Source organism: Nocardioides sp. BGA-UO-ETr-FS32 (assembly GCF_059567905.1).
Window position 1 is genome coordinate 393,534 of the sequence record NZ_JCAQOX010000017.1, and the last position, 223,754, is coordinate 617,287.

General features: G+C 72.3%; 214 protein-coding genes, 7 tRNA genes and 1 other RNA gene (2 of these 222 cut by a window edge). 90 read left to right on the forward strand and 132 right to left on the reverse strand.

Annotated elements, in window-relative coordinates; all coding sequences use genetic code 11:
* Positions 1–123: the beginning of an OmpL47-type beta-barrel domain-containing protein gene (locus AC57BS_RS22045; RefSeq protein WP_496413595.1), read on the reverse strand. The gene continues 6,813 nt to the left of window position 1, outside the view; 123 of the gene's 6,936 nt are visible here — the first part of the coding sequence; its start codon is at positions 121–123; its stop codon lies off the left edge, out of view.
* Between the two features lie 199 nt (positions 124–322).
* Between AC57BS_RS22045 and bagA the strand changes: the two genes are divergently transcribed.
* Both bagA and bagB read left to right on the forward strand, forming a co-directional pair.
* On the forward strand, positions 323–1,348 hold the full coding sequence (gene bagA / locus AC57BS_RS22050) for an ATPase BagA (RefSeq protein ID WP_496413596.1): 1,026 nt from the start codon (positions 323–325) through the stop codon (positions 1,346–1,348).
* Entirely contained in the window at positions 1,345–2,484 is a 1,140-nt protein-coding gene (bagB, locus tag AC57BS_RS22055; protein WP_496413597.1) for an ATPase BagB, read from the forward strand. Before bagA ends, bagB begins: the two co-directional genes overlap by 4 nt.
* A gap of 1 nt (position 2,485) precedes the next feature.
* Here the strand turns inward: bagB and AC57BS_RS22060 are convergent, their stop codons facing one another.
* A complete protein-coding gene (locus tag AC57BS_RS22060; protein ID WP_496413598.1) occupies positions 2,486–2,773 on the reverse strand; it encodes a WhiB family transcriptional regulator in 288 nt (95 codons plus the stop codon).
* A gap of 197 nt (positions 2,774–2,970) precedes the next feature.
* Between AC57BS_RS22060 and AC57BS_RS22065 the strand changes: the two genes are divergently transcribed.
* The gene (locus AC57BS_RS22065; RefSeq protein WP_496413599.1) at positions 2,971–5,382 is read left to right on the forward strand and encodes a penicillin-binding protein; all 2,412 of its coding nucleotides are present in this window, start codon (positions 2,971–2,973) and stop codon (positions 5,380–5,382) included.
* A gap of 3 nt (positions 5,383–5,385) precedes the next feature.
* On the opposite strand, the gene AC57BS_RS22070 is transcribed toward AC57BS_RS22065, so the two are convergent.
* Complete coding sequence (locus tag AC57BS_RS22070; protein WP_496413600.1) at positions 5,386–5,844, reverse strand: GatB/YqeY domain-containing protein; 459 nt, start codon at positions 5,842–5,844, stop codon at positions 5,386–5,388.
* 26 nt (positions 5,845–5,870) lie between these two features.
* Here AC57BS_RS22070 and AC57BS_RS22075 point away from each other — a divergent pair, with 26 nt between their 5' ends.
* From AC57BS_RS22075 to AC57BS_RS22085, 3 genes are all read left to right on the forward strand, one after another.
* Positions 5,871–6,794 carry a metallophosphoesterase gene (locus AC57BS_RS22075; RefSeq protein ID WP_496413601.1) on the forward strand — a complete coding sequence of 308 codons (924 nt, stop codon included), beginning with the start codon at positions 5,871–5,873 and terminating at the stop codon, positions 6,792–6,794.
* A gap of 202 nt (positions 6,795–6,996) precedes the next feature.
* A tRNA-Pro gene (locus tag AC57BS_RS22080) sits at positions 6,997–7,070 on the forward strand.
* 64 nt (positions 7,071–7,134) lie between these two features.
* Positions 7,135–7,704 carry a hypothetical protein gene (locus AC57BS_RS22085; protein WP_496413602.1) on the forward strand — a complete coding sequence of 190 codons (570 nt, stop codon included), beginning with the start codon at positions 7,135–7,137 and terminating at the stop codon, positions 7,702–7,704.
* 116 nt (positions 7,705–7,820) lie between these two features.
* Here AC57BS_RS22085 and AC57BS_RS22090 read toward each other — a convergent pair whose 3' ends face one another.
* The 7 genes from AC57BS_RS22090 to ffs form a co-directional block, all read right to left on the reverse strand.
* Complete coding sequence (locus AC57BS_RS22090; protein WP_496413603.1) at positions 7,821–8,870, reverse strand: aspartate-semialdehyde dehydrogenase; 1,050 nt, start codon at positions 8,868–8,870, stop codon at positions 7,821–7,823.
* Positions 8,867–10,153 (reverse strand): aspartate kinase, encoded by a 1,287-nt coding sequence (locus AC57BS_RS22095; protein WP_496413604.1) that lies wholly within the window; start codon positions 10,151–10,153, stop codon positions 8,867–8,869. Before AC57BS_RS22095 ends, AC57BS_RS22090 begins: the two co-directional genes overlap by 4 nt.
* Positions 10,154–10,244: 91 nt before the next feature.
* Complete coding sequence (locus tag AC57BS_RS22100; RefSeq protein WP_496413605.1) at positions 10,245–10,826, reverse strand: DUF5063 domain-containing protein; 582 nt, start codon at positions 10,824–10,826, stop codon at positions 10,245–10,247.
* A gap of 37 nt (positions 10,827–10,863) precedes the next feature.
* Complete coding sequence (gene recR, locus AC57BS_RS22105) at positions 10,864–11,460, reverse strand: recombination mediator RecR (RefSeq protein WP_496413606.1); 597 nt, start codon at positions 11,458–11,460, stop codon at positions 10,864–10,866.
* An 11-nt stretch (positions 11,461–11,471) separates the two neighbouring features.
* Positions 11,472–11,858 carry a YbaB/EbfC family nucleoid-associated protein gene (locus AC57BS_RS22110; protein ID WP_496413607.1) on the reverse strand — a complete coding sequence of 129 codons (387 nt, stop codon included), beginning with the start codon at positions 11,856–11,858 and terminating at the stop codon, positions 11,472–11,474.
* A 29-nt stretch (positions 11,859–11,887) separates the two neighbouring features.
* Positions 11,888–14,017 carry a DNA polymerase III subunit gamma and tau gene (locus tag AC57BS_RS22115; protein ID WP_496413608.1) on the reverse strand — a complete coding sequence of 710 codons (2,130 nt, stop codon included), beginning with the start codon at positions 14,015–14,017 and terminating at the stop codon, positions 11,888–11,890.
* Positions 14,018–14,074: 57 nt separating this feature from the next.
* An RNA gene (gene ffs, locus AC57BS_RS22120) (signal recognition particle sRNA small type) lies at positions 14,075–14,165 on the reverse strand.
* Positions 14,166–14,270: 105 nt separating this feature from the next.
* Here ffs and AC57BS_RS22125 point away from each other — a divergent pair.
* A tRNA-Ser gene (locus tag AC57BS_RS22125) sits at positions 14,271–14,356 on the forward strand.
* 56 nt (positions 14,357–14,412) lie between these two features.
* Here AC57BS_RS22125 and tsaD read toward each other — a convergent pair.
* From tsaD to AC57BS_RS22170, 9 genes are all read right to left on the reverse strand, one after another.
* Positions 14,413–15,435 carry a tRNA (adenosine(37)-N6)-threonylcarbamoyltransferase complex transferase subunit TsaD gene (gene tsaD / locus AC57BS_RS22130; RefSeq protein ID WP_496413609.1) on the reverse strand — a complete coding sequence of 341 codons (1,023 nt, stop codon included), beginning with the start codon at positions 15,433–15,435 and terminating at the stop codon, positions 14,413–14,415.
* A 4-nt stretch (positions 15,436–15,439) separates the two neighbouring features.
* Entirely contained in the window at positions 15,440–16,741 is a 1,302-nt protein-coding gene (locus AC57BS_RS22135; RefSeq protein ID WP_496413610.1) for a UDP-N-acetyl glucosamine 2-epimerase, read from the reverse strand.
* Between the two features lie 52 nt (positions 16,742–16,793).
* Positions 16,794–17,861 carry a sugar phosphate nucleotidyltransferase gene (locus tag AC57BS_RS22140; protein ID WP_496413611.1) on the reverse strand — a complete coding sequence of 356 codons (1,068 nt, stop codon included), beginning with the start codon at positions 17,859–17,861 and terminating at the stop codon, positions 16,794–16,796.
* Positions 17,862–17,907: 46 nt separating this feature from the next.
* A complete protein-coding gene (locus AC57BS_RS22145) occupies positions 17,908–19,143 on the reverse strand; it encodes a S8 family serine peptidase (RefSeq protein ID WP_496413612.1) in 1,236 nt (411 codons plus the stop codon).
* Positions 19,143–20,561 carry a type VII secretion protein EccB gene (locus AC57BS_RS22150; protein WP_496413613.1) on the reverse strand — a complete coding sequence of 473 codons (1,419 nt, stop codon included), beginning with the start codon at positions 20,559–20,561 and terminating at the stop codon, positions 19,143–19,145. Before AC57BS_RS22150 ends, AC57BS_RS22145 begins: the two co-directional genes overlap by 1 nt.
* A 16-nt stretch (positions 20,562–20,577) precedes the next feature.
* Positions 20,578–21,960: a type VII secretion integral membrane protein EccD gene (gene eccD, locus AC57BS_RS22155; RefSeq protein WP_496413614.1), complete on the reverse strand. Its 1,383-nt coding sequence runs from the start codon at positions 21,958–21,960 to the stop codon at positions 20,578–20,580.
* Between the two features lie 151 nt (positions 21,961–22,111).
* Positions 22,112–22,402 carry a WXG100 family type VII secretion target gene (locus AC57BS_RS22160; RefSeq protein ID WP_129454119.1) on the reverse strand — a complete coding sequence of 97 codons (291 nt, stop codon included), beginning with the start codon at positions 22,400–22,402 and terminating at the stop codon, positions 22,112–22,114.
* 38 nt (positions 22,403–22,440) lie between these two features.
* A complete protein-coding gene (locus AC57BS_RS22165; protein WP_129454118.1) occupies positions 22,441–22,752 on the reverse strand; it encodes a WXG100 family type VII secretion target in 312 nt (103 codons plus the stop codon).
* Between the two features lie 147 nt (positions 22,753–22,899).
* Positions 22,900–24,279: a hypothetical protein gene (locus AC57BS_RS22170; protein WP_496413615.1), complete on the reverse strand. Its 1,380-nt coding sequence runs from the start codon at positions 24,277–24,279 to the stop codon at positions 22,900–22,902.
* Positions 24,280–24,393: 114 nt separating this feature from the next.
* Here AC57BS_RS22170 and eccCa point away from each other — a divergent pair, with 114 nt between their 5' ends.
* Positions 24,394–28,389 carry a type VII secretion protein EccCa gene (gene eccCa / locus AC57BS_RS22175; RefSeq protein ID WP_496413616.1) on the forward strand — a complete coding sequence of 1,332 codons (3,996 nt, stop codon included), beginning with the start codon at positions 24,394–24,396 and terminating at the stop codon, positions 28,387–28,389.
* A gap of 139 nt (positions 28,390–28,528) precedes the next feature.
* Here eccCa and AC57BS_RS22180 read toward each other — a convergent pair whose 3' ends face one another.
* On the reverse strand, positions 28,529–30,139 hold the full coding sequence (locus tag AC57BS_RS22180) for a helicase HerA-like domain-containing protein (protein WP_496413617.1): 1,611 nt from the start codon (positions 30,137–30,139) through the stop codon (positions 28,529–28,531).
* A 168-nt stretch (positions 30,140–30,307) separates the two neighbouring features.
* On the opposite strand from AC57BS_RS22180, the gene AC57BS_RS22185 reads away from it, so the two are divergent.
* Both AC57BS_RS22185 and AC57BS_RS22190 read left to right on the forward strand, forming a co-directional pair.
* A complete protein-coding gene (locus tag AC57BS_RS22185; RefSeq protein ID WP_496413618.1) occupies positions 30,308–30,604 on the forward strand; it encodes a type II toxin-antitoxin system VapB family antitoxin in 297 nt (98 codons plus the stop codon).
* Positions 30,604–31,107, forward strand: a complete 504-nt coding sequence (locus tag AC57BS_RS22190; protein ID WP_496413619.1) for a LytR C-terminal domain-containing protein — start codon at positions 30,604–30,606, stop codon at positions 31,105–31,107. The genes AC57BS_RS22185 and AC57BS_RS22190 overlap by 1 nt, the downstream gene beginning before the upstream one ends.
* 7 nt (positions 31,108–31,114) lie before the next feature.
* On the opposite strand, the gene AC57BS_RS22195 is transcribed toward AC57BS_RS22190, so the two are convergent.
* Positions 31,115–32,632 (reverse strand): potassium/proton antiporter, encoded by a 1,518-nt coding sequence (locus tag AC57BS_RS22195; RefSeq protein ID WP_496413620.1) that lies wholly within the window; start codon positions 32,630–32,632, stop codon positions 31,115–31,117.
* A gap of 201 nt (positions 32,633–32,833) precedes the next feature.
* Here AC57BS_RS22195 and AC57BS_RS22200 point away from each other — a divergent pair, with 201 nt between their 5' ends.
* The 3 genes from AC57BS_RS22200 to AC57BS_RS22210 are packed head-to-tail and all read left to right on the forward strand — an operon-like array spanning position 32,834 to position 35,545.
* Positions 32,834–33,268 (forward strand): hypothetical protein, encoded by a 435-nt coding sequence (locus AC57BS_RS22200; protein WP_496413621.1) that lies wholly within the window; start codon positions 32,834–32,836, stop codon positions 33,266–33,268.
* A 1-nt stretch (position 33,269) separates the two neighbouring features.
* The gene (locus AC57BS_RS22205) at positions 33,270–34,220 is read left to right on the forward strand and encodes a hypothetical protein (protein ID WP_496413622.1); all 951 of its coding nucleotides are present in this window, start codon (positions 33,270–33,272) and stop codon (positions 34,218–34,220) included.
* A complete protein-coding gene (locus AC57BS_RS22210; protein ID WP_496413623.1) occupies positions 34,217–35,545 on the forward strand; it encodes a hypothetical protein in 1,329 nt (442 codons plus the stop codon). The genes AC57BS_RS22205 and AC57BS_RS22210 overlap by 4 nt, the downstream gene beginning before the upstream one ends.
* Here the strand turns inward: AC57BS_RS22210 and AC57BS_RS22215 are convergent.
* The 3 genes from AC57BS_RS22215 to AC57BS_RS22225 form a co-directional block, all read right to left on the reverse strand.
* Entirely contained in the window at positions 35,530–36,912 is a 1,383-nt protein-coding gene (locus AC57BS_RS22215; RefSeq protein ID WP_496413624.1) for a vWA domain-containing protein, read from the reverse strand. The two genes, AC57BS_RS22210 and AC57BS_RS22215, sit on opposite strands and share 16 nt — an antisense overlap.
* Positions 36,909–37,784, reverse strand: coding sequence for an AAA family ATPase (locus tag AC57BS_RS22220; protein ID WP_496413625.1), 876 nt, complete (start codon positions 37,782–37,784; stop codon positions 36,909–36,911). Before AC57BS_RS22220 ends, AC57BS_RS22215 begins: the two co-directional genes overlap by 4 nt.
* 247 nt (positions 37,785–38,031) lie before the next feature.
* A tRNA-Ser gene (locus AC57BS_RS22225) sits at positions 38,032–38,116 on the reverse strand.
* An 80-nt stretch (positions 38,117–38,196) separates the two neighbouring features.
* Between AC57BS_RS22225 and AC57BS_RS22230 the strand changes: the two genes are divergently transcribed.
* The 3 genes from AC57BS_RS22230 (at position 38,197) to AC57BS_RS22240 (ending at position 39,151) form a co-directional block, all read left to right on the forward strand.
* On the forward strand, positions 38,197–38,658 hold the full coding sequence (locus AC57BS_RS22230) for a hypothetical protein (protein WP_496413626.1): 462 nt from the start codon (positions 38,197–38,199) through the stop codon (positions 38,656–38,658).
* Between the two features lie 63 nt (positions 38,659–38,721).
* Positions 38,722–38,812, forward strand: a tRNA-Ser gene (locus AC57BS_RS22235).
* A gap of 165 nt (positions 38,813–38,977) precedes the next feature.
* Complete coding sequence (locus tag AC57BS_RS22240) at positions 38,978–39,151, forward strand: hypothetical protein (protein ID WP_496413627.1); 174 nt, start codon at positions 38,978–38,980, stop codon at positions 39,149–39,151.
* A 183-nt stretch (positions 39,152–39,334) separates the two neighbouring features.
* Here AC57BS_RS22240 and AC57BS_RS22245 read toward each other — a convergent pair whose 3' ends face one another.
* The 7 genes from AC57BS_RS22245 to AC57BS_RS22275 all read right to left on the reverse strand — a co-directional run bounded on the left by AC57BS_RS22245 (position 39,335) and on the right by AC57BS_RS22275 (position 49,353).
* Positions 39,335–40,336, reverse strand: a complete 1,002-nt coding sequence (locus AC57BS_RS22245; RefSeq protein WP_496413628.1) for a TrmB family transcriptional regulator — start codon at positions 40,334–40,336, stop codon at positions 39,335–39,337.
* A 141-nt stretch (positions 40,337–40,477) separates the two neighbouring features.
* On the reverse strand, positions 40,478–42,325 hold the full coding sequence (locus AC57BS_RS22250) for a phosphoenolpyruvate carboxykinase (GTP) (protein ID WP_496413629.1): 1,848 nt from the start codon (positions 42,323–42,325) through the stop codon (positions 40,478–40,480).
* 183 nt (positions 42,326–42,508) lie between these two features.
* On the reverse strand, positions 42,509–43,411 hold the full coding sequence (locus tag AC57BS_RS22255) for a sulfite exporter TauE/SafE family protein (protein WP_496413630.1): 903 nt from the start codon (positions 43,409–43,411) through the stop codon (positions 42,509–42,511).
* A gap of 110 nt (positions 43,412–43,521) precedes the next feature.
* Positions 43,522–43,749, reverse strand: a complete 228-nt coding sequence (locus AC57BS_RS22260) for a hypothetical protein (RefSeq protein ID WP_496413631.1) — start codon at positions 43,747–43,749, stop codon at positions 43,522–43,524.
* Between the two features lies 1 nt (position 43,750).
* Positions 43,751–45,178, reverse strand: coding sequence for a glycosyltransferase family 2 protein (locus tag AC57BS_RS22265; RefSeq protein WP_496413632.1), 1,428 nt, complete (start codon positions 45,176–45,178; stop codon positions 43,751–43,753).
* A gap of 43 nt (positions 45,179–45,221) precedes the next feature.
* Positions 45,222–47,474: a putative bifunctional diguanylate cyclase/phosphodiesterase gene (locus AC57BS_RS22270; RefSeq protein ID WP_496413633.1), complete on the reverse strand. Its 2,253-nt coding sequence runs from the start codon at positions 47,472–47,474 to the stop codon at positions 45,222–45,224.
* Positions 47,475–47,514: 40 nt separating this feature from the next.
* Entirely contained in the window at positions 47,515–49,353 is a 1,839-nt protein-coding gene (locus AC57BS_RS22275; protein ID WP_496413634.1) for a phosphoenolpyruvate carboxykinase (GTP), read from the reverse strand.
* Positions 49,354–49,559: 206 nt separating this feature from the next.
* Between AC57BS_RS22275 and AC57BS_RS22280 the strand changes: the two genes are divergently transcribed.
* A tRNA-Arg gene (locus AC57BS_RS22280) sits at positions 49,560–49,632 on the forward strand.
* Between the two features lie 4 nt (positions 49,633–49,636).
* Here AC57BS_RS22280 and AC57BS_RS22285 read toward each other — a convergent pair.
* Positions 49,637–49,831: a hypothetical protein gene (locus AC57BS_RS22285; RefSeq protein ID WP_496413635.1), complete on the reverse strand. Its 195-nt coding sequence runs from the start codon at positions 49,829–49,831 to the stop codon at positions 49,637–49,639.
* A gap of 125 nt (positions 49,832–49,956) precedes the next feature.
* Positions 49,957–52,245, reverse strand: coding sequence for an aryl-sulfate sulfotransferase (locus AC57BS_RS22290; protein ID WP_496413636.1), 2,289 nt, complete (start codon positions 52,243–52,245; stop codon positions 49,957–49,959).
* An 88-nt stretch (positions 52,246–52,333) separates the two neighbouring features.
* Between AC57BS_RS22290 and AC57BS_RS22295 the strand changes: the two genes are divergently transcribed.
* A complete protein-coding gene (locus tag AC57BS_RS22295) occupies positions 52,334–52,633 on the forward strand; it encodes a helix-turn-helix domain-containing protein (protein ID WP_496413637.1) in 300 nt (99 codons plus the stop codon).
* Position 52,634: 1 nt separating this feature from the next.
* Here AC57BS_RS22295 and AC57BS_RS22300 read toward each other — a convergent pair whose 3' ends face one another.
* Together AC57BS_RS22300 and AC57BS_RS22305 are read right to left on the reverse strand one after the other, a co-directional pair.
* On the reverse strand, positions 52,635–53,237 hold the full coding sequence (locus AC57BS_RS22300) for a ClpP family protease (protein WP_129456257.1): 603 nt from the start codon (positions 53,235–53,237) through the stop codon (positions 52,635–52,637).
* The gene (locus AC57BS_RS22305) at positions 53,234–53,848 is read right to left on the reverse strand and encodes a ClpP family protease (protein ID WP_496413638.1); all 615 of its coding nucleotides are present in this window, start codon (positions 53,846–53,848) and stop codon (positions 53,234–53,236) included. The genes AC57BS_RS22300 and AC57BS_RS22305 overlap by 4 nt, the downstream gene beginning before the upstream one ends.
* A gap of 101 nt (positions 53,849–53,949) precedes the next feature.
* On the opposite strand from AC57BS_RS22305, the gene AC57BS_RS22310 reads away from it, so the two are divergent.
* On the forward strand, positions 53,950–54,828 hold the full coding sequence (locus AC57BS_RS22310; RefSeq protein WP_496413639.1) for a nucleoside hydrolase: 879 nt from the start codon (positions 53,950–53,952) through the stop codon (positions 54,826–54,828).
* Here AC57BS_RS22310 and AC57BS_RS22315 read toward each other — a convergent pair.
* The 4 genes from AC57BS_RS22315 to AC57BS_RS22330 form a co-directional block, all read right to left on the reverse strand.
* On the reverse strand, positions 54,813–55,463 hold the full coding sequence (locus AC57BS_RS22315) for a response regulator (protein ID WP_496413640.1): 651 nt from the start codon (positions 55,461–55,463) through the stop codon (positions 54,813–54,815). The two genes, AC57BS_RS22310 and AC57BS_RS22315, sit on opposite strands and share 16 nt — an antisense overlap.
* Complete coding sequence (locus tag AC57BS_RS22320) at positions 55,460–57,490, reverse strand: sensor histidine kinase (RefSeq protein ID WP_496413641.1); 2,031 nt, start codon at positions 57,488–57,490, stop codon at positions 55,460–55,462. Before AC57BS_RS22320 ends, AC57BS_RS22315 begins: the two co-directional genes overlap by 4 nt.
* Before the next feature lie 36 nt (positions 57,491–57,526).
* A complete protein-coding gene (locus AC57BS_RS22325; RefSeq protein ID WP_496413642.1) occupies positions 57,527–58,333 on the reverse strand; it encodes a hypothetical protein in 807 nt (268 codons plus the stop codon).
* Between the two features lie 106 nt (positions 58,334–58,439).
* Positions 58,440–59,042: a Dps family protein gene (locus tag AC57BS_RS22330; protein WP_496413643.1), complete on the reverse strand. Its 603-nt coding sequence runs from the start codon at positions 59,040–59,042 to the stop codon at positions 58,440–58,442.
* A gap of 108 nt (positions 59,043–59,150) precedes the next feature.
* Between AC57BS_RS22330 and AC57BS_RS22335 the strand changes: the two genes are divergently transcribed.
* Positions 59,151–59,588: an SRPBCC family protein gene (locus tag AC57BS_RS22335; protein ID WP_496413644.1), complete on the forward strand. Its 438-nt coding sequence runs from the start codon at positions 59,151–59,153 to the stop codon at positions 59,586–59,588.
* A 7-nt stretch (positions 59,589–59,595) separates the two neighbouring features.
* Here AC57BS_RS22335 and AC57BS_RS22340 read toward each other — a convergent pair whose 3' ends face one another.
* Entirely contained in the window at positions 59,596–60,057 is a 462-nt protein-coding gene (locus AC57BS_RS22340) for a DUF6328 family protein (RefSeq protein ID WP_496413645.1), read from the reverse strand.
* Positions 60,058–60,141: 84 nt separating this feature from the next.
* Here AC57BS_RS22340 and AC57BS_RS22345 point away from each other — a divergent pair, with 84 nt between their 5' ends.
* Positions 60,142–60,420 carry a DUF7218 family protein gene (locus AC57BS_RS22345; RefSeq protein WP_496413646.1) on the forward strand — a complete coding sequence of 93 codons (279 nt, stop codon included), beginning with the start codon at positions 60,142–60,144 and terminating at the stop codon, positions 60,418–60,420.
* A 4-nt stretch (positions 60,421–60,424) separates the two neighbouring features.
* On the opposite strand, the gene AC57BS_RS22350 is transcribed toward AC57BS_RS22345, so the two are convergent.
* Positions 60,425–61,255 carry a DICT sensory domain-containing protein gene (locus tag AC57BS_RS22350; protein WP_496413647.1) on the reverse strand — a complete coding sequence of 277 codons (831 nt, stop codon included), beginning with the start codon at positions 61,253–61,255 and terminating at the stop codon, positions 60,425–60,427.
* A gap of 113 nt (positions 61,256–61,368) precedes the next feature.
* On the opposite strand from AC57BS_RS22350, the gene AC57BS_RS22355 reads away from it, so the two are divergent.
* From AC57BS_RS22355 to AC57BS_RS22385, 7 genes are all read left to right on the forward strand, one after another.
* Entirely contained in the window at positions 61,369–61,554 is a 186-nt protein-coding gene (locus AC57BS_RS22355; RefSeq protein ID WP_496413648.1) for a hypothetical protein, read from the forward strand.
* A gap of 101 nt (positions 61,555–61,655) precedes the next feature.
* Complete coding sequence (locus AC57BS_RS22360; protein ID WP_496413649.1) at positions 61,656–61,829, forward strand: CsbD family protein; 174 nt, start codon at positions 61,656–61,658, stop codon at positions 61,827–61,829.
* A gap of 68 nt (positions 61,830–61,897) precedes the next feature.
* Positions 61,898–62,044, forward strand: coding sequence for a hypothetical protein (locus tag AC57BS_RS22365; protein ID WP_496413650.1), 147 nt, complete (start codon positions 61,898–61,900; stop codon positions 62,042–62,044).
* Positions 62,045–62,110: 66 nt separating this feature from the next.
* Complete coding sequence (gene recC / locus AC57BS_RS22370) at positions 62,111–65,467, forward strand: exodeoxyribonuclease V subunit gamma (RefSeq protein WP_496413651.1); 3,357 nt, start codon at positions 62,111–62,113, stop codon at positions 65,465–65,467.
* Positions 65,464–68,811 carry a UvrD-helicase domain-containing protein gene (locus tag AC57BS_RS22375; protein WP_496413652.1) on the forward strand — a complete coding sequence of 1,116 codons (3,348 nt, stop codon included), beginning with the start codon at positions 65,464–65,466 and terminating at the stop codon, positions 68,809–68,811. The genes recC and AC57BS_RS22375 overlap by 4 nt, the downstream gene beginning before the upstream one ends.
* Positions 68,808–70,559 carry an exodeoxyribonuclease V subunit alpha gene (gene recD, locus AC57BS_RS22380; protein ID WP_496413653.1) on the forward strand — a complete coding sequence of 584 codons (1,752 nt, stop codon included), beginning with the start codon at positions 68,808–68,810 and terminating at the stop codon, positions 70,557–70,559. Before AC57BS_RS22375 ends, recD begins: the two co-directional genes overlap by 4 nt.
* 45 nt (positions 70,560–70,604) lie before the next feature.
* Positions 70,605–71,201, forward strand: a complete 597-nt coding sequence (locus AC57BS_RS22385; RefSeq protein ID WP_496414218.1) for an ACT domain-containing protein — start codon at positions 70,605–70,607, stop codon at positions 71,199–71,201.
* Between the two features lie 106 nt (positions 71,202–71,307).
* On the opposite strand, the gene AC57BS_RS22390 is transcribed toward AC57BS_RS22385, so the two are convergent.
* On the reverse strand, positions 71,308–72,624 hold the full coding sequence (locus AC57BS_RS22390) for an MFS transporter (protein ID WP_496413654.1): 1,317 nt from the start codon (positions 72,622–72,624) through the stop codon (positions 71,308–71,310).
* 131 nt (positions 72,625–72,755) lie between these two features.
* On the opposite strand from AC57BS_RS22390, the gene AC57BS_RS22395 reads away from it, so the two are divergent.
* Complete coding sequence (locus tag AC57BS_RS22395) at positions 72,756–72,926, forward strand: hypothetical protein (protein WP_496413655.1); 171 nt, start codon at positions 72,756–72,758, stop codon at positions 72,924–72,926.
* A gap of 1 nt (position 72,927) precedes the next feature.
* Here the strand turns inward: AC57BS_RS22395 and AC57BS_RS22400 are convergent, their stop codons facing one another.
* Positions 72,928–73,368 carry a nitroreductase family deazaflavin-dependent oxidoreductase gene (locus AC57BS_RS22400; RefSeq protein ID WP_496413656.1) on the reverse strand — a complete coding sequence of 147 codons (441 nt, stop codon included), beginning with the start codon at positions 73,366–73,368 and terminating at the stop codon, positions 72,928–72,930.
* Positions 73,369–73,428: 60 nt separating this feature from the next.
* On the opposite strand from AC57BS_RS22400, the gene AC57BS_RS22405 reads away from it, so the two are divergent.
* Positions 73,429–74,364, forward strand: a complete 936-nt coding sequence (locus AC57BS_RS22405; RefSeq protein WP_496413657.1) for a 1,4-dihydroxy-2-naphthoyl-CoA synthase — start codon at positions 73,429–73,431, stop codon at positions 74,362–74,364.
* A gap of 128 nt (positions 74,365–74,492) precedes the next feature.
* Here AC57BS_RS22405 and AC57BS_RS22410 read toward each other — a convergent pair whose 3' ends face one another.
* The 3 genes from AC57BS_RS22410 to AC57BS_RS22420 are packed head-to-tail and all read right to left on the reverse strand — an operon-like array spanning position 74,493 to position 77,520.
* On the reverse strand, positions 74,493–75,533 hold the full coding sequence (locus tag AC57BS_RS22410) for a glutathione synthetase (RefSeq protein ID WP_496413658.1): 1,041 nt from the start codon (positions 75,531–75,533) through the stop codon (positions 74,493–74,495).
* Positions 75,530–76,720 (reverse strand): peptidase MATCAP family protein, encoded by a 1,191-nt coding sequence (locus AC57BS_RS22415; protein ID WP_496413659.1) that lies wholly within the window; start codon positions 76,718–76,720, stop codon positions 75,530–75,532. Before AC57BS_RS22415 ends, AC57BS_RS22410 begins: the two co-directional genes overlap by 4 nt.
* A complete protein-coding gene (locus tag AC57BS_RS22420; RefSeq protein WP_496413660.1) occupies positions 76,717–77,520 on the reverse strand; it encodes an N-formylglutamate amidohydrolase in 804 nt (267 codons plus the stop codon). Before AC57BS_RS22420 ends, AC57BS_RS22415 begins: the two co-directional genes overlap by 4 nt.
* A gap of 79 nt (positions 77,521–77,599) precedes the next feature.
* Here AC57BS_RS22420 and AC57BS_RS22425 point away from each other — a divergent pair, with 79 nt between their 5' ends.
* Both AC57BS_RS22425 and AC57BS_RS22430 read left to right on the forward strand, forming a co-directional pair.
* On the forward strand, positions 77,600–78,289 hold the full coding sequence (locus tag AC57BS_RS22425; RefSeq protein ID WP_496413661.1) for an NAD-dependent deacylase: 690 nt from the start codon (positions 77,600–77,602) through the stop codon (positions 78,287–78,289).
* A gap of 69 nt (positions 78,290–78,358) precedes the next feature.
* Positions 78,359–79,108 (forward strand): hypothetical protein, encoded by a 750-nt coding sequence (locus AC57BS_RS22430; protein WP_496413662.1) that lies wholly within the window; start codon positions 78,359–78,361, stop codon positions 79,106–79,108.
* A gap of 6 nt (positions 79,109–79,114) precedes the next feature.
* Here the strand turns inward: AC57BS_RS22430 and AC57BS_RS22435 are convergent, their stop codons facing one another.
* Together AC57BS_RS22435 and AC57BS_RS22440 are read right to left on the reverse strand one after the other, a co-directional pair.
* Positions 79,115–80,956, reverse strand: coding sequence for a sensor histidine kinase (locus tag AC57BS_RS22435; RefSeq protein WP_496413663.1), 1,842 nt, complete (start codon positions 80,954–80,956; stop codon positions 79,115–79,117).
* A 115-nt stretch (positions 80,957–81,071) separates the two neighbouring features.
* Positions 81,072–82,826 (reverse strand): sensor histidine kinase, encoded by a 1,755-nt coding sequence (locus tag AC57BS_RS22440; RefSeq protein WP_496413664.1) that lies wholly within the window; start codon positions 82,824–82,826, stop codon positions 81,072–81,074.
* Positions 82,827–82,962: 136 nt separating this feature from the next.
* Between AC57BS_RS22440 and AC57BS_RS22445 the strand changes: the two genes are divergently transcribed.
* From AC57BS_RS22445 to AC57BS_RS22455, 3 genes are all read left to right on the forward strand, one after another.
* Positions 82,963–84,108 (forward strand): acyl-CoA dehydrogenase family protein, encoded by a 1,146-nt coding sequence (locus AC57BS_RS22445; RefSeq protein ID WP_496413665.1) that lies wholly within the window; start codon positions 82,963–82,965, stop codon positions 84,106–84,108.
* Between the two features lie 112 nt (positions 84,109–84,220).
* Complete coding sequence (thpR, locus tag AC57BS_RS22450) at positions 84,221–84,775, forward strand: RNA 2',3'-cyclic phosphodiesterase (protein WP_496413666.1); 555 nt, start codon at positions 84,221–84,223, stop codon at positions 84,773–84,775.
* A 66-nt stretch (positions 84,776–84,841) separates the two neighbouring features.
* Positions 84,842–85,573 (forward strand): VIT1/CCC1 transporter family protein, encoded by a 732-nt coding sequence (locus AC57BS_RS22455; protein WP_496413667.1) that lies wholly within the window; start codon positions 84,842–84,844, stop codon positions 85,571–85,573.
* Between the two features lie 84 nt (positions 85,574–85,657).
* Here AC57BS_RS22455 and AC57BS_RS22460 read toward each other — a convergent pair whose 3' ends face one another.
* The 6 genes from AC57BS_RS22460 to AC57BS_RS22485 form a co-directional block, all read right to left on the reverse strand.
* Positions 85,658–85,954: a hypothetical protein gene (locus tag AC57BS_RS22460; RefSeq protein ID WP_496413668.1), complete on the reverse strand. Its 297-nt coding sequence runs from the start codon at positions 85,952–85,954 to the stop codon at positions 85,658–85,660.
* A 27-nt stretch (positions 85,955–85,981) separates the two neighbouring features.
* The gene (locus AC57BS_RS22465) at positions 85,982–86,845 is read right to left on the reverse strand and encodes a phosphotransferase family protein (protein ID WP_496413669.1); all 864 of its coding nucleotides are present in this window, start codon (positions 86,843–86,845) and stop codon (positions 85,982–85,984) included.
* A gap of 26 nt (positions 86,846–86,871) precedes the next feature.
* On the reverse strand, positions 86,872–88,761 hold the full coding sequence (locus AC57BS_RS22470; RefSeq protein WP_496413670.1) for a glycoside hydrolase family 13 protein: 1,890 nt from the start codon (positions 88,759–88,761) through the stop codon (positions 86,872–86,874).
* 5 nt (positions 88,762–88,766) lie between these two features.
* Complete coding sequence (locus tag AC57BS_RS22475; protein ID WP_496413671.1) at positions 88,767–89,708, reverse strand: sugar ABC transporter permease; 942 nt, start codon at positions 89,706–89,708, stop codon at positions 88,767–88,769.
* A 1-nt stretch (position 89,709) separates the two neighbouring features.
* Positions 89,710–91,335, reverse strand: a complete 1,626-nt coding sequence (locus AC57BS_RS22480; protein WP_496413672.1) for an ABC transporter permease subunit — start codon at positions 91,333–91,335, stop codon at positions 89,710–89,712.
* Positions 91,336–91,464: 129 nt separating this feature from the next.
* Positions 91,465–92,751 carry a sugar ABC transporter substrate-binding protein gene (locus tag AC57BS_RS22485; protein WP_496413673.1) on the reverse strand — a complete coding sequence of 429 codons (1,287 nt, stop codon included), beginning with the start codon at positions 92,749–92,751 and terminating at the stop codon, positions 91,465–91,467.
* A gap of 137 nt (positions 92,752–92,888) precedes the next feature.
* Between AC57BS_RS22485 and AC57BS_RS22490 the strand changes: the two genes are divergently transcribed.
* Positions 92,889–93,938 carry a LacI family DNA-binding transcriptional regulator gene (locus AC57BS_RS22490; RefSeq protein WP_496413674.1) on the forward strand — a complete coding sequence of 350 codons (1,050 nt, stop codon included), beginning with the start codon at positions 92,889–92,891 and terminating at the stop codon, positions 93,936–93,938.
* Here the strand turns inward: AC57BS_RS22490 and pntB are convergent.
* The 3 genes from pntB to upp form a co-directional block, all read right to left on the reverse strand.
* Positions 93,910–95,358 (reverse strand): Re/Si-specific NAD(P)(+) transhydrogenase subunit beta, encoded by a 1,449-nt coding sequence (pntB, locus tag AC57BS_RS22495; RefSeq protein WP_496413675.1) that lies wholly within the window; start codon positions 95,356–95,358, stop codon positions 93,910–93,912. The genes AC57BS_RS22490 and pntB overlap by 29 nt on opposite strands.
* A 5-nt stretch (positions 95,359–95,363) precedes the next feature.
* Positions 95,364–96,893 (reverse strand): Re/Si-specific NAD(P)(+) transhydrogenase subunit alpha, encoded by a 1,530-nt coding sequence (locus AC57BS_RS22500; protein WP_496413676.1) that lies wholly within the window; start codon positions 96,891–96,893, stop codon positions 95,364–95,366.
* 256 nt (positions 96,894–97,149) lie between these two features.
* Positions 97,150–97,791, reverse strand: coding sequence for a uracil phosphoribosyltransferase (gene upp, locus AC57BS_RS22505; protein WP_496413677.1), 642 nt, complete (start codon positions 97,789–97,791; stop codon positions 97,150–97,152).
* Positions 97,792–97,887: 96 nt separating this feature from the next.
* On the opposite strand from upp, the gene AC57BS_RS22510 reads away from it, so the two are divergent.
* From AC57BS_RS22510 to AC57BS_RS22520, 3 genes are read left to right on the forward strand one after another with little or no spacing between them, the layout of a single operon-like run.
* Entirely contained in the window at positions 97,888–98,373 is a 486-nt protein-coding gene (locus AC57BS_RS22510) for a tRNA adenosine deaminase-associated protein (protein ID WP_496413678.1), read from the forward strand.
* Positions 98,370–98,834: a tRNA adenosine(34) deaminase TadA gene (tadA, locus tag AC57BS_RS22515; RefSeq protein WP_496413679.1), complete on the forward strand. Its 465-nt coding sequence runs from the start codon at positions 98,370–98,372 to the stop codon at positions 98,832–98,834. The genes AC57BS_RS22510 and tadA overlap by 4 nt, the downstream gene beginning before the upstream one ends.
* Positions 98,831–99,301 carry a GNAT family N-acetyltransferase gene (locus tag AC57BS_RS22520; RefSeq protein WP_496413680.1) on the forward strand — a complete coding sequence of 157 codons (471 nt, stop codon included), beginning with the start codon at positions 98,831–98,833 and terminating at the stop codon, positions 99,299–99,301. The genes tadA and AC57BS_RS22520 overlap by 4 nt, the downstream gene beginning before the upstream one ends.
* 13 nt (positions 99,302–99,314) lie before the next feature.
* On the opposite strand, the gene AC57BS_RS22525 is transcribed toward AC57BS_RS22520, so the two are convergent.
* Genes AC57BS_RS22525 through AC57BS_RS22540 form a run of 4 tightly spaced genes read right to left on the reverse strand, consistent with a single transcriptional unit; the run spans position 99,315 to position 105,369 of the window.
* Positions 99,315–100,586 carry a DUF2254 domain-containing protein gene (locus tag AC57BS_RS22525; RefSeq protein ID WP_496413681.1) on the reverse strand — a complete coding sequence of 424 codons (1,272 nt, stop codon included), beginning with the start codon at positions 100,584–100,586 and terminating at the stop codon, positions 99,315–99,317.
* A 27-nt stretch (positions 100,587–100,613) separates the two neighbouring features.
* Positions 100,614–102,014: a wax ester/triacylglycerol synthase domain-containing protein gene (locus tag AC57BS_RS22530; RefSeq protein ID WP_496413682.1), complete on the reverse strand. Its 1,401-nt coding sequence runs from the start codon at positions 102,012–102,014 to the stop codon at positions 100,614–100,616.
* Positions 102,011–103,444: an HAD-IB family hydrolase gene (locus tag AC57BS_RS22535; RefSeq protein ID WP_496413683.1), complete on the reverse strand. Its 1,434-nt coding sequence runs from the start codon at positions 103,442–103,444 to the stop codon at positions 102,011–102,013. Before AC57BS_RS22535 ends, AC57BS_RS22530 begins: the two co-directional genes overlap by 4 nt.
* Positions 103,441–105,369 (reverse strand): lysophospholipid acyltransferase, encoded by a 1,929-nt coding sequence (locus tag AC57BS_RS22540; protein ID WP_496413684.1) that lies wholly within the window; start codon positions 105,367–105,369, stop codon positions 103,441–103,443. The genes AC57BS_RS22535 and AC57BS_RS22540 overlap by 4 nt, the downstream gene beginning before the upstream one ends.
* Before the next feature lie 154 nt (positions 105,370–105,523).
* Between AC57BS_RS22540 and AC57BS_RS22545 the strand changes: the two genes are divergently transcribed.
* The 6 genes from AC57BS_RS22545 (at position 105,524) to AC57BS_RS22570 (ending at position 112,455) form a co-directional block, all read left to right on the forward strand.
* Positions 105,524–105,613, forward strand: a tRNA-Ser gene (locus AC57BS_RS22545).
* Between the two features lie 117 nt (positions 105,614–105,730).
* A complete protein-coding gene (locus tag AC57BS_RS22550) occupies positions 105,731–106,762 on the forward strand; it encodes an acyltransferase family protein (RefSeq protein ID WP_496413685.1) in 1,032 nt (343 codons plus the stop codon).
* A 144-nt stretch (positions 106,763–106,906) separates the two neighbouring features.
* Positions 106,907–107,851 (forward strand): hypothetical protein, encoded by a 945-nt coding sequence (locus AC57BS_RS22555; RefSeq protein WP_496413686.1) that lies wholly within the window; start codon positions 106,907–106,909, stop codon positions 107,849–107,851.
* 407 nt (positions 107,852–108,258) lie between these two features.
* Positions 108,259–108,942, forward strand: coding sequence for a TetR/AcrR family transcriptional regulator (locus AC57BS_RS22560; RefSeq protein ID WP_496413687.1), 684 nt, complete (start codon positions 108,259–108,261; stop codon positions 108,940–108,942).
* 64 nt (positions 108,943–109,006) lie between these two features.
* Positions 109,007–111,484 carry an MMPL family transporter gene (locus tag AC57BS_RS22565; RefSeq protein ID WP_496413688.1) on the forward strand — a complete coding sequence of 826 codons (2,478 nt, stop codon included), beginning with the start codon at positions 109,007–109,009 and terminating at the stop codon, positions 111,482–111,484.
* A gap of 200 nt (positions 111,485–111,684) precedes the next feature.
* Positions 111,685–112,455, forward strand: coding sequence for an HAD-IIA family hydrolase (locus tag AC57BS_RS22570; protein ID WP_496414219.1), 771 nt, complete (start codon positions 111,685–111,687; stop codon positions 112,453–112,455).
* A gap of 22 nt (positions 112,456–112,477) precedes the next feature.
* Here AC57BS_RS22570 and AC57BS_RS22575 read toward each other — a convergent pair whose 3' ends face one another.
* The 4 genes from AC57BS_RS22575 to AC57BS_RS22590 all read right to left on the reverse strand — a co-directional run bounded on the left by AC57BS_RS22575 (position 112,478) and on the right by AC57BS_RS22590 (position 116,391).
* Positions 112,478–113,965, reverse strand: a complete 1,488-nt coding sequence (locus AC57BS_RS22575; RefSeq protein WP_496413689.1) for a fused MFS/spermidine synthase — start codon at positions 113,963–113,965, stop codon at positions 112,478–112,480.
* A 37-nt stretch (positions 113,966–114,002) separates the two neighbouring features.
* Positions 114,003–115,367, reverse strand: coding sequence for a chromate efflux transporter (gene chrA, locus AC57BS_RS22580; protein ID WP_496413690.1), 1,365 nt, complete (start codon positions 115,365–115,367; stop codon positions 114,003–114,005).
* 78 nt (positions 115,368–115,445) lie between these two features.
* Positions 115,446–115,706 (reverse strand): GlsB/YeaQ/YmgE family stress response membrane protein, encoded by a 261-nt coding sequence (locus AC57BS_RS22585; RefSeq protein ID WP_496413691.1) that lies wholly within the window; start codon positions 115,704–115,706, stop codon positions 115,446–115,448.
* Between the two features lie 64 nt (positions 115,707–115,770).
* On the reverse strand, positions 115,771–116,391 hold the full coding sequence (locus tag AC57BS_RS22590; RefSeq protein ID WP_496413692.1) for a DUF2238 domain-containing protein: 621 nt from the start codon (positions 116,389–116,391) through the stop codon (positions 115,771–115,773).
* Positions 116,392–116,480: 89 nt separating this feature from the next.
* On the opposite strand from AC57BS_RS22590, the gene AC57BS_RS22595 reads away from it, so the two are divergent.
* Complete coding sequence (locus AC57BS_RS22595) at positions 116,481–117,119, forward strand: vitamin K epoxide reductase family protein (RefSeq protein WP_496413693.1); 639 nt, start codon at positions 116,481–116,483, stop codon at positions 117,117–117,119.
* Here AC57BS_RS22595 and AC57BS_RS22600 read toward each other — a convergent pair.
* Together AC57BS_RS22600 and AC57BS_RS22605 are read right to left on the reverse strand one after the other, a co-directional pair.
* On the reverse strand, positions 117,098–117,862 hold the full coding sequence (locus AC57BS_RS22600) for a cation diffusion facilitator family transporter (protein ID WP_496413694.1): 765 nt from the start codon (positions 117,860–117,862) through the stop codon (positions 117,098–117,100). The two genes, AC57BS_RS22595 and AC57BS_RS22600, sit on opposite strands and share 22 nt — an antisense overlap.
* Positions 117,863–117,873: 11 nt before the next feature.
* Positions 117,874–118,239, reverse strand: coding sequence for an ArsR/SmtB family transcription factor (locus tag AC57BS_RS22605; protein ID WP_496413695.1), 366 nt, complete (start codon positions 118,237–118,239; stop codon positions 117,874–117,876).
* 81 nt (positions 118,240–118,320) lie between these two features.
* Here AC57BS_RS22605 and AC57BS_RS22610 point away from each other — a divergent pair, with 81 nt between their 5' ends.
* Entirely contained in the window at positions 118,321–119,586 is a 1,266-nt protein-coding gene (locus AC57BS_RS22610; protein ID WP_496413696.1) for an MFS transporter, read from the forward strand.
* A gap of 28 nt (positions 119,587–119,614) precedes the next feature.
* Here the strand turns inward: AC57BS_RS22610 and AC57BS_RS22615 are convergent, their stop codons facing one another.
* The 6 genes from AC57BS_RS22615 to AC57BS_RS22640 are packed head-to-tail and all read right to left on the reverse strand — an operon-like array spanning position 119,615 to position 124,057.
* Positions 119,615–120,625, reverse strand: a complete 1,011-nt coding sequence (locus AC57BS_RS22615; protein ID WP_496413697.1) for an aldo/keto reductase family protein — start codon at positions 120,623–120,625, stop codon at positions 119,615–119,617.
* 38 nt (positions 120,626–120,663) lie between these two features.
* On the reverse strand, positions 120,664–121,038 hold the full coding sequence (locus AC57BS_RS22620; RefSeq protein ID WP_496413698.1) for a hypothetical protein: 375 nt from the start codon (positions 121,036–121,038) through the stop codon (positions 120,664–120,666).
* On the reverse strand, positions 121,031–121,690 hold the full coding sequence (locus AC57BS_RS22625) for a Pr6Pr family membrane protein (protein WP_496413699.1): 660 nt from the start codon (positions 121,688–121,690) through the stop codon (positions 121,031–121,033). Before AC57BS_RS22625 ends, AC57BS_RS22620 begins: the two co-directional genes overlap by 8 nt.
* A 40-nt stretch (positions 121,691–121,730) precedes the next feature.
* A complete protein-coding gene (locus AC57BS_RS22630; RefSeq protein ID WP_496413700.1) occupies positions 121,731–121,958 on the reverse strand; it encodes a biotin/lipoyl-binding carrier protein in 228 nt (75 codons plus the stop codon).
* Positions 121,959–122,003: 45 nt separating this feature from the next.
* Positions 122,004–123,278: a hypothetical protein gene (locus AC57BS_RS22635; RefSeq protein ID WP_496413701.1), complete on the reverse strand. Its 1,275-nt coding sequence runs from the start codon at positions 123,276–123,278 to the stop codon at positions 122,004–122,006.
* A gap of 11 nt (positions 123,279–123,289) precedes the next feature.
* Complete coding sequence (locus tag AC57BS_RS22640) at positions 123,290–124,057, reverse strand: carbon-nitrogen hydrolase family protein (RefSeq protein ID WP_496413702.1); 768 nt, start codon at positions 124,055–124,057, stop codon at positions 123,290–123,292.
* A gap of 26 nt (positions 124,058–124,083) precedes the next feature.
* On the opposite strand from AC57BS_RS22640, the gene mobA reads away from it, so the two are divergent.
* From mobA to AC57BS_RS22660, 4 genes are all read left to right on the forward strand, one after another.
* A complete protein-coding gene (gene mobA, locus AC57BS_RS22645) occupies positions 124,084–124,662 on the forward strand; it encodes a molybdenum cofactor guanylyltransferase (RefSeq protein WP_496413703.1) in 579 nt (192 codons plus the stop codon).
* A gap of 48 nt (positions 124,663–124,710) precedes the next feature.
* Positions 124,711–125,034 carry a DUF6457 domain-containing protein gene (locus tag AC57BS_RS22650; RefSeq protein WP_496413704.1) on the forward strand — a complete coding sequence of 108 codons (324 nt, stop codon included), beginning with the start codon at positions 124,711–124,713 and terminating at the stop codon, positions 125,032–125,034.
* Between the two features lie 4 nt (positions 125,035–125,038).
* Positions 125,039–126,007 carry an NAD(P)H-quinone oxidoreductase gene (locus AC57BS_RS22655; protein WP_496413705.1) on the forward strand — a complete coding sequence of 323 codons (969 nt, stop codon included), beginning with the start codon at positions 125,039–125,041 and terminating at the stop codon, positions 126,005–126,007.
* Between the two features lie 200 nt (positions 126,008–126,207).
* Positions 126,208–126,843 carry a bacterial proteasome activator family protein gene (locus AC57BS_RS22660; protein ID WP_496413706.1) on the forward strand — a complete coding sequence of 212 codons (636 nt, stop codon included), beginning with the start codon at positions 126,208–126,210 and terminating at the stop codon, positions 126,841–126,843.
* Positions 126,844–126,981: 138 nt separating this feature from the next.
* Here AC57BS_RS22660 and AC57BS_RS22665 read toward each other — a convergent pair whose 3' ends face one another.
* From AC57BS_RS22665 to serS, 5 genes are read right to left on the reverse strand one after another with little or no spacing between them, the layout of a single operon-like run.
* Positions 126,982–127,554, reverse strand: a complete 573-nt coding sequence (locus tag AC57BS_RS22665) for a hypothetical protein (RefSeq protein ID WP_496413707.1) — start codon at positions 127,552–127,554, stop codon at positions 126,982–126,984.
* Positions 127,555–127,564: 10 nt separating this feature from the next.
* The gene (locus AC57BS_RS22670) at positions 127,565–128,377 is read right to left on the reverse strand and encodes a Cof-type HAD-IIB family hydrolase (protein WP_496413708.1); all 813 of its coding nucleotides are present in this window, start codon (positions 128,375–128,377) and stop codon (positions 127,565–127,567) included.
* The gene (locus AC57BS_RS22675; protein ID WP_496413709.1) at positions 128,374–128,694 is read right to left on the reverse strand and encodes a DUF1905 domain-containing protein; all 321 of its coding nucleotides are present in this window, start codon (positions 128,692–128,694) and stop codon (positions 128,374–128,376) included. The genes AC57BS_RS22670 and AC57BS_RS22675 overlap by 4 nt, the downstream gene beginning before the upstream one ends.
* Positions 128,695–128,696: 2 nt before the next feature.
* On the reverse strand, positions 128,697–129,563 hold the full coding sequence (locus tag AC57BS_RS22680; RefSeq protein ID WP_496413710.1) for an HAD family hydrolase: 867 nt from the start codon (positions 129,561–129,563) through the stop codon (positions 128,697–128,699).
* Between the two features lie 25 nt (positions 129,564–129,588).
* Positions 129,589–130,857: a serine--tRNA ligase gene (gene serS, locus AC57BS_RS22685; RefSeq protein ID WP_496413711.1), complete on the reverse strand. Its 1,269-nt coding sequence runs from the start codon at positions 130,855–130,857 to the stop codon at positions 129,589–129,591.
* A gap of 59 nt (positions 130,858–130,916) precedes the next feature.
* On the opposite strand from serS, the gene AC57BS_RS22690 reads away from it, so the two are divergent.
* Positions 130,917–132,491 carry a bifunctional phosphatase PAP2/diacylglycerol kinase family protein gene (locus tag AC57BS_RS22690; protein ID WP_496413712.1) on the forward strand — a complete coding sequence of 525 codons (1,575 nt, stop codon included), beginning with the start codon at positions 130,917–130,919 and terminating at the stop codon, positions 132,489–132,491.
* Between the two features lie 47 nt (positions 132,492–132,538).
* Here the strand turns inward: AC57BS_RS22690 and AC57BS_RS22695 are convergent, their stop codons facing one another.
* Positions 132,539–132,940 carry a DUF4446 family protein gene (locus AC57BS_RS22695; RefSeq protein WP_496413713.1) on the reverse strand — a complete coding sequence of 134 codons (402 nt, stop codon included), beginning with the start codon at positions 132,938–132,940 and terminating at the stop codon, positions 132,539–132,541.
* Between the two features lie 69 nt (positions 132,941–133,009).
* Here AC57BS_RS22695 and AC57BS_RS22700 point away from each other — a divergent pair, with 69 nt between their 5' ends.
* The 7 genes from AC57BS_RS22700 (at position 133,010) to AC57BS_RS22730 (ending at position 139,439) form a co-directional block, all read left to right on the forward strand.
* Positions 133,010–133,849, forward strand: coding sequence for a prephenate dehydratase (locus AC57BS_RS22700; protein ID WP_496413714.1), 840 nt, complete (start codon positions 133,010–133,012; stop codon positions 133,847–133,849).
* Positions 133,850–133,865: 16 nt separating this feature from the next.
* A complete protein-coding gene (locus tag AC57BS_RS22705; RefSeq protein ID WP_496413715.1) occupies positions 133,866–134,471 on the forward strand; it encodes a TMEM165/GDT1 family protein in 606 nt (201 codons plus the stop codon).
* On the forward strand, positions 134,453–135,589 hold the full coding sequence (locus AC57BS_RS22710; RefSeq protein WP_496413716.1) for a GNAT family N-acetyltransferase: 1,137 nt from the start codon (positions 134,453–134,455) through the stop codon (positions 135,587–135,589). The genes AC57BS_RS22705 and AC57BS_RS22710 overlap by 19 nt, the downstream gene beginning before the upstream one ends.
* Positions 135,590–135,712: 123 nt before the next feature.
* Positions 135,713–136,639 (forward strand): hypothetical protein, encoded by a 927-nt coding sequence (locus AC57BS_RS22715; RefSeq protein ID WP_496413717.1) that lies wholly within the window; start codon positions 135,713–135,715, stop codon positions 136,637–136,639.
* 92 nt (positions 136,640–136,731) lie between these two features.
* Positions 136,732–137,958 (forward strand): arginine deiminase, encoded by a 1,227-nt coding sequence (locus AC57BS_RS22720; protein ID WP_496413718.1) that lies wholly within the window; start codon positions 136,732–136,734, stop codon positions 137,956–137,958.
* Between the two features lie 88 nt (positions 137,959–138,046).
* Positions 138,047–138,418: a cyclic nucleotide-binding domain-containing protein gene (locus AC57BS_RS22725; RefSeq protein WP_496413719.1), complete on the forward strand. Its 372-nt coding sequence runs from the start codon at positions 138,047–138,049 to the stop codon at positions 138,416–138,418.
* Positions 138,419–138,428: 10 nt separating this feature from the next.
* Positions 138,429–139,439, forward strand: a complete 1,011-nt coding sequence (locus AC57BS_RS22730) for an adenylate/guanylate cyclase domain-containing protein (protein WP_496414220.1) — start codon at positions 138,429–138,431, stop codon at positions 139,437–139,439.
* Between the two features lie 138 nt (positions 139,440–139,577).
* Here AC57BS_RS22730 and AC57BS_RS22735 read toward each other — a convergent pair whose 3' ends face one another.
* Entirely contained in the window at positions 139,578–140,507 is a 930-nt protein-coding gene (locus AC57BS_RS22735) for a DUF5926 family protein (RefSeq protein ID WP_496413720.1), read from the reverse strand.
* A 30-nt stretch (positions 140,508–140,537) separates the two neighbouring features.
* Complete coding sequence (locus AC57BS_RS22740) at positions 140,538–141,365, reverse strand: glycerophosphodiester phosphodiesterase family protein (RefSeq protein ID WP_496413721.1); 828 nt, start codon at positions 141,363–141,365, stop codon at positions 140,538–140,540.
* 252 nt (positions 141,366–141,617) lie between these two features.
* Between AC57BS_RS22740 and AC57BS_RS22745 the strand changes: the two genes are divergently transcribed.
* Both AC57BS_RS22745 and AC57BS_RS22750 read left to right on the forward strand, forming a co-directional pair.
* Positions 141,618–141,965 (forward strand): hypothetical protein, encoded by a 348-nt coding sequence (locus AC57BS_RS22745; protein WP_496413722.1) that lies wholly within the window; start codon positions 141,618–141,620, stop codon positions 141,963–141,965.
* 64 nt (positions 141,966–142,029) lie between these two features.
* Positions 142,030–142,446, forward strand: coding sequence for a DUF2177 family protein (locus AC57BS_RS22750; protein WP_496413723.1), 417 nt, complete (start codon positions 142,030–142,032; stop codon positions 142,444–142,446).
* Positions 142,447–142,475: 29 nt separating this feature from the next.
* Here the strand turns inward: AC57BS_RS22750 and AC57BS_RS22755 are convergent, their stop codons facing one another.
* Entirely contained in the window at positions 142,476–142,817 is a 342-nt protein-coding gene (locus tag AC57BS_RS22755) for a UBP-type zinc finger domain-containing protein (RefSeq protein WP_496413724.1), read from the reverse strand.
* 113 nt (positions 142,818–142,930) lie between these two features.
* Between AC57BS_RS22755 and AC57BS_RS22760 the strand changes: the two genes are divergently transcribed.
* Positions 142,931–143,554 (forward strand): LysE family translocator, encoded by a 624-nt coding sequence (locus AC57BS_RS22760; RefSeq protein WP_496413725.1) that lies wholly within the window; start codon positions 142,931–142,933, stop codon positions 143,552–143,554.
* A gap of 14 nt (positions 143,555–143,568) precedes the next feature.
* Here the strand turns inward: AC57BS_RS22760 and AC57BS_RS22765 are convergent, their stop codons facing one another.
* Positions 143,569–143,844 (reverse strand): hypothetical protein, encoded by a 276-nt coding sequence (locus AC57BS_RS22765; protein ID WP_496413726.1) that lies wholly within the window; start codon positions 143,842–143,844, stop codon positions 143,569–143,571.
* 249 nt (positions 143,845–144,093) lie between these two features.
* Positions 144,094–145,083 carry a TerC family protein gene (locus AC57BS_RS22770; protein WP_496413727.1) on the reverse strand — a complete coding sequence of 330 codons (990 nt, stop codon included), beginning with the start codon at positions 145,081–145,083 and terminating at the stop codon, positions 144,094–144,096.
* Between the two features lie 182 nt (positions 145,084–145,265).
* Here AC57BS_RS22770 and AC57BS_RS22775 point away from each other — a divergent pair, with 182 nt between their 5' ends.
* Entirely contained in the window at positions 145,266–146,684 is a 1,419-nt protein-coding gene (locus AC57BS_RS22775) for a dihydrolipoyl dehydrogenase family protein (RefSeq protein ID WP_496413728.1), read from the forward strand.
* Between the two features lie 68 nt (positions 146,685–146,752).
* Here AC57BS_RS22775 and AC57BS_RS22780 read toward each other — a convergent pair whose 3' ends face one another.
* Both AC57BS_RS22780 and AC57BS_RS22785 read right to left on the reverse strand, forming a co-directional pair.
* Positions 146,753–147,958, reverse strand: coding sequence for an ATP-binding protein (locus AC57BS_RS22780; protein ID WP_496413729.1), 1,206 nt, complete (start codon positions 147,956–147,958; stop codon positions 146,753–146,755).
* 57 nt (positions 147,959–148,015) lie between these two features.
* A complete protein-coding gene (locus AC57BS_RS22785; RefSeq protein ID WP_496413730.1) occupies positions 148,016–148,291 on the reverse strand; it encodes a hypothetical protein in 276 nt (91 codons plus the stop codon).
* Positions 148,292–148,353: 62 nt separating this feature from the next.
* On the opposite strand from AC57BS_RS22785, the gene AC57BS_RS22790 reads away from it, so the two are divergent.
* A complete protein-coding gene (locus AC57BS_RS22790) occupies positions 148,354–149,235 on the forward strand; it encodes an Fpg/Nei family DNA glycosylase (RefSeq protein ID WP_496413731.1) in 882 nt (293 codons plus the stop codon).
* 111 nt (positions 149,236–149,346) lie between these two features.
* Here AC57BS_RS22790 and AC57BS_RS22795 read toward each other — a convergent pair whose 3' ends face one another.
* From AC57BS_RS22795 to aat, 3 genes are all read right to left on the reverse strand, one after another.
* A complete protein-coding gene (locus tag AC57BS_RS22795; RefSeq protein WP_496413732.1) occupies positions 149,347–149,736 on the reverse strand; it encodes a hypothetical protein in 390 nt (129 codons plus the stop codon).
* Positions 149,737–149,816: 80 nt separating this feature from the next.
* Positions 149,817–150,317 carry a hypothetical protein gene (locus AC57BS_RS22800; RefSeq protein WP_496413733.1) on the reverse strand — a complete coding sequence of 167 codons (501 nt, stop codon included), beginning with the start codon at positions 150,315–150,317 and terminating at the stop codon, positions 149,817–149,819.
* Between the two features lie 64 nt (positions 150,318–150,381).
* A complete protein-coding gene (aat, locus tag AC57BS_RS22805) occupies positions 150,382–151,068 on the reverse strand; it encodes a leucyl/phenylalanyl-tRNA--protein transferase (protein ID WP_496413734.1) in 687 nt (228 codons plus the stop codon).
* A gap of 80 nt (positions 151,069–151,148) precedes the next feature.
* On the opposite strand from aat, the gene AC57BS_RS22810 reads away from it, so the two are divergent.
* Positions 151,149–151,826: an EcsC family protein gene (locus AC57BS_RS22810; RefSeq protein WP_496413735.1), complete on the forward strand. Its 678-nt coding sequence runs from the start codon at positions 151,149–151,151 to the stop codon at positions 151,824–151,826.
* Positions 151,827–151,846: 20 nt separating this feature from the next.
* Here AC57BS_RS22810 and AC57BS_RS22815 read toward each other — a convergent pair whose 3' ends face one another.
* From AC57BS_RS22815 to AC57BS_RS22865, 11 genes are all read right to left on the reverse strand, one after another.
* Complete coding sequence (locus AC57BS_RS22815; RefSeq protein ID WP_496413736.1) at positions 151,847–152,605, reverse strand: hypothetical protein; 759 nt, start codon at positions 152,603–152,605, stop codon at positions 151,847–151,849.
* Positions 152,602–153,204, reverse strand: a complete 603-nt coding sequence (locus AC57BS_RS22820; protein WP_496413737.1) for a hypothetical protein — start codon at positions 153,202–153,204, stop codon at positions 152,602–152,604. The genes AC57BS_RS22815 and AC57BS_RS22820 overlap by 4 nt, the downstream gene beginning before the upstream one ends.
* 42 nt (positions 153,205–153,246) lie before the next feature.
* Positions 153,247–153,600 carry a hypothetical protein gene (locus AC57BS_RS22825; RefSeq protein ID WP_496413738.1) on the reverse strand — a complete coding sequence of 118 codons (354 nt, stop codon included), beginning with the start codon at positions 153,598–153,600 and terminating at the stop codon, positions 153,247–153,249.
* A 124-nt stretch (positions 153,601–153,724) separates the two neighbouring features.
* Complete coding sequence (locus AC57BS_RS22830; RefSeq protein WP_496413739.1) at positions 153,725–154,918, reverse strand: hypothetical protein; 1,194 nt, start codon at positions 154,916–154,918, stop codon at positions 153,725–153,727.
* Positions 154,915–156,024: a hypothetical protein gene (locus tag AC57BS_RS22835; RefSeq protein WP_496413740.1), complete on the reverse strand. Its 1,110-nt coding sequence runs from the start codon at positions 156,022–156,024 to the stop codon at positions 154,915–154,917. The genes AC57BS_RS22830 and AC57BS_RS22835 overlap by 4 nt, the downstream gene beginning before the upstream one ends.
* A gap of 17 nt (positions 156,025–156,041) precedes the next feature.
* Positions 156,042–157,127 (reverse strand): hypothetical protein, encoded by a 1,086-nt coding sequence (locus AC57BS_RS22840; RefSeq protein ID WP_496413741.1) that lies wholly within the window; start codon positions 157,125–157,127, stop codon positions 156,042–156,044.
* 34 nt (positions 157,128–157,161) lie between these two features.
* The gene (locus tag AC57BS_RS22845) at positions 157,162–158,097 is read right to left on the reverse strand and encodes a hydroxymethylglutaryl-CoA lyase (protein WP_496413742.1); all 936 of its coding nucleotides are present in this window, start codon (positions 158,095–158,097) and stop codon (positions 157,162–157,164) included.
* Positions 158,090–160,009, reverse strand: coding sequence for an acetyl/propionyl/methylcrotonyl-CoA carboxylase subunit alpha (locus AC57BS_RS22850; RefSeq protein ID WP_496413743.1), 1,920 nt, complete (start codon positions 160,007–160,009; stop codon positions 158,090–158,092). Before AC57BS_RS22850 ends, AC57BS_RS22845 begins: the two co-directional genes overlap by 8 nt.
* A 99-nt stretch (positions 160,010–160,108) precedes the next feature.
* A complete protein-coding gene (locus AC57BS_RS22855) occupies positions 160,109–161,647 on the reverse strand; it encodes a carboxyl transferase domain-containing protein (RefSeq protein WP_496414221.1) in 1,539 nt (512 codons plus the stop codon).
* 66 nt (positions 161,648–161,713) lie between these two features.
* Positions 161,714–162,898: a sensor histidine kinase gene (locus AC57BS_RS22860; RefSeq protein WP_496413744.1), complete on the reverse strand. Its 1,185-nt coding sequence runs from the start codon at positions 162,896–162,898 to the stop codon at positions 161,714–161,716.
* The gene (locus AC57BS_RS22865) at positions 162,895–163,590 is read right to left on the reverse strand and encodes a response regulator transcription factor (RefSeq protein ID WP_496413745.1); all 696 of its coding nucleotides are present in this window, start codon (positions 163,588–163,590) and stop codon (positions 162,895–162,897) included. Before AC57BS_RS22865 ends, AC57BS_RS22860 begins: the two co-directional genes overlap by 4 nt.
* A 369-nt stretch (positions 163,591–163,959) precedes the next feature.
* Here AC57BS_RS22865 and AC57BS_RS22870 point away from each other — a divergent pair, with 369 nt between their 5' ends.
* On the forward strand, positions 163,960–164,511 hold the full coding sequence (locus AC57BS_RS22870; RefSeq protein ID WP_496413746.1) for an SACE_7040 family transcriptional regulator: 552 nt from the start codon (positions 163,960–163,962) through the stop codon (positions 164,509–164,511).
* A 44-nt stretch (positions 164,512–164,555) separates the two neighbouring features.
* A complete protein-coding gene (locus tag AC57BS_RS22875) occupies positions 164,556–165,068 on the forward strand; it encodes a ferritin (protein WP_496413747.1) in 513 nt (170 codons plus the stop codon).
* 186 nt (positions 165,069–165,254) lie between these two features.
* Here AC57BS_RS22875 and AC57BS_RS22880 read toward each other — a convergent pair whose 3' ends face one another.
* Both AC57BS_RS22880 and AC57BS_RS22885 read right to left on the reverse strand, forming a co-directional pair.
* Positions 165,255–165,962, reverse strand: a complete 708-nt coding sequence (locus AC57BS_RS22880) for an SWIM zinc finger family protein (RefSeq protein WP_496413748.1) — start codon at positions 165,960–165,962, stop codon at positions 165,255–165,257.
* Positions 165,959–168,748, reverse strand: a complete 2,790-nt coding sequence (locus AC57BS_RS22885) for a DEAD/DEAH box helicase (RefSeq protein WP_496413749.1) — start codon at positions 168,746–168,748, stop codon at positions 165,959–165,961. The genes AC57BS_RS22880 and AC57BS_RS22885 overlap by 4 nt, the downstream gene beginning before the upstream one ends.
* 90 nt (positions 168,749–168,838) lie before the next feature.
* Here AC57BS_RS22885 and AC57BS_RS22890 point away from each other — a divergent pair, with 90 nt between their 5' ends.
* Entirely contained in the window at positions 168,839–170,023 is a 1,185-nt protein-coding gene (locus AC57BS_RS22890; RefSeq protein ID WP_496413750.1) for a dipeptidase, read from the forward strand.
* 64 nt (positions 170,024–170,087) lie between these two features.
* Positions 170,088–171,662, forward strand: a complete 1,575-nt coding sequence (locus AC57BS_RS22895) for a DHA2 family efflux MFS transporter permease subunit (protein WP_496413751.1) — start codon at positions 170,088–170,090, stop codon at positions 171,660–171,662.
* 64 nt (positions 171,663–171,726) lie between these two features.
* Here the strand turns inward: AC57BS_RS22895 and AC57BS_RS22900 are convergent, their stop codons facing one another.
* Genes AC57BS_RS22900 through AC57BS_RS22910 form a run of 3 tightly spaced genes read right to left on the reverse strand, consistent with a single transcriptional unit; the run spans position 171,727 to position 173,278 of the window.
* A complete protein-coding gene (locus tag AC57BS_RS22900) occupies positions 171,727–172,581 on the reverse strand; it encodes a hypothetical protein (RefSeq protein ID WP_496413752.1) in 855 nt (284 codons plus the stop codon).
* Complete coding sequence (locus tag AC57BS_RS22905) at positions 172,578–172,895, reverse strand: hypothetical protein (RefSeq protein WP_496413753.1); 318 nt, start codon at positions 172,893–172,895, stop codon at positions 172,578–172,580. The genes AC57BS_RS22900 and AC57BS_RS22905 overlap by 4 nt, the downstream gene beginning before the upstream one ends.
* Positions 172,892–173,278: a YbaB/EbfC family nucleoid-associated protein gene (locus AC57BS_RS22910; RefSeq protein ID WP_496413754.1), complete on the reverse strand. Its 387-nt coding sequence runs from the start codon at positions 173,276–173,278 to the stop codon at positions 172,892–172,894. Before AC57BS_RS22910 ends, AC57BS_RS22905 begins: the two co-directional genes overlap by 4 nt.
* A gap of 74 nt (positions 173,279–173,352) precedes the next feature.
* Between AC57BS_RS22910 and AC57BS_RS22915 the strand changes: the two genes are divergently transcribed.
* A complete protein-coding gene (locus AC57BS_RS22915; protein WP_496413755.1) occupies positions 173,353–173,883 on the forward strand; it encodes a hypothetical protein in 531 nt (176 codons plus the stop codon).
* A gap of 25 nt (positions 173,884–173,908) precedes the next feature.
* Here the strand turns inward: AC57BS_RS22915 and AC57BS_RS22920 are convergent, their stop codons facing one another.
* From AC57BS_RS22920 to AC57BS_RS22955, 8 genes are all read right to left on the reverse strand, one after another.
* The gene (locus tag AC57BS_RS22920; RefSeq protein ID WP_496413756.1) at positions 173,909–176,062 is read right to left on the reverse strand and encodes a RecQ family ATP-dependent DNA helicase; all 2,154 of its coding nucleotides are present in this window, start codon (positions 176,060–176,062) and stop codon (positions 173,909–173,911) included.
* A gap of 147 nt (positions 176,063–176,209) precedes the next feature.
* Positions 176,210–177,226: an SGNH/GDSL hydrolase family protein gene (locus AC57BS_RS22925; RefSeq protein WP_496413757.1), complete on the reverse strand. Its 1,017-nt coding sequence runs from the start codon at positions 177,224–177,226 to the stop codon at positions 176,210–176,212.
* A 145-nt stretch (positions 177,227–177,371) separates the two neighbouring features.
* Positions 177,372–178,415, reverse strand: a complete 1,044-nt coding sequence (locus AC57BS_RS22930) for an Ig-like domain-containing protein (protein WP_496413758.1) — start codon at positions 178,413–178,415, stop codon at positions 177,372–177,374.
* Positions 178,416–178,501: 86 nt separating this feature from the next.
* A complete protein-coding gene (locus AC57BS_RS22935) occupies positions 178,502–179,056 on the reverse strand; it encodes a GNAT family N-acetyltransferase (protein WP_496413759.1) in 555 nt (184 codons plus the stop codon).
* 126 nt (positions 179,057–179,182) lie between these two features.
* Complete coding sequence (locus AC57BS_RS22940; protein ID WP_496413760.1) at positions 179,183–182,071, reverse strand: ATP-binding protein; 2,889 nt, start codon at positions 182,069–182,071, stop codon at positions 179,183–179,185.
* A 62-nt stretch (positions 182,072–182,133) separates the two neighbouring features.
* Positions 182,134–182,934 carry a 2-phosphosulfolactate phosphatase gene (locus tag AC57BS_RS22945; RefSeq protein ID WP_496413761.1) on the reverse strand — a complete coding sequence of 267 codons (801 nt, stop codon included), beginning with the start codon at positions 182,932–182,934 and terminating at the stop codon, positions 182,134–182,136.
* Positions 182,935–183,008: 74 nt separating this feature from the next.
* Complete coding sequence (locus AC57BS_RS22950) at positions 183,009–183,467, reverse strand: universal stress protein (RefSeq protein ID WP_496413762.1); 459 nt, start codon at positions 183,465–183,467, stop codon at positions 183,009–183,011.
* Positions 183,468–183,513: 46 nt separating this feature from the next.
* Positions 183,514–185,457 (reverse strand): M13 family metallopeptidase, encoded by a 1,944-nt coding sequence (locus AC57BS_RS22955; protein ID WP_496413763.1) that lies wholly within the window; start codon positions 185,455–185,457, stop codon positions 183,514–183,516.
* A 143-nt stretch (positions 185,458–185,600) separates the two neighbouring features.
* Between AC57BS_RS22955 and AC57BS_RS22960 the strand changes: the two genes are divergently transcribed.
* Positions 185,601–187,007 (forward strand): hypothetical protein, encoded by a 1,407-nt coding sequence (locus AC57BS_RS22960; protein ID WP_496413764.1) that lies wholly within the window; start codon positions 185,601–185,603, stop codon positions 187,005–187,007.
* Between the two features lie 2 nt (positions 187,008–187,009).
* Here AC57BS_RS22960 and AC57BS_RS22965 read toward each other — a convergent pair whose 3' ends face one another.
* The 3 genes from AC57BS_RS22965 to AC57BS_RS22975 form a co-directional block, all read right to left on the reverse strand.
* Entirely contained in the window at positions 187,010–187,987 is a 978-nt protein-coding gene (locus tag AC57BS_RS22965; protein WP_496413765.1) for an NADPH:quinone oxidoreductase family protein, read from the reverse strand.
* A 118-nt stretch (positions 187,988–188,105) separates the two neighbouring features.
* Entirely contained in the window at positions 188,106–189,317 is a 1,212-nt protein-coding gene (locus tag AC57BS_RS22970; protein WP_496413766.1) for a M15 family metallopeptidase, read from the reverse strand.
* Between the two features lie 9 nt (positions 189,318–189,326).
* Positions 189,327–190,715 carry an MFS transporter gene (locus AC57BS_RS22975; protein WP_496413767.1) on the reverse strand — a complete coding sequence of 463 codons (1,389 nt, stop codon included), beginning with the start codon at positions 190,713–190,715 and terminating at the stop codon, positions 189,327–189,329.
* A 155-nt stretch (positions 190,716–190,870) separates the two neighbouring features.
* Here AC57BS_RS22975 and AC57BS_RS22980 point away from each other — a divergent pair, with 155 nt between their 5' ends.
* Positions 190,871–192,517: a M28 family peptidase gene (locus AC57BS_RS22980; RefSeq protein ID WP_496413768.1), complete on the forward strand. Its 1,647-nt coding sequence runs from the start codon at positions 190,871–190,873 to the stop codon at positions 192,515–192,517.
* A gap of 55 nt (positions 192,518–192,572) precedes the next feature.
* Here the strand turns inward: AC57BS_RS22980 and AC57BS_RS22985 are convergent, their stop codons facing one another.
* From AC57BS_RS22985 to AC57BS_RS22995, 3 genes are all read right to left on the reverse strand, one after another.
* The gene (locus tag AC57BS_RS22985; protein WP_496413769.1) at positions 192,573–193,136 is read right to left on the reverse strand and encodes a TetR/AcrR family transcriptional regulator; all 564 of its coding nucleotides are present in this window, start codon (positions 193,134–193,136) and stop codon (positions 192,573–192,575) included.
* A gap of 34 nt (positions 193,137–193,170) precedes the next feature.
* A complete protein-coding gene (locus tag AC57BS_RS22990; RefSeq protein ID WP_496413770.1) occupies positions 193,171–194,643 on the reverse strand; it encodes a fatty acid desaturase in 1,473 nt (490 codons plus the stop codon).
* Between the two features lie 82 nt (positions 194,644–194,725).
* Positions 194,726–196,135 (reverse strand): tetratricopeptide repeat protein, encoded by a 1,410-nt coding sequence (locus AC57BS_RS22995; protein WP_496413771.1) that lies wholly within the window; start codon positions 196,133–196,135, stop codon positions 194,726–194,728.
* 176 nt (positions 196,136–196,311) lie between these two features.
* Here AC57BS_RS22995 and ppgK point away from each other — a divergent pair, with 176 nt between their 5' ends.
* Positions 196,312–197,067 (forward strand): polyphosphate--glucose phosphotransferase, encoded by a 756-nt coding sequence (ppgK, locus tag AC57BS_RS23000; protein ID WP_496413772.1) that lies wholly within the window; start codon positions 196,312–196,314, stop codon positions 197,065–197,067.
* A gap of 21 nt (positions 197,068–197,088) precedes the next feature.
* Here ppgK and AC57BS_RS23005 read toward each other — a convergent pair whose 3' ends face one another.
* Positions 197,089–197,574: a MarR family winged helix-turn-helix transcriptional regulator gene (locus tag AC57BS_RS23005; protein ID WP_496413773.1), complete on the reverse strand. Its 486-nt coding sequence runs from the start codon at positions 197,572–197,574 to the stop codon at positions 197,089–197,091.
* A 156-nt stretch (positions 197,575–197,730) separates the two neighbouring features.
* Here AC57BS_RS23005 and AC57BS_RS23010 point away from each other — a divergent pair, with 156 nt between their 5' ends.
* Positions 197,731–199,815, forward strand: a complete 2,085-nt coding sequence (locus AC57BS_RS23010) for an MMPL family transporter (RefSeq protein WP_496413774.1) — start codon at positions 197,731–197,733, stop codon at positions 199,813–199,815.
* Positions 199,816–199,977: 162 nt separating this feature from the next.
* Here AC57BS_RS23010 and AC57BS_RS23015 read toward each other — a convergent pair whose 3' ends face one another.
* Positions 199,978–201,357: an NAD-dependent malic enzyme gene (locus tag AC57BS_RS23015; RefSeq protein ID WP_496413775.1), complete on the reverse strand. Its 1,380-nt coding sequence runs from the start codon at positions 201,355–201,357 to the stop codon at positions 199,978–199,980.
* Between the two features lie 61 nt (positions 201,358–201,418).
* On the opposite strand from AC57BS_RS23015, the gene AC57BS_RS23020 reads away from it, so the two are divergent.
* From AC57BS_RS23020 to AC57BS_RS23040, 5 genes are all read left to right on the forward strand, one after another.
* Positions 201,419–201,697 carry a GNAT family N-acetyltransferase gene (locus tag AC57BS_RS23020; RefSeq protein WP_496413776.1) on the forward strand — a complete coding sequence of 93 codons (279 nt, stop codon included), beginning with the start codon at positions 201,419–201,421 and terminating at the stop codon, positions 201,695–201,697.
* Positions 201,698–201,785: 88 nt separating this feature from the next.
* Positions 201,786–202,355, forward strand: a complete 570-nt coding sequence (locus AC57BS_RS23025) for a potassium channel family protein (RefSeq protein WP_496413777.1) — start codon at positions 201,786–201,788, stop codon at positions 202,353–202,355.
* Complete coding sequence (locus AC57BS_RS23030; protein WP_496413778.1) at positions 202,352–202,738, forward strand: hypothetical protein; 387 nt, start codon at positions 202,352–202,354, stop codon at positions 202,736–202,738. Before AC57BS_RS23025 ends, AC57BS_RS23030 begins: the two co-directional genes overlap by 4 nt.
* Before the next feature lie 51 nt (positions 202,739–202,789).
* Complete coding sequence (locus AC57BS_RS23035) at positions 202,790–203,248, forward strand: DUF350 domain-containing protein (protein WP_496413779.1); 459 nt, start codon at positions 202,790–202,792, stop codon at positions 203,246–203,248.
* An 18-nt stretch (positions 203,249–203,266) separates the two neighbouring features.
* Positions 203,267–204,529 (forward strand): glutathionylspermidine synthase family protein, encoded by a 1,263-nt coding sequence (locus AC57BS_RS23040; RefSeq protein WP_496413780.1) that lies wholly within the window; start codon positions 203,267–203,269, stop codon positions 204,527–204,529.
* Positions 204,530–204,533: 4 nt separating this feature from the next.
* Here AC57BS_RS23040 and AC57BS_RS23045 read toward each other — a convergent pair whose 3' ends face one another.
* Together AC57BS_RS23045 and AC57BS_RS23050 are read right to left on the reverse strand one after the other, a co-directional pair.
* Positions 204,534–205,010, reverse strand: a complete 477-nt coding sequence (locus AC57BS_RS23045; protein WP_496413781.1) for a glutathione peroxidase — start codon at positions 205,008–205,010, stop codon at positions 204,534–204,536.
* Positions 205,007–205,642 (reverse strand): nitroreductase family protein, encoded by a 636-nt coding sequence (locus AC57BS_RS23050; protein WP_496413782.1) that lies wholly within the window; start codon positions 205,640–205,642, stop codon positions 205,007–205,009. Before AC57BS_RS23050 ends, AC57BS_RS23045 begins: the two co-directional genes overlap by 4 nt.
* A gap of 58 nt (positions 205,643–205,700) precedes the next feature.
* Between AC57BS_RS23050 and AC57BS_RS23055 the strand changes: the two genes are divergently transcribed.
* Positions 205,701–206,819 (forward strand): SAF domain-containing protein, encoded by a 1,119-nt coding sequence (locus AC57BS_RS23055; protein WP_496413783.1) that lies wholly within the window; start codon positions 205,701–205,703, stop codon positions 206,817–206,819.
* Positions 206,820–206,841: 22 nt separating this feature from the next.
* Here AC57BS_RS23055 and AC57BS_RS23060 read toward each other — a convergent pair whose 3' ends face one another.
* Complete coding sequence (locus AC57BS_RS23060) at positions 206,842–207,150, reverse strand: hypothetical protein (RefSeq protein WP_496413784.1); 309 nt, start codon at positions 207,148–207,150, stop codon at positions 206,842–206,844.
* 83 nt (positions 207,151–207,233) lie between these two features.
* On the opposite strand from AC57BS_RS23060, the gene AC57BS_RS23065 reads away from it, so the two are divergent.
* The gene (locus AC57BS_RS23065) at positions 207,234–207,560 is read left to right on the forward strand and encodes a hypothetical protein (RefSeq protein ID WP_496413785.1); all 327 of its coding nucleotides are present in this window, start codon (positions 207,234–207,236) and stop codon (positions 207,558–207,560) included.
* Positions 207,561–207,664: 104 nt separating this feature from the next.
* Here AC57BS_RS23065 and AC57BS_RS23070 read toward each other — a convergent pair.
* Positions 207,665–207,751 (reverse strand) — tRNA-Leu (locus tag AC57BS_RS23070).
* A 312-nt stretch (positions 207,752–208,063) separates the two neighbouring features.
* Here AC57BS_RS23070 and AC57BS_RS23075 point away from each other — a divergent pair.
* The 7 genes from AC57BS_RS23075 to pknB are packed head-to-tail and all read left to right on the forward strand — an operon-like array spanning position 208,064 to position 216,645.
* Entirely contained in the window at positions 208,064–208,780 is a 717-nt protein-coding gene (locus AC57BS_RS23075) for an FHA domain-containing protein (protein WP_496413786.1), read from the forward strand.
* Positions 208,773–209,249 (forward strand): FHA domain-containing protein FhaB/FipA, encoded by a 477-nt coding sequence (locus AC57BS_RS23080; protein ID WP_496413787.1) that lies wholly within the window; start codon positions 208,773–208,775, stop codon positions 209,247–209,249. The genes AC57BS_RS23075 and AC57BS_RS23080 overlap by 8 nt, the downstream gene beginning before the upstream one ends.
* Positions 209,249–210,496, forward strand: a complete 1,248-nt coding sequence (locus AC57BS_RS23085) for a PP2C family protein-serine/threonine phosphatase (RefSeq protein WP_496414222.1) — start codon at positions 209,249–209,251, stop codon at positions 210,494–210,496. The genes AC57BS_RS23080 and AC57BS_RS23085 overlap by 1 nt, the downstream gene beginning before the upstream one ends.
* Positions 210,497–210,510: 14 nt before the next feature.
* Positions 210,511–211,917: an FtsW/RodA/SpoVE family cell cycle protein gene (locus AC57BS_RS23090; RefSeq protein ID WP_496413788.1), complete on the forward strand. Its 1,407-nt coding sequence runs from the start codon at positions 210,511–210,513 to the stop codon at positions 211,915–211,917.
* On the forward strand, positions 211,914–213,374 hold the full coding sequence (locus tag AC57BS_RS23095) for a peptidoglycan D,D-transpeptidase FtsI family protein (protein ID WP_496413789.1): 1,461 nt from the start codon (positions 211,914–211,916) through the stop codon (positions 213,372–213,374). The genes AC57BS_RS23090 and AC57BS_RS23095 overlap by 4 nt, the downstream gene beginning before the upstream one ends.
* Positions 213,371–214,855, forward strand: coding sequence for a serine/threonine protein kinase (locus tag AC57BS_RS23100; RefSeq protein WP_496413790.1), 1,485 nt, complete (start codon positions 213,371–213,373; stop codon positions 214,853–214,855). The genes AC57BS_RS23095 and AC57BS_RS23100 overlap by 4 nt, the downstream gene beginning before the upstream one ends.
* Positions 214,852–216,645 (forward strand): Stk1 family PASTA domain-containing Ser/Thr kinase, encoded by a 1,794-nt coding sequence (gene pknB / locus AC57BS_RS23105; protein WP_496413791.1) that lies wholly within the window; start codon positions 214,852–214,854, stop codon positions 216,643–216,645. Before AC57BS_RS23100 ends, pknB begins: the two co-directional genes overlap by 4 nt.
* Before the next feature lie 145 nt (positions 216,646–216,790).
* Here pknB and AC57BS_RS23110 read toward each other — a convergent pair whose 3' ends face one another.
* Positions 216,791–217,543, reverse strand: coding sequence for a DUF881 domain-containing protein (locus AC57BS_RS23110; protein ID WP_496413792.1), 753 nt, complete (start codon positions 217,541–217,543; stop codon positions 216,791–216,793).
* Between the two features lie 92 nt (positions 217,544–217,635).
* On the opposite strand from AC57BS_RS23110, the gene AC57BS_RS23115 reads away from it, so the two are divergent.
* Positions 217,636–218,088, forward strand: a complete 453-nt coding sequence (locus AC57BS_RS23115; protein WP_496413793.1) for a cell division protein CrgA — start codon at positions 217,636–217,638, stop codon at positions 218,086–218,088.
* Positions 218,089–218,491: 403 nt separating this feature from the next.
* Here the strand turns inward: AC57BS_RS23115 and AC57BS_RS23120 are convergent, their stop codons facing one another.
* Both AC57BS_RS23120 and AC57BS_RS23125 read right to left on the reverse strand, forming a co-directional pair.
* Complete coding sequence (locus tag AC57BS_RS23120) at positions 218,492–219,436, reverse strand: rhomboid family intramembrane serine protease (RefSeq protein WP_496413794.1); 945 nt, start codon at positions 219,434–219,436, stop codon at positions 218,492–218,494.
* 32 nt (positions 219,437–219,468) lie between these two features.
* On the reverse strand, positions 219,469–219,981 hold the full coding sequence (locus tag AC57BS_RS23125) for a peptidylprolyl isomerase (RefSeq protein ID WP_496413795.1): 513 nt from the start codon (positions 219,979–219,981) through the stop codon (positions 219,469–219,471).
* Between the two features lie 128 nt (positions 219,982–220,109).
* Between AC57BS_RS23125 and AC57BS_RS23130 the strand changes: the two genes are divergently transcribed.
* A complete protein-coding gene (locus AC57BS_RS23130; RefSeq protein WP_496413796.1) occupies positions 220,110–220,931 on the forward strand; it encodes a hypothetical protein in 822 nt (273 codons plus the stop codon).
* 186 nt (positions 220,932–221,117) lie between these two features.
* Here AC57BS_RS23130 and AC57BS_RS23135 read toward each other — a convergent pair whose 3' ends face one another.
* The 4 genes in view from AC57BS_RS23135 to AC57BS_RS23150 are tightly spaced (at most 36 nt apart) and all read right to left on the reverse strand, a layout consistent with a single transcriptional unit that may run on beyond the window.
* The gene (locus tag AC57BS_RS23135) at positions 221,118–222,128 is read right to left on the reverse strand and encodes a lysophospholipid acyltransferase family protein (protein WP_496413797.1); all 1,011 of its coding nucleotides are present in this window, start codon (positions 222,126–222,128) and stop codon (positions 221,118–221,120) included.
* The gene (locus AC57BS_RS23140) at positions 222,125–222,955 is read right to left on the reverse strand and encodes a patatin-like phospholipase family protein (RefSeq protein ID WP_496413798.1); all 831 of its coding nucleotides are present in this window, start codon (positions 222,953–222,955) and stop codon (positions 222,125–222,127) included. Before AC57BS_RS23140 ends, AC57BS_RS23135 begins: the two co-directional genes overlap by 4 nt.
* 36 nt (positions 222,956–222,991) lie before the next feature.
* The gene (locus AC57BS_RS23145; RefSeq protein ID WP_496413799.1) at positions 222,992–223,372 is read right to left on the reverse strand and encodes a DUF3817 domain-containing protein; all 381 of its coding nucleotides are present in this window, start codon (positions 223,370–223,372) and stop codon (positions 222,992–222,994) included.
* A gap of 24 nt (positions 223,373–223,396) precedes the next feature.
* Positions 223,397–223,754, reverse strand: partial view of an SURF1 family protein gene (locus AC57BS_RS23150; protein WP_496413800.1) — the 3' portion only. It continues 371 nt past the right edge of the window; the window shows 358 of its 729 coding nt (coding positions 372–729); the start codon falls outside the window, past its right edge; its stop codon occupies positions 223,397–223,399.

Sequence of the window (223,754 nt, forward strand, 5' to 3'; positions counted from 1 at the left end):
CGCGGCGACGACGGCGCCGAGCAGCACGCTGCCGACGAGGGCCAGTACGGCGAGCAGGGCGGTGCCGGCGCGCGAGCGTCGGGCGGTGGATCCTCGCGGGATCGAGCGCGGGGTGGTGGACATCCCAGGGCCTCCAGGGTGCGGGCGGGGTGGCAGGCGGCGAGTGAGGTCGCGCTGTGACGTGGGTCACGAGTGTGATGGCGACGCTCGCAGACTTTTGTGCGTTGGTCAAGCAAAAGTTGTCGCCAGATGTCTAGAAGACGCGGGATCGAGCGAGGAACGGCCCGCCCGGCCCGCCCACCCGCTGGCTATCCTCGGGCTCGTGACCGCCCCCGCCGACCGGCCCGTCGACTGGCCGAAGGTGCGCCTGCACGTCGTCACTGGCAAGGGCGGCACCGGCAAGTCCACCGTCGCCGCCGCCCTCGCCCTCGCCCTCGCCGGTGCGGGGCGCAACGTGCTGCTCTGCGAGGTCGAGGGCCGCCAGGGGATCGCCCGGATGTTCGACGTCGATCCCCTCCCCTACGAGGAGCGGCGGATCGCCAAGGGCGCCCCCGACGAGGACGGCCGGGCAGGGCAGGTCCACGCGCTCCACATCGACGCCGAGGCGGCGCTCCTGGAGTACCTCGCGATGTACTACAAGCTCGGTCGCGCAGGGAAGGCTCTCGACCGCTTCGGCGTCATCGACTTCGCCACGACCATCGCCCCCGGCGTGCGCGACGTGCTGCTCACCGGCAAGGTCTACGAGGCGGTGCAGCGGCCCCGGGGCAACCGCCACCGGGAGCAGATCACCTACGACGCCGTGGTGCTCGACGCTCCGCCCACCGGTCGGATCTGCCAGTTCCTGGGGGTCAACTCCGAGCTGGCCGGGCTGGCCAAGGTCGGTCCGATCAAGTCGCAGGCCGACAAGGTGATGGAGCTGCTGCGCTCGCCGCGCACCGCCGTGCACCTCGTCACGATCCTCGAGGAGATGCCGGTGCAGGAGACGTCCGACGGGATCGCCGAGCTGCGGGCCGCGGGGCTGCCGGTCGGCGGGATCGTGGTCAACCTCGTCCGCCCGCAGGCACTCAGCCCGGGCGCCCTCGCGCAGGTGCGCGACGACGCGGTCGACCCCACCGCCATCACCTCCGACCTCGCCCGCGCGCGAGTCGACGTCGACGCCGCGCTGGTCGAGTCGCTCGTCGCCGAGGCCCGCGACCACGCCGTACGCCGCCAGCTCGAGGACGAGCAGCGCACGCTCGTCGCGGCTGAGGGCCTGCCGACCTACGAGCTGCCGCGCATCGCCGCCGGCATCGACCACGGCGCGCTCGTCGAGCTCGCCCAGCTGCTCCGGAACCAGGGCATGGCATGACACTCACCCCGCCAGTGCTGGACATCGACGCGCTCCTCGACGACCGGACCACTGAGATCATCGTGTGCTGCGGGTCGGGCGGCGTCGGGAAGACCACGACGTCGGCCGCGCTGGCGCTCCGCGCCGCCGAGCGCGGCCGCAAGGTCGTGGTGCTGACCATCGACCCGGCCCGTCGGCTGGCGCAGTCGATGGGGATCGAGCAGCTCGACAACACCCCGCGGCCCGTCCAGGGCGTCGGCACGGAGGCCGGCGGCTCGCTCGACGCGATGATGCTCGACATGAAGCGGACCTTCGACGAGGTCGTGGAGTCCCAGGCCACACCGGAGAAGGCCCGGCAGATCCTGGAGAACCCGTTCTACGTCGCGCTGTCGAGCTCGTTCGCCGGGACCCAGGAATACATGGCGATGGAGAAGCTCGGCCAGCTCCACCGGCAGGCGCTCGACGACGGCAGCCACGACCTGATCGTGGTCGACACCCCGCCGTCGCGCTCGGCGCTGGACTTCCTCGACGCCCCCGAGCGGCTCTCCAGCTTCCTCGACGGTCGCTTCATCCGCCTGCTGCTGGCCCCGGCCCGCGGGCCGGCGCGGCTGATGACGGCCGGCTTCTCGGTCGTCACCAACGCGTTGACCAAGGTCCTCGGCGCCCAGGTGCTGCGTGACATGCAGACCTTCGTCGCCGCGTTCGACACGCTCTTCGGCGGGTTCCGGCAGCGGGCCGACCAGACCTTCGCCCTGCTCCAGGCCGACGGGACCGCGTTCGTCGTGGTCGCCGCCCCCGAGCCCGACGCCCTGCGCGAGGCCGCCTACTTCGTGGACCGGCTCACCGATGACGAGATGCCGCTGGCCGGCCTGGTGGTCAACCGCGTCAGCCCGGCGGCACGCACCGACCTGTCGGCCGAGGCGGCGATCACCGCCGCCGACCGGCTGCGGTCCGGCGACTCCTCGTCACTCACCGCCGGCCTGCTCCGGCTCCACGCGGACCGGGTCCGGATCGTCGAGCGTGAGCAGCACCTGTGCGAGCGGTTCGCCGCCTCGCACCCCCAGGTGCCGACGGCCTTCGTCCCGGCGCTGGCCGAGGACGTCCACGACCTCGACGGCCTGCGCACGATCGGCGAAGGGCTCGCCGGACAGACCTGAGTCAGACGGTGACTGAGGGAGTCTCGACCTTGGTGCGGGCGGTCTCCAGGATGGAGCGCCACGACGAGTCGGGACGGCGGCGGAGCAGCGCACGGCGCTCACGCTCGGTCATGCCGCCCCAGACGCCCCACTCGATCTGGTTGTCCAGCGCCTCGGCCAGGCACTCCGTACGCACGGGGCAACCGGCGCAGACCTGCTTGGCCTTGTTCTGCTCCGCACCTCGCACGAAGAGTGCGTCCGGCGTGTCGCCCTTGCATGCGGCGCGCGCCGCCCAGTCCTCGACCCACATGATTTTTTACCCCACGGTGTGTGTCGGAGCCGGTCGGCCGCCCCCATAGCGGCCATCCCCGACTCCGCATGAAAAGTAAACGACGTGCCCCCGGTCCAGACAGGGCCGAGTGGCTCAATTCGCATAGTCCGATGTGACTATCCGGCTGCGCGGCTGGAATTGAAGGTGCTATGCGTCCTCCACGTACTCTGGTGCCCATGCCAACACGCTCGTCCTCCCGTTCCGAGCGTCCGCAGGGACGCCCCGACGCCGGTCGTGTCGCCTCCCACCTCGCTGTGATGGGTGCCGTCGCCGTGGTCATGGGCGTGCTCGTGGCCTGCCTCGCCATCCCGTTCGCGGGCCTGATGGGTGTCGCGGCCAAGGACGTCAGCAAGGGCATGGTCAACCTCCCGGAGTCCCTCGAGGCCAAGGACCTGTCGCAGAAGACGCGCATCTACGACGTCAACGGCAACCTCATCGCCTCGCTCTACGACCAGAACCGGATCAACGTCCCGCTGAGCTCGATCTCGCGGCCGATGGTCAAGGCGATCGTCGCGATCGAGGACTACCGCTTCTACGACCACGGCGCCCTTGACCTCAAGGGCACGCTGCGCGCCTTCATCACCAACCAGGCCAACGGCGGGGCCGTGCAGGGTGGCTCCTCGATCACCCAGCAGATGGTGAAGCAGACGCTGCTCTACCAGGCGGAGACCGACGAGGAGCGCAAGGCGGCGACCGAGGAGACGTACGCCCGCAAGATCCGCGAGCTGCGCTACGCGATCGCGTTCGAGAAGAACCACACCAAGGACTGGATCCTCGAGCGCTACCTCAACATCGCCTACTTCGGAGACGGCGCCTTCGGCGTCCAGTCGGCCGCGCGCCACTTCTTCTCCAAGAACGCCAAGGACCTCAACCTGCTCGAGTCGGCCACGCTCGCCGGGCTGGTGAAGAACCCCGTCGGCTACGACCCGATCGACAACCCCGAGCGGGCCGAGAGCCGCCGCAACGTCGTGCTCGAGCGGATGGCGCAGCTCGGCATCCTCACCGAGAAGAAGGCCGAGCGCCTCAAGAGCAAGCCGATCGGCAAGACGCTCAAGATCGAGACGTCCCCCAACGGCTGCCAGCAGTCACGGGCGCCGTTCTTCTGCGACTACGTCGTCAACTGGCTGCTCAAGGACCCGGTCCTCGGCGACACGCCCAAGGAGCGTCGCCAGACGCTCAACAACGGCGGCCTGACGATCAACACCACGATCGACCTGGACATGCAGAAGGGCGCCGACGACGCGGTCTCGAGCCACGTCTTCCAGACCGACCAGGCCATCGGCGGCCTCGCGATGGTCGAGCCCGGCTCCGGTGACGTCCGCGCGATCGCGCAGTCGCGCCCGATGGGCAAGGACAAGCAGGGCGGCGAGACCTACCTCAACTACGTCGTCCCGAAGAAGTACGGCGACGCCAACGGCTTCCAGGCAGGCTCGACCTTCAAGGTCTTCGTCCTCGCCGAGGCGATCAACCAGGGCATCCCGCTGAGCACCACGATCAACTCGCCGGAGGAGATGAACATCCCCGACGAGGAGTTCGAGAACTGCGACGGCCCCTATGCCGGCGACGGTGAGGGCTGGAACGTCTCCAACTCCACCGGCTCGGGCACCTTCGACCTCTACTCCGGCACCCAGCAGTCGGTGAACACGTTCTTCGCCCAGCTCCAGGTCCAGACCGGCATGTGCGAGCCGCTCCGGCTCGCCGCCGACATGGGCGTCAAGGTGCCGCTCGCGCAGAAGGTGCCGTCGTGGATCCTCGGCGTCTCCGACAGCAACCCGCTCGAGATCGCCCAGGCCTACGCCACGTTCGCCGCCCGTGGCCTGCACTGCGAGCCGCGTCCGGTCACCCAGGTGCTCGACTCCTCCGGCGGGGTGCTCAAGGACTTCCCGACCGAGTGCGAGCAGGTCATGCCCGGTGCGACCGCCGACGCCGTCAACGACATCCTGCGCGGCGTGATGGAGCCCGGCGGGTTCGGCCAGAACATCGCGATCGACAAGCCGTCGGCCGGCAAGACCGGCACCAACCAGAACAACATGTCAGTGTGGTTCGCCGGCTACACCCCCACCATCTCGACGGCTGCGATGGTCGCCGGCGCCAACGAGTTCGGCGAGTGGGTCAGCCTCAACGGCCAGGTCGTGGGCGGCGTCCCGATCTACGAGGCCTTCGGCTCGACCGTCGCCGGCCCAATCTGGGGCGACGCGATGGCGGCCATCTCGGCCAAGCTGCCCTACGAGGACTTCCAGACGCCTCCCGGCGACGAGATCGCCGGTGTCCTGAGCACGGTGCCCGACGTCGCCGGCCAGGGCGTCGAGGCGGCCACCGCCACCCTGCAGGGTGCCGGCTTCACGGTCGCCGACGGCGGCCAGGTCAACTCCGAGATCCCCGCCGGCACCGTGGCCTACACCTCACCCGCCGCCGGCACGGCGCTGAGCAGCGGTGACACCGTCACGCTCTACACCTCGACCGGCACCGTCCCGCCGCCGCCGCCGACGAACAACACCGGCGGTGGTGGTGGCGGCGGTGGCGGCGGGAACGGCAACGGCAACGGCAACGGCGGCCGGGGCAACGGCAACGGCGGAGGCCGGGGCTGACGTTCAGCCCAGCTGCCTGCGCACCTCAGCGGCGACGGCACCGCCGTCGGCGCGGCCCTTGACCTGCGGCGTCACGACGCCCATCACCTTGCCCATGGCACGCATGCCCTCGTCGGCGGCACCCGTCTGGGCGATCGCAGCGCTCACGAGGTCGGCGATCTCGGCCTCGCTGAGCTGGGCAGGGAGGTACTCGGCGATCACCTCGCCCTCCGCGGCCTCCTTGGCGGCCATCTCCGTGCGCCCGCCCTCCTCGAACGCCACCGCCGCCTCGCGGCGCCGCTTGGCCTCGGTGGAGAGCACGCCGATGATGTCGTCGTCGGAGAGCTCGCGGGACACCTTGCCCGCGACCTCCGCGTTGGTGATGGCGGTCAGCACCATCCGCAGGGTCGAGGAGCGCAGGTCGTCACGCGCCTTGATGGAGGCGGTGAGGTCAGCGCGGAGACGGTCCTTCAGGGCACTCATGGAACCCATTGTGGCAGCCTTGGCGAATGCCTTTCCTCCCTGCCGTACGCCGCACGCTCGCGCTCGGCGCCCTCGCCGGAGCAGGCGTGGCGACGTACGCCGCATGGGAGGCGCGGCAGTACACGCTCCGGCAGGTCACGGTCCCGCTGCTGCCGCCCGGGCACGCGCCCCTCAAGGTCCTGCACCTCAGCGACATCCACATGGCCCCCGACCAGCGGGCCAAGCAGGAGTGGCTCCGCGGGCTGGCCGCCCTCGAGCCCGACCTGGTCATCGACACCGGTGACAACCTCGCCCACATGCGCGCGGTGCCGGTCGTCGTCGACGCGCTCGGCGGGCTGCTCGACGTGCCGGGCGCCTACGTCCTGGGGTCCAACGACTACTACGCCCCCGGCATGCGCAACCCGTTGCGCTACCTGCTGCCCGACGACGGGAAGCGCAACACCTCGACGCCGCAGCTGCCGTGGCCCGACCTCAAGGACAGCCTCAGCGCCGCCGGCTGGCTCGACCTGACCAACGGGTTCGGGACGCTGACCGTGGCCGGGACCCGGATCGCGTTCGCCGGGGTCGACGACCCGCACCTGAAGTACGACGACCTCGAGCGGGTCGCCGGGCCCGCGGACCCGGAGGCCGACGTACGCCTCGCGGTCGCGCACGCGCCCTACCTCCGCGTCCTCGACCAGTTCGCCGCCGACGGCTACGACGCGATCATCGCCGGCCACACCCACGGCGGGCAGGTGTGCCTGCCGGGTGGTCGCGCCCTCACGACCAACTGCGACCTCGAGCCGGCGCGCGCCCGCGGCCTGCACCGCCACCCGGCCGACTCCGCCCCCGGCGACGACGGCTCGGCCTGGATGCACGTCTCGGCCGGGCTCGGCACCAACCCCTACGTACGCTTCCGCGTCGCCTGCCGGCCCGAGGCGACGCTGCTGACGCTCGTCCCCACCACCTGACCCGGGGTGGGCGCGCGCCCGCTCGCAGAGTCCCCGCTCGAGCGGGGACTCCGGCACTGGGTGGGGGTTGTAGACCCCTCCAGGTGTCGGACTTCCCCTGCCAGTCCGCTCCCCGCCCATGGGCGGGGGTGATTTCGGGAGGCCCTGACCGCTCCGGTATGCTCGCCGACGTTGCCCTGACGAGTTCTCTCGGTCGGGGCGGCGGGCTGTGGCGCAGCTTGGTAGCGCGCCTCGTTCGGGACGAGGAGGCCGCAGGTTCAAATCCTGTCAGCCCGACATCCGGAGCCCCGGACCCACATCACTGGGTCCGGGGCTCCTTGTCATGTGGCACCCTGCCCCCATGGCAGACGGAACGGCAGACGACACGAGGGCAGACGGCACGCCCGACGACGGCCCCTCGCTGGAGATGCCGTCCTTCACGCGGCGGCGGAGAACGAAGGACGCCCCGGTCGTCCCCGCTGCGGCCCGCGAGCCCGACGTGGCACCCGAGCCCGAGCCGCCCGCCCGCGTACGCCGCCCGCTGCCCGCCGTCTCGCTGGCCGGCCTGCCGGCCGCGGCCGTCACAGGACTGGTGGTGGGTGCCCTCGGCGTCCTGCTCGTCTGGCTGGCCGGGGTGGGCTGCGAGGCCGTACGTGGCACCTCGTCGTGCGGGGGCGGGCCCGGCCTGCTGGTGCTCGTCGTCGTCCTGGGCGTGCTCGCCTGGGCGGGCAGCCTGCTGCTGCGCGTCCTCGCCGTCCCCGACGCCGGGTCGACGAGCGTCCTCGCCGTCGGCATCCTCGCCGTGCTCGTGATGGTGTTCCTGCTCGGCTCGCTCGACGCGTGGTGGACTGCCCTCGCGGTCCCCGTCGCTGCGGTCGCCGCCTACTGCGCGGCGTGGTGGGTCACCACGGCCGTCGTGGGCGAGGACTGACCGATCGTGTCCGGCACGTGCTGAAGATGTCAGGCCGTGCACGCGCCGACAGGTTCAGGAACCCCCGGCTGGCCAGGGATCGCTGAGGTTGTCAGGCCGTGCCGGGGCCGACAGGTTCAGCGCGCGGCGGCGACCAGCTCGGCGATCTGCACGGTGTTGAGGGCGGCGCCCTTGCGCAGGTTGTCGTTGCTGATGAAGAGCGCGAGGCCACGGTCGTCCGAGACACCCGGGTCCTGCCGCAGGCGTCCGACGTACGACGGGTCCTTGCCGGCAGCCTTCAGCGGCGTCGGCACCTCGTCGAGCTCGACGCCCTCGGCGGACGCGAGGATCTCGCGCGCCCGCGCAGGGGTCATCGAACGATCGAACTCGGCGTTGACCGCGAGCGAGTGGCCGGTGAAGACCGGGACCCGTACGCAGATGCCGGAGACCAGCAGGTCGGGCAGGCCGAGGATCTTGCGGGACTCGTTGCGGAGCTTCTGCTCCTCGTCGGTCTCGTTGAGCCCGTCGTCCACGATCGAGCCGGCCATCGGGAGCACGTTGTAGGCGATCGGCTCGACGTACTTCACCGGCTCGGGGAAGGTGATCGCCGAGCCGTCATAGGCCAGCTCGCGGGCCTTGTCGCCCGCCTCGGCGACGCCGTCGGCGAGCTCGTCGACGCCGGCGACGCCGGAGCCGGAGACGGCCTGGTAGGTCGAGACGATGAGACGCGTCAGGCCCGCCTCGTCGTGGAGCGGCTTGAGGACCGGCATGGCGGCCATCGTGGTGCAGTTGGGGTTGGCGATGATGCCGCGCCCGGCCTCGATGACGCCGGCCATCGCGTCGGGGTTGACCTCGGCCACGACCAGAGGGATGTCGGGGTCCTTGCGGAAGGCACTCGAGTTGTCGACGACGACCACCCCGGCGTCCACGAACCTCTGCGCGAGGGCCCGGGAGGTCGTGGCACCCGCGGAGAAGAGGGCGATGTCGAGACCGGCCGGGTCGGCGGTCTCGGCGTCCTCGACGGTGATCTCGCGGTCGCCGAAGGGCAGCACGGTCCCGGCCGAGCGGGAGGAGGCGAAGAAGCGGACCTGGTCGGCCGGGAAGTCGCGCTCGAGCAGGATCTGGCGCATCGCGACGCCCACCTGGCCAGTGGCGCCGACGACGCCGATGTTCACCTTCCCGGTCATCGTCCGGTCCCCCCGTAGACCACGGCCTCGACCTCGTCGGCATCGAGGTCGAACGCCGAGTGCGTGGCGCGTACGGCGTCGTCGACCGAGCTCTCGTCCACGACGACCGAGATCCGGATCTCCGAGGTGGAGATCATCCCGATGTTGACCCCCGCGGAGGCCAGGGCGGCGAAGAACTTCGAGGTGATGCCCGGGTGCGAGCGCATGCCCGCGCCAATCAGCGAGACCTTGCCGATCTTGTCGTCGTAGAGGAGCTTGTCGTAGCCGACCTCGGCCTGGATCCGGGCCAGCGCGGTCATCGCGACCTGGCCGTCGGTGCGCGGCAGGGTGAAGGAGATGTCGGTGAGGCTCGTCGCGGCCGCGGAGACGTTCTGCACGATCATGTCGAGGTTGATCTGCGCCTCGGCCAGCGCCTCGAAGATCCGTGCTGCCTCGCCGACCTTGTCGGGGACGCCGACGACGGTGATCTTGGCCTCGCTGCGGTCGTGGGCCACGCCGGCGATGATGGGCTGTTCCATGGTGTCTTCCTCGCTGGGTCCGCTGAGCTGGGGGTCGCTGACGACCCAGGTGCCTTCGAGCTGGCTGAACGACGAACGGACGTGGATCGGGATGCCGTAGCGGCGTCCGTACTCCACGCACCGCAGGTGCAGGATCTTGGCGCCGCACGCGGCGAGCTCGAGCATCTCCTCGTAGGAGACCTTGCTGAGCTTGCGGGCGCTCGGCACGATGCGCGGGTCGGCGGTGAAGACGCCGTCGACGTCGGTGTAGATCTCGCACACGTCGGCCTCGAGCGCCGCCGCCAGTGCGACGGCCGTCGTGTCGGTGCCGCCGCGGCCGAGCGTGGTGATCTCCTTGGTGTCCGCGGAGACGCCCTGGAAGCCGGCGACGATGACGATGTGACCCTCGCCGATGGCCTGCGTGATCCGACCCGGCGTCACGTCGATGATCTTGGCCTTGCCGTGCACCGAGTCGGTGATCACCCCGGCCTGCGAGCCGGTGAACGAGCGGGCGGTGTAGCCGAGGTCGCTGATCGCCATCGCGACCAGCGCCATCGAGATCCGCTCGCCGGCAGTCAGCAGCATGTCCATCTCGCGCGCCGGCGGCAGCGGCGAGACGCCGTTGGCCAGGTCGAGCAGGTCGTCCGTCGTGTCGCCCATGGCGGACACGGCGACGACGACGTCGTGCCCGGCCTTCTTGATGTCCACGATGCGTCGGGCGACGCGCTTGATGGCGTCGGCGTCGGCGAGCGAGGAGCCGCCGTACTTCTGCACGACAATGCCCACGATTTGGTCCTCGGGATCGGGGTGCGGCCGTCAGCGGCCGCGGTGCTCTGGCGTGCCTGCCGGCGCCGTTGCCGCCAGGCCACCGACGATTCTACGGGCGGACGGCAGGTGCCTCGCCGAGAATCTCATCGGCGACGGCCACCGCGTCGGCGTCGGCCTCGAAGTCGGTGTCGAAACGGTCGTGGGCGACGACGGTCAGCAGCGCGTTGAGCGCCGCGCCCGCGAGGTTGCCCCAGTTGTTGACGTAGGAGAACTGCCACCACCACAGCGCCTCGTCGACGTCGCCTGCACGGTAGTGGCGCAGGCCGTTCTCGAGGTCGATGGCGATCGAGGCGAGGTCGTCGGAGAGCCGGCTCTCGACGAGCTCGGGGATGTAGGGGTCGAAGACGAACGTGTAGGCGTCGACGCCCTCGAGCATCTCGGCCAGGCGCAGCCGCAGCTCGTCGATGTCGGCCTCCGGGCCGACGTCGGGCTGGAACTCCTCGCGCGGGGCGAAGTCGGTCTGCGCCCCCAGCCGGGCGCCGGCGAGCAGCACCTGGCTGATCTCGAGCAGGAGCAGCGAGACCGCTTGCGCGCCGTTGCCTTCGCGCGCGATCGCGCGCAGGGCGAGCAGGAAGCTCGTCACCGAGTCGGCGATCTGCTCCTCGAACCTGATCTTGTCGGCGTCCGTCACTGCATCGACCTCATTCTGATATGTGCGCATCCGGAAGTCACTGGGCTGCTCTCCTTCCGGCGAATGCGCGGCCGAGCGTGACCTCGTCGGCGTACTCGAGGTCTCCACCCACCGGCAGTCCACTCGCCAAGCGGGTCACGCGCAACCCCATGGGCAGGAGAAGGCGCGTGAGATAGGTCGCGGTGGCCTCGCCCTCGAGGTTGGGGTCGGTGGCGAGGATGACCTCGGTGACCGTCCCGTCGGCGAGGCGCGGCATGAGCTCCTTGACGTGGAGCTGGTCGGGTCCGATGCCGTCGATGGGCGAGATCGCGCCGCCGAGGACGTGGTAGCGGCCGCGGAACTCGCGGGTGCGCTCGATCGCCACGACGTCCTTGTACTCCTCGACGACGCACAGCACGCTCGGGTCGCGCCGCTCGTCACGGCAGATCCGGCACCGGTCGTCCTCGCTGACGTTGAAGCAGGTGGAGCAGAACTTCACCTTGGCCTTGACCTCGATCAGCACGTCGGCGAGGCGACGTACGTCGGTGGGCTCGGCCTGCAGCAGGTGGAAGGCGATCCGCTGCGCGCTCTTGGGGCCCACGCCAGGGAGCCGGCCGAGCTCGTCGATGAGGTCCTGGACGACACCCTCGTACAAGTGGGTTCGCCTCAGCCCAGGCTCGGGGGCGGGAAGCCGAGACCGCCGCCGGCACCGCCGCCGAGACCGTCGGTCAACGGACCGAGCGACTCGCCGGCCAGGGCCTCGGACTTGGCACGGGCGTCGCGGTAGGCGGCGACGATGAGGTCGGAGAGGTCCGACAGGTCGTCGGGGTCGGTGCCGTCGAACTCGCCCGCGCGGATCGTGACGCCGACCAGCTCGCCGACGCCGTTGGCGGTCACGGTCACGGCACCGCCGGCGACCGTGCCGTCGACGGTCTGCTGGGCGAGGTTGGCCTGGGCCTCCTCGAGCTGCTGCTGCATCTGTTGGGCCTGCTGGAGCAGGGCGTTCATGTCGAAGCCGCCGCCACCGAGGGCGTCGAAGGGGTTCTGGGTCATCGGGTCTCCCGCGTCGTGGTGGTCATGGGTCAGTCGTTCCTGATCTCCTCGATCAGCTTCGCGCCGAGCGTCTGGCTGAGCAACGACTCGGTGTCGAGGGCCGCCGACTCGGCGTCGGGGTCGTCGGGGTCGGCGTCGTCGTCGGGCGAGCGGACCGGCGCGGCCGGCTCGGCGGGACCGCCGCCCGCGCGGGCCGCCTCGAGCGCCTCGCGCGCCGGGGCGGCGGAGACGGGTGGCGCGGCCGGAGGCACGGGCTCGGCGGTGGGCACGGCGGCCTCGCCGGTGACCCAGGCGGGCGGGCCGTCGGGGGTCTCCGGCGGCTGAGGGGCCGACGCGGGGGCGGGCGAGGAGTGGGAGTCGGTGGCCGCCTGGCGTACGACGGGGGCCTCGGCAGCGGCGCCGGAGGGGTCGACGATCGACTCCACACGCCAGTCCATGCCGACGACGTCGATCGCCGCCTGGCGCAGGATCTCGTCGCAGCCGCCGTTGACGAAGGAGTCTCGCGCGCCTGAGTTGGCGAAGCCGACCGTCAGGCGGGCTCCGTCGACGTCGACCACGTGCGCGTGCTGGGAGAGCACCATCCAGGCGAGGCGGCGGCGGTTCTTGGTCTGCTCGAGGATGTCGGGCCACAGGCGGCGTACGTCGACGAGGCTCAGACCGCCCCGGGGGCCGGCGGGCTGCTCGGCGACCGGCGCGTCCGGGCCTGCGGCGGCCGCGGCCGGAGCCGGCTCGGCGACGGCGGGCGACGGCTGGTGTGCGGGTGGGCCGGTCGGCATCGGCGGCGGGGGCGGGGGCGGGGGACCGTCCTGCGCCCGGGCAGGAGCGGCGGCGGGGACCGTCGGCATCGGCGGTGGCGGTGCCGGCTCGTCGCGCACCGGCGTGGGCGCGGGGGCCGCGGCCTCGACAGCCGTCGGCGGCGTCTGTGGCGCGGCCGCCGGAGGGGCTGCCTGCGGCGGGGCTGCCTGCGGTGCGGCCGCCTGCGGCGCGGCGGTGACCTCCATCCGGCGCTCGAGTCGCTCGAGGCGGGCCATCACGCCGTCGGAGGTGTGGTCGGCACCCGGCAGCAGGACCCGCGCACACAGCAGCTCGAGGAGCAGCCTCGGCGCCGTGGCGCCGCGCATCTCGGTGAGCCCGGCGGCCACGATGTCGGCGGCGCGACTCAGCTCGATCGCGCCGAAGCGGGCGGCCTGCGCCACCAGCCGCTCGCCGGCGTCCTCGGAGACGTCGATGAGACCGGTCGCGGGCGCGTCGGGGACGGCGGTGACGATGACGAGGTCACGCAGCCGGCGCAGCAGGTCCTCGGTGAAGCGGCGCGGGTCCTGGCCGGTCTCGACGACCTTGTCGACGACCGAGAAGACCGCGGCCCCGTCGCGGGAGGCGAACGCCTCGATCACCTCGTCTAGGAGCGAGTCGGGCGTGAAGCCGAGCAGGTCGCTCGCCAGCTTGTGGGTCACACCGGCCGCACCGGCACCACCGAGGAGCTGGTCGAGCACGGAGAGGGTGTCGCGGGCAGAGCCGGCTCCGGCGCGCACCACGAGCGGCAGCGCGGCCGACTCGATCGCCACCCCCTCCTCGCCGGCGAGCTGGGTGAGGTAGTCGCTGAGAAGGCGTGGCGGGATGAGCCGGAACGGGTAGTGGTGGGTGCGCGAGCGGATCGTCGGCAGCACCTTGTCGGGCTCGGTCGTGGCGAAGATGAACCGCAGGTGCGGCGGGGGCTCCTCGACCAGCTTGAGCAGGGCGTTGAAGCCCTGCGTGGTGACCATGTGGGCCTCGTCGATGATGTAGACCTTGTAGCGGTCGCGCACCGGGGCGAAGAACGCCTTCTCGCGCAGGTCGCGCGCGTCGTCGACGCCGCCGTGCGAGGCCGCGTCGATCTCGATGACGTCGATCGAGCCGGGCCCGCCGCGGGCGAGGTCGCGGCAGCTGTCGCACTCGCCGCACGGGTCGGAGATCGGCGCCTGCGCACAGTTGAGCGCGCGGGCGAGGATGCGAGCCGAGGTGGTCTTGCCGCAGCCACGGGGCCCGGAGAACAGGTAGGCGTGGTTGACCCGGTTGGCCGCCAGCGCGGCTCGCAGCGGCTCGGTCACGTGGTCCTGCCCGATGACCTCCTGGAAGGTCTCGGGCCGGTAGCGGCGATAGAGCGCGAGCGGTGACTCCACGTCGTGAACCCTAACCGTGCCCACCCACAGCGACCACCGCGCAGGGTCCGGACATGAAAAGGCCCCCCACGCACCCGTCAGAGCTCACTGACCCTTGCTGCCTTCCGGCCCTGGGGGAGTTGGGCGAGGTGACGCCGCGTGGGGGGTTGCTGGGAGTCTAGGCGAGCCCGCGACGGCCGCCCAAACCCGGGGCAGGCCCAGAGGCCGGCACGCGATTTCACCGCCCGCCGGACCGACCGGTACTCTCCTCGGCGGAGGTATCGCCTAGTGGCCTATGGCGCTCGCTTGGAAAGCGGGTTGGGTTAATAGCCCTCGGGGGTTCGAATCCCCCTACCTCCGCCGCTGACGAAGGCCCCGCACCAACAGGTGCGGGGCCTTCGGCGTACGTACGGCGCTCAGACCAGCTGGGCGGTCTGCAGCTCGATCGTCGGGTGCACCGTCACGTCCAGGCTCGAGGGCTTCGCACCGTCGCGGACGAGCAGGTCGCCGATGGCGGCGATCATCGCGCCGTTGTCGGTGCACAAGCTGAGTCGCGGCACGCGCAGCTCGATGCCGGCCGCGTCGCAGCGCTCCTGCGCCAGCGAGCGCACCCGGCTGTTGGCCGCCACCCCGCCGACGATGACGAGCGTGTCGACGCCTTGGTCCTGGCAGGCCAGCAGGGCCTTGCGGGTCAGCACGTCGGCGACGGCCTCCTGGAAGCTCGCCGCCGTGTCGGCGACGTCGAGGTCCGGGGTGCGCTCGACGTAGCGCGCGACCGCGGTCTTGAGGCCGGAGAACGAGAACCCGAGCCGGGAGTCGTTGCGCCCGGTCAGCGGACGCGGGAAGCGTACGGCCGTCGGGTCGCCGCCCGCCGCGACCCGGTCGATCACCGGACCGCCCGGGTAGGGCAGTCCCAGCAGTCGCGCCACCTTGTCGAAGGCCTCCCCCGCGGCGTCGTCGAGGGTGTCGGACAGGTGCTCGATGGGCGTACGGGTCAGGTCGCGCACGTGCAGCAGCGAGGTGTGGCCGCCGGACACGATCAGGCCGACGCTGCGCGCGGGGAGCGGGCCGTGGTCGAGCGTGTCCGCGGCGGCGTGGCCGGCGAGGTGGTGGACGCCGTAGAGCGGGAGCCCCGTCGCGGCGGCGATCGCCTTGGCCGCGGCCACGCCGACGTGCAGCGCCGTGGCCAGCCCGGGGCCGGTGGTGACGGCGATGGCCCCGACGTCGTCGAGGGTCAGGCCGGCGTCGTCGAGCGCGGCCTGGATGGTGGGCACGATGGCGTAGACGTGGGCGCGGGCCGCGATCTCGGGCACCACGCCCCCGAAGCGCACGTGCTCCTCCATGCTCGAGGCCAGCGCCTGGCCGAGCAGGACGCCGTCACGGACCAGGCCGACGCCGGTCTCGTCGCACGACGTCTCGATTCCGAGGACGATGGTCATGGCGTCAGCGCAACCTCGCCTTGAGCCCGTAGCGCCACTCCTCGGAGATCAGCAGGCTGCCCTCGTCGAGGCGGCGCTCGACCGCGTCGACGAGCATGGCCGAGGCCTTCTCGGGATAGACGCGCTCCCACGACAGCTCCGCGCGGTGCTCGAAGACGTGGTGGATGACGCTGGTCATCAGGTCCTTGTCGACCGGCGGGGCGAGGAAGTTGCTGCCGGCGAGGAAGGTCTCCGACCGGTCGGAGCCGAAGCGCAGCGTCACGCACGGCACCTCCAGCACGTTGGCCTCCTCCACGATGCTGCCGGAGTCGGTCACGATCACCGCGCACATCGACATCGCGGCGACCACGTCGAGATAGCTGTCCCACACGGGCGTCGAGATCAGCGCGTCGCCGTACCTGGCCTCGAGGTCCTCGAGCCACTGCCGGCGCCCGAAGTTGTCGATGGCCGACTCGGTGCCGAGCAGGCGGATGAACAGCACGTGGTGGCCCTGCTCGAGCAGCGACTCCATCGCGTCCATGAGCAGGTTGAACCGCTCGCGGTTGGTCGTGTTCTCGCGGCGGTGCACGCAGAAGCGGAGGAAGGAGCCGTCGCCCATCTGCGGGAACTTCTCGAGCACCTGGTTCTTGTCGCTGCCGGCGATCGCCTGCTCGAGCGCGTCGACGACGGAGTTGCCGACGACGTCGATCGCCGCGGGGGCGAACCCCTCGTCGAGGAGGAACTCGCGGTTGAGCTCGACCGGCGCGGCGTGCAGGTCGGCCCCGGCGTCGGCGACGCGCGTGTTGAACTGCTCGGGGGACGGCTCGCGGCTGCCCTTCGACCAGCTGGCCCGGTCGATCGACTGGTCGCGGAACGAGGCCCAGTCGAGGTCGGCGCCCTGCTCGATCCACCCGCGCAGGACCTCGGGGCGCGGCGAGAGCGTACGCAGGCCGGCCTCGACGTGCACGAGCGCCTGGCGCTCGCCGAAGGTGGCCAGCGCACCGGCCATGGCAGTGGTGGTGTCGCCGTGGACGTAGGTGATGGGGAAGCCGCCCCGCTCGGCGAATCCGCGCAGGTACTGGGCGAGCTTGGCGGTGATGCCGGACACGAGGTCGTTCACCCCGCCGCGCACCTCGAGGTTGATGTCCTCCTGCACGCCGAACTCGTCGAGCATCGACTGCGACAGGTTGTGGTCGTAGTGCTGGCCGGTGTGGCACAGCACCACGTCGTGACCGCGCTCGCGCAGCTCGTGGTAGATCGGCGCCTGCTTGATGATGTCGGGCTTGGTGCCGACGACGACGATGTGCTGGCTGTTCTCGTGGGACATGGGTTCCTTCGACGGGAGGCCTGGGGAGGAGGCCGGGGAGGTGGTGCGTTGTTCAGAGGAGATCTTCGCGCGTGCTGGCCGCCAGGAGCGAACGGAGGCGGTCCAGGGTGCCGGTGTCCAGCGCCTTCTCCTTGTCCAGCACGTAGACCGCGTCCTCGTGCGTGACGATGATCAGGCCGCGCGCGCCGAGGGTGACCACCGGCCGCCCGTCCATGCTGGCGACGAGGGTGTCCTCGGCGTCGAGCTGGAGCGCCGGGCCGATGGAGGTCACCCGCTGGTCGTGCAGCACCCGCTCCAGCCGGGTCCAGGTGCCCACGTCGGTCCACCCGAGCTGCCGCGGCACGACCAGGCACTCCATCCCCGCCCACATCAGCGGGTAGATCTCGTGGCCGCCGATGGTGGCGCCCCGGTAGCCCTGGTCGGACGTGTGGCCGCGCGCGAAGCGCTCGATCGAGTCGAAGATCAGCGGCAGCGCCGTCCGGTAGGCGTCGCACGCCCGACCCACCCGTACGCCGTAGCAGGCGGTGTTCCAGTAGAGGGAGCCGGTGTCGCTGAGCTCCTCGACCGTCTCGAGGTCGGGCTTCTCGTGGAAGGACTCGATGACCTCCACGGCGCCGTCGCCGCCCTTGGTGTGGATGTAGCCCAGGCTCGGGTCGTAGCGGGTGGGCTCGGCGCCCAGGACGACCATCGACTCGGGCGACTCCTCGAGCTGGGCGAGCATGTCGCGGGAGGCGGCGTTGAACGCCTCCTCCTCGTTGATGAGGTGGTCGGACGGAGCGATCAGCGCGGGCACGTTGCCGTAGCGGTGCGACAGGGTCGCGATGCTGAGCGCGAACGCCGTCGCGGGACCGGCGGGGTCCTCCTCGAGGATCAGGTTGTCGGCGGGAACCGGACCGAGGTTGGCGCGCGCCGCGTCGGCGAAGCGGGCCCGGGTGGAGACGTGGATCCGGCTCGGGTCGACGATCTCGCTCAGCCGCTCGATCGTCCCGGTGAGGAGCGGCCGGTCGCGGACCACGGGCTGGAACTGCTTGGGCGCGCGGTCACGGCTGATCGGCCACAGCCGTGATCCCTGGCCACCGGCCAGGATGACGGCGATCGGCTCGTCCGGGGTGTCGGTCATGTCTCGATTCCACCACGCCGTGCCCACCGGCGTCGGGGCAACGGGCTCACGTACGCCGCAGCAGCGGGCGCAGCATCACGGCCAGCGCCAGCAGCGACCCGGCGACGAGCCCGGCCCACAGCAGGATCGCGCGGGGCGTGGTGAACAGGTCGACCTGCTCAGGGGCCGGCGGAGCCTGGGTGTCGGACCGGGTCTCCCGCACGGTGGCCTCGACCCGGCCCTGTCGACCGGGCTCGATCAGGCGGGTGAGCGCGTCGTGGGCCTGGACCACGCCCGCGCCGTTCCACGGGTTGACGACGACGTCCTCCCCCTTGCGTGGCACACCGGCCCCCTCGGTGGTCGCCTGGAGACGGGCGACGAGCTGGGCCGGGGTCTCGCGCGGGAAGCGCTGGCGCAGCAGCGCCACGATGCCGCTGACCTCGGCGGCGGCCCAGGAGGTGGCCACCTGCTCGACCACGCACACCTGCTCCGTGGCGTTGACGGAGATCGCGCCGAGCGTCGGCGCCGCGACGTCGGTGTCCGCGTTGGGCAGGACGTAGGTGCTGGGGTTCTCGTCGCCGGGCGGCGCCGCGCTGACGGCGAGCACGCCCGGGTAGTCGGCCGGGTAGACGTCGGCGTCGCTGTCGGGCGTGCCCTTGAACCCGGCGTCGTCGGTGTCGGTGTCGGCGTTGCCGGCGGCTGCCACGACCACGAGGTCCAGCGCGACCAGCCGGGCGACCGCGGCCTCGAGCCTCGGGTCCGACTGGGGCACCGCGAGGGAGATGTTGACGACGTCGAACTGCTGCTGGGGCTGGGCGTCGATGACGGCCTCGATCCCGGCGACGATGCCGGCGGACGTCACCGGCCGCTCGCCCTGGGCGGTGTCGGCGTCGTCGGCGTCGTAGACCTTGACGTCGAAGACCTCAGCATCGGGGGCGACGCCCCGCGGTCCGGCGATCAGACCGGCGACGATCGTGCCGTGCCCGGAGAGGAAGGCGTTGGCGACACCGGGGATCGCGACCCCTCCGACGCGGGCGAGGCCCTCCATCGGCACCACGCCACTGTCGATGACCGCGACCTTCACGCCGCGACCCGACGCGAGCTCCTGCGCCTGCTCGACGTGCATCCGGTCGAGGGCGAGGTTGTCCTCGGTGTGGGTGTCGGCGAGCCGCTCCGAGCCCGGGACCTCGCCGGGGAGGCACGGCGCGGGGTGGTCGGCCGTGGCCGGTCCGGCCCACACGGGGACCGCGGAGGCGGCCAGCACGCCGGCCGCGACCGTCGTACGCAGCAGCGAGCGAGCCATCAGCCGGCGTCCGCCGTCGAGTCCTCCGGCGGCGGCGCGTCCGCCGGCACGCGTCGCGCCGCGTTGGTGGACAGCGGCACTCCCTGCTCGAAGAACTCCAGCCACGAGCTCGGCACCAGCGGCGGCTCGACGTCGGCGTAGCCGATGTAGTCCGGCACCTCGGGACCGATCAGCTCGTACTTGGCACCCTTGGTGTCGATGACGAACGGCATGCCGGCGTCGGCCGCCACGCCCGATCCGGAGAGCACGTACGCCCCGGCGCTCGGCTCCACCTCGACGGCGTGACGTCCCTGCCGGACCTCGGCCGGGTCGGCCGCACCGGTGGGGTTGGTCGCCAGGCTGAAGGACGCGGTCGACCGGGCGTCGGGGTGCAGCTCGGCGCACAGCGCGCCGTTGGCGATCGCCTGCGGGACGCTGTCCGGCCACTCAGCGGGGGTCTTGGGGTCGGCGAACGACGCCGCGAGGTCCTCGGGGACCTCCCGGGCTGCCTCGCCGACCACGCCGTAGACCATCGCGTCGAAGTCGCTGAGCCGCTCCGGCTTCTCGTCGCCGAGCAGGTAGTGGGCACCGGTGTCGGAGAGCAGGAGGTCGCCGATGCGGAAGCGCGTGAGGTCGGTGCCCGTGCTGCCGTAGGGGACCCGTTCGCCGCGTCGGGTGACCCCGAAGGAGTCGCGCTCCAGCTCGTCGCCGAGCGGGAAGAGGTTGAGCCACGCCTCGTCGACCTCGGTCGCGGAGGCACCGAAGCCGAGCCGGTTGCCCAGCGTCGAGGCCTGTGTCTCGTCGGCCGGCATGGGGAAGCGGTAGGCGGTGCCCTGCTCGTTGCCGACGGCGGGCGCGGTGGCGATCAGCCACTGGGCGCCGTCGCTCTGGACGAGGAAGGCAGACTCGACCAGGTCCTCGACGGTCGGCGTCTGCTGGACGGCCAGCTTGATGCCGACGCCGGCGCCGGTGCACGCGGTCCAGCCGTCGTCGACCAGCTCGTCCGCGGCGGGCAGGCCGGCCGGCGCGGCGTCGATGCCGAGGTCCGGGCCGAGCTGCACGGTGCGGATGTACTTGTCGCGCACGGTGTAGGGGGTCAGCTCGTCCTCGCCGAGCAGGAGCTGGGCCGAGACGTAGTTGGGGACCCGCTGGAGCATCGGGTCGTCACCGGCGCGCAGCACGACGTACTGCTCGCCGGTGTCCTTGGAGATGACGAAGCTGCCCGTGTCGAGCCACTGCGCGGGCGGACGACCGAGCAGGAAGCCGGCGATCGCCGCTCCGGCCAGGAGCAGCACCGACAGGGCGACGCCGCCGATCAGCACCCGACCGGGCCGTACGGGCTCGACCTCGCGGCCGCCCGGGGCGCCCGAGACGAACGCGGTGACCAGGCGGCGGCGGCTGAAGGCGTGGGCCTCGACGAGGTCCTTCTTGGTCGCCATGTCTCCTCAGCCCGCCTCAGCCCGCCACCGCGGAGACGAAGCCGGCCGCCAGCACCATCAGCGGCAGCAGCGCGAGGAGCGTCACCGTCTCGACGATGTCGCCCATCCGGCCGCGGCGTACGGACGCGGACGCCGGCACGAGGGTCAGGGAGAGCAGCACGGCGCCGATGCCGGCCAGCCCGATCGCGGCACCCGCGCGCCAGCCGTCGTGGATGAGGAGCATCGAGAGGGCGACCGAGACCAGGCCGAGGATGCCCGAGACCAGGCCCGCGAGCACCTCGGCGCCGGTGCGGTACTGGCGGGTGCGGAACATGACGGCCAAGCAGCACACGGCGGCAAGGACCGTGCCGTAGACGCCGCGGCCGACAGCGAAGGGCGCGAACAGGACGAGGAGGGTGCCGACGGTGGCCGAGACCGCGAGCAGGATCTCGTGGCCCGTGCGGGCGTCGCCGGCCACCTCCTCGGGATCGATCTCGTCGGGGTCGGCGGTGATGTCGTGCAGCGAGTAGAGCTGGTCGACGTTGGTGCCGGTGACCCCGAGCGCGAGCCACGGGAAGATGCTGCCGGCCAGCACCACGAGGGTCAGGAGCACCGTGAAGACGGTGTCGGGCTCGAGCGACGCCACCCGGATCAGGACCGAGCTGGCGACCAGGACCGCGCCCACGACGATGGCGGGGATGACCAGCGGCCGGCCGTCCTGGAGGCCCACCACGGCGACCAGGCCGACCGCGAGGATGCCGATGCCGGCGAAGAGCAGCGGGTCGGTGAAGAACGCGTCGTCCAGCGGCCAGCTCCACTCCGGCAGCTCGCCCGGGGCCAGCAGCAGGCCCGCGACGCCGGCGTAGAGGGCGGCCAGCAGCGAGACGACCACGCCGGCCTCGGGCTCGCGCTGGGCGCGGGCGAGCACGATGCCACCGACGACCAGCAGCGCCGCGATCACGGAGGCGGCCACGCCGCCGAGCAGGCTCTCGCCCCGGAGCAGGAGGGCCAGGGCGCCGAGGCCCAGCAGGATGCTGCCGGCACCGAGCGCCGTACGCCGCCCGGCCGCGGCCTCCCACGGCTTGAGCTCGTTCTCGACGACGTCGGCCATCGCCTCGACCACGTCGTCGTAGACCCGGGGCGCCTTGTCGTCGACGCCGGCGGTGACGGTGAGCAGGCCGCCGTCCTCGATGCCCTGCATCGTCAGGCCCGCGTCGTTGGCCAGGATGCGGCCCTCCTGCGTCACCAGGCGGTAGCCGCCGTAGACGGTGGAGGCGTCGAGCAGTCCGACCGATCGGGCGAGCTCGGGGACGAGCTCGGCGACCGGGATCGAGCCCGGCAGCACCAGATCGACGCGGCGCGACCCCGAGGCGATGGTCACCCGGACCAGGCCCGAGGCGACCGAGGACCCCTGACTCATTGGTGTTTCCCCCTGTGTGTGGTGCACCTGCGCCCGCCCGAGGGGCCGGGGCACTGAACGGGGAGCAGCCTAGGCGAAAGCGGCTCCCGGGACGCCGCGAGGCCGATCATCCCCGGAGGGACGACCGGCCTCGAGCGATCGCGCGTGTGGCTCAGAAGCGGTTGGCACCGCGAGCGTCGGCGGCCTTGTACTCGGCGTTGGACGCGTCGACACCCTGGCTGGCCTGCTGGAGCAGGAGGGTCATCTCCTGCATGGCCTGGTCCCACTTGGCCTTGGCCTGGTCGTACGCCATCTTGGCGTTACCGTTCCAGTCCGACTTGAGGGGGTTGAGGTCGTTCTCGAGCTGGTCGAGGCGGGCCTCGATCTCCTTGGCGGCCTTCATCACGTCGGCGGCACCGGCGTCGAGGCTGCCGTGCTGGACCTTGATTCCGTCGAAAGTCATGTCTCGATCTCCTAGATCTCAGATGTCGGGTGCCGGCGTCAGCCGAGACGGCCCTGGAGGTTGGCGTGGGTGGCGGACTGGGCCTCGTCGGTCGAGACGTTGTCGCGCTCGGTCTCCTTCATCGAGGCCGCGAGCTGGTCGAGGGCCTTGAGGATGGTCTCCTGCTTCTGGTCCCAGGCGATCATCAGGTTGTTGAACGCGGTGGCACCCTGGCCGCCCCATCCACCCATCATCGTCTGGATGTTGCCGGAGAGGACGCCGCACTTGTTCTTGACGTCGCCGCGGGCCTGGTCGACGAAGTCGGCGCCCTTGGAGAGGGCCTTCTCTGTCTGGCCGTACATCTCGCTCATGGAAAGATCCTTCTCCCTCGGCGGCCGAACCGACCGAGATTCTCGTGTGTTGGTGATCCACTGGACTGGACTGTGGTCCGGTGCTCGGGGAGACGTCCCGGCCCCCCGCGCTGACGGGCATCTACCCGACGAAATCGGGGCTAAACATCACGACGTCATTTCCCACAGGCGGCGGAAGACGCCGGCCGCGACGACCGCGGCGGCGAAGGCGAAGCTGCCGCACAGCGACTCCGCGACCTCGGCCCGGCGCGACCACCACACCGAGCGCCAGCCACGGCCGGTCGCGACGGCCGCGACCAGCGCGATGACGCCCAGGGCGACGACGACGTAGAAGAAGGTGTCGACGTGCCCGGCGGCCGGCCCGGCGACGAGGTGGATCGCGAGCGCCGACAGTGCGCCGAGCCCGGCCAGCCGCAGCAGCGCGCGCGCCGCCGCGTGCCGGTAGGAGCGGGCCGCGAGCAGCAGCGAGCAGCCCGCGAAGAACACCAGGCAGCGGGCGCCGATGCGGTCGAGGTCGATGCTCGCGCTGTGCAGCAGGAGCGGGCTGGCGACGACCACGGTCACCAGGATCGCGGCGGCCGCGGCCGTGACGATGCGGGAGGCCCGGCGTACGAGGCGCTCCATCGCGGCGGCGGAGACGACGATGCGACCCCGCCGTCCCGAGCGCTGGCTGTCGCGGGCCGACCACGCCGTGACGGCGAGACGGTCGAGGTCGAGCAGCGCGTCGTCGGGCACGTCGACGGCGAGCGAGGGCGCGAAGCGCGCCGCCATCATCGAGCCGAGGACGAGCAGCGTCCAGGCGACGCGGGCGTCCCAGCCGAGCATGGCCGGCAGCGCGCAGCAGGCGAAGACGGTGAGGCCGCTGACGATCCACACCGTGCTGACCTCGTCGCCGGCCACGGCGAGGGCGCGACCGATGCCGGCGACCACGGCCGCGGACATGCCGGCCGCGCCGAGGATCGCGGGGAGCAGGTGGACGCCGGGCTCGTAGAGCGCGGCGAAGGCGGCGGCCGCGGCGAAGGCGGGCGCAGCGGCCGCGCGCTGGCGCGCGTGGCGACCGACGGGGAGCGCACCCACGAGGGCGCAGGCGAGCAGCAGACCGACCGCGACGGTGCGTACGGTCTCCTCGTCCGAGCGCGCGGCGTACCAGCCGGCGAGGGCGGCGACGAGGGCGGCGACCGTGGCGATCAACGACGCCAGCTCGGGGGACTCGGGCGCGTTCTTGGCGGCCTCGAGCAGCGTCACCCTGCGCGGACGGTGCACTCCGGTCGTCGCGACCAGCACGTCACCGGCCTGCACGCCAGCCTCCCCCAGCGGGACCGCGGCGTTGAGCCGCTCCCCGAGGGCGGTCTGCAGCAGCGGGATGCCGCTCACCTCCCCCGTCTCGGCGGCCTGCCTGGCGTACTCGCGCGCCACGTCGACCGGGGTCGCACCGGTGGGCACGACGAGGTCGAGCACCCCGGCAGGACCGTGGATGCTCAGTGGGATGGTCGCCCCAGCAGCGCTGGACATCGCGACGTCCGACACGGATTCCCCCTTCGCGTGCATCGGGCGGGCGCTTCTGCACGCACGATAGTCGCGGCGCCGCAGGAGCACACCTATCATCGTCGCGACTTGATCGGGTGAGGCGACGGGGGATGCGTGAGCACGACACTGCGGGGCGGACAGCGGCTCGACGAGCCGGAGATGCCGGGCGGCCAGATCGTCCTGCAGCCACCGCCGGAGCTCCAGGAGGGCGAGGGCGCCGGCGGCGTGCTGATGAACGCCATCCCGATGCTGGGCAGCCTCGGCTCGATCGTGCTCGTCGCGACGATGGGCGGCGCCAACCGCAGCCGCAGCTTCCTCGCGGCCGGCATGTTCCTCTTCGCCACGCTCGGCTTCATCATCGTGCAGATCGACCGCCAGCGTAAGCAGCGTGCGCAGCAGGTCACCGGCTCGCGGACCGAGTACCTCCGCTACCTCAGCAACATCCGCAAGGTCGCCCGTGAGGCCGCCGACCAGCAGCGTCGCGCGCTCAACTGGCACCATCCCGAGCCGTCCGCCCTGCCCTCGCTGGCCGAGGACCGTACGCGGCTGTGGGAGCACACCGCCTCGGACGACAACTTCCTGCACGTGCGCTACGGCCTGTGCTCGCAGCCCCTGTCGCTCGAGCTGGTACCGCCGGAGAGCGCGCCGGTCGACCAGGTCGACCCCGCCGCGGCGTCGGCCCTGCACCGGCTGCTGGTCGTGCACCGCCTGCAGCCCAACCTGCCGGCGTCGATCGACCTGCGCGCCTTCGACCGGATCGAGCTGTGCGGCGGCGCCGAGGAGGTCCGCTCGACGGCCCGCGCGATGATCTGCTCGGCGACGGCCTTCCAGAACCCCGACCAACTCATCGTCGCCGTGCTCAGCTCCGAGCAGAACCTGACCCACTGGGACTGGGTGAAGTGGCTCCCCCACGCCCAGAGCACCCAGGAGGTCGACGCCGTCGGCCCGATGCGGCTCGTGTCGACGTCGCTCGACGACCTCGGCAACCTGCTCCCGCCCGACCTCAGCGACCGGCCCCGCTTCGGCGCCGACGAGCGCGCGGCGACGCCGCACATCCTGCTGGTCATCGACGGGGGCCACCTGCCTCCCGGCAACCACATCGTCCCGCCCGACGGCCTCCATGGCGTGACGCTCCTCGACCTGCCGAGCCGCTGGGACGAGCTCGAGGACTCCACGCGCCTGCGCCTGGAGTTCGCCGACGCCCCCGACGAGCTCGGCAAGCGGCCGGTGCAGGCCCTGCGGCTGCGCGGCGAGCCGATCAAGGCGCTGGCCGACCAGTGCGACATCGCCACCGCCGAGGCCTTCGCCCGTCGCATCGCCCCGCTCAAGACCGCGAGCGCCGAGTCCGCGTCCGCCGGCGGCGCCGTCGACATCACCTCGACGACCCCCGACCACATGGACCTCCTCGGCCTCGGCGACATCTTCGCCTACGACCCAGCGGCCGCCTGGCGTCCCCGGCCGGCCCGCGACCGGCTGCGCGTACCGATCGGCATCGGCGACTCCGGAGGCCTGATCCACCTCGACATCAAGGAGTCCGCCCAGCAGGGCATGGGACCCCACGGCCTGGTGATCGGCGCGACCGGCTCCGGAAAGTCGGAGTTCCTCCGCACGCTGGTGCTGGGCCTGGTGATGACCCACTCGTCCGAGCAGCTCAACCTCGTGCTCGTCGACTTCAAGGGCGGCGCCACCTTCGCCGGCATGGCCGACATGCCGCACGTCTCCGCTGTCATCACCAACCTCGCCAACGAGCTCACCCTCGTCGACCGCATGCAGGACGCCCTGTCCGGTGAGATGACGCGCCGGCAGGAGCTGCTGCGCGACGCCGGCAACTACGCCTCGGTCCGCGACTACGAGAAGGCCCGCGCCAACGGCGAGCCGCTCGAGCCGATGCCGTCGCTGTTCATCGTCGTCGACGAGTTCTCCGAGATGCTGTCGGCCAAGCCGGAGTTCATCGACCTCTTCGTCGCCATCGGCCGCCTCGGCCGCTCGCTCGGCCTGCACCTGCTGCTCGCCTCGCAGCGCCTGGAGGAGGGTCGCCTGCGCGGCCTCGAGTCCCACCTGTCCTACCGCGTCGGCCTGCGCACCTTCTCCGCGGGCGAGTCCCGCGCGGTGCTCGGCGTCCCGGACGCCTACGAGCTCCCGGCCGTTCCTGGCCTCGGCTACCTCAAGCCCGACCAGTCCACGCTGCTGCGGTTCAAGGCGGCGTACGTCTCGGGACCGCCGTCGAGCCGCACCCGGGTCACCCGCGACGAGGGTGGCGCGATCCGCGGCATCCTGCCGTTCACCATCTCCGAGGTGCAGGCGCTCGAGACCGAGGAGGTCACCGAGGTCGCGACGCCGCAGCCGCAGCAGCAGGGCGAGCAGCCGTCGCTGCTCGACATCGCCGTCCAGCGGATGATCGGCAAGGGACCGGAGGCGCACCAGGTGTGGCTGCCGCCGCTCGACGTGCCTGACACCCTCGACGAGCTCATGCCCGACCTGGTCGAGAGCCCCGACCTCGGCCTGACCTCGCCGCAGTGGCGCAACGTGCCCGGCCTGGTCATCCCGCTCGGCACCGTCGACCGCCCGCGCGAGCAGCGCCGCGACACCATGACGCTCAACCTCACCGGCGCCGCCGGCCACGTCGCCGTCGTCGGCGGTCCGCGCTCGGGCAAGAGCACGCTCCTGCGCAGCATCGTCACGAGCATGGCGCTCGTGACGACCCCCCTGGAGTCGCAGTTCTTCGTCCTCGACTTCGGTGGCGGCACGTTCGCCCCGCTGACCCGGCTGCCGCACGTCTCCGGTGTCGCGACGCGCTCCGAGCCCGACGTGGTGCGCCGCGTGATGGCGGAGGTCGAGGGCATCGTCGACCGGCGCGAGGCCTACTTCCGCGAGAACGGCATCGACTCCATCGAGACCTACCGCTCGCGGCGTACGCAGGGGCGCGCCGACGACGGCTGGGGTGACGTCTTCCTCGTCATCGACGGCTGGAGCACGCTGCGTGCGGAGTTCGACGACCTCGAGATGGAGATCCAGCAGCTCGCCGCGCGCGGCCTCACCTTCGGCCTGCACATCGTCACCGCCTCCACCCGCTGGGCCGACTTCCGCGCCGCCATGCGCGACGTCTTCGGCTCCAAGCTCGAGCTGCGGCTCGGCGACCCGCTCGACTCCGAGGTCGACCGGAAGGTCGCCGCCCTCGTGCCGGTCGGCCGCCCGGGACGCGGCCTGGTGCCGTCGAAGCTGCACTTCCTCGGCGCGCTGCCGCGCATCGACGGCAACGGCGACCCCGACACCCTCGGCGACGGCGTCGACGACCTCATCGACCGGGTGGCGGCGGCGTGGAAGGGCCCGCAGGGCCCCAAGCTCCGCCTGCTGCCCGAGAAGGTCACCCTCGAGGCGGTCCGCGAGGACGCCGTGCGCCGGCAGGTGCCCGAGAAGCACATCCTGCTCGGCATCAACGAGAAGGAGCTCGCGCCCATCGGCCTCGACGTCGACGCCGAGCCGCACATGCTGATCTTCGGCGACGGCCAGTCGGGCAAGAGCGCCCTGCTGCGGACGTACGTCCACGAGATCATGCGCACGCGCACCCCCAAGGAGGCGCAGATCGTCCTCGTCGACTACCGCCGGTCGATGCTCGGCGAGGTGCCCGACGAGTACCTGCTCAACTACCTCACCTCCGCCACCCAGGCCACGCCGACGCTCAAGGACATCGCGAGCTATCTCGAGGGCCGCATCCCGGGTCCCGACGTGACGCCCGAGCAGCTGCGCAACCGGTCGTGGTGGACCGGGGCCGAGGTGTTCGTCGTGGTCGACGACTACGACCTGGTCGCCACGGCGCAGTCGTCCCCCGTCTCGTCGCTGCAGCCGCTGATGGCGCAGGCGCGCGACGTCGGCCTCCACGTCGTCGTGGCGCGGCGTACGGGTGGCGCGTCCCGCGCGCTCTACGAGCCCGTCATCCAGTCGCTGCGCGACCTCGCGATGCCCGGCGTGATGCTGTCCGGCCCCCGCGACGAGGGCGTCCTCATCGGCAACCTCCGCCCGCAGCCCGCACCCGAGGGTCGCGCGCGCGTCGTCACCCGCGACGGCGGCACCCAGACCGCGCAGCTGGCCTGGCTCGATCCGACGATGTGACCGCCCGCGGCGGCCCGGCCGGCGGGAGCGGGGCGTACGCGGGGCGTGGGGCTTCGCACCCGGGTTTCGTGCTTCCAGGTAGAGATCCGTACCTGTAAGCAGGGCGGTCACCGGATATCCGGGGACTCCAGCATCCCGCTCAGCGGCGGCCGCTCTTGAACATCCCCCGGGCGATCTCCCGGGCCGCGGTGCGCATGAAGTCCTTGAAGGCCGTCGACTTCACGACGGTCTCCATCATCGAGTCGGGTTCGGCCGCGGGCTTGCGCGTCGACTTCTCGGTGACGCGCGCGTTCTTCTGCTCGCGCGCCATCTCCTTGACGCGCGCGTCCTCGGCGGCCTTGCGCGCGCCCTCCTCGAGCTTCTTGGCGAGGAGCTCGCGGGCGGACTCGCGGTCGATGGCCTCGGCGTACTTCGCGGTGAGCGGGGACGCGGCGACGGCGGCCTCCATCGCGGAGGTCTCGGCGGGGTCCATCAGCGACTCGGGCGCCCGCAGCCGGGTCCACGCGACCGGCGTCGGGGCGCCGCGCTCGTTCATGACCGTGACGACGGCCTCGCCGATCCCCAGCGTGGTGATGACCTCCCCGAGGTCGTCGTACGCGCTCGTGGGGTAGGTGTTGACGGTCGCCCTCAGCGCCTTGGCGTCGTTGGGCGTGTGCGCGCGGAGCTGGTGCTGGATGCGCGAGCCGAGCTGCGCGAGCACGTCGTCGGGAACGTCGGTCGGCGACTGCGTCACGAAGAAGACGCCGACGCCCTTGGAGCGGATGAGGCGTACGGTCTGCGCGATCTGGTCGAGGAAGGCGTCGGAGGCGTCGTTGAACAGCAGGTGCGCCTCGTCGAAGAAGAAGACCAGCTTGGGCTTGTCGAGGTCGCCCTCCTCCGGCAGGTCGTGGAACAGGTCCGCGAGCAGCCACATGAGGAAGGTCGAGAAGAGCGCGGGCCGGTCCTGGAGGTTGGGGAGCTCGAGGAGGCTGACGATGCCGCGACCGTCCTCGGTGGTGCGCAGGAACTCCTTGGTCTCGAACTCGGGCTCGCCGAAGAACACGTCGGCTCCCTGCGCCTCGAACGCCACCAGCTCGCGCAGGATCACCCCGGCCGTCTGCGGCGAGAGCCCGCCGATCGTCTTGAGCTCGGCCTTCCCGGCCTCGTCGCCGGTGAGGTACTGCAGGACGGCGCGCAGGTCGGCGAGGTCGAGCAGCGGCAGGCCCTGCTTGTCGCAGTAGTAGAAGACCAGGCCCAGCGAGGACTCCTGGGTCTCGTTGAGGCCGAGCACCTTGGCCAGGAGCGTCGGGCCGAACGCGCTCATCGTGACCCGGACGGGCACGCCGATGCCCTGGCCGCCGATCGCGTAGAACTCCGTCGGGAAGCCGGTCGGCGTCCACTCCTGCCCGACGCTGGCCGTGCGCGCCGCCAGCTTGTCGCTGGGCTCGCCGGGGACGCTGATGCCGGACAGGTCGCCCTTGATGTCGGCGGCGAAGACGGGCACACCGTTGGCGCTCAGCTGCTCGGCGAGCAGCTGGAGGGTCTTGGTCTTGCCGGTGCCGGTGGCGCCCGCGACGAGGCCGTGGCGGTTGAGCATGCCGAGCGGGATCCGGATCCGTACGTCGCCGAGGTTCTCCGCGTCGAGCATCAGGCCGCCGAGCTCGAGGGCCGGGCCCTCGAAGCGGTAGCCCGCGGCGACGGCCTCCGAGATCGGGTCGGTGGGAGCGGCGGACTCGGCAGGCGTCGACTCGGCCTTCGGCGTCTCGGTCATGTCACGAGCCTAGCCGCGAGCGACGGAGTCGCGCGGGGCGTGGCGAGGGAGGTCGAGTAGCCCCGCGACCGAGGCACGAGGTCGCGACGGGCGTATCGAGACCCGCGACCTCACCAGCACGAGGAGCGTGGCGAGGGGTCTCGCGGATGCGTCGTTATGATCACCGGCGTGATCTTCAAGCGGGTGGGCGACGGCCGGCCCTACCCCGACCACGGGCTGGACTCGCGCGGCTGGGCGGACCTGCCCCCGCGCCAGGTGCGGCTCGACGAGCTGGTGACCACCAAGGACACCCTCAGGCTCGACACCCTGCTCGACGAGGACTCCACCTTCTACGGCGACCTGTTCGCCCACGTGGTGCAGTGGCGCGGCGACCTCTACCTCGAGGACGGCCTGCACCGCGCCCTGCGCGCCGCGCTCCAGCAGCGCAGCGTGCTGCACGCGCGCGTGCACCAGGCGGGCGAGTGATGAGCGGCGCCCTCAAGTCCGCCCTCACACTCGCGGTCCTCGCCGTGCTGGTGCTCGTCGCGGCCGTGTGGGGCTGGTCCGCGCTGACGGAGCCGTTCCCCGAGGACGAGCCCGTCGCGATCTGCGAGGACGAGACCGTCACGGCCGGCTCCGAGGTGCGCCGCGACCAGGTCGTGGTCAGCGTCTTCAACGGCAGTGGCCGCAGCGGCCTCGCCGGCGCCACGAGCGCCCAGCTCGGCGAGCGCGGCTTCGTCGCGGGCGACGTCGGCGACTCCCCCCTGCCCGCGGCCACCACCCAGATCTGGTCCGCCGACCCGACGAACCCCGCGGTCCTGCTCGTCAAGCGGCAGTTCAAGAGGGCCGAGGTCGTGCAGGGGGACGCCCTGGGCCCGGGCGTCGTCGTGGTGGTCGGCGAGAAGTTCCAGGCGCTGCGCAAGAAGCAGGTCGAGTCCGTCGTCGCCAAGGCCGACGCCACCTACTGCCGGGCCACCGGCTCGGAGTGACGCCCCGCTAGTCCTTGTCGCGGCGCGACGGGTCGCCGAGCCACAGCGCGAGGCGCCCGCTCTCCGACACCTGCCGCATCCGGGCCTCGGTGGCCTCCCGCAGCTTGCGGGGCGTGACCACCACGAGGTCGTCCCCGTGGCGCAGGACCGTACGCCGCTCCGGGACGAGCACCTCGCCGGAACGGATCACCAGCGAGACCGACGCCCCCTGGGGCAGCCGCAGCTCGCCGACCTCGACGCCGTGCATCTTCGACGTCGCCGCGATCGTGACCTGGAGGAGGTCGGCGGCGACCCTGTCGAGCGGCGCGGCCTCCACGTCGAGCCCCCGCGGCTCGGAGCGTCGCGCCACCCGCAGCCGCCTCGCGACCCACGGCAGCGTGGGGCCGGTGAGCAGGGTGTAGACGACGACCATCACGAAGACGATGTCGAAGAGGTCGTCGGCACCCTCCACCCCCTCCGACAGCGGGATCGTGGCCAGCACGATCGGCACCGCGCCGCGCAGGCCCGCCCACGAGATGAAGGCGAGGTCGCGCGGGCCCATCGGCTGCACGATGCTGCTGACCAGTACCGACAGGGGACGCGCGACGAGCGTGAGGACGAGGCCGGTCACGAGCGCCTGCACGACGGTGTCGAGGTCGATCCTGCTCGGCGACAGCAGGAGCCCCAGCATCACGAACAGCCCGATCTGCGCCAGCCATGCGATGCCCTCGGCGAACGAGCGCGTCGCGACCCGGTGCGGCAGCTCGCTGTTGCCGAGGATGAGCGCGGCGACGTAGATCGCGGCGAACCCGGAGGCGTGCAGGGCTGAGGAGGCGCCGTACGCGGTGAAGGCCAGGCACAGCACCGCGAGCGGGTAGAGGCCCGAGGACGGCAGCGCGACCCGGCGCATCACCCACGCGCCGGCGAAGCCGCACGCGGCGCCGACGAGGCCGCCGGCGAGGAGCTCGAAGACGATGATGCCGGCGGTCTCGAGCAGCCCCGACTCCCCCACCGCGCCGGTGGAGATGATGCCCACCAGGACGACCGTGGGGGCGTCGTTGAGCCCGGACTCCGCCTCGAGCGCGCCGGTGAGGCGTTTGGGCAGCGGCAGGGCCCGCAGCACCGAGAACACGGCCGCGGCGTCGGTCGGCGAGCAGATCGCGCCGAGCAGGACGGCCAGCTCCCACGGCAGTCCGAGCAGGTAGTGGGCGCCGACCGCGACCACGGCGACCGAGACCGCCACGCCCACGGTCGCCAGGGACGTGCCGAGCCGGACACTGGACCTCATCTGCCGCCAGTCCGTGGTGAGGCCACCCTCGGCGAGGATCATCGCGAGGGCGCCGAACCCAAGCGCGTGGGCGAGCTGGGCGTCGTCGAACTGGATCCCGAACGGGCCGCCCTCCCCGAGCAGCACCCCGATGAAGAGGTAGAACAGCAGCGACGGGAGCCCGACCCCTGCGGACACCCGTACGGCGAGGATCGCCGCCAGCGTCACGACCGCTCCGACCAGCACGAACACGTCGAGCTGGTGGACGTCGAACGTCATGCACACCTCGTGTCGCTCGCGGGTTCGGGACCGGTGTCGATCCTATCGGCCGCGAAGGGGTCGGACGGCGGCCTTCGTCGACGGTGGACGCCACGACCCCGGGCCGGTCGGGCGGCCGACTGGGGCACAATCAGGTCGCCGGAAGGACGTTTGGCGGGCCCGGTCACCGGGTAGGCAGCCACGGACGAAAGGGTGTGATCGATGTACGGCGACACCGCCGCGGGGCGCAAGCGCGTCGCGCAGCTGCGCGAGCAGGGTGGCGACATCCGCGCCCTCGCCGCCCGTCTCGTCGCGCAGGCCGAGGCCGTCCCGTGGCATGGCAAGGCGGCCGACGCCATGCGTGAGCGCATCAAGGAGCGTGCCGACCACCTCCGCGCCGCCGCCGGGCACCACGAGACCGCAGCCGACTCCCTGGCCCGCCACCTGCAGGAGGTCGACACGCTCAAGGAGGCGATCGACGTCCGCGCGCACAAGGCCGGCACGCTCGTCGAGGATGCCCGTACGCGCGCCAGCGAGGCAGCCGGCCCGGACGCGTCCCCCTCCGGGACCGACCCGACCGACGCCGCCCTGCTGGCCTTCGACCCTCCGCCCGCCGGTCACAAGGACTGGCTGACCGTCACTCTCCCGGGGCTCTGACATGGTGACCATCGACCTGACCACGCCGCCCGCGCCGCCGACCAGCTTGCTGGACGGCATGGCCCGGCGCCTGGCCCTCACCCTGCCCGAGCTGCGGCTCGTGGCCGAGCTCGCCGGCGGCGCGCCCCTGCCGTTCGACGTGCTGCCCGACGCCGACGAGGCCAGCAGCGCCGGTTCGCTGTCGGGTCGCCTCGGCCAGGGTCGCGGTGCCGTCGAGGACACCGCCTACTCCGACGCGCTCAGCACGCTGCACGACCCCGACGAGACGCTGCGGCGCCGCGGCCTCGTGACCGACGACGGCGCCGACCCGGGCGTCGTGGGCGCGGTCGGCCTGCTGGCGACGCCCCGGCTCGCGCTCGACATCGACGTCGCCGCGGGCGCGACCCAGGTGAAGGCCTGGCATCGCCAGGCCGGCAGCGCCGTCGCGAGCCTGTCCACGTGCGACGGCATCGTCTTCGAGCTCGCCTGGTTCCCCGTCGAGCAGTGGACCACCGAGCTCGCCCGCGTCACCGCCCCTCCGGAGGACCTGCCCATCGGCCCCTCCCACGTGCCGCAGGTCCTCGACGTCCCCTACGCCCTCGCCGACGCCGTCGGGGAGGCCCTGCGGTCGGGCCGCTCCGACCTCGTCCCGGTGCTGGTCGGCCAGTCGGGGGGCGCGGTCGTCGCCGACGGCGACGAGCTCGGTGACGCCGAGGCTGCCGCCGCCGTGTCGGCGGTGCACGCCGAGAGCCGCGGGCGCATGCGCATCCTCGCCGCCGAGGTCTCCGACCGCGCCACGACGTCGGTCGGCGTCGTGTCGTGGGTGCTGCTCAAGGACGGCTGGCACTCCCTGACCCCCCGCCACGACGACGTCGCCCGCGTCGCCGTCGTACGGGTGGACCCCGACGACCTGGCCACCGAGCTCGCGCCCGTGCTGGCCCAGGTCGCCCTCCGAGAGGAGCCGTCGTCATGAGCGACCTCGACATCCCCCGCACCCACGACGCCGACGCCCCGGAGGACGCATCGGCGAGCGTCGCCGCCGACAAGTACGACCAGATGCTGGCGCTGGCCGACCTCTTCGACTCCTCGGGCAACGAGATGCGCACCCGGGCCCGGCTCGGCACCGAGATCCTCGGCGACGACGACGTGGTGGACTCCGGCGAGCTGTCGAAGGCGACGTGGGGCCAGGCGGAGGAGGACATCCGCGCCGCCACCACCGGCAAGCACGGACTCCTCACCCGGTCCGTCGAGCTCGACGCGGACGCCCTCGTCGTCCGCGCGACGGTCCTGACCTACCGCTGGATCGACGAGCTCCAGGAGGCCGCCTACAAGACCCTCGGCTCCATCGCCGGTCGCGCCATCGGCTACCTCGCACCCGAGGTCGCCCTCGGCGGCGCGATCGTGAGTGCCGGCCTCATCGAGACCGACACGCTCGACCGCGACGGCGTCACCGCCTACCTCAACGAGCTCGCCGAGAACAACCCCGACCTGATGGACCACCTCTCCGGCGGCGGTGGTCTGCTCGACGGCCTGCACATGCGCTCGCTGCTCACCGCGGGCGTGCTGGCCTCCGACCAGGCCAGCCACGCCGCGCGCGGCGGCCTGCGCGCGATCGGCGTCGAGCCGTTCGGCACCGACGCCATCTCCGCCTTCCGCGACTCCGCCGGCTCCTTCGTCGAGGCCAGCCAGCCCGAGGCCGAGGTCGGCACCCACTCCGGCGCCGCGCCGCGCTCGCTGGAGGAGCTGATGGCCAACCTGCTGGCCGAGGACCGACGGATCAGCGTGCAACGGGTCGGCACCGGTCGCTACATCGCCTACCTGCCCGGCACGCTCGGCCACGAGCCCGGGCGCCTGCGTCTCGTCGGTGCCGACCCGACGACCTCGACGGACCACGTCATCCGCGCGATCGAGCAGGCCGTCACCGAGGACGACGCCCGGGTGATGCTCGTCGGCTCGGCCGCGGGGGGCACGATCGCCGCCGAGATCGCCGCGACCGCCACGTCCGACCGCTTCGTCGTCGACCAGGTCGTCACGGCCGGCGCCCCGTCGGCCCAGGTCCCGCGCATCCCCGAGGCCACCCGCGTGCTGTCGCTGGAGGACCGCTCCGACCCCGTCGCGCTGCTCGGCTCGCTGATCAACGCCCGGACCGCCAACCGGCTCACGGTCGTCTTCGACGGCGGCGAGGCGGAGGGCACGCCCCTCTACGTCGCCGGGGCGAAGGCGGCCGACACCGCGGAGCACCCCGAGCTGCGCGCCGAGATCACCCGGATGCAGGACCTCGGCTACCTGGCCGGGTGAGGCTGGACGACCTCGTGCACGAACTCGCCGAGCTGGGCGAGGTTGCGGCACTCGATCATCGGCACCACCTCGCCGTACCGGTCGGCCGCGCTGTCCCCCGTGCCCCAGTGGCGCGGGTGCTCCGGGTTGAGCCACCAGGCGTGCCGCGCGCGGCCGGCGAGGTCCGCCAGGACGGGCAGGGCGAGGTCGCTGTAGTTGGACCGCCCGTCGCCCAGCACGAGCAGGGACGACCGCGGCCCGATCGCGTCGCCGTGCTCCTCGGCGAAGCGGGTCAGCGCCCTGCCGTAGTTGGTGCGTCCCCACAGCGCCGCCTGCGAGATGCTCGCCGCCAGTGACTCCATCACCTCGACCACGTCGGCGCCGGGCCGGAAGGTGTCGCTCACCTCGACGACGTCGTCGACGAAGGTGAAGGCACGGACGCCGCTGAAGGCCTCCCGCAACGCGAACACCAGCATGAGGGTGAACTGCGCGAAGTTGGCGACCGAGCCGCTCACGTCGCACAGCACCACCAAGTCGGTGCGGTGCGGCCGCCTGGGCCTGTGGTGGGTCTCGAGGGGCACCCCGCCCGTCGCGATCGAGGCGCGGACGGTGCGGCGTACGTCGAGGGGTCCGCGTCGCCGCGCGTGCTGCTCCTTGGTGAGCCGGGCCGCGAGCCGGCGAGCGAGGGGATAGATCTCGCGCCGCATCTCCTCGAGGTCGCTGCGCCGGGCCGCGGTGAAGTCGAGGCGGTCGATGGTCGGGCGGACCGTCACGCCGGCCACGTGCTCGGGGCCCTTCTCCTCCGCGATCCGCCGGCGGGCGTCCCCCTCGACGAGTCGGGTGAAGTCGCCGATGCGTCGCCCCGCGGTCCGCTCGGCCTGGTCGGGATCCATCCCGTCGGCCAGGAGCCCGCGCACCAGGCGCTCCATCAGCTCGCCCGGCGAGACCCGCTGGAGCGACGTGTAGGCCGACCAGCTCGACAGGCCCGGCCCCCGGCCCGGCATCGCGCCGAACCGCGCCACCGCCTCGACCGCGAGGTCCTGCAGCGCCTGCACGTCGCCGGCGGCCAGGGCGTCGGCGAGCGCCTCCCGGAAGCGTTCCAGCTGCGGACCGGTGTCCTGCGGGCCGGCGACCGGCTCGAGCCCGTCCCCGGCGACCCCGCTGCCGATGAGCCGCGGGAACCAGATGTCGAAGACGGCGTCGAAGGTGACCCGCTGGGGCTGCCGCTTCACCAGGGTCGCGGCGTACGCGGCGCGTACGGTCTCGCGGTCGTGCCACTGCACCTTCTCGAGCGCGCTGATGGCGTCGAGACCCTCGGCGAGCGACACCGACAGCCCGGCGGAGCGCAGCGCCTCCACGAAGCCGATGTGGGTGTCGAGCAGAGTCATGAGAGGGCCAGCTTGAGCTCCTTGACGGCCCGCTGCTGGTCGGAGGCGTGCTTGAGCACGACCCCCAGAGTGCGGGCGACAGTGGCCTCGTCCAGGTCGCCGATCTCCAGGGCGACCAGCGTGCGGGCCCAGTCGACCGACTCCGCGATCGACGGCGCCTTCTTGAGCTCGAGCTCGCGCAGGCGTACGACGACGTCGACGAGCTGGGCGACGACCCGGTCGTCGAGGCCGGGGACCTGGCTGGTGACGATCGCCCGCTCGCGCTCGGCGTCGGGATAGCCGAGGTGCAGGAACAGGCAGCGACGCTTCACCGCCTCCGAGAGCTCGCGGCTGGCGTTGGAGGTGAGCACGACGAAGGGACGCCGCGTGGCGCTGACCGTGCCGAGCTCGGGGATGGTGACCTGGAAGTCGCTGAGCACCTCGAGCAGCAGGCCCTCGACCTCGACGTCGGTCTTGTCGACCTCGTCGACCAGCAGGACCGTCGGCTCGTCGCGCCGGATGGCGCTGAGCAGCGGCCGGGTGAGCAGGAACTCCTCGGTGAAGATGTCGTCGTGCGTCTCGCTCCAGGTGGCGTCGTGGCCCTGGGACGACTGGATGCGCAGCAGCTGCTTCTTGTAGTTCCACTCGTAGAGAGCGCGCGCCTCGTCGAGCCCCTCGTAGCACTGCAGCCGCACCAGCTCCGCGCCCGTCGCCCGCGCCACCGCCTTGGCCAGCTCGGTCTTGCCGACCCCGGCCGGGCCCTCGACCAGCAGCGGCTTCTCCAGCGCGCCCGCGAGGTAGGCCGTGAGCGCCGTCGCGTCGTCGGTGAGGTAGCCGGCCTCGCGCAGGCGGGTGGTCGCGTCGTCGGCGGAGGCGAACCAGGTCGTCGTCACGGGTCGAGCCTACGGCCCGCCCACCGGGCGGTTGGTGCCCGTCCGGGCCGCTGACCGGGCGGTTCGTGCCCGTCCGGGCCGCTGACCGGGCGGTTCGTGCCCGTCCGGGCTGAGGTGCAAGCAGCCCCTGCTGAGGCCTTCGCTGCGCGAAGGCCTCAGCAGCCGCCACACCCGTCCGACGCCCCCGCGGGTCGCTTCGCTGAGGTTCAAGATGCCTCTGCGGAGCCTTCGCTTCGCTCATGCTCTGCAGAGGGGGCGGGATTCGAACCCGCGGTAGGTCTCCCTACGACCGCTTTCAAGGCGGTTCCGATCGGCCGCTCCGGCACCCCTCCTCGTACGGCGCCGGGGCGCCGCACACCGCGGGACTCTACCCAACCGGGCCGACCGCACCTGCGCGTGATGAAATCTCGGCGTGACGACCGAGCCAGCCACCGTCCACCGCCTCGCCCCGGCCATCGCCGCGCGCCTGCTGGGCGTCGTGCTGGTCGCCGTCGCCGCGTTGATCCTGGTAAGCACGCTGGCGATCGCGGTCCTCGACCTGCACACCGTGTTCCTGCTGGTGCCCGTGCTCCTCACGGTGGTGCTGCTGACCGCGACCTGGTGGACCTGGCGGCAGAAGGGCTGGGTCGTGCGGCTCACCGCCGAGGGCTACCGGGTGCAATGGGTACGCGGGGTCGGCGCGGCCACAGGCCGCTGGAAGGACGTCGAGGACGCCGTCACCACCACGATCGCCGACGCACCCGTCGTCGTGCTGCGCCTGCGTGACGGCCGCACCACAACGATCCCCGTCGAGATGCTCGCGGTCGACCGCGAGGCATTCGTGCGTGACATCCAGGAGCACCTCCAGCGCGGCCACGGCCTGCGCAAGTGGTGACCTGATTCGGCGCGGACCCGCCGCGCCTTGTAACCTTCTGTGCGCCCGGCACTCGACGGGCATGGAGGCGTCGCCTAGTCCGGTCTATGGCGCCCGCCTGCTAAGCGGGTTTGGGGCTAAAACCCCATCGAGGGTTCAAATCCCTCCGCCTCCGCCCCGATCGGCCCCCTCTCGCGGGAGGGGGCCGACATCGGTCCCCCGCCTGCATTTGCAGGAACCTGCAATGCACAGACCTGCAGTCGCATCGGCGCGACGTGGCTGCGGAGGTGGGAGACAATCATCTGGTCATCCCCTGTGACACAACCTGAGGTGAAGAGCAATGACCCCTGTACGCCGCATCGCCGCCGCCGCCCTCGTGGCCGCGCTCGGGCTCGGATTCGTCGGCATCGGGGCCGGCCCTGCCAACGCCGACACCACGTGGGGCTACAAGGTCAAGGGCGCCAGCACGCAGTCCATGGACACCACGTGGGGCTACAAGAAGAACTTCCGCTGATCGGACGTGCCATGATGTGCACGCAGTGAAAGTGCCGGGACCCGGACCCCTCAACCCCCCACGAGTTTGGTCCGGCAGCCTCCCCCACAGGCGAGTCCCGGCAGCGAGGGCAGCAGCTTTTCGGAGCTGCTGCCCTCGTCCCTTTTCTCCGACCGGCCGGCGTGACGGCGGGCGACGCCGCCGTCAGTCGGCCGTGGCGTCGGTCTCGCGGCCGGAGATGCCGCGCTTGCCCATCTCGTAGCCGAGCTGGAAGCGCGTCTCCACCTCGAACTCGTTCTTCAGGTCGGCGACGTAGGCGGCGTAGGTACGCGGGCTGACCCCGAGGCGCTTGGCGCCGGCCGGGTCCGCACGCCCCTCGAGGAGCATCCGGATCGTCATCGCACGCTGCTCGGCGGCGATGTCGCGCATCAGCGAGGTCTCGCTGCTCGTGAACGGCCTGGCGCGCTCCCAGTGGCGCTCGAACATGTCGACGAGGTAGCCCACCATGGACGGCTCGCTGATCACCATGGCGACGTTGAGGCCTTGGTGGCTGGGGATGATGGCGATCCGGCGGTCGACCACGATCAGACGGTTGAAGAACTCGTCGAGCGTGCGGACCTCGGCCCCCTCGGCGGTCACCGCGGAGACGTACTTGCGGGTGTCGGCGCCGCGCCGTGCCGCGTGCTGGTAGAGCGTACGCATCTTGACCCCGCGCCGGAGGGCGGCGATCTCGCGGGCACCGGCCTCGCCGAGCTGCTTGACGCCTCGCCGGTCCTGGGGCTGTGCGGTGAGCAGCTCCTCCTCGGCGTCACTCACCATCGACGCGAGGAAGTGGGCGATGGTCTCACCGCGGATCTCCGCGAACGGCCCGCCGACGGCGCTCGGCGAGCGCCGCCACGCGTGCGACAGCGTGATGAACGCCTGGGCCCAGTGGGCCGACTCGGCGATCAGCTCGGCGCCCCGCTGGCCGAGCGGGGCCACCACCTGCGCCTGGACGGCCGCCGGGTCCACGGCGCGCCACGTGAGGCCGTCGTCGCTGCGGGACACCAAACCGACGTCGACGAGCAGCTCGAAGGCGGCGTGCAGCTCGCCCCGCGCCGCGATGCGCCTGTCCGTCGCGTCGATGCCCCCGGAGGCGACGATCTCCTCGTAGAGGGGAGTCGACTGCTCCTCGAAGACGATCCGCTCCTGCTGCCCCAGGGGCATGGCACATCCTCTCGCTCCTCCGACGTCCCCGTCGGGAGGATGGTGCCACATGCGCCGACGTCACCCGGCCACGAAATCCGCAGGACCCGCCCCTCCTCGTACGACCGGAGGGGCGGGTCCTGGCACGTGACGTGCCGGCGATCAGGCGCCGAGGCGTGCCTTCAGGGTGTCGAGCTCGCTCCAGAGCACGGCGGGGAGGTCGTCGCCGAACTTCGCGAACCACTCCTCGATCTGCGGCAGCTCGGCCTTCCACTCCTCCGCGTCGACGGCGAGGGCCTGCGCGAGCTCGTCCTCGGACAGGTCGAGCCCGTCGATGTCGAGCGACCCCGGCGCGGGGACGTGACCGATCGGGGTCTCGACCGCGGCCGCCTGGCCGTCGATGCGCTCGATGACCCACTTGAGCACGCGGCTGTTCTCGCCGAAGCCCGGCCACAGGAAGCCGCCGTCGTCACCGCGGCGGAACCAGTTGACGTAGAAGATCTTCGGCAGCTTGGCGGCGTCGTTGTCCTTGCCGATGCCGACCCAGTGGCCGAAGTAGTCGCCGGCGTTGTAGCCGATGAACGGCAGCATCGCCATCGGGTCGCGGCGCACCACGCCGACCGCGCCGACCGCGGCAGCGGTGGTCTCGGAGGAGAGGGTGGCGCCCATGAAGGTGCCGTGGTTCCAGTCGCGGGCCTCGGTCACCAGCGGGATCGTGGTCTTGCGACGGCCACCGAAGAGGATCGCGTCGATCGGCACGCCGCGCGGGTCGTCGTACTCGTCGGCGAGGATCGAGCACTGCTTGATCGGGGTGCAGTAGCGGCTGTTGGCGTGGCTGGACAGCTCGCCGGTCTCCTCGGCCAGCTCCGGGGTCCAGCGCTCGCCCTTCCAGCTGGTGGCCTCGGCCGGCGTGTTCTCCAGGCCCTCCCACCAGACGTTGCCGTCGGGGGTGAGCGCCACGTTGGTGAAGACCGAGTTGCCCTTGCGGATGGTCTCCATCGCGTGGGGGTTGGTGTGCTCGTTGGTGCCGGGAGCCACGCCGAAGAAGCCGAACTCGGGGTTGACCGCCCACAGGCGGCCGTCCTCACCGATGCGCATCCAGGCGATGTCGTCGCCGATGGCCTCGACCTTCCAGCCGGGGATCGTCGGCTTGAGCATGGCCAGGTTGGTCTTGCCGCACGCACTCGGGAAGGCGGCGGCGACGTACTTGGTGACGCCCTGGGGCGAGGTGAGCTTGAGGATCAGCATGTGCTCGGCGAGCCAGCCCTCGTCGCGCGCCATCACCGAGGCGATGCGCAGCGCGTAGCACTTCTTGCCGAGCAGGGCGTTGCCGCCGTAGCCGGAGCCGAAGCTCCAGATCATCCGCTCCTCGGGGAACTGCACGATGTACTTGGTGTCGTTGCACGGCCACGCGACGTCGGCCTGGCCGGGCTCGAGCGGCATGCCGACGGAGTGGAGGGCGGGGACCCACTGGGGGTCGTCACCGGCGGCCTCGAGCTCCTCGATCCGACGCAGCACGTCGGTGCCCATGCGAGCCATCACGCGCATCGAGACGGTGACGTAGGCGGAGTCGGTGATCTCGATGCCGAACATCGGCTGCTCGGCGTCGAGGTGACCCATCACGAACGGGATGACGTACATCGTGCGGCCGCGCATGCACCCGGCGTAGAGCCCGCGCATGAGCTCCTTCATCTTCTCCGGGTCCATCCAGTTGTTGGTGGGTCCGGCGTCGCGCTCGGCGACCGAGCAGATGTAGGTGCGGTCCTCGACGCGGGCCACGTCGGTGGGGTCGGAGGCCGCGTGGAACGAGTTGGGCATGACCTCGGGGTTGAGGCGGGTGAACGTCCCGCTCGCCTCGAGGGAGGCGGTGAGCTGCGCCCACTCCTCGTCGGAGCCGGTGCACCACTGGATCGAGGCGGGCTGGGTCAGCTCGGCGACCTCGGTGACCCAGGCGAGGATGCCCGAGTGGGTGGTCGGCGGGGTCGTCTGGGTGTCGATCGTTGCGGTCATGACCGTTTCCTTCAGCGTGCGTAGCGGCTGGTTCGCGCGGCCTCGTTGTCGGCGACTTGCGGGGACGCTAGCCCGAGTGAATGGCCGCACATATTGGATCGATCACAGACGTGTGACGCGGGTCTCGCTACCTTCCGGTACGCCGACTTCCGTCGATTCCCGGCAGAAGAAACGCCGGCCGGGTCAGGCCACGACGCTCTCGCGCGTCCCCGCGAGCTCGGCGGTGTCGGCCTTGTGGGCGCGCCACGAGTGGCTCACTGCGAGGCCCCAGACCGCGGCGATCGTGAGGTAGAGGCCGATGGCGACTGCGCCGGGCACGGTGACCAGGTCGGCGTTGACGAGCGTACGGGTGTTGGTCAGCACGATCAGGCCACCGACCAGGGAGCCGAGCATCCGCGCCGGGATGACCTTGACCAGCATGGCGGCGAAGGGAGCCACGACCACGCCACCGATCAGCAGGCCGACGACGATCTGCCACTGGATGCCGGCGAAGCCGAGGGCGGCGAGGAAGCCGACCGAGGCGGCGAGGGTGACCACGAACTCCGAGGTGCTGACCGAGCCGATGACCTTGCGGGGCTCCATCCGGCCGTTGGCGAGCAACGCCGGAGTGCCGATGGGGCCCCAGCCGCCGCCCGCGGTCGCGTCGACGAAGCCGGCCACGCCGCCGAGCGGCACCAGGAACCTGCGTCCGACCGGCTGGCCGACGCGGCTGGAGTCGAAGCCCTTCACCGTGAAGCGCACCAGGAGGTAGGAGCCGAGGGCGAGCAGCAGCACGGACATGACGACCTTGGCCAGGTCGACCGGCATGTTGACGAGCAGCGTGGCGCCGACGAACGCGCCGATCGCGCCCGGGAGCGCGATCGTGCGGACGACGCGCCAGTCGACGTTGCCGAAGGAGTGGTGGGCGATGCCCGACGCCGCGGTCGTGCCGAGCTGGGCGAGCTGCACCATCGCCGAGGCCATCGCCGGGTTGGTGCCGATCATGAGCAGCAGGGTGGTCGAGGTGACGCCGTACGCCATCCCGAGGCTGCCGTCGACGAGCTGGGCGGCGACGCCCACGAGGGCGAACATGACGAGCTTCTGCACGGTGACTCCTCCGCAGGGAACAGGACGATGTCACCAAAGTACAGTGAGTTGATAGGCATTACCTAATCACTCGCCGGAGTGTCCTTTCGTAGGGGCGAGAGCGCTCGGCGTCAGATCGGTGCGTCCGGGTCGATGCTGCGCGTCTCCGAGCGTCGGTTGCGGGCGCTGAGGTGGTCGCGCAGGTAGAGCTTCGGCAGGATCTTCGCCACGGCGAGGGTCACGTAGACGATCGTGTTGATCGCCACGAAGGCCGCGAGGACGGCGATGAGCTCGTTGCGGAGGATGCTGTCGGGGAGCAGGACGCCCATCGGCACGACTGCTGCGGTGAGAGTGACCACCTCAGACTCCCGTCCGTGCACCGGAGTCGGGCTGGACGATGTGCTTCCAGTCCGCCTCGCGGGCCAGCGTGAGGTCCCAGATGCCCTTGACGTAGACGACGTTGAGGAACATCGCGTAGAAGAGCTCCGGGAAGAGCGAGAGCGCGAGCAGCCGGGCCTTCCAGCCCCCGCGCCACACGGTGACCACGCGCTCGAGGGTGAAGACCAGGCCGATGCCGATCCAGAACGGGAACCACACCCAGGTCGACGTCGCCAGCACCATCAGGACGATGAGGAGCAGGTAGGAGCCCAGCGCGATGACGCCGTAGCCGATGCCGAGCTGCTGCATCCAGTAGCGGAAGGTCTGGGGGCGCAGGCCGTACGCACCGAGGTTCTCGAGCGCACCGCGCTGCCACCGCAGGCGCTGGGCCCACAGCGCGCTCCACGACGGCATCACCTCGGTGACGACCGTGCACTCGCGTGGGGAGACCATGAGCGCGCCGAGGGTCTTGAGCGCGATGGTCAGCTCGTTGTCCTCGGTGAGGGCGACCGTGTCGTAGACGTCGCCGGGAACGCCGGGCAGGATCTTGCCGCGCTCCTCGGCGACCGCCCTCAGCGCGCGCGGCCGGAACACCGACGCCGTGCCGGTCAGCACGAAGACGCGGCCGCGACGGCGGCGCAGGTCGCGCTGGTAGCGGGTGTACTCGTTGCGCTGGAACTGCCCGATCAGGCCCAGGCCGTCCTCCCCGTAGAAGAGGCCGCCGACCGCCATCAGTGCGCGGTCGTCGGTGAGCCGCCGGGTCGCCCCCGCAAGGAACCCCGGGTCCAGCGTGGTATCGGCGTCCATCACCATCACGCAGTCGTTGTCACCCTGGCCCGGCAGGATCTCGCGCAGCGCCTGGTTGAGGCCGCCGGCCTTCTTGTGCCGGTTGTCCACGGTCTCGAACACCTCGACGCCCGCCTCGCGAGCCAGCCGTACGGTGCCGTCGGTGCAGTTGTCGGCGACGACCACGACCCGCGTCGGCGGCGGTGACTGCGCGAGGAGCGAGTCGAGGGTCTGGGAGATGCAGCCCTCCTCGTTGTGGGCCGGGATGAGGACGGTGATGGTGACGGGTCCGGCGTACTGGCCACGGGTCTCGGCCATGACCAGCTTCGGGGCCAGCGGCATCCGGTTGCCGTCCTCGCTGCGACGCGCCCGGGTCAGCAGGCGACGCTCGAGGCCGGCCACGGCTGCGGCCAGCAGCAGGGCCACGCCCACCGCGGCGAGCAGCACCCGGGGGGACGGCATCTCGGTGTCGTAGAAGACGCGCCAGATGCCGAAGAGGACGCCCTCGTCCGGGGAGCGGCCGACATCAGGGTCGCTGGAGGCCACGGCCACCCACAGCGCCACCGCACCCAGCGCAGCCGTGCCGATGATCGCCAGTCCCACTGATCGCTGCAGCCACTGCATGTCGTCCCCGAGCCTCCTTGGATCCACGGCAGGTCCGCCGCGGTCAGTCGTGCGATGCCGTCCCGACGACAGCCGGCAGGAACTGCTCCACGAACTCGTCGTAGGGCACCGGCCTGCCGATCAGGTAGCCCTGGGCGAAGTCGACGCCCTCCTCGCGGCACACGTCGAGGATCTGGGGGTCCGACACGAACTCGGCGACGGTCCGCTTGCCGAGGTCGCGGGCGATGCCGACGATCGAACGCATGATGGTGCGGTCGACCGCCGACTCGTGGACGTGCGCGACGAACTCGCCGTCGATCTTCACGTAGTCGAAGAACAGGTGCTTGAGGTAGTAGAACGACCCGAACCCCGCGCCGAAGTCGTCGAGCGCGAAGGCGCACCCGAGGTCGGTCATCCGCGCGGCGAAGTCGCGGGCGAGGGCCACGTCGGCCACCGCGGCGGTCTCGGTGATCTCCAGGATGAGCGCCGAGGGATCGACGTCGTGCCGGGCGAGCGAGTCGACGATCGATCGCTCGATCTCGGGGTTGCCGATGGAGTGACCCGACAGGTTGACCTCCAGCTCGAAGTGGGGGTCGTGGTCGCGACGCAGGCGGGCGAGCAACTCGAGGCTGTGGTCGACCACCCAGGCGTCGACCTGGGGCATCAGCCCGACCCGTTCGGCGATGTAGACGAACCGTGACGGCGGGACGAGCTCGTCGTCGTCGCGCAGCCGGAGGAGCACCTCGGCCGAGCTGATCCGTCCGTCGGAGATGTCCATGATCGGCTGGAGGTGCAGCTCGAAGCGGTCGTGCTCGAGGGCGTCCTCGATGCGGCTCTGCCACTGCAGGCGTGCGGCTGCCCGCGGGCCACGGGTGTCGCCCTCCGGGAGGATCGCGGCCTGGTTGCGGCCGGCCTCCTTGGCGTCGTACATCGTCATGTCGGCGAGGGCGAGGATGTCGGCGGCGTGCTCGGATGCCGCCTGGAAGGTGACCGCGCCGATGCTCGCGGTGACCCGGCGCGCCACGCCGTCGAGGGTCGAGGCGTGGGCGCCGATGCGCTCGACGACGAGGTCGGCCACCCGCTGGGCGGCTGCCTGGTCGCCGTCGGTGAGCAGGATCGCGAACTCGTCGCCGCCCAGGCGCGCCACGACGTCGGTGTTGCGGATGGACCGCCGCAGCAGCCCGGAGATGTTGACGAGCAGCTCGTCGCCGGCGTTGTGCCCGAGCGAGTCATTGACCTGCTTGAAGTTGTCGAGGTCGAGCAGCAGCAGGGCCCCGGCCGGGCCGTGGCGCCGGCACCGGTCGAGGTGGCGCTGCAGCTCGGTGTCGAAGCGTCGCCGGTTCGCCAGGCCGGTGAGGACGTCGTGGTCGGCGAGGTGGGCGAGCCGGTCGAGGTAGCGCCGACGGTCGGACATGTCGACGACGTTGACCATGACGATCTGGCCCATCTCGGGATCTGCCACGACGGTGCTGCTGAGTGCCACGTGGACGTCGTTGCCGCCCGAGTCGCGCAGCAGGCACTCGGCGTCGAGGGAGTCACCGCGGTTGGACATCAGGCGGCCCAGGTGGTCCTGGATGCGGTCCTCCCCGGGCGTCTCGAAGGCGCCGAGGGTGTGCCCGACCATCTCCGGCGGCTCGAGTCCGAGCAGGACCGCCATCGACACGTTGACTCGGATGATCGAGCCCTGGGAGTCGAGGAGCGCCACCCCGTGCGGAGCGTCGTCGAAGAGCCGCTCGACCCGCTCGCTGGCCGTTCGTGCGCGCCGGGTCTGCCGCGCGAGGTCGCGGACGATGCGCTGGAGCATCGGGGCGATGACGACGGCGACCGCACCCCACATGAGGGCTCGACGCCAGTCACCCACGACGTAGGCGGGCGGACCGATGAACACGGCCGGGATCACGAGGGTGGCGACGGACAGGCCGCTCGCGATCCAGAGCTGACGCGGGGTGCCGGTGATCGCCAGCCACAGGATCGGCAGCAGGAGCAGCACCGTCATGCCCGAGGACGAGCCTCCGGACCCCGCCCCGGCGGCGTCGTTGACGAGGCCGGCGAAGGGGAAGAGCAGGTAGGCGGCCAGCGGGTCCAGCCAGGTCCGCTCACTGCGGCGCCGGCTCGCCACGAAGACCAGCGCGGAGGACACCAGGGCGAGGGCGGCCAGACCGACCACCCACCAAGGTCGCTCGTAGGGCGGCAGGAGGACGGTGAACAGGCCGAGCGCGGCCACGATGCCGAACGGCCAGGCGAGCGCGGGCGTGCCGCGCCGCAGGTCGGGGCGGCCGGACCCTCGTGCGGGGGTCTCCGAGACAGGACGTCGCACCCGACCACCCTAGTGGCGGTCGGGTCACGACGGGGCCTGATCAGTCCTCGGCGTCGAGGTCGGCGGCCACCCGGCGGTGCGCCTCCCAGATCTCCTCGGGCATCCGCTCGAACTGGGTGAGGTGCTCCTCACGGAAGCCCATCTCCTGCTGCCAGCGCTCCTTGTCGATGGTGAGGATGCGCTCGAGGTCCGCGACCGGGACGTCCATGCCCGTGAGGTCCAGCTCCTCCTCGGTCGGGATGATGCCGACCGCCGTACGGCGTCCGCCGACCTCGCCGTTCTTGAGCTGGAGCAGCCAGAGCAGCGGGCGCAGGTTGTCGCGGTAGCCCGGCCACAGGAAGTGGCCGTCCTCGGGGTCCTTCTGGAACCAGTTGACGTGGGCGAAGATCGGCTGCTCCTTCGCCGCACCGACGACGTCGAGGTAGTGGCGCGCGTAGTCGCCCTCGCCGTAGGCCATGAACGGACGGTTCGACATCGGGTCGTAGCGCAGCTGGCCGTCGACGCCCTCGGCGGCGAAGGTCGCCTCGGCTCCCAGGGTCAGCCCGTCGTACACGCCCTCGGCGAGGTCGGTGATCGCGCGGATCAGCGGCTCGCGGTCGCGCGTACGGCCTCCGAAGATGATCGCGTCGATCGGCACCCCCGCCGGCGCGTCGTAGTCGGGCGCGATGTTGGGCACGTTGTCGAGCGTCGTGGTGAAGCGGCTGTTGGGGTGCGCCCAAGCGGCGGTGTCGTTGTCCTTGCGGTCGGCCAGTGGGGCGCCGGTCCAGTCGAGCCAGCCCTTGACGTTGGTCGGCGGCTTCGGCGTGCGGCCCTCCCACCAGACCTCGCCGGTGGTCGGGTTGTAGGCGACGTTGGTGAAGATCGCCTGCGTGCCCTCCTCGATGGAGGCCAGTGCGTTGGGGTTGGTCGTCTCGTTGGTGTCCTTGGCGACGCCGAACACGCCGTACTCCGGGTTCATCCCCATCAGCCGGCCGGACTCCTCGTCGACCCAGAGCCACGCGATGTCGTCGCCGTAGAACGACACGTGGTAGCGGTCGCCGAGCGCCTCCGGCGCCGCCATCATCGCCAGGTTGGTCTTGCCGGAGGCGCTGGGGAAGCCACCGCAGACGTGGTAGGTCCGGCCCGTCTCCTTGTCGTGGATGCCGATGAGCATGTACTGCTCGGCGAGGAACTTCCTGCTCGCCCAGCCGTCGTACGCCCCCTGCCGCAGGCCGTGCGCGATCTTGCCGAGCAGCGCGTTGCCGCCGTAGGAGGAGCCGAAGTGCAGGATGGTGCGCTCGTCGGCGACGGTGACGAAGTAGCGCTGGTCGTCGGGCGTGCCCTGCCCGAGGTGCTCGAGGTCGCCGGTGACGTGGACCGCACGGACGAAGGAGTCCGGGTCCTCGAGGTCGTTGACGAACTGCACGCCGACGCGCGCCATGCGGATCATGTGGAGCACGACGGTGCGGGTGTCGGTCAGCTCGACGCCGGCCGCCCACGGCTCGAGCGGGTTGCCGGCCGGGGCCATCAGGTAGGGGATGACGTACATCGTCTTGCCCTCGGACGCGCCGCGCATCCGGTCGTGGAGCATCGGCTTCATCTCCGAGGCCGGACGCCAGTTGTTGTAGACGCCCCTGTCCTTCTCGTCGTTGGTCGCGACGATCGTGCGCTCCTCGGAGCGAGCGGTGTCCTTGTAGTAGCTGCGGGAGTAGTAGCGGCCCTCGCCGGCCCGCTGGAGCTCGCCGGCGGCGACCGCCTCCTCGAGCAGCCGCGCGTCGTCGGAGGCGTTGACCACCTCGACGTGCTCCGCGCCGGTCAGCTCGGCGTACTCCTTGACGAACTCACGGACCTGCGGGTTGGTCAGCCCGGCTTCGTCCAGGACTGCCTCGAGATCTGCCATCGCGCTGCCTCTCGTCTGTGCGGCGGTGCCTCGCCGCGGTGCGGGTGCTAGGCACACTAGGGCACCGTGAAGGGCTGCGGCGGGGGCCAGAGGTCCCGAGTGCGCGACGAAGGTCCCAGCCGCGCTCCGGTCCCTGATTTCGCTCGTCCTGAGTACGTCGGCTATCCTCGTCCAGTCCTCGCAGGCCGGTCGGCCCGCTCGGACGGGCGCCTGTAGCTCAACGGATAGAGCATCTGACTACGGATCAGAAGGTTTGGGGTTCGAATCCCTACAGGCGCGCAGGTCACACAGCCCGGTCGTTCCGACCGGGCTGTTCTGCGTCCGGGCCGGCGTGGCGCGCGGTGAAGCCGCGCAGCTCGCGGTTGGCACCGATCAGGAACGCGCCCATGCCGATGACGACGAACACCGCCATCACCAGGAGCATGAGCGCGAAGACGGCGGGTGGCCAGTCGTGCTGGATGTACTGGTCGGTGGACATGGGGACCTCCTGGGCTCGTCGGTGTCACCCACGATGGCCCCGTGCGCGCGGTTGCGGCAGGTCCGGAGGACCCCTCGCTAGTGGGCCGGATGGCCCGTCGGCGTCTGGCCGATCGCAGGCTTCGATCAGCGTTGCCCACCGCGGACCCGGACCACCGTCTGCACCGCGTCGTCCAGGTCGGGCCGGCCCGGGACGACGGCACCCACCCGGATCCTCAGCCTGTCACCGGACCGGGCTGCTTCTCGCCGGAAGACCTTCACCCGCAGCACGACCTGCTCGCCCGCAGCCATCTCCTCGAGCCGGAGGCGCCCCCGGCGTACCTGGCGGGTGACGTCCTCCGAGCCCACGAAGTAACGCACCCGGACGGCACGGTTGCCAGAAGTGCCCCGCACCCGGAGGTCGGTCGCCGTGCCGCCGTCGTTCTGCAGGCGCACCCGCACCGTCCTGCTCGCCCGGCGCAGCGTGGTCCGCACCCGCTGGCGCCCGGCGTACTGCCCGTCGCCGACCCACGACCCGCCCGGGGCGCGCACCACGGCGTCCGGCCGTGCTGGGTCCGCGGGAGCCTGAGGAGCGGGCGGGACGGACGGAGGTCCGGAGACCGTGTAGCCACGGGTCACGACGGTGCGGTTCCCGGCGCCGTCGACGGCGACCACCTGCAGCGTCAGCGGTCCCGACCGGCTGGTGTCCAGCAGGCCGGAGGTCGCCGTGCTGGTGCACTCCCGCAGGGAGGAGCCGCCCCGGTCCCGGCACTGCTGGGCGACCCGCACTGTGCTGCCCAGGTCGAGCACCGAGCCGTCGGCGGGTGCCTCGAGGAGAACGGTGGGGTCGATGGCGTCGGCGACCTGGTGCTTGACCGCGCGATAGCTGAAGTAGGGCGTGGACAGGCCGTGGCTGCGGTCGTCCTCGAGCTGCCACACCACCTCGTCGGTCACGGCCTCGACCTCGGTGACCATGGCCTTCCTCGCCGAGGCCCAGCTGATCAGGGTGTTGCCGTTGTCGAGCCGGGTGACGCCGCCCGCGAACAGGGCGAACCACTCGGCACCGCCGTCGACCGGGTGCGTGTAGTCCCACACCAGGCGCGCGGTCCCGGCCTCGGCGTCCAGGTCGTACTCCGTGATCCGGGTGAACTGGCGACCGACGGGTTCACCGGCCGGGTCCGCCGGGTCCGGGCACATCGCGGCGTCGTTGAAGAGGCCGTTGGTCGGCGAGGGCGATCCGTTGTCGAAGATCAGGATGTTGCCGTTGGCCAGCTGGCTCGCCGTGTGCTGGGCGCACGGACCGGCGTAGGGGTCGTCGACGAAGTCGAAGTCGCTGAACTTGCCGCCGAGGCGCCAGACGACGTCGCCGAAGTCCCTGCCGTCGACGCGGTCCTCGGCGTCCGACCAGGCGATCTTGACCACCGAGCTGGTGTGCCGGAAGGAGAGCAGCAGGTTCTGGCCGCCGTCCACCAGCTCCCAGCTGTTGATGTGCGCGTAGTCCAGACGCATGGTCTCCGCGCCCGTGGTGGGATTGGTGACGAACGGGTTCATGGTGTCGGTGGCGGCGATCGCGGCGTCCCTGGCAGGCCCGGTGAGCGTCGGGTCGACCGGCGCGAAGTGGTCTGCGGAGTTCCAGGTGCGCACCACCTCGCCGGCGGCATCCACTTCCTGGAGCACGGCGTCCTGCCGGTCGTGGTTGGCCGGGTCGCGCTCGTACGCCGCCATGATCCGACTGCCGTCCTCGCGGAGGATGGCGTCGTGGGCGTCCGTGGTCAGGCCGATGTTGCGTACCTCCCGGACCGGCTCGAAGGCCTCGTCCAGCTGGACCAGCCGGGAGCCGGCAGCGTCGCCGCTGACGTCGTCGCGGAAGACGGTGTAGCCACCGAAGCCGGTGGGCTTGAGGTCCTGGGAGGCGGAGTCGCGGTTGGCGTGCACGAAGACAGGGACGCCGCGCGCGTCGACCGCCGCCTCGTAGGTGTCGCTGTCGTTGGCGAACCGGTTGGGGGTGATCAGCACGTGCCCCGGCGTCGCTCGCGACGACGCGACGGGCGTCGTCAGCGCGGGGAACCCGTGCGGCAGGTAGACCACCGCGTGGACCGACCGGCCGGCCGCGTCGTCGATGAAGACGGCCACCTCGTCGCCGTCCTCGAGGCCGGTGACGGTGGCTGTCCCGTCCGGGTCGGGCGCCCCGTCGATCCAGATCCGGCCCGCCGGGTCCGTGGTGGTGGCCGTGATCGTCAGGCTCCCGGCGGTCTCCGGGGTGGTGGTGGCGGCGTAGCGCTCCACGTCGGGGTCGAACGCCGGGTAGGTCGCGACACCGGTGCCGGAGACCACCAGCGTGTGGTCGGGTGCAGCGGCCGCGGTCGCCGCGGTGTGCAGCGGGGTCGCCGCAACCGCGGTGGAGAGGAGCAGGAGCGGCAGCGCGGTCCGGATCACGCTCGACACTAACCCGCTCAGACACCCGTCGTTCTGCTGTCAGCAGAACCGGTGGGCGGCAGCCCACCGGGCTGGCTAGGTTCGGTCCATGGGCGAGATCCTGCGGTTCCCCGATCGACCGGCCGGCGAGGCGGTCGAGGCGCCCGAGCCCCTGTGGCGCGAGCTCGTCGGCCGAGAGCTGCACCGCGAGCGTACGGAGCGCGGCGAGCGACTGGTCGACGTCGCCGGGCGGGCGGGCGTCTCGATGCAGTACCTCTCCGAGGTCGAGCGCGGGCTCAAGGACCCGTCGTCGGAGATGCTCCACGCCATCGCCGGCGCTCTCGACCTGGGCGTACGCGAGCTCGCCACCCGAGTCGCCCGGCCCGACGCCCTGGCGCTCGCCGCCTGACTCACGCCAGCGCCGGCACCTGCTCGCGCAGGACGGTGTCGACGATCCCGTGGTCGACGGCGGCCTGCCCCGGGAGGACGAGCGTGCGGTCGGTGTCCTGCCGGACCTGCTCGGTCGTGCGCCCCGTGTGCTCGGCGAGGATCTCCTCGAGCACCAGCCGGACCCGGGCGACCTCGTCGGCCTCGAGGATGAGGTCCGGGACCGTGCCGCGGCCCTGGGTCGCGGGCTGGTGGAGCACCACCCGCCCGTGCGGCAGGATCGCCCGGCTGCCGGGCGCTCCGCCGGCGAGCAGCACGGCCGCGGTCCACGCCGCCTGGCCCACGCACACGGTCTCGACCCGGGGCTTCACGAACTGCATGGCGTCGTAGATCGCGAGGCTCGCCGAGATCGAGCCGCCCGGTGAGTTGATGTAGAGGCTGAGCGGCAGCTCGGGGTTCTCCGAGGCGAGGTGCAGCATCTGCGCGATCACGGCGTTGGCCACGCCGTCGTCGATCTCGGTGCCGAGGTAGACGATGCGCTCGGACAGCAGCCGGGAGTAGAGGTCGAGGGTGCGCTCACCGCGCGGGGTCTGCTGGACCACGTACGGGATCGGGTAGCCGCTCATCGCGCACCCGCCAGACCGAGCGCGTGCGACCGCCCGGGCGCGACGTGGTCGATGCTGCTGACCAGCTGGTCGACGAACCCGTACGCGAGCGCCTGCTCGGCGCTGAACCACCGGTCGCGGCGGGAGTCGCGCTCGACGGTGTCGCGGTCCTGGCCGGTGTGCTCGGCGATGAGGCCGAGGACGGTGTCGCGCGTGTGCCGTAGGTCGTCGGCCTGGATCTCGATGTCGACGGCAGTCCCGCCGATGCCTGCGGAGCCCTGGTGGAGGAGGACGCGGGCGTGCGGGAGCGCGTACCTCTTGCCGGGCGTGCCCGCGGAGAGGAGGAACTGCCCGGCGCTGGCCGCCATGCCCATGGCGATCGTGCTGACGTCGTTGGGGACCAGGCGCATCACGTCGTGGATGGCCAGCATCGCCGAGACGGACCCGCCCGGCGAGTTGATCCAGAGGCTGATGTCGGCGCGGGGGTCCTCGGCGGAGAGCAGCAGCAGCTGGTGCATCAGCCGGTTGCCGTTGCGCTCGCCGAGCTCCTCCCCCAGCACGATGATGCGTTGGTGCATGAGGCGGCGGACGAGCTCGTCCTCGATGCGGTCCGGGGTGGTGTGGGTGGTCATGGCCCCCACAGTGACGCCGCTCGGGCCGGCACCACAGGGCGTTCTGCCCGGGGCGGATCCGCCTGCAGCGGAGAGCAGGAGTCCGTGCCTAGGGTGGCGACGTGCAGGAGCCACGTGACCCGTCGACGAGGCGGGTGGTGCTCGACGTCGACACCGGCATCGACGACGCCCTGGCCCTGCTGTACGCCGTGGCGAGCCCGCAGCTCGACCTCTGCGGCGTGACGACGGTGTCCGGCAACGTGTCCGCAGACCTCGCGGCCAGCAACTCTGCCTCGGTCCTCGCCCGCTGTGGCGCGAGAAGCGTGCCGATCGCGGTCGGGGCGTCCACCACCACGACGGGACGCGGTCCGCGCGAGGGCCCGACGGACCACGGTGCCGACGGCCTCGGCGGGGTGAGTGTCCCTCCGTCTCCTCGTACGCCCGGTAGCCGGCCGGCGGACCTCGTCCGGACGGTCGCCGCCGCCGGGCCGGTCACCCTCGTCGGCCTGGCGCCGATGACCAACCTCCCCACGCTGGCACAGTCGGCCGAGGCCCTCGTCCTGGTCGGTGGCGAGCTGCTCGTCGGGGGCGAGCCCGACCTCAACGCGGGTCACGACCCGGACGCGACGGCCTCCGTCCTGCGTGCCGAGGTGCCGACCACGCTGTACGTCGTGGAGGTCTTCGAGCGGGTGCGGGTCGCTCCCGAGGACATCGAGCGCCTGCGCTCCTCACGCCTGCCGCGAGCGCAGCTCGCCGCGGAGCTGCTCGCGGTTCGCCGGGCGCACCTCGTCGGCGACGCCGGCACTCTGGTGATGCTCGCCCGGCCCGACCTGTTCCGCATCGAGCCGCATCGCGTGGGCCTGGTCGACGGCCGGTTAACGAGGACGCCGACGGGGCGCCTGCTGGACGTGGTCGTGGACGTCGACGCGCAGGCCGCAGCCGCTGACTTCGTCGACGTGCTCCTGTCGGGCGAGCGCCGCGCCACTCAGCCGGGATCCTGACCCAGCCCCGCACGCCTGCCCCGGGCGATCGCCTCGGCACGATCGGCGACCCCGAGCTTGCCGAGCAGCACCGAGACGTTGTTGCGCACGGTCTTCTCCGACAGGAAGAGCTCGCGGGCGATCCGGCGGTTGTCGAAGCCGCGGGCGACGAGGTCGAGCACCTCCCGCTCGCGCTCGCTGAGCTGGGGGAACATCTCTCGTCCGGGCTGCGCGGCGAGACCGCTGAACCAGCTGCCGAGCCGCGCCGCGACGGCCGGGCTGAAGACCGCTCCCCCGGCAGCGACAGTGGCAACGGCGTGGAGGAGGTCGGCGCGGCCGGCCCCCTTGACGACGTAGCCGCGGGCACCGGCTCGCATGGCGGCGACCACGGCGTCGTCGTCCGCGGACATGGTGATCACCAGGATGCCGGTGTCGGGTGCCGTCGCGAGGATCTCGCGGGTCGCGTCGATGCCCGAGCCGTCGGGCAGGTTGAGGTCCATCAGCACGACGTCGGGGCGCAGGGCTGCGGCCTTCTCCACGGCCTCGCGTCGGCCGTGCGCCTCACCCACGACAACCACGTCCGGCACCCCGGTGAGGGCCGCACGGACACCGTCGAGGAACAGGGGGTGGTCGTCGACGAGCAGGACGGTGGTCATCGGAGGTCTCCTACAGCGTGCGGCAGACGTACGTGGACGGTGGTGCCCGAGTCCGAGGTGAGCACGTCGAGCGTGCCGCCGACCTCCTCGGCGCGTTGCCGCATCGACTCCAGGCCGAGGCCCGAGCCGGTGGTCGAGCCGTCTGCTGCCGTCATGCCGACGCCGTCGTCGCTGACCCGCAGCTCGACCTGCGCGCCGTCCCGGACGTCGAGGCGGATCCTCGTGGCCGCGGAGTGGCGTACGGCGTTGGCCAGCGCCTCGGCGGCGATGCGGTGCAGGGCCACCTCGACGGCGGGGTCGGCGGTGACGTGCTCGTCGATCTCCACCTCGACCTCGAGCCCGGGTGCGCGGACGCGGTCGACGAGCGCGGACAGGGCGCGCGCGAGCCCGAGCTCGTCGAGGGCCGCGGGTCGCAGGCCGTCGGTGATCGCGCGCACCTCGGCGACGGCCTGCGCCACCCCGGCACCGACCGAGTCGAGCAGGCGGTCGACCGCCGGCTGCTCGGCGAGGTCCCGTGCGGTCTCGACCTGGAGACGTACGCCGGCGAGCGTGGCGCCGAGGCCGTCGTGCAGGTCGCGCCGGAGGCGGAGGCGCTCGTCCTCCCGCGCGGCGACGAGGTCCTCGCGACTGCGCTGGAGCTGCTGGTGCAGCTGCAGCGCCGCCACGGCCGGGGCCACCTGGTCGGCGAGGCCGCGCAGCACCACCTCGTCGCGCGGGTGCAGCGAGTGCTCGCCCGCGCGGGGCCACACGTCGAGCTCTGCCACCACGTCACCTCGGTGCCGCAGCTCGAAGGCGGCCGGTCGCTGGTCATCCGTGGTGCCGGCGGCGGCCACCGGCCGCTCGATGCTGTCGCCCGACAGCCACACGAGGGCACCGGGCAGCCGCAGCGTCTCCACGACCGTGTCGACCAGCAGCTGCGGCACCAGCGCGACGTCGAGGCCGGCCTCGGAGAGCCTGGTGCCGAGCGCGCTGGTCACGGCGAAGGGGTCGGCCCGGTCGCCGTAGAACATCCGGTCGACGCCGGCGGTCAGCCGCCTCGCCAGCGGCTGCATCAGCGCGCCGGTGAAGCCTGCGGCGACGGCGGCACTGAGCGCGGACTGGTGCTGCGGCAGCGCCTGGAGCAGCGCGAACAGGGTGAGGTAGGCCCCGGCCAGGCACGTGCCGAGGCTCGTGGCGACCAGTGCCCGGCGTACGGCGACGTCCATCTCGTAGAGGCCGTGCCGGGTGATGGCGACCCCGATCGCGAGCGGGACGAGTGCCGCGGCGAAGGCCTGCGCGAGGATGTCGACCGGGGACGGGAGCAGGCCTTGGGCGAGGGTGACCGCGATGAGGACCCCCACTGCGGCGAGGAGGACGAGCACCTGCCGGCGCGCGAGACCCCGGCTGCGGACCAGGCGCACGACCAGCGAGGCGACACCGGCGAGTCCGGCCGGCACGAGCAGCGCGACGGCCACCCAGGTCAGTCCCCGCGACACCGTCAGGTCGGTGACGGGCTTGGTGAGATCGGTGCGACCCTCGAACGTCAGGGGATGGATCGCCAGGCCCACGGTCAGGAGCACGAGCCCGGTCCCGGCGGCGCCGGCTGCCCACCGCCAGTGCCTGCCCGGCAGGAGGCCGTCGGGGTAGAACAGCGGGACGAGCGTCAGCAGCGAGAGGAAGCCCGGCACCCAGATGCTCGTCAGCAGCATGACCGCGATGCCGGTGGCCAGCGAGGGCTCCGCGGCCGCTTGGGCCCAGACCGTGGCCAGCGCAGCCACCCCCGCGCACGCTCCGGCGACCATGAGGATCCAGGCGAGCGCGCGCCCCCCGCGTCGCAGTGCTGGGGAGCTGAGCACGACGAGTGCCGTCACGGGGTAGGAGACGGCGACGACCACGTCGACCGGGACCTCTCCGGCCACCGCGAGGTCCCACGTGTCGAGGACCGCGGCGAGGACGAGGGCCAGGAGCCCGCCACCGACTCCCGGAACGGCGGCGAGCGCCGCGACCGCGGTCACGGAGCGTGACCGGGATCGCGACGCTGGCTGCACGTGGCGGAGTGTAGGTCGGGCGGACACCGCGCGAGGTCAGTTCCGCGCGGCCTGGCGGCGTACGACGACCGAGGCGGCCGCGGCGAGGGCTCCGCACGCCAGGACGGCGAGCGACCAGGGGGTGCTCTCACCGAGGGCGAGACCCGCGGAGCCCAGGACCACCATCGCCGCGGCGAAGCCGACCGCGAGCGCCCGGGCTGCGGGGAGCAGAGCGGCGAACAGCGCGTGGGCGGCCAGGACGATCGAGATCCAGGCCATGTCGAAGAAGTGCGGGTTCTCCGCGTGGTAGCCAGTGGTCGACGCGTTCTGGAGGGCGACCTGGTCGACCGCGAAGGGCAGAAGCACCGCGCTGGCTGCCAGCGCGACCGGCGCGAGCAGTGGGTCGACCTGGACCGGGACGCGCAGCCGCGGTCGCAGCGGCAGCGTCGCCCACAGCAGCGCGCCGGGGATCCCGATCATCGCCATGAGCACTGGCGCACCGCCCCCCTGGGCCGCCACGGCGCACCCGGCACCGGCGGCCATCAGGACGAGGTGGGCCAGGCCGGCCGCGGTGCTCGGTCGACGGCCGTGCCAGCCGGCGCGGAGCAGGGCGAGGATGGGCAGGAGCCACAGCCCGCAGAGGATCAGGCCCTGCCCGGTGAGCTGGTGGAACCGGTGGTCGGCGTCGGTGCCCGTGACGAGCATGCCCGTGATGGTGACGGTGAAGACGGTCGGGATCGCGCAGGCCAGCAGGCCGCTGAGGACCAGCAGCGAGCGCCGACCCCGACCGACGGGCCGGGTGTCGCCGGTGGCCGTGGAGGGTGAGGAGGAGTGGACGGGGGACTGGGTGGTGTGTGTGGTCATGGCTCGACCCTGCGGCTCCCGGTGTCCCGGGGACATCGGGCAGATGTCCCGGCGACGTCCCGAGGTCGCGCTGCCCGTGGCGCGGTGAGCGGGGCGCGGAGGGGGGTCAGCGCTTTCGGGAGGCCTTGCGCGCGGCGCCGACCTCGCTCTGGGCGTCCTCGGTGACCAGCGCGCCGCTCGTGCCCTGCAGGTGGGCGCGCACGAACCACTGGAACTGCTCGAGGTCGGCGCTCTGGCCGATGAGGATGTCCTCGGTGACGGGGTCGTCGTCGCCGACCGCCTCGATCGCGGCGCGGTGGTCCTCGATGACGCCGTTGTAGACGAGGTCGAGGGCGGCGAGGTGGGCGGCGGTGTCGGCGCGGTCGAGGTCGTAGTCGTCCCACGTGCGGGCCGCGACCAGCGCACCGGGCAGCCCGTTGGGCGGCACGCCGAGGGTCGACATGCGCTCGGCGAGGACGTCGACCATGTCGCGCACGCCGTCGATCTGCGGGTCGAGCATCTCGTGAACGCCGATGAAGTGCGGGCCCACGACGTTCCAGTGCGCGTGCTTGAGCGTCAGCGCGAGGTCGTTGAGGGCGTGGACGCGCATCTGGAGCGCCTCGGCGACGGAGTGGCCCGTCTCGGTGGTCAGTCCCGGGACCGTCAGCGGCGCGTCGGAGTCGCTGGTGACCTGGGAAGTGCTGGAGGTGCGTGTCGTCTTCTTGGCCATGCCCCCAACGTAGGACAAACCGTGGACAGACCGCACCGCCCCTAGGTAGGTGCTCGTCCACCGGGGCAGGTTCGGTGCTGATTGGAGACGCTGGCTAGCGTCATTTCCATGCCGTCCATCACGCGCACCTTCACCACCACCGCCCCGCCGGAGGCGGCCCACGCCTACCTCGCCGACTTCCGCAACGCCGAGGCCTGGGACCCGGGCACGAAGACCTGCGAGCGGACCGGCGGCGACGGCGGGGTCGGCACGACCTACCGGAACGTCTCGTCCTTCCTGGGCCGCGAGGTCGAGATCACCTACACGACCGTCGAGCTCGCACCTCCCACCCGCGTCCACCTGCGCGGCACCAACGAGCAGTTCGAGGGGCACGACGTCTTCGAGGTCCGCGCCTCGGGTTCGGGGTCGGAGGTCACCTACACCGCGCAGATGGGGTTCTCCGGGCTCTCGCGGCTCGCCTCGCCGCTGGTGCAGGCCTACCTGCCGATCCTCGCGAAGAAGACCGTCGACCAGCTCCGCTCGTGCCTGGACCGCCAGCCGCGCTAGGCGCCAGCTAGCTCGCGTCGACCCGTCGCGGCACCCCCACCAGCAGCACGGCGAGCACGGCCACCGCGCCCCCTCCCATCGCCGCTGCCCACGTGCGGTCGTAGACCACGTCGACCACCAGGAAGAGGATGCCGGCCAGCAGCAGGGCGATGAGCACCAGTGCCGCCGCGGTCAGCCGGTGGGCGGCCCGGACGAGCTCGGGCTTGGAGTCCTTCTGGAAGACCCGGCGGTGGATGGCGACTGGCGCCAGCATCACCCCGACCGTGGTGAAGGCCAGTGCGAGCAGGCCGACGTACCAGCCGCGCTGGAACGCGTCGAGCAGCTCGAAGCGCGACTGGAAAGGCAGCGTCGCCAGGAACCCCGCCAGCAGCTGGACGCCGGTCTGGCTGACCCGGAGCTCCTGGAGCAGCTCGTTCCAGTTGCGGTCCGCCCGCTCCTGGGGTGTCTCGTCGCGCTCTGACCTCGACATCCCCCGGACGCTACTCGGACGGCGCCACTCGCCCACCCCCTCACGGGTGAGGAGACGCCGTACGACGGGTGGCACCGTGGAGTGATGGCACAGAAGAAGAAGGCAGACCCGGGCCCGTCCGTGAAGGACGCCGAGGTGTACGAGGCGCTGCGTGACGACGGGGCGAGCAAGGAGAAGGCGGCGCGGATCGCCAACGCCTCCGCCGCGCAGGGCCGGTCGAAGGTCGGCGAGCGCGGCGGCGAGGCGACCGACTACGAGGACCGCACGGTCGAGGAGCTGCGGAAGCGCGCGGCCGAGCTCGACATCGAGGGCCGGTCCTCGATGTCGAAGGCCGAGCTGATCGACGCCCTCCGCAACCACTGACCGGTCAGCGCGGCCCGAGCTCGGACAGGGCGCGCAGCCACGTGCGGTCGGCGTCGACCGAGGAGGTGGCGGGCGCGGGACGGACGGCGTCGACGAGGCGCGTGGCGCTGGCCGGTACCTCTCCGCCCGCGGTCCGGACGACGCCCGTGAGCACGCGCGCCGCGGCGATGGCGACCGCTCGGTGCGTGCTGATGACGGCCTCGTAGGCCGGCTCCGCAGCGCCGGACGGCACCTCCCACGCGGCGACCAGCGCGGCGTACGAGTCGCCGAGGCACACGACCGCCCACTCCCGGCGCAGGGGTGAGTCCCCGGGCAGCTGGCACCGGACGGGCGACGCCGTGAGGTCGGCCGGGGTCTCCTCGTCGAAGTCCGCGACGACCGCCGCCCAGGCGGCCGTCCGGCCGAGCTCCTCCCAGCGGTGTCGCGAGGAGGCGTAGCGGTGCCCGAGCTGGAAGGCACCGAGCACGACGGCACGGTCGCCGCGGGCGAGGCACTCGTCCTCGACCGCGTGGGACGCGGCGATGAGGGCGCGGCGCCCCAGCCGGAGCGGACGTACGCCGGGGGTCGCTGCCGCCGCGGCCGCGAAGACCGAGCGCTCACCCTCGACCTCCCGGTCGCGGACGACCGTGTCGATGGCGACCTGGAGCGGCAGGCCGCCGTCGCGCACCTCGAGCACCCGCCGGACGAGGTCGACGTCGGCGTCGGTGAACCGACGGTGGCCCGAGGCCGAGCGCTCGCCGCTGGGGAAGCCGAACCGGTTCTCCCAGGTGCGCAGCGTGCCGGGCGTGACCCCGGCGCGCGCCGCCAGGACACCGATGCTGAAGCCCTCCGACATGACAACCCTCCTGAAGAAGCCCTGCCACACCTCTTGTCAGGTGTGCAGGAATAACTTATACAGGTGTGTAGAGGTTTTCATCCAGCCCACACCCCGGACATCAGGAGACTCCCATGGTCAGCGTGATCCTCATCAGCACCGCCGCCATCATCGTCGCGATCGTGGGGTGTGCGGTCATCTGGCGCATGGACGCCCTCCGTGCCGACGAGATCGAGCACACCCCGCCGCCCGAGCGCCCTCGTGCGCAGCTCAGCCCGACCGCCGACGCCCCCCGTCCGACGCTGCCTCCCGCAGCCTGAACGCTCCTGCCCACCCGGACGGGTGTCGTTGACGACGCACCCGCGTGGCAGGTTGGAAATCGGGCCACCCGGTCCGCACCGACCTCACAGGAGGAGACGACATGGGTCTGGACGACAAGATCGACAACAAGTCCGACGAGATGAAGGGCAAGGCCAAGGAGGCCACGGGCAAGGCCACCGACGACGAGAAGCTCGAGGCCGAGGGCAAGGGCGACCAGGCCGGCGCCAACCTCAAGCAGGCCGGCGAGAAGGTCAAGGACGCGTTCAAGGGCTGACCGCCCCGCAGAGCCCGTACCGCCCTCGCCGGTGCATGACGTCACCGGCGAGGGGGTACGGGCTCGTCATGACCCACGGCCACGACCCCCTCCACCACCCGGACGACGTCGACCCGACGAACCAGAGCGGCCGGCCGGTCATGGTGACCGGCGCGGTGATCGGCATCATCCTGGCGCTCGCACTCCTGGCGGCGGTCTACCTCTACGTCCGCTGACCCCGGCGCGTCCTCCGCGGCCGTCTCCGGCGGTCGGTGTCGGTCGGCGCTCATAGGGTGGGCGCCGTGAGCCTCCACCTGCACACCGCCGAGCGGACCGATGCGCTCGCCGACGGCCTGGCGGACCTGCTCGTCACACCCCTGCCCGATCCGTTCGCCCGCGAGGTCGTGGTCGTGCCGGCCCGCGGCGTCGAGCGCTGGCTCACCCAGCGGATCTCGCACCGGCTCGGCGTGGGCGACCGCGGCGGCGACGGCGTGTGCGCCGGTGTCGACTTCGTGACGCCGCACTCGCTGGTCTCGATGCTCCTCGACCGCGATGCCGAGGACCCGTGGAGTCCCGACCGGCTCGCGTGGCCGCTGCTCGCGGTCATCGACGACGTGATGGGCACCGCCGGGTTCGAGGACCTCACCCGTCACCTCGGTGGCGGTGACCCCGGCGACGACCGCTCGGCCCGTCGCTACGCCGTCGCGCGGCGCCTGGCCGGGTTGTTCTCCTCCTACGCCGTCCAGCGGCCGGCCCTGCTGACCGATTGGCGCGAGGGGCGCGACCGCGACGGCGCCGGAGCCGACCTCGACCCCGACCTCGTGTGGCAGGCCGGGCTGTGGCGGCGACTGCTCGACGCGGTGCCCGCTCCCCCGCCCGACGTACGCCACGCGCAGACGGTCGAGCGGCTGTGCGCCGGCGGCGACGACCTCGACCTGCCCTCGCGCCTGTCACTGTTCGGCCACACCCGGCTGCCGGAGACCGAGGTGTCGCTGCTCGCCGCGCTCGGCACCCTGCGCGACGTGCACCTGTGGCTGCCGCAGGCCTCGACCGCGCTGTGGGCGGCGCTGGAGCCCGCCGCCCGCGAGGGGCAGGTGCCCCGCGCCCACGACACCTCGGCCGAGGTCGTCGGCCACCCGCTGCTCGGGTCGCTCGGTCGCGACTCGCGCGAGCTGCGCCGGACCCTCGGCGACCTGCCCGCCGAGACGGCCGGCCGGGTGCCGGCCACCCCCGACACGCTCCTGGGGCTCCTCCAGCACGACCTCCGCGCCAACCGCGCGCCCGACGCCGGCGAGCGCGCCGCACGCGGCACGCCCGGCGCGGGCGACGATTCGGTCCAGGTGCACGCCTGTCACGGCGCGGCCCGGCAGGTCGACGTGCTCCGCGAAGTGCTGGTCGGGCTCCTCGACGACGACCCGACGCTCGAGCCGCGCGACATCCTCGTGATGGTGCCCGACATCGAGACCTACGCACCGCTGATCTCGGCGTCGTTCGGCATGGCCGAGGTCGCCGGCGACGGCGTCGGGCACCCCGGCCACCAGCTGCGCGTACGCCTCGCCGACCGGTCGCTCGCCGCGACCAACCCGCTGCTCGCCCTCGCCGCCCAGCTCGTCGAGCTCGTCCGGGGCCGGATGACGGCCAGCCAGGTGCTCGACGTCGCCGGGGCGGACCCGGTGCGGGCGCGGTTCGGCCTCGGCGACGAGGAGCTCGAGCGCATCACCCACTGGGTCGACGTCAGCGGCGTGCGGTGGGGCTACGACGCCGACCAGCGCGGCGCCTTCGGGCTGGCCGGCCTCGACGCCAACACCTGGGTCACCGGGATGCGACGGGTGCTGCTGGGGGCGGCCATGTCGGGCCTGGACCACCGCCACGTGTCCGGCACCGTCCCCGTCGACGACGTCAGCGACGGCGACCTCGACCTCGTCGGGCGCTTCGCCGAGCTCGTCGAGCGCATCCACGCCTTCGTCGAGTCCGCCGAGCGCGCGCGGACGGTGACCGACTGGACCACCGCGCTGTCCGACGCCGTGCACCGGCTCACGTCGACGCCGCTGACCGAGGTCTGGCAGGTCGCACAGTTCGACCGCGAGGTGGCGCGCATCGCCGCCGGCGCCGGCGACTCCGACACCCTGCTGCGGCAGGCCGACGTACGCGCCCTCCTCCAGCAGCGGCTGCGCGGCCGGCCCACCCGCGCCAACTTCCGCACCGGCACCCTCACCGTGTGCACGATGGTGCCCATGCGGTCGGTGCCCCACCGGGTCGTGTGCCTGGTCGGCCTCGACGACGGCGTGTTCCCGCGGGTGTCGACCGTCGACGGCGACGACGTGCTCGCCCGACGGCCCCGCACCGGCGAGCGCGACCTCCGCGCCGAGGACCGGCAGCTGTTCCTCGACGCGATCGTCGCCGCCACCGACAAGCTCGTCATCACCTACACCGGCAGGGGCGAGCACACCGGCTCCGAGCGCCCGCCCGCGGTGCCGCTGGGCGAGCTGCTCGACGCGCTCGACCGCACGGTCGCCGCACCGGTGCGCGACCACGTGCTGACCCACCACCCGCTGCAGCCGTTCGACGAGGCCAACTTCGTCGTCGGCCGGCTGCGCGGGTCGGGCCCGTTCACCTTCGACCGCCTCGCGCTTGCCGGCGCCACGGCCGCGCGGCGCGAGCGGGAGCCGGTCACCGTGCTCGTGCCGACGCCGTTGCCGGCCGCCGACCCGACCCCGCCGGACGTCTCGCTGGCCGACCTCCAGGACTTCTTCGCCCACCCGGTGCGCGGCTTCTTCCGGCGGCTGCGGATCGCGCGCCCCTACGACGCCGACGAGGTCGAGGACGCGATCCCGATCAGCCTCGACGGGCTGGACAAGTGGGCGATCGGCGACCGCATCGTCACCCACGTCATGTCCGGGGCCAACCCGCAGGACGCCATGCTGGTCGAGCAGCTCAGCGGGTCCCTCCCGCCCGCGGCGCTCGGCGTCGGCGTGCTCCGCGAGATCGTGGCCAACGTCAAGCCGTTGGTCGAGACGGCCCAGTCGCTGCGCAGCGGGCCGCGGCGCACCCTCGACGTCGACATCGAGCTCGGTGGCGGACGCCGGCTCTCCGGCACCGTCGGCAACGTGTGGGGCAACCGTGCGGTCGCGGTCTCGTTCTCCAACCTCGGCGCCAAGCACCGGCTCGCCTCGTGGATCAACGCCCTCGCCCTCGGCGCCGGACTGCCCGACGAGAACTGGACCGTGCACACCATCGGCAAGCACCGCTCGGGCGGGCAGGTGCAGCAGGTCGGGCCGCTCGCCCAGCACGAGGCCCAGCAGTGGCTGCGCGACCTGGTCGCCCTCTACGACGCGGGCCGCTGCGAGCCGCTGCCCCTCCCGGTCAGGACGTCGCTCGCATGGGCCGAGGAGTTCCGCCGCGTCCGGGCGGGCAGCGACGGCGACCCCGACGTACGGGCCCGCGCGGAGTGGGAGACGCCCCGCTTCAACGACTCGGGATTCCCCAAGGAGGACGCCGACGTCTGGCACGTGCGCGCCTTCGGCCAGGCCGCCGACTACGACCTGCTGGCCGCCGGCCTCCGCGACGGCGAGGACGGGCCGCACCGCCTCGGCCACTACGCGTGGCGACTCTGGAGCCCGCTCATCGACGGCGGCCACGAGCAGGTGAGGGGACTGTGACGGACACCTTCGACATCGCCGCCGACCTCCACCCCGGCACGACCCTGCTGGAGGCCAGCGCCGGCACCGGCAAGACCTGGACCATCGCGGCGCTCGTGGCCAAGCAGGTCGCCTCGGGCGAGGTGCGCCTCGACGAGATGCTCGTCGTCACGTTCACCCGGGCCGCGAGCCAGGAGCTGCGCGAGCGCGTACGCCGCCAGCTCGACGAGGCCGTGCAGCTGCTGGCCGACCCGGCGCTCCGCGACCCCGCCAACCGACTGCACGACTGGCTGCTCGACGCTCCCGCCGACGAGGTCGCCCGCCGCCTCGACCGGCTGACGGCGGCGCTGGTGTCGTTCGACGCCGCCACCATCGCGACGATCCACCAGTTCTGCCAGCTCGTGCTGCGCAGCCTCGGCGTCGCGGGCGACACCGACGCCGCCGCCACCCTCGTCGAGGACCTCGAGCAGCTCACCACCGAGACCGTCGACGACCTCTACCTCGCGCGCTTCGGGCAGGAGGAGAAGCCACCCTGGACCCGCGCCGCCGCGCTCGAGCTGGCGCGTACGGTCGTCGGCGACCCACGAGCCGTCGTCGAGCCCGCCGCGGCCCTCACCGCCTCCCCCGACTCGGCCGCCGCGATGCGGGTGCGGTTCGCCACCGACGTGCTCGAGGAGGTCGAGCGTCGCAAACGACGACTGGGGATCCTCAGCTACGACGACCTGCTCAGCCAGCTCGCCGACGCGCTCGAGGACGAGCGCGCCCCGGCCCGTCTCCGCATGCAGCACCGGTGGAAGTTCGTGCTGATCGACGAGTTCCAGGACACCGACCCGGTGCAGTGGCAGGTCTTCCAGCGGGCCTTCTCCGAGACCACCACCATGGTGCTGATCGGCGACCCCAAGCAGGCGATCTACGCCTTCCGCGGTGGCGACATCGTCACCTACCTCCAGGCCTCGGAGACGGCGGCGACGGTCCAGACCCTCGGCGTCAACTGGCGCTCGGACGGGCCGCTGCTCGACTCCGTCCACGCGGTGCTGCGCGGCGCCCGGCTCGGCGAGGAGCGGATCGTCGTGCACCCGGTCGAGGCGCACCGCACCTCCGCCCGCCTGCACGGGGCCGGCGCGCCCTTCCGGCTGCGGGTCGTGCGACGGGCCGAGATCGGCAAGGGCCCGCGCTCCAAGCCGCCGGTGGCGCTGTGGCGCGACCACGTCATCACCGACACCGCCCACGACATCAAACGCCTCATCGAGTCGCGGCCGACCTTCGACGGTCGCGACCTGAGGCCCGGCGACATCGCGGTCCTCGCCGCTCGCCGCAACGAGCTCGAGGCCGTCCAGCACGCGCTCGCGCAGGTGGGCGTGCCGTCGGTGGTCAACGCCGGCGGGTCCGTCTTCCACACCCCCGCGGCCGGGGAGTGGGTCGCCCTGCTCGAGGCGCTCGAGCAGCCGCACCGCGCCGACCGCGTCCGCGCCGCGGCGCTCACGTCCTTCTTCGGCCACACCGCCGCGTCGCTCGACGCCGGGGGCGACGACCTGACCGACCGGCTCGCCGACCGCGTACGCCGGCTGGCCGACGTCTTCACGCAGCGCGGCGTCGCCGCCGTCGTCGAGGTCGCCGCCGCCGAGGGCCTGACCGCGCGGGTGCTGGCCCGCGTCGGCGGCGAGCGGACCCTCACCGACCTGCGCCACGTCGGGGAGTCGCTGCTGCGGGTCTCCACCGAGGAGCGCCTGGGCCTGGTCGGCCTGCTCGCCTGGCTGCGCGAGCAGGTCGCCGACGACAAGCTCGAGGTCGCCTCCGAGCGCACCCGGCGCCTCGACTCCGACGCCGAGGCCGTCCAGCTGGTCACCATCCACGGCAGCAAGGGCCTGCAGTACCCCGTCGTCTACCTGCCGACCCTGTGGAACCGCTACACCGGGCGTGAGCCCGCGGTTCCGCTCTACCACGACGACGACGGCCAGCGCTGCCGCGACGTCGGCGGCCCGAGCGCCTTCCGCCGCGAGGCGGTGGCCCGGCACTGGCGCGAGGACGCCGGTGAGTCGCTGCGACTGCTCTACGTCGCGATGACCCGCGCGCAGTCGCAGGTCGTCGCCTGGTACGCCGCGGCCGAGCGCAACACCCCCGACTCCCCGCTCCACCGGGTGCTGTTCGGGCGGCGGCCGGGCATGGCCCCCGTCCCCGACAGCCAGGCGCTGGTCGACGAGGACCGCCTGATGACCATCCTGGCCGCCTGGCAGGACGCCGGTGGCCCGAGCGTCGAGCTCGCCACGCTCGTCCCGCCCGACCCCACTCCCCTGCAGCGCTCGACCGAGGCCCTCGCCGTGCGCGAGTTCACCCGGTCGGTCGACACCGCCTGGCGGCGCACCTCCTACTCGTCGCTCTCCGCGGCCAGCGCGTCGCACGCGGCCGCGGCCTCGCTGTCGGAGCCCGAGGACGTGCCCGACGAGGACTCCGCCGTCTCGGCCGACGACCTGGGCGACGCGGCTGCCGCGACCGCGCTCCCGGCTGCGGCGTCCGTGCCGTCCCCGATGGCGACGCTGCCGGTCGGCGCGACGTTCGGCTCGCTGGTGCACGCCGTGCTCGAGCACGCCGACCCGGCGGCCGACGACTTCCGCGGCGAGCTGCTGCGGCTCATCGACGAGCAGCTCGTGTGGTGGCCGGTCGAGCTCGACCCGGCCGAGCTGGCCGACGCGCTGGTCGCGGTCTGCAGCAGCCCGCTCGGGCCGCTCGCCGCCGACCGGACGCTGCTGTCGCTCGGCCTGCCCGACCGCCTGCGCGAGCTCGACTTCGAGGTGCCGCTGGCGGGCGGCGACACGGCAGCGCCCGCCGCCGACGTACGCCTCGGCGACCTCGCCCCGCTGCTGCGTCGCCACCTCCCCGAGGGCGACGCCGTACGGGTCTACGCCGATGCCCTCGACGCCGACCCCGACCTGGCGGCGCAGTCGCTGCGCGGCTACCTCACCGGGTCGATCGACGTGGTGCTGCGCCTCGACGTGGACGGGGCGCAGCGGTTCCTGACCGTCGACTACAAGACCAACTGGCTGGGTCCGCTCGACCAGCCGCTGACCGCCCACGACTACCGGCCCGAGATGCTCGACGAGGCGATGGCGCACTCCGACTACCCCCTGCAGGCCCTGCTCTACACCGTGGTCCTGCACCGCTTCCTGCGGTGGCGGCTCCCGGCCTACGACCCGCAGACCCACCTCGGCGGCGTGCTCTACCTCTACCTGCGCGGGATGTGCGGGCCGGACACGCCCGTCGTCGACGGCATGCCGTGCGGCGTCTTCTCGTGGCGCCCGCCCGTCGCCCTCGTCGAGGAGCTGTCCGACCTGCTCGACGGCGTACGCGCGGGGGTGACGGTGCCGTGAGCGACCTCTTCGAACCCCTCGACGCCCACGACCGCGACCTCGCCCTCGCGGCGACCGGCCTCCTCGCGACCTTCAACACCGCAGGCGTGCTCACCGCGGCGGACGTGCACGTCGCGACCACCCTCGGCAGGCTGGTGGGCGAGCACGACGAGGCGGTCCTCCTCGCGGTGGGGCTGGCCGTGCGCGCCGTACGCCACGGATCGGTCTGCCTCGACCTGGCCGCGGTGCCCGGCTCGCTGCCGGACCTCGACCTCCCCTGGCCCGCACCGAACGGGTGGGCGAGCAGCGTCTCGGCGAGTCCCCTGGTCGCCGCGGAGGTGGTGCACGTCGAGCACGGGCTGGTCTACCTCGACCGCTACCACGAGCAGGAGACGCAGGTCCTCGACGACCTGCGCAGCCGCGCGCTGGTGGCGCACGTCGTCGACCGCGACCTGCTGGCAGAGTCCCTCGCCCGGGTCTTCCCGGGCGCCGAGGCCGACGAGCAGCGCGCCGCCTGCCTGCGTGCGGCCACCCGGGCCACGACCGTGGTCACCGGCGGTCCGGGCACCGGCAAGACCACGGCGGTGGCCGGCCTGCTGGCCGCGCTCGTCGAGCAGGCGGAGGCGACCGGCGTCGCGCTGCGCGTCGCGCTCGCGGCCCCGACCGGCAAGGCCGCGGCACGTCTCGAGCAGTCCGTGCGCGCCTCCGCGGCCCGGTTCGGCGACGCCGACCGGGCCCGATTGGCCGACGTCTCGGCGATGACGCTGCACCGGCTGCTGCGTCAGGACCCCGGCAACAGCACCCGCTTCCGCCACCACCGCGGCAACCGGCTCCCGCACGACCTCGTCGTCGTCGACGAGGCGTCGATGGTGTCGCTGACGATGATGGCCCGACTGCTGGAGGCCGTACGCCCCGAGGCACGTCTGGTGCTCGTCGGCGATCCCGACCAGCTCAGCTCGGTCGACGCCGGCGCCGTGCTGACCGACCTCGTGCGTGGCTACGAGCACCGCGACGACAGCCCGGTCGCCGCGCTGCGCACCGCCCACCGCTACGGCGCCGAGATCGGCCGGCTCGCGGAGGCGCTGCGGCTCGGCGACGCCGACGCCGCCATCGACGCGCTCCGGTCGGGGGGCGAGGCCGTCGAGTGGGTGGCCGACGGCGACCCCGCCAGCACGATCCGGTCGGCCGTGCTGCCCCACGCCCTCGCCGTGCACGACGCTGCCGCCGCCGGTGACGCGACGCGGGCGCTCGCCGCGCTGGACCGGCACCGCCTGCTGTGCGCGCACCGGGACGGCCCCTTCGGCGTACGCCACTGGAACCGTCGCATCGAGCAGTGGTTCACCGCCGAGACCGGGGTGCCGGTCCACGACGCGGCCTATCCCGGCCGCCCGATCCTGGTGTCGTCCAACGACTACTCGCTCGGCGTCTACAACGGTGACACCGGCGTCGTCGTCGCCGGTCCGTCAGGACCGCGGGCCGCGATCGCGACCGGGGTGGGCTCGCTCGACCTCGCCCCCTCGCGCCTGGGCGACGTGGAGACGATGCACGCGATGACGATCCACAAGTCGCAGGGCAGCCAGGCCGACGAGGTCACCGTGCTGCTGCCCGACGAGGAGTCGCGCCTGCTGACCCGCGAGCTGTTCTACACCGCGGTCACCCGGGCGCAGCGCAAGGTGCGCGTGATCGGCTCGGAGTCGGCGGTGCGCGCGGCCATCGCGCGGCAGGCGCTGCGGGCCAGCGGGCTGCGCGCCCGCCTGTCGGATGCCTGAAACGTGGCGGACACGCGCGACCGCTAGCCTCGTGGCATGCCCTACCTGATGCGCGTCGAGCTCCCCGATGTCCCGGGGTCGCTGGGCCGCGTCGCGAGCGCGATCGGTGAGGCCGGCGGCGACATCGAGGCGATCGAGATCGTCGAGAAGCACGACGGCTTCGCAGTCGACGACGTGCTGCTCGAGATCCCCTCCGGCACGATGCCCGACTCGATCATCTCCGCCTGCTCCGTGCTCGACGGCGTGAGCGTGCTGTGGATCAGTCGCTACGCCGCCGGCGGCAACCTCTTCCTCGACCTCGAGGTCGTCGAGGCGCTGACCGAGGACCCCTCGACCGCGCGCGACCGGCTCGTCGAGCTGCTGCCGATCGCCTTCCGCGTCGACTGGGCGGCCCGGGTGACCCCGGGTGAGAACGGCGGCACCGTCGTGCACGCGACCGACGCGGCACCCTCGGCGTACGACGTCCAGCCGGTCGCGGTGCCCACCCGGCTGCCGGGCGACGAGGTCTACGTCGAGTGCGCCGCCCCGTTCGGCGACGACCTCGTGCTGATGGGCCGCCGCGGCGGTCCGGAGTTCCTCGACTCCGAGCTCGCCCGCCTCGAGCACCTGCTCGGCCTGGCGATCACGATCAGCCGCACCTGAGGATCTACCCTCGCCCGCACGCCGTTGGCGGTGAGTGAGACACCTTCTCAGCGCCCAGAACCTGCGTCACTCACCGCTGATCGCGCGCCGTACGAGTCTCCGGAGGTCAGGCCACGGAGCGGATCCGGGTGACGAAGACCGAGCCCAGCACGCAGAACGCGAAGCCGACGATGTAGACGACGCCGTAGCCCAGCGACCAGGACTCACCCTGCGTGGCCACCGACCCGCCCAGCTCGCGTACGACGACGAGGAGCAGGCCGGCGATGGCCGGGGCGAGCACCTGCGGCAGCGCGGCGGCGATGTTGATGACGCCGAGGTCCTTCGCGCGGTCCACGGCTCCGGGCAGCACCTGGGTGATGAGCGCGAAGTCGACGGCCTGGTAGACGCCGAACCCGGCTCCCAGCACGGCCGCGGCGAGCAGTGCACCGGGCCAGGCCTGCCAGAGCCCGAGGACGAGCGAGCTGGCGCCGATCAACGCGCCGGACCAGATCACGAAGACCTTGCGGCGGCCGACGCGGTCGCTCCAGTGCCCGACCACGACAGTGGTGGCGACGGTGCACCCGCCGTAGATCAGGACCAGGACGCCCAGCCGGGCGGTCGCGTCGTCGTCGCCGAACCCGAGGCCGTCGGTGAGGAAGTAGTAGAGGTAGTTGAGGGCGATCCAGTTGCCGAGGTTGACGAGGAACCTCGTCAGCCACGCCCAGGCGAAGTCGGGGTGCTCGCGAGGCGAGACCCAGAACGAGCGGACCAGCCGCTTCCAGTCCATCGGCTCGAGCGGGTGGTCGGCCGGCAGCGCGATGTCGCGCGACCCGACGAGGTAGGGCACCGACAGCAGCAGCATCACGGCCGCGATCGTGACGTAGCCCTGAGCGATCGACCCGGTGACCTCGGCGATCTTGATGCCGAGCAGCACGCCGACGGTGCCGGCGATGGCAATCAAGCCGCCGATCAGTCCACGCCGGGGGACCGGCACCTGGTCGGGCACGGCCGCGACGCCGCCTGCCCAGGCGGCGTTGAGGGCGAGCTGCACCAGGCTCCAGGCGACGACCATCCAGAGCGCGCTCTCCGCCACCGACAGCAGCAGCAGCGACGCGGCGCCGAGGACCACACCGCCGAGGATCCACGGCACCCGGCGTCCGAGGCGCGAGCGCGTACGGTCGCTGAAGGCGCCCCACACCGGGTTGGCGACGAGCGACACCGACGCACCCGAGAACAGCACGACCGCGAGCAGCGCCTCCTTGCTCATCCCGCCCGGCTCGACAGCGGCGACGTCGGCCGCCTGCTGGGCGAGCAGCACCTGGATCGGGCCGAACCAGCCGGCCATCAGGCCGAGGTTGAGCAGCACCAGCGCGCCGATCCACCTCGCCGGTGGGGCGTCGACCGGGTCGTCGAAGGCCGAGCGGGTCGGCACCGTGGTCGTCACGGCGTCATTGTGGGGCCGGGAGCCGCCGGCGGGAAGGGCTCAAGGCCGTTGCGCACGGGGCCGTTGCGCGCGCGCCCACGACGCGGTCGGATGGGGGTACGCACGCCCCCACCTGACGAGAGGACACGGACATGAGTGAGCACGCGGCTCTCCCAGACGACGCGACAGACCCGGAGGACCCGTTCGAGCCGGAGGCGCCGGCCCACGTCGACCCCGACGAGGAGACGATCGTGCACGACGAGGACCTCGACGACGAGGCGGTCGTCGACGAGGTCGAGCCGGACCCCGGGCAGCCGACCTGAGTCAGGCGCGCTCGAGCAGGAAGAGCGGGATCTCCCGGTCGGTCTTCTCCTGGTAGGAGGCGTACGTCGGCCAGGTGGCTACGGCGTGCTGCCACCAGTCGGCGCGCTCCTCGCCCTCGAGGACCCGCACGCTGTAGACGTGCTTCTCCGCGCCGTCCTGCAGCTCGACTTCGGGATGGGCGACGAAGTTGTGGTACCACTCGGGGTTCTGAGGGGCCCCGCCGAGCGACGCGACCGCGAGGTAGGCGCCGTCGCGCTCGACCCGCATCACCGGGTTCTTGCGCAGGTGGCCCGACTTCGCGCCGACCGAGGTGATGACCACGATGGGGTAGCCGGTGTCGCGCAGGGTGTTCGCCCTCTCGCCGTTGCTCGCCTCGTACTCCGCCACCTGGTCGCGGACCCACTGGGCGGTGCTCGGGACATATGTTCCAGTCAGTGCCATGCCTGTCCAACGCCGAGGCGGGCACACTTCTTCCGCGGCGGCACGGCTACCCTCCCGGGCATGAGTGCGATCGAGGGCGTCAGCGAGATCTTCGACCCCGAGGCCTGGGACACCGTCCCCGGCTTCGACGACCTGACCGACCTGACGTACCACCGGGCCCGCGAGCACGGCACCGTACGCATCGCCTTCGACCGCCCCGACGTGCTCAACGCGTTCCGGCCGCACACCGTCGACGAGCTGCTCCGTACGCTCGACCACGCGCGCACGTCCGCCGACGTCGGCTGCGTGATCCTCACCGGCAACGGCCCGAGCGCCAAGAACGGCAAGTGGGCCTTCTGCACCGGCGGTGACCAGCGCATCCGCGGCCGGGCCGGCTACCAGTACGAGACGGACGGCCACGTGGACGAGGGCGCTCCGCCCAACCCCATCGACAAGGCCAAGCTCGCTCGCCTGCACATCCTCGAGTGCCAGCGGCTGATCCGCTTCATGCCCAAGGTCGTCATCTGCGTGGTCCCCGGCTGGGCCGCCGGCGGCGGGCACAGCCTGCACGTCGTCGCCGACCTCACCCTCGCCAGCCGCGAGCACGCACGCTTCAAGCAGACCGACGCCGACGTCGGGTCCTTCGACGGCGGCTACGGCTCGGCCTACCTCGCGCGGCAGGTCGGTCAGAAGTTCGCCCGGGAGATCTTCTTCCTCGCCGACGAGTACGACGCCGAGGAGATGCACCGCATGGGCGCGGTCAACCGCGTGGTCGAGCACGCCGACCTCGAGAAGGTCGCCCTCGACTGGGGCCGCAAGATCAACGGCAAGTCCCCCACCGCGCAGCGGATGCTGAAGTACTCCTTCAACCTTCTCGACGACGGCCTCGTCGGCCAGCAGCTCTTCGCCGGCGAGGCGACGCGCCTGGCCTACATGACCGACGAGGCGCAGGAGGGTCGCGACCAGTTCCTCGAGAAGCGCGACCCCGACTGGTCGCCCTTCCCCTGGTACTACTGATTCACAGGCCGCTTGGGTAGTCCGCTGCGAAAAGCCGGTGCGGGGGGCCTCCGGAGCGGCATTTCGCAGCGGACTATCGAGAGGGGTGGGGACAAAGGGGTGGGGACAGAGGTCTCCAGCCCTCGGCGTCAGCTCGTCGAGAGGCGGCAGTTGTCGATCTCGGGGTAGTGCTGGCGGATCTTCACCTTGCGCTCGAGCTCGGCGATGATCGCGGGCGCGAAGTTGACCTCGGTGAGCGCCTGCGCGCTGCCGAGTCCGCCGGGGCTGAAGACGTTGATCTCCATCAGCTTGTCGCCCACGATGTCGAGCCCGACCAGGAACATGCCGTCGGCGACCAGCTTGGGCCGCACGACCTCGACCATCTCGAGCATCTCGTCGGTGACCGCGACCTTCACGGCCTTGCCGCCGGCCGACATGTTGGAGCGGATGTCCTTCGTCGACGGCGTACGCCGGAACGCGGCGTACTGTCCGTCGACCGTGAGCGGCTGACCGTTCATCACGAACATTCGCACGTCGCCCTTGGCCGCCTCGGGGAGGTACTCCTGGGCGACGACGTAGCCGTCGCGCGAGATGGCCTCGATGATCTGCTGGAGGTTGGGCGCCTCCTTGCGGTCGACGAGGAAGACGCCCGCCCCGCCGGAGCCCTGGAGCGGCTTGAGCACCGCCTTGCCGCCGAGGTCCTTGATGAACTCCTCGATCATGTCCTCGTCGCGCGAGATCAGCGTGCGCGGGCGGACGATCTCGGGGAAGTGCTGGAAGTAGGCCTTCGACAGCGCGTTGGCCAGGCTGGTGGGGTCGTTGACGACGAGCACCCCGCTGGAGGCGATGAGCTGCCCGAACGCGACGCCGGCGTTGTTGCGCCACGGGTCGGACTCGGCGTCGTCGGCCGGGTCGTTGCGCAGCATCACCACGTCGAACTCGTCCATCCCGATGAGCTGCTCGACGTCGGGCTTCTGCACGTCCGCGAGATGCCGCTCGAGCGACCTGTACGACTTGGCCTGGCCGGCGCGGGCCTTGGTGCTCAGCGACCCGTCGGGCTCGTAGGCGAAGTCGCCGATCCCCATGTACCAGGCCTCGTGGCCCATCTCCTTGGCCGCCATGGCGAGGCGGTTGGTGGTGTACTCCGCCTTCTCGGTGGCGATGTCGTTGACGACGAATCCGATCTTCATGGCTGTTCCTCCAGGAGTGTGCTGAGGTCGTCCGTGCCGGCCGCCCGGGCGAGGTTGTCGTGGGCGGACGGGTCGAGCAGGTAGCGCGGCAGGACGCGGGCGGGGCGCAGCAGTCCACGCTCCTCCAGGTTGCCGATGAGGGGCAGGTCGCGCAGCGAGAACTTGCCGAGCCACATCTGGTCGAGCGAGCCGCCCGACCCGAGGTGGTCGAGCAGCTCGACGAGCCCGCGCAGGTAGATCGCGTCCTTGGTCATCCCGCCGGAGCGGTAGACGCGCATGACGGTGGTCCACGCGCTGCCGCTCGGGAAGTCGTCGGCGACCAGCGCCTCGTGCGCCTCGGCGAACGTGGCGCCGGAGACGAGCCGGTGGACGGTCACCACGCGACCGGCCAGCTGCCGCAGGCGGAAGGCGGTGAGACCGCCGCAGGCGATCTCGGCGAGCACGGCCAGGCCCTCCTGCGTCTCGTCGTAGCCGGCCAGCCCCACGCCGAGCACCTTGATCGGCTGGTGGCTGCCGTTGGCCTGCGTGACCAGGTGGGTCCCCACCTCGTGGTGCAGCAGCGCCTGGGCCCGCGGCCGCTGGACCTTGGTCTCGGGGCCGATGAGCAGCACGTCGCCGGAGACCATGACGCCGTTGACGTCGGAGCGGATCTCGGCGTGCATGTCGAGGTCGGGGTCCTCGTCGCGGTAGCGCGCGATCTCGGCCTCCGCCATCGCGAGGAACTCCTCGGCGTCGAGGGCCTCGTCGGTCGGCTCGGTGCGGGTGATCGTGGCGAGCAGCCCCTCGGCCTGCTTGCGCAGCGACGGCGACACCCCGCCGTACAGCTCCACGCTGAGCGGGAGGAAGTCGTCGGTGTCGCGGGCCTCCAGCATGTCGAGCTGGAGCTCCATCTCACGGTGCTTGGCGCGCAGCAGCTGGCCGAGCACCGGGTCCTCGACGGCGCCGGGGTCGATGTCGTCGAGCTCGGCGCGGATGACGGCCGGATCGGTCTCCAGCTCGCGATAGGTGAAGGGCGGGTCGGGCTGGCGGCCCTCGAGGAAGTCGTCGCGCAGGTCGTCGGCGTCGACCGGCGTGATGTCGAGCAGGAAGCGGTAGCTCTGGGCGAGCAGCGAGAGCCGGTGGTCGACGGCGAGGTCGGCGGCGCTGAGCCCCGCGTCGGCCCGGGGATCGTCGGCGTCGTCGCTCATCGCAGCAGGGCCAGCTCGTCGAGCAGCCCGGGCAGGGCCGCCGCGAGCCCCTGCTGGGCGCAGCGGAACCGGTCGGCGTGCAGCTCACCGGTCCACTCGTCCATGAAGGTCTTCTTGAACTCCAGCGCTAGCACGCAGCCCACCCGCGGGTAGCGGTCGTGGACCCACCAAGCGAGGTTGCGCCCCTCGAACGCGACGTTCTCGCGGGCGTCGAGCGGCCCGCACCCGAGCGAGGCGTCGCGCAGGTCGCCCGTGAAGCGCTCGACCAGCGGGCCGAAGAGGTCGTGGTCGAGGCTGCCGGTGCCGACGTTGACCTCGGGGTTCTCCGACGCCGGGGCGGGCGGCTCGTCGGCGCCGTCGCGACGGTGGTTGTAGGAGTGCACGTCCAGCAGCACGAACGGGCCACGCTCGGCCACGGCGTCGAGCCGCGGCGCCAGGGCGTCGTAGAAGGCGTCGTACGTCGCGAGGCTGCCCTCGAAGAGCTCGTCGGAGAGCTCGCCGCCGCGCCACACCTCGAGCCCCCAGCAGTCCTCGGGCGTGCGGTAGACCGCCTCGCGGCGCGGCCGGTTGAGGTCGGCCTCGAAGCGGGACCGCGAGGTCACCACGTGGTCGGGGACCACAGCGGCGAGCCGGTCGGTGAACGGGTCCTCCTCGCGGAACCGCTCGGCCTCGTCGAGCACCATCGCCTCGGCGATCTCGGGCCGCAGCGCGTGCCCGGCGTGCACCGACGTCGCCACGAGCTGCCCGGTCCAGTCGCCGACGAACGCGACAGCGTCCGACATCCCTCCCACGTCCGTCATGCCCGCCTGTCTACCGGAGTCGCGGCGCCACCTCCATGTGCGCGCACCCCTACGGGTGACGGGCTGGTAGGACTGGGGCATGTCCCGCCACCAGAGGATCGTCGTGCTCACCGGCGCCGGCATCTCCGCCGAGAGCGGGCTCACCACGTTCCGCGACTCCGGCGGCCTGTGGGAGGGCCACGACCCGATGCAGGTCGCCACCCCGGAGGCGTACGCCCACGACCCGCACCTGGTGCAGCGGTTCTACGACGCCCGGCGAGCCGCCCTCTCCCGGGTGGAGCCCAACGCGGCCCACCACGCCCTCGTACGCCTCGAGGACGCCCTCGGCGACGACCTGCTGGTGGTCACGCAGAACGTCGACGACCTCCACGAGCGCGCCGGCTCGCGTCGGGTCCACCACATCCACGGCCGGTTGCAGTCCGCGTGGTGCACGGCCTGCGACGCACGGCACGCGTGGGACGGTCCGCTGGTCGACTCTCCGCCCTGCCCCGGGTGCGGGTCGGCGACCCTGCGCCCCGACGTCGTGTGGTTCGGGGAGGTCCCCTACGGCATGGACGTCGTCGAGCAGGCGCTGTGGGAGTGCGACCTGTTCGTCTCGATCGGCACCTCGGGCACGGTCTACCCGGCCGCCGCGTTCGTGCACTGGGCGAGGGGTCGCACCCTCGAGCTGAACCTCGAGCCCAGCTCCGGCGCCACCGACTTCGCCGAGTCCCGCCGCGGTCCGGCGAGCCGGCTCGTGCCGGAGTGGGTCGAGGAGCTGCTCGGCTGACTTGCGGCGATCGCCTGCGGCGCGCCGTGGTCCGTGATGAGATCGAGCGGCTCAGGACGAGGGGGACCCATGCGCGTGATCCGAGGGGTGGCCGCGACCGTGGCGCTGGTGGCGACCACCGCCGGGTGCAGCGTGTACGAGGACTTCACCACCAGCGACTTCGCCCAGCAGGACGGGGACGCGATCGTCGTCGCCGCCAGCGAGGCGATGCTGGAGGTGACGAGCCTGCGGATGACCGGGCAGGTGCGCGACGGCGGCGAGCAGTTCTTCGTCGACCTCAGCATGGACCGTGACGACCGGTGCGCCGGCACGCTGCGGGTGGGCGGCAGCCACCTCGACATCCGTCGCATCGGCAACCGGGCCTGGGTCAAGGGCGAGGCCGGCGCCTTCAACCGCCTCGGCGGCGGGTCCGTGCCCCGGCAGGTGCTCGACCGCCTCAGCAGCTCGTGGTTGCAGCTCGACGGCCGTACCGCGACGCGGCTCTGCGACTTCGACGCGCTGCTCGCGACCTTCGAGGTCGTCGACTTCGGCCAGGAGGACGGCGCCGGCAAGGGCCGCTCGAAGCGGGACGAGGTCGACGACCCGGTCCCCGCGAGCGTCGTGGAGGAGACCACCATCGACGGCCACAAGGCCGTGCAGCTCACCGCCTCCCCCGGCGGTGCCCACGACGAGAACACCTGGGTGCTCAGCGAGGCGCCGCACCACGTCGTGAAGCTGGAGTCCACCTCCATGCAGGACGGCGGCACCCTCTCGTTCTCGGAGTTCGACGTCGACGTCGAGGTCGAGGCGCCTCCCCGCAAGGACGTCATCCGTCCCTGACCGGCCTCAGGAACCGACGACCCAGCTCGTCGAGTCGCGTGGCGACGGGTCGTCGTCCGGCTCGCCGGAGCTGAGCGGGCGGAAGTGCAGGCGTACGCAGGTGCCGCGCCCGAGCGTCGACTCCACCTCGACCCTGCCGCCGTGGCGCTGCATGATCTCCCGGACGATGCCGAGGCCCAGCCCGGTGCCCGGGCGCATCAGCGCCTCCTCGTTGGTCGAGCGGAACAGCGGCGCGAACAGGTTGGCCTGGTCGGAGTCGGAGATGCCGATGCCCTCGTCCTTGCAGGCGAAGGACAGGCCACCGTCGGCACGCCGCTCGATGCCGATCCAGATCTCGTTGCCGGGGTTGGAGTACTTGACCGCGTTGTCGACGAGGTTGGTGACGGCGCTGGCGATCTCGCGCGGGTCGGCGAGGACCACCGCCTCGCCGAGGTCGCCGACCAGGTGCAGCGTGACGCCGACGCGCTCGGCCACCGCGGTCATCGCCGACAGCGTCTCCTCGACGATCGGGACGAGGTCGGTGTGCTGCATGGCCGGCGGGGACTGCGGGTCGCTGACGCGGGAGAGCATCGCGAGCCCCTGCAGCAGGTCGCCCAGGCGCTCGCTGCCGCGCAGGATGGCCTGGGCGCGCTTGAGGTCGCGCTCGTCGACGAACTCGCTCGCGGCGAGGAACTCGGCGTTGGCGGCGATCACCGTCATCGGGTTGTTGATCTCGTGCGTCAGCTCGCGAAGGAAGCGGTGCCGCGACTCCTCGAGCTCGCGCAGCTCGCCGAGCAGGCGCCGCTCGCGCTGGGTGGCGTGGGCGTTGGCGATGGCGCGGCCCAGGTCGTGCCCGAGCTCGAGGGCGGCGACCCCCTCGCCGTCGGTCCAGCGCCGTGACCCGGTGCGGCGCGCGCACATCAGCATGCCGAGCACCTCGTCGTCGACGCCGACGGGCGCCACGACGACCGCCTCGAAGCCGGCGGCACGCAGCGCGTCGCTGAACCACGGCGCGTACGCCGCCAGCTCCGCGTCGCCCCAGACGTTCTCCGGCTCGATGACCAGCACGTGCTGGCCGACCCAGGCTCGTGCGGCCGCCTCGTCGAGCGCGCGGCGCACCTCGGGCGCCACCTGGAGGCCGAGGCTGTCGGGGGCCTCGACGTCCTCGTCGATGAACACGCGGATCTCGAGCTCGTCGACCGACAGCGCCCCGAGCAGGGTGGAGCGGGCCTCGCGCAGGAGGTGCCCGACGTCGTGGCGGGCCGGGTCGGAGCGGGCCAGGCGGCGCGTGGCACGGATGACCCGCATGTGGTCGGCGTACTCCTCGCGCTCGATCGCGGTGAGCACCGAGTTGAGAGTCATCGCCAGCTCGTCGGAGACCTCGAGGAGCCGCTCCTTGTCGGGACGCCGCGAGTCGACGGGGACGTCGAGGTAGAGCAGGGCACGGAGGTCGCCGCGCTCGTCGAGGATCCGGGCGACCAGCATGTCCATCGGGTGCCAGTCGCCGACCTCGCCGGTGACCGGGATGTCGGGGACGACGATCACGCCGTCCATCTGCTCGCGCAGCTCGTCGGAGAAGTTCTCCTCCGGGACCCAGATGAAGAGCCCGAACGGCTCACCGACGGCGAAGACCTGCTGCATGTCGGACAGCCGCGAGGCGGTGCCGAGCCGCTCCGCGGCGCTGGTCATGTCGCCGTAGATAGCGACGAACTCGAGCAGGCCCTTGGGGCGGACCACCTCGATGGCGCAGACGCGGAAGCCGGCGCGGGTGGCGGCGTCCCGGGCGAGGGCGTGCATCAGCGCGCGGGCGCGTGCATCACCCCAGCTCAGGTCGCGCGTCCTGCGCTCCCCCTTCTGCCCCTGTTCCATGGCGCACTCGTCCTCCCCACCCGCCACTGGGATGGTAGGCGCGGGGCCAAGCGGCCGGGCGGGTTTCCGCAGGTCTTGACCCCGGCTGTGGACGAACTGTTGCCCGGTGCTGTGCTCAGCCCACCTCAGCGGGTGGGGCGAGCGGGAGCCACACGGTGAAGGTGGTCCCCTCGCCGACCTCCGAGGTCAGCCGGACGGTGCCGTGGTGAGCGGTCACCACCCGATCGATGATCGCCAGGCCCAGACCGGTGCCGGGGCGCCTGCGCGCCTCCGCGCTGCCGGAGCGGAAGAACGGCGTGAAGACCTTGTCGACCTCGTGGGCGGGGATCCCGATGCCGGTGTCGGCGCACGTGACCCGTACGCCGTCGACCCCGTCGGCCGCCGTGCGCGCGACGTCCACGCTCACCCGTCCCCCCGACTCGGTGTACTTGAACGCGTTGGAGAGCAGGTTGGTGACCATGCGCTGGAGCGCGGCGGGCTCACCGGTGAGGACGAGGTCGTCGGCGACCGCGAGCCGCAACTCGACCCCCGACAGGGTCGCCATCGGCGCGAGGAACTCCGCGCACTCGTGGACCAGGGCGGAGAGGTCCACCTCGGTCGTCGAGGTGCCGGCCTCCGGGTCGCTGACCGAGGCGAGCGCCATCAGGTCCTCGACCATGTCCTCGATGCGCCGCGCGGCCCGACCGAGCGCATCGAGGGACTCGCGCGCGTCCTGGGCCGGTGACTCCTCGTCGAGCAGCTCGAGGTGGGTGAAGAGGACGCTGACGGGGTTGCGCAGCTCGTGGGCGAGGGTCAGGACCATGTCGCGGCGGTAGTCGCTGACCCCGCGCAGCTCGGCGTTGAGCGCACGCTCACGCTCGCCCAGGCGGGCCTCGAGGAGCAGCCGGGCCAGGTCGGCCGCCACCACGGTGACGGCGTTGATCTCCGAGGCGATCCAGCGCGGCGCGTCGGCCGCGCGGCCCATCGCCAGTGTGCCGAGGTACTCCTCGCCTGCCCCGATCGGGACGAGGAGACCGGACCCGAGGTCGTAGGTGTCGAGCATCCGGGTGAGCGACGGCGGGGTCTCCACCGACTCCTCCTGCATGCTCCAGGTCCGCTCGCGCTCGACCACGACGTGGCCGCGCCGGTCCCACTGGCGTCGCATCACCTCGCCCATGTGGTGCCGGTCGTCCTCGAGGCCCGGGACGACCGAGCCGGCCACGACCACGTCGACGGTGGCCAGGTCGAGGGCCTCGCCCAGGGCACGCGACAGCTCGGCCACCAGCTCCTCGACGCCCAGGCCGGGTCGTACGGTGTCGATGGCGCGACGCGCCGCGGTGACCATGCGGACCTGCTCGCCGTAGAGCTCGCGCTCGACGATGCTGACGATCGCCTCGAACAGCACCCCCGCCTCGGCGTTGATCGCCGCCACGACCCCGGGCGTCGGACGCAGGCCGGAATGGGGCTCGTCGAGGTAGAGCAGCCCGCGCAGCTCGCCGTCCTCGTTCTCCAGCAGGCGCACCAGCTGGTCGTCGGGGTCCCACCCGTTGGGCAGCCCCGAGGCAGGCGTGTCCGGCTTGTGGCCGTACTCGTCGAGGAACGCGCGGGTGACGTCGTCGAGGCGCTCGCTGGGGATGTGCCGCCAGCCGTCCATCTCCTGCCCGAGGGCATGGATGTGGTCGAGTGCCAGCGGTGAGGCCTGCCCGAGCATCTTGTCGCGGGCCGCGTCGTCGCCGGCGATCGCGACGAACTCGAGGAAGCCGTCGGAGCGCAGGGCCTCGATGGCCACGACCTTGTGCTGGGTGCGCTTGGCGATGTCCTCGGCGACGGCGTGGAGGACCGCACGCTGGGCCTCGTTGCCCCACGCCTGCCCGCGTGGACGCGCCCACACCCCGTCGTCGTCCCTGACCAGTGTGATCGCCCCCTCACGAGTCCGACGTCGCGACGGTACGCCCAATCCGGCCCGCCCGTGGCCCTCTTCGGCATGATGGGTCGCGGCTTGGTGACTCGCGGGTAACATAGGCCGCATGAAGCGTGAGATCTACGACGAGGACCACGAGGCCTTCCGCGCCTCGGTCAAGCAGTTCCTGGACCGCGAGGTCACCCCGCACCTCGAGACGTACGCCGACAACCACGGCCTCGACCGCGACTTCTGGCTGGCCGCCGGCAAGCAGGGCTTCCTCGGCCTCGAGATCCCCGACGAGTTCGGCGGCTCGGAGGCCGGCGACTACCGCTTCAACGCGGTGCTGACCGAGGAGCTGGCCAAGGTCAACATGACCCTGCCGAGCTGCGTCGGCATCCACGCCGACATCACGGTGCCGTACCTCGTCCACCTCACCGACGACGAGCAGAAGGCGCGCTGGCTGCCCGGCTGCGCGAGCGGCGAGATCGTCACCGCCATCGGCATGACCGAGCCCGGCGGCGGCTCCGACCTCGCCAACCTCAAGACCACCGCCGTGCGTGACGGCGACGACTGGATCATCAACGGGTCCAAGACCTTCATCACCAACGGCGGCTCCGCCGACATCGTCCTCGTGGCGGCGCGCACCGCCCCGGAGAAGAAGGCCAAGGGCATCTCGCTCTTCGCGGTCGACACCACCCTCGAGGGCTTCAGCGTCGGGCGCGTGCTCGACAAGGTCGGTCAGGACGAGTCCGACACCGCCGAGCTCGCCTTCGAGGACGTCCGCGTCTCCGGGGCCGACCTCGTCGGTCCGCTCGACACCGGCTTCATCTCGATGATGCAGTTCCTTCCGCAGGAGCGGCTCGGCTCGGCCATCACCAACCTGGCCCACGCCAAGCAGATCCTCGAGGAGACGGTCCAGTACGCCAAGGACCGCCAGGCCTTCGGGCAGCCGATCGGCGCCTTCCAGAACACCCAGTTCCTCCTCGCCGACCTGGTCACCCGCGTCGACGTGACCCAGGCCTTCGTCGACCAGTGCGTCATCGCGCACACCAAGAAGGAGCTGACCCCCGTCGACGCGGCCAAGGCCAAGTGGTGGACCTCGCAGGTCCAGAACGACGTCCTCGACCACTGCGTCCAGGTCCACGGCGGCTACGGCTACATGAACGAGTACCGCGTGGCCCGCGCCTGGCGCGACGCCCGGGTCACCAAGATCTGGGCCGGGTCCAACGAGATCATGAAGATGCTGATCGGGCGCGACCTCGGGCTCTGATGAGACGAGCAGCGACGCCCGAGGAACGAGGTCGGCGCGTGGGCTCGGCCAGGTCGAGTGGACCCGCGACTGAGGAACGAAGTCGCAGAAGGGCGTATCGAGACCGATGAGGATGTTCGTCGCCATCGTCCCGCCGGTCGAGGTCGTCGAGCACCTCGACGCCTTCCTGGACGTACGCCGGGAGGCTGCGGCCTTCCGCTGGTCGACGCCCGAGCAGTGGCACGTGACGCTGGCGTTCGCGGCGTCGGTGCCCGAGCGGTCGCTGGAGGAGCTCGACGAGCTGCTGGCGCACGCGGCCGCACGGCGGCAGTCGTTCGGGATGCGCGTCGCCGGAGGCGGTGCCTTCCCGCACCCCGACGCGGCACGCGTCCTCTGGGCCGGGCTGGAGCCCGACGACGACGCCGCGCTCGACCAGCTGGCCGCGGCCGCGCGGGCTGCGGTGTCCCGCGCCGGCGCCCGCGTCGACGGGCAGCGGTTCCACCCGCACCTGACCCTCGCGCGGCTCGGACGACCGGCCAACGTCAGCTCGTGGGTCCGGCTCCTCGACGCGTACGCCGACGCCCCGCGCTGGCAGGTCACCGAGCTCGCCCTCGTGGCGTCCCACCTGGGCGAGGGCCCGCGCCGGCGGCCACGCCACGAGGTCGTCGGGACGTACGCCCTCGGCTGAGCGTTGAGCGCTGAGCGCAGCCTCACCTTCGTTGCGACGCCCACCCCCGCGCGCGACGATGGTCCGGTGAGCCTGGAGATCGGAACCGACGAGGAGCCCCAGCACTTCCATGACGAGCTGGGCGACCATGTCGGCACGCGGCTGAACTGGCTGCGCGCCGCCGTCCTGGGTGCCAACGACGGCATCGTCTCGACCGCCGGCGTCGTGATGGGTGTCGCGGGCGCGACCGACGACAGCGGCACGATCGTGATCGCCGGCATCGCGGCCCTGACCGCCGGCGCGCTGAGCATGGGGGCGGGCGAGTACGTCTCGGTCAGCACCCAGCGCGACTCCGAGAAGTCGATCCTCCATCTCGAGGAGACCGAGCTGCAGCAGATGCCGGAGACCGAGGAGCGCGAGCTCGCCAAGATGTACGTCGAGAAGGGCCTCTCGGAGGAGACCGCCGCGCAGGTCGCGCGCGAGCTCACCGAGCACGACGCCCTGCGCGCCCACGCCGACATCGAGTTCGGCATCGACCCCGACAACCTCACCAACCCCTGGCACGCGGCGTGGGCCTCGATGCTCGCCTTCACCGTCGGCGCGCTGCTGCCGCTGCTGATCGTCGCCTTCGTGCCGCCCGGGACGCGGATCCTGGTCACCGTGCTGAGCGTGGTCGCTGCCCTCGCGCTCACCGGCTTCGTCAGCGCCAGGATCGGGCTCAGCCCCCGGCTGCCCGCGGTCCTGCGCAACGTCAGCGGCGGCGTGCTCGCGATGGGCGTCACCTACCTCATCGGCATGTACGCGGGCGTGCACCTCTGAGGTCCGGCCTCGGCGTTGACGCCTCGAGCATCCGCAGCTGCCGATGAGCGGGCTTCCACACGGGGTCACGGCGCGGGCCCGGGTTCATCCGTCCTTGAGTGAGCTCTCGCCCTTGCCGGTGATGGTCCACACCTGACCCGGGCACCACTTCTCGGTGAGCTCAGCGAACACAGTCCCGTCCTCGGCGGTGGCGGTGAGATCGCCGTCGCTGCAGTCGTTGATCGTGTAGCGCCACCGTCCACCGTCAGGGGGGATCACCTCGACGCTGTACAACGGCTGATCGGTCTCGTTGACGATGTCCAGCCCGCCCCCCAGACTCTCGCAGCCACTGGCAGGGAGGCACGCCACCGCCAAGCAGAGCAGCACCCTCTTCGATTGCATCCCGGCTCCTGCCGATCGAGTCGCGGGCTAGACGCCCGCCCAGGCGTCGACGAGGTCCAGGCACCAGTCCATGTGCCTGCCCGGGTGCCCGACGAGGCAGCTCGCCGTGACGAGGCCGTACGCCGCGCGGTAGAGCACCAGCACCGCGGGGTCGTGGCCGAAGCGGCGTACGGCGAGGTCGTCGAAGGCGGCCGTCGCCGCGGCGGCTCCGGGGCCGAACATGTCCTGCAGGCAGGCGGCCACCGCCGCGTCGAACGCGGGGTCGCCGACCGTGGAGACGTAGCCGAAGTCGAGCAGCCCGACCGGGCGGCCACCCTCGAGCAGGACGTGCACCGGACCCAGGTCGCCGTGCACGAGCCGCGGCGGCACGGCCGGCACCGCTCGGAGCGCCTCCGCCATCCGCTCGGCCACCCCGTCGGGCAGCAGGTCGCCGAGCAGCTCCGCGCGACGCAGCACCAGGTCGGCCAGGGAGATCGCGAACGGCACCGAAGGATCGAACGGCCGCTCGCCGTCCGGCACCGGCAGGACCGCCATGTCCGGGTGCACCGGGACGTGTGACAGACCGGCCAGCACCTCCACGACCGGCCCCGGTCCGGCGTCGGCCTCCGCGCGTCCCGGCAGCAGGGGGTGGACGGTGACCACGAGCCCGTCGACCTCGCCGACGTCGAGGATGCGGGGCACGGCCAGCTCGACGCCGGCCTCCATGAGACCGTCGTGGACCGCGTCGTAGAAGGCGCGCAGCCGGTCGACCTCGACGCGCGGACGCCGGTCCCACACCTTGACGACGCGCTCGTCGTCGAGGGCGGCCACCACGCCCTCCATGCCGCGCCCGACCTCGTGCGTGACGGGATAGCCGGCAGCACGCAGCCGCTCGAGCGGGTCGGTGCTCATCGGTCGGGTGCTCGTCGGTCGGGTGCTCACCCGACGATGTGCACGGAGACGCCCGGCCCGCCGGGGAGGGTGAGGGTGCCGCCGGCCACCTCGGCCGGGGAGCCCGCGAGGGTGGTGAGGGCGGTCTCGGGCCCCAGGGCGTGCGCGGGGAGGTCGACCGCGGCGCACGGGCGGCGTACGGCGTGGACGAGCACCGTCTGGTCGGGGTGCTCGCGCAGGAAGGTCATCGAGTCCTCCCCGGCGTGGAGCCACCGCATGCCGCCTCGGCGCAGCGCGACGTGCTCGCGGCGCAGCGCGATCCAGCGGCGGTAGGCCTCGAGGGTCGGCTGGTCCCAGGTCTCGGAGCGGTCCCAGGGGAAGGGCGTACGGGCGTGCTCGCCGTCGACCGCGGTCAGGCCCAGCTCGTCGCCCATGAAGACCACCGGCACGCCCGGCATGGTCATCTGCAGTGCCAGCCCGACCAGGTGCAGGTCGCGCCCGCGGCCGTCGAGGTCGACGCCGCCGTCGGTGCCGCCGCCGGTGACCGTACGGAACCGCGGGGTGTCGTGGGAGTCGAGGTGCATGGTGGAGCCCTGCCACGAGGTCCACGGGATCGACCCGTGCACCTCGCGCATGGTGGCGACCGCCGCCGAGGCAGGCAGGACGGGGATGTCGACGGGGAGGCCGAGGTAGTCGAGGCCGTGCGGCAAGCCCTCACCGCCGGGGGCACCGCCGTTGAGCCAGCACCACAGCGGGCGGGTGAACCCGGCGTAGTCCATGGTCCCGTGCCAGCCGGGGCCGGTGAGGTCGGCGGTCGCGTCGTGGCCGTGCTCGGCGAGCAGCCACGCGTCGGGCGACACGTCGTGGATCGTGCGGCGGATCTCCTGCGCGACCTGGTGGGCGAGGTCGTCACCGCCGAAGCGGCCGGTCATGTTGGCGACGTCGACGCGCCAGCCGTCCAGGCCGCGGCGCAGCCAGTGGGCGACCACGGAGTCGGGGCCGGCGTAGAGCCGGCGCGCCATCTCGGCCGACGTGTGGTCGAGCTTGGGCAGGCTCGGGATGTCGAGCCACGCGGCGTAGCCGTGCTCGTAGTCGTCGGAGAAGCGGTAGAAGGAGCGTTCCGGCGACGACGGGTCGGCGAGGGCCCGCTCGAACCAGTCGTGGTGCTCGCCGGTGTGGTTGGTGGTGAGGTCGCCGACCAGGCGCAGGCCGTGGTCGTGGACGGCATCGGCGAGGCGCTCGAGCGCCTCGTCGCCGCCGAGGAGCGGGTCGACGCGGTCGAAGGAGACGGCGTCGTAGCGGTGGGTGGACCACGCCTCGAAGACCGGGGTGAGGTAGAGCAGGGTCGCACCCAGCAGGTCGAGGTGGTCGAGGTGCTCGGCGACGCCGTCGAGCGTCCCGCCGTACCACTGGAACGGCACGTCCGGTCCCTTGTGCACCACCGGCTGGTCCCACTCGCACGGGATGGCCCAGTCCGGGACGGGGGCGCCGGTCTCGGTGCGGCCGAAGCGGTCGGGGAAGACCTGGTAGCCGATCTCGTCGGCGACCCAGTCGGGCAGCAGGTGGTCGGTGCTGATGCGGAAGTCGCCGGCGTCGGCGACGTCACGCGCGTGCACGCCGGTCGCGGTGAGCCAGCGGTAGTCCGCAGGCCCGCGCGAGACCAGGAAGCGGTAGGACGTCACCCGGTTGACCAGCAGCAGCCCGACCTCCCACCAGGTGCCGGCGGCGTCCTCGGAGACCTGCTCGGCGTTGCTGACCGCGGGCTCGCCGTCGCGTACGGCGCGCAGCACCACCCGGCTCGCCCCGGGCGATCCGTCCGCGGTGTGCGGCACGCGTACGCGCAGGGTCACCTCGTCGCCGAGGCGCGCGCCGGCGCCGTCGACGTACGTCGGGGAGCCGTCGTGGTGCGGGTCGAGCGGGTCGGGAGCTCCGGCCACGCGGATCAGCCCTTCACACCGCCGGCGGTGATGCCGCCGACGATGAACCGCTGGAGGTAGAGGAAGAGCAGCACCACGGGGATGGCGGTGAGGATCGAGCCGGCCGCGAAGACGCCGAGGTTGTTGGAACGATCGGCGTCGATGAGTCCGTAGAGACCGGTCGCGAGGGTCTTGTTGCCGGAGTCGCGCAGGAAGATCGAGGCCATCAGGAACTCGCCGATCACGCCGACGAAGACCAGCAGGCCGCAGACCGCGAGGATCGGCCGCACGAGGGGCAGGATGATACGGAAGAACACCTGCACGTGGCTGGCGCCGTCGATCATCGCGGCCTCGTCGAGCGACATCGGGATCGAGTCGAAGAAGCCCTTGATGAGCCAGACCTGGCCCAGCGAGCCGCCGCACATCATCAGGATGTAGCCGGCCAGGGTGTCCAGCCCGATCGCCGGGATGACCGCGCCGAGGTCGGTGAACATGAGGTAGAGCGCGACCGCGGCGAGGAACTGCGGGAACATCTGGATCAGCAGCAGGGCCAGGAGGCCGCCGCGGCGGCCCTTGAAGCGGAACCGGCTGAAGGCGTACGCCGCCAGCGCGCTGAACAGCAGCTGGACGAAGACCACGACCACGCACACGATGATGCTGTTGCGGGCCCACGTGCCGAAGGGCTGCTCGTCGAGGAGCTGGGTGAAGTTGGTCAGGCTGAAGGTCTGCGGGATCAGCGTGGACGTGACCACGTTGCCGAGCGGGTTGAGCGCGGCGGAGACCAGGTAGGAGACCGGGAAGAGCGCCCAGACGACCGCGATGACGCCGACGAGGTGGCGCCAGCCGATCTCGCGGAACCAGCGCCTGGCCCCCAGCTTGACCTTCGGAGCGGGGTCGCCGCCCCGCCGTCGACGCTTGCGGTCGGTGGCGAGGGTCGCGCCGGCGAGCGGTCCCTGGACATCGGTCATGTCAGTTCACATCCTCGAGCGAGCGGGTGGCACGGAACTGCAGCGCGGCGATGAGGCCGGTGACCACGAACAGCACCACCGAGACGGCGGCGGCGAACCCGATCTGCACGCCGCCCGCACCGAAGGCGAGGCGGTAGGTGTAGCTGATCAGGATGTCGGTGCCACCGGCGGTGGGGTTGTCGGGGGTGAAGGGCCCACCACCGGTGAGCAGGAAGATGGCGCCGAAGTTGTTGAAGTTGAAGGCGAACGTCGCGACGAGCAGGGGCGCCACGGTGACGAGCAGCAACGGCAGCGTGATCCGCCGGAAGCCGGCCAGGCCGCCCGCACCGTCGATGGTGGCAGCCTCCTTCAGCTCGTCCGGGATGGCCTGGAGGGCTCCGGTGCTGACCAGGAACATGTAGGGGAAGCCCATCCAGAGGTTGGTGAGCAGCACCGCGATCTTGGCCGTCGTGGCCCCGCCGAACCAGTTGATGTTGAGGCCGGTGATGTCGTTGATCAGGCCGAAGTCCTGGTTGTAGAAGCTCGACCACAGCAGCAACGAGATGAAGCCGGGGATCGCGTAGGGGAGGATCAGCAGCGCCCGGTAGACCTTCTGGCCGCGCACCCGCGGGTCGTTGAGCGCGATGGCGAAGAAGAGGCCGAGCAGGAAGGTGCCGATCACGGAGAACGTGGCGAAGACGACCGTCCACACGAAGATGCTGAAGAAGCTGCTGCTGATGCGGCTGTCGGTGAAGATCCGCTCGTAGTTGCGCCAGCCGACGTTGGCCGTCCACGACTGGTCGGAGAGGCGCTGCCCCTCCTCGTCGACGAAGAACTCCCGGTCGCCCTGCTGCTCGGCGGTGTAGACCGTGTCGCTGGTGGTGTCGGTGATGGTGTCGGCATCCTCGTCGTAGACGAGCGTCGGCGCGCCCTCGAAGGCCTCGCTAGTGCCGTCGCGCACGATGAAGTTGCCACTCTCCGTCGGCACGGCGATCTCGTCGAGCGCGTCGGCGGCGGCACTGATCTGGCGGATGTCGAGCACGGTGTAGCCGTCCACCGCCGTGACCCGGCCGTTGTCGACGGTGACGCCGCCGGGATCCTCCTCCAGCCCCTCCGGGGTGCCCTCGAAGACGGTCTCCGGGTCGTCCTGCGGGACGAGGAAGTAGGTGAAGGGCCCTGACTCGGGGTCACCGTCCGTGGCGATGGTGAGGTTGTACTGCGGCGAGTCGTCGGACCGCACGACCGACGAGCCGACGACCTGGTCGACGGTCGTCTGCTTGTCGTTGCGGGTGCCGTCGCCGTAGTTGGTGAACGACGTCTGCGCGGTCAGCACGATCGGGTAGACGACGAAGAGGGCGAGCATCAGCGTGCCGGGCACGAGGTACTTCGCCGGCAGCGCGCGCCCGGTGGCGTACGTCGCGACCAGGACCACGGTGATCGCCCAGATGCCGACGAGGAACGCCCAGGAGCGCTCGCCGACCAGGGCCGGCGTCAGCGCGATCGCGGTGCCGATGACGACGCCGAGGAAGAGGACCTTGACGAGAAGGGCGGGGATCCCGTCACGGCCGGGCTTGGTGAACCCGAAGCGGGACGACCCGTCCGCGTCGGGGTCCTTCTGGCTGTCGATCGTGTCGCGCAGGTCCGCCATGTCAGCTGCCCTTCAGGGTCCGAGCGGGGCCGGGTAGGACTGGTGGCCTCGTCGAGGCCGGGTGGAGCACGGAGGCTGGGCAGGGCCCCGGTGGGCGGCGACGGCCGCCCACCGGGGATCCCCCTGGGATCAGCCTGCGTCGGCGATGTTCTTGTTGATGGTGTCGCCGGCGGACTTGATCGTGGCGACCGGGTCCTTGCCGCTGACGATGGCGGAGTAGGCCTTGCCGAGCGGCTCCCACACCGAGGCCATGGCCGGGATGGCGGGCATCGGGGCGGCAGCGTTGGCAGCCTCGGTGAAGACGGTCAGGTCAGGGTCGTCGACCTGCTCCTGCACGGCGGTCATGGCGGGCGGGAGCTGGGTGCCCTCGAAGAGGGTCATCATCGACTCCTCGCTGTTGACGCCGTTGTTGACGAACTCCTGCGCGATGTCCTTGTTCTTGCCGTTGGCGGCGACCATGAAGGCCTGAGCTCCCATGAACGGCTCGGCGGCCTCCTGGCCCTCGAAGCCGGGGACGGGCTGGATGGCGTACTCGAAGCCGGCCTTCTTGACGTCGGCGAGGGCCCACGGGCCGGAGACGAGGAAGGCGGCCTTGCCGCTGGTGAACAGCGCGATCGAGTTGTCGCCGCTGATCGAGGTGCGCAGCACCTTGGCCTTGGCGAGGCGGGAGATCTCCTGGGCCGCCTTGACGGACCCCTCCTTGCCGATGCCGACGTCCTGGGCGTCGTAGCCGGTGCCCTCGTCGTAGGCGAAGATGTAGCCGCCGAACGAGGTCAGGATCGGCTCCATGTGGTAGGCGTCGCCGAGCTCGCCGACCGGGAGGTTGAGCGCGGAGTCGACGTCGCCGGCCTTGACGGCCTGCTCACCGGCGGCGATGGCCTCGTCCATGCTCGCCGGCTCGTCGGGGACGACGTCGGCGTTGCGGTAGAGGGCGAGCGCCTCGATGCCGTAGGGCACGCCGTAGAGCTTGCCGTCGTAGGTCGTGGCCTGCACGGCCTTCTCGGAGTAGCCGGACAGCTCGTCGGGGGTCAGGTTGAGCGGCTCGATCGCGCCGTTCTGCACCAGGTTGCCGATCCAGTCGTGGGCACCGACGACCACGTCGGGGCCGTTGCCGGCCGCGTCCGCGGTCACGAAGTTGCCCTGGAGGTCCTCGGAGATGGCCTGCACCTTGACGGTGATGCCGTTGGACTCGCCGAAGGACTCCGCGACCTCCTTCACGGCGTCGATCTTGAGCGAGTCGGTCCAGACGAGGAGGTCGGCGTCGCCGCCGCCGTCCCCGCCCTCGGCGCTCGGGCTCGAGGTGCTGTCGGAACCGGACGACTCGGAGCTCGAGCCGGAACCACCGCCACAGGCAGCGGCGGTCATGGCGAGCATCACCGCGGCCGCCGGGCCGAGGGTGCGGGCGAATCTGCGCATAGGTGAATCCTCTTCAGAAGGTGCGGCAGGTGTGAGGGTCGCCACACCGTAGCAGCGGATTTGCAGGAACGGGAAGGCGCTGCAACTTTTTTCAGTCAGGCCCCCGCGGAGTGGTCCTCGTCACTAAGGTGTCCCTCGTGACCATCAGGCTGAGCGAGATCGCCGAGCGCTCCGGCGTGAGCATCAGCACGGTCAGCCGCGTCCTCAACGAGCGGCCCGGCGTGAGCCAGCAGACCCGCCGGCAGGTGCTCACCGCGATCGACGTGCTCGGCTACGACCGCCCCGTACGCCTGCGAGCGCGGGCGGGGGGACTGGTCGGCCTGGTCATCCCCGAGCTCCAGAACCCGTTCTTCCCGCGGCTGGCGCACCACCTCGAGGTCCACCTGTCCCGCACGGGCCTGTCGACGGTGCTGTGCAGCCAGACGCTGGGCGGCGTCCACGAGGACGACTACGTCGCCATCCTGATGGAGCACTCCGTGGCCGGCATCGTGTTCGTCTCGGGGGTGCACGCCCTCGTCGACAGCGATCCCGCGCGCTACCAGCGCCTGATGGACCTCGGTCTGCCGATCGTCCTGGTCAACGGAGCGCTCGCCGGCCTGGACGCACCGTGCGTCTCGACCGACGACGTCGCCTCCGTCCAGCTCGCGGTGCAGCACCTCGAGCACATGGGCCACCGCCGCATCGGTGCGGCGCTGGGGCAGCTGCGCTACGTCCCGGCCCAGCGCAAGCGGCGGGCGTTCCTGGAGCTCATGACCGAGCGCGGCCTGATGCCCGACGACCTCGATGCCGAGGACCTGGTCGAGACCACCGCGTACTCCGTGCAGGGCGGCCAGCGGGCCGCCGACGCCCTCATCGACCGGGGCGTGACCGGCATCGTGTGCGGGTCGGACGTGATGGCCCTGGGCGTGATCCGCGCCGCCCGGCGACGCGGGCTGCGGGTGCCCGAGGACCTGTCGGTGGTGGGCAGCGACGACAGCCAGATGATGGAGTTCGCCGACCCGCCGCTTACCACCGTACGGCAGCCGGCCGAGGCACTGGCCCAGGCGGCGAGCCTGGAGATCGCCGAGCAGATCGCGGGGTCCAAGCCGCACGCGGGCGAGGTGCTCCACCGTCCCGAGCTGGTGGTGCGGGGCTCGACCGCCGCGGCCCCCGAGCCGCTCAGCCCAGGGCGGCCACGATCTCGTTGACCTTGTCCTTGGCGTCGCCGAAGAGCATCTGGGTGTTGTCCTTGAAGAACAGCGGGTTCTGCACCCCGGCGTACCCCGTGGCCATGGAGCGCTTGAACACCACGACGTCCTTGGCGTTCCACACCTCCAGCACCGGCATGCCGGCGATCGGTGAGCCGGGCTCCTCCTGGGCGGCCGGGTTGACGGTGTCGTTGGCGCCGATCACGAGCACGACGTCGGTGTGGGAGAGGTCGCCGTTGATCTCGTCCATCTCGAGCACGATGTCGTAGGGCACCTTGGCCTCGGCGAGGAGCACGTTCATGTGGCCCGGCAGCCGGCCGGCGACGGGGTGGATGCCGAACCGCACGTCGACGCCCTTGTCACGCAGCTTCTTCGTCATCTCCGCGACGGGGTACTGCGCCTGGGCGACCGCCATGCCGTAGCCGGGCGTGATCACGACCGACGACGCGTGCGCGAGGAGCTCGGCGACCTCGTCGGACTGGATCTCGCGGTGCTCGCCGTAGTCGCGGTCCTCGCCCGCGGACCCGCCGTCGGAACCGAACCCGCCGGCGATGACGCTGACGAAGGAGCGGTTCATCGCCTTGCACATGATGTAGCTCAGGATCGCACCGGACGATCCGACCAGCGCGCCGGTGATGATGAGCAGGTCGTTGCCCAGCATGAAGCCCGCGGCGGCCGCGGCCCAGCCGGAGTAGCTGTTGAGCATCGACACGACCACCGGCATGTCGCCGCCGCCGATCGCGGCGACGAGGTGGAAGCCCAGGACCAGTGCGAGCGCGGTCATCGCCAGGAGCGGGACGATGCCGATCCCGTCGCCGTCGTCGCCCTCGACGAGCGCGAACCACACGCCCAGCGCCAGCGAGACGACGATGATCGCCAGGTTGAGCCAGTGGCGGCCGGGCAGCATCAGCGGGGAGGACTTCATCCGCGCGCTGAGCTTGAGGAAGGCCACGATCGAGCCCGTGAAGGTGATGGCACCGATGAAGACGCCGATGAAGACCTCGACGTCGTGGACGGTGTCGTGACCGGCGCCGTGCTGGAGGTAGGAGTTGAGGCCCACGAGCACGGCGGCGAGACCGACGAAGGAGTGGAGCAGCGCGACGAGCTCGGGCATGCCGGTCATCTCGACGGTGCGCGCGCGCCACGCCCCGATGACGGCGCCGGTGCCCATCATCGCGGCCACCACCAGCACGGCCACACCCAACGAGGGCGCGTCGGTGGTCAGCTCGTTCTGCTGGGCCATCAGCAGGACCGTGGCGACCAGGGCCAGCGCCATGCCGGCCATGCCGAGGATGTTGCCCTGCTTGGCGGTCTCGTGCCGCGCGAGGCCGGCGAGCGCGCCGATGAAGCACAGCGCCGCGATGATGTAGGCACCCTGGATGAAGCCGTAGAGGTGCTCCGAGGTGAGGAAGTCGGTCACGGGATTCAGCCCTTCCGGAACATCTGGAGCATCCGCAGCGTCACGAGGAAGCCACCGAAGATGTTGATGCTGGCGACGAGCACGGCGATCGCCGCGAGGACGAGGATCAGGGCGTTGCTGGCGGTGCCGACCTGGAGGATCCCGCCGACCAGGATGATCCCGGAGATGGCGTTGGTCTCGGCCATCAGCGGCGTGTGGAGGGCGTGGGCCACGTTGGAGATCACGTAGTAGCCCGCGACCACCGCCAGCGCGAACACCGTGAAGTGACCCAGGAACTCCCCGGGCGAGAAGGCCGCGAGCAGCGCGAAGAGCACCCCCGCCAGGCCGGCGGCGTACCACTTCCGGCGCGGGTCGGGCGGTGCCAGCGGCTCCTTCTCCACCACCTGCGCGGCGGGCGCGGCCGGTGCCGCGGAGACCTGTACGGGCGGCGGCGGCCACATCGTCTCGCCGTCCCGGGTGACGGCGATGCCGCGCTGGACCACGTCGTCCATGTCGAGCGTCAGCACGCCGTCCTTCTCCGGCGTCAGCAGCTTGAGGAGGTTGACGATGTTGGTGCCGTAGAGCTGGCTGGTCTGCGCGGCCAGGCGGCCGGCGAGGTCGGTGTAGCCGAGGACCGTCACTCCGTTGGCCGTGACCACGCGCTCGTCCTTGACCGTGGCGGCGACGTTGCCACCGTTGGCCGCGGCCATGTCCACGACCACCGAGCCGGGGCGCATCGCCGCGACCGTCTCGGCGGAGACCAGCTGCGGGGCGGGACGGCCGGGGATCAACGCGGTGGTGATGACGATGTCGGCGGCGCGCGCCTCCTCGTCGTACATCGCCGCGGTGGCGGCCTCCTGCTCGGCGGTCATCTCCTTGGCGTAGCCGTCGGAGGAGACCTCCTGCTCCATGTCGACGGTGACGAACTCCGCACCCATCGACTCGACCTGCTCGGCCACCTCGGGGCGTACGTCGAACGCGCGGACGATCGCACCCAGCGAGCCCGCGGCGCCGATCGCGGCGAGGCCGGCGACACCGGCGCCGACGACGAAGACGCGAGCAGGGGGGACCTTGCCGGCCGCGGTGACCTGGCCGGTGAAGAGCCGGCCGAACTCGTGGGCGGCCTCGATCACCGCGCGGTAGCCCGCGACGTTGGCCATCGACGACAGCACGTCCATCGACTGCGCGCGCGAGATACGCGGGACGGCGTCCATCGCGAGCGCGGTCACCCCCGCGGCGGCGAGCCGCTCGACCAGCTCGGGGCTGCGCGCGGGCGCCATCAGGCCGACGACCGTGGCCCCGGGGCGCAGGCGCGCGATCTCCTCGTCCGTCGGTGCGTTGACCTTCAGCACGATGTCGCTCGACCACACCTCCTCGGCGGTGCCGACCGCGATGCCCGCGTCGGCGTACGCCGGGTCCGGCTGGTCGGCGGCCTCGCCCGCGCCCTGCTCGACCACGACGTCGTAGCCCAGCGCGGCGAGCTGTGACGCCGTCTTCGCCGTTGCTGCGACGAGGGTCTCGCCGGGTCGTGACTCACGTGGGATGCCGATGCGCACTGCGTGCCTCCTGGGTGGGGGCTCGGGTCCGGTTCGTGACCTGAGCGGCGTGCGGGCCGGGCACAACGTATCGAAACCGGGCGCCTTGTCACCGGTGTCTCAGGTGGCGCTCGCCACGTGTCGGGGCCCGGTCTCCATCCACACCCCGCTGGACAGTCCGCTGCGAAAGGCCGGTGGCAGGCGTGCCAGGAGCGGCGGAACGCAGCGGACTATCGGGAGGAGGGACGGGAGGCTGTGGACGAGTACGCCGCCAGCGTCAGTGCGCGACGCCGTAGAGCCGGTCGCCGGCGTCGCCGAGGCCGGGGACGATGTAGCCCTTGTCGTTGAGCTTCTCGTCGAGGGCCGCGGTCACGACGGCGACGGGGACGTCGAGGTCGTCGAGGGCCTTCTCCAGGTTCGCGACGCCCTCGGGCGCGGCGAGCAGGCAGATCGCGGTGATGTCGTCGGCGCCGCGGTCGGTGAGGAAGCGGATCGCGGCGGCGAGCGTGCCGCCCGTCGCGAGCATCGGGTCGAGGACGTAGCACTGGCGCCCGGAGAGGTCCTCGGGCAGCCGCTCGGCATAGGTCGAGGCCTCGAGCGTCTCCTCGTTGCGGACCATGCCGAGGAAGCCGACCTCGGCCGTGGGCAGCAGCCGCATCATGCCGTCGAGCATGCCGAGCCCGGCGCGGAGGATCGGGACGACCATCGGCTTGGGCTGGGCGAGGTAGACGCCCGTGGTCGGGCCGACGGGAGTGGTGATGTCCAGCGGGGCGACACGCACCTCGCGGGTCGCCTCGTAGGCCAGCAGGGTGACCAGCTCGTCGGTCAGTCGCCGGAAGGTCGGCGAGTCGGTGTCCTGGTCGCGGAGGACGGTGAGCTTGTGGGAGACGAGGGGGTGGTTCACCACGTGCAGGCGCATGGGGGCCACCCTAGTGGGCGAGCGGGGCGCCGATCGAGACGCCGAAGAGGGTTGGCGCACCCGGGGCTTTCTGCGACATTGGTGGAGGGAGGTCAGATGTCCGAGCAGCACGGCGAGGTCGACTTCGCGCTGGCCGCGTTCCTGGAGGACGGGGACTGGCAGGTGCGGGAGATCGCCTCGCCCGCCTTCGACACGATCGAGGCGTTGAGCCACGCGCTCCGCCAGGTCTCCGGCGAGGACGGGGCCGTCGGGATGGTCGCCGTCGACGAGGACTTCTTCGTGCTCGTACGGGTGTCCGGGGCGCGGACGCGCGTGCTGCTCTCCGACGTCACCGCCGCCGACCAGTGGGAGCTCGCCCAGTCGGCGATCGACTTCCTCGGCCTCCCGCCGCCGGAGGACGACGACGTCGAGGTGCCTGCCGGCGACCTCGACCTGCTCGGCGACCTCGGGCTGCACGCCATCGACCTGGGCGCGCTGCTCGACGACGTCGAGCTCTACCCCGACGAGATGCTCTCCGACATCGCCCGTCGCCTCGGGTTCGGCGAGCTCTTCGACGACGCCGTGGGACTCACTTCCGCATGACGTGGGAAGCACCGATGCGCCTGGCCCTTGCCGAGGCGCAGGCCGCGCTGGCCGCCGACGACGTACCGGTCGGCGCCGTGGTCCTCGACGAGACCGGCACCGTCATCGGCACCGGCCACAACACCCGCGAGGCCGACGCCGACCCCACCGGGCACGCCGAGGTGGTCGCCCTGCGCGCCGCCGCGGCCGCCCGCGGCGAGTGGCGGCTGACCGGCTGCACGCTCGTCGTCACCCTCGAGCCGTGCACGATGTGCGCCGGCGCGCTCGTGCTCGCCCGGGTGGACCGGGTGGTCTTCGGGGCGTACGACGACAAGCTGGGCGCCGTCGGCTCGCTGTGGGACGTCGTACGCGACCGCCGCCTCAACCACCGTCCCGAGGTCGTGGCCGGGGTGCTCCCCGAGGAGTCGGCGGCCCTGCTCGACGGTTTCTTCGCCCGCCACCGTTCGCAGGAGGTCGGATGACGACCGTACGCCGGGCCGGCGTCGCCGATGCCGACGTGCTCGGCCGGCTGCTGTGGGACTTCAACACCGAGTTCGACACCGAGACCGACGACGCCGACGTGCTGGCCGCCCGGTTCGCCCGGCTGCTCGTGCTCCCCGAGATCGTCGCGGTGCTGGCCGAGGACGGCGCGGGCGAGCCCGTCGGCTTCGCGCTGGTCAGCCTCCGCCCGGCCATCTGGTTCGACGGCCCGGTCGCGCAGCTCGAGGAGCTCTACGTGGTGCCCGCGCTCCGCTCGCACGGCATCGGCACCGAGGTCCTCGGCCTGTGCCGGAGCCTGGCGCGCGAGCTCGGGTCGCCGGAGATGCACATCGGCGTCGACGAGGTCGACGTGGACACCCGGCGGTTCTACGAGCGGCACGGCTTCGTGAACGTCGAGGAGGGCGTCGACTACCGGATGCTCTACTACGTCGGCCCGACGAGCCCCTGACGGTCCGCGCCCCTCACTCGCGCACGGCCAGGAGATCCTCGCGCGCGGCGCGCAGCCGGCCGAGGTCGATCTCGGGCACGCCCTGCCGCGCAGCGCGGTCGAGGAGGGCGTCGACCTGCTCGTGGAGGCGCACGACGGTGTCAGGACCGGCAACCCGGGCGATCCGCGCGGCCAGCCGCAGCGACGCGTGCACGACGGCGGGGTCGCTGGCGGCGTAGTTCCGCAGGTCGTCGAAGACGAGGTCGACCAGCGCGGTCCCGAACGGCACCGGCCAGATCACCCTCACCACGCCCTCCCCGTCGGCCCACCCCGCTCCCGGCGCGGGGTGCCGCATCGCCGGGACGAGGCCGCAGGCGAGCTCCTCGACCACGTTGCGAGCCGTGTAGGGGTCGTTCGTCGACGGCGAGACCGCGCGCACCGCCATCTCGAGGAGCTGCTGCACCGCGAACTCCACGTCCTGGGCGGGGGTGCGGGTGTCGCCGATGTGGACGTGCTCGACGACGAGACGACTCATCTCCTCCTCCGCGCCCCGGACGCGGGCGAGGGGCTCCCCTGCCATCACGTGGGTGCCCGGCGTCACCGTGAGCTCGGCGACGCCGAGGCCCTCGGCCGCCCGGGCCAGCGTCGGAGCATCGATGGACGTGACGAACCCCGAGCGCGGGGCGATGACAACGGCGTCTGCCGCGCCGAGCGGGCCGGCCGCGACCCGGTCCTCGGCGCCGGAGCCGTACACGGCGTCGACCGCCCCCTCGAGCTCGGTGCGGACGCGACGGATGAGGGTGGAGACCTGGATGACGTCGGAGATGTGGTGCAGGAAGTAGACCAGGGCGGCGACGCTCGCCAGTGCCAGCACGAGCGCCCCGTACACCGCCACGTGCGGCACGAACGTGATGCCGTCGGTCGCGTCCTGGACCCGCCGCATCACCATCAGGCAGTAGACGAAGGTGGCGACGAAGAGACCGAGCACCCGTTGATTGCTGCGGTCGGCCATGAAGTTGCGCACCAGTCGGGGGCCGTACGTGGACGACGCAGTGGCGATGACCGACATCGTGATGGAGAAGGTGGTCGCCGCGACCGCGAGCACCGAGCCCCCGACCGCGACGAGGATGCCGCGGCTGCCCTCGACGCCGAGCAGGAAGGAGTCCGGGAGCACGTCGAGCGCGCGTTCGTCGAGCCAGAGGTCGACCCAGATCACACCTTGGGCGACCAGCACCGCACCGAGGACCATGAGGCCCGGGACGAACCACATCGACTCCCGCAGCGGGGAGAACCTCGACGACCTCATGTGGCCACCCTAGGAGCGGGCGGTGCCTCAGACAGCGAAGGCGGCGACTTCCTCCGCCAGGCACTCCTCGAGCTCCGCGAGGTCGGTGACTGCGCTGGCGTCGACGTTGACGCCGATGCACGCGGTGTCGCCGCAGGTCACCAGGCAGGCGGTCAGCGCCGCGCCGGGCAGCGGCCCGAGGACGTACATCCCCTGCACCTCGGCGCCGGCCATGAACCGCTTGCGCGGAGGGCCGGGCAGCGTGAGCACGAACGCGTCGGGGGCGGCAGCCGTACGGAGGGCGGAGGCCCCGACGAACGACGGCATCCGGTTCATCAGCGGCGCCGCGGCGTCCAGCACCTCGAGGGCCCGCTCGGTGTGCAGGGACAGCACCTCCCCGCGCACGGCGGCGACCCGGTCGACCGGGTCGTCGATGGAGAGCGGGCCGGAGATGATCGCCTGCGCGAAGCGGTTGCCGAGGTCGTCGGCGCGGTCGAGCGAGACGCGTACGCCGACGGGGATCTCGCCGACGGGGCTGTCGCGGCGCAGGTGGTAGCGGCGCAGCCCGCCGAGGACGAGCGCGACCGCAGCGTCGTCCAGCGTGCCACCCCCCTGCCGGGCGACGGTGCGGATCGGGTCGAGGGGCGTGTCGAAGGTGAGGAACGACCACTGCTTGCCGGTGCGCGGTGACAGCTCGGGCGACGGCGGGGCGGTCTGGGTGAGCAGCCGGCGGACCGACGCCCCGTAGCGCAGCGTCGAGGCGAGGACGGCCTGCGGCCGGGTTGCCGCGAGCCCGAGCGCGCGCGCCGTCGCCCGGGCGGACCCGGGCAGCGTCGCCACGTCGGTGCGCAAGCCCGACACGGCGAGGTCGACGGGATCGGCGGCAGCAGGTGCGACCTGGTCCTCCCCCACCGGCTTGCGCGCGGTGTGCGCCCGCCGGCCTGACTGGAGCATCGACAGCAGCTGCACGGTGCCGAGCGGGTCGGCCAGCGCGTGGTGGATCTTGAGGACGTACGCCGCCCCTTCCGGCAGCCCCTCGAAGAGCACGCCCTCCCACAGCGGCCGCGACCGGTCGAAGGGACGCAGCGCGACCTGGGCGGCGGCGGCGAGCATCTCCTCGCGGGACGAGACCCGCTCGCGGCGCAGGTGGTAGGAGAGGTCGAAGGTCGGGTCGTCGGCCCAGGTCGGGGCGGCGGTGGGGACGACGGGCTCGACGACGTGCTGGCGGAGGCGGCGGACGAGCCCGGTGCCCCACTCGGTGGCGGCGACGAAGCGCTGCCAGTCGGGCGCCCGGTCGAGGTCGATGACGACGGTGCTGGTGGACGACTGCACCGGGTGCCGCTCGGCCCGCCACAGCAAGGTCTGCATCGGCGTGAGCTCGGTGCCGGCGGACCAGGCGGCCGCGCCGCCCCAGCGCTCGAAGTCCTCGCTGGTCGAGCGTGTGGTCATGATGGCCACCTCGCGAGGGTCTCCTCGAACAACGCGCGCAGGTCGGCGATCCGCTCGCTCATGCCGTCGGTGCTCCAGTCGGTCTCGGGCTCCAGCACGCAGACGTCGACCACGCCCGGGTTGAGCACCAGCGAGCTGCGCCGCATCAGCTCGCCGGTGTTGCGCAGCACGATCGGCACGACCGGCACGCCGGCCTGGGCGGCGAGGTGGAAGGCGCCCTTGCGGAACGGCCCGAGCACGGGGGTCGCCGACCGCGTGCCCTCGGGGAAGATCATCAGCGACGTGCCGGAGCGGATCCGCTCGACGACGCCGTCGAGCGTGGCCCGGGCCGACTCGGAGTCGCCGCGGTCGATCCAGGCCGGGTCGATGACGAAGGACCCCACCATCGCGCGCGGGTCCCAGCGGGCCTCCTTCTTGGCGACGATCGTGAAGTCCCGCTCGAGCAGCCGGCCGAGCACCGGGATGTCGAGCGCGCTCTGGTGGTTGGCCACGAAGATCGCCGGGCGGTGCGTCCAGAGCCGCTCCTGGTGCAGCACGTCGACGGACACGCCGGCCAGGGCCATCGGCAGTCGGGTCGCGAGGCGTACGGCGGCGTTGCGGCCCTCGTGCAGGTTGCCGCGGGCGATCCCATAGGCCAGCCCCGCGCCGACGCCGGCGTTCATCCCGGCGAGCGCGGCAAGCGTACGGCCGGCGGCGACGAGCGAGCCGCCGACCGGGTCGCTGAGGTCGAGCACCGGCCAGCCGAGGCGCGCGGCGGCGGCGCGCAGGTCGCGGTGCGGGTTGAGGGCGGTCGGGATGCCGACGGAGGAGAGGAAGGCGACGTCCTCGTAGCCGTTGCCGTAGGCGTAGGACTCGGCGAGGTCGATCCCGTGCTCGCGGGCGAAGGCGCGCACGCCGCTGGCCTTGTGACGACCCCACAGCATCGGCCCGTCGGTGGCGCCGGTGAACTGGCCGTCCTCGACGACGAGCTGCGTGCAGACGAGGTGCTCGACGCCGAGGTCGCGCGCGACCGGGGCGATCTGGTACTTCGTGGCGGCCGACGCGACGGCGACCGTGTGCCCGGCCCGCTGGTGGGCCATCACGAGGGCGCGGGACTCGCGGCGGATGGTGCCGGCGATCTTGGACCGGAACAGCCGCTCGCCGAGGTCGGCGAACGCCTCCTCCGACTCGCCGCGCATCGCGGAGAACGCGACGTGGGCGATGCGGGTCGGGTCGCCGCCGAGCTCGCCGTCGACGGCGGTGACGACCGTACGCAGGAACTCCGCCGGCGAGACGTCGCGGCCCTTGAGCCGGTCGCCGTAGAAGGTGGCGGCGGTGTATCCAGCCACGAGCGTGCCGTCGAGGTCGAAGAAGGCGCCGACCGACGGCCCGTGAGGACCGGCCTCGATCGCGTCGATCGCCTCCTGGGCCGCCGCGGACAACCCGCTCACACGCGCTCCCTCTGCTGGCGGGGCTCGGGCTCGGGGTGGCCGACCGTCGCGGTGTCGCCCGCGATCTCGCCGATGATGTTGACCCGCCGCACCGTGTCGCGGAGCTCCGCCGCGAACGCCTCGCGGGCCGAGCCGACCCCTTCGCCGGCCTCGAGCAGCCCCTTGTGGCGGGCCAGGGCGAGCGCGGTGCGGAAGAGCTCGAGCGAGATCGACTCCTCGCTGGCGACGCGCCGCTGCAGCGCCCACTGCTGCCCGACCGCGAGGGAGTCGGCGAGCAGGTCCTTCTCGTCGACGGGCCCGTCGCCGTGGTCGGCGAGCCGGTCGGCGACGACGAGGTAGGCGTCGAGGAAGGGCCGCAGCACGAGGTGGGCGAGGTGCGGACGGGCGGTGACGAGCAGCTCGCGCGCCCGCACCGGCGTCATCTCGGTGACGCCCTCGCCCACCAGCAGGCGGAGCTCGGTGCGCAGCTCGTCCTCGAAGCCGGCGCGCGAGGGGAAGAAGAACTCGAACTTGAGGAGGTCGCGCATCCGCTTCGCCTCCTCCCAGCCCACCTGCAGCTCCCCGCCCGGCGGCAGCTCGGCGCCGGGCTCGAGCTCGCTGACGGTGAGCAGCGCCAGCTCGCCGATCGCCCGCTCGACGAGGATGTGGATCACGGTGTTGCGGTAGAACGCGGCGACGAGGTGCTGGTCGTCGCCGATCTTCCAGATCGGCTCGGTGCCCCGGTCGTACGCCGTCAGCACGCCGCTCTGCGTCAGCTCGGCGAGCGCGCGGCGGATGGTGGAGCGGTCCCGGAGGTCGGCGGCGCCGGCGACGGGCCACTGGCGCGCCTCGATGTAGGCGGCGAGGGGCTCGACGGTCTCCAGCACCTCGTCGACGGTCAGCGCGCGGTCGGCGCCGAGCAGCGCCAGCGACACGATCGCCGTGGTGGTCACCGGGGTGGCGCGGTTGAGGCGGTGGGAGATGTCGAGCGCGACGCGCTCGACGGCCTGGTGGCCGGTGACGCCCTCCGCGGCCAGCTCGTCCATCCGCTCGCGCAGCGAAAACGGCTCGCCGACGGTCAGGTAGGCCCGGCCGAGGCGGTTGCGCTGCAGCCGGGCGAAGCGGACCAGCCAGCGCCAGTCCTCCGGCGTCTTGTTGGCGCCACGGGCCTCCTCGGTCATCAGCGACACCTCGTGCAGCTGGTCGTAGACCACCGAGACCGGCACGACCTGCACGTCCGGTGCGTCCTCGGCGAAGGGGTCGCCCTCACCCTCGCCCTGCACGGTGTCGGTGAGGTACTTGAGGATGCCGTGCACGGGCGGCCGCAGCTTGCCGGTGCGCGTACGCCCGCCCTCGATCGACCAGGCCAGGTTGCGCTTGTTGGCCACCATCTGGCGGATGTAGGAGCGCAGGGCGAGGCGGTAGACCGGGATCTCCTGGGTCGAGCGCCGGATGAAGATCAGTCCGGTGCGGCTCGCGAACGACCCGATGACCGGCAGGTTGAGGTTGGCCCCGCCGAACGTGTAGGTCGGCGAGAAGCGCCGCGCCATCAGCACGTTGGGGATGACCATGCCGTCGAGGTAGGACCGGTGGCTGAACGCGAGGGCGAGGCTGTGCGAGCGGTCGACCTTCCGCAGCTGCTGCATCTGGTCCTCGTCGACGAGCACGTCGTAGGCGCGCAGGAACCAGTCACCCATCCGGGCCCAGCCCTGCGAGGCGCGCTCGTCGTGCGCGGCCGACATCTCGTGGAGGTAGCCCTTGACCTCAGCCCAGACCTCCTCCTCCACGCGTCCCTGCTCCTCGGCGGCACGTGCGACCGCCCGCTGGAAGCGCTTGTCGTGGAGCAGCTCGGTGACCTCCTGCGGCGGCGCGGCCGGCAACCGCTCCCCCACGCTCCTCGGGAGCGCGGCGCGGGCGAGGTCGCGGACACGGCGTACGGCGGCCACTGACCCCTCCTTCCTGCTCGCGTGGTGCGCGAGCACAGGCGTGCGCCGCAAGTTACCGCTCAGGAGGTCCGCTGGCCATGGCTTCGCCGGATGTGTGGACAGGGGACCGCCGCCGGTTTCCGGCCTGCGCGGCAACTCCGGTAACGTTCGGCGCGGTGACGTGTCCGAGCGGCCTAAGGAGAACGCCTCGAAAGCGTTTGTGGGCGCAAGTCCACCGAGGGTTCAAATCCCTCCGTCACCGCCACCGATCGGGCCGGTCCTCCGCGGACCGGCCCGATCGTCGTTCCTGCAAGTCGCCCGACTGGGGTATAGCCGACGCGGCCCGTGCGACCGCGGCCACGACCGTGCCTACGGTGGCGACATGACCCTGCGGAGCGCCCTCCTCGAGCGGCCGAACTCGCTCAACCTCCTCCGCCTGGTGCTGGCCGCATCCGTGATCGTCGGTCACGCGTGGCCGGTGGGTCGCGAGGGCGCAGCACCGGCGTGGCTGGAGTCAGTGGTCCTCCTCGCCGTCCCGGGGTTCTTCTGCCTCTCGGGATTCCTCATCGCCCACTCGCGCATGCGCCTCCCCTTCGGCCGCTTCCTGTGGAACCGCTGCCTGCGGATCCTGCCTGCCTACTGGGTAGTGCTGGCTGCAGTCGCCCTGGTCGCCGCCCCGCTGTCGACCCTCGGCGGCGGCACGTGGAGCGCCTCGGAAGCCGTGCGCTACATGGCCACCAACTCGGCGCTGAGGCAATTCACGTGGACGATGCCGGGCACGGTCGACGGCTGGGCGTGGAACGGCTCGCTCTGGACCCTGTGGTTCGAGTTCGTCGCCTACATCGCGGCGGGCGTACTGCTCACGATCGGAGTGGCACGAAGACGGCCCGCCACGGTCTCGGCCGTCCTGTACGTCCTCGGGGCCCTCTCCGTGTGGTGGCTGTTCGGACCCGGGGGGATCACGACCGACCTGTTCCTGGAGCTGGCCAGGCTGGGGACGTACTTCCTCGCAGGCATGGTCTTCTACTTCCTGGCCGACCGGGTGCCCGTCGACGCCCGCCTGGCGACGGTGTCCCTCGTCTGCGTCGGCCTCCTGCTCCTCACGGGCTGGGTCCACGTCGCCGGCGGCCTGCCGCTCGCCTACGCCCTGCTGTGGGCCGGCGCGGTCATCCCCGCCCGGTGGGCACAACGCCACGACGTGTCCTACGGCGTCTACATCTACGCCTTCCCCGTGCAGGTCCTCCTGGAGTGGTTCGCGCCGGGCCTCGGCGTCGCCGCGCACATCGCGCTGGCCATCTCGATCACCGTGCCCCTGGCCTGGGCGTCCTGGCTACTCGTCGAGCGTCCCGCGATGCGCCTCAAGCACCTCGACGTGCGCCGGGACCGGAGCAGGTCCGCACCGGTTGCTGCGTGACAGCGTCGCCCGGGCCGAGGGCGGGTGTGCGCATTTCCCCCATATGGGAGATGCCTGGCGTTTGACTTTGAAGGACGCCGCCCGGATTCTTGAGAATTCCTTGAGAATCACCCTCCAATTCCCCCGCATCGAAACACGGAGCACATGCGTCTCTCCCGTTCCCGCACGTCCACATTCCCTCGTCCCAGTCTGTCCCTGATCGCCACCGCGCTGGCCGCGACCGCCGTCCTCCTCGGAGGTGCGAGCGCCCATGCCGGCTTCGTCGTTCCGTCGGGCGCCGCCTCGACCGACGCCGCCGCGACCACCGACGCCGCGGATGCCAAGGCATCCACCAACGCGCGTTCGCGCGTGTGGCCGCCGACCCCGAGCAGCGTCGGCGTACCCGCCGGCACGAACCTGAAGCCGTACACCGGCTCCTGCACCATCACCAGGGCCGGCAAGGTCCTCAAGAACAAGCTGATCACCTGCCCGCAGCTGGAGATCCGGACGACCGGCGTGGTGATCCAGAGCTCGAAGATCAACGGCTCGGTCTACGCCGGCGCTGCGGACGACAGTGACCCCGCGGGCACCGGCCCGACCCGGGTGACCGTGCTCGACTCCGAGATCGACAGCTCCAGCGTCCCGGACTTCCGACCGATCGGCGTGTCGCACTTCGTCGTCAAGCGTTCTTACCTGCACGGCAGCTACTCCGGCGGCCAGTGCCACAACGCCTGCAAGATCAAGCGCTCCTTCGTCACTGGCAGCTCGTCCCACGCCTCGGGCCTGAGGATCCTGCGCAACGGCAAGCTCAAGCACAACACGATCTGGTGCGAGCGCGACCCGGCCACGAGCGACGGCGGCTGCTCGGGCAACCTCACGATGTACGAGGAGTTCGGAGTCCCGCGCAACAACGTGATCAAGCACAACTACTTCCCGGGCGACGTCTCCTGGTTCTCGCTGAAGTTCAACGGCGAGGACGCCGGTGGCATCCGCATCGTCGACAATCTCTTCGGCAAGTCGTGGGCCGGCAACGCCGACGACTGGGACGCCAAGCCGGGCAACGTGTGGTCGGGCAACAAGATGCTGAGCGGACGGGTCGCGCGACCCTGACGCACACCCACTGGTCCAGACCATCCCTGGACCGCCGTCACGACCCCGGGTGGGCACCGTCCCCCTGACGGTAGGGCCGGACGGCCGCGTTCCGTCCAGCCCGCCCGCCGTCCCCGCACGCCGACCTCCCGCCGACGTACGGATCCCCCCAGTGGCGGCGGAACCGACAGCATCGACAAACGCAAATCGCGGCACGGTCCTCGCAGGGGCCGTGCCGCTGCGTTTCTGAGTAGCGACTGCACCGGGACCGGCACTTGGAGGGGGAGTCCGACACTTCGTGGGGGTTGTGTCCCCCTCCACCACCTCGAGGCCTTCACAACCCCCACCAACAGTCGGACTTCCCCATCAGGTCGGCCACCGTCTCCGCGGATGACCGAACTCTTTGCACTGAGTGCAACAATGACGGGGTGACCACGAACCCGCCGCCCGACGGGCGCAGCGCACTGCGCGCGGAGCGGCGTCTCGCGATCATCGACGCGGCCCGCGCACTGGCCACCGAGCACGGGTCCGACGGGTTCACCGTCGACCAGGTCGCCCTGCGCGCCGGGGTGTCGCGGCGGACGGTCTTCAACCACTTCGCCGGGCTCGACCAGCTCCTCGTCGCCGCGTGCGAGCAGCTCCTCGTCGAGACCACCACCGAGCTGCTCGACGAGGTCGACCGCCGCATCGCCGCCCTCCCCGACGCTCCCACCCGACCTGGCGCCGGGCCGCCCGCCGACGGCCGTACGGTCCTGGCCGCGGTCGCCGAGTCCGCCCGCGGCGTCGACCTGCCGCGGGCGATCGCGTCGATCCACTGCGTGCTCGGCGCTCCCGCCCCGGCCGACGAGCGCGCCCAGCACATCGCGCGCACCGCCTTCGAGCACGTGGGCGGCCGCCTGCGCGAGCACCTGCAGCAGCGGGCGCCCGACCTCGACGCCCTCGACCTCGAGCTGACCTTGGCGCTGATGTTCAGCGGGATCAACACGCTCGCCGACCTCTGGATCGAGCAGCACCCCGACCTCCCGCCCGACGTCCCGGACGACGCGCGTGCCGACTGGGACCGCCTCCTCGACCGCCTGCTCGACCACCTCCGCGTGGGCCGCCCCGACTGACGACTGACGGCGCTCCCCCGCCCCCTCCGCCACCGCTCCCGTTTCCTCCGAAAGGCCCGCCGACATGGCTGAGCTCCTCTATCGCATCGGTCGCTTCGCGGCCCGCCGCCACTGGACCGTGATCGGCGCCTGGCTGGCCCTCCTCGCCGTCACGGCCGTGACGTACGTGTCCTTCGCGGGCGCGCTGTCCTCGTCGATCTCCCTCCCGGACACCCCGACCACACGGGTCTCGCAGCAGCTGCAGGACGAGTTCGAGGGCACCGGCGCGGGCAACGGCTCGCTGGTCGCCGAGACGACCGACGGCGAGGTGTTCACGGCCGAGCAGGAGCGGGCGCTGGTCGACCTGTTCGACCGGATCGCCGAGGTCGACGGGATCGAGGACGTCACCGACCCGTTCGCCACCCAGGCCCGGGTCGACGAGTCGGCCGAGCAGGTGGCCGACGGCCAGCGGCAGCTCCAGGACGGGATCAGTCAGCTCAACGGGGCCCAGGCGCAGATCGACGCCGGCCGCGACGCGCTCGAGGAGCAGCGCCGGCAGGCCCGCGAGGACGGGACGCTGGCCGCCGTACGCTCCCAGCTCGCGGCCGCGAAGCAGCAGCTCGACGACGGGCAGGCCGAGGTCGACCGCGGGCTCGCCCGGATCGAGGAGCAGAGGCCCCGGCTAGAGGTGGGCGCCACGCTGTCCGGGCTGTCCTCGGAGTTCCGCACGGTCTCCGAGGACGGCTCCGCCGCGGTGGCCAACGTGGTCTTCTCGCTGCCGATCAACGAGGTCGAGGTCGAGACCAAGACCGAGATCGAGGACCTCGTCGCCGACGCGGACGTCGACGGCGTCGAGGTCCACCCGTCCCAGGAGATCGCCCAGACCGTCCCCTCGATCCTCGGGCCTGGCGAGATCGCCGGCGTCGTGATCGCCGCGATCGTGCTCACCGTCATGCTCGGCACCCTCGTCGGCGCCGCGCTCCCGCTCGTGACCGCGCTCCTCGGCGTCGGGGTCGCGTCGCTGGCGTCGCTGTCCTTCTCGGGCCTGGTCCAGTTCGTCTCGGTCACCCCGGTGCTCGGCGTGATGCTGGGCCTGGCCGTCGGCATCGACTACTCGCTCTTCATCATCAACCGCCACCGCCGGCAGCTGAAGCAGGGCGCCGGCCTGCACGAGTCGATCGGGCTGGCCAACGGCACCTCCGGCAACGCGGTGGTCTTCGCCGGCGTGACCGTCATCGTCGCGCTGCTCGCGCTCAACATCACCGGGGTCGGCTTCCTCGGCCTGATGGGCACCGTCGGCGCCGTCGCCGTCCTGGTCGCGATCCTCATGGCGGTCACGCTCACCCCGGCCGTGCTCTCTCTCGTCGGGATGCGCATCCTGCGCCGTCGCGAGCGCGAGCGGCTCGCCGCCGGCGAGCGCGCCCACGACGACGCCATCACCGAGCGCGACCGCCCGATGGGCACGATGCGCGCCTGCTGGGTGCTCGGCTTCGGCATCGCGGCGCTGCTCCTCGTCGCCGCCCCCGCCACCCAGATGCGGCTGGGGCTGCCCGACGGCTCCACCCAGCCCCCGGAATCGTCCGGCTTCCGGGCCTACGAGGTGCAGGCGGAGAAGTTCGGCGACGGGTCCAGCGGGCCGCTGCTCGTCGTCGCCGACCTCGCCGGCCCCGTCGGCGAGGGCGAGGACGCCGTGCTCCGCGAGCAGGCCGCCATCGGCACGGCCATCGACCGGCTGTGGTCGGTCGAGGCGGTCGTGCCCATCGGCGCCTCGGTGGACCGCACCTCGCTGGCCTTCCAGGTCGTCCCCCACGGAGCGCCCTCCAGCGAGTCGACCGAGGAATTGGTCCGTGACCTGCGCGAGCTCAGGCCGCAGACCGTCGACGGCAGCGAGGCGACGCTCGGGGTCGCCGGCAACGCCAGCGCCAACATCGACATCTCCGGACAGCTCGCCGACGTGCTGCCGACCTACCTCGTGCTGGTCGTCGGGCTCTCGATGCTGATCCTGATCGTGGTGTTCCGCTCGATCCTCGTGCCGCTCACGGCGACGCTCGGCTTCGTGCTGTCGCTGCTGGCGGCCTTCGGCGGCATCACCGCGATCTTCCAGCTCGGGTTCCTCGCCGACCTGTTCGGAGTCCACGCCCCGGGCCCGGTGCTGAGCTTCCTGCCGATCATCGCCACCGGCATCCTCTTCGGCCTGGCGATGGACTACCAGCTGTTCCTGGTCTCGGGGATGCGCGAGGCGTACGCCCACGGCGCGTCGGCGCGCGTCGCGGTGCAGCACGGGCTCCACGCCGGGCGCGCGGTCGTGACGGCTGCCGCGATCATCATGATCTCGGTGTTCGCCGGCTTCGTCTTCTCCCACGACGCGACGATCAAGCCGATCGGGTTCGGACTGGCCTTCGGCGTGCTGCTCGACGCGTTCGTCGTACGGATGCTGCTGATCCCGGCCGCGATGCACCTGCTGGGTGAGAAGGCGTGGTGGCTCCCGCGGTGGCTCGACCGCATCCTCCCCGACGTGGACGTCGAGGGCGCCAGGCTCGAGCGCAGCCACCCGGTGCGATGAGCGGCCGCGTCGCCGGACCCGTTCGCTGAGTCCTGGACACCATGCAGGCAGTTCGAGGACCCGCCGGCGACTTCCACGCTCACGCGGGCAGGTTCGAGCGCGAACTGCCTGCATGGTGTCGTCGATCGCACCTCCGGCCTTCTGTGCACGACAATGGCACCGTGACCGACTCCCGCTCCGTCCAGACCTGGCTCACCGACATGGACGGGGTCCTGGTGCGCGAGGAGGACCCGATCCCCGGCGCCAAGGAGTTCATCGCGGCCCTCCGCGAGAACGACGTCCCGTTCCTGGTGCTGACCAACAACTCGATCTTCACCCCTCGCGACCTGCGGGTGCGACTGCTGCGCAGCAGCGGGATCGACGTGCCCGAGGAGTCGATCTGGACCTCGGCGCTGGCGACCGCACAGTTCCTCGACGACCAGCGCCCGGGCGGCTCGGCGTACGTCGTGGGCGAGAGCGGCCTGACCGCGGCGGTCCACGACATCGGCTACGTGATGACGGACCGGGACCCCGACTACGTCGTGCTCGGTGAGACCCGTACGTACTCCTTCGAGGCGATCACCCGCGCCATCCGCCTCATCGCGGCCGGCGCCCGCTTCATCGCGACCAACCCGGACCCGAGCGGTCCGAGCGCACAGGGGATGCTCCCCGCTACGGGCTCGGTCGCGGCGCTGATCAGCACCGCGACGGGGCGCCAGCCCTACTACATCGGCAAGCCCAACCCGCTGATGATGCGTAGCGCGCTCAACCGGCTCGAGGCCCACTCCGAGACGACGGTGATGATCGGCGACCGGATGGACACCGACATCATCAGCGGCCTCGAGGCCGGCATGCGCACGATCCTCGTGGCCACCGGCGCCACCGAGCGGCACCAGGTGGAGAACTTCCCCTACCGCCCGACGCGGATGGTCGAGTCCATCGCCGACGTCGTCCCGTACGTCAGCCGGATGTGCCTGCCCGAGGACTCATAGGACCCGGTCCGCGGCGACACGGTCACCGGCCGTACGGCGTGAGCAGCTGGTCGACCGGCGCGTAGTCGTCGGTCAGCACCGGGGCGTCGGCCGCCCACGCGGCGAGCTCGTCGCCGGACATCGCGCTCCAGTCGAGGTCGCGCTCGGCGAACGACGCGGTGACGGCGTCGAGGTCGACCGGCGCACCGGACGCGACGAGGACGAGGTTGCCGCCGTCGTCGCCCGCCAGGACGTCCGGGGCGGCGAGCAGCACCACCTCGTCGAACACCTCCGCCGACGTACGGACGTAGGCGCGGGCGAAGTCGAGAGGGCCGTGGTCGATGACGTTGGAGACGTAGACCCCGTCCGCGGCCAGGCTCCGCTCGAGGCCGCCGAGCGCCTCGACCGTCGCGAGGTGCCACGGCACGCTGACGCCGCCGAACGCGTCGCCGACGACCAGGTCGAGCGCGCCCGAGTCGAGGTCGTCGATGGCGAGGCGGCCGTCCTCGACGTCGACCTCGACGCCGTCGGGAAGGGTTCCGCCGAGCAGCTCGAGGTCCGCCTCGACCACGCCGGCGTCGATCTCGGAGACGGTGCTCGCCGTGCCCGGCCGGGTCGCCGCGAGGTAGCGCGGCAGCGTGAGCCCGCCGGCGCCGAGGTGGTGGGCGGCGATGGGATCGCCGGCGGGGAAGGCGGTGTCGAGCACCGACGCCATCGCCTTGATGTAGGCGAAGTCGAGGTGGGTCGGGTCGTCGAGGTCGACGTAGGAGTGCCGCAGCCCGTCGAGCACCAGCACGCGGCCGTCCGGCCGGTCGGGGTCCTCGGTGACCGCGAGGCAGTGGTAGGTCGTCTCCACGTCGCAGCCGCTGGGCGCCGCCGCCGCGCCGAGGCCGGCGAGCGCCACCACGAGGCCGAGGACCGCGTCACCGCGGCCGCGCCGCCCCGACACCTGGACCAGGACCGACGTCACCAGCAGCGCGACGCCGAGTCCGACGAGGATCCCGCTCACCGGCACCCGCGAGACGAGGACGAACCCGGTCACGACGGTGCCGACGATCGCCCCCACGGTGCCAAGCCCGGACAGGTGCCCGACGACGGTGCCGGTCTCGGCAAGGCTGGTGAGCCGCAGCTTGATGACCACGGGGCTCACCGCCGACAGCAGCACCCCCGGCACGAGGATCGACAGCATGGCCGCGAGGAGGAGCAGGCCTGCGTCGCCCGAGGCGGCAGCCCCGCGTACGACCGCGGGGGTCAGCGCCACCGCGGCGCCCGAGATACCGAGCAGCGGCCCGAGGAGGGGTCGCGGTGCGACCCGGTCCGCGGTCCACCCGCCGGCCCAGGTGCCGGCCGCGATGGCGGTGAGGGCCATCCCGATGACCAGCGTGTTGGTCTCGAGGGTCAGCCCGTAGTGGGGTGCGAGCAGGCGGAGCGCCACCAGCTCGACCACGAGGACGGCCGCGGACGAGCCGAAGACCAGCGCGGCCGCGACCCATGCGGACAGCCCGTGCCTCTGTGCCGACTCGCCTGCCATGGCGACGATCCTGTCAGTCGGCTCCCAGCCCCGGGGGTCAGGCCGCCAGCGCCAGCCCCAGCACGACCCCGGCCAGCGCACAGGCACCGAGGGTCCGGAGCACCGACCAGCCGCGCCAGAAGACCAGTGCCCCACCGAGCGCCGTGATCGCCAGCGCTGCCCAGTCGACCGAGGAGAGCACCGGGTACTCGGCGTCGAGCGGTCCGGCGACGAGGTGCCGGGTCTCGCCGAAGAGCGTGTGGAGGGCGAAGAAGAGCGCCAGGCTCGCGATCACCCCGACCACCGCGGCCGTGATCCCCGCCAGCGCAGCAGCCAGGTCGCGGTTGCCGCGCAGGCGTTCGACGTAGGGCGCCCCCAGGAGGATGAACAGGAAGCACGGCACGAAGGTCACCCACGTGGTCAACCCCGCGGCGAGCACGGCCGCCACCCACGGATCGAGGTCGCCGGGTGCGCGGTACGCGCCGACGAACGCGACGAACTGCACGACCATCACGAGGGGTCCGGGCGTGGTCTCGGCCAGCGCGAGCCCGCGCACCATCTCGCCCGGCGCCAGCCAGCCGTAGACCTCCACGGCCTGCTGGGCGACGTAGGCGAGGACGGCGTACGCGCCGCCGAAGGTGACCAGCGCAGCGCCGGCGAAGAAGACGCCCTGGTCGACGAAGATGCTCGACGTGCCGAACAACGCACCCGCGAGCGCGACGGGTGCGAACCACGCGACGAGCCCGACGACCAGGATGGTCGCTGCCCGTCGGGTCGACGGCCGCTCCGTGTGCAGGGCGTCGTCGCTGACGAGCGGCGGCGGACCTGCGGCTACGGCTGCGGCGGGCGGCCGGGTGAACGTCGGGATGCGACGTCCGAGGACCCAGCCGATGATCGCGGCAGCGAGCACGACGGCGGGGAAGGGGACGTCGAAGAAGGTCAGCGCGAGGAAGGAGAGGGCGGCGAGCCCGACGAGCGCCGGATGGCCCAGCCCCTTGCGGCCCACGCGTACGACCGCCTGGAGGACGATCGCGATGACGGCCGGCGCCAGGCCCAGGAAGAGCGACTCCACGAAGGTCGTCTCGCCGTAGGCGACGTAGACGGCGGAGAGCGCGAGGAGGGCCACCACCCCGGGCAGGATGAAGAGCACGCCCGCGACGAAAGCGCCCTTGACGCCGTTGAGCAGCCAGCCGACGTACGTCGCCAGCTGCTGCGCCTCGGGCCCGGGCAGGAGCGTGCAGTAGGACAGGGCGAAGAGGAACCTCTGCTGCCCGATCCAGCGCTTCTCCTCGACCAGCGCCCGCTGCATGACCGCGATCTGGCCCGCCGGTCCGCCGAAGGTCTGCAGCGAGATCGCGAACCACGTCCGCGCCGCCTCGCGGAGCGGGATGACGTCGTGCGCAACACGCTGGGGACCGGACACGGGTGCACCGAACCGCGTCATGCCCACTTAAGTCAAGTTTTCAGGTCGACGAAGTTGACCACGTCGACCGTACGCCCCTCAGGCTGCCGTGTTGTTCCGGCCTGCGACCGACTCGGCGACGCCGATGAGCAGGACGGACGCGATGACCGCGAGGACGAAGCCGATGACGTTGAGCTCCCAGATGTCACCGGTCCCGAAGAACTGGGCGATCAGCCCGCCGATCAGCGATCCGACGAGGCCGAGGCCGAGGGTGGCGAGCAGTCCGAGGTCCTGCTTGCCGGGCTTGATCAGGCGGGCGAGGGCTCCGATGACCAGACCGGCGACGAGGAATCCCAACATGGTGCGCTCCTGGTGCTCGAGGGGTTGCGGGACGGTGATCCCGGTCCTTCGAGGATAGACACCCTCAGGTCAGCGGTCGCGGATCCCGCAGCTGTCCCCGCCGCCAGGACCGGTGGATGACGACGGCGGCCACGACGGCGCCCGCGGCGCCGAGGGTCAGGTCCCCCAGGGTGTCGGCGTAGGCGAACTCCCGCTCGGTCGAGCGGCTGATGAACGCGAAGAACTCCGCGACCTCCCAGGCGATCGCAGCCGTCGCACCGAAGGCGAGGGCCCGCTCGAGCACGCGGCCGAAACCGACGTCGCGCGGCAGCGTCAGCAGGACGAAGGCGGCGGCGAGGAGGCCGGTGTTCATGAAGTGCATCCAGTCGTCGAACCACACGACCGTGTCGTAGAGGTCCATCCGGTTGCCGAGGATGTCGGTGAAGCAGGTGATGGTGATCAGCAGGTCGGGCAGCCACGGGAAGGAGATGCGGTCGCGCCAGAGCGTCCACCACAGGAAGGGCACGGTGAAGGAGATCAGCGGGTAGCCGATCGCCCGCATGCCGGCGGCCTTGTCACGCAGGTGGGCCTGGTCGGGATAGGCCACGGCGAACGCCAGCAGGAGCACGAGCGCACCCTTGGCGAGCACGTTGGCGGTCCTGGCGAGGGTGGGCGTCACCGACCGCTCGATCGCTGCCTCTGTCACGCGGACCCCTGTCCCCCGGCCTCGCGTCGGTCGCGCGCCCCGGACAGTGTCTCACCTCGGTTGGCGAGATGCCGGAGGATGGGGGCGACATGACCCCGCACCGAGGAGACTCGCTCGCCATGAGCACGTACGCCACCACCGGCGAGCCCCGTGAACGTCCGCTCGCGATCGGCCTCGTCGTCGGCGGCCTCGTCGGCCTGGTCGCGGCGGCCGTGCTGCTCATCGAGCGTATCCGCCTCGCCGAGGACAGCGGCTACGTCCCGACGTGCAGCATCAACCCCGTCCTGAGCTGCGGCAACGTGATGGAGTCCGCGCAGGCGTCGCTGCTCGGCTTCCCGAACCCGGTGATCGGCGTGGCCGCCTTCCCCGTCGTCGTTGCGACCGGCGCCGCGCTGCTGGCCGGGGCCCGGCTGGCCCGGTGGTACTGGGCCGGCCTGCAGGCGGGTGTCACCGTGGCACTGGTCTTCGTCGCCTGGTTGGTCTTCCAGAGCCTCTACCGCATCGGCGCGCTGTGCCCCTACTGCATGGTGGTGTGGGCGGTCGTCATCCCGCTGTTCTGGTACGTCACGGCGCGCAACGCGGCCGCCGGCGTGCTCGGTGCGCCGCCCGGTGGCCGGTTGGCGAGCATCCTGCGGGACTGGCGCGGCCCGCTGGTGTTCGGCACGTTCCTGCTTGTCGTGCTGCTGGTCCTCGAGCGGTTCTGGTCCTACTGGTCGTCGCTGGTCTGAGCCGCAGCCCCGCCGAGCGGCAGGACGGTGCCCCCGGCCGGTCCGACGACGTCGGAGTCCGACGGGTGCCCGCCCGCCTCGGACTCGCAGGCGCAGCCGGTGCCGCACGCGCAGGCGCCGGCGGGGTGCGTCCCGGCGGAGCCGGTCGACCCGCAGCAGCCCTCGCCGCGCCACGCCTCGCGGCCCTCCTTGATCGCGATCGCGGCGATCACCAGACCGGCGACCGGGTCGGCCCACGACCACCCGAGGGTGGCGTTGAGGAGCAGGCCCACGAGCAGGACGGCCGATAGATAGGTGCACAGGAGCGTCTGGGTCGAGTCGGCCACGACGGCGTTGGAGCCGAGGGCCTTGCCGGTCCGCCGCTGGGCCCGGGAGAGGACGGGCATGACCATGAGGGAGGCGATGGCCAGGCCGATGCCGACCGGGGACGACTCGGGGTCGTGCCCGACGACCAGGGCACGTACGGACTCGAAGCCGACGTAGGCCGCCAGCGCGAAGAAGGAGCCCGCCATCAGCCGGAGCGCCACGCGCTCGCGCGACTCGGGCAGGGGGTGGCGGAACTGCCACAGGATGATCAGCCCGCTGGACACCTCGACGAGGGAGTCGAGACCGAACCCGACGAGGGCGACGGACCCGGCGACGAGACCGGCGGAGATCGCGACGACCGCCTCGACGAGGTTGTAGGAGACCGAGGCGGCCGCGAGCAGCCGGGCCCGGCGGCCGAGGCGGACGCGATCGGCCACCTGCGCCACCATCAGCCCTCCCCGTGGAGCGCGTCGGGACCGTAGGTCGGGCAGAGGGTGACGGCGTACCCGGTCAGCCCGAGAAGCCGCTCGGCCGAGGTCATCAGCTCCATGAGGGTCTCGGGGTGCTCGAGCGACCACATCGACGCCCGCCCCTGCGGGCGCGAGGTGACCAGGCCGCAGTCCCGCAGGCACGCGAGATGCTTCGAAACGGTGCTCTGGGCCAGGCCGAGGTGGGCCGTGAGGTCGACGACCCGGTGCTCGCCGAGCGCGAGGTGGCGCAGGATCGAGAGCCGTGACGGGTCCGAGAACCCGTGGAACAGGCAGGCAGCCGCCGTCAGGCCCGCGGCTTCGTCCCCCATGGCTTTCATCGTCATGGAGCGATGATAGACCCACGCCGGGTTCCCACGACACGACCTGCGGCGGGCGTCCCGTACGTGGTCGCCTAGCCTGCGCGGGTGGAGAAGCGGCTGCTGGCGGACACCCGCCCGCTCGCCAACCCGCACTTCAAGCGCCTCTGGCGGGCCAACATCGTCACCGTGATCGGCGCCCAGCTGACCGTCGTGGCAGTGCCCGCACAGATCTACGCCATGACCGGCTCCTCGGCGTACGTCGGGCTGACCGGCGTCTTCGGGCTGGTCCCGCTGGTGGTCTTCGGGCTCTGGGGCGGGGCGCTCGCCGACGTCTTCGACCGGCGGACGCTGCTGCTCATCACGACCGTGGGGTTGATCGGGACGAGCGCGGGGTTCTGGCTCCAGGCCGCGCTCGGCGCCGAGGACGTGTGGCTGCTGCTGTCGCTCTTCGCGGTGCAGCAGGCGTTCTTCGCGGTCAACCAGCCGACCCGGTCGGCGCTGCTGCCGCGGATCATCGACAAGGAGCTGCTGCCCGCGGCGAACTCCCTCAACATGACCGTCATGCAGGCCGGCGGCATCGCCGGTCCGCTCGTCGGCGGGGCACTGATCCCGCTGATCGGGTTCTCGTGGCTCTACCTGCTCGACACCCTCACGCTCTTCGCGACGCTCGGCGCCGTCGTACGCCTCCCACCCCTGCCGGTGATGGGCGCGACCGTGACGCCGGGGATCCGCGCGGTCGTCGACGGCTTCCGCTACCTGCGCACCCAGCCCGTGCTGATGATGTCGTTCGTCGTCGACATCATCGCGATGGTGTTCGGGATGCCGCGGGCGCTGTTCCCCGAGATGGCCGACGTCGCCTTCGGCGGTCCGAGCGAGGGCGGCCTCGCCTTCGCGCTGCTCTTCGCCGCCATCCCGGCCGGGGCCGTCGTCGGCGGAGTGCTCTCCGGGTGGGTCTCGGGGGTCGAGCGCCAGGGCCTCGCGGTGATCGTGTGCATCCTCGTGTGGGGCCTGGCGATGGTCGGCTTCGGCGTCGCGGCCTTGCTCGCGCCCTTCGCGCCGGGGCTCTTCCTGGTACTCGCCGTCCTCATGCTCGCCGTGGGTGGCGCCGCCGACATGGCGTCGGCGGCCTTCCGTACGTCGATGCTGCAGGCCGCTGCCGACGACGCGGTCCGCGGTCGGCTCCAGGGCATCTTCATCGTGGTGGTCGCCGGCGGCCCCCGGGTCGCCGACGTCGCGCACGGCGCCGCCGCGGCCGCCACGGGAGTGGCCGTCGCCGCGGCCGGCGGCGGCGTGCTGGTCGTGGTCTTCACGGTCCTCGCGGCGCTCGCCGTGCCTGCCTTCGTGCGCTACCGGGTGACGCGGGTGGCCTGAGCCGCGCACGCCGCCACCCCGGCCGCGGTCAGACCACGCGGGTCTTCGGCATCCCCTCGGCGGTCTTGGCCGGGTCGCGCACGACGACGTCGCCGAGGGCGTCGTCGATGCGCTTCATGACGTCGGCGTCGAGCTTCACGCCTGCTGCCTTCACGTTGTCGGCGACCTGCTCGGGGCGCGAGGCGCCGACGAGGGCGGCGGCGACGTTGTCGTTCTGCAGCACCCAGGCGACGGCGAGCTGCGCCATCGTCAGGTCGCAGTCCTTGGCGATCGGCTCGAGGTCCTGCACGGCGGAGAGCACCTCGTCGCGCATGAAGCGCGAGATCATGTCGGCGCCGCCCTTGGTGTCGGTGGCGCGAGAGCCCTCCGGCGGGGCCTGGCCGGGCTTGTACTTGCCGGTGAGGACACCCTGAGCGATCGGGCTCCACACGATCTGCGAGACACCGAGCTCGGCCGACGTGGGCACGACCTCGTCCTCGATGACGCGCCAGAGCATCGAGTACTGCGGCTGGCTGGAGATCAGCTGGAAGCCGAGCTCCTTCGACAGCTCCACGCCGGCGCGGATCTGGTCGGCGGTCCACTCGCTGACGCCGATGTAGAGCGCCTTGCCCTGGCGCACGATGTCGGCGAAGGCCTGCATCGTCTCCTCGAGCGGGGTCTCCACGTCGTAGCGGTGCGCCTGGTAGAGGTCGACGTAGTCGGTCTGCAGCCGCTCGAGCGAGCCGTTGATCGACTCCATGATGTGCTTGCGGGAGAGGCCGGTGTCGTTCTTGCCGCCCGGCCCGGTGGGCCAGTAGACCTTCGTGAAGATCTCGAGCGACTCGCGACGCTCGCCCTTCAGCGCCTCGCCGAGGACGGTCTCCGCGGCGGTGTTGGCGTAGACGTCGGCGGTGTCGAAGGTCGAGATCCCCTCGTCGAGGGCGGCCCGCACGCACTGCGTGGCGACGTCGTTCTCGACCTGGGAGCCGTGGGTCAGCCAGTTGCCGTAGGTGATCTCAGAGATCTTCAGTCCGCTGTTGCCGAGGTATCGAAACTCCATTCCTCGACACTAGCGGGGCACCCGGAAGGGCGGTCCGCTCAGGGCACGGCCTGCCACTCGCCCGCCTGCACCTCGACGCCGGCGGAGGCGAGGAGGCGTACGGCGTCGGTGAGCGCCTCGGCGACCCTGTCGGGGGCCGGGTGGTTGCCGGTGCCCTCGACGTCGACGACGACCGTGCTCGGGGACGTCGGCTCGACGACGAGCACGCAGCAGCTCTCGGGGGACGCGGCGAGCCAGGAGAGCCACGGACGCCGCTTCGCGCGGAACCCGTCGTCGGCGGGCGTGCTGCGGAAGCCCTCGTCGTCCAGGCACGCCTCGACCTGCCGGAGCGTGGCCTCGACGTCGGTGGTGGTGAGGGTCAGGCGCGGGTGGACGATGCGTCGCGACCACCGGTCGATCCGGGCGTCAGGCATGTCGCGGCCCAGCGGGCGCCGGCCGCAGCCGCCGGTCGAGCCAGCCGTAGAGCGCGAAGACGGCGAGGAACAGCACCGTGATCCCCACGCACGCGATCACCACCGCTCCCCAGCCCTCCTCGCCGGCGTCGAGGAACGGGTAGGGCACCCAGCCGTCGACCTGCCCGACGACGAGCGTCCAGACGACCCACGCGACCGGCCAGCACAGCGCGTACGCCATCTCGCGCAGGTGGACGCGCGGACGCGGGCCGCACCACGCCCAGGCGGCGACCGCGAGGACCGGCACGACCATGTGCAACAGCTTGTCGGCCACCCAGTCCGCTCCGTCGAGGTCGAGGAGCGGGCGCAGCAGGAAGAAGTGCACCACCCCGGTCACCGTGATCCCTCCCAGGCCGGCGACCCGCACCACGCGCCACCACGGCCGGTCCGCCGCGGGGTCGCGGGCGAGCACCGTGGAGGCGACGGCGACGAGGAGGTTGCTCTGGATGGTGAAGTAGGCGAAGAAGCGGTAGATGCTCTCGCCCCTGCCGGGTGGGTCCTCCTCGACGAGGACGGCCGAGCCGCCCAGGACCAGGGCGAGCTGGAACACGACGGCTCCCCAGGCGACGGCGGCGACCACGAGGTGCACCGTGCGGGCGCGCGCGGGAGTCATGGGCAGGAGCGTAGGGGGCGGGTCCGACCGCGACGAGGGCTCAGTCCACAACGACGAGGACGTCGCCGTCCTGCACGACGTCGCCGACGGTCACCTTGACCGCGGTGACGGTGCCGCCGCGCTCGGCGAGCATCGGGATCTCCATCTTCATCGACTCCAGCAGCACGACGGTGTCGCCGGCCTCGACGCGATCGCCCTCGGCGACCTCGATGGTCAGCACGTTGGCGACCAGCTCGGAGACGATCTCGAGGGAGGTGGTGCGGGCCATGCGGTCGACGCTAGCGGTTACCCGGGCGTACGCCGGGATCGCTCGTCACAGCTCGGCGAAGCGGCGCGGCTCGGGCCGGTGCGGTCCGGCCTCCTCGGCGCGGCGCCCGCGCTTGCCCTTGGGACCGGTGAGCGCGAGGTCGGCGCGGATCACCAGGTAGCCGACGGCCAGGCCGAGGACGACGGAGTACGCCGCGCGCAGGCCGGCCTCGAGGTAGGAGCTGTCGGGGGCGACGAGGCCCGTCGCCAGCGGCACGGTGGCGGCGACGCCGAAGGCGCAGAACCACCAGCCCTGGCGGCGGCGCGCGCGGACGTGGGTGCCCCAGACCAGCGCCGGCATGCCGAGCAGGACGACCAGCGGCCGCGGGAAGGCGCCGATGCGCGCCGAGGTCCAGTCGGCGAAGTCGAGCACCGAGGAGACGAAGGTCTGCGCACCGTAGCGGCGCAGGAGCTCGGCGTAGGCGAGCGTCGCGAAGAGCACGCCGAGCCCGATCGCGACGACGATCATCCCGCGGCGGCCGAGGCCGTGGAGTCCCGCGCCGAGCCGGTAGACGATCGCGAGCACGAGGGCCAGCGCGAGGAGCAGGGCGACGATCTCGAAGCGTTCGGTGGCGACGGTCGGCTCGAATCCCACCGCCGCGAACGCCGTGACCATGGCGACCAGGGCCGCGACGAGGGCCTCGCGCATCGCCTTGAGCCCGGTGACCGCCGGGACGGTGACCATCACGGCGTACACGCTGCCGACGACGCACGTCATCACCGCGGCGCCCGTGGGCAGCACCCGGCCGCCGACGACGAGGCTGGCGACGCCGAGGGCCAGCGCGAGGCCGGCTGAGATCACGGCGCGACCGGCGGTGCGGGTCGCGAGGAACCAGGACAGCGAGGTGACGACGGCGACCGCGCCGGCGCCGTCCAGCCACTCCGGCACCGGGGCGAGGTCGCTGATCGGCTCGTGGTCGCTGAACGCCCCCGAGACGGCCGACCACCCCAGCGCGGCGGCGCCGAGGACGAGGACCAGGAACCAGAAGGCCAGCAGCGAGCGGCGCGGGCCGTCGGGGAAGACCTCGACCGGCTCGGGCGAGGCGGCCGGCGCCGGTGACGGTGCCGGTGCCGGGGCGGTCGCGGCGGTCGCGGCCGGGGCCGGCGATGGCGGGACGGAGGTCCGCTCGGGGGGCGGTGCTGCGGCCGGCGCGGGGGCCGGAGCCGTACGCGCCCGGGACGTGTCGGCCCTCCGGTTGCGGCGCAGCCGGGAGGGCGGCCGCTCGGCAGCCCGCTTGCCGCGGGAGGACCCGCGGGGGCTGTCGGAGGAGGGGGAAGACACGACGGAGGAGGTTACAGCCGACGGTTGGCCAGCGACGGATTGGTGCGGCGGGCCTCGTCGAGGTCGCGGCGCTCCAGCACGGCGTCGAGGACCTGCTCGTGCCCGTCCGCCTCGACGAGCGTGTCCCCCAGCGGCCCGAACACCGCGGAGTGCCCGACGTAGCGCGGCTCGGGCTGGCCCGCACCGATGACGAAGCAGGTGTTCTCGATGGCCCGCGCGGCGAGCAGGGTGCGCCAGTGCGCGACCTTGCGCTCACCGGGCAGCCAGGCGGCCGGCACGACCAGCACCTCGGCGCCGGCGTCGACCAGGCGCCTCGCGAGCTCGGGGAACCGCAGGTCGTAGCAGGTCATCAAGCCGACCTGCCAGCCCGCGACCTCGACCACGGCGGGCTCGAGCGGCCCGCCCGTCAGGCGGTCGGACTCGCGGTAGCCGAACGAGTCGTAGAGGTGGATCTTGCGGTAGGCCGTCGCATTCGGACCGCCCACGACGAGGGTGTTGTAGGGCCGGGCGGGGTCCTCCGAGGCCTCGAACATGCCGGCCACGACGGTGGAGCCGGTGGCGGCGGCCACGCGGGCGACCTCGCCGGCAAAGGGTCCGTCGAGCGCCTCGGCGTAGCCGCTGACGTCGGACCCCGCCTCGCCGAAGTCGCGGGCGAAGGCCTCCGGGAGGACGACGAGGTCCGCGCCGGGCCCGACGCCCTGCGCCAGGCGTACACGGTTGTCGGCCGGATCGAGCCCGCTCGCCCACTGGTGGACGCGCACGCGCAGCTGATCGCTCATGGAGCCAAGACTGACACGATGCAGGCATGGACTTCGACCTCGCCGCGGGCGGCTTCTGCGGAGTGGTGCTCGCCGGCGGTACGGCGGCGCGGATGGACGGGGTCGACAAGGCGGGCGTCGAGCTCGCCGGGCGCACCTTCCTGGCGTACGCCGTCGACGCCTTCCTCGACGCCGACGAGGTGGTCGTGGTGGGACCGGCCGGCGTCCGGACCGAGCGGCCGGTCACGTTCGTCTCCGAGGACCCGCCGCGCGGCGGCCCGGTCGCCGGGCTGCTCACCGGCGTCGACGCGTTGCTGCGCGCGCCGCGACTCGTCGGGGTGCTGGCGGTCGACATGCCCCGGGTGACCGCGGCGACGATGCGGCGCCTGCGCGAGGCGGCGGCGGGTCGCGACGGGGCGTTCCTCGTCGGCGCCGACGGACGCCGGCAGCTCGCCGGCGTGCTCGACGCGGCCCGGCTGGCGGCCGTACGCCCGGACCTGGAGGGTCAGCACGGGATGGCGCTGCACCGGCTCCTCGCCCCGCTCGACCTGGCGGAGGTGGTGTCGGCCGGCGACGAGGCGGTCGACGTCGACTCGTGGGCGGACCTGCGCGACCTGGGCCGCTGAGCGCCGGCTCCCTTGCCGCACCCGGGTGGGGTGCGAGACATTGGGACCGTGAATCTCCACGACTGGATCGACGAGCTCAGCGACGTCCTCGACGTCGAGACCGAGGTCGACGAGGGCCTGGTCCTCGACATCGCCCGCACGGCGGCGCAGAACGTGCAGAAGACCGCAGCACCCATCACGGCGTACCTCCTCGGCGTCGCTGCCGGCGCGCGCGACGCCGACCCGGAGACCATCGAGCGGCTGGCCGCCAAGGCCCAGCTGCTCGCCGAGAGCTGGGACCGGCCCGCCGACGCACCGGACCCCGACGACATCGACGACGACGTGCCCGACGACTCGACGGTCGACCACACCGACGACGAGTACGAGGACTGATTCCGTGCGCGCAGTCGTGACCACCGGTGACGGTGGCCCCGAGGTCCTGTCCGTCGGCGAGGTCGACGACCCCCGACCGGGCGCCAGCGAGGTACTGGTCGACGTCGTCGCGACCGCGGTCAACCGCGCCGACACCCTCCAGCGGCAGGGCTTCTACCCCCCGCCCCCTGGCGCCTCGGACATCATCGGCCTCGAGTGCAGTGGCCGGATCGCCGAGCTGGGTGAGGGCGTCGAGGGCTGGTCGGTCGGCGACGAGGTGTGCGCGCTGCTCGCCGGAGGCGGGTACGCCGCCCGGGTCGCGGTGCCGGTCGGACAGGTCATGCCGGTGCCGGCCGGCGTCTCCCTGGTCGAGGCGGCCTGCCTGCCGGAGGTCGCGGCCACGGTGTGGTCCAACGTCTTCATGACCGCCCACCTCGACGAGGGCGAGCGCTTCCTCGTCCACGGCGGAGGCGGCGGCATCGGCACGATGGCCATCCAGCTGGCGGCGGCGCGCGGCGCCGAGGTGTTCACCACCGCGGGCTCGCCCGAGACGCTCGAGCTGTGCCGCTCGCTGGGTGCCACGCGGGCGATCAGCTACCGCGACGAGGACTTCGTCGAGGTGCTCACCGAGGCCGGCGGCGCCGACGTCATCCTCGACAACATGGGCGCGAAGTACCTCGGCCGCAACGTCTCCGCCCTCGCCACCAACGGGCGCCTGGTGATCATCGGCTTCCAGGGCGGCACCAAGGGCGAGCTCGACATCAGCGCCTTGCTCCGCAAGCGCGGCTCCGTCACCGCGACCTCGCTCCGGGCCCGCCCGCTCGCCGAGAAGGCCCAGATCTGCTGCGGGGTCGTCGAGAACGTCTGGCCGCTCGTCGCGGGCGGTCGCGTACGCCCCATCGTCGAGACGACGATGCCGCTCGAGGACGTCGCCCGCGCGCACCAGCTGATGGAGGACGGCGGGCGCGCGGGGAAGATCGTCCTGACCCTCTGACGTCCTGCTCGACCTCGCGGAGCGGTGAGTGAGACAACTTTTTCGCGCGCAGAACCTGCGTCACTCACCGCCGCTCCGGGCGGTGTGGGCGCGGCGGTGAGTGAGACACGTTTCCCGCGCCCAGAACCTGCGTCACTCACCGCTCGTACGCCATGGCCTCCGCCGAGGCGAACTTCGGGCGCGCGACTAGGGTTGGCGCCATGAGCGAGCAGCAGCAGCCCGAGCCCGCCGCAGGCCCCGCCGAGGGCGAGGACCAGGTGGTGGTCGTCGGACCCGACGGCCAGCCGATCGGCACCATCCCCGCGAGCGCCCTGCCGGCGATGACACAGGTGGCCGGCGACGATGGCGACGGCGACGGCGAGCGCCACATCACCGAGCTGGTCGAGCAGCCGGCCAAGGTCATGCGCATCGGCAGCATGATCCGCCAGCTCCTCGAGGAGGTGAAGGCCGCGCCGCTCGACGAGGCCAGCCGCAACCGGCTCAAGGACATCCACGCCGCCTCGATCAAGGAGCTCGAGACCGGCCTGGCGCCCGAGCTGGTCGAGGAGCTCGAGCGGCTCTCGCTCCCGTTCACCGAGGACGGCACCCCCTCCGAGGGCGAGCTGCGGATCGCCCAGGCCCAGCTCGTCGGCTGGCTCGAGGGTCTCTTCCACGGCATCCAGACCGCGATCTACGCCCAGCAGATGGCCTCACGCGCACAGCTCGAGCAGATGCGCCGCGCGCTGCCCGCCGGTCACGGCCGGCACACCCAGGAGACGCCGCCCGGCATGCCCACCATGCCGACCGAGGACGCCGACGACCCCGCGGGCAGCCGCGGCGGCGGCATGTACCTCTGACGCTGGCGGCGCCCCGCCCCCGCCCCGCCTGTCCACACCCTCGCGCCCCTGCCCTGCGTAGTCCGCTGCAGAAGGCCGGTCCTGGGCGGTCCGGCACCGGCTTTTTGCAGCGGACTACCGCCGGTGGCGGGTCAGGGGTCAGCGGCGCCCGAGACGGCGTACGACGACCAGGCCGAGCAGGCCGATGATCGCGGCAGCGGCGCCCGGCGCGGCCGTACGGGCGAAGCCGGCGGGCGGGGAGTCCTCGACCAGCGTGCGCACGGCCGTCGGCGGCGGGGGCGGCTCGACGGAGGTGCCCTCGCCGAGGAGGTTCTCGATCTTGGCGACCTTGGTCGGGTTGGCCACGCTCGTGCCGCTGCAGCTGTCGGCCTCGAAGGGGGCCTCCGTGCCGGTGGCGAGGAAGACGTAGGACGTGCCGACGCCCAGCTCGCCGAGGCCGCAGGCGTTGCGGCCGCCGGCGGAGAAGACCTGGGTGGAGCGCTCCGGCGAGCCCTCGTAGGCCCGCGAGGCGGTGACGTCGTAGGTGTGGTCGTTGCCGGCGACCTCGACGTTGTCGACGGTGGCGATGAAGACCGCCTCGGCGCGCTCGACCTGCTGCTCGAGCCGGCCCGGCTTGCACGTGCATTCCGCCGACGCGGGCGCCTGGACCGTGACGACCAGGCCCAGGCACACGAACAGCAGTGCGGCGGCGAGGCGTACGGCGCGGATCATGGCGGGCAGCCTATCGAGAGGGACTGGACGAGAGACCGAAGAGGTCGGCCAGCACCGCGGCCACGCCGTCCTCGTCGTGGTGCGGCGCGAGGTGGTCGGCGAGCTCCTGCACCGACGGGTGCGCGTTGGCCATCGCGTAGGACGTGCCCGCCCACTCCAGCATCGGCAGGTCGTTGGGCATGTCACCGAAGGCGATGACGTCCTCGGGCCCCAGCCCCATCTCGGCGGCGACGGTGGCCAGGGTGGTCGCCTTGGTGACGCCCGCGGCGCTGATCTCGACGAGGGCGTGCGTGGAGGACCAAGTCGTGGTGACCAGGTCCCCGACGGCGTCCTGGACCCGGCGCCAGAAGTCCTCGGGCTCGTGCTCGCGATGGACGGCCAGCACCTTCACCACGTCGTCGGTCCAGATCGATTCCCACGACCCTTGGTGGGAGTCGCGGTCGTCGGGGTGCCGCGGGAACGACAGCTCGCTCGCCCACCCCGCCGTGTGCTCCACCGCGAAGAGCGTGCCCGGCACCGCAGCACGCACCAGCTCGGCCATCTCCAGGCCGACCTCGCGGGGCACCGCGCTGAAGTCACGCACCTCGCGCGCCCCGACGTCGTACACGATCCCCCCGTTGCTGCAGATCGCGAGGCCGTGCCCGCCGACCGCCTCCCACAGCTCCTCCATCCACCGGATCGGTCGGCCGGTGGTGAAGACGACCGGCACCCCGGCGGCGTCGAGCTCGTCGAGCACCGCGCGGGTGCGCGCCGAGACCCGGCCCCCGGAGTCGAGCAGCGTGCCGTCGAGGTCGGTCGCCACGAGGCGCGGGGTGTCGGTCATGCGCCGTCCCGGACGGTGAGCGTGACGGTCAGCTCGTCGCCCTCCGTGACCCCGGCGGCTGTGCGGACGGCCTTCTTCACCGGGAGCACGAAGCTCCCGGACGCCGCGTCGGGGAAGACGCTGGTGTCCCACTCCGTCTCGCCGACCCGTGCCCGTACGCGCACCGAGCCGAAGCCGCGCGGCTCGCCGGCGCGCTCGCGCACGTCGTCGGCGAGGTCGGCGGGCAGGGTGACGAAGCACCACGAGCCGGAGTCGGCCGACTCCTTGCGCGCGGTCCACCGCCAGAGCTCGGCGGTGAAGGTGAGCCCGGCGTCCACGGTCAGGAGCCCTGCGGGAACCAGCGCGACATCTCGACCGCCGCGCCCTCGTCGTTGACCGACGCGGTCACGTCGTCGGCAGCGGCCTTCACCTCGTCGACGGACTGGCCCATCGCCACGCCGCGACCGGCCCAGCGGAGCATCTCGATGTCGTTGCGACCGTCACCGATGGCGAGGACGTCGGCGGCGGAGAGGCCGAGCCGGTCGCAGACGTGCTGCAGGCCCGAGGCCTTGGACACGCCCACCGGCGAGAGGTCGAGCCACGCGGTCCACCCGACGACGTAGTCGGTGCCGTGCAGGCCGAGGTTGGCGGCGAGCTCGATGAAGTCGTCGGCGGTGGCCTCGGGGTCGCGGACGATGACGCGGCTGACCGGCTCGCCGACGATGTCGTCGACGTGGGTGATGAGCTGCTCGCCGGACAGCTCGCCCTCGGGGAACACCCGGTTCACCCGATAGCCGCCGACCTCGCGCTCCTCGACGGCGACGAGCGCGCGGGGGTGGTGCTCCAGCACGGCCGCCACGGCCGGCGCCGCGTCGAAGGTCTCCTCGTGGACGACCTCCATCGGCGGGTAGCGGAAGACGACCGCGCCGTTGGACGCCACCACCCACAGCTGGTCGGCCTCCTCACGCGGGATGTCGAGCAGGTCGGCGATCCGCGTCATGCCGTGCGGCGAGCGCCCGCTCGACAGCACGATGTGGGCGCCGGCGTCGAGGGCACGGTGCACCGCGTCGTAGACCGGCTCGGTGATGGTCTCGTAGTCCTCGGTCTGCCCGTCGACCCACTTGAGCAGGGTGCCGTCGATGTCGAGGGCGACGACCTTGGGCCGCCAGGCAGCCGCATCGCTGGGGTTCACACGGTCCTCAGGCACCTGAGCGGCTCGCTCCGCTCGCGTCTCAGCTGACAAGGGGCTTCATCACTTCCAGGCCGCCGAGGTAGGGACGCAGCGCCTGCGGCACCGTGACGGAGCCGTCCTCGTTCTGGTGCGTCTCCAGGATCGCGACGATCGCGCGGGTCACGGCGGTGAGCGTGCCGTTGAGGGTGGCGACCGGCGTCGTACGCCCCTCGACCCGGGTGCGGATGTCGAGGCGTCGCGCCTGGAACTCGGTGCAGTTGGAGGTCGAGGTGAGCTCGCCCCAGCCCTGGCGGGTCGGGATCCAGGCCTCGCAGTCGAACTTGCGCGACGCGCTGAGCCCGAGGTCGCCGGCGGCGGTGTCGATCACGCGGTAGCAGAGCTCGAGCTTGTCGAGGAACTCCTTCTCCCACTCGAGCAGCCGCTGGTGCTCGGCGTACGACTCCTCGACGGTCGTGTAGACGAACATCTCGACCTTGTCGAACCAGTGCACCCGCCAGATGCCGCGGGTGTCCTTGCCGTGCGAGCCGGCCTCTTTGCGGAAGCACGGGCTGAACGCGGCGTAGCGCAGCGGCAGCGAGGCAGCGTCGAGGATCTCGTCGGAATGGAAGGCCGCCATCGGCACCTCCGAGGTGCCGACGAGGTAGAGCTCCTCACCCTCGATCCGGTAGACGTCGTCGGCGGCCTGGCCGAGGAAGCCCGTGCCCTCCATCGCGCGCGGGCGCACCAGCGACGGCGCGGCTGCCTGGACGAAGCCCGCCGCGCGGGCCTGGTCCATGGCCATGTTGACCAGTGCGAGCTGGAGCTGGGCGCCGATGCCGGTGAGGAAGTAGAAGCGCGAGCCGCTGACCTTGGCGCCGCGCTCGAGGTCGAAGGCGCCGAGCAGCTGGCCGAGCTCGACGTGGTCGCGCGGCTCGAAGTCGAACTCGCGGGGCGTGCCGACCTGCTCGAGGACGGTGTAGTCCTCCTCGCCGCCGGCCGGGGCGGCGTCGTCGGCGACGTTGGGGATCGCCTTGATCGCCTCGTCCCACGCGGCCTCGGCGCTCGTACGGGCCGCCTCGGCCTCCTTGACGCCCGCGGCGAGCTCCTTGACCTGCGCGAGCAGGGTCTGCTTCTCCTCGCCCTGCGCCTTCGCGACGAGCGCGCCACTGGCCTTCTGCTCGGCCCGGCGGGCCTCGAAGTCGGCGATCGCCTGGCGTCGCGCGGAGTCGGCCGCCAGCGCCCGGTCCACCACGTCGTCGGACAGCCCGCGCTTGGCCTGGGCGGCGCGTACGCGGTCGGGGTCGTCACGGAGCAGGCGAGGGTCGATCACAGCGCAAGGCTATCCGTCCGGGCGTGGGGCGCCGGTTCTGGTGTGGGCATACTTCGCGGGTGACTCCCGCCTCCCGCACCCGCAGCCTGACCTGGGCCGGCGTGGCCGCGCTGCTCTTCGGCGTCCTCGCCTACCTGGTGACCCGCGACCGGTCGCCGCTCGACAACGTCGACGTCGAGGGTCGTCGGCTCGAGGACTGGGCCGACGACCAGGCCGTGCTGATCGACGTGCTGCGGGTGGTCGAGGTCGCCTTCGGCACCATCGGGATGACGGTCCTGACCGTGCTGCTCGCCGGCGCCCTCCTGCTGCGCCGCCAGCGCTGGGCCGCGGTGCTGGCGGTCGTGGTGATGTCCGTGACGGCGCTGGCGACCACCGGTCTCAAGCTCTGGCTCGGCCGCGACCGGCCGGACTGGCAGGACGCCCTGGGGAGCCACGTCAACAACAGCTACCCGTCCGGGCACGCGTCCTCGGTCGCAGCCTTCTCGGTGATCCTCGTGATGCTGCTCGTGCTCTTCGTACGCAGGGCGAGCCTGCGCCGCCTCGGCTTCGCGGTGGTCGTGGCCTGGTGGCTGCTGGTGGGGGCGGACCGCGTGCTGCTCGGGCGCCACTTCCCGAGCGACGTCATCGGCGGGACGCTGCTCGCGCTGGCGGTCTTCTTCCTGGCGCTGGCCTTCATCGACCCGCGACCGCGCTCGACCGCGGCCAGGGCGGAGCCGTTGCCCGAGGTCTACGCCTCGCAGAGGCGGCTGGCGGTGATCCTCAACCCGATCAAGGTCGAGGACGTCGGCCAGTTCCGCGCGATCGTCGGCGCGATGGCCAAGGAGTCCGGCTGGTCCGAGCCGACCTGGCAGTACACGACCGTCGAGGACCCGGGCACCGGCATGGCCGAGCGGGCCGCCGTCTCGGGCGCCGACCTGGTGATGGTGTGCGGCGGCGACGGCACCGTGCGCGAGGTCTGCGCCGAGCTCGCCGGCACCGGCATCCCGGTCGGGATCATCCCCGCCGGCACGGGCAACCTGCTCGCCCGCAACCTCGACATCCCGCTCTACCTGCGCTCGGCGATCGACGTCGCGCTCAACGGCCAGGACCGCGCGATCGACCTGGTCAAGGTCGGCGGCGACGGCATCGAGGACACCCACTTCATGGTCATGGCCGGCATGGGCTTCGACGCCGCGATCATGGAGGGCGTCAACGAGGACATCAAGAAGAAGATCGGCTGGGTGGCCTACGTCGTCTCCGGCCTGAAGTCGCTGATGTTCCCCGCGATCAAGGTCGAGATCCAGATCGACGACCAGGAGCCCACCGTCCACCGGGCCCGTACGGTCGTGGTCGGCAACGTCGGCTTCCTTCAGGCCGGCATGCCGCTGCTGCCCGACGCGACGATCGACGACGGCATCCTGGACGTCGTGATCATCCACCCGCGCCAGTTCCTGTCCTGGATCACCGTCGCGATGCGCGTGCTGGCCAAGAGCACGATCGTCGACGAGACGCTCGACCGCCGCACCGGCTCCCGCGTCCGGGTCAAGGCTTCCTCCGACACCCCCCGCCAGCTCGACGGAGACTCCATCGGCGAGGGTCGCGAGCTGCACATGGAGTGCATCCACGGGCGGCTGCTGGTGCGCGTGCCACGCTGAGGTTCGGAGGTGGCCTCAGGTATCTGAGTGCTCGCTCCGCTCGCGGCTCAGCTGCCAAGGGGGCGGGCGTGCTCGATCGCCTCCTCCTCCTCGGGCGAGAGCTGCTGCTCGCACGACCACGAGGAGATCGACTTGGCATAGGTCCGGGCCTCGCTGCGGCCGTGGATCGAGGTGAGCACGACCCCGTGCCCGGCGTCGTCGAGCACGGCCAGGCTCCAGCTCAGGTGTCCGCCGACGTCGCCGAACGCGTCGTAGCGCACGACCGAGAGGTGGCGCAGCGCGTCGGCGCTCTCGGCCTTGAGGGCCGCGACCTCCTGCCGGAGGCCGTGGACGTCCTCGGGCAGCGCGTCGACCCCGTCCGCGGCGGGGCGCGACGGCGTACGGCGGAGGGCGAGGCCCGCGACCACGCAGGACACGGCGGCGAGGGCGACGGCAACCACAGCGAGCATGGGGCGACCCTATGTTCGGGGGACGGTCACAGCCGGTCGGACACGGCCGGAGGTGACACACTCGCGGACGTGACTGCTCGACGGATCGCCTACCAGGGAGAGCCCGGCGCCAACTCCCACCTGGTCTGCCAGCAGGCCTACCCCGAGTGGGAGCCGCTGCCGTGCGCGTCGTTCGAGGACGCCTTCGCCGCCGTCGAGGGCGGTGAGGCCGACCTCGCGATGATCCCGATCGACAACTCCATCGCCGGCCGGGTCGCCGACATCCACCACTTCCTGCCGACCTCCGACCTGCACATCGTGGGCGAGCGCTTCCTGCGCATCCAGTTCTCCCTGATGGCGCTGCCCGAGGCCAGCATCGACTCGCTCCGCACCGTCCACAGCCACGTGCACGCCCTCGGACAGTGCCGTGGCGTGATCCGCGAGCTCGGCCTCACCCCCGTGGTCGCCGGTGACACCGCCGGCGCCGCGCGCGAGGTGGCCGAGTCGGGCGACCCGACCCAGGCCGCGATCGCGCCGCCGCTGGCCGCGGACATCTACGGCCTCAAGGTGCTGCGCGAGGAGATCGAGGACGAGGACCACAACACCACCCGGTTCGTGGTGCTCTCGCGCGACTTCGAGCAGGCGCCCACCGGCAACGGGCCGGTCGTGACGACCTTCATCTTCAACGTGCGCAACCTGCCCGCCGCGCTCTACAAGGCGCTCGGCGGCTTCGCCACCAACGGCGTCAACATGACCAAGCTCGAGTCCTACATGGTCGGCGGCCACTTCACCGCCACCCAGTTCCTCGCCGAGGTCGACGGCCACCCCGACGACCCGCCGGTGCGCAACGCGCTGGAGGAGCTGGCCTTCTTCACCACCGAGGTCAAGGTCCTGGGCGTCTACCCCGCCGACGCCTTCCGTGCGGAGTGACTGACAAACTCGCCCGGTGATCGATCTCCTCGTGGTCGCCCTCGCCTTCGGCGCCATCTTCGTCGTCGAGCTCCCCGACAAGACCTTCATCGCCACCCTGGTGATGTCGACGAAGATGCGCCCGCTCTTCGTGTGGATCGGCGTCGCGCTCGCCTTCTTCGTCCAGACCGGCGTCGCGGTCGGGCTCGGCACGGCCGCGTCGTTCCTGCCCGACCAGCTCGTCCACGTGGTCGCGGCGCTGATGTTCGTGATCGGCGCGATCATCCTGTTCCGCGCCGCCCGCACCGCCGACACGGACGAGGGCGCGCAGGAGGACGAGTACGCCGCGAAGGCCGAATCGGGCGCGCACGGCTTCAAGGTCGTGGCGACGTCGTTCCTCGTGCTCTTCGCCGCCGAGTGGGGTGACCTGTCCCAGCTGCTGACGATCTCGCTCGTCGCCAAGTACGACGACCCGGTGTCGGTCTTCCTCGGCGCGTGGGGCGCCCTGCTCGCGGTCTCCGGCCTGGCCGTGATCGTGGGCCGCCTGCTCCTCCAGCGCGTACGCCTCTCGGTCCTGCACTATGTCGGTGCGTCGGTCTGCGTCTTCATGGCAGCCTTGACCGTGTGGGAGATGACACGCTGAAGCAGTCGGTCCACGACCGCTTCGCCGCCGTCAACGGCGACCACCCGATGACCGCGGAGGACGACGCCTACGTCCGCGCCCACTTCGTCCCGGCGAGCGTCGAGGCGATGGAGCTGATGCTGGCCGACCGCCTGCCGCTGCCGTCGTACGTCCTCGGTGACGGCACGCCGATGGTGCCGGCCGACCACGGCCGGGCGGCCGAGATCGCCGGCGGTATCGACCGGCTGCACGACTGGTTCGTGGCGTTCTGGGAGGGCGACCCCGAGACCGGCGAGCAGGAGTGGGTGGCGTACCTGTCCGGGCAGTACGTCTGCCTGCGCGAGGTCCTCCCGATGCGCATCAAGCACAAGGCCGAGCGGATCGCCGAGGCCGCGGCGGCCGTCGACCTGCTGCGCCGCGACCCGCACGACCCGGTGGCGCGCGGCATGCTCGGCGAGGCCGTCGACGGCGTGCTCGGCGTGCCCGGCCTGGACTCGATGCTGCGGCCGATGACGGCGTACGACCGGCTCCGCTTCGGCGGGCCGACCTCGCGCGAGCAGTGGGTCGACGCGCCGCGCGCGGAGTTCCTCAGCCCGGCCCCGCCGGCCTGGCCGCTGCGCACCGAGCGGCTCGTGCTGCGTCCCTACGAGCCCCCGGACGCCGACGCCTTCGCCGTCGGGTGGGCCTCGGAGGAGTGGACCAGCCTGCTGCTGAGCCGGCCGATGAACCGCGCCGAGGTCGGCGAGATGGTCCGTCGCCGGACGGAGCTCGGTGACGGCCTGTTCATCAGCCTCGCCGTCGCCACCCACGACGGCACCGTGGTCGGCGACTCGATGCTCCACCTCCAGGGCACGGGGCTCAGTGAGGGCGAGATCGGCTGGACGGTCCTGCCCGGGTTCGGCGGCCACGGCTACGCGACCGAGGCCGCCCGAGCCATCCTGCGCCTGGGTTTCGAGCACTACGGCCTGCGGAGGATCGTCGCCAACCTCGACGCGCGCAACGACCGCTCCGCCGCCCTCTGCGAGCGGCTCGGGATGCGGCGCGAGGTCGACCGGGTCGCGGACTTCTGGTCCAAGGGCACCTGGACCAGCTCGTACGAGTACGCCCTGCTGCGCGAGGAGTGGGCCGCGGGCGCCTGAGCCCGCCGCACGTGCTGCGGATCCAGCCCTCAGGTCGGCCGTTCGAGGGCCACACCCGCAGCACGTGCGCGGGGCTGTGGATGACGCCGACGGCCTCGGGCGAGATCCGGGCACCATCCGGGGATGGACTTCGACCCGAGGACGCCGTTCCTGCGCCGTACGGCTCTCGACGCGGGGGTCACCCCCAAGGCGCTGCGCGGGCCGGGCTTCCGGGTGGTGCTGCCGGGCACCTACGTCGCCTCGACGACGATCGTCACCCCGCGCGTACGCGCCCGCGCCGCCCTGCTGCCGTACGCCGGCGCGGCCTGGGCCAGCCACGCCTCGGCCGCACGGGTCTACGAACTCCCGGTCCCGACGATCGCCGACGAGCACGTCAGCGTCCGACAGGCGGGCCTCCGGCGCCGTCATCGCGGCGTGCGGGTGCACGTCGGCCGGCACGCCGCCACGCGGGTCGTCTCCGGTGTGCGGGTCACCGAGCCGCTCATGCTGTTCGTCGAGATGGCCGAGCTGCTCACGCTGGTCGACATCGTAATCCTCGGGGACGCCATGGTCCGGCGGAGGTTTTTCACCCCCGATGAGCTGGTCCGGTTCTGCGCCGACGTCCGGCACAAGGCCGCGTCACGGGCGAGACGGGCTGCTGCCTACGTCCGGCGCGACGTCGACTCTCCGATGGAGACGAGGCTCCGCATGCTCATCGTGCTGGCCGGGCTGCCGGAGCCGCAGGTCAACCTGAAGGTGCGTGACGAGTCGGGCGAGGTGATCCGCAAGTACGACCTGAGCTATCCGGCGGTCAAGGTGGCCGTCGAGTTCAACGGCAAGCTCCACGTGCTCGTCCCGGGGGCATGGGAGGCCGACCTCGAACGACGTGACGCGATCGATGACTCGGAGTGGCGGCTGCTGCCCGTCATCAGCTCCGGCATCTACGCCACCCCCGGGCAGACCGTTCGACGCGTCCACCGTGTCCTGCTCGCTCGCGGACTGCCGGGCGTACCGCTCCACCTGGGCGACGCGTGGCGAGCCCACTTCCCCGGCCACGCCGACGCGGCGTGAGCACGTGCGGCGGGTGTGGCCCCCCGACGACCAGATCGGGGGCGACATCCGCCGCACGTGCGGACCGGACGACGAGCGATAGAGTCCGCCGCATGGTCACCACCCCTCACGGAGCCGACAGCGAGGTCGGCCGCCTGGCCACCGTCATGCTCCACCGCCCCGGCAACGAGCTGAAGCGGTTGACGCCCCGCAACAACGACCGCCTCCTCTTCGACGGCATCCCGTGGGTGAGCCGGGCGCAGGAGGAGCACGACGCCTTCGCCGAGACGCTGCGCAACCGCGGTGTGGAGGTCCTCTACCTGACCGAGCTGCTGACCGAGACCCTCGAGAGCGAGCTGGCCCGCAACCACGCCATCACCAGCGCCCTGTCCGGGCTGCACCTCGGCGACACCATGCGCCGCTACCTCGCGCAGGCGCTGCGCGACTGCTCGCCGGCCGAGCTCACCGGCGTGCTGACCGCCGGCATCCGCAACGACGAGGTCAAGGGCGGCCACGGCCTGGTGACCAGCCTGCTCGACCCGCACGACTTCCTCATCGACCCGCTGCCCAACCTGCTCTTCACCCGCGACTCCAGCGTGTGGGTCCGCGACCGGGTCGCGGTCACCAGCCTCGCGATGCCGGCCCGCAAGCGCGAGACGCAGCTGACCGAGCTGATCTACACCGAGCACCCGCGCTTCGCCGGCACCCGCAAGATCCACGGCTGGCACAACGAGCACGTCGAGGGCGGTGACGTGCTGCTGCTCGCGCCCGGCGTGATCGCCGTCGGCGTCGGCGAGCGTACGACTCCCGCGGGCGTCGAGCGGCTGGCCCGGCAGGTCTTCCACGCCGACCTCGCCCACACCGTGCTCGCCGTGCCGATCGCGCAGGAGCGCGCCACGATGCACCTCGACACGGTCTGCACGATGGTCGACGTCGACAAGGTCGTGATGTACCCCAACGTCGCCGACACGCTCCGCGCGTTCACCGTGACCCTCGACGACCCCGGGTCGGGCGAGTCCGACCTGTCGCTGAGCGTCAGCGAGTCCGAGCCGTTCCTGGTGGCGGCGGCCAAGGCCATGCAGATCGACACGCTGCACCAGATCGACACCGGCCTCGACCCGGTCACCGCCGAGCGTGAGCAGTGGGACGACGGCAACAACACCCTGGCCCTCGCGCCGCGGGTGGCGGTGGCCTACGAGCGCAACGACGAGACCAACGACCGGCTCGAGGACGCCGGCATCGAGGTCGTCCGGATCGCGGGCTCCGAGCTCGGCTCGGGCCGCGGCGGCCCGCGCTGCATGAGCTGCCCCATCTCCCGGGAGCCGCTGCGCGCCGACTGAGCGGACGCTCGTCCACAGCCCAGTGCACACCTGTTGACCGAATCTGTTTCCGGGCATCACGTTCGCCCCGGTGGATCGTTGACGTGGCATGACTGAGTCCATCCTCGAGGCCCTGCCGCCCGCCGACGCCGAGCGCGTCCTGGCCGCAGGTCGCGCGCTGACGCTCCCGCAGGGCTGGTCGCCCATCGCGGAGAGCACCCCCGCCGACAAGGCGTACCTCATCACTTCCGGCCGGGTGTCGGTCCGCAAGGGCGGCGTCGAGATCGCCACCCTCGGCCCCGGCGCCGTCGTGGGCGAGACCGCGATCGTCAACCGTACGCTCCGCTCGGCCACCGTGGTGGCGCTGACGCCGCTGAGCGTCGTGCACTTCACCAGCGAGAGGCTCGAGGAGCTCGCCGACGAGATCCCGACCTTCGGTGCCGCGCTGCGGGCTGCCGCGGCGGGGCGCGAACGGAGCTGAGTCCTTGGACGTGCCGGCCGACGTCGCGGAGGCGATGGAGGCCTACCTGCTCGGGGAGGCGCCGAGCCTGACGCGGGTGCAGGTGGCCGAGAAGGCAGGCGTGCCGCTCGACCTCGCCGTCACCCTGTGGCACCAGCTCGGCTTCCCGCACCACGCCGACGACGACGTCGCCTTCGCCGAGAGCGACGTGGAGGCGCTGCGCCTGTCGGCCGAGCTGGTCCGGATCGGCATCCTGCCCCCGGACTCGCAGGCGGCACTCGTCCGCACGTGGGGCCGGAGCTTCGCCCGCCTCGCCGAGTGGCAGACCACGCTCCTCGCCGGGCTGGCCGTGGAGGCCGGCGATCCCGCGGACGGGCTCACCGACCTCGCGACCGACGTCCTGCCGCGCGTCGAGGCGCTCCAGGCGTACGTCTGGCGCCGCCACCTCGCCAGCGCGACCCAGCACCTGCTCGAGGACGCCGGCACGCTCACGAGCCGCGAGGCGCAGATGTCGGTGTGCTTCGTCGACATCGTCGGCTACACCACGCAGAGCCGCAGCCTCGACGGCGCCGAGCTGGTCGCGTGGGTCGACGGCTTCGAGCAGGACACCACGACCCTCGTCGTCGACCGCGGCGGCCAGGTCATCAAGACCATCGGCGACGAGGTGCTGTTCACCGTGGCCGACCCGGTCGCCGCCGTCGAGGTGGCGCTGGCGCTGACCGCCCGCGGGGCCGACGAGGACGACCCGTTCCCGGCGGTGCGGGCCGGCATCGCGCACGGTGCGGTCGTACGCCGTCTCGGTGACGTCTTCGGGTCGACGGTCAACGCCGCCTCCCGGCTGACCTCGGCCGCCCGTCCCGGCAGCGTGCTCGTCGACGCGGGCGTGCACGAGGCCCTGACCGCCCACGACGAGGACGGCGAGGAGGACTCGCCGTGGCGCTGGCGACGCCTGCGCCGGGTCTCGGCCAAGGGCTTCAAGAACCTCGAGGCCTGGCGGGTGCGCGGCCGCCACGGGGACGACCGAGGGCGCGGAGAAATGTGAAAGCCCGGTCGTTGTTGACGGGGGAAACAACAACGACCGGGCGAGGACGAATCTACTCCGCTCGTGAGCGCCCGCACAACCGTTGGCCCGGTTGTGTTCGCCACGTGGCCGGTTGGTGGCCGGCTGGTGGAGCGCGTCTTACCGGATCGTGACCTGACGGTTGGCAAGTCCTGCCCGTGCCGACCGCTCGGCGGCGCTCAGGTCGCCGCCCTTCAACGCCTCCTCGAGGTCGGCGGCGAACCGGGCAGCCGGCTCCTCGAGCACCTCGGCGCCGGTGCCGACCGGGAGGTCCCAGACCGGTGCCAGCAGGCCGTGGGCGCGGAACATGCCGACGAAGCGCGAGCCCTCGGCGACCGAGTCCTGACCGGCCGCGTGCAGGCGCGCGAGCGCGTTGAGAAGCTGGTCCTCGGGGTGCGGCATCACCCAGCGCAGGTGCTCCTTGGTGCCGACGTGGGTCCAGTACGCCGCCTCGACCGAGGTGAGCCGGCTGGTCGGCATCACGCCGCCGTTGGCCTGCTCGAGCGCGGCCTCCATGCTCGCGTCGCGCTCGGGGATGTCGTCGATCCAGTACTCGAAGCCGTCGTGGACGGTGATGTCGAGCGACTCGTCGGTGATCAGGTCCTGGATGCTCGGGCCCTCGCCCGGCGCCGACATGAGGCCGACGATGCCGGGCTCCTCGGTGGCCAGCGCGGCCTCGAGGACGGCGCCGAGGTCGCGGGCGGGGTTGCCGTAGGAGTGCTGGACCTGGAGGCCGAGCCAGACGTCGCCGGACTCGCGCACCATCGCCGGAGCGGCGCCGGGCAGCAGGGTCGCGAGGCGTACGGTGCGCTTGCCGTCCTCGAGGGTCAGCGGGGCGGTCGCCGCGGGGACCAGCTCGCGGAGCGCGATCACGTCGCACTCGCTCGGCATCCCCTCGAACGGGCGGGAGACGAAGGTCGGCGCGGCGCCGCCGGCAGCGCCGTGGCACGCCTTGTAGCGCTTGCCCGAGCCGCACGGGCAGGGCTGGCGGGGTCCGACCTCGCCGGCGGCGGGGGCGGACGAGGTGCGGGTGCGGGACTTCTTGGCCATGCCCGAACCCTAGTCGGGCACGAGGACCGCTCAACCGGCGGAGGACAGCAGCTCGAGCATGTAGGCCGGCCGGTCGCTGATGACGGCGGTGACGCCGAGGTCCAGGCAGATCTGGAGGTCCTCGGCGGTGTTGACGGTCCACACGTGGATCTCGCGGCCGGCCTTCACCAGGTGCCGGCCGAGCCCGGGGTGGGCGCGCAGCTCGTCGATGCCGGGGCCGATGATCCAGTCGTCGCCGACGACCGGGCGCAGCACCGGCCAGTGGTGCGCCTTGTCGACGAGCAGCACCACGTCGAGGTCGGGCGCCAGGCGGCGGACCCGGCTGACGGCGTTGACGGAGAAGCTCATCACCCGGACCGGGGAGCCCGCGCGGTCCCAGCCGAAGTCGCCGAGCGTCTCCACCAGCCGTCGCTCGACCAGCCCGCCGTAGCGGGTGGGGTGCTTGGTCTCGACGGCCAGCTCGACGTGCCGGTCGTAGTCGGCGGCCGTCTCCAGCAGCTTGCGCAGCGTGAGCACCTTGCCGTGCTCGGGGTCGCGGTCGGGCGCCTCGTCGTCGAGCTCGGACCACGGGTTCTTCCACGAGGCGAAGTCGAGCTCGTCGAGCTCGGCGAGGTTCATCGTCGACACGAGGCCCGGCGTGGCGGCCGTACGCCGGAGGTCGCGGTCGTGGACGCACACGAGGTGGCCGTCGGCGGTCAGCCGGACGTCGCACTCGAGCGCGTCGGCGCCCTCGTCAAGGGCCTTCACATAGGCCGCGAGCGTGTGCTCGGCCGTCTCGTGGCTGCTCCCGCGGTGGGCGACCACCTGCGGCCGGGTGGGGCGCTGGGGACGGCGGCGGATGCGCGGCGTACGACGCATGCGCTGAGCATGGCACGTCCCCCGGCCCGTCGGCGGGAGGTCCTCGCGGGTGCCCGCATCTCGTGCGCGGTCTGGACCGGACCCGCGACGGAAGTCCTGATTCGGCCCCGTCCGGCCCGCGGCATGGCTACCTCCCCGGAGAGCAGCACCCGATCGTGTGCGTGTGGGGATACGCCGGGGTGTTGCGCGGGAGATGAGGACAACCTTGAGCACCACCATGCCGTCGCGCCGCAACGTCGTGCGCACCGTCGCGTGGACCGTCCCGGTCGTCGCGGCCAGCACCGCCGTCCCGGCGTACGCCGCGTCCTGTCGGGCAACGACTACCGCGACCAGGTGGAGCTGACCGGCGTGCGTACGGCCGTCGCCACGAGCCGGGGCGGCGGCAACCTCTACGTCGTGGGCGCTGGAACCCAGGCCTCGCCGTGGCAGATGTACGACGACGACATCCCCGCCGGTGACAGCGCCGACGACCGCGGCAACCTCGCCGTCACCTACCCCCGGCCGGTCAGCGGCTTCCGGCTCGACTACTGGAACGCCTCGGGCAGGGGCCAGCAGGCCGTCTTCCTCAGCGACTTCACCTTCGACGCGCTCGGCTGCTGACCCCACGTCGGCCCGAGCCCGCGTGTCCCCACGACACGCCCGGCGCCGGTGTCATGCTGACGCCATGTCGTGGGTCGCGCAGTACGTCGTCGCCGCCGTCGTGTTCTGCGTCCTCGACCTCATCTGGCTCGGCACGATCGCCGAGGACCTCTACGCCCGCCACCTCGGCGACCTGCTCGCGCCGTCGCCCGACGTCGGAGCGGCGTTCGCCTTCTACGCGCTCTTCGTCGCGGGCCTGGTCTACTTCGTGATCCACCCGGCCGTGGCGGCGCGGTCGTGGCGGCGGGCCGCGGGGGCAGGCGCGTTCTTCGGCCTCGTCACCTACGCGACGTGGGACCTCACCAACCTCGCGGTGATCCGCGACTTCCCCGCCGCACTGGTCCCGGTCGACCTGGCGTGGGGGACGTTCCTGGCCGCCGCCGTCTCGAGCACGACGTACGCCGGGGTGCAGCGGCTGCCCGCCTGGGCGCGCAGCGCCTGAGCCGAGCCCTCGGCGGGGCCCAGCTCAGCTCAGTGGACGTGGTCGCGCCAGTCCTCCGGCACCCGGCCGGCGGGGCCGGGGACGGGCTGGTCCTCCGGGCGGCTCTGCGGGTCGGCGAGCCGCGGGCCGACCACCCCGACGGAGTGGCTGAAGTCCCAGAACCAGTCCTCGCCGGGCTCGAAGCTCTGCATCACCGGGTGGCCGGTCGAGGTGAAGTGCGCGGTCGCGTGCTGGGACGGGCTGGAGTCGCAGCACCCGACGTGGCCGCACTGCGCGCACCGGCGCAGGTGCACCCACCAGCCGCCGGCCTCCTCGCACTCCACGCAGCCCGGGCCGGACGGGGCGACCGCTGGGTCGATGCCTGCTGTCATGCCACCAGCGTGCCCCCTGGAGGTCGGATGTGCCAGAGCCGGATCAGCCGGGGCCGATCCCCGCGATCGAAACCCCCGCGACACCGACGGCGGCGTGGTCCCACACTGGGGCCATGCCGTCGTCGAGCCAGTGGGTGACATTCCTGGTCGCCTCGATCCTCTTCATCCAGGTCCCCGGACCCAGCCTGCTCTTCACCATCGGCCGTGCCCTGACCGTGGGTCGCCGAGAGGCGCTGCTGTCCGTGGCGGGCAACGGCCTCGGCCTGCTCGTCCAGGCCGCCCTCGTGGCCGTCGGCCTCGGCGCGGTCGTCGCGGCGAGCGCGACGGCGTACACGGCGGTCAAGGTGCTCGGCGCGGCGTACGTCATCTGGCTCGGCGTGCAGGCCATCCGCCACCGGAGCGACGCGCGGCTGGCGATGGCGGCGTCGGCGCCCGTACGCCGCGGGCACCCGGTCCGGATCGGCTTCACGGTCGGCGCGACCAACCCCAAGACGATCGTGTTCTTCGTGGCGTTCCTGCCGCAGTTCACCGACCCGAGCGGACCGGTCGCGCTCCAGACGATGCTGCTCGGCCTGGTCTTCGCGGCGATGGCCGTCGCCTCCGACACGGTCTGGGCCCTCGCCGCCGGCACGGCCCGTCAGTGGTTCGCCCGTCGGCCCGAGCGCCTCGACACCCTCAGCGCCTCCGGCGGCACGATGATGATCGGCCTCGGGGCGACGATGCTGACCGTCGACTGAGTCCGACCTCGCGGTCAGCCCGCGATCGTCGGGGCGAGCGAGGTCCGCAGGGCGCGGAGGGTGCGCTCGAGCAGGTCCACGGTCGGTTGCGCGAACCCGGTGCGGGGGATCCCGTCGGGCCACCACGTCGGGTTGTCGAGGGGCAGGCCGACGGTGCCGCACAGGAGGGCGAACATCGGCACCTCCGTGTCCGCGACGTCTCCGGACATCGTGCGGTCGAGGTCGGTGCACACCGGACAGATGAGCAGGATGCAGCGGTGCGTCAGGACGTCGTCCGTCGGATCGAGCAACTGTCGAAGCATCGTGCCACCCCCCACAGGGCTGTTGATTCCGCCGTGTCGTTCCCACGCTGGTGCGGATTCCAGTGATATGGAGCGTAGGCCCGTGGGGCGCCGGCATTGTCGTTGTTACCGGCGTGTGGTCGCGACGTGGACCACGTGGGCATCGCGCGGTCCCCCGCCCGGCCGCGGTCCAGACCAGCCGGGCGCTCTCGGACGGCGCACGCCGATGGTGCCGGCGCACGCCGCCCGACGAGGCCCTCAGGGGACGGCGACCTTGTCGTCGTCGGGATCGGCCGCCTTCGCGCGCCGGTTGGCGTACAGGCTCGTGGCGACCGTCGTGGCGAGGATGCCGAGGATCACGAACAGCGAGGTGAGCGTCGGCACGTCGGGGACGGACGGCCACACCATGTGCGCCCAGTGCAGGACCAGCTTGAAGCCGATGAAGCCGAGGATCGCGGCCAAGCCGTAGCTCAGGTGCGCCAGGGCGCCGAGCGCGCCCTCGAGCACGAAGTAGAGGGCCCTGAGGCCGAGGAGCGCGAAGGCGTTGGTCACGAAGACCAGGTAGGGGTCGCCCGTGATGCCGTAGACGGCGGGAACCGAGTCGACGGCGAAGACGACGTCGGTCGCGAGCACGGCCACGGTGACGAGCGCGAACGGCGTCAGGGCGCGGGTGCCCTTCTGCACGACGGTGAACTTCGTGCCCTCGTACTCGTCGCTGACCGGCATGAAGCGCCGCATCACCTTGACGACCCGCAGCTCGGCCACGTCGACCTCGTGGTCGTGACCGCTGATCGCGTCGCGCAGGAGCTTGACGCCGGTGAGCAGCAGGATCGCGCCGAAGACCAGGAAGACCCAGTCGAAGCGGGACAGGGCGGCGGCGCCGAGCGCGATGAAGATGCCGCGCAGCACCAGCGCGCCGACGATGCCGTAGAGCAGCACCCGCTGCTTGAGCACCTCGGGCACGGCGAACGCTGCGAGCAGCAGCATGAACACGAACAGGTTGTCCACGCTCAGCGTCTTCTCGACGAGGTAGCCGGTGTAGTACTCGAGCCCGCGGTCGCCGCCGTGGACGTTCCAGACGTAGAGGCCGAAGGTCAGCGGCAGTGCGATGTAGAAGGCCGACCAGGCGATGGCCTCCTTCATCGAGACCTCGTGCGGCTTGCGGGTGGCGATGAAGTCGACGACGAGCAGGGCGATCACCACGCCGATGGTGATGAACCACAGGGTGGGGGACGCGATGGACGACATGGGTCTCCTCAGGATGGATGTCCTGAGGTCTCCCCCGCCGCCTGCGACAGACGGCCGCTCGCCGGGGCGCCTGCTGAGGCGCCGTAGTGACCGACGAGCGTTGGTGGGGTACTCCCCTCGCGGCGAGTGTAGTTGAACCGGCAAGCGACGACCACCTGTGGCTGGCCCGTAGTCTCGCGAGCATGGACGCACTGGAGTACGACGTCGTCGTGATCGGCGGCGGACCGGCCGGGGAGAACGCTGCGCAGTACGCCGTCGAGGGCACGGCGATGACCGCCGCCATCGTCGAGCACGAGCTGCTCGGCGGCGAGTGCAGCTACTGGGCGTGCATGCCGAGCAAGGCGCTGCTGCGTCCGGTCGCGGTCGCCGAGATGACGGCCGACCTGCCCGGCGTCTCGACCGCCCACGTCGCCCCGAAGGCGCTGCTCGAGCGTCGCGACGCCTGGGTGTCGCACTACGACGACTCCGGTCAGCAGACGTGGGCCGAGGGCGCCGCGCTGGCCGTGCTGCGGGGCGACGGCCGGCTCGCCGGCGAGCGCACCGTACGGGTCACCTCGGCCGACGGCGACCGGCTGGTCCGGGCGCGTCAGGCGGTGGTCATCGCGACCGGCAGCGCGGCGCGAGTGCCGGAGACCTACGCCGCCGCTCTCCCGTGGAGCTCCCGGGACGCGACCGGCGTGGTGGAGGTGCCCGAGCGCCTGGTGATCGTGGGCGGCGGCGTGGTCGCGTGCGAAGCGGCGACCTGGATGGCCGCTCTCGGCTCGGCGGTGACCCTGGTCGTGCGCGGCCCGCGGCTGCTCGCGCGTACAGAGCCGTTCGCCGGCGAGGCGGTGCTGACGAGCCTGCGTGAGCGCGGGATCACGGTCCTGCTCGGCACGTCGGTCGAGTCCGTACGCCGGCAGGATCCGGCCGCGACCGGCACCGGACGCATCCACGGCGGCACCGTCACGCTGACCACGTCGGCCGGCGACCTCGAGGCCGACGAGGTGCTCCTCGCGATCGGCCGCGAGCCGCGGCTCGACGACCTTGGCCTCTCCTCGGTGGACCTGACCGCCGACGACGTGACCTCCGGTCGCCTGCCGGAGTGGCTGCACGCGATCGGCGACGCCAGCGGCGGGCCGCCGCTGACCCACTGGGGCAAGCACCAGGCGCGGCTCGTGGGCGCGCGCATCGCCGCCGCGGCCGCGGGGGAGGTCGCGTGGGAGCCCGACCGCGAGGCACCGGTGCCGCAGGTCGTCTTCACCGACCCCGAGGTCGCGAGCGTCGGGCTGACCGAGGCCGCGGCCCGCGAGGCCGGTCACGACGTCGTCGTCTCGCGGGTGCCCACCTCGTCGGCCGCCGGCACCGGCCTGCTCCGCGACCACGTGGTCGGCGACGCGCAGCTCGTCGTGGACGCCCGGTCGCGCCTGCTGCTCGGTGCGACCTTCGTCGGGGTCCAGGCCGGCGAGCTGGTCCACGCGGCGACCGTCGCGATCACCGGCGGCGTCCCGGTGCACGTCCTGCGCCACGCCGTGGCGTCCTACCCGACCGCGAGCGAGCTGTGGCTGCGGCTGCTGGAGGAGCTGCCGCGGGAGCTGCGTACGCCGCCGCCCCCCGCGTGAGCGGTGCCTGAGCCACATTTCCAGGCTCGGCGATGTGGGTGGGGCACCGCTCGGGGAGCAGCGGAGGTTCAGCCGCGCTCGCGCAGGTAGCGCCCGAAGTGCGGGACGGTGAAGGCGATCCGCCCGCGCTCCCCGGAGTAGACGAGCCCCTTCTTGAGCAGCGAGTCACGAGCCGGCGAGAGGGACTGCGGCTTCTTGCCGAGCGCGGCGGCCACGTCGGAGCTGAGCACCGCGTCGCCCTCGGCCTCGCCGTCGGCGGCCTGGGCGACGGCGACGTCCGCCATCGCCATGAGGTAGTCGCGCTCCCCCGGCGTCGCCCGCTCGTAGCGGGACCCGAAGAAGCCCACCGCGAGCTCCGACTCGGCCTCCGGCGCGGCCACCGCGACGTCGGCGGCGGTGATCGGTGAGCGCGGGGCGAGGTCCCACACGGCCTTGCCGTAGGCCTGGATGAAGTAGGGGTAGCCCCCGGTCGCGTCGTACATCGCGGCGAGGGCGCCGGGCTCGTACGCCGCCTCCTCCTCGGCGGCCGGCGCCTCGAGGGCGCGATCCGCGGCCTCGCGGGCCAGCCGGTCGATCCGCTGGTAGCGGAACAGCCGCTCGCTGTAGGACTTGCTGGCGCTCAGCACGGCGGGGAGGTGGGGCAGGCCCGCGCCGACCACGATCACCGGCAGGCCCGACTGGCTGAGCTCGTGGCAGGCCGCGCACAGCGCCGAGACGTCGTCGGCGCCGAGGTCCTGCATCTCGTCGATGAAGATGCCGACGCCCTTGCCGACGTCGGCGGCGAGACCGCCGAGGTCGGTGAAGAGCTCGACGAGGTCGATCTCGATGTCACCGGAGTCGGCGCGCCCGCGCACGGCCGGGGCGTCGATGCCGGGGCTCCACTGGTCCTTGAGCCTCGCGCCCGAGCCGGCGTCGCGGTGGGCGAAGGACTTGATCACCCCCAGGACGTGGTCGAGCGAGTCCTCGTCGCGGTGCCCGAGCTCGCGCACGGCCTGGTGCAGCGCGCTGCTCAGCGGACGGCGCAGCCCCTGGCCCGGCCGGGCCTCGAGCTTGCCGGTGCCCCAGCCCTTGCGTACGGCGGTGCCCCGCAGCGCGTTGAGCAGGACCGTCTTGCCGACACCGCGCAGACCGGTCAGCACCAGGCTGCGCTCCGGGCGACCCTTGGCGACCCGCTCGAGGACGACCTCGAAGGCAGCGAGCTGCTCGTCACGGCCGGCGAGCTCGGGCGGGCGCTGGCCCGCGCCGGGGGCGTACGGATTCCGGATCGGGTCCACGATCAGACCGTATCGGTGAATCTAGGCCGCTCCCTAGATTGCCGGATAGTCGGCGAGTCAGCCGGCCTCGCTGGGCCGCTCGACCCGCTCGACCCGCTCGACCCGCTCGCGCGCCGCGTCGTACGCCTCGTCGAGCCCGCGGCGCAGGAGCGCGATCAGGTCCGGGACCTCGTCGGCGGAGAGCCGGAACGTGCCGGCGCACACGTTGTCGCGCCACAGCGACAGCACGACGAGCTGCGGCTCCTGGTGCCAGGTGACCCGCAGCGAGCGGTCCTCACCGCGGGGGTCGAGGAAGACCGCCCCGGTGCGCGGGAGCGTGCGCGGCTGGACCATGACCCATGGTGACCCCCGTCGGGGCCTGCTGCCAAGGGGCGCTCGTGCCTAGACTCGGCATCGTGCCCGAGCTGCCCGAGGTCGAAGCCCTCGTCCAGGACCTGCGCGGCCGCCTCGTGGGCCGCGCGATCAGCCGCGTCGACCTGACCGCGTTCAGTGCGCTCAAGACCTTCGACCCGCCGCTCCAGGCGTTGCACGGCACGCTCGTCGACGACGTGACCCGCCACGGCAAGTTCCTCGACATCGACGCCAGCGGCGTGCACGTGGTCATCCACCTCGCGCGCGCCGGGTGGATCCGGTGGCGCGACGAGGTGCCCGAGCTGCCGGCCCGGCCCAACCCCAAGAACCCGCTCGCCGCCCGGATCGTGATCGACGACCCCGACCTCGACGTGCAGCCAGGCCTCGACATCACCGAGGCCGGCACCAAGAAGGGCCTGGCGATCTACGTCGTGCGTGACCCGCAGCAGGTCGAGGGCATCGCACGGCTCGGCCCCGACCCGCTCTCCGACGACTTCACGATCGACGTGCTGCGCCACATCCTCGAGGCCGAGGGGCGCAAGCAGATCAAGGGGGTCATGCGGATGCAGTCGATCATCGCGGGCATCGGCAACGCCTACTCCGACGAGATCCTCCACGCCGCGCGGATGTCGCCGTTCAAGCCGGCCAACAGCCTCGACGACGCCGAGCTCCAGACGCTGTACGACGCCGTGCGCGGCACCCTCGGCGACGCGGTCGAGCGCTCGAGCGGGCTCGCCGCCAGCGAGCTCAAGGGCGAGAAGAAGAGCAACCTCGCCGTCCACGGCCGCACCGGCCAGGCGTGTCCGGTGTGCGGCGACGTGGTGCGCGAGGTGTCCTTCGCCGACTCGGAATTGCAGTACTGCGCGACGTGCCAGACCGGTGGGAAGCCGCTCGCGGACCGGCGGATGTCCAGGCTGCTGAAGTAGCCGCGCGGCGGGGCCGGACCCGGACGCACGAGAGGTGTCGGTCGGACTCACCCCCGTGAAGCCCGCCCGACACCTCTCGACGTCAAGACTACCCTGACGCGGAAGATCGTCTCACGCAGTCGCGCCCTTGTCGCCCGATTTGCGGGCGAACCTCTCCCACGCGGCCTGGCGCGACACCCCGAGGGCGCGGCCGATCTCCGCCCACGACACCTGGCGGGTGCGCAGCAGGTCGACCCACTCGTGGGCGAAGGCCGTGTTCTGCTCGGCGGAGGCCATGATCATCGGCAGGGTGGCGAGCACCTCGGCGTCGGTCATCGACTCCCACGGGAACGTGCTGCGGGCGGCCGCCATGAGCTCCTCGTCGTGGAGCGTCTCGTGGAAGTCGTCGATGCAGCGGGCGCACACCTGGGCGCCCAGGCCGCCGACCAGCGGGAGGTCCGTGCCGGGACCTCCGGGCTCGCCGCAGAACGAGCAGATCCTGCCCACGCGTGTGACCGCCATGCCGCACCCTCCCTCTGCCTCGCCCGTGCGTCGATCGTACGGCCCGGGCCGCAGCCGTGGCCGCGGACCGGGAAATCGGCTCACTCGGTGGTCTCGGGCAGCTCCAGCTCCGGCATCTCGATGTCGTCCATCGGGTCGCCGCAGGTGTCGGTCACGTAGTCGCCGAAGGCCTCGGCCTGCCGCTGGACCTCCTCGGACGCCTCGGCACCGCCGTCGCCGAGCTCCTCGAGGTTCTCGGCGGAGAAGTCCGAGGCGTCGATCTCCTCGATCTGGTCGAGGACGGCCTCGAACCCCGCGCGGGCGTCGTCGGAGATGTCCTCCGGCGTGCCGACCTCCTCCATCCGGGTGCCCCAGTCCTTCACCGCCTGGGCCATGTCCTCGTCGCTGGGGACCTCCGGGGTGGTCATGTCCTCCGGCATCAGGTCGGTCAGCAGGCTGTTGGCCGCCTCGCAGAACCCGTCCTCGCTCGCGTCGCCCGGGGCGCCGCTGCCACCCCCGCCGCAGGCCGCGGTGACGGCGCCGACCAGCAGCACGGCGCTGGTCACGGTCAGGCGGGCACGGATGGTCGTCCGGTTGGTCATCGAGATCCCCTCTGGTCGGACGCGTCGTCGCGCCACGCTCGCGCCTACCCTCCCGTGGTCGTCCTCAATCGTCCAGCCGGAAGGCGGCGGCCAGCGGGAGGTCCAGGCAGAGGCGGAGGGACTCGAGGTACTCGGCGCGCGGACGGCGTACGACTCCGAGCGAGGCCAGGTGCGGTGTCTGCCACTGCACGTCGAGCACGCGGCGGTCGGCGTGCTCGTCGCGCAGCCGGTCGACGAGCGCGACGAGGGCGACCTTGGAGGCGTCCCGCTCGCGGTGGAACATCGACTCCCCGGCGAAGAGTCCTCCGACCGCGACGCCGTAGAGGCCACCGGCCAGCCTGCCGTCGCGCCACGCCTCGACCGAGTGCGCCCAGCCGAGCCGGTGCAGCCGGCCGTAGGCCTGGCGGAACTGGGGAGTGATCCAGCCGTCCGGGCGGTCCGGGCTGCCGCACGCGGCCATGACCTCGTCGAACGCGGAGTCCACGCGGATCTCGTAGTCGCGCACCGAGCGACGCAGCGACCGGGAGACGCGGAGGCCGTCGAGCGGCAGGACGCCCCGCTCCACCGGGGAGAACCAGCCGAGGTGCTCCTCGGCGTCGAGCGTCACCGGCATCGGGAACAGGCCCAGGCCGTACGCCGTCACGAGCGTGCCCGGCTCCAGGTCGGCGCCCAGGGCGACGAGGTCGTCGTCCGGGTCCCACGTCGAGTGCGGGGGGAAGGCCCACGGCGTCGGAGCGGGGGCGATGGGCACGATTCGCACGGTAGCGAACAACCTTTCACCCCGGTACGCCGTCGCGCCGTCGGCGACCGACCCGGCCGTAGGATCGGGGCATGGGCTTGAAGCAGACCGTCGGGCGCCAGCTCGCGCCGCGCATCCAGGAGCTCGCACCAGGGCTGACCAGCGGCTTCGTGCGTGAGGCGCTCAACCGTGCGATCGACGGCGTCGGGCCGCTCCCCCCAGCGGCCGTCGCGGCCGACAAGCAGCTGCGTGAGCAGCGTGGCAACGTCGAGCGGGCGATCCACGAGGTCATCGAGAACAACGTGCGCATCGCGGGTGCGCAGGGCTTCGCGACCAACGTGGGCGGCGTGGTCACCATGGCGGTCACCATCCCGGCCAACATCACCGGGCTGGCGATCATCCAGTGCCGGATGGTCGCCGGCATCGCCCACCTCCGCGGGCACGACCTCACCGACCCGCGGGTGCGCAACGCGATCCTCGCGCTGCTGCTCGGCGAGGAGCAGGTCGCGGAGATGGTCAAGAAGCGCAAGCTGCCCAGCACGCCCATGGCGCTCGCCACGGCCCCGGTCCACGACCCCACGATCGACGGCACCATCTCCGCGGTGGTCGCGACCGACATCATCACGCGGGTGGCCGGCAAGCGACTGGCGACCACGGTCGGCCGGAAGGTGCCCGTGATCGGCGGCGTCGTGGGCATGGGTGCCGACGGCTTCGCGACCTGGCGGATCGGCCGCTACGCCGACCGCGAGCTGCTGCCGCGCCGGCGCTGACCGCGGCCGGCCCGTGACGGCTACGGCAGCCTGTCGACGGCCGTCGTGAGGAACGTGCCGACGTCCTCGGTCGTGAAGGAGGGCTGCACGCCCTCACCCACCACGATGTCGACCACCTGCAGGCTCATCAGGACCGGCCCGTCGCGCACCACCGCGTTGTGGAGCAACCAGTACGCCCCGCCGCCGGCCTCCTCCATGGTCGTCAGTTCCGCGTAGCGGTCCTCGCCCACGGCAGGGACAGTCATCGGCTCGACCGTGCCGGCCCCCTCCTCCCCGGCAGGGAAGTCGCCCTCGCAGGCACGCATCCCGTCACGCAGCGCCTCGAAGGTCGCCTCCACCTCGGCGGGCTCGCCGGCCATCAGGAACTCCTGGACGAAGACCAGGTGGCCACGTCGATCACCGGCAGCCATGTCGACGGGATCCGACTCGGTCCGGTCGAGCTGCCGGAAGGCCTGCCATCTCAGAGCCTCCGCGGCCGCACGGGACTCCTCGCTGGCCTCCTCGCAGAACTCCATCCTCGGCAGCATCTCCTGCTGGGCCTCCGACACCACGCCACTGACCGCGGCCTCCTCGTCCGGGGGGACGTTCACGGTCCAGGTGCCCTCGTAGGCGTCCGTCGTCACCAGGGCGGCGGCCAGCTCCTCGGCGGTCGGGACCGCCACCTGCGAGGCGGAGGGCGAGGCACCGTACGGTCCCGGCCCGTCGCCGTCCTCCCCGCAACCAGCCAGCAGCAGGACGGCCGCCGCGACCACGGCGACGATGGAGCGTACGTGCGTCATGGTGACACCTTCTTCGACTCGTCGTTCGCCGCGCCGTCGGCATGCGGCGTTGCGGGGCCGCCGGGCGACGAACCTCGCTCCGGCGGCCCGGCCAGCAGGAACAGGGCCCCGACCACCAGCATCCAGAGCACGACGCCCGCGTTCGCGAACCCCGGGCCCGGGGGGAGGGCGCCGGTCTCGTGCATGACCACGTTGACGACCAGCGCCACGAGCTGGACCAGCGCGACGCCCACCAGGAGCATCCCGGCCCGACCCGTCCGGCGTACGGCGAGGAAGCTCACGGGGACGACCAGCGCCAGGTCCATCACCGTCACCACCGGGCCCCAGTCGTCACTCGGGATGACGTCGAAGAACGCGTCGACGACGGCGAACAGGGTGACTCCCGCAGCGGCGACGAGAAGGGCGCGCCGAGCGGGCTCGGGGCGGCGAAGGGCGTGGGCGCTGAAGACGACCATCGGTACGACCCACAGGGCCGTGACCGCCGCCGCGACCCACAGGGGCCAGTCGGTGAAGGCATAGCCCGCGGCGAAGATGCCACCGGCCAGACCGACGCCGACGCCGAGGACCAGGCCCGTCCACTTCACGACCTTGGCAAACATCACGCTCCCCTTCCGTCGACGGTCACTGACAGGTGGACGTCGCTAGCCGCTCATCCAGCCCAGGCCCTCCGCGACCTGCTGGAGCGTCAGGAGGGTCAGCATGGTGCCGACGACGACGGCGGCGACCACCGACCACGCGTGGTCGTGGTGAGAGATCCGCGCGATCGCGCCGGTCACGGCGGAACCAGCCGCGCTCGCCAGGATCGCGAAGCCGGCAGCGGTCAGGAGCCAGTTGTCGGAGAAGCTCTCGGCCGGCTCCAGCCCCGTCGCGAAGGCGATCGCGAGAGCGACCGTGCCGCCGAGGGCCAGTCCGGCGAGGGACAGCGCCCACGACCCCATCCGGGTCTCGGGTGCCCAGTGCATGCCCCGGTGGGCGTGCGACGGTGTCGTCATCATCGAACTCACCTCCCGAGGGCCCGCTCGGCACTCGGGCAGGTGCCCTCGACTCCACCGTAGGTCTGCGGGCGGGACCGCGTCAGGGTCGAAGGTCACGACGTGACCGGGCGATCCGCGGCCTCCGTCAGCCGGTGCGCCCGCGCAGCCGCCGGTAGGCGTCGAGCGTGCCGCGACCTGCGGGACTGCCCTCGAGCGTGGTGACGACCTTTCGCCTCGCGCGGTACGCCGGGGTGAGGCGGGCCCGGTCCCGCTCCTCGCGCGCCTCCCGCAGCTCCTCGTGCAGACGCTCCTCCACCGCACGCAGCCGTGCGGCCTCGACCAGCAGCGCACCGATCGCGTCGAGCGCGGGTGGCAGCAGCTCGTCGGCGCCCACCGCGTCGGGGTCGGCGTACGGGCCGGGCTCGGGGCCGAGCAGGTCGTCGAGCGAGCCGACGACGTCGTAGCCGCGCGCGGCGAGCACGTCGATCCAGCCCTGCGACAGCTCCCGCGCCCAGGCGTGGTCGGCCGGGGCCAGGCCCAGCCGGGCGGAGGCCACGCCCCGCGAGAGGGTCTGGTGGGCGAGCGTCTCGCGCACCAGGGGCCGGTAGTCCGGCGGGGCGATGATCGAGGTGACGCGCTCGTTGACGGTGCGCAGCAGCGCGGTCTCGGGCACGCCGAGCGATGGGTTCTCGCGCTCGGCGGTCAGGTCGAGCGGCAGGTCGTCGAGGCCGAAGGCCCGCGAGAACCGGCGCCACAGCTCGCCCCGGTCCGACCCGGACGGCGGGAGCGTCACCACGTGCACGTGCTCGGGCGGCAGGGAGGCGCCCCACCGCTCGAGGATGTCGGGGATCTCCTGCACCGCCCAGAACCACGACCCGATCCGGGAGTCCCGCTCGGGGTCGCGGATCGTGCGCAGGAACCGGCCGTAGGTGATGTGGCTGCGGTGCTTGACGTTCTCCTGCCACTCCGCCGGGATCTGGCGCACGAGGTCGCGCACCGACAGCACGAGGTGGACCTCCGCGTCGCCCAGCGAGTCGAGGGCGCGCTCGACTTGGGTGGGCGTGGCGCGCGCGAAGATCTCGTGGCTGATGATCGAGGTGCCGTGCCACTCCCGCACCTGCTCGGCGAGCCGGTCCCAGGCGCCGACGGCCTCGGTCTCGATGCCGCCCCAGGGCAGCGTCATCAGGTCGAGCGCGGCCAGGAAGTGGGCGTCGAAGCGGTCGGCGGGGTAGAGGATGTCGTGCTCGCGCAGCACGGACTGGTTGCGGAAGAGGACGTCCTGGAGGTAGGACGTGCCGGTCTTCGGGCAGCCCACGTGCAGCAGCACCCGCCTGCTCACCGCTCCACCTGCCTCTCCGTGCGCCACGTCGGGTCGACGATCATCGCGATCGCCAGGTCCAGCACCCGCTGGTCGTCGGCACCCGCCGCGACGTCCACGGCGGCCCGGGGCGCGAGATCGGCGAGGTCGCCGACGACAGGGTAGCCAGCGCGCGACAGGTGCCTGCCGAGCCGGGCAGCCGAGGCGGCGACCCAGTCCCGCTCCGCGGCCGGCACCCCGACGGGCGCGACGCCGGTGTCGGGGATCCGTCGCTGGAGCGTGCGCATCAGGGCGGGCCGCTCGGCGACCGGCGCCCGCAGCCCGACGACCGCGGCGATCCGGCGCGCCAGCTCGGCCTGGTCGGCGCCCGGCGTGCGCACGGCCGGCAGGTGGCGTACGCCGACCTGGCCCGGCAGCTGCGCGAGGTCGGTGACGACCCGGACGAACGGGCGGCGGCCGCCCCAGCGGTGTACGGAGTCGACGAGGTCCACGCGCGCGGGGAGCTGGTCGCGCTCGCGCCAGAAGCGCAGCCAGTCGCCCCACGGCCTGCTGCCGTGCTCGAAGCAGCGCTGCGTCCACGTGTGGGCGAGGAGGTCGTCGAGCGGGGCGCCGACGGCCACGACGAACGGGCGCGGTCCGCCCTCGGGACGGCCGCGGCCGAGCAGGTGCTCGCGGGCGGCGACGGTGACGAGCGGGTCACCGACCAGCCGGAACCGGCGGCGCCACGGCCGTGCCCAGCTCGTCGGCACGCGGTCGGGCCCGAGGTCGACGAGGTCGTCGGCGAGCAGGACGCTCGCCACCCGCAGCAGCTCGTGGGGGTCGATCCGGGAGGGGTCGACCGGTCGCGGTCCGTAGGACGGGGCGGGGAGCCCGATCAGCGGCAGGTCGGCCTTGCCGCGGCCGGCGGCCGGCGCCGTCAGCACCCGGTCGACGAGCGCCGTCGGGATCGGTCCGTCGGCGGCCGAGTTGACCCGGCGCAGCAGCTCGAGCTGCTGGGCACCGGGGACCGCCCGCGTCGCTGGGTCTGCGTCGGCGGTCCAGGCCCGCCACGGGGTCGTGCCGCCGGCGCGGAGGTGGGCGACCCAGCCGTGCGCTCGCGCCAGGTCCGGCTCCTTTCCCGGCTCCACCCCCGACCTCCTGGCGGTCAACGGTCGCGCAGTCGGCGGGCGGTGTCGCGCAGCCGGGCGCTGACGGACTCGGCCGACGCGCGGTTGGCCGCCTCCTGGGTCATCACGGTGAGCGCGTCGAGGGCGGCCCCGAGCTCGAGCTTGGCCCGGACGCGGTCGGGGTCCTTCCACGTCTCGTCCTCGGCGGGACGGCGGGGGCGCAGGTCCTCCACCTCGCCGATGACGTCGACACCGGAGCCCTTGATCCAGTCGATCCAGAGGTCGGCCTGCTGCTCGGCGAAGTCGTAGCGGTCGGGCGGCAGCCGGACCGGCACGGCCTTGCGGGAGACGAGCACCTGCTGGGCGAGCAGCTCGCGGATGAGGGCGTCGTACGCCGGGTCGCGCCACACGCCGAGCTCGAGGCGACGGTTGAGCTTGCGCAGCAGGGAGGTCTCCGCGATGCCGAGCGAGCGGTTGTCGCGCTCGGAGTCGAGCGGCGCCCATGCGGGGTCGATGCCGAACGCGCGGCAGAACCGCAGCCACAGCTCGTCGCCGTTGGGGCCGCGGTCGTGCGGGACGGTGACGACGTGGACCCGCTCGGGCGGCACCTTGGCGCCCCACCGGGACAGGACGGTGGGCAGGTCCATCGCGTTGAAGAACCAGGTCTGGCCGCGCTCGACCTTGGTGAGGAAGCGGCGGAAGGGCCACTTGCGGCCCTGCTTGATCGACTCCTGCCACGCGGCCGGCAGCTGGCGGCCGAGGTCGCGCGCGGAGTAGACGATGTGCACCTCGTCGCCGGCGAGGTCGTTCATCGCCTTGGCGACCTTCTCGGGCTTGGCCCCGGCGAGGATCTCGTGGCTGATGATGACGTTGCCGTCGGCGCGGCGGACCTTGCGCATCATCGCGTCCCACGCCCCCGTGGCGTGCCCCGGCGCACCGCCCCAGTCCTGCTCGAGGAGGTCGAGCGCGGCCCGGAAGTGGAACATGTCGGACCGGCCGCCGCGGCGGCTGGGGATGGTCACGCCGTGCCGGGCGAGGGTCGAGCTGTTGAGCAGGAGCCGGTCCTGCAGATAGGTGGTGCCGGTCTTCGGGGCGCCGATGTGCAGGTGGACGACGCGGCTCATGGCGCTGATTGTGCCCGAGTCGGAGTCGCGCCGCTCAACCCGCGGTGCCCGAGAGCGCCCGTACGACGGCGCTGGGGCTCGGGCGACCCAGCTGCCCGGCCATCCACGTGCTCGTCGCGACCAGCGCGTCGAGGTCGACCCCGTGATCGATCCCCAGGCCGGTGAGCATCCAGACCAGGTCCTCGGTGGCGAGGTTGCCGGTCGCTGACTTGGCGTAGGGGCAGCCTCCGAGGCCGCCGGCGCTGGCGTCGAAGGTGGTGATGCCGGCCTCGAGCGAGGCGTACGTGTTGGCGAGCGCCTGGCCATAGGTGTCGTGGAAGTGCATCGCCAGCCGGTCGGTGCCCACGCCCGCGTCGACGAACGCGCCGACGAGCGCCTTCACGTGACCGGCGGTGGCGACGCCGATGGTGTCGCCGAGGCTGAGCTGGCTCGCGCCGAGGTCGAGCAGGCGGGTGCCGGCGGTGACGACCTGCTCGATCGGCACCGCGCCCTCCCACGGGTCGCCGAAGCACATCGAGACGTAGGCGCGGACGTCCATGCCGGCCTCGCGGGCGCGCGCGACCGTCGGCTCGAACATCGCGAACTGCTCGTCGAAGGTGCGGTTGAGGTTCTTGGTCGCGAAGGTCTCGGTCGCGCTGCCGAAGATCGCGATGTGCTCCAGGCCGAGCTCGAGGGCCCGGTCGAGGCCTCGCTCGTTGGGCACGAGCACCGGCAGGTGCCGGCCCGCCTCGCCCAGCTCCGTCATCAGCAGGTGCGCGTCGGCGAGCTGCGGCACCCACTTCGGGTGCACGAACGACGTGGCCTCGACGATCGGGAGGCCGGCGGCAACCAAGCGGCGCACGAACTCCGCCTTGACCTCGACCGGCACGATCGCCTGCTCGTTCTGCAGGCCGTCGCGGGGGCCGACCTCGTAGATCGTGACCCGCTCGGGGAGTGCGTCGGCGGGCACGGTCATGGGCAGGTCAGTCATCCGAGGCCTCCACGACGAACAGCAGGGCGCCCAGCTTGACCTGGTCGCCGGTGGCCGCGCCGACCGACGTCACGGTGCCGGCGAAGGGCGCCTTGAGCGCGAGCTCCATCTTCATCGCCTCCATCACCCCCAGCGTCTCACCCTCGGCCACGGCCTGGCCCTCGGTGACGTTGACCGCGAGCACGGTGCCGGGCATCGGGGCGAGCAGCGTGCCGTCGCCGGCGCCCGCGGCGTGGTCGCCGAACGGGTCCGGCCGCTCCCACAGCCACCGCTGGCCGCGGTGCACGACGTCGACGAAGTCGCGCTGCACGTTGAGCACGGCGTGCTCGGCGCGGCCGTCGACGAGGAGGTGGACGGTGTGGTCGGCCGCGGACACGAGGCGTACGTCGTGGGTGCGGCCGTCGTGCGTCACGGTGCCGAGGTGCCGGTCGACGACCACGAGGTCGGTGCCGAGGACGAGGGTGTCAGGAGCGGGGTCCGCGCCCATCCGCCAGCCGTCGGCGTGCCACGGCCCGGTGGTGCCCACCGTCTCGAGGAGCACCTCGGTCCAGGCCGCGAAGACCCGCGCCTGCTCCGCGTCGGGCGCCGGGACCTCGTGGCGGTCGAGCCAGGCGGTGTCGATGGTGGTGTCGCGGAACTCGTCGGACGCGGTGAGCGCGCGGAGGAAGCCGGTGTTGGTGGTGATGCCGAGGATGGCGGTCTCCCCGAGCGCGTCCACCAGCGCCGCTCGGGCGGCCTCGCGGTCCGGGCCCCACGCGATGACCTTGCCGAGCATCGGGTCGTAGGAGGTGCTGACCTCCTGCCCGGGCTCGAGGGCGTGGTCGACGCGGACACCGTCGGCGGACGGCCACCGCACGATCGACGTACGCCCCGCCTGGGGCAGGAAGCCGTTGAAGGAGTCCTCGGCATAGACGCGGGCCTCGATGGCATGCCCCTCGAGCGTGACCTGCGACTGGTCGATGCCCAGCGGATCACCGGTCGCGACCCGCAGCTGGAGCTCGACGAGGTCGACCCGCTCGCTCGCCGCACCCGTCCGGACCCGGACCACCTCCTCGGTCACCGGGTGCTCGACCTGGAGGCGGGTGTTCATCTCGAGGAAGTAGAACTCGCCGGTCGCGTTGTCGAGGAGGAACTCCACGGTCCCGGCACCGGTGTAGCCGCACTGCTGCGCGAGCGCGACGGCCGAGGCGGTGATCGCGGCCCGCTGCTCGTCGCTGATGGTGGGCGCCGGCGCCTCCTCCAGCACCTTCTGGTGGCGGCGCTGGGTGGAGCAGTCGCGCTCGAAGAAGTGCAGCACGGTGCCGTGGGCGTCGCCCATGACCTGCACCTCGATGTGGCGGCCGGACTCGACGTACTTCTCGACCAGGATCGTGTCGTCGCCGAAGGACGACAGCGCCTCGCGCTGCGCGGCGGCGAACGCCTCGGCGTAGCCGTCGGCCGAGCGGACCACGCGCATGCCCTTGCCGCCGCCGCCGGCCGCGGCCTTGACCAGCACCGGGTAGGCATACGTCGCGGGGTCGTCGGCGAGGGAGTACGACGGCACGACCGGTACGCCGGCGGCGAGCGCCACCTCGCGCGCCGCGTCCTTGCGGCCCATCGCGTCCATCACGTCGCCCGACGGCCCGACCAGGGTGATGCCGGCGTCGGCCAGCGCCCGTGCGAACGGCGCGCGCTCGGAGAGGAAGCCGTAGCCGGGGTGCACGAACCCGGCACCGGACTCGCGGGCGGCCGCGACGACCTCGTCGATGTCGAGGTAGGACGAGACCCGCACCGTCCGGTCCGCGGCGCGCACGTGCGGCGCGTCGGCGTCGAGGTCGGTGTGGATCGCGACCGTGCGCCAGCCGAGGCGGCGCGCCGTACGCATGACCCGCAGGGCGATCTCGCCGCGGTTGGCGATCAAGAGGGTGTTCATGGGTGCTCCTGGTGTCAGCTTCGCTGGCTCGGTCTCGACACGGGCCTGGCGCCGCCGCTGGTTGAGCAGCGAGGAACGAGCGTGTCGAGACCAAGGCGGTCACATGCGGAAGATCCCGTAGCGGGGTTCGGGGATCGGGGTGTACGCCGTGGCGGCGAGCGCCATGCCGAGCACGCGGCGGGTGTCGGCGGGGTCGATGATCCCGTCGTCCCACAGCCGCGCGCTGGCGTAGTAGGGCGAGCCCTGGGTCTCGTACTGCTCGCGGATCGGCGCCTTGAACGCCTCGACCGCCTCCTCGTCCTCGAGGTCGGTGCGGACGGTGGCCAGCACGGACGCCGCCTGCTCGCCGCCCATCACCGAGATCCGGGCGTTGGGCCACATCCAGAGGAAGCGCGGGTCGTAGGCCCGCCCGCACATGCCGTAGTTGCCGGCGCCGAACGAGCCTCCGATGACGACGGTGAACTTCGGCACGACGCTGCACGCGACCGCGGTGACGAGCTTGGCGCCGTCGCGGGCGATGCCCTTGTTCTCGTACTCGCGACCGACCATGAAGCCGGTGATGTTCTGCAGGAACACCAGCGGGATCCTGCGCTGGTTGCACAGCTCGATGAAGTGCGCGCCCTTGAGCGCCGACTCGCTGAACAGGATGCCGTTGTTGGCGACGATGCCGACCTCGTGGCCGTGGATCCGGGCGAAGCCGCAGACCAGGGTGTCGCCGTAGAGCTTCTTGAACTCGTGGAACCGGCTGCCGTCGACCACGCGGCGGATCACCTCGCGCACGTCGTAGGGCGTACGGGTGTCGGTCGGGACCACGTCGTAGAGCGACTCCGGCGGCTCGTGCGGCTCCTCGACGTCGGCGACCGGCGTGCGCACCGGGGTGGCCGCGGGCAGGGTGTCGACGATCGAGCGCACGATGGCGAGCGCGTGGGCGTCGTCCTCGGCGAGGTGGTCGACCACCCCGGACGTACGGGCGTGCACGTCGCCGCCGCCGAGGTCCTCGGCCGAGACCACCTCACCGGTCGCGGCCTTCACCAGCGGCGGGCCGCCGAGGAAGATCGTGCCCTGGTTGCGCACGATCACCGTCTCGTCCGACATCGCCGGGACGTACGCCCCGCCGGCGGTGCACGAGCCCATCACGCTGGCGATCTGCGGGATCCCCTTCGCCGACAGGTTCGCCTGGTTGAAGAAGATGCGGCCGAAGTGCTCGCGGTCGGGGAACACCTCGTCCTGCATCGGCAGGAAGGCCCCGCCGGAGTCGACGAGGTAGATGCACGGCAGGTGGTTCTCCGCGGCGATGGTCTGCGCGCGCAGGTGCTTCTTGACCGTCATCGGGTAGTAGGTGCCGCCCTTGACGGTCGCGTCGTTGGCCACGACCACGCACTCGCGCCCGGACACGCGGCCGATCCCGCCGACGACGCCGGCGGACGGGACGGCGTACTCGTCGCCGTCCTTGCCGTACATCCCGAACGCAGCCAGCGGAGCCAGCTCCAGGAAGGGGCTACCCGGGTCGAGCAGCCGGTCGACGCGGTCGCGGACCAGCAGCTTGCCGCGGTCGGTGTGCTTGCTCCGGGCGGCGTCCGACCCGCCCCGGCGCACGCGGGCGAGCCGGGAGCGCAGGTCGTCGACGAGCTCGCGCATGGTGGGTGGGGCAGTCAGTGGCTCGGACACCGGCACAGGTTAGCGATCGTTAACCTGCGCTGTCCATCACGCCGGTCGGTCCGCCGGGAACTCGCCGCGCAGCGCGGTGCCCCGGCCGGGAGCGGTCTCCAGCGTGAGCCGGCCGCCGGCGGCCGCGACGCGCGCCTCCATGCCGAGCAGTCCACCGGCGACCACCCGGTCGCGGTCGAACCCGCGCCCGTCGTCGGAGACGCTGAAGGACAGGTGCGGGCGACCGCGCACGGTCACCAGCACCTCGGTGGCGTCCGCGTGCTTCGCGGCGTTGGTCAGGGCCTCGAGGATGCAGAAGTACGCCGCGGCCTCGACCTGGCGGCCGGTGCGCTCGACGTCGGCGACGTCGAGCGTGACCGGCACCGTCGAGCGGCGCGCGGTCGACTGCAGCGCCGCCACGAGGCCGCGCTCGCTCAGCAGCGGCGGGTAGATGCCGCGGGCCAGCTCGCGCAGCTCGGTGACGACCTCGCGGTTGTCGGCCGCCAGCTGCCCCAGGAGCGCGGTGGCGCCCTCGTGCCGGCCGGCCAGGAGCTCCTTGCGGGCGCGCTCGATGGTCACGCTCATCGCGAGCAGGCGCTGCTGGGCGCCGTCGTGCAGGTCGCGCTCCAGGCTGCGGCGGGCCGCGTCGGCCACCTCCACGATCCGCGTACGGGACTCCACGAGCTGGGCCGACTGGTCCTGCAGGCGCGTGTAGGCGTCGCGCACGAGGAACACCACCACCGCGACGCCGGCCGGCAGCGACGCCGCGATCACGACGGCGTTGACCCACCACAGCTCGTTGACCCCCTCCACGCGCCGCCACTCGGCCAGGGCCGCGACCGCCGCGCTGCCGACGACCGCCACCACGCTGAGCGCCTGGATCCAGCGACGCCCGAGGTAGGGGAAGCCCACCAGCAGCGGGACCAGGGTCACCAGCGCCGTCAGCGGGCTCAGGTTGGGTGTCGCCCACGTGCCGCCGACGGCGAAGAGGAGCGCGGAGAGCGTCAGACCGACGATCGCGGCCGGCGCACCGTAGCGGCGGCACAGCGGGGGCGTGACGAGCATCAGCACGATCGACACGACCATCACGCCGAGGTCGATCTCCACCGCGGTGTGCCGGAAGCCGAGCAGGTACGCCGCCCCGAGCAGGAGGGTGGCGCTGGTGAGCGCGATCAGGTTGATGCGCAGCAACCACCGCAGCGCCGGGTCGAGGCTGTCCCAGCCCGACAGGAGCCCCTTCATCGGCGGGGCGCGACCCCGCCGCCGACACCGGCCTCGCTGAGGAAGACCAGCGTCGCCGCCACCCGGCGGTGGACCGGGGCGTCCGCGGGCAGGTCGAGCTTGGTCAGGATCGAGTTGATGTGCTTCTCCACGGCCCGGTCGGTGATCACCAGCTCCGCGGCGATCGCCGCGTTGGTCATCCCGCGAGCGACCATCGAGAGCACCTCGAGCTCGCGCGGGGTGAGCCGGTCGAGCAGCGAGTCGTGGCGCCGCGTGCCGGTCTCCACGAGGGCGTCGACGACGATCTGGTCGATCACCGATCCGCCCGCCGCGACGGTGTGGAGGGCCGCCACGAGCTCGTCGACGTCGGCGACGCGCTCCTTGAGGAGGTAGCCACGGCCGTCGCTGCCCTCGCGGACGAGGTCGAGGGCGTACTCCACGTCGGCGTACTGCGTCAGCGCCACCACGCCCACGTCGGGATGCGTACGCCGCAGCTCGCCCGCCGCGCGGACGCCCTCGTCGGTGAAGTCCGGCGGCATCCGGATGTCGGTGAGGAGCACGTCGGGCCGGTGCTCCTCCACCGCCGCGAGCAGCTCGGGGAGGCTCGTGGCGGTGGCGACGACGTCGATGTCCTCGTAGGGGTCGAGCAGCGCGAGCACCCCCGCCCGGAGCAGGTCTCCGTCCTCGGCGAGGACCACCCGGATCTGCGACATGGGCGCACTGTAGTCACGCCCCCCGCCACCCGTCGGTAGAGCAGGCACCACTGCGTCGCGCCCCTGTCGGACCGCCCACACACCTGATTCCGATGCCCTGGGGCGCGCGGTCGACGTTTCTTTACACCACAGTGGTGCTGGCACCACTCATTCCTCGGGGTGTCGCGCGTACTATTTGTCGTGCACGAAGGGTGCGCTGATCGTGGGGATCAGTGGGCCGCTGCGGGGGTGCGGCCCACTGGCAGCACGGGGAGCGATGGGGAGACGCGTGTGATTCCGCTGGCAGTCTGGGAGGTGCCGGAGCGCAGGATGGCGCTCCCGGCACCGCGCGCACCGCGCGACGGGTTAGCAGGCACTAACCTCGACGTCGTGACCCCTCGCCGCCAGCAGATCCTGGACATCGCGGCCGAGCTCTTCGCCACCCGCGGGTTCCACGGCGTCTCGGTCGCCGAGCTCGGCGCGGCCTGCGGGATCTCCGGTCCCGCGCTCTACAAGCACTTCGAGTCCAAGGACGCGATGCTCGCCGAGATGCTGGTGACCATCAGCGAGACCCTGCTCGCCGAGGGACGGGCGCGCGTCGCCGGCGCCGCCGGACCCCGCGAGGCGCTCGAGGCGCTCGTCGAGTGGCACATCGAGTTCGCCCTCGAGCACCGCGCGCTGATCGTCGTCCAGGACCGCGACTGGAGCAACCTGCCCGACGAGGCCCGCGAGCGGGTCCGCGCGCTCCAGCGCGCCTACGTCGACATCTGGGCCACGCAGGTACGCCGCCTCGAGCCCGGCCTGAGTCCCGAGGCGTCGCGCACCCGGGCCCACGTGCTCTTCGGGCTGCTCAACTCCACCCCGCACAGCGGCCGGCTGCCCGACCCGCAGATGCACGACGTGCTGCGCGACATGGCCCACGGCGCGCTCGGTCTCGCCTGACCAGACCCCGCGGCCGGCGCTCGTCCCCCCGATAGGGTGAGCCCATGCAGCTGAGCGAGACCCTCGAGAACGCCTTCAACGCCCAGATCACGCTCGAGCTCCAGGCGTCGTTGGTCTACCGCCAGCTCGCCATCGAGCTCGAGATCATGGACCTCACCGGCATGGCCGCATGGCTGCGGCACCAGGCGGACGAGGAGATCGTCCACGCCAACAAGCTCATCGACCACGTCGCCGACCGCGACAACCACCCGCGCATCGGCGCCACGTCCGCGCCCAGCCCGACCGTCGGCTCCGTCCTCGACGCCTTCGAGGCGGCGCTGGCCCACGAGGAGAAGGTGTCGGCCTCCATCCGCGACCTCTACCGCCTCGCCGAGTCCGAGGGCGACCTCGACTCGCGACCGCTGCTCAACTGGTTCCTCGAGGAGCAGGTCGAGGAGGAGGCGACGGTCAAGGAGATCGTCGGCCGCCTCAAGATGATCGACGACGACGGACCCGGCCTGCTCCGGCTCGACGAGGAGCTCGGCGCGCGCCCCGTCACCACCACCGAGGCCCGCTGACCCCGTACGGCCCCCGGCGTGGGTGGCGGCACATCGCACGCCCACACCCCACCGACCCGCAACCCGCCGCCACCCCCGTACGGCCCCCGGCGTGGGTGGCGGCACATCGCACACCCATACCCACCGACCCGCAACCCGCCGCCACCCCGTACGGCCCCCGCGGGGAGGGCAGCCGCGGCCCAGCGCTCACCAGGAGTCGAACGGGTCCTCGCGGTGCAGCAGCCGGGCGGCTCGTACGGCGGCGTCCTCGGCCACGACCAGGTCGTCCAGCGCCTCCCCCGACCGTGAGTCTCCTGGAGACTCACCGGCCAGCGCGGCGTCGGAGGGCTGCGCGAGCCGGTGCAGGTCGCGCAGCACCCGGTCGCGCGAGAGGCCGCGCAGGTGGGTCAGCACGAACGGATCGGCCTGGATCAGCCACGCCAGCTGCGTGAGCACCGCCAGCGCGTGGGGGCACGGGTCCAGCCAGCCGTCGCACGTGCACGCCGAGCCCAGCTCGCCGCCGTAGGGCAACAGCTCGACGCCCGCCTCCTCGATCGCCTCCACGAACGCGTGCGGGAGCTGCCCGGCGAGGAGGGCGCCGATCCGCCCGGACTCGGCCGCCACCAGCTCGGCGAACGCCGCCGCGTCACCCTCGTCGAGCACCGGGACGGTGACCTCCACGGTGAACGCGTCGTCCCCGTCGGCCACCGCCGCCACGGCTCCGCCGTCGGAGACGGTGATGGCGCCCACCGCGCCCGCGCGGGCGAGCGTACGGGCCCGGCGCAGGTCCTGGACGCTGAAGGCCGCCTCCTCCACCGCCCGGACCACGGCCTTGCTCCACCACGTCCCGGCGCCGCCCCCGCGGCGGGCCGGCAAGCGGGGGTGGGTGACGGCGGCGCTCGTGGGACCGCTCATCGGCGGAGCTCGACGAGGTCGCGCAGCTCGTCGTCGGAGAGCTCGGTCAGCGCGGTCTCGCCGCGGGCGAGGACCGAGTCGGCGAGGGAGCGCTTGCGGGTGAGCAGCTCGGCGATCTTCTCCTCGATGGTGCCCTGGGTGACGAAGCGGTGGACCTGGACGGGGCGGGTCTGCCCGATCCGGTAGGCCCGGTCGGTGGCCTGGTCCTCGACGGCGGGGTTCCACCAGCGGTCGAAGTGGATGACGTGGTCGGCGCGCGTCAGGTTGAGCCCGGTGCCGCCGGCCTTGAGCGAGAGCAGGAAGACAGGCACCTCGCCGGCCTGGAAGCGCGCCACCATCGCGTCGCGACCGCGCACCGGCGTGCCGCCGTGCAGGAGCTGGTGCGGCACGCCGGCGGTGGCGAGGTGCCGCACGAGCAGGTCGGCCATCGCGACGTACTGGGTGAAGACGAGGACCGCGCCGTCCTCGGCCATCACGGTGCCGACCAGCTCGTCGAGGAGCTCGAGCTTCTCCGAGCGGCCGCGGAGCCGGGGGTTGGGCTGGCGCAGGAAGTGGGCGGGGTGGTTGCAGATCTGCTTCAGCCCGGTGAGGAGCTTGAGCACCAGCCCGCGACGGGTCTCCTCGTCGGCCTCCTCGATGCGGCGCATCGAGTCACGCACGAGCGTCTCGTAGAGGACGACCTGCTCGCGGGTCAGGCCGAGGACGTGGTCGGTCTCGGTCTTGGGCGGCAGCTCGGGTGCGACGCCGGGGTCGGACTTGCGCCGGCGCAGCAGGAACGGCCCGATCAGGTCGGCGAACTGCCGTGCCTTCGTCGGCTCGAGCCCGGACTCGATCGGACCTGCCCACACCTTGCGGAAGGCGTTGCGGCTGCCGAGCAGGCCGGGGATCGCCCAGTCGAGGATCGACCACAGCTCGGTGAGGTCGTTCTCGACGGGGGTGCCGGTGAGGGCGACGCGGGCGGTGCTCGGGATGGTGCGCAGCGCGCGGGCCGCGCTGGAGCGGGAGTTCTTGACGTGCTGGGCCTCGTCTGCGACCACGAGGTCCCACCGCACCTCGGCGAGCAGGGCGGCGTCGTTGCGCATCGTGCCGTAGGTGGTCAGGACGAAGCCGCTCGTGACGCCGTCGAGGTCGCGCGCGCTGCCGTGGTGGCGGCGTACGTCGACTCCCGGCGCGAAGCGACGGATCTCGGCCTCCCAGTTGCCGAGCAGCGACGCCGGGCAGACCACCAGCGTCGGCCCGCCCTGTGACTCGGTGGTCGAGTGCCCCGCGAGTCTCGATACGCCGGCTCCTTCGTCGCCGCCTACTCGACCACCGATAGACGAGCGGGGTGTATCGAGACCGGCGCGGTGCAGGTGCAGCGCGATCACGGTGATCGTCTTGCCCAGGCCCATGTCGTCGGCGAGGCAGGCGCCGAGCCCGAGCGAGGTCAGCTCGGCCAGCCAGGTCAGCCCGCGGCGCTGGTAGTCGCGGAGGTCGGCCTGCAGGGCCGGTGGCACGTCGACCAGGTCGCCGGTGACGGCGTCGCGCACCCGGTCGCGGACCTTGAGCAGGCTCGCCCCGACCACGGCCTCGTAGGGCGCGTCCTCGATGTCCACGACCCCGGTGAGGGTCGCGGCGAGGGCCTGCACCGGCGTCACGGTGCGGATGAGCCGCTTGCGCGCCCGCTTGATGACTGCCGAGTCGACCGCCACCCAGTTGTCGCGCAGCTTGATGATCGGGCTGGTGGTGTGGGCCAGCTCGTCCATCTCGTCGTCGGTGAGCTCCTCTCCGTGCAGCGAGAGCTGCCACTCGAAGCCGAACAGCGCCTGCGGACCGAACAGGCCGTCCTGGAGCGCCTCCTCGCGCGTGGCGGTCGACCTCTGGTGGCCGAGCTCGACGCGCTGGGTGACCTCGCGGTCGAGGTACTTCGGCCACATGACCGGGTGGCCCGCCTCGGTCAGCGCGGCAGCTCCGCCGTCGAGGAGGGAGAGGATCTCGTCGGAGTCGAGGACGATCTCGTCGGGCACCCGCAGGTCGAGCAGCCGGTCGAGCACCGGCCACGCGTCGGCCGCCGAGCGCAGGGCGATCGCCGCGTGGGTGCGGGCCCGCTCGCCGAACCCGTGGGCCGCGTCCGGGCCGGGGTCGGCCCACAGCTCGGAGGCGTCGGCGACGTGCGCGGCGTTGTCGACGGCGTGGACCTGGAGCACGAGGCGTACGGCGCCGGCGACCAGCTCCTCCTCGTCGGCCTCGATCCGGAACGAGATCGACACCAGGTGCGGCCGGTCGTCGCGACCGCGGGCCCGGATCCGGGCGATGCGCTGCTGGAGCTCGTCGCTGAAGGCGTCCGGGCTGCGGGTCTCCGGCGGGCGGGCCGGGACGGCCGGGCCCCGGTGGCGGGAGCGGCCCGGGGCCGTGCGCGGCATCGTGTCGACGACCGCGTCGAGCACCGCCCGCACCGTCCCCTCCGCGGTCGCCTCGTCGAAGCCGTCCCACGCACGCGAGCGCGCCAGCTCGCCGATGCGGCGCTCGTCGTCGGCGTCGAGGCCGGCGACCTGCCAGTGCCGGCCCTCGGGGTCGGGGGCGAACCGCCCCGAGGCCACGAGCTGGAGGCCCAGGAGGGCGGCGCCGGCCAGCAGGGCGACCGACGGATGGGCGTCGGGCTGGCCGCGGACCTTGCCGAGCACCGGCAGGGCGCCGCGGATCGGCAGCACGATCGTGCGCCGGTCGTCGGTGAACTCGACGGAGCCGTCCCGGGGCCGCTCACCCGCCAGCAGCCTGGCGGGACCGGTGACCGGGACGAAGCTCATGCACAACCTCTCTGGCCCGCTCGACAGCGGACGACAGGACGCTAACGCCTCGCACCGACAGGGAGTTCCCGGTTGCTAGCGTCGGGAGGCATGGACCTCACCGGCCTGCTGGCCGCCCACCCCGTGATCGACGGCCACAACGACCTGCTCTGGACCGCGCGCGTCGAGGCGGCGTACGACTTCTCCCGCCTCGACGTCGGCACCGGCGGCACGCCGACCCACACCGACCTGCCCCGCATGCGGGCCGGCGGGATGGGTGCCCAGTTCTGGTCGGTCTACGTCCCGACGCTGCTGACCGGCGACGCGGCCGTGAGCGCCACGCTCGAGCAGGTCGACGCGGCCCGGATGCTGACGAGCCGGTACGCCGACCAGCTGGCGTGGGCGACCACCGCCGACGAGGTCGAGGACGCCTGGGCCACCGACCGGATGGCCTCGCTGGTGGGGGCGGAGGGCGGGCACTCGATCGGATGCTCGCTGGGCACGCTGCGCCAGCTGCACGAGCTGGGCGTGCGCTACCTGACCCTGACCCACAACGCGAACACCCCGTGGGCCGACTCCGCGACCGACGCCCCGGTCGCCGGCGGGCTGACGGCCTTCGGTCGCGAGGTCGTGCGGGAGATGAACCGCCTCGGCATGATGGTCGACCTCTCCCACGTCTCCGCCGACACGATGCGCGCGGCGCTCGAGGTCAGCGAGGCGCCGGTGGTCTTCAGCCACAGCTCCGCGCGGGCGGTCACCGACAGTCCCCGCAACGCTCCCGACGACGTGCTCGAGGCGATGGCCCGCGGCGGAGGCGTGTGCATGGTGACCTTCGTGCCGAAGTTCGTGAACGCCGCCTGCGCCGAGGCGCACCGCGAGCTGGTCGCGGCCGCGGCGGAGGGGGGAGTCTCCGAGGCCGACGGGCCACGGTTCGCGGCGTTCGAGCGCGCCTGGGTGCTCGAGCGCCCCCAGCCGACGGCGACGCTGGCCGACGTGGTGGCGCACGTCGAGCACGTACGCGAGGTCGCGGGCATCGACCACGTCGGGCTCGGCGGCGACTACGACGGCGTCGAGACCCTGCCGGCCGGGCTCGAGGACGTCTCGACCTACCCGGCGCTGCTCGCCGCGCTGGCGGAGCGCGGCTGGTCCTCCGGCGACCTCGCCCGGCTCACCTGCCGCAACACCCTGCGGGTGATGCGTGAGGTGGAGACGGTGGCGCGCGACCTCCAGGCCGTGCGCGGGCCGTCGCTGGCCCGGATCGAGGATCTCGACGGCACTCCCGCCGCCCACCCGTGAGGGTGATGCAGACCACCGCGAAAACAATTACGTCGTTGTCCTACGCCACCCATACCGTGGGCGGGTGACCGACACCCAGACCCCACCCGGCGGCCTCGCGCCGGAGCACTCCGACAAGCTCGACAAGGGCGTCCTGATGGTGGCCGGCGTGGTCGTCCTCGGCGCCATCATGTCCATCCTCGACATCACCGTCGTCTCCGTCGCGCTCAACACCTTCCAGGAGGAGTTCGACGCCACCGCGGCCGAGGTCGCGTGGACGATGACCGGCTACACGCTCGCCCTGGCCAGCGTCATCCCGCTGACGGGCTGGGCGGCCGACCGCTTCGGCACCAAGCGCCTCTACCTCCTCGCGGTCCTGCTGTTCACCATCGGATCGGTGCTCTGCGCGGCGGCGACGTCGCTGGAGATGCTGGTGCTCTTCCGCGTCCTCCAGGGCCTCGGCGGCGGCATGCTGATGCCGCTCGGGATGACCATCCTGACCCGCGCCGCCGGCCCCGAGCGGGTCGGCCGGGTGATGGCCGTGCTCGGCATCCCGATGCTGCTGGGCCCGATCTTCGGCCCGATCATCGGCGGCGCGCTGATCGAGAGCGCCTCGTGGCAGTGGATCTTCCTCATCAACCTGCCGATCGGCATCGCCGCGATCGTCTACGCCTTGATCGTGCTGCCCCGGGACCACGTCGAGCCGTCGGAGACGTTCGACTGGCTGGGCATGGTGCTGCTGTCGCCCGGCCTCGCCGCGTTCCTCTACGGCGTGAGCTCCATCCCCGAGGAGGGCACGGCCCTGGCCGCCCGCGTGCTGGTGCCGATGGTCGTCGGCCTCGCGCTGATCGTCGCGTTCGTGCCGTGGGCCCTGGCCCGGCGCAACATCCACCCGCTCGTGGAGCTGCGTCTGTTCAAGAACAAGAACATGACGGTCGCGATCATCGCGATGACCCTCTTCGCGATCGCCTTCTTCGGCGCCTCGCTGCTCTTCCCGCTCTACTTCATCCAGGTCCGCGGCGAGGGCACCCTGTTCACCGGCTGGCTGCTGGCCCCGCAGGGCGTCGGCGCGATGCTCACCATGCCGGTCGCCGGCATCCTCGCCGACCGGATCGGCCCCGGCAAGATCGTCCTCACCGGCATCACGGTGATCACGGTCGGCATGGCGATGTTCACCCTGATCGGCGCGGACACGTCCTACACCTACATCCTCGGCGCCCTGTTCATCATGGGCCTCGGCATGGGCGCGACGATGATGCCGATCATGACGGCCGCGCTGGCCACGCTGACCGCGCACAACGTGGCCCGCGGCTCCACCCTGCTCAACATCACCCAGCAGGTGGCCGCCTCGATCGGCACGGCGCTGTTCTCGGTGATCCTCACCAACGAGCTGAAGGACTCGCGCTTCGTCGCAGCAGGCACGAAGCTGGCGGAGGCAGGCGACGACCAGACCCAGGTGGCCGCGATCCTCGACCGCTTCGGCATCTCCCCCGAGCAGCTCGGCAACCTCGAGCAGCTGGTCACCAGCGACATGGCCGACGCGTTCGCGACCGTCTTCATCGTCGCGACCGTCCTCGTCGCGTGCTGCCTCATCCCGGCCGCGTTCCTCCCGCGCACGAAGGTCGCACCGGTCGACCCGACGGCGATGATGGGTCACTGACCCTCACACACAGAGTCGGCGCATCCGCGCACGTCACAGCGTGCGGAGGCGCCGACTCGGTCCACTAGGCGTTGTCGGCGCCCGTGGTGCCCTTGCCGAGCGCGACGACGAGGTCCGTCGGCATGTTGGTGCCCTTGCTGAGGACGTCCGCCAGGCCCCGAGTGGTGGCCTCGAGCGCCGGCGAGATGTCCTTGAGCAGCGCGGCCATCTCGTCGAGGGACTCGGCGAGCGCCTTCATGAACTTCCGGCAGCGCTCCAGCACCGATCGCGCCGTGTTGGCCAGCGAGGTCAGCGCGGCGGGAGCCGCGATGCCCAGGGTCAGGGCCGACTGGGCCACGGCGCCGATCGCCTTGCCGACGAGGTCGGAGAACAGGCCCTGGATGAAGTCGCGCACCCCGGCCAGCAGGCCGCCGGCGACCTCGACGCCGGCCGAGACGCCGTACGCCACCTTGGACAGCGCGTCGAACACGTGGACCATGGCGTCCGCCGCGGTCCGGTAGGCATCGATGCTCAGGCCCGAGAAGGCGCCGGTGTCGGTGGCGACGAGGGAGCGGAAGTCGGGTCCGAGGCCGCTCATGTGGTCGCCGACGTTGCTCCAGGTCTGCACGCCGGCCTTGATCACCCCGGGGTCGCCGAGCAGCTCGTCGAGCCAGTCCTGCAGCGGGCCGCAGTGCTCCATGATCCAGTTGATGACCATCGAGCATGCGGTGCCGAGCGGGTTGAGGATCATCCCGACGACGTCGAGCGCCGCGCTGACGCCGTTGATCGTGCCCTCGATCCAGTCGCCGCGGGAGAACGCCGAGGCCGAGTCGGCAGCCCCGTCGATCATCTTCAGGCCGTTGGTGCCGTTGGCGAAGGAGTCGAAGTTGGTGAAGGCGCCGCGGTCGGTGTCACCGGGGCTGGCGACCAGGGCGCTCATCGGATCCGCCTGCCGATCTCGTCGAAGTGCTCACCGACGGTCTCGTCGATGAAGGTGAAGGTGTCGGCGAGGCCCTTGAGCGTCTCGGCGCAGTCACCGAGTGCCCCCTCCATGGTCGAGGCGGCCACCTGGCCCGCGCCCTGCAGCGGCAGCATGAACGGGCCCACCAGCAGCGAGCCGATGCTGCCGAACATGCCGGAGGTGAAGCTCACCTGGTTGGCCGCGGCGGTGGCGTCGCCTGCCCTGCCGGACAGCGCGAGCACCCGGCTCGCGTGGGCGCGCATCTCGCCCGGGTCGATGAAGATCTCGCTCATCTGTCCTCGTCCTCCTCGTAGCCGTAGCGGTCGCGGTAGGCCCGCGAGAACTCCTCGACCGACGGCGAGCCGGCGCCGTAGATCTCGGTGCCGAGCTGCTCGACGTGGAAGCTCAGCCGGCGCTGCGCCTGGCGCAGCGCGTCGAGGACGTCGGCGGCGATCTGCGACCCGGTGAGGTGGCGTACGTCGTCGTCGATCACGATCGCCTGCACCTGCCCGGTGCCGTCGACGGTCACCGTGGCGATCCGGTCGGCCGACCTCCCCTCGACGGCCAGGTGCTCGCTGCGGGTGGCGAACTCCTGGGCCTGGTCGAGCTTGGCGAGGGCGGCGTCGGCCTGCGCGTCGATCGTGGCCAGCACGGCCTCGAGTCGCGACATGGTCATGGTGGCTCCTGAGGGAGTGGTGCGTCCGATGGGTGGTCCACCTCCTGTCTCCCCCCTCCCTATGCTTGCGAAACATGGACGGACTCGGGACGGAACTTCCGCAGCGCCACACCTTCGTGTGGTTCCTGCTCATCGCGGCGCTGGTCTTCGCCGTACCGGTCGTGCGCACGGCCCGCACGGCGCTGGGCGAGTCGGGTGGCACTGCGCTCGGCGCGTGGGCGATGGCCGCGGTGATGGCGCTCGTGCTCGTCGTGGTGCCGCTGCTGCTCGTGCGCAGCATCCTCACCCGCCACACCTACGTCTCCGACGAGGCCGTGTCGGTGGTGAGCGGCGGCGAGGTGCGCCAGCGGGTGGCCTTCGCCGACCTGACCGAGGTCAAGGTGCGCTACACGGGTGAGGGCGGCAAGGTCATGCCCAGCGAGAGGATCCTCCTCTCCGGCGACCTCACGACCGGTCGCGGCACCATCCTCGTGTCGCGCTTCTACGTCGACTCGCTCCAGCCCCTGCTCCAGCGCCTCGCAGCCGAGGTCGCCGAACGCCCCGACCTGCTGAAGGGCGACCTCGAGCGCAGCTACTTCGAGCAGGCCGTCGCCACCGCCCCCTGACGCGATCGCCTGACGACGCCGTCGGTCAGCCCTGGGTCGCCAGCGCCAGCGGGAGCACGGCGTTGGCACCCGCCGCGCGGATCGCCGTGGCGGCGACCGTCAGCGTCCAGCCGCTCGCCACCTGGTCGTCGACGAGCAGGACCGTCGCGCCCGGCGGGACCTCGGCGTCGAGCCCGCCCCGGCGGCGTACGGCGGCGACGCGCTGCGCGGAGTTGGACTGCCCCGCCCGTGGGGGGACCGAGGCGTCGCGGATCGCCCAGGTGCCGACGACGGGCACCTGCATCACGCGCGACAGGCCGTCGGCGAGGTCACCGACCAGCGTCGGCCTCGTGGCCGACTCGACGACGACGATCGCGTCGGGCCGCGACGTCCACTCCGACGACCAGTCCTTCATCACGTCCATCACCGCCTGCGCCAGCCCGGGCGGGACGGGTCCGTCGGGGGTGTCCTCGCGGAAGAGCGCGCGCAGCGCCTGGCCGTGGCCCAGGTCGGTGAGCCGGGCGACCGTGCGGCCCGGCTCGGCGCCGGCGGCGATCTTGCCCTTGAGGTCGAGGCCGAGGTTGGCCAGGGCGGTCGGCCACATCCGGCGCGGCTCGAGGACCACACCGGGCCGCGACAGGCGCTGGCCGGCCTCGGCGACCGCCGCCTCGCTCACCGCGGACGACAGCGTCACGCCGCCGCAGTTGTCGCAGCGTCCGCAATCGGTCGCACGACCATCAGGACCGACGTCGTCGAGCTGCTCGCGGAGGTAGCGCATCCGGCACTCGGTGGTCCGCAGGTAGCCCAGCATCGCCTGCTGCTCGCGCTCGCGGGCCTCGGCGACGCGGGCGTAGCGCTCGGCGTCGTAGGTCCAGGGCTGACCCGTGGCGACCCAGCCGCCCTGCACCCGCTGGACCGCGCCGTCGACGTCGAGCACCTTGAGCATCGACTCGAGCCGGTTGCGGCCGAGCTCGACGCGGGTCTCGAGGGTCGCGGTCGACATCGGCCGGTCGGTCTCGGCAAGGGCGGCGAGCGTCTCGCGCACCTGCTCCTCGCGCGGGAAGCCGAGGGAGGCGAAGTAGGCCCAGATGTCGCGGTCCTCGACCTGCGGGAGCAGCACGACCGTCGCGTCGTCGGTGCCGCGGCCGGCACGGCCGACCTGCTGGTAGTAGGCGACCGGAGACTGCGGTGCCCCGAGGTTGATCACGAAGCCGAGGCTCGCGTCGAAGCCCATGCCGAGCGCGCTCGTGGCGATCAGGGCCTTGACCCGGCCGTCGACGAGGGCCTGCTCGAGTGCGTGCCGCTCGTCGGGCTCGGTCTGCCCGGAGTAGGCCGCGACCTCCAGCCCGCGCTCGCGGAGGTAGCCCGCGACCTCCTGGGTCGCCGCGACCGTCAGGCAGTAGACGATGCCCGAGCCCGGCTGCTCGGCGAGGTGGTCGGCCAGCCATGCGAGACGCTGCTCGGGGGTCTTCAGCTGCACGACACCGAGGCGCAGCGACTCGCGGTCGAGGGTGCCGCGCTGCACGAGGACCTGCGAGTCGGCGGCACCGTCCGCATGGACACCGAGCTGCTCGGCGACGTCGTCGGTGACCCGCTGGTTGGCGGTCGCCGTCGTGGCGAGCACCGGGATGCCGGACGGCAGCTCGGCGAGGAGCGTACGGAGCCGGCGGTAGTCGGGGCGGAAGTCGTGGCCCCAGTCGGAGATGCAGTGGGCCTCGTCGACCACGAGCAGGCCGCAGGTCGCCGCGAGCCGCGGCAGCACCTCGTCGCGGAACCCGGGGTTGTTGAGCCGCTCGGGGCTCACGAGCAGCACGTCGACCTCGCCGGCGTGGATCTGGTCGTGGATGGGCTGCCACTGGTCGATGTTGGTGGAGTTGATCGTGACCGCCCGGATGCCGGCGCGCTCGGCGGCGGCGATCTGGTTGCGCATGAGCGCGAGCAGCGGGCTGACGATCACGGTGGGCCCGGCCCCGCCCTCGCGCAGCAGCTTGGTGGCCACGAAGTAGACCGCAGACTTGCCCCAGCCCGTGCGCTGGACGACGAGCGCACGCCGCCGGTCGACCGCGAGCGCCTCGATGGCGGCCCACTGGTCCTCGCGCAGGACGGCGTCGTCGCGTCCGACGAGCGCCGTGAGGTGCCGCTCGGCCGCCTCCCGCGCGGAGCGTCGTACGTCGTCGGGGACGGCGGTGGCAGTGGTCATGCCCCCTGTCTACCAACCGGCACCGACGCCCGCACCGGCGCATCCACAGGGCCGGGCGGGGCGGGGCGGGTAGTCCAGTGGAAAGCGGCTGGGGATCGTCGGCCGACACAACCACTGCCCACTGGACTACCGCGACGGCCCGAGGGGTCAGCTCGCCGCGCGCTGGCTGCGGGCGAGGAAACTCTCGATGTCGATGCCCGCCCTGCGGGCGGCGCGGCGCGCCTCGGGCGTGGTGAGGTCGGGGGCGACGAAGGACTCCGGCTCGATGCTGCGGTCCGTGTCGGCGTACTGGCGCTGGAGCGCGGCGTGCTCCTCGCCGCTCGCGGACGACTCGGCGACGACGGCGGCGGTCACGGTGACGGTGGCGCCGGTGAGCAGCGGGCTCACGGTCGGGGTGTAGCCACCGGAGTGGCCCGTGGCCTTGGGGTGGTAGCTCTCGCTGATCGGGCTGGACAGGCCGTTGATCCACTCGTCGGCGTCGCACACCGCGTGGCCGATGAAGCGGCTGGTCGGGTTGCCGAAGGAGAAGCCGGCGGCGGACGCGGCCGTCGACAGCCGCGAGTTGAGCAGGTCGGCCGTCTGGTTGAGGCGGGTCTGCTCCGCCGGGGAGAACCAGGTGAAGGCGTTGCAGTCCTCGCCCATGAAGATGCGCGGGTAGCCGACCACGACCACCCGGGCGTACGGCGCGCGGCTGCGGATGGCGGCGTAGAGCGTGCTCAGGCGGGAGGGCAGCGTGTTGGTGATGTAGGACTGGGCGGTGTTGATCGCGCCGTCGCAGTTGCTCGACCACCAGGGCTGGGCGCACTCGGTCAGCACGTCGGCGAAGCCCGCGTCGTTGCCGCCGACGGAGATCGAGACATAGCTCGTGGACGCCGTCAGCGCCGACAGCTGCGTGTTGGTGACGTCGGTGACGGTCGCCCCCGAGCACGCGCGGAAGTTGAGCGCGTAGCCGCGCGCCGCGGCGATGAGGCTGGGGTAGGCCGACGTCGAGCGCTGGCAGCTGGTGCCGTCGGCGATGTAGGAGCGGGTGCCGGTGCCCGAGGCGTAGGAGTCGCCGAGGGCGACGTACGACGGGGCGGCGGCCTGGGCGGGCTGGAGCAGGAGCGGCGTGAGCAGGCCGGCGAGGGCGGTGCCGAGCACGGCGAGACGGGACGTGCGATTCATCTGGGTCCTCCGAGAAAGGGGCCACCCGAGTGTGGCCCCGATCACAGTAGGGACACCGTGCAGCCCGCACCAGACCGAACGGTCAGTTTTTGTGTGGAGCGCCCTCGTCCGGGTGGGGGACCCGGACGAGGGCGTCCTCGGGGGATCAGCGCAGCCGGACGGTGCGCTTCACGGACGACGACGCCGAGACCGTCGTCGAGCCCCGGTAGGAGGCGACGAGGGTGTGGGTCCCCTTGCGCATCCGCGGGAGGGTGAGCGTGATCCGGCCCCGCTGGGAGGGCTTGAGGACCGCCTTGGCGATCGCCTTGCCCTTGTCCTTGATCACGACCGCACCGGTCGGGGTGGCCGACGAGGACACGACGACGGTGACCTTGCCCTTGCGCGACGACGACGGCTTCCAGGTGGCCCGGGTGGTCGACGCCGCCTTGCCGGCTCCCGGAGCGGGCGTCGTCGTCGGCGTGGCGGTCGGCGTGGTGGTCGGCGTGGTGGTCGGCGTGGTCGTCGGCGGCGGGGTGGTGGTGCCGGCGCTGGCGAAGAGGCCGACGAACGGTGTCACGTAGGACTTGTCCCCGCCGTGCCCGGTGACCGTGTAGGCGATCTGCAGGTGGTCGCCGGCCTGGCTGATCGGGCAGGGCGCGTCGCCGTCGAGGCGGGACTGGCACTGCGGCTGCTGGGTGGCCGGACCCTTGAGCTCACGGGTCGCCCGGACGGGGAACTGGAACTCCAGGATGTCGCCCTGGCGCAGCGTGAACGGCGTGTAGTCGGCGTTGCCCATCAGGATCCCGCCGTTGACGCCGTGGTCGAAGGCCAGCGGGTCGGTGGTCAGCACCTGCTCCTGGCCCGCCGGGGTCAGGTCCCAGCGCAGGTCCTCGTCGACGAACTCGACGCCGGTGGGGACCATGATCTCGGGGAGGACCCCGACCTTGCCGCTGCACGGCAGGCCGACGAGGCCGATGTAGCCGCGGAGGTAGAACTTCTCGCCGACCTTCGGGACCTGACCGGTGGGCGAGGACCAGCCGACGTTGGCCGAGACGCCCGTGGCCGGGCTGCCGGTGATGCAGCTGATGATCGTGTCCTCGTCGTGGAACCCGTCGTTCCAGGCGGTGGCGGCCGCGCTCGGCGAGAGCGGCGCGAGGAGCCCGGCGGCGACGGTCGTCATCGCCGTCAGGACCAGGTGGAGCTTCTTCATGGGTGTGCCTTTCGTGGCTTCGGACGTGTGTGCTGCGTGAGGGAGGGGTGGGGATGGTCGGGTGCTCGTCGGCATGTCGGGTCCTCTCAGGCCGTCTCGGTGGACGGGGTCGGCAGTTCGGGCAGGGCGAGCCAGGCGTCCCACGTCAGGTCGCGCCCGACGTAGCGGGGCCGCTCCAGCGGCCAGTGGGCCGCGATCCAGGCGGGCACGAGCGCGTCGAGCGCGGCCTCGACGTCGCTGCCGACGAGCTCGTCGACGACCCACCAGGAGATCTCGGCGTCCGCGCCGACCTTCTCCGGCGGATCGACGTAGACGCAGCCGAGCAGCCGCGTCTCCGCGGTGTCGAAGAGGGCGTAGTTGAACGACTCGTGGGCCACGACCTCGGCCTCGTGCCGGGCCAGGTCGGCCAGGTCCTCGTCACGGGTCATCCCGACCGGCGGCCAGCCCCAGGCGCGGCCGTAGATCGACCACAGCCGGTCACGGGATCCGTGCACGGCGGGAAGGTCGAGGTCCACGTCGGTGGCGCGGATCGGGCGCAGGTGGTGGCCGGCGTCGACCGGGACGTGGACGGGGTGGGTCCAGTCGGCCGGCAGCCAGCGGGCGTCGGTGCTCGCATCGGTGGCGTCGGTGGTGGTGCTCATGGCGTCGGTCTGCCGGCGTTCGGTGTCCCGGCGGACCTCGCCGGGAGCACCAACGGTGGCGGGACGACCTTGTGGTTCCCCTGCGGCTGGCTTGCGGGACCTTGCGGCTCCCGACCAGCGCGCGGCTCAGTCGACCCGGGAGGAGCGACGCGCGGTGGCGTACGCGACGGTCGGCTCCGCGCCCAGGCTGCGGCCGCGCGCGACGGCGTCGTCGTACGACAGGCCGAGGTGGGCGCGTGCGGCGGCGATGGCGGCGGCGAGGAGCTGCTCGTCTGGCTGGTAGTAGCCGTAGACGTTCGAGCCGACGGACTCGCGCAGTCGCGCCGCGGACCCGTGCAGCACCGCGACCCGCTCGTGGTCTCCCTCCTGCGACTCCACGACGGCGAGCGCCTCGAGGAAGTAGGCGAGGTTGGCCATGTCACCGGTGTCCAGGCTCAGGGCGAGTCCCTCCTCGAGCTGTGTGCGCGCGGTCGCGAGGTCGCCGACGCTGACCGCCACCTGGACGGAGGTGAAGAGCGCGATGTAGATGGCCAGCGGGTCGTTGCGGCTGCGGGCAGCGGCGAGCGCCTCCTCCAGGAGCGGCACGGCGTGCTCGGGGAAGCCGAGCAGCAGCCGGATCGTGGCCTGCCAGATGTGCGCGAGGGTCCACAGCCACTCTCCAGCGAGGCCCGCCTCCTCGGTCAGGCGCACCGTCTCGACGAACCGGAGCTCGGCCTCGTCGAGGTGGTTCTCGGCCAGGGCGACGAGCCCCTCACCGGCGAGGTTGTGGGCCTCGCCCTCGAGGTCGCCGGACCGGCGCGCCAGCCGCACCCCCGTGCACCAGCTCCGGGCCAGGGCCATGTCGCCCTGGGCGAAGGCCATGGCCCCGAGGGCGGCATGGGCGCGGACGCGTACCGGGGCGGACACGTCCTGGGCGAGCACACCCTGCAGCAGCCGGCGGCCGTCGAGCAGCCGTCCGCGCAACCACCAGAAGAGCCACAGCGCCCACGCCGTGCGCCCGGCCAGGTCGCCCTGGCCGGACGACAGGGCCCACTCGATCGCGGCGACGAGGTTGGCGTGCTCCCGCTCGGTGGTCGCGAGGGCGTCCCGGGTGCCGTCCCCGCGGTAGCCGGGCTCGACCTCCTCGGCGAGGCGGAGGAAGTGGGCGAGGTGGGCGTCGCGGGCGTCGCGCTCCTCGTCGGCATCGGCGGCGAGGACCTCGGTGGCGAACTGCGCCACCGGTTCCAGCAGCCGGAACCGCACCGTCCCGGGGTGGTCCGCGTCGCGCAGCACGAGCGAGTGGGCGACGAGGTCCTCGAGCAGCGCGAGGGTGTCCGGGTCGTCGCGCAGCACCGCCTCGGCAGCGTCCAGGGTGAAGCCGCCGTGGAAGACGGCCAGCCGCCGGAACAGCTCCTGCTGCTCGGGCGCCAGCAGCTGGTAGCTCCAGTCGATCGCGCTGCGCATGGTCCGCTGCCGGGCCGGGAGGTCGCGGGCCCCCGACCCTTCCATGACCCGGTCCAGCCGCTCCCAGATCGCGGCCGGGCTCATCAGGTGGGTGCGCGCCGCGGCCAGCTCGATGGCGAGCGGGATGCCGGCGAGCCGGCGGCAGATGCCCGCGATGGCGGCGGCGTTGCCGGTGCCGACGGCGAGGTCGGGCTGCACGGCACGCGCGCGGTCCACGAACAGTGCCACCGACGCGGACCCTGCGACCGAGGCCGGTACGTCGTCATCCGAGCCCGGGAGGTCGAGGGGCGACAGCTGGTAGTGCAGCTCACCGCGCACCCGCAGCGTCGTGCGGCTGGTCACCAGCACGCTCAGTCGCGGGCAGACCGCGACGAGTCGCGCCAGCGCAGGTGCGGCGTCGACGACGTGCTCGAAGTTGTCCAGGACCACGAGCACCCGTCGCGAACGCAGGTGCTGCGCGACGGCGTCGAGCGGGTCCAGTCCTTCTGCGGCACTGAGCCCGAGGGCGCGCCCGACGGTCGGGAGCACCAGGTCGGGGTCGGCGATCGGGGCGAGGGACACCAGCGCCACACCGTCCGGGAAGGCGTCGCGCGACGCCTCGGCGACCGCATGTCCGAGCCGGGTCTTGCCTACGCCGCCGACGCCGGTGACCGTGACGAGCCGCTGGGAGGAGGCGGTCAGCACGTCGCGCAGGTGGGCGACGTCGTGGTCGCGGCCCACGAGCTCGTCGGCGGGGACGACCACCTCGGAGTACCACAGCGGAGCGGCCGGGCTGGCGACGACGTACGCCGTGGGGGCGGAAGCGTCCGCCACCGCGGGGGTCGCCCCGAGCTCCTCGTCCTGGGCGAGCACCCGTTGGTGCAGCTCCTGCAGCTCGGGGCCCGGGTCGATGCCGAGCTCCTCGGCCAGCAGCGTGCGCAGGGCGGCGTAGACCTCCAGGGCCTCGGCCTGCCGGCCTGCCCGGTAGAGGGCCAGCATCTGCTGGCGCCGGAAGGCCTCGCGAAGAGGCTGCTCCGCGACGAGGCCCGGCAGCCGGTCGAGGGCAGGCGCGAGCCGGCCCAGCCCCAGCTCGACGTCGACCATCAGCTCGCAGGCCGCCAGCCGCTGCCCGTCCAGCCGGGCCGCCTCCACCTCGGCGAAGGGCAGCCGGACGTCGGCGTACGCCGGACCGCGCCACAGCCGCAACGCCTCGTCGAGCAGGTCGTGGGCGGCCGGCAGGTCACGGGCCTCCGCAGCCCGGCGCCCGCGTGCGAGCAGGTCCTGGAAGCGCGTCGCGTCGACCGCCTCCGGTGGGTCGAACCGGTAGCCGGGGGGCGCCGTCGCGATCGCGACGTCGATGCCGGCCCCGGAGAGCCGGCCGCGCAGGCGGGAGATGACGGCGTGCAGGTTGGAGGTGCTGGCTCCGCGGCCCGCATCGCCCCACACGCGCTCCAGCAGGGTGTCGGTGGAGACCACGCGACCGGCGTCGACGAGCAGCGCGGCGAGCACCTCGCGGTGTCGCGGCGAGCCGACGTCCACGGCCTCGCCGCCCGTGTCACGGCGGACCTGCAGCGGCCCCAGCACCTCGATCACGCGCACCCCCTCGTCGCGGGCAGCATGCTAGGCGTACGTGGCCGCGCGTGCGCGGGGTTTGCTCAGTCGCCGACGCGGCGCAACCGCGGCGCCGGCGGGGCGAGGTCGGCGGCGTCACGGAACGACTCGCCCACCAGCACCGGCACGACGTCGCTTACGTCGCACCGGGCGGCGATCTCGACGTCGGCGACGAACCCCGCCTCGCCGAGCTCGCGACCGCCCGCGCAGTGGAGCAGGTCGTGGGGCAGCACCGCCGCCTGCCAGGCCGCCATGGCCATGCGGGCCTCGGGGCTGGCCGCGGCCTCGGCCTCGGCGTCCAGGGCGGTGAGCACCGCACCGGCACCCCACAGGTCCTCGACGGCCGGGCGGAGGGTGTCGTCGTGCCACCTCTCCCCCGCGGGCACGACGACGACGCTGGCCCCGTCGGCGACGTGGGGGGCGAGCCACCGGGCGACGGCCGCGGCGTTGCGCAGGCACGCGCCGACGACCTGCGCGCCGGAGTCGGCGAGGGCGAAGGCGATCGTGGACCCGTTGGGTGAGGGCAGGACCAGCCGCTCGATCCCCTCGACCTCGGCGAGGCTCGCCGGGGACAGCGACACGTGCCGGGCGTCATCGCGCGAGAGCGCCTCGAAGCGGCCGACCGCGAGGGTCGCGCCGTGGCGCACGGCGTGCTCGGCGGCGCGCGCGTCGCGCCAGCGGAAGGGGAACACCTCGATGCCGCGCTCGACCGCGACGCTCAGGGTGGTGGTGAAGGACAGCACGTCGACCACGACGGCGTAGTCGGCGGACACCACCTCCGCACCCGTCGGTCCCCACTCCATGCGGAGCCGGTAGGTGGACTGGTCGTGTCCCGGCAACGTCACCCGGCCATTGAACAGCGCCGGAGCCGGGATCGCGGAACTCGCGACGGGTCCGTCGGGCGCCGGGCCGATGCAGCTCACTCCGGGCTGTTGGGGACCACCAGCACCGGGACCGCAGAGTGGCGTACGACCTGGGTGGCCGTGGAGCCGAAGCGGAGGCCCTTGAACCCGCCGGCTCCGCGGGTGCCGACGACGAGCATCTCGGCGCCGGCCGACGCGTCGATGAGGCGCTCGGTCGCCTGGCCGCGCAGCGCGTAGAGCTGGATGTCGACGTCGTCGCCCAGCCCGGCGGCGGCGCAGTCGGCCTTGAGGTCGGTCACGACTGCCTGCTCGAACTCGGCGAAGGGAGGGACGTAGCCGCCGACCATCGTGTCCGGCCGGGGGGCGGTCGTCACGTTCCACACGCGCACGACGTGGAGGGTGACCCCCAGCCGGCGAGCGAGGTCGCCGGCGCGACGTACGACAGCGGCGGCGGCGCGTGAGCCGTCGTGCCCCACGACGATCCCGCCGGTGATGTGGGCTTCCTTCTTCACCATGCCACCAGCCTAGGCAGGCGCGGACCCCGTGTCAGGGGGTCGAAGGTCACCAGATCCGGACGCGGCCCTCCGGCTCGAGCCACAGGCCGTCACCGGGCGCGGTCTCGAAGACCTCGTGGAACTCGTCGAGGTTGCGCACGATGTTGGCGCGGAACTCCGCGGGGCTGTGCGGGTCGATGGTGAGGTACTGGAGCTCCTGCTCCTTGCGGCGCTTGGTGCGCCACACGTGGCTCCAGTTGAGGAAGAGCGTGCGCCGGTCCTCGATCGGCGCGTCGCCGCCGCGGCTGATGACGTAGGCCTTGTGCGCGATCGTCAGGCCGCCGAGGTCGCCGATGTTCTCGCCGACGGTGAGGCTGCCGTTGACGTGCTCGCCCGGGAGGTTGCGCGGCTCGAAGGCGTCGTACTGGGCGATCAGCGCCTGCGACTTGGCCTCGAAGGCGCTCTTGTCGTCGGCGGTCCACCAGTCGTGCAGGTTGCCGTCGCCGTCGTACTGGGCGCCCTGGTCGTCGAAGCCGTGGCCGATCTCGTGGCCGATGACGGCGCCGATGCCGCCGTAGTTCTCGGCGTCGTCGGCGTCGGGGCTGAAGAACGGCGGCTGCAGGATCGCGGCCGGGAAGCAGATCTCGTTGGTGCCGGGGTGGTAGTAGGCGTTGACGGTCTGGGGCAGCATCAGCCACTCGTCGCGGTCGACCGGCTGGCCGACCTTCTCCAGCTGGCGGTCGGTCTCGAACGCCGACGCCGACGCCACGTTGCCCATCAGGTCGTCGGGGGAGATCGTCAGCGCGGAGTAGTCGCGGAACTCCTCCGGGTAGCCGATCTTGGGGTAGAAGCGGTCGAGCTTGTCGTAGGCCTTCTGCTTGGTGTCCTCGCCCATCCAGTCGAGCGCCTCGATCGAGCGGCGGTAGGCCGTGACGAGGTTGGCGACCAGCTCGTCCATCATCTGCTTGGACGTCGGCGGGAAGTGGCGGGCGACGTAGACCTTGCCGACGGACTCGCCGATCGCGCCCTCGACGAAGTCGACGCCGCGCTTCCAGCGGGCCCGCAGTTCGGGGGTGCCGTTGAGGGTGCGGCCGTAGAAGTCGAAGTTGGCCTCGACGAAGGCGTCGGGCAGGTAGGGGGCGCAGCTGCGCACGACGCGGACGTGGAGGATGTCGCGCCAGGTCTCGATCGGCGTCTCGTCGAGCACCGTGGACAGGTGGGAGAAGAAGTCGGGCTGCATCACGATCGAGCGGCGCAGCGTCTCCTCGGTGCCGCCGAGGCCGGTGACGTAGGTGATCCAGTCGAAGGCCGGGCAGAGCTCGCGCAGCTCCTCGAGGCTCTTGTGGTTGGTCGTCTTCTGCACGTTGCGGGTCTCGGCGGCCTCCCAGTGGCCCTCGGCCAGGCGGGACTCGTACGCCAGGACGCGCGCCGCCGCGCCTGCCGGGTCGTCGTGCTCGCTGAGGGTGAGCAGCGTGGTGAGGTAGGCGAGGTACTTCTCACGGATCTCCGCGAACTTGTCCTCGCGGTAGTAGGACTCGTCGGGCAGGCCGAGGCCGCCCTGGGCGAGGTAGACGATGTTCTTCGAGGCGTCGGCGCGGTCGGGGGTGATGTAGGAGCCGAACAGGCCCGGGCCGCCGGTGCGCTCGAAGACGCCGAGGAAGGCCGCCAGCTCGGTGAGGTCGGCGATGGCGTGGGCGCGGTCGAGCAGGCCACGGATCGGCTCGAGGCCCTTCGCGGCGATCGTCTCGGTGTCCATGAAGGAGGCGTAGAGGTCGCCGATCTTGCGCTCGTCCTCGTCGAGCTCGTCGGCCGGCCGGTCGGCGAGCTCGGTGATGATGTCGCGGACCTGCTGCTCGGCGGCGTCGGCGAGCGCGATGAAGGCGCCCCAGCTCGACTTGTCGGCCGGGATCTCCGTCTCGTCGAGCCAGCGGCCGTTGACGTGGCCGAACAGGTCGTCCTGCGGGCGGATGTCGGGGTTCATGCCGTCGCGGGCAGCGTCGAGGATCGTCACGCGCCGACCCTAACCCCGGCACCCAGACGCACCGCTGACGCCCGCCTCGCCGCACTGGTCCAGACCACGTGCTGGCACCCGTGGCAAACCCGACCGGATGGGTGAGGCTGGGGAGCCTTGGACGGATTCGATCGGGAGGACCCATGTTCCGACGCACGCGCACGCTCGCCCTGCTCGCCGCCGGCGGCCTCGTCGCCACCGCGCTGGCCGCCCCGCCCGGGAGCGCCGGGACCGCCGAGCGGGTCGGCACCCGGTCGTGGAGCCCGCTGACCGCCAGCGCCTCGCCCAACTTCGCCCAGGCGGCGGTCGCCCGTACGGCGGACGGCTCCCAGCACGTCGTGTGGATCGTCGACAACCCCGACGGCACCCACAACTACGAGCACACCACGATCTCCCCGAGCGGCTCGCAGGGTCCGGTGACCCGCGTCCTCTCCACCAGCTGGGCCCAGCTCAGCACGCCGGTCGACCTCGGGGTCAACGCCGACGGGAGCCTCCGGCTGGCGTTCCGCGGCACGATCGACGGCAACACGGCCAACTTCTTCACCTACAAGGGCGTCTACACCGCCGTCTCCGTCGACGGCGGCACCTCTTGGGTCGTGCCCCGCGAGGTGCTCGCCCGGAGCACCAGCGACGGCGGCGTCACGATGGCGTACACGCCCGACGGCACGCCGATCACGGGCTACGGCGACACCGGCGGGTTCCACTGGAACGTCGGGACGGTGCCCGAGGCCGCGGTGCCGACCGCGACGGTGCAGGAGTTCACCGACCACGACGTCTACGGCGCGTCCCTGGTCAGGTCCGGGTCGGCGGTCTACGTCGTCTACCAGTCCATCCGCGGGGCGGGGATCTATGCCCGGCAGGTCTGGCCGTCCCTCGGCGCGGCGGTCAGGGCCCCCGGCGCCTACACCAACCCGGGCCAGCCGATGGCCGTGGTGGACCGGCCCGGCGTCGGCGTGGTCGCGGCCTACACGATCGACTCGCGGGTCGTGCTGTGGGACGTCTTCGCCAACCGCATCCGCCGCGTGCGCGGGATGGACGGTCCCAACAACGTCTCGCTCGCGGTCCTGCCGGACGGGCACCTGTGGCTGGCCGCGCAGGGGCCCATCGGCTACACGCCCCGCGTGTCGCGGGTCTCGGCGCGGGGCTGGACCGTCGACCGCAGGCCGACCCTCCTCGACGACCTCTACAGCACGTTCGGGCTGGAGGTCAGCAGTGCGGGCGCGCTGCGCTCCGAGTTGCTGCTGACCGGCAACGACGCCGGCGACCCGAGCCGTGTCCACGCGATGTCGGCATTGGCCCGGATGACCCTGCGCACCACGCCGGGCCGGTGGCGGGTCGGCCGGACGCAGCGGGTCGTCTTCAAGGTCACCGACGTCGACGGCGGGGTGGCCCGGGTGAAGGTCCGCGCCGGCGGCCGCCGCTGCACCACCAACGGTGCCGGACGCTGCGCGATCCGGTTCCCCGGCCAGGCGCGTCCCGGACGGATCACCGTCAGGGCGACCAAGCGCAGCTACTACCCCGAGAAGGCGAAGCTGCGGGTGGTGCGCTGAGGTCAGCGCACCCGTACGACCGACTTGCCGAGGGTGCGGCGCTCGTCCATGTCGACGAGCGCCTGCCCGAAGTCGGCGAGGTCGTAGGTCGCGCCGATCGGCGGCTTCACCACGCCGGACTCGATCATCGGCGCGAGGCGGTGCCACTGCTGCTGCATGTAGCCGGGCCTGGTCATGGCGTACGCCCCCCAGCCGATGCCGCGGACGTCGGTGTTGCCGAGCAGCAGCCGGTTGACCTTGACCTCGGGGATGCCCTGGCCGGCGGCGAACCCGACGACCAGCACCCGGCCCTGCTCGGCCAGGCAGCGCAGCGAGTCGGTGAAGGCGTCGCCCCCGACGACGTCGAGCACCACGTCGACGCCCGTGCCGCCGGTGAGCTCCTTGACCGCGTCCTTGAAGTCCGGGCCGATGACGACCTCGTCGGCGCCCGCCGCCCGGGCGAAGGCGGCCTTCTCCTCGGTGCTGACGACCGCGATCGTGCGGGCGCCGAGGCCCTTGGCGACCTGGAGGGTGGCCGATCCGACGCCCCCCGCTGCCCCGTGGACGAGGACCGTCTCGCCCTCGCGCAGACCCCCGCGCTCCTCGAGCGCGAACAGGGCGGTGAGGTAGTTCATCGGCAGCGCCGCGCCCTCGTCGTACGACAGCGCGTCGGGCAGCGCGAAGGTGAAGATCGCCGGGTTGGCGACCTGCTCGGCCGCCCCGCCGTGGAGGTTGACGCCCGCGACCCGCTGGCCCACGGTGAAGCCGCTGGACTCCGGCGAGCCGGGGTCGAGGACGACGCCGGCGAAGTCGACGCCGAGGGTGAACGGCGGCTCGGGCTTGAACTGGTACTCCCCGCGGCTGAGCAGCAGGTCGGGGAACGCGACGCCGACGCTGTGCACCTCGACGAGCACGTCGTGGGGTCCCGGGGTCGGCGGTTCGACCTCACGCACCTCGACGTCGGCGGGACCGGTGGGCGTGACGACCTGGACTGCGCGCATGCGCCGACCCTAGCCACGCCGGAGTCACCGGTTATCCGGTGACCGCCCTGCTTCCATGTACAGATCTCTACCGAGAAGCACGAAACCCGGGTGCGAAGCACGGCTCGGCCGGCCCGCGCTAGCCGACGGCCTTGACCTCGCTGAGCTCGAAGTGCATCGGGTCGGTCCAGCGCCAGTCGCCGCCCCAGGCGAAGCCCCACGTCTTGAAGATCGCCACGACGTCGCGGTCGATCTCGCCGACGGTGCCGCGCTGGTTGCCCGCGGTGTTGAGGTCGAGGGCGAGGCCGAAGGAGTGGTTGGACAGCGTGGTCGTGTTCGCGATGAACCGCGGGTAGTAGCACCCGGCGTACTGGCGCGGGTCGATCGCGCCGGCCAGCCCGCGCTGCTGGACCTCCAGCAGCGCGGCGCGCAGCTGCGGGAACAGGTCCTTGTGGCAGGTGACGCTGCCGAGGACGGGCACCACCTCGGTGCGGATGTTGGCCCTGACCCAGGCCGGGTCGGGGGCGATCCGCCCACCTCCGAGCACCGTGTAGCGGAACGTGCCGACCAGGCTGCCGAGCGTGCCGCCGGTCGGGATCGCGGTGAGCTTGGCATCGGGGTCGAGCCCGAGCCGCGACGCGACGTCGAGCATCTGGACCGAGGCGTCCTTGCCCACCAGCCGTTCGAGCGGCCGGCGGATGGTGGCGGGGGTGGTGCCGTCGGTCGAGATCAGCAGCCCGTTGTCCGTCGCCATCTCGATGTCGGCGGCCCATGCGGTGTTGACGACCATGTCGATCGTCGGGATCTGGGGGGTGTAGGCCCCCACGTGCAGGACCGGCGCGGCGTCGTCGTTGCCGAGCTGGATCATCTCGTCCTCGTCCGCGAGGCGCTTGGCCACCTTGGGGTCGACGACCAGCTCGCCGCCCGCGACGCGGTCCCACGCCTCCTGGAAGTCGGCGACCTCGGCGCGGGTGAAGTTGCGGTAGCCGCCGGGGTCGACGGAGGCCACCGTCAGCAGGCGATTCTCCAGGCTGACCTGGCCCAGGCCGATGCGCTCGGTGTGGGCGACGCCGCGCAGCTTCTCGATGCGCTCGAGCAGCTCGTCGTCGATGGTCTTGTCCCACTGCACGAGGATGTCGGCGCTCCACAGCCGGCCGTCGCGCTCGCCGGGCGGGTCGACGGCATGGGCCGGGTCGGCGACGGGCGCGGTCGAGGCCCGCTCCGTCGGCTCGCCGACCGGGGTGGCGGGCGTGGCGTCCGGTTCCTCGCGGGCTGCGGGATCGCTGCACGCCACGAGCACCAGCGCGAGGGCAGCGGTCGCCGCGGCCCCGGCTCCCCGTCGTACGCGCATGCCCAGACCCTAGGCAGCCGGTGTCTGGACGCGGTGCGGAATCGTGAACCACGAGACGACGCCCCCCACGACCAGCAGGCCGGCGCAGGCGATCACCGCGGAGCCGTACGCCGTGTCGAACAGCGCCGGGTCGCGGTAGTCGTCGCCCGCGAGGCCGACCGCCATGGGGAGCGCGGCGACCGCGAGCAGGGACCCGGCGCGCGCCAGCGCGTTGTTGATGCCGCTGGCGACGCCCGCCACCTCGTCGGGGGCGGCCGCCAGGACCGTCGCGGTCAGCGGCGCGACCATCAGCGCCAGCCCGAGGCCGAAGACGGTGAGCCCGGGAGCGACGTCGCGCCACCAGGTCACGTCGGGCCCGACCCGCAGCAGCCAGAGGGTGCCGACCGCCATCACCAGCGGGCCGAACGTCATCGGGATCCGCGGTCCGATGCGCTCGCCGAGCGCGCCGCCGCGGGCCGCGAGGAAGAGCATGCAGGCGGTGATCGGCAGCGTCGCGAGGCCGGCCTGGAGGGCGTTGTAGCCGCCGACCGTCTGCAGCTGGAGGACGAGGAAGAACAGGATCGCGCCGAGGGCGGCGTAGACCACGAGGGTCATCAGGTTGGCGGCACTGAAGGTCCGGTCGGCGAAGAGGCCCAGCGGCACCATCGGCTCGCGGGACCGGCGCTCGACGACGACGAAGGCCACTGCCGCGGCGACACCGCCCGCCGCCGCCCAGAGGGTCGCGGACCCGCCGGCGTCGGTCAGCGCCCACGTGGTGCCGGCCAGGGCGAGGGCGGCCAGCACGGCACCGGCGACGTCGAAGCGTCCCTGCGCCCGCGGGTCGCGCGTCTCCGGGACCCAGGTCTGCGCCAGCCACACGGTCACCGCGGCGAGCGGCAGGTTGATGAGGAAGATCCACCGCCACGACGCGTGGTCCACCAGCAGGCCGCCGACGAGTGGCCCGAGCGCGGCGGCGATCCCGCCGAGGCCCGACCAGGCGCCGATCGCCCGGCTGCGGTCCTCCGCGCGGAACGCGCCCTGGATCATCGCCAGGCTCCCCGGGGTGAGCAGGGCGCCTCCGACGCCTTGCAGCACCCGCGCGACGACGAGCACCTCCGCTGTCGGCGCGAGGCCGCACAGCAGCGAGGCCAGCGCGAACCAGACGGTGCCGATCACGAAGACCCGCCGCCGGCCGAGCCGGTCGCCCAGCGAGCCGCCGAGCAGGATCAGGGAGGCGAGGGAGAGGAAGTAGCCGTTGGTGATCCACTGCAGCTGCGCCAGCGTCGCGTCGAGGTCCTCGCCCATCGTGCGGAGCGCGACGTTGACGACCGTGCCGTCCAGGAGCGTCATCCCCGACCCCAGGGTCGCGGCGGCGACGACGGCGCGGGCGGTCGGCGTACCCCAGGAGACCGTGCTCACGCCGCAAGGCTAGGCGCCACCGGTGAGCGGACGTGCGGTCTAGAGCGACCCGCTCCGTCCTTGACCGCTTCCGGGGGCAGTCGTTTGATCGCGAGAGACGTCCGCCACCCCCACACCCCCACCCCCGACGGGCGCACGGCAGGTCAGGAGACCCCATGAACCTCTCGACGTCATCGCCCCGGCGCGCCTCGCGCGCCGCTGGCCCACTCGCGCTGGCGCTCGTCGCCGGCGTCCTCACCTGGGCCGGTGCGGCAGCACCCGCCGAGGCCGCCCCGCCACCGTCGTGCCTCAAGCGCACCAACAACACCTACGAGAAGCTTCTCGAGTGCGTCACCGTCGAGGGCGTGCGCGGGCACCAGGCCGCCTTCCAGAGCATCGCCGACGCCAACGACGACGAGTACTACCCCGGCAGCCGGGTGGCGGGCACCCAGGGGTACGCCGAGAGCGTCGCGTACGTTGCCGACAAGCTCCGTGCCGCCGGCTACACCGTCACCCTCGACCCCTTCGACTTCCAGTTCGTCTTCCCCGCCCTCCTGCGCCAGCTCACCCCGGTGACGGCGGACTACGCGACCGGCACCTTCACCGGCTCCGGCAACGGCGACGTCACCGGCACCGTCGTCCCGGTCGACCTCGCCCTCGCACCGCCGCGGGACAGCACGAGCGGCTGCGAGGCCGCCGACTTCGCCGGCCTCGACCTCTCCGGTCCCAGCGACATCGCCCTCGTCCAGCGCGGCACCTGCGCCTTCGCGATCAAGGCCGTCAACGCCCAGGTCGCCGGGGCCGAGGCCGTCGTCATCTTCAACCAGGGCAACGACCCGACGCGGGAGGGCCTCATCATCGGCACCCTCAACCCGTCCCCGGCTCCGGTCACGATCCCGGTCGTGGGCGCCAGCTTCGCCGCCGGTGTCGCGCTGTCCCAGCCCGGCGCCACGGCACGTGTCCGCGTCCTGCCCAGCGAGACCCGTACGGACTACAACGTGCTCGCCGAGATGCGCGGTGTCGTCAACCCTGACAACGTCGTGATGAGCGGCGCGCACCTCGACAGCGTCACGTCCGGACCCGGCATCAACGACAACGGCTCGGGCTCGGCCGCCCTGCTCGAGACCGCACTCCAGATGGCCAAGGTCAAGCCCGTCAACACCGTGCGCTACGCGTGGTGGGGAGCCGAGGAGGCGGGCCTGCTCGGCTCGAGGGCCTATGTCACCGACCTCTCGCAGGCCGAGCGGGACCGCATCGCGCTCTACCTCAACTACGACATGGTGGGCTCGCCCAACTACGTCCTCATGACCTACGACGCCAACGAGTCGACGTTCCCGGCGCCGGCCGGCGTGCCGATCCCGGCCGGATCGGAGGCGATCGAGGAGCTGTTCGAGGGTGTCTACACCTCCCTCGGCCAGCGCTACGACGACGCGCAGTACTCCGGTCGCAGCGACTACCAGGCGTTCATCCAGGCCGGGATCCCGTCGGGCGGCCTGTTCACCGGCGCCGAGGTCGTCAAGACCCCGGCCCAGCAGGCGATCTGGGGTGGCACGGCGGGTGCACAGTTCGACCCGTGCTACCACCTGGCGTGCGACACCTTCGCCAACAACAGCAACACGGCGCTGGACGTCAACAGCGACCTGATCGCCTATGCGGCGCTGACGTACGCGTACTCGACCGAGGACGTCAACGGGGTGGTGGGCGAGCCCGTGCCCGAGTCGGTCCCGCTCCCCGAGCCGACGGGCCCGGAGGGCACGTTCTGCACGACGGCCGGGTGCCCGTCCGGTGGTCTGCACGACGACCACGAGAGCGAGAGCGAGTGACCGGACGCGAGTGACAGGGGGACGGTCGCCGCAGCGCTGCGGCCGTCCCCTCCGCTCAGCCCCTCAGGACCTGCCCCGCCAGCCACGCGATGTCGGCGCCGGTCTTCTCCGGCGATCCCGACGGCTGCATGACGTGGCTGAGCACCACCCGGACGACCATGTCGATCGCCGGGTCGAGGTGGGCGGCGTCGATGCCCGGGGCGTACGGCGCCACCCGCGCGCTGATGACCTCCTTCGCCACGCCGAGCAGGCCGGCGGCGTTGGTCGTCAGCAGAGGGAGCAGCTCGGTGTCGGCGCCGTGGGTGGCGCTGACCACCGCGTGCAGCAGCTTGTTGGCGCGCGCATAGGTGAGCACGTCGGACACGGCCAGCTCGATCGCACCGGCGAGGTCGTCGGGCCGGGCGTCGAAGGCCCGCTCGACGACCTGGAGGAAGCGCGTCAGCTCCTCGAGGATCATCGTCTCGGCCAGCGCCGGCTTGGAGCCGACCTCGTTGTAGACGGTCTGCCGGCTCACCCCGGCCGCCTCGGCGAGGCGCGCCATCGTGACCGACGCCCACCCGGAGGAGGTCGTCATCTCGACGGCCGCCGCGACGATGCGGTCGCGGGTGGTGTCGGGCATGCGTGGAGTCTAGGAGCCCCCGGCGTACGGATCGTCAGGCGACCGAGCGCTCGGGCTCACAGGGCACGAAGTCGACCTTCTCGCGCACGCCGCAGTCCGGGCAGCACCAGTCGTCGGGGATGTCGGCCCAGGCGGTGCCGGCCGCGAAGCCCTCGTGCTCGTCGCCGGCGGCGACCTCGTAGACGTACTCGCAGCTCGGGCATCGGGCCGCGAGCACCTCGACCACCGCACCCGGCAGCGCCTCCTGGGCGGCGCGCTCGGCCGCGGCGCGGGCGGCGAACCCGGCGGCGTCGTAGCGCCGGAGGTACTTCTCACGCTTGCGCGGGCTGATGTTGGCGAGCGAGACGTCGCCGCCGAAGTGGTCGACCACGCGCTGGTCCATGACCCGGCGCCAGACGGCGGGGACGATCGCCAGGACGATCATCCCGGCGTACCCGGTCGGGAGCACCGGGCTCTCCTCGAAGTCGCGCAGCGTCTGGTAGCGCCGGGTCGGGTTGGCGTGGTGGTCGCTGTGGCGCTGCAGGTGGTAGAGCAGCACGTTGGTCGCGATGTTGTTGGAGTTCCAGCTGTGGCTGGGCAGCACCCGCTCGTAGCGCTGGCGGTCGCCCTCGCCGACCTTCTGCCGCAGCATCCCGTAGTGCTCCATGTAGTTGACGACCTCGAGGAGCGAGAAGCCGACGACCGCCTGGATCACGAGGAACGGCAGCACCTCGATGCCGAAGGCGGCGAGTACCGCGACCCAGAGCACGACCGACATGAGCCACGCGTTGAGGACGTCGTTGTCGAGGCGCCAGGGGCTCTGCTTGCGTCGGGCCAGCCGGCGCTTCTCCAGGCGCCAGGCCGACCTCAGCGAGCCCCCGACCGTGCGGGGCCAGAACTGGTAGAAGTTCTCGCCCAGCCGGGCGCTCGCGGGGTCCTCGGGGGTCGCGACGCGGACGTGGTGGCCACGGTTGTGCTCGATGTAGAAGTGGCCGTAGAAGACCTGCGCGAGGGCGATCTTGGACAGCCAGCGCTCGTTGGCCTCCTTCTTGTGGCCGAGCTCGTGGGCGGTGTTGATGCCGATGCCGCCGATGCAGCCGATCGAGACGGCCATGCCGATCTTGTCGAGCGTCGACAACGGCTGGTCAGCGAGCAGCCCGAAGTAGTCCCAGCCGCCGACCACGGCCATCGCGCCGAGGAAGCCGGCGTACTGGATGGGCAGGAAGAGGTAGGTGATCCAGCGGTAGTAGCGGTCCTGCTCCAGCGCCTCGATCACGTCGTCCGGCGGGTTGGAGCGGTCGAGCCCGGCGACCAGGTCGATCGTCGGCACGATGCCGAGGATCACGATCGGACCGATCCAGAACCAGACGCTCCAGCCGGTCGCGAGGTAGCCGCCGAAGGCGACGAACGCCAGGCTCGGCACCACCAGGCCGATCAGCCAGAGGTAGCGCTTGCGGTCCTTCCAGAGCTCCGTCGTGCCCTCGGGCACCGTGCCGCTCGGGGCGAGTCGGGTGGGGTAGCCGGCCATGATCAGGACCTCCTGCCGTGGGGTTTACAGGACCATACGATCTGTAAACCTCGTTGACAAGAGGTGACTTTCTGTCAAGCCGTCAGTCCTGTGCCTCCCACCTGGCCAGCGCCCCGCGGGCGCGTCGGAGGAGGAGCTCGTACGCCTCCGGCTCGTCGGCGCCGAGGCCGGTGAGCAGGTCGACGGCCTCGCGCACCCACGCCCGGCACTCGTCCGGGTCGCCGCCGGCGAGGGGGCGACAGCGCTCCGCGCACTCCAGCAGGATCTCGGCGTACGTCCCGCCGAAGCCGCTCGGGTTCGCCGCCGCCGCCCGCCGCCCGGTGTCCACTGCATCGCGAGATGCAGCCAGGCACTCGGCGTCCAAGCCGGCCGCGGCACCGGCCTCCGCCAGCGAGTCCAGGGCGCCGGCCAGCCACGGTGCGGTCGCGACGGGGTCCCCGGCGTACAGCCTGCTGAGGCGGTCGACGGCCTCGCGGCCCGTCACGACCCCGGCCTCGGGTCGTCCGGACACGGTGAGCATGTGGCTGTGCGTCCCGAGGGCGTTGGCCAGCCTGCGCTCCTGGGCGGCGGGGTGCTGCTGGTGGAGCCGACGCCTCAGCTCCACGGACCGGCTCGCGAGCACCTCGGCCGCCTCGGCCCTCCCCAGCCGGTCCAGCACGATGGCCTGGTTGTTCAGGCTGTCGGCGAGGTCCTCGAGGTAGCTGGCCGAGTGGCGGGCCAGGCGCTCCCTGATCTCGAGGGCCTCCTGCCCCGGACCTTCGGCCTCGTCGGGCCGACCCTGTTCGAGGTGCATCAGCGACTGGTTGGCCAGCGCCACGGCCAGGTCCGCCGACGCTGCGGTCCCCCCGACGGCAGCAGCGAGCCTGAGCTGGTCGACGGCCAGCGCCTGCACGGAGACCGCCTCCCGCCAGCGCCCGTTGAGGCGGAGCAGGACGGCGAGGTTGACCAGCCCGTCGACGAGCGCGGGGTCGCCCAGGTCCGGGCCGCCGGCGCGGGTCGGCGCGCCGCGCACGAGCTCGGTCGCGACTGCCAGCCCCTCCTCGTGGCGACCGGCCTCCATGAGCAGGGCGGCGCGGTTGAGGAGCGCTCGCGCCCGGTCCGGCCACGGCAGCCGGGCGCGCATCGTCACCACCTCGGCGCTGATGGCGTCCGCCTCGTCGAGACGGCGCAGCCGGGTCAACGCGTTGGCCAGCAGCTCGAGGGAGTCGGACAGGCGCGAGAGCTGGTCGGAGTCGAACGCACCGCGCTCGCGTCGGGCCGCGGCCGAGGCCCGCGCGGTCTCCGCCGCCTCCTCCCACCGCCCGGCGTCGAAGAGGACGTGGGCACGGGTGTGCACGAGGTCGGGCCGGACGAAGGGCGCCGCACCGAATCGCAGCCGCTCGGCCAGGGCCAAGGCCTCCTGGAGGGTGGCGAGGGACTCCTCGAAACGTCCGTCGCCCGCGAGCTGGAGGGCGAGCCCCTGCAACGCCGCGACCCTGGCCACTCTCCCCATCGACGCCTCCGCCCCCGACCGACCACGCACGCCCCCGCGAGCGTGATGGACGGAGGCTAGTGCCGGGGAGCGGCGACCGTCAGGCGTTCCGGTCTGGTCCCGGCCGCATCGCCGGCGTGTCTCGTCGGGTGTTGCCCCCGTCACACCGTCGCGCGGCTGGCGATAGGTTGTGCGCCATGGAACACCCCTTCGGCATCGACTTCGGCGGCACGGGCATCAAGGGCGCCCCCGTCGACCTCGCGGTCGGCGACTTCGCCGACGACCGGGTCCGGATCGACACCCCCAAGCCGGCGACCCCGCAAGCGGTCGCCCGGGTCTTCGGCGAGATCGTCGGCAGCTTCCCCGTCTCGACGAGGCCCGTCGGGGTGACGGTGCCGGGCATCGTCCGCCGGGGCGTCGTGCTGTCAGCCGCCAACATCGACAAGTCGTGGATCGGCGAGGACGCCGACGCGATCTTCACCGAGGCGCTCGGCCGGGAGGTCCACGTCGTCAACGACGCGGACGCCGCCGGGCTCGCCGAGGCCGAGTACGGCGCGGCGAAGGGCCGCGGTGGCCTCGTCATGGTCATCACCCTCGGCACCGGCATCGGCTCCGCGATGATCTGGAACGGCCAGCTCGTCCCCAACTCCGAGATGGGCCACCTCGAGCTCGACGGAGCGGTCGCCGAGGTCACCACGGCCACCAGCGCGCGCGAGCGCGAGGGGCTCACCTGGGAGGCGTGGTCGGAGCGCCTCACCGCCTACTTCCGCCACCTCGAGCGGCTGTTCTCCCCCGACCTGTTCGTCGTCGGCGGCGGCGTCAGCAAGTCGTGGGACAAGTTCGGCCACCTGATCGAGGTCGAGACCGAGATGGTGCCCGCGACCCTGCAGAACCGCGCCGGCATCGTCGGTGCCGCGCTCGTCGCCCACCGCAAGGCCGGCAGCCCGGACTGAGTCCCGTACGGCTCCTCGGGCCTACGGCTCCAGGACCCGCTCGAAGGCTGCGGCGGCCCCGCGCAGGTAGCGCTCGACGACGGCCTTCTCCTCCTCGCTGAAGGAGGCGTCGTGCCGGTCGAGCGCGGCGAACATCGGCATCAGGTGGCCGACGACCTCGCCGCGCCCGGAGTCGGTGATGTGGAGGTCGGTGCGCCGGCGGTCGAGCTCGTGCGGACGGCGCTCGACGTGGCCGCGGGCGACCAGGCGGTCGACGATGCCGGTGGCGGCCGCCGTCGACACCTCGAGGCGTCGCGCCACCTCGGCGGGACCGATCTGCTCGCGGCTGAGGTGCTCGAGGGTCACCAGCTCGGTCTCGCTCAGACCCGCCCGGCGGGCCACCACGTGGGTGACCCGGCTCCCCGCCGCGACGAGGTCGCGCAGCGCCAGGAGCGTCGGCGGCTGCGCGCGTTCCTGACCGCGCTCGACCCACGCGGGGGCAGCGTCGGGCTGGTGCTGGTCGGTCACGCGAGTGCTCTCTGATGGGTGTCGGGTTCGGGTGCGCAGCGGCGCCCGGGGTGGCGGTGCCTCGGCTTGCCACCGTACCCAGTCTACCGCTAACTTGATAAGTAACTTGGTTAGCAATTACCTTCCCTAGCGATCTCTCCCAGCCCGAGGATTCCCGTGTCCCACCACATTCCCGCGCCCGCTCGCGCCATCGCCGGTCCTCGCCTCGCGTGGCTCGTGGCGCTCGTACCCCTGCTGATGGCCCTCGCCGTGATCGCGTTCCTGCCCGAGGGCGAGCGGGAGGGGTCCCCGGTCGACACCCTGCCCGCGGGTGCCGACAGCACGCTCGCCGTCGAGCTCGCGGAGCAGCTGCCCGAGGACGAGGGCCAGGTCGCCATCGTGCTGTGGACGGCCGAGTCCGGTGAGCTCGACGAGTCCGTACGCGGCCAGCTCACCGAGCAGGGGGTGGCCCTCCTGGCCGCGGCCGGCGGCGAGGGCCAGGGCGGGGCTCCCGACGGTCCGCCCGGAGGCGAAGGCCAGCAGTCCCCCGTCGTCGTGTCCGAGGACGGGACGGCCGCGTTCGTCGCCGTCCCCGTGACCTCCACCTCGGCGACCGACAACATCGACCGGGTCGAGGAGCTCCGCGAGCAGCTGCGCGACGACGCCCCGGACGGCGTCGAGGTCCAGGTGACCGGGCCCGCCGGGATCCAGGCCGACATCGGGCAGGTCTTCGACGGCGCCGACATCCGGCTGCTCGCCACCACCGCCGCGATCGTGGCGTTCCTGCTGATCATCACCTATCGCAGCCCGGTCCTGTGGCTGGTGCCGCTGGCCGTCGTCGGCATCGCGGACCGCCTCGCAGCCATCGTCGCCACCAACGTGCTCGAGGTGGTGGGCGTCGCCTGGGACGAGTCGACCGTCGGCATCCTGAGCGTGCTCGTCTTCGGTGCGGGCACCGACTACGCCCTGCTGCTCATCTCCCGCTACCGCGACGAGCTCAAGACCACCGACTCGCGCCACGAGGCCATGGCACGGGCGCTCTCGCGCACCTTCGAGGCCGTGGTGTCCAGCGCGACGACCGTGGTGCTGGGCCTGCTGACCCTCCTGCTCTCCGCGATCCCGACGACCCGCGGTCTCGGGCTCGCCTGCGCGATCGGCGTCGTGGTCGCCGCGACCTTCGCGCTCGTCGTGCTCCCCGCCGCCCTGGTGCTGTTCGGCCGGTGGGTGTTCTGGCCGCGGGTGCCCCGCGTCGGCGACCCCGTGCTGGTCGACTCGCGCGGCGTGTGGCGCCGCGTCGGCGACGCCGTGGCCCGTCGCCCGCGCACCTTCGTGGTCGGCACGGTGGCCGGTCTCGCCCTCCTCGCCGTCGGCACCACGTCGATCACCACCGGCCTCGACCCGGCGGACCAGTTCCTGCAGCGGCCCGAGGCCATCGCGGCCGCCGAGCGCCTCGGCGAGTCCTTCCCCGCCGGCACCTCCGACCCGGTGCAGGTCGTCACCCGCGCCGAGCCCGAGCAGGTGCTCGCCGCCGTGGAGGCCGTCGACGGGGTGGACTCCGCGCGGATCTCGACCAGCGCCGACGGCATCTCCCGGATCGACGCCGTGCCCGACGCGGCACCCGGCAGCGACGCCGCCCAGGCGGTGGTGCTCGACGTCCGCGACGCGGTCGCCGACCTCGACGACACCCACGTCGGCGGGGGTGACGCCGAGGCGCTCGACGCGGCCGACTACGCAGCGAAGGACCGGCTGCTGATCCTCCCGCTCATCCTGCTGCTGGTGCTCGGCGCGCTCCTGTTGCTGCTGCGCTCGGTGGTGGCGCCGCTCCTGCTCGTCGCGACCGTCCTGGCGACGTACGCCGCGAGCATGGGCGCGTCCTGGTGGCTGTTCCAGTGGGTCTTCGACTTCCCGGCGATGGACACCGGGGTGCCGCTCCTGGCGTTCCTGTTCCTCGTCGCGCTCGGCGTCGACTACAACATCTTCCTCGTCACCCGCGCCCGCGAGGAGGCACGCGAGCACGGCACCCGTACGGGCATGCTCCGCGCGCTGACCGCCACCGGAGGTGTCATCACCAGCGCCGGCATCCTGCTCGCCGCGGTCTTCGCCGTCCTCGGCGTGCTGCCGCTGGTCGTGCTCGCCCAGCTCGGCGCGATCATCTTCGTCGGCGTGCTGCTCGACACGCTCGTCGTCCGCACGGTGCTGGTTCCCGCCCTCGCGCTGACCCTCGGCGAGAAGTTCTGGTGGCCGCGCAAGGTGACCGGCTGATCCGGGGGCGGGGCCGGGCCTCCTGGGGACTCCCCGCTCGAGCGGGGAGTCCGTCACCTGCAGGCCTTCACAACCCCCACGAAGTGTCGGACTTCCCCTCCAAGTCGCCCCTCACGCCGGCGCCCCGCGACCCGTACGGCGCCGCGCGGGCGCCGGCGTACGTCAGGACTCGCGGCCGCTGATCGCGGCGGCGACCCGCTTGGTCACGTCGGGGTGGAAGACGCTCGGGATGATGAAGGCGGCGTGCAGCTCCTCGGCGCTGACCGTGTCGGCGATCGCCTGGGCCGCGCGCAGCAGCATGTCGACGGTCACCTCGGAGGCACCCGCGTCGAGCAGGCCGCGGAACACCCCGGGGAAGGCGAGCACGTTGTTGATCTGGTTGGGGTAGTCGGAGCGACCCGAGGCCACCACCGCGGCGTGCTTGTCGGCCTCGGCGGGGTCGATCTCCGGGTCGGGGTTGGCCAGCGCGAAGACGATCGGGTCCTCCGCCATGGTCGGGATCCACTCCGGGGCGAGGATGCCGGGGGCGGAGACGCCCACGAACACGTCGGCGCCGGCGAGCACCTCCTGCAGCGAACCGGTCGCGCGGCGCGGGTTGGTGGCGGCGGCCAGCTCGCGGTGGGCCTCCGACAGGGTGTCGTCGTCGGCCGAGAGCGCGCCCTCGCGGTCGACCACGACGACGTCGCCCGCCCCGGCCGCCAGCAGGAGCGTGACGATCGCGGTGCCGGCGGCGCCGGCCCCGGAGACGACGATGCGCACGTCGGCGAGCTCCTTGTGCACGCAGCGCAGGGCGTTGGTCAGCGCGGCGAGCACCACGATCGCGGTGCCGTGCTGGTCGTCGTGGAAGACCGGGATGTCGAGCGACTCGCGCAGCCGACGCTCGATCTCGAAGCAGCGCGGCGCGGCGATGTCCTCGAGGTTGATGCCGCCGAAGCCGGGCGCGATCATCTCGACGGCCTTGACGATCTCGTCGGTGTCCTGGGTGGCCAGGCAGATCGGCCACGCGTCGATGTCGGCGAAGCGCTTGAACAGCGCCGCCTTGCCCTCCATCACGGGCAGGGCCGCGCCGGGCCCGATGTTGCCCAGGCCCAGCACCGCCGAACCGTCGGTGACCACGGCGACCGAGTTGCCCTTGATGGTGAGCTTGCGGACGTCCTCGGGGTTGTCGTGGATCGCCATCGAGACGCGGCCGACGCCGGGCGTGTAGGCCATGGACAGGTCGTCGCGGGTGCGCAGCGGAACCTTGGAGGTGACCTCGATCTTGCCCCCGAGGTGGAGCAGGAAGGTCCGGTCGCTGACCTTGTGGACCTTCACCCCCTCGACGGCGTCGACCGCGGCCACCAGCTCCTGGGAGTGGGAGGCGTCGGCAGCCGAGCACGTCACGTCGACGACGAGCCGGTCGTGGCGCGACTCCGCGACGTCGATCCCGGTCACCACGCCACCCTCGTGGGAGATCGCGGTGGCGACGGCCCCGACGACGCCGTGGTCGGGGGCGGTGTACAACCGCATGGTGATCGAGTACGACGACGCGGTTGCTGCCATGCCCCAGACCCTCCCCCGCTCGCAGGGTTACGGGCAAGTCACCTCGGTCTAGGCTCGGGTTGTGGACACAGAGTTCATCGACAGCCCCGACCACCACCGCTACGAGCTGCGCGCCGGCGACGAGCTGGTCGGCTTCATCGACTACCGCCTGCACGGCGACCTCGTCCGTCTCATGCACACCGAGGTGCTGCCCGCCTTCAACGGCCAGGGCCACGCCGGCACGCTCGCGCGCTCCGCGCTCGACGACGCCCGTGCGCGCGGCCTGTCGGTGGACCCCGTCTGCCCCTACGTCGCGGCCTACCTCGACAAGCACCCGGAGTACGCCGACCTGGTGCCTTGACCCGGCGCGGCCTCGCGGGGGTTTGCCCGGCCGGACCCGGGGAAGTCCTATAGTCGCCGCGACAGCGCGGGGGAAACGGGGGTACGCCATGGCCGAGGTGGCCGACGAGGTCGACGAGGCGGACGCGGTCGTCGCGCGACGACTCGGGTTCGTCATCCGTCCGTTGCAGGCGCTGGTCAACGCGCCGCACCTGCTGGTGCTGCTCATCGTCGGCATCTGGGTGGCGTGCTCGCTGGTCTACGCCCTGCTCGAGGACAAGGGCCCGATCGAGGGCCTCTGGTGGGGCATCGTCACCGGCTCGACGGTCGGCTACGGCGACTTCTACCCCGCCACGACGACCGGTCGGGCCGTCGGCGCGCTCCTCATCGTGTCGATGCTCGTGCTGGTGCCCATCGCGATCGGCCACGTCATCGCCAACCTCGTCTTCGACAAGGAGTCGCTCGCCGTGGCGACCGTCCTCGAGGACGTGCACGAGCGCATCGACCGCCTCGAGCACCTCACGCTCGCCTCGCTGGAGGCGCAGCACGGTCGCGAGTGGCTCGAGCAGCGGCTCGCCGAGCACGAGGCCGCGGACGCGGCCACCGTCGACGTCGCCGAGCAGATGCTCGCGATGTTCCAGCCCAAGCACGACCAGGACCCCTCCGGAGGCTCCCGATGACCACGCCCACCCGCCGCCGCATGCGCTCCTCCAGCATCTCGCTGGGCATCACCGCGCTGATGGCCAGCAGCCTCACCGGGTGCTCCTCCAGCGCCGACTACGCCGCGGTGTGCGTCGACCCCGAGACCCAGGAGCGCGTCGACGACGACCAGTGCGACGACGACTCCGACTACAACGGCGGCGGCTCCGGCTTCTTCTGGTACTACCTCGGCGCCAGCTCGCGGATCCCCGCGGTCGGCCAGACCACCTCGGGCGGCACCTTCAGCGGGAGCTCGCTCAACGGCACGGTCCAGCGCGGCGGCCTGCCCACCACAGGCGGCTCCACCGTCAAGTCCGCCACCACCAAGGGCGGGTTCGGCGGCAGCTCGCGCGGCTTCGGCTGAGCCACCCGCCCGTCCCGACCCACTCGTCAGCCCCGCTCCCAGGAGACCTTCGTGACCGACCTGATCAACGCCCTGCTGCACGCCGTCGCCTACGCCCTCGTCGGCGGCGCGATGCTCGTCGTCGCCTACTACGTCCTCGACCTGGCCACCCCGGGTCATCTCGGCACCCACCTGCGCGGCGTCGACGAGAACGGCAACGAGTCGGTGCACGCCCACTCCAAGGGCGCCGCCGTGGTGACGTCGGCCTGGCTGGTCTCCAACGCCGCGGTGCTGTTCACCGCGATCTGGACCAACGGCGCGACCTCCCTCGGCTGGGCGCTGGGGTGGACGGTGTCCTTCGGCGTGGTCGGGATCGCCCTCAACACGCTGATGTTCTTCGCCGTCGAGGCGATCACCCCGGGCAACCTGCGCCAGATCGTCACCGAGCCCGGCCCCGTACGCCCCCTCGCGCACGTCGCGGCGGCCGTCGCCCTCTCGGTCGGCGCCATCGTGTGCGCCAGCATCGCCTGAGCGGGCAGGGACCGACAGATGTGGCGGCACCGGTCGCGGGCGCGTGAGGGCTGGCGCGACACCGTCGTGGAGCAGGGGCTGGTCTTCCCGGTCACGAAGATGCCCGACGGCTCCGAGCTGCCCTACTGGAACGAGGACGCCTGGTACGAGGTGACCATGGAGGAGGTCGAGGCCCTCGAGGCCGCGACCGAGGAGCTGTGGGCGATGTGCCTGCAGGCCGTCACCCACATGGCCACGACGATGACCGACGAGCGCCTCGGCCTGCCGCCCGGCTCGCTGGAGGTCGTACGCCGCTCCGTCGAGGCGGGCGACCCCGCCCTCTACGCGCGCTTCGACCTGGCGTACGGCGCCGACGGGTCGATCAAGATGCTCGAGATCAACGGCGACACCCCCACCGGACTCGTCGAGACCGGGATCATCCAGTGGAACTGGATGGAGGACGTGATGCCGGAGATGGACCAGTGGAACTCCGTCCACGACCGCCTCGTCGCCGGCTGGCGCAAGCTGCGCCGCTCGGGCCACTTCGACGGCGACCGCCTGCACTTCCTCTACGACCTCGGCGAGGAGGACTCCTACGACGGCGGCGAGATGGAGATGACGGTCCACTACCTCATGGACACCGCCGTCCAGGCCGGCTGGCTCGCCCTGGCCCACCCGGTGGCCGAGGTCGGCTGGAACCCCGACACCCGCGACTTCCGCGACGTCCACGACGAGCCGCTGCGCAACGCGTTCAAGCTGTACGCCTGGGAGGAGATGCTCGCCGAGCCGTTCGGCCGCTTCGTCGTCGACCGGGCCGAGGCGCGGCCCACGAAGTGGATCGAGCCCGCATGGAAGGTGCTGCTCAGCACCAAGGCGCTCCTGCCCGTGCTGTGGGAGCTCTTCCCGCGCCACCGCCTGCTGCTGCCGGCCTACTTCGACGAGCCGCGCGACCTCGACCGCTGGGTCGCCAAGCCCCTGCACGGGCGCGAGGGCGACAACATCCGCATCCACCTCGACGACATGCTCGAGGACGTCGTGATGCCCGGCGGCTACGGCGCGGAGGGCTGGGTCTACCAGGCCTACACCGAGCTGCCGAGCTTCGAGGGCAACCGCGTGGTGCTGGGGTCGTGGATCGTCGACGGCGAGGCCGCCGGGATGCTGGTGCGCGAGTCCGACACCATGGTCACCGACTACTTCTCCCGTGTCGCGCCCCACGTGATCAGCGACGGGCTGACGCCCTCGGAGGCGCAGGTCGCGCAGTGGCTCGCCGAGCGGGTCGGCCCGGACGCCCCGACCCTCTAGCGCGTCACAGCGCCTTCTCGATGTCCTTGCTGAGCTTCTCCGGCTCGGTGGTCGGGGCGTACCGGTCGATGACCTGGCCGTCGCGGCCGACGAGGAACTTCGTGAAGTTCCACTTGATCTTGCTGCCGAGCAGGCCGCCCTTGGCGTCCTTGAGCCACTCGAAGAGCGGGTGCGCCTGGTCGCCGTTGACGTCGACCTTGGAGAACAGCGGGAACGTCACGCCGAAGTTGCGCTCGCAGAACTCCGAGATCTCCGCCTCGCTGCCGGGCTCCTGGTTGCCGAACTGGTCGCACGGGAAGCCGAGCACGACCAGACCCTGGTCGGCGTACGTGTCCTGGAGCTGCTGGAGGCCCTTGTACTGGCCGGTGAAGCCGCACTGCGAGGCGGTGTTGACGACGAGCACGACCTTGCCGTCGTACTGCGAGAGGTCGGTGTCGGTGCCGTCGATCGCGGTCGCCGAGAAGTCGGAGAGAGTGGTCATGCCCCAGAGTCTGCCAGCGGCGCTGTCACGCCGGACTCGTCGTACCGGCCATGGCACACCCACTCCTCCAACGGCTTGCGCACACGGTCGCGGTGGTCGCGGGCGGCGGTGCGCTCGTCGACCTCGGCAGGGTCGCCCGGGACGCCGACCGCGATGCCGGTGAGCAGCTGGTGGGTGGCAGGTACGCCGAGGGCCTCGGCCAGCGCGTCGTGGTCGAAGCCCGCGAACTGGTGGGCGTGCAGCCCCATCGCGGTCGCCTGGAGGGTGAGGTGGGCCGCGGCCTGGCCCACGTCGTACAGCGCGTAGTCGCTGAACGCCGGCGCGTCCGCCTCGTCGCCGGATCGCACGTGCGCGGCGGTGACGAGCACGACCGAGGCGCGGGGCACCCACCCGGAGTTGCCCCGGCTCAGGGTCGCGACCAGCCGGTCGTGGTTGGCCGTGCCGGGCACGCACACGAAGAGCAGCCACGGCTGGCTGTTGCCCGCGCTCGGCGCCCACTGGGCGGCGTGCAGCAGGGTCTCGATCTCGTCGTCGCTCAGCCGGTGCGCGTCGTCGTACACGCTCGCGCTCCAGCGTGACCGCATCGGCTCGGCGAGGCGCTCGGCGGAGGGCTGCGGTGCTTGCTGGGTCACGGCGGCGAGTATGCCGATAACGAGGTCGCGTCCGGTCGGCCGGTGCTTCACTGGACCGATGTACGGGGGTGCGGCACGGGCGGGCCTGTGCGCGGTGGCGCTGACGGTGTGCCTGTCGGGCGGGCTGTCCGCGTGCGAGGAGGAGCCCGCGCGGTCCGGTACGGCCCGCGAGTCGGCCGCCGCAACGCAGGAACCCGACCCAGTGCAGGCCGCTGACTACGACGCGTGGCAGCCGACCTACCGCGACGTACGCGCGGCGACGGCGGACGACGTCCTGGAGCTGCGCGAGCGGGTCGCCGGGCTCGCCGCGACGTCGTACACAGTGCAGGTGCCGGCCATGGGCATCGAGATCGCCCGGAGCCCCGAGCACGTGACGGTGTCGATGGGGGCCGGGACGCCGGACGTCTACGAGCTGCACCTCGATCCCCGTGTGACGGGCGGCGGCCCGTTCGACATCGGCCCCTTCGTCGTCTGCTCGGTCGCGGACGACTCCTGCACCGCGGTCGGTGGGGAGCAGCCGAGCAACGGCGGTCCGCACCTGTTCAACAACGGCATGGACGCCTTCGTCCTCACCTCGGGCACCATCGTGCGGGCCCAGGGCTCGGTCGCCGACGCTCTCCTCGCGACCGACGTCGACGAGGCGTCGATGGCCACGGTCGACTCCCCGACCGGTCCGTTGGACTGCCTCGTCTCGGGTGGAGCGGCCCGCCATCACGAACACCTCGAAGGACAGGCGCTCGCGCTCGAGTCCGACCCGGTGCGGCGGGACGACCGCGAGCCGTTGTCGACGACCTGCGTGGACGAGCGCGGCCTGGTGGTGCTCGCCCTGCCGTCGCTCGTGACGCCAGTCGTGCCGTACACCTCGTTCGAGGAAGGGGTGCCCGACGACTTCGACCAGCACCCCGAGCCCGTCCCTTACGGCACCTCGCCGTCACCGACGCCGACGGAGTCCGCGACGACGGACGCCGAAGGCATGCAGGAGGTCCTCGTGGCGGCGGGACCGATCGGCGCGGGCGAGTCGCTGGCCGACGCCCAGGCGGCCGGCCGCTTCGAGCTGACCTTCGTGCTGGGCAGCGAGCTGCTGCCGGGCGCGGTCTCGTCGACGTCCGGGCTCGACGGGGTCGCGGTGCGCGACATCGGCGAGGGAGAGCAGATCACCGCCGACCTGTTCGGGTGAGGTGCCAGCTGACGAGCAGCCCTCACTCGTCGAGGGCGTCCAGCTCCACCAGCGCCGACTCCCAGCGCTCGCGTCGTTCTGCGGCCGTCTGCTCCCACCACGGCGTGCCCCGCTCGCCGAGGCCGACCTTGGCCAGCCGGGTCCGGTGGCGGGTGGCCGCGAGCTCGGCGTCGTCGCGCGCCGTGCGTACGCCCGACCGGCCGCGGCCGAGGTGGGACTTCAGCCGCGCGAGCTCGTCGGCAGGGATCGCCGGATCCGTACGCCGCCAGCGGCGTCCGTCGACGACCAGCCACTTCTCGTCATCGGTCGGGGAGTCGGTCGGCTCGGCCATCCCTCGATCATGGGCCAGCCAGCCCCCGTGCCCAAGGCACTTGGGCCCTTCCGGGCGTCACCCACCGGGAGGACCGTGGAGGCATGACCACGACGGGCCGTCACGACGACTCGGCCCGGGAACGCGACGGGCGCGCCCTCGGCTGGGCATCCGGGTTGGCCCTGCTCGTCGCGCCGTGGGTCGTGGCAGGGATCCTCGCCACCGCGGTCACGATGGTGGGACCCGATGGCTGGGACGCCGAGAGCACCTTTCCGTGGGTCCTGCTCGCAGCCTTCTCGGCCGGCATCGGCTGGATCATCTATGGAAGCGCGAGGATCAGCGGGTTCCGGCACGGAGCCGTCCCCGGCACCGCGATCGCCCTGGTGACGATCGCCGTGGTCTACGGCCTGTCCCGCGTCGTGGGCGACTGACCGGGACGAGGTCGGGACGGTTCAGCCACCGCCTCGATCGTGAGTGCTGGAGACCCGGGGAAGCACGAAGGCCCCGGATCTGGGTCCGGGGCCTTCGAAGGTGGTGGTGCGCGAGGGGGGAGTTGAACCCCCACGTCCTTTCGGACACACGGACCTGAACCGTGCGCGTCTGCCTATTCCGCCACTCGCGCGAGAAGCGGGCTCAGGCTACCCCACGCCCGACGTGGCCTCCCAATCGCCCGGAGGTCATGGTTGTCGCCTCGTCCGTACGACCGGGCGCCATGACGTACGCCCATGACGTCATGGCCGCCGGCGGCCGGGGCGACCGCCCGCCATGACGTCCCGCTCATGCCCGGCCGGCCGCCGGCCGACCACCCCTTCGACGGGGCGGCACCCGCGCGCACCGACGCCCGGCCGGTACGCTCGGCCGCACCGGCCGGGCGGTCTGTGAAGCCTGCCCGCCACCACGGTGCGAACCCAGCGCGACGAGAGGAGGCCCGACGATGAACCCGCTGCAGCGATTCGAGCACCGGCTGGAGACCGTCATCTCCGGCGTCTTCGCCCGCGCCTTCCGCAGCGCCGTGCAGCCCGTCGAGATCGCCGCGGCGCTCCAGCGCGAGTGCGACAACAACGCCCAGGTGCTCAGCCGTCAGCGCCGCCTGGTGCCCAACGACTTCCACGTCGAGCTGTCCAGCACCGACCTCGAGCGCATCGTCGGCCTCGGCCGCGCGCTCGAGCAGGACCTCGTCGACCAGCTCCAGGACCACGCCGACGCCCAGGGCTACGTCTTCACCGGTCCGGTGAGCATCGCGTTCGAGTCGGCCGACGACCTCACCACCGGTCGCTTCCGGATCCGCTCCAAGGCGCAGGCGAGCGTGACCGACAACGACCAGCGCACCCGTACGCGCTCCTCCCACGCCACCCTCGAGGTCAACGGCACGCGGCACCCGCTCCGCCCCCCGGGCCTGGTGATCGGTCGTGGCACCGAGGCCGACCTGCGGATCAACGACCCGGGCGTCAGCCGGCGCCACCTCGAGCTCGAGGTCAGCATCGACGGCGTCGAGGCGGTCGACCTCGGCTCCACCAACGGCATCCTGGTCGACGGCACCAAGGTGCCCCGCGCGCGGCTGCGTGACGGCTCGACCATCAAGATCGGCCACACCGAGATGACGGTACGCATCGACGGCGGACGAGACGAGGCCGGGGGCTGGAATGTCTGAGCTGACCCTGTTCCTGATCCGGGTGGCCTTCCTGGCCATCCTCTGGATCTTCGTGCTGTCGGCGATCTCGGTCATCCGCTCCGACATGTTCGGCGCGCGGGTCCCCGAGACCGCCCGCGGCGGCGCGCCTGCTCCGCAGCGCAAGGGCAACGGCAAGCCCCGGAAGCCGCGACGGGGCGCACCCACGCACCTGCTCGTCGTCGAGGGCGCGGAGGCCGGCGCGCGCGCCGAGCTCGCCGACGCCCCGCTGCTCATCGGCCGCGGCAGTGACGCGGCGATCAAGCTCGACGACGACTACGTCTCCACCCGCCACGCGCGGGTCGCGGCCAGCGGCGACGAGTGGTTCGTCGAGGACCTCGGCTCCACCAACGGCACCTACGTCGGCCCGGTCCGCATCACCCAGCCCACCACCATCGGCCTCGGCGTCCAGGTCCGCGTCGGCAAGACCATCCTGGAGCTGCGGAAGTGATGTACCTCCACTACTCCGCGATCTCCGACGTCGGACGCGTGCGCCGCGAGAACCAGGACAGCGGCTACGCCGGGCCCTGGCTGCTCACGGTCTGTGACGGCGTCGGCGGTGCGGTGCGCGGCGACCTCGCCTCGAGCACCGCCGTGCAGGCGCTGCGCAAGCTCGACCAGGAGCCCGACGACGACATCCTCGGCCAGGTGGCCGGCGCCGTGCACCGCGCCGACGACCGGATCGCCGAGCTCGTCGAGGAGGACCCCGACCTCAACGGCACCTCCACCACCGCGACCGTGGCGCTCTTCGACGGCACCCGCTTCGGCATCGGCCACATCGGCGACAGCCGCGCCTACCTCTACCGCCGCGGCGAGCTGCGCCAGCTCACCCACGACCACACCTTCGTCCAGTCGCTCATCGACGAGGGCCGCATCACCGAGGAGCAGTCGCGGACCCACCCGCACCGCAACCTCATCCTGAAGGCCCTCGACGGCGTACGCCACGAGGAGCCGGACCTCTTCGAGTTCCCCGCCGAGGCCGGCGACCGCGTCTTCGTGTGCAGCGACGGCGCGTGCGGCACCCTCAGCCACGAGCAGATGGCCGACATCCTCTCCAGCGGCACGCCCGACTTCGCCGCCGTCGAGCTCGTACGCGCGAGCCTCGAGGCCGGCAGCACCGACAACGTCACCTGCATCGTCGCCGACGTCTCCGACGAGGCGCCGCCCGAGGACCTCGCGCCGCTGCTCGTGGGCGCGGCCGCCGACCTGCCGCGGCGGATGCCGCTCGGCGGCGCCGTGGGCGGTCTCTTCCGCGGCCACCGCTCCGGCGACACCGGCGAGATCCCCACGGTCCCCGACGACGTGCCGCCCGGCGCCTACGTCGCCGACCCGATCGACCCCGAGGCCGCCCGCTACGCACCGCGCGAGCCGAGCCGTCATCCAGTGCTGCGCCGGCTGCTGATCGTGGCCGTGCTCCTCGGCCTGGCGTGGGTGGTCCTCGCCGCCGGCTGGTCGTGGAGCCAGCAGCAGTTCTACGTCGCCGAGCAGGACGGCCGGGTCGCGATCTTCCGCGGCGTCGATGCCGACCTGCCCGGCATCTCCCTCTCCCACGCCTACGAGACGACCGACGTCGAGCTCGACCGGCTCAGCGACATCGACGCCGAGACGGTGCGCGAGGGCATCGAGGCCGACGACCTGGACGAGGCCCGCCTGACCGTGGACAACTACGCCGCGCGCCAGGACGTCAGCCCAGAGTGACGGGAGCCGAGACGATGAGTCAGACCGGAGCCCTGATGGGCTTCGTGCACCGGCGGCGCCGGGGCGCGGAGCTGTTCCTGCTCGTGCTCGCCCTGCTGGTCGGCATCGGCGCCTACGCCGCCGTCGGCCTCGGGATCGAGGGCGTCGTGCCCGCCGACCTGGTCGGCTACGGCGGGTGGCTGACGGCCCTGATCGTCGGGGCGCACGTCACGGTGCGCCTCGTCGCGCCGTACGCCGACCCGGTGCTGCTGCCCCTCGTGGCCGCCCTCAACGGCCTCGGCCTGGCCGTGCTGCGCCGCCTCGACCTCACCTACGAGGCCAACGGCCTCGACCAGCACACGTTCGCCCGCCAGCAGCTGACCTGGATGACGCTGGGCGTGGTGCTGTTCATCGCCACGCTCGTCCTGCTGCGCGACCACCGCGTGCTCCAGCGGTTCACCTACACGGCCGGCCTCACCGGCATCGTGCTGCTGATCCTCCCCTTCCTCCCGATCATCGGCCGCGAGATCAACGGCGCGCGCATCTGGATCAACGTCGCCGGCTTCAGCTTCCAGCCGGGCGAGGTCGCCAAGGTGATGCTGGTGATGGCGTTCGCCGGCTACCTCGTGCTCCACCGGGACGCGCTCGCGCTCGCCGGTCGGCGGGTGGTCTTCGTCGACCTCCCGCGCGGGCGCGACCTCGGCCCGATCATGGCGATGTTCGGCGTCTCGATGATGATCCTGGTCCTCCAGAACGACCTGGGCTCCTCGCTGCTCTTCTTCGGACTGTTCCTGGTGATGCTCTACGTCGCCACCGAGCGGCCCGGCTGGCTCGTCGTCGGTGGCCTGCTGTTCGGGGCTGGCGCACTGGCGGCGTACACCTTCGTCGGCAACGTGCAGAACCGCTTCAACTTCTGGTTGCACCCGATGGACTACTACGACGAGTCACCCGGCAGCTTCCAGCTCGTCGAGGCGCTGTTCGGCCAGGGCTGGGGCGGCCTGATCGGCCGCGGCTTCGGCAACGGCTTCCCCGAGCGGGTCCCGTTCGCCTACTCCGACTTCATCGTGTCCACCATCGGTGAGGAGCTCGGCCTGACCGCGGTCATGGCGATCATCCTCTGCTACGGCCTCATCGTGGAGCGGGCGCTGCGCATCGCGCTGATCTCGCGCGACGGCTTCGGCAAGCTCCTGGCGGTCGGCCTGGGCGCGATCGTCGCCCTCCAGGTGTTCGTCGTCATCGGTGGCGTCACCGGGCTCATCCCGCTGACCGGCCTGACCACCCCGTTCCTGTCCTACGGCGGCTCTTCGCTCGTGGCCAACTGGGTCGTGGTGGCGCTCCTGCTGCGCGTCTCCGACCAGGCCCGCCGCCCCGCCCCCCGCCTCGAGCCCGGCGACGACTCCGGCGCCGACAGCGAGAGCACCCAGGTGGTGAAGCTTCGATGAACAAGCCGATCCGCGTCGTCTCGGTCTTCTGCCTCGTGCTCTTCATGGCACTGCTCGTCAACGCGACCTACCTGATGTACGTCCGCGCGGACAGCCTGTCCGACGACCCCCGCAACCGCCGGATCATCACCGCCACGTTCTCCCGCGAGCGTGGCGCGATCCTGGTCGGCAAGGAGGCGATCGCGCGCAGCGTGCCGTCCGACGACCAGTACAAGTTCCAGCGCACCTACTCCCAGCCGCTCAAGTACGCACCGATCACCGGCTACTTCTCCTGGTTCAACCAGACCGGGGTGGAGCGCTCCCAGAACGAGGTGCTGGCCGGCGACGACTCGCGGCTGTTCGTCACCCGGCTGGTCGACCTGCTGAGCAACACCGACCCCAAGGGCGGCAACGTCCAGCTCACCGTCGACGCCGCGGCGCAGGACGCCGCGTGGGCGGGGCTGGAGGCGCTGCCCGGCGACGCCCAGGGGGCGGTCGTGGCACTCGAGCCAACCACCGGCCGGGTGCTGGCGATGGTGTCGACGCCGACCTTCGACCCCAACAACTTCGCCTCCCACGACTTCGGCGCGGTGGCCGACCTCGGCCAGCAGCTCAACAACGACCCGCGCGAGCCACTCATCAACCGCGGGATCGGTACGACCCTTCCGCCGGGGTCGACGTTCAAGCTGATCACCGCGGCCGCGGCGATCGAGTCCGGCAACTACGACGCCGAGTCGATGGTCCCGGGCGGCTTCCGCTTCCAGCTCCCGCAGTCGACGACGACCATCGGCAACTACGACGGCGGCAACTGCGGTGGTCGCCGGATCACCATGACGCAGGCCCTCCAGGTCTCCTGCAACGTGACCTTCCTCAGCCTGGCCAACGAGCTCGGCACCGAGGCGATGGCCGACCAGGCCGAGGCGTTCGGCTTCAACTCCACCTCGCTGGAGGACCTCGGCGGCCAGGCCGAGTCGCTCTACCCCCGCGACATGGACGCACCGCAGACGGCGATGTCCGGCATCGGCCAGTCGAGCGTCACCGCGACGCCGCTGCAGATGGCGATGGTGGCCGCGGCGATCGCCAACGACGGCGACGTGATGCGTCCCTACGTCGTCGACGAGGTGCGGGCGCCCAACCTGTCGGTCCTCGACCGCACCGACCCGCAGAGCATCAGCAAGGCGATCTCGAGCACCACCGCCGACGAGCTCACCGAGATGCTCGTCGCCACCGTCGCCGACGGCACGGCCGCCCCGGCGCAGATCCCCGGGGTGGACGTCGCCGGCAAGACCGGCACCGCCCAGTCCACCGGCGACCGGCCGCCGTACGCCTGGTTCGTCTCCTTCGCGCCCGCCAACGACCCCCAGGTCGCCGTCGCCGTCCTCGTCCAGTCGAGCGACACCTCGCCCGACGAGATCGGTGGCGGGCGCCTCGGCGGCCCGATCGCCAAGTCGGTCATGGAGGCGGTGATCAACCAGTGACCGCGCTCGCGCCGGGCGGCCACGTCGACGAGGCCCGGCGCTACGTCCTCGAGTCCCGCATCGCCACCGGCGGGATGGGCGAGGTCTGGTCAGCGCGCGACACGGTCCTCGACCGGCCCGTCGCGGTCAAGGTGCTCAAGAGCGAGTACGCCGACGACGCGCTCTTCCGCACGCGGTTCGAGACCGAGGCCCGGCACGCAGCCGCGCTGCACCACCCCGGCATCGCCGCCGTCTTCGACTACGGCCAGGGGTCCCTCGACGACGGCTCCGGCACCCCGCGCCCCTACCTGGTGATGGAGCTCGTCGAGGGCCAGCCGCTGTCCGCGCTGCTGCGTCCGGGCGCACCGCTCGACCCCGCGGCCACGCAGGAGCTGCTCGCCCAGGCCGCCGTCGCGCTCGGCGTCGCCCACGCGGCGGGCATCGTGCACCGCGACGTGAAGCCCGCCAACCTCCTCGTCACCCCGGACCGCCGGGTCAAGGTCACCGACTTCGGCATCGCCCGGGCGGCCGAGGGGATGGCCCTCACGCAGACGGGCGAGGTGATGGGCACGCCCGCCTACATCTCCCCCGAGCAGGCCGAGGGCGGCACGGCCACGGCCGCGTCCGACGTCTACTCCCTCGCGGTCGTGGCGTTCGAGTGCCTGGCCGGGCGCAAGCCCTTCGTCGCCGACACGCCCGTCGCGACCGCCGTCGCCCACCTGCGCAACCCGGTCCCCGAGCTGCCCGACACCGTGCCTGCCGACCTCGCGGCCGTCGTACGCCGGGCGCTGGCCAAGGCGCCCGAGGAGCGGTTCGCCGACGGCGCGGCCTTCGCCCGCGCGCTGCGCGACCCCGCGTCGGTCGCCGGCGCCGCAGCCACCGTCGCGGCCCCCGCGGTGGCTGAGGACGGGAGCTCCACGCAGGTCATGCCGGCCGCTCGTCCGGTCCCGACCCCGGCACCGGCGCCCACGCCCGCGCCCACGCCCGCGTCGGCCTCGCGCAGGCGTACGACACCGTGGCCGCTGCTCCTCGGCATCGCCGCGGTGCTGGTCGCGGTCCTGCTGGCGATCTGGCTCGGCACCCGCGACGACGCCGAGCCGAGCGGGTCGACCGGCGAGACCACCTCGCCGAGCGATTCCCCGTCCGAGACCCGCAGCGACAGCCCCAGCGAGACCCCGACCGAGACCCCGACCGAGACGCCCACCGAGACGCCGACCGAGACCCCGTCCGAGACCCCGACCGAGCCGGAGGCCGCCACGGTGGAGGTCGACCCCGCGGCCTACGTGGGTCGCGACCGCAAGGACGTGGAGAAGGAGCTGCGCGACCTCGGCCTCGAGCCCACGCCGGTCGAGCTGGAGAACCCCGGCGACCAGCCGGAGGGCATCGTGGAGTCGGTCGAGCCGAGTGGCACGCTCCAGGAGGGCGACACGGTGACGGTCAGCTACTGGGCCAAGGTCCCGCCCGGCCAGCAGAAGGATGACGAAGGGAACGACGAGGGATGACGCAGTCGGAGCCGACACTGATCGGCGGCCGCTACGAGCTCGGCGAGCTCCTCGGACGCGGCGGCATGGCCGAGGTCCGCAAGGGCAAGGACCAGCGCCTGGGCCGTACGGTCGCGGTCAAGCGACTCCGCACCGACCTCGCCAGCGACGCCACCTTCCAGGCCCGGTTCCGCCGCGAGGCCCAGTCCTCGGCGTCCCTCAACCACCCCGCGATCGTGTCGACCTACGACACCGGCGAGGAGATGGCCACCGACGGCTCCGGCGTCGCGCAGCCCTACATCGTGATGGAGTGCGTCGAGGGACGTACGCTCCGCGACATCGTCCGCGAGGGCCGCAAGATCCTGCCCGAGCGGGCGCTCGAGATCACCGCCGGCGTGCTGTCGGCGCTCGACTACAGCCACCGCGCCGGCATCATCCACCGCGACATCAAGCCCGGCAACGTGATGCTCACGCCCTCGGGCGACGTCAAGGTCATGGACTTCGGCATCGCGCGGGCCATCTCCGACGCGTCCTCCACGATGACCCAGACCGCGGCCGTCGTCGGGACCGCCCAGTACCTCTCACCCGAGCAGGCGCGCGGCGAGACGGTCGACTCGCGCTCCGACGTCTACTCCACCGGCTGCCTGCTCTACGAGCTCCTCACCGGACGCCCGCCGTTCGTCGGCGACAGCCCCGTGGCCGTGGCCTACCAGCACGTGCGCGAGCAGGCCTCCCCGCCGTCCGACCTCGACGACCAGCTCGACCCCGAGATCGACGCGATCGTGATGAAGTCGCTGGCCAAGCGCGTCGAGGACCGCTACCAGAGCGCCGCGGCGATGAAGGCCGACATCGAGCGCTACCTGTCCGGGCACCCGATCCAGGCGCCCGCGGTCGTGCCGCCGCCCGCGGACACCCAGTACGTACCCCCGGTGCCGCCGGCCGACGCGACCTCGACGATGGCGGCGGCCCCGCCCCCGCGGCGCGACGAGCCCTCCCGTGGCCGCGCGGGGCTGTGGATCCTCGGCGGCCTCCTGCTCCTCGCGCTCCTCGCCGGCGGTGCCTACCTGCTCAACGGGATGCTCTTCGATGAGGCCCCCGAGCGCGACGCCGTGCCCAACCTCGTCGGCCTCACCGAGGAGGAGGCACGCCTCGCGATCGTCGACGCAGGCTTCCGCGTCGGCCAGATCAGCCCCGACACCTCGGAGACGGTCGAGGCGGACAGGGTCATCTCGCAGGACCCCGCCCGCGACACCTTCGTCGACCCCGGCAGCACGATCGACTTCGTGGTCTCCGTCGGCCGCCCCGAGGTCGAGGTCCCCTTCGTCGTCGGCACGCTGCGCCGGGACGCGCGGGCCGCGATGCTCGACCAGGGCCTCAAGGTGCGCTTCCAGGAGGAGGACTCCGACGAGCCGCGCTTCCAGGTGCTGAGCACCGATCCCGCCGCCGGGACGTCGGTGGCCGAGGGCACCACGGTGACCCTCGTGTTCTCCGACGGCCCCGAGCAGGTGCCCGACGTCCGCGGGCTCAGGCAGGGCGAGGCGGAGCGGGCGATCCGTGAGGCGGGCTTCGTCCCCGACGTGCGCATCGACCCCGCGTCGACCGAGCCCAAGGGGACGGTCGTGGACCAGATCATCCCGCCCGGTGGAACGGCCGACCAGGGCGCGACGATCACCATCTTCGTCTCCGCCTACGAGGAGCCGGAGGTGCCCGAGGTCCCCACGGAGACGCCTCCCACCGAGACTCCGCCGACCGAGACGCCTCCCACCGAGACCCCGACCGAGACCCCGGTGCCCCGCCAGCCGGGTGGCTGAGGTGATGGGCCGGCCGCCCGGGGCTGGAGTCACCGGATATCCGGTGACCGCCCTGCTTATCGGTAGAGATCTCCACCAATAAGCACGCAACTCGGGTGCGAACCCCCGACCACCCGCGCGGATCCGTACGCCGGGGCGAGGTCGGTCAGTCGGCCATCGGGGTGGCGTACGTGAGGTCGAGCAGGCCGGTGTACGCCGGGGCGGTGGCCGCCTCGAGCCCGACCATGTCCCACGAGACGCCGCCGCCGGCGATCTGGGTGTAGTCGCGGTAGGTCGCGAGGATCGGATCGGTGGTCAGCTCGGCCTCGAGGCGGGCCGGGTCGCCGATGCCGACGATGACGTAGGGCGGCGAGTAGGGCAGGCCGTGGAGGGTGACCTGGTTGCCCTCGCACTTGATGCCGGTCGTGGAGATGAGCCGCTGGCCCTGGATGGTGACCGCCTCAGCACCGGCGTTCCACATCGCGTTGGCGACCGCCTGGATGTCCTGCTGGTGCACGACGAGGTCGTTGGGGTTGCCCTCGTAGGCCAGCCGCGCCTCCTCGGAGGCGTCGTCGAGGGTCACCTGGACGGCCGCCCCGGCCTTCTCCGTCAGCCCGGCCGGGTCGACGAGGGTCGCGATCTTCTCCTGGACCCGCCCCACGGAGCGGTCGCCGAGCTGGGTGCTGAGCGCCTCGACCTCGGCGTTGAGGGTCGCCACCTGCTCGGTGAGCTCACCCGCCTCGTCGCGCTCGGCACGGACGACCGAGGCGAGGTCGGTGAGCCTGCCACCGCGCAGGTCGAGGCCGTCGCTCTGCTCCGCGCTGACCGCGAAGAGCACCCCGATGAGCAGCACGACGACTGGCGTCGCGAACCGCCAGGCGCGGCGACGCGCGGGGGACGAGTGGGACGGGGGCGGCATGACGACTACGCTAACCCCCCGGCGGTCGCCGCGGCGCCCGCAGCCGGCGCCGTGACTCGCCGGGACCGATCAGCCGAGCCACAGGAGCAGCAGTGTCGAAGTCCAAGACGATCACCACCGAGGAGAAGAGCAGCCTCTTCACCCCCAGGTTCCTGGTCGCCCTGCTCCTCATCGTGGCCGGCATCGCCTGGCTCGTCTTCTACTACGCGCAGGCCCGCGGCAACCCGCTCGCGTTCCCGCCCGTCGAGGGCAGCCCGAAGGCCGTCGCCGACCTGGGTCGCTGGAACTACGTGATCGGCTTCGGGCTCCTCATGGTCGGCCTGATGGTCTCGGCTCACCCGTCGACCCCGCTGGGCCGCGGTCGCGGGGTCGTGGCCGGCATGCTGGGCTGCTTCCTGGTGGGCCTGATCTGGATCTGCACCTTCTACGTCTTCTCCGACGACCTCTCCAGCCTGTGGGTCTTCAACGACCTCGGCCAGTGGAACCTCGTCGTCGGCATCGCCTTCATGGCGGTCGGGTTCAGCTTCGCCACCAAGTGGGAGTAGGTTCTCCCTCAGCTCCATGAGCTCGGCCCGGCGATCCGGGCCGGATCCATTCGTCGCCTCGAGCGGTGAGTGAGGCGCCTTCCTGGGGAAGGGAAGGCGTCTCTCTCACCGCTCGAGTCGATTTCCCGGGCGATCCCGGGCCCCGCCGGCGGATCCGTACGCGCCGGCGCCTTCTCGACCACACGCTCGGTTGTCCACATTGGGGATAACTCCTGTGGAGAATTACACCGGTGTAGTTGTCCACAGCTGTGTGCACACCTGTGGGTAAATCCGGCCCTGGTTGCGTCATGCAGATCCGACCCCGTACGTGGCGGTTCGTACGACGCTGGGGTGGGTGCACGCGCGAACGACACAGCCCCCGCCACCACGTCGTACGACGGGGGCGGGGGCTGTGCGCGCGCGGTCAGACGAGGGACGCGGCGCGCGCCAGCGCGAGGACGAGCAGGACGACCGCGAGGACGCCCAGCCCCACCCACTGCACGAGGGAGCGGCGGGCCTGCGGGGCGTACGCGACGATCGCCGCCGCTGCGACGCCTCCGAGGAAGCCGCCGAGGTGCCCCTGCCAGGAGATCATCCGCCAGCCGACGACGGTGATGACCGCGCCGAGCACCAGGTTCTGGACGAGCCACTGTGCGTTGAGCCGTGCCTTGCGGGCAGCCACGAGCAGGGCGCCGAGGATGCCGAAGATGGCGCCGGACGCGCCGACCGTCGCGCCGTACTCGAAGCTGAGCCACATTACCAGGGCCGACGAGGCCAGCCCGCTGATGATGTAGACGGCGAGGAACCGCGTGCGTCCGACGATGCCCTCGAGCGTGGGCCCGAGGATGAACACGGCGAACATGTTGAGCGCCAGGTGCCAGATCTCGACGTGCGTGAACACGCTGGTCATCAGCTGCCACCAGGCGCCGTCGGCCACGCCTGCCGCCTCCCGGACGCCCGGGGTCGTGCAGAGCGGATGGGTCTGGTCGTAGACGAAGCCGTCTCCGGGCGCGCAGTAGCCGTTGGGCCGCAGCGCCAGCAGGTCCACGAGCCGGGAGCGACCGCCGCCGGTCGCCGTGATCGCCAGCCAGACGAGCGCGTTGATGCCGATGATGACGTAGGACGTCAGCCGCGGGTCGGCGCTGCGCTCACCGCCGTAGAGCGCGCGGTTCTGGCGTGAGCCCTTGTTGGCCTGCTTGACGCAGTCGGGGCACTGGAAGCCCACCGCGGCGTCGCGCATGCAGTCGGGGCAGATCGACTTGTCGCAGCGCTGGCAGCGGATCCAGGTCTCGCGGTCGGGGTGCCGGTAGCACGTCGGCACCCCGGCCGCGGCCTGGTCCTCAGTCGGCCTCTCGGGCGGCTGGGTCATCGGGTCGGCGGGTCGGTCAGGTCAGGCGGGCGTCAGCGCTCGATGGTGACCGACTCGATGACCACGGCGTCCTTGGGACGGTCCATGGCACCGGTCGGGGCGCTGCCGATCGCGTCGACGACGTCGCGGCTGGCCTGGTCGGCCACCTCGCCGAAGATCGTGTGCTTGCGGTTGAGCCACGGGGTGGCGCCGAGGGTGATGAAGAACTGCGAGCCGTTGGTGCCGGGGCCGGCGTTGGCCATCGCGAGCAGGTAGGGCTTGTCGAAGACGAGCTCGGGGTGGATCTCGTCCTTGAAGGTGTAGCCCGGGCCGCCGGTGCCGGTGCCGAGCGGGCAGCCGCCCTGGATCATGAAGCCGTCGATGACGCGGTGGAAGCCGAGGCCGTCGTAGTACTTCTCGCCGCTGCGGCCCGCGTCGTCGCGGTAGTCCTTGGTGCCCTCGGCCAGGCCGACGAAGTTCTCGACGGTCTCGGGGGCGTGGTTCGGGAACAGGTCGATGACGATGTCGCCCCGGTTGGTCTTCAGGGTCGCCTTCAGGTCGGCCATGGGATGTGCCTCTCGAGTGATGTCTGTGTGCGACCCGATCCTGCCACGCGCCTCCCACACCCGGACGGGGCTGGTCGCCTCAGGATGGCCGTGGTGAGATGGGGACACACTGACTGAGGAGGTCACGCATGCCTTTCGGCCGCAAGAAGTCCCTGATGGACCGGGCCCACGACTACGTCGAGCAGGTCACGGAGACCGTCACCGACACCGTCATCCCCCAGCTGGAGTCTGCGTGGGAGCAGGCCGTCGACAAGGCCGGGCCCGTCATCACGGACGCCCGGGAGAAGGCCACGCCGCTCATCGAGGAGGGCCGTACGCGCGCCGCCGGAGCGGCGACGGCCGGTGCCGCGGTGGCTGCCGCCAAGACGGCCGAGGCCCGCGAGAAGGCCGCCCCGCTGCTGGCCGAGGCGCGCGCCAACGCCGCCGAGAAGGCCGCGGTCGCGGCCGCCCTCGCCTCCGAGCGTGCGGCCGAGGGACGCGACCTCGCCGCCGCCAAGGTCAACGAGCTGCGCGGCATCGAGCCCGAGCCCAAGGGCGGCAAGCTCAAGAAACTCCTGCTCGTCACCGGCCTGCTCGCTCTCGGTGGCTTCGTGTTCAGCAAGCTCAAGGGCAAGCAGGACGCCGAGGCCAACTGGCAGTCGACCTACGTGCCCCCGGCGCCGCCCAAGCCGTCCACGCCGACGACGACCACCACGTCCACCCTGCCCCCGACGCCCGCCTCGCCGGCGACCACCTCCGCGGCCCCCGGTGGTGACCCGCTCACCGACCCGCTGCCCGCGGAGGTCACGGCCGACGACGTCGTCACGGTCGACCCGCCGGCCACCGACGACACCGGCGGCGGCGAGCCGGGCGAGGCGATCAGCGACTCGGTCGAGGAGGCGCACGAGGCCACCACGCCCGACGCGCCGGCCGACGTCATCGACATCGACGACGTGCCCAGGAAGAAGTAGCACCACCCCGTACGCCGCTCCGGGCGGTGTCCCACCCACCTCCGCGTCGTGCGGAACGTGGGTGGGGCACCGCCCGAGTCGTGTCCCTGGCCGCTTCCGCCGTGAGCGGTGGCCCAGCGACGTTCCGGGACCCGCGGATGTGGGTGGGACACCGCTCCGAGTCGAGGCCAGGGTGGCTCAGGGGCCTCAGGCCGGGCGGTTCTCCTCGACCCAGGCGTCGATCCGCTCCCACCACCCGAACAACCAGTCGATGCGCTCCTCGCGGTCCGCGGGGATCTCCTCGCGCGAGACCCGCCACCAGCGCATGGTGATCTGCTTGTCCATCGGCAGCTCGCGCCAGAGGTCGCCGACGGTCAGCAGGTGGTCGAGCCCGGTGTGGGCCACCATCAGCACGTCGGCGTCGGGTGCGGCCTCGAGCGCTGCCAGTACGCCGCCCGGCCGGGGCGCCAGCACGTGCACCATCTCCTCGGCGCGCACGGCCATCCGGTCCAGGCCGAGCTTGTGGAGCCGGGCGATGGCCCGGTCGCGGCGCTGCGGGGTGAAGTTGCCGCCCTCGGGGAAGATCACGAAGGCGTCGTTGGCGTCGAGGCCCGTCGCCAGGGACGCGATCTGCGACTCGAGGTCCTCGCCCGCCGCCGGGTTCGGCGAGATGAACCGCGCCGGGACGCGGTTGAGGATCACGTCGATGGCCGGGTCCCAGGCGAGGGTGTTCTTGAGGACCACGCGCGGCTCGCGGTGGTACCAGTGCAGCAGGGCGTACATCAGCATGAACGAGTCACCCGGGCCGGCGTGGCGGCACATCACGATCACCGGCCCGTCCGCCACCCGCGACGGGTGGGGGCCGTCGGTGCGGATGCGCAGGGCCAGCACGCGCCGGGCCTCGCGGACGAAGACGATGAGCGTGCCCTGCACGAGGTCGTAGTGGATGCCCGCGAAGTACGGCGACCGGATCCGCCAGCCGAAGCCGCTCGCCAGCCACAGGCCGAGCAGGACCGCGAGCAGCAGGGTCTCCAGGGTGGCGTAGAGCAGCACCAGCCACAGCACGCGCAGCGCGCGCCAGCGGCCCGGCAGCACCGGCGCGAGCGCTGCCGCCACGAGCAGCCAGCCGGGGAGGGTCACCCACATCAGCGCCGTCAGCGCGACCACGGCCGGCGCCACGACCAGCCGGCGGAAGGCCCAGACGACGGGGTGGCTCATGGCCGGCCGAGGTGCTCGTCGAGGTAGGCCCGGGAGGAGGCGTACGTCGCGTCGATGCGGCCCTGCACGCCGGCGAAGTCCCTGTGCGCGCGCAGCGAGTCGTCGCGTGCCGAGGTGCCCGCGGCCGGGAGGACGTGCGCCTCGACGCCCGCGGGGATCGACGCCATCTCCCGCATGAAGCGGTGCCGCCGCGCGACCTCGAAGCTCACCCGGGCGACCTGCCACGGCCGCGTCGGCGCCTTCAGCGGCCGGTCGATGCGCCCGACCTGGAGCACGAAGATGCGCGTCGCGCCCAGCTCGACCGCGCGCCCGACCGGGATCGAGTTGACCAGGCCGCCGTCGAGGAAGTGCTCCCCGTCGACCTCGGCGGGCGGGAGGAGGCCGGGCACGGCGGCGCTGGCCAGGACCGCCGGGACGATCGGGCCACTGGTGAACCAGTGCTCGGCCGCGCGCTCGATGCTCGCCGCGCAGACCTCGAGGCGCACCGGGAGGTCCTCGAAGCGGGTCTCGCCGAACTCCTCCTCGAGGCGCGTGCGCAGCGGCTGGGAGGAGTAGATGTGGGTGCCGGTCGACACGGCGCGCCGGACCGTGCGCAGAGGGCGGTCGCCGTAGACGGCGCGGCTCTCGGCCGTCGCGATCCACAGCTCGGTGAGCCGCTCGACGACCCCGAGGTCGGGCTGGCGGGCCACCATCGCGCCGTTGAGGGCGCCCACGCTGGTGCCGAGGACCAGGTCCGGGACGAGGTCGCGCTCGAGCAGCGCGCGCAGCATGCCGACCTCGACGGCGCCGAGGACACCGCCGCCGCCGAGGACGAACGCGGTGACCATGGCGTCGACTCTAGGGCGCGGACCCTCGGTGGTGGCTCAGGCGAGCGCGGGGTGCTCGGCCCGTACGCGCCGGGTCGCGCGACGCTCGGCCCAGAAGGACAGCAGCGGGATCGTCCCGCACACGAGCGTCACCAGCGTGAACGGCAGGTCCCAGCCGGCGCGACGCGACAGCAGGAACGCGCTGAACAGGAAGATCATGTAGAGCCAGCCGTGCGCGACGCCGAGGTAGGTCGTGATCAGCTCGCCCACGTGCTGGGCGTCGGAGCCGGTGGCGACCCACGTCGGCGTGCTGTCGAAGACGCCCCACATCGGGGATCCGTCGAAGTTGGCCAGCGGGACGCCGACCAGGCAGAGCACCACGAGCAGGACGCCGACGATCGCGGCCATCACGCGGTAGGCGGTGAGGTTGCGGGACACGGCGCCCAAGGTATCCGGCGCCGCCTACCCGGCCGTCGGCGAGGGCAGCTGCCGGGCCGTGACGTCACGCCGCCAGCGCCACCAGATGAAGGCGGCGAAGGCACCGAAGACCCACCACTCCACCGCGTAGAGCAGGTTGCGGATCCCGGTCGTCCGGCTCGGCGTCGGCAGCGCCTCGAGCTCGGCCTCCTCCAGGCCCGGCGCGGGCTCCTGGCTGATCAGGTAGGCGGAGTAGAGGTCGACGTCGACGCGCTGCACGGCGTCGGCGACCCGGATCTCGGGGAAGACGTCGTCGCTGGGGTCGTCGTCGGTGACCAGGGTGCCCTCGGGTGCCTGGAGCCAGCCGGTGACGTCGGCCGCACCGCTCACGACGAGCAGGTCG

Excerpts from the sequence above, each read along its gene's own strand:
- AC57BS_RS22405 (WP_496413657.1), top strand. The coding sequence starts at position 73,429 with ATGAGTGCGATCGAGGGCGTCAGCGAGATCTTCGACCCCGAGGCCTGG.
- AC57BS_RS22915 (WP_496413755.1), top strand. The coding sequence starts at position 173,353 with ATGGACGGACTCGGGACGGAACTTCCGCAGCGCCACACCTTCGTGTGG.
- AC57BS_RS22140 (WP_496413611.1), bottom strand. The coding sequence starts at position 17,861 with ATGACCGACACCCCGGACGAGCCGATCGCCGTCATCCTGGCCGGTGGC.
- AC57BS_RS22415 (WP_496413659.1), bottom strand. The coding sequence starts at position 76,720 with ATGAGCGACGACGCCGACGATCCCCGGGCCGACGCGGGGCTCAGCGCC.
- AC57BS_RS22920 (WP_496413756.1), bottom strand. The coding sequence starts at position 176,062 with ATGACCACTGCCACCGCCGTCCCCGACGACGTACGACGCTCCGCGCGG.
- AC57BS_RS22190 (WP_496413619.1), top strand. The coding sequence starts at position 30,604 with ATGAGCGGCGCCCTCAAGTCCGCCCTCACACTCGCGGTCCTCGCCGTG.
- AC57BS_RS22160 (WP_129454119.1), bottom strand. The coding sequence starts at position 22,402 with ATGACTTTCGACGGAATCAAGGTCCAGCACGGCAGCCTCGACGCCGGT.
- AC57BS_RS23065 (WP_496413785.1), top strand. The coding sequence starts at position 207,234 with ATGACCACGACGGGCCGTCACGACGACTCGGCCCGGGAACGCGACGGG.
- AC57BS_RS22265 (WP_496413632.1), bottom strand. The coding sequence starts at position 45,178 with ATGCAGTGGCTGCAGCGATCAGTGGGACTGGCGATCATCGGCACGGCT.
- AC57BS_RS23125 (WP_496413795.1), bottom strand. The coding sequence starts at position 219,981 with ATGGCCGACCTGAAGGCGACCCTGAAGACCAACCGGGGCGACATCGTC.
- AC57BS_RS22820 (WP_496413737.1), bottom strand. The coding sequence starts at position 153,204 with ATGTTTGCCAAGGTCGTGAAGTGGACGGGCCTGGTCCTCGGCGTCGGC.
- AC57BS_RS22840 (WP_496413741.1), bottom strand. The coding sequence starts at position 157,127 with ATGAGCCGCGTCGTCCACCTGCACATCGGCGCCCCGAAGACCGGCACC.
- AC57BS_RS22480 (WP_496413672.1), bottom strand. The coding sequence starts at position 91,335 with ATGGCGGACCTGCGCGACACGATCGACAGCCAGAAGGACCCCGACGCG.
- AC57BS_RS22395 (WP_496413655.1), top strand. The coding sequence starts at position 72,756 with ATGAGTGAGCACGCGGCTCTCCCAGACGACGCGACAGACCCGGAGGAC.
- AC57BS_RS23080 (WP_496413787.1), top strand. The coding sequence starts at position 208,773 with ATGTCTGAGCTGACCCTGTTCCTGATCCGGGTGGCCTTCCTGGCCATC.
- upp (WP_496413677.1), bottom strand. The coding sequence starts at position 97,791 with ATGCGCCTGCACGTGGTGAACCACCCCCTCGTCTCCCACAAGCTCACC.
- AC57BS_RS22165 (WP_129454118.1), bottom strand. The coding sequence starts at position 22,752 with ATGAGCGAGATGTACGGCCAGACAGAGAAGGCCCTCTCCAAGGGCGCC.
- AC57BS_RS22960 (WP_496413764.1), top strand. The coding sequence starts at position 185,601 with ATGTTCCGACGCACGCGCACGCTCGCCCTGCTCGCCGCCGGCGGCCTC.
- AC57BS_RS22325 (WP_496413642.1), bottom strand. The coding sequence starts at position 58,333 with ATGACCACACACACCACCCAGTCCCCCGTCCACTCCTCCTCACCCTCC.
- AC57BS_RS22585 (WP_496413691.1), bottom strand. The coding sequence starts at position 115,706 with ATGTTGGGATTCCTCGTCGCCGGTCTGGTCATCGGAGCCCTCGCCCGC.
- AC57BS_RS22935 (WP_496413759.1), bottom strand. The coding sequence starts at position 179,056 with ATGAGCACCACCACCGACGCCACCGATGCGAGCACCGACGCCCGCTGG.
- AC57BS_RS22970 (WP_496413766.1), bottom strand. The coding sequence starts at position 189,317 with ATGCGCGTACGACGGGGAGCCGGGGCCGCGGCGACCGCTGCCCTCGCG.
- AC57BS_RS22475 (WP_496413671.1), bottom strand. The coding sequence starts at position 89,708 with ATGACCGATGTCCAGGGACCGCTCGCCGGCGCGACCCTCGCCACCGAC.
- AC57BS_RS23025 (WP_496413777.1), top strand. The coding sequence starts at position 201,786 with ATGGCCGAGGTGGCCGACGAGGTCGACGAGGCGGACGCGGTCGTCGCG.
- AC57BS_RS23075 (WP_496413786.1), top strand. The coding sequence starts at position 208,064 with ATGAACCCGCTGCAGCGATTCGAGCACCGGCTGGAGACCGTCATCTCC.
- mobA (WP_496413703.1), top strand. The coding sequence starts at position 124,084 with ATGGACTTCGACCTCGCCGCGGGCGGCTTCTGCGGAGTGGTGCTCGCC.
- AC57BS_RS22750 (WP_496413723.1), top strand. The coding sequence starts at position 142,030 with ATGTCGTGGGTCGCGCAGTACGTCGTCGCCGCCGTCGTGTTCTGCGTC.
- AC57BS_RS22245 (WP_496413628.1), bottom strand. The coding sequence starts at position 40,336 with ATGCCCCTGGGGCAGCAGGAGCGGATCGTCTTCGAGGAGCAGTCGACT.
- tadA (WP_496413679.1), top strand. The coding sequence starts at position 98,370 with ATGACGTGGGAAGCACCGATGCGCCTGGCCCTTGCCGAGGCGCAGGCC.
- AC57BS_RS22845 (WP_496413742.1), bottom strand. The coding sequence starts at position 158,097 with ATGACTGACCTGCCCATGACCGTGCCCGCCGACGCACTCCCCGAGCGG.
- AC57BS_RS22950 (WP_496413762.1), bottom strand. The coding sequence starts at position 183,467 with ATGGTGAAGAAGGAAGCCCACATCACCGGCGGGATCGTCGTGGGGCAC.
- AC57BS_RS22150 (WP_496413613.1), bottom strand. The coding sequence starts at position 20,561 with ATGGCGACCAAGAAGGACCTCGTCGAGGCCCACGCCTTCAGCCGCCGC.
- AC57BS_RS22665 (WP_496413707.1), bottom strand. The coding sequence starts at position 127,554 with ATGATCCGCGCCGTACGCCTCGCCGCCGCACTGCTGTTCGTGTGCCTG.
- AC57BS_RS22275 (WP_496413634.1), bottom strand. The coding sequence starts at position 49,353 with ATGGCAGATCTCGAGGCAGTCCTGGACGAAGCCGGGCTGACCAACCCG.
- AC57BS_RS22885 (WP_496413749.1), bottom strand. The coding sequence starts at position 168,748 with ATGAGCTTCGTCCCGGTCACCGGTCCCGCCAGGCTGCTGGCGGGTGAG.
- AC57BS_RS22785 (WP_496413730.1), bottom strand. The coding sequence starts at position 148,291 with ATGGTCCAGCCGCGCACGCTCCCGCGCACCGGGGCGGTCTTCCTCGAC.
- AC57BS_RS22715 (WP_496413717.1), top strand. The coding sequence starts at position 135,713 with ATGGACTTCGACCCGAGGACGCCGTTCCTGCGCCGTACGGCTCTCGAC.
- AC57BS_RS22195 (WP_496413620.1), bottom strand. The coding sequence starts at position 32,632 with ATGACGTTCGACGTCCACCAGCTCGACGTGTTCGTGCTGGTCGGAGCG.
- AC57BS_RS22510 (WP_496413678.1), top strand. The coding sequence starts at position 97,888 with ATGTCCGAGCAGCACGGCGAGGTCGACTTCGCGCTGGCCGCGTTCCTG.
- AC57BS_RS22180 (WP_496413617.1), bottom strand. The coding sequence starts at position 30,139 with ATGACCGAGACGCCGAAGGCCGAGTCGACGCCTGCCGAGTCCGCCGCT.
- AC57BS_RS22435 (WP_496413663.1), bottom strand. The coding sequence starts at position 80,956 with ATGGAACAGGGGCAGAAGGGGGAGCGCAGGACGCGCGACCTGAGCTGG.
- AC57BS_RS22735 (WP_496413720.1), bottom strand. The coding sequence starts at position 140,507 with ATGGCCAAGAAGTCCCGCACCCGCACCTCGTCCGCCCCCGCCGCCGGC.
- AC57BS_RS22075 (WP_496413601.1), top strand. The coding sequence starts at position 5,871 with ATGCCTTTCCTCCCTGCCGTACGCCGCACGCTCGCGCTCGGCGCCCTC.
- AC57BS_RS22555 (WP_496413686.1), top strand. The coding sequence starts at position 106,907 with ATGCGTCTCTCCCGTTCCCGCACGTCCACATTCCCTCGTCCCAGTCTG.
- AC57BS_RS22905 (WP_496413753.1), bottom strand. The coding sequence starts at position 172,895 with ATGAGCGAGATCTTCATCGACCCGGGCGAGATGCGCGCCCACGCGAGC.
- AC57BS_RS22250 (WP_496413629.1), bottom strand. The coding sequence starts at position 42,325 with ATGACCGCAACGATCGACACCCAGACGACCCCGCCGACCACCCACTCG.
- AC57BS_RS22420 (WP_496413660.1), bottom strand. The coding sequence starts at position 77,520 with ATGACGGACGTGGGAGGGATGTCGGACGCTGTCGCGTTCGTCGGCGAC.
- AC57BS_RS23140 (WP_496413798.1), bottom strand. The coding sequence starts at position 222,955 with ATGGTCACCGCGTTCGTCCTCGGCGGCGGCGGTGTCCTCGGCGCCGTC.
- thpR (WP_496413666.1), top strand. The coding sequence starts at position 84,221 with ATGTTCGTCGCCATCGTCCCGCCGGTCGAGGTCGTCGAGCACCTCGAC.
- AC57BS_RS22995 (WP_496413771.1), bottom strand. The coding sequence starts at position 196,135 with ATGGGGAGAGTGGCCAGGGTCGCGGCGTTGCAGGGGCTCGCCCTCCAG.
- AC57BS_RS22425 (WP_496413661.1), top strand. The coding sequence starts at position 77,600 with ATGTCCCGCCACCAGAGGATCGTCGTGCTCACCGGCGCCGGCATCTCC.
- AC57BS_RS23040 (WP_496413780.1), top strand. The coding sequence starts at position 203,267 with ATGTGGCGGCACCGGTCGCGGGCGCGTGAGGGCTGGCGCGACACCGTC.
- AC57BS_RS22855 (WP_496414221.1), bottom strand. The coding sequence starts at position 161,647 with ATGCGCGAGCTCGTCGACGACCTGCGCTCCCGGCTCGCCCGCGTGCGC.
- AC57BS_RS22365 (WP_496413650.1), top strand. The coding sequence starts at position 61,898 with ATGACCCACGGCCACGACCCCCTCCACCACCCGGACGACGTCGACCCG.
- AC57BS_RS23110 (WP_496413792.1), bottom strand. The coding sequence starts at position 217,543 with ATGCCGCCCCCGTCCCACTCGTCCCCCGCGCGTCGCCGCGCCTGGCGG.
- AC57BS_RS22465 (WP_496413669.1), bottom strand. The coding sequence starts at position 86,845 with ATGAGCACCGACCCGCTCGAGCGGCTGCGTGCTGCCGGCTATCCCGTC.
- AC57BS_RS22065 (WP_496413599.1), top strand. The coding sequence starts at position 2,971 with ATGCCAACACGCTCGTCCTCCCGTTCCGAGCGTCCGCAGGGACGCCCC.
- AC57BS_RS23130 (WP_496413796.1), top strand. The coding sequence starts at position 220,110 with ATGCCTTTCGGCCGCAAGAAGTCCCTGATGGACCGGGCCCACGACTAC.
- AC57BS_RS22880 (WP_496413748.1), bottom strand. The coding sequence starts at position 165,962 with ATGAGCGGTCCCACGAGCGCCGCCGTCACCCACCCCCGCTTGCCGGCC.
- AC57BS_RS22350 (WP_496413647.1), bottom strand. The coding sequence starts at position 61,255 with ATGTCGGAGGGCTTCAGCATCGGTGTCCTGGCGGCGCGCGCCGGGGTC.
- AC57BS_RS23015 (WP_496413775.1), bottom strand. The coding sequence starts at position 201,357 with ATGGCAGCAACCGCGTCGTCGTACTCGATCACCATGCGGTTGTACACC.
- AC57BS_RS22445 (WP_496413665.1), top strand. The coding sequence starts at position 82,963 with ATGAAGCGTGAGATCTACGACGAGGACCACGAGGCCTTCCGCGCCTCG.
- AC57BS_RS22985 (WP_496413769.1), bottom strand. The coding sequence starts at position 193,136 with ATGCCCGACACCACCCGCGACCGCATCGTCGCGGCGGCCGTCGAGATG.
- AC57BS_RS22410 (WP_496413658.1), bottom strand. The coding sequence starts at position 75,533 with ATGAAGATCGGATTCGTCGTCAACGACATCGCCACCGAGAAGGCGGAG.
- AC57BS_RS22305 (WP_496413638.1), bottom strand. The coding sequence starts at position 53,848 with ATGACCACCCACACCACCCCGGACCGCATCGAGGACGAGCTCGTCCGC.
- AC57BS_RS22770 (WP_496413727.1), bottom strand. The coding sequence starts at position 145,083 with ATGTCGTCCATCGCGTCCCCCACCCTGTGGTTCATCACCATCGGCGTG.
- AC57BS_RS22625 (WP_496413699.1), bottom strand. The coding sequence starts at position 121,690 with ATGACTCCCGCGCGCGCCCGCACGGTGCACCTCGTGGTCGCCGCCGTC.
- AC57BS_RS22720 (WP_496413718.1), top strand. The coding sequence starts at position 136,732 with ATGGTCACCACCCCTCACGGAGCCGACAGCGAGGTCGGCCGCCTGGCC.
- AC57BS_RS22315 (WP_496413640.1), bottom strand. The coding sequence starts at position 55,463 with ATGACCACCGTCCTGCTCGTCGACGACCACCCCCTGTTCCTCGACGGT.
- AC57BS_RS22850 (WP_496413743.1), bottom strand. The coding sequence starts at position 160,009 with ATGAACACCCTCTTGATCGCCAACCGCGGCGAGATCGCCCTGCGGGTC.
- AC57BS_RS22525 (WP_496413681.1), bottom strand. The coding sequence starts at position 100,586 with ATGAGGTCGTCGAGGTTCTCCCCGCTGCGGGAGTCGATGTGGTTCGTC.
- AC57BS_RS22620 (WP_496413698.1), bottom strand. The coding sequence starts at position 121,038 with ATGCCTGACGCCCGGATCGACCGGTGGTCGCGACGCATCGTCCACCCG.
- AC57BS_RS23085 (WP_496414222.1), top strand. The coding sequence starts at position 209,249 with ATGTACCTCCACTACTCCGCGATCTCCGACGTCGGACGCGTGCGCCGC.
- bagB (WP_496413597.1), top strand. The coding sequence starts at position 1,345 with ATGACACTCACCCCGCCAGTGCTGGACATCGACGCGCTCCTCGACGAC.
- AC57BS_RS22570 (WP_496414219.1), top strand. The coding sequence starts at position 111,685 with ATGGACGGGGTCCTGGTGCGCGAGGAGGACCCGATCCCCGGCGCCAAG.
- AC57BS_RS22755 (WP_496413724.1), bottom strand. The coding sequence starts at position 142,817 with ATGACAGCAGGCATCGACCCAGCGGTCGCCCCGTCCGGCCCGGGCTGC.
- AC57BS_RS22565 (WP_496413688.1), top strand. The coding sequence starts at position 109,007 with ATGGCTGAGCTCCTCTATCGCATCGGTCGCTTCGCGGCCCGCCGCCAC.
- AC57BS_RS22210 (WP_496413623.1), top strand. The coding sequence starts at position 34,217 with ATGAGCGACCTCGACATCCCCCGCACCCACGACGCCGACGCCCCGGAG.
- AC57BS_RS23045 (WP_496413781.1), bottom strand. The coding sequence starts at position 205,010 with ATGACCACTCTCTCCGACTTCTCGGCGACCGCGATCGACGGCACCGAC.
- AC57BS_RS22215 (WP_496413624.1), bottom strand. The coding sequence starts at position 36,912 with ATGACTCTGCTCGACACCCACATCGGCTTCGTGGAGGCGCTGCGCTCC.
- AC57BS_RS22965 (WP_496413765.1), bottom strand. The coding sequence starts at position 187,987 with ATGCGCGCAGTCCAGGTCGTCACGCCCACCGGTCCCGCCGACGTCGAG.
- AC57BS_RS23030 (WP_496413778.1), top strand. The coding sequence starts at position 202,352 with ATGACCACGCCCACCCGCCGCCGCATGCGCTCCTCCAGCATCTCGCTG.
- AC57BS_RS23055 (WP_496413783.1), top strand. The coding sequence starts at position 205,701 with ATGTACGGGGGTGCGGCACGGGCGGGCCTGTGCGCGGTGGCGCTGACG.
- AC57BS_RS22110 (WP_496413607.1), bottom strand. The coding sequence starts at position 11,858 with ATGACCCAGAACCCCTTCGACGCCCTCGGTGGCGGCGGCTTCGACATG.
- AC57BS_RS22615 (WP_496413697.1), bottom strand. The coding sequence starts at position 120,625 with ATGGAGTTTCGATACCTCGGCAACAGCGGACTGAAGATCTCTGAGATC.
- AC57BS_RS22740 (WP_496413721.1), bottom strand. The coding sequence starts at position 141,365 with ATGCGTCGTACGCCGCGCATCCGCCGCCGTCCCCAGCGCCCCACCCGG.
- AC57BS_RS22060 (WP_496413598.1), bottom strand. The coding sequence starts at position 2,773 with ATGTGGGTCGAGGACTGGGCGGCGCGCGCCGCATGCAAGGGCGACACG.
- AC57BS_RS22300 (WP_129456257.1), bottom strand. The coding sequence starts at position 53,237 with ATGAGCGGCTACCCGATCCCGTACGTGGTCCAGCAGACCCCGCGCGGT.
- AC57BS_RS22900 (WP_496413752.1), bottom strand. The coding sequence starts at position 172,581 with ATGAGCGCCCTGGTCGCCAGCCCCGGTGACACCGACCGCGGCGCCTTC.
- AC57BS_RS22990 (WP_496413770.1), bottom strand. The coding sequence starts at position 194,643 with ATGGCCGGCTACCCCACCCGACTCGCCCCGAGCGGCACGGTGCCCGAG.
- AC57BS_RS22070 (WP_496413600.1), bottom strand. The coding sequence starts at position 5,844 with ATGAGTGCCCTGAAGGACCGTCTCCGCGCTGACCTCACCGCCTCCATC.
- AC57BS_RS22930 (WP_496413758.1), bottom strand. The coding sequence starts at position 178,415 with ATGAAGAAGCTCCACCTGGTCCTGACGGCGATGACGACCGTCGCCGCC.
- AC57BS_RS23120 (WP_496413794.1), bottom strand. The coding sequence starts at position 219,436 with ATGACCCAGCCGCCCGAGAGGCCGACTGAGGACCAGGCCGCGGCCGGG.
- AC57BS_RS22090 (WP_496413603.1), bottom strand. The coding sequence starts at position 8,870 with ATGACCGGGAAGGTGAACATCGGCGTCGTCGGCGCCACTGGCCAGGTG.
- AC57BS_RS22335 (WP_496413644.1), top strand. The coding sequence starts at position 59,151 with ATGCCGTCCATCACGCGCACCTTCACCACCACCGCCCCGCCGGAGGCG.
- AC57BS_RS22875 (WP_496413747.1), top strand. The coding sequence starts at position 164,556 with ATGCAGCTGAGCGAGACCCTCGAGAACGCCTTCAACGCCCAGATCACG.
- tsaD (WP_496413609.1), bottom strand. The coding sequence starts at position 15,435 with ATGACCATCGTCCTCGGAATCGAGACGTCGTGCGACGAGACCGGCGTC.
- AC57BS_RS22330 (WP_496413643.1), bottom strand. The coding sequence starts at position 59,042 with ATGGCCAAGAAGACGACACGCACCTCCAGCACTTCCCAGGTCACCAGC.
- AC57BS_RS22430 (WP_496413662.1), top strand. The coding sequence starts at position 78,359 with ATGCGCGTGATCCGAGGGGTGGCCGCGACCGTGGCGCTGGTGGCGACC.
- AC57BS_RS22670 (WP_496413708.1), bottom strand. The coding sequence starts at position 128,377 with ATGACCGACACCCCGCGCCTCGTGGCGACCGACCTCGACGGCACGCTG.
- AC57BS_RS22725 (WP_496413719.1), top strand. The coding sequence starts at position 138,047 with ATGACTGAGTCCATCCTCGAGGCCCTGCCGCCCGCCGACGCCGAGCGC.
- AC57BS_RS22925 (WP_496413757.1), bottom strand. The coding sequence starts at position 177,226 with ATGAATCGCACGTCCCGTCTCGCCGTGCTCGGCACCGCCCTCGCCGGC.
- AC57BS_RS22775 (WP_496413728.1), top strand. The coding sequence starts at position 145,266 with ATGGACGCACTGGAGTACGACGTCGTCGTGATCGGCGGCGGACCGGCC.
- AC57BS_RS22660 (WP_496413706.1), top strand. The coding sequence starts at position 126,208 with ATGAGCGAGCAGCAGCAGCCCGAGCCCGCCGCAGGCCCCGCCGAGGGC.
- AC57BS_RS22355 (WP_496413648.1), top strand. The coding sequence starts at position 61,369 with ATGGTCAGCGTGATCCTCATCAGCACCGCCGCCATCATCGTCGCGATC.
- AC57BS_RS22640 (WP_496413702.1), bottom strand. The coding sequence starts at position 124,057 with ATGAGCGATCAGCTGCGCGTGCGCGTCCACCAGTGGGCGAGCGGGCTC.
- pknB (WP_496413791.1), top strand. The coding sequence starts at position 214,852 with ATGACGCAGTCGGAGCCGACACTGATCGGCGGCCGCTACGAGCTCGGC.
- eccD (WP_496413614.1), bottom strand. The coding sequence starts at position 21,960 with ATGAGTCAGGGGTCCTCGGTCGCCTCGGGCCTGGTCCGGGTGACCATC.
- AC57BS_RS22135 (WP_496413610.1), bottom strand. The coding sequence starts at position 16,741 with ATGTCCCACGAGAACAGCCAGCACATCGTCGTCGTCGGCACCAAGCCC.
- AC57BS_RS22865 (WP_496413745.1), bottom strand. The coding sequence starts at position 163,590 with ATGTCGCAGATCCGGGTGGTCCTCGCCGAGGACGGAGACCTGCTCCGG.
- AC57BS_RS23090 (WP_496413788.1), top strand. The coding sequence starts at position 210,511 with ATGAGTCAGACCGGAGCCCTGATGGGCTTCGTGCACCGGCGGCGCCGG.
- AC57BS_RS22240 (WP_496413627.1), top strand. The coding sequence starts at position 38,978 with ATGACCCCTGTACGCCGCATCGCCGCCGCCGCCCTCGTGGCCGCGCTC.
- AC57BS_RS22360 (WP_496413649.1), top strand. The coding sequence starts at position 61,656 with ATGGGTCTGGACGACAAGATCGACAACAAGTCCGACGAGATGAAGGGC.
- AC57BS_RS22980 (WP_496413768.1), top strand. The coding sequence starts at position 190,871 with ATGAACCTCTCGACGTCATCGCCCCGGCGCGCCTCGCGCGCCGCTGGC.
- AC57BS_RS22595 (WP_496413693.1), top strand. The coding sequence starts at position 116,481 with ATGACCCCGCACCGAGGAGACTCGCTCGCCATGAGCACGTACGCCACC.
- AC57BS_RS22145 (WP_496413612.1), bottom strand. The coding sequence starts at position 19,143 with ATGGCTCGCTCGCTGCTGCGTACGACGGTCGCGGCCGGCGTGCTGGCC.
- AC57BS_RS22205 (WP_496413622.1), top strand. The coding sequence starts at position 33,270 with ATGGTGACCATCGACCTGACCACGCCGCCCGCGCCGCCGACCAGCTTG.
- ppgK (WP_496413772.1), top strand. The coding sequence starts at position 196,312 with ATGGAACACCCCTTCGGCATCGACTTCGGCGGCACGGGCATCAAGGGC.
- AC57BS_RS22605 (WP_496413695.1), bottom strand. The coding sequence starts at position 118,239 with ATGACGATGAAAGCCATGGGGGACGAAGCCGCGGGCCTGACGGCGGCT.
- AC57BS_RS22460 (WP_496413668.1), bottom strand. The coding sequence starts at position 85,954 with ATGCAATCGAAGAGGGTGCTGCTCTGCTTGGCGGTGGCGTGCCTCCCT.
- AC57BS_RS22400 (WP_496413656.1), bottom strand. The coding sequence starts at position 73,368 with ATGGCACTGACTGGAACATATGTCCCGAGCACCGCCCAGTGGGTCCGC.
- AC57BS_RS22200 (WP_496413621.1), top strand. The coding sequence starts at position 32,834 with ATGTACGGCGACACCGCCGCGGGGCGCAAGCGCGTCGCGCAGCTGCGC.
- AC57BS_RS22575 (WP_496413689.1), bottom strand. The coding sequence starts at position 113,965 with ATGGCAGGCGAGTCGGCACAGAGGCACGGGCTGTCCGCATGGGTCGCG.
- AC57BS_RS22825 (WP_496413738.1), bottom strand. The coding sequence starts at position 153,600 with ATGATGACGACACCGTCGCACGCCCACCGGGGCATGCACTGGGCACCC.
- AC57BS_RS23135 (WP_496413797.1), bottom strand. The coding sequence starts at position 222,128 with ATGAGCCACCCCGTCGTCTGGGCCTTCCGCCGGCTGGTCGTGGCGCCG.
- AC57BS_RS22530 (WP_496413682.1), bottom strand. The coding sequence starts at position 102,014 with ATGACCACACGCTCGACCAGCGAGGACTTCGAGCGCTGGGGCGGCGCG.
- AC57BS_RS22345 (WP_496413646.1), top strand. The coding sequence starts at position 60,142 with ATGGCACAGAAGAAGAAGGCAGACCCGGGCCCGTCCGTGAAGGACGCC.
- AC57BS_RS22800 (WP_496413733.1), bottom strand. The coding sequence starts at position 150,317 with ATGACCAACCGGACGACCATCCGTGCCCGCCTGACCGTGACCAGCGCC.
- AC57BS_RS22485 (WP_496413673.1), bottom strand. The coding sequence starts at position 92,751 with ATGCGCAGATTCGCCCGCACCCTCGGCCCGGCGGCCGCGGTGATGCTC.
- AC57BS_RS22890 (WP_496413750.1), top strand. The coding sequence starts at position 168,839 with ATGGACCTCACCGGCCTGCTGGCCGCCCACCCCGTGATCGACGGCCAC.
- AC57BS_RS22795 (WP_496413732.1), bottom strand. The coding sequence starts at position 149,736 with ATGGCGGTCACACGCGTGGGCAGGATCTGCTCGTTCTGCGGCGAGCCC.
- AC57BS_RS22810 (WP_496413735.1), top strand. The coding sequence starts at position 151,149 with ATGGGCTTGAAGCAGACCGTCGGGCGCCAGCTCGCGCCGCGCATCCAG.
- AC57BS_RS22295 (WP_496413637.1), top strand. The coding sequence starts at position 52,334 with ATGGGCGAGATCCTGCGGTTCCCCGATCGACCGGCCGGCGAGGCGGTC.
- AC57BS_RS23060 (WP_496413784.1), bottom strand. The coding sequence starts at position 207,150 with ATGGCCGAGCCGACCGACTCCCCGACCGATGACGAGAAGTGGCTGGTC.
- AC57BS_RS22815 (WP_496413736.1), bottom strand. The coding sequence starts at position 152,605 with ATGACGCACGTACGCTCCATCGTCGCCGTGGTCGCGGCGGCCGTCCTG.
- AC57BS_RS23095 (WP_496413789.1), top strand. The coding sequence starts at position 211,914 with ATGAACAAGCCGATCCGCGTCGTCTCGGTCTTCTGCCTCGTGCTCTTC.
- AC57BS_RS22860 (WP_496413744.1), bottom strand. The coding sequence starts at position 162,898 with ATGAAGGGGCTCCTGTCGGGCTGGGACAGCCTCGACCCGGCGCTGCGG.
- AC57BS_RS22550 (WP_496413685.1), top strand. The coding sequence starts at position 105,731 with ATGACCCTGCGGAGCGCCCTCCTCGAGCGGCCGAACTCGCTCAACCTC.
- AC57BS_RS22085 (WP_496413602.1), top strand. The coding sequence starts at position 7,135 with ATGGCAGACGGAACGGCAGACGACACGAGGGCAGACGGCACGCCCGAC.
- AC57BS_RS22910 (WP_496413754.1), bottom strand. The coding sequence starts at position 173,278 with ATGACCATGTCGCGACTCGAGGCCGTGCTGGCCACGATCGACGCGCAG.
- AC57BS_RS22340 (WP_496413645.1), bottom strand. The coding sequence starts at position 60,057 with ATGTCGAGGTCAGAGCGCGACGAGACACCCCAGGAGCGGGCGGACCGC.
- AC57BS_RS22520 (WP_496413680.1), top strand. The coding sequence starts at position 98,831 with ATGACGACCGTACGCCGGGCCGGCGTCGCCGATGCCGACGTGCTCGGC.
- AC57BS_RS22760 (WP_496413725.1), top strand. The coding sequence starts at position 142,931 with ATGCCGTCGTCGAGCCAGTGGGTGACATTCCTGGTCGCCTCGATCCTC.
- AC57BS_RS22695 (WP_496413713.1), bottom strand. The coding sequence starts at position 132,940 with ATGCTCGCTGTGGTTGCCGTCGCCCTCGCCGCCGTGTCCTGCGTGGTC.
- AC57BS_RS22285 (WP_496413635.1), bottom strand. The coding sequence starts at position 49,831 with ATGTCCACCGACCAGTACATCCAGCACGACTGGCCACCCGCCGTCTTC.
- AC57BS_RS22630 (WP_496413700.1), bottom strand. The coding sequence starts at position 121,958 with ATGGCCCGCACCACCTCCCTCGAGATCGTCTCCGAGCTGGTCGCCAAC.